The organism is Flavobacterium sp. 5 (assembly GCF_002813295.1).
Classification (GTDB): Bacteria; Bacteroidota; Bacteroidia; order Flavobacteriales; family Flavobacteriaceae; genus Flavobacterium.
On the sequence record NZ_PHUE01000001.1, the window covers coordinates 1,326,447 to 1,557,132 of the forward strand.

Here is a 230,686-nt window from a genome sequence, read left to right on the forward strand (position 1 = left end):
GCTCAACTCTATAACATAGAAGTCATAATTATTATCTGCAACCTGCCAAGCAAAACTTTTACCAACATTTCCAGCTAAACCGACATTCAAGCCTGCTGCTTTCAACACATGATACGTTAACATTGTAGTGGTCGTTTTTCCGTTACTTCCAGTTATTCCAACCGTAACTGCATTTGTAAAAGGTGCTGCGAATTCAATTTCAGAGATCACCGAAACACCTTTATTTTTTAACTGCTTTACGATAGGCGATTTATCTGGAATACCTGGGCTCTTCATTACTACGTCAGCATTCAGAATTAATTCTTCAGTATGCTTTTCTTCTTCCCAAGCGATGTCATTTATAATCAAGACCTCTTTATAACTATCTTTTATCTTTCCAAAATCGGAAACAAAAACATCATAACCTTGTTTCTTTCCAAGGATAGCAGTGCCAACACCACTTTCTCCTCCACCTAATATCACTAGCCTCATATATTATCTCAATTTCAAGGTTACAATTGACAAAATGGCTAGCATAATTGCAACTACCCAAAATCTCGTGACAATCTTACTTTCATGATATCCTTTCTTTTGATAGTGATGATGTAAAGGGGACATTAGAAAAATCCTTCGGCCTTCTCCAAAACGTTTTTTAGTATATTTAAAATAACTTACCTGCAAAACAACAGAGAAGTTTTCGACCAAAAAGATTCCACACAATAAAGGGATAAGCATTTCCTTTCGAACAGCTATAGCAAGTACAGCAATAATACCGCCGATAGTTAAACTCCCTGTATCACCCATAAAAACAGAAGCTGGATAGGAGTTATACCATAGAAAACCTATCAATGCTCCAAGAAACGAAGCTATAAAGACGGTCATTTCCCCCGAATTAGGTATATACATTATATTCAAATAATTAGAGAAAATAATATTACCTGAAACGAAAGTAAAAATCGCTAATGCAAAGACAGACACCGCAGATGTTCCTGCTGCCAAACCATCAATTCCATCAGTTAAATTAGCACCATTTGAGACTGCTGTAATAATAAAAATCACTACAGGAATAAAAATCAACCAAGCCCATTTTTGATATCCTTCCCCTGTCCACGCTAAAACTTCGGCATAATCAAATTCGTTATTTTTGAAAAAAGGAATTGTTGTAGCTGTAGATTTCTCTTCAAGTGAAGCTTGATTAATTACTGTTTCAGTAGTTGATTTAAAAATATCACTTTTTCCAGTATCCGTTCTAACTGTAACTGCTGGGCTAAAATAAAGCACAGAACCAACTATCAATCCTAAACCAACCTGACCAAAAACTTTAAAAATACCTTTAAGACCTTGTTTATCTTTCTTGAATATTTTAATGTAATCATCTATAAAACCAATAGTCCCCATCCATAAGGTCGTAACAATCAATAAAACAATGTAGATGTTATGTAATTTTGCAAATAGCATTACAGGAACCAGAGTTGCAAATATGATAATAATACCACCCATAGTAGGTGTTCCTGCTTTTTCATTTTGACCAGCCAATCCAAGTTCACGAACAGTTTCACCAACTTGTTGTCTACTTAAAAAACCAATAATACGCTTTCCATAAATAGTTGACAATAATAATGATAACAACAATGCTAAAGAAGATCTAAAAGTGATGTATTGAAAAACCCCTGTCCCAGGAACATCCATTACTTTGTCTAAATATTGAAATAAATAGTATAGCATATTATTTTATTTTAAAAGTTGATCTAAAATTTCTTTTACATTTTTCATATCATCAAAATCATGACGTACTCCTTTGATTTCCTGATAAGTTTCATGTCCTTTTCCAGCAATCAATATAATATCGTTTGGTTGTGCCAATTGACAAGCTGTTTTAATCGCTTGAAACCGATCGGTAATTGACAACACTTTTTTAAAGTTTTGAGCCTGAACTCCTTTTTCCATTTCATGGATAATTGCTTCTGGATCTTCATTTCTGGGATTATCAGAAGTTATAATTACTTTATCACTCAATTCAGTCGCTATGTTGGCCATAACTGGGCGTTTGGCAGTATCTCTGTTACCTCCGCATCCTACTACAGTAATTAATTGTTCGTTTTTAGTACGTACATCATTGATTGTATTTAAAACATTCTCAAGCGCATCTGGCGTGTGAGCATAATCTACAATCGCGGTAATATTTGTATTGGAAACAATATATTGAAATCGTCCAGAAACACTTTCTAATTCAGACATCAATCGAAGTACTTCAAAACTATCTAAACCTAACTCAACAGCTGTTCCATAAATCGCTAACAGATTATAGGCATTGAAAGTTCCAATCAACTTAACCCAAACTTCATTGTCATTTATTTTTAACAACAAACCAGATAATTGATTTTCCAGAATTAGAGCTTTATAATCAGCATACGTTTTTAAAGCGTATGTCAATTTTCGAGCTGAAGTATTTTGAAGCATTACTGAACCGTTCTTGTCATCAGAATTAGTCAAAGCAAAAGCATCTTTAGGCAAATGATCAAAAAATGATTTCTTAACATCTCTATATTCGGCAAACGTTGGATGGTAATCCAAATGATCGTGTGATAAATTGGTAAATATTCCACCTCTAAAATGCAATGCTTCAGTACGTTTTTGATGAATTCCATGAGAACTAACTTCCATGAAACAATACTCAACATCTGCTTCAATCATTTCGTTTAGAAAATAATTAATCGTAATAGAATCTGGTGTTGTATGGGTCGCTTTGTGTTCTACTTCGTCAACTAAAATCTTTACTGTAGATAATAAACCCACTTTAAAACCCGCTTTTTTAAACAATTGATACAACAATGAAGCAATAGTAGTTTTACCATTTGTTCCAGTGATACCAACTAATTTCAATTTTTGAGAAGGATCTCCATAAAAATTAGCCGCCATAAAAGCCAAAGCTGTATTTGTGTCTTTTACACAAACATAGGTAATCCCATTTATCAAATTCTCTGGAAGTGTATCACAAATAACTACTGTAGCCCCCAACTCAATTGCTTTTTCTATAAAGTCATGTCCATCTGAAATAGTACCACGAATCGCTACAAAAACATCATTTTTTTTGATTTGTCTTGAATCAAAGTGTAATTGATTTATAGCCATATCTGTAGAACCTGTTACTGATTCTATTGCTACTTTATATAATATATCCTTTAGTATACTCATAATAATTCCAATTGGATTGATGAATTCTTAACAATATTCTGACCCGCCTGAAGGGATTGCTTTTTTACTTTTCCTGTTCCAACAGCTTTCACTTTCAACCCTAAATTTTCTAATAAAGCAACTGCATCCATTCCAGCCATTCCTTTGACATTTGGAATTACATTTTGCTTCTTTTGTGCTTTTGCATAATAGCTATTATAATCATTGTCTTGTTTTGGATTAGGACGATCCAATTTCTTAATAACATTAGTAGACGGTGTATCTGTAAATATTTTTTGTGCTATTCTTTTAAAAACTGGCCCGGCAACATCGGCTCCATAATAATTATTATTTGCCGTATTGGGTTTATGAACCACTACAATACAAGAATACTTAGGATTATCAACTGGAAAATATCCAACAAATGAAGACGCATAATGTTTATCCATTCCTCCATTTTGTGCATAATTCATTTGTGCAGTACCTGTTTTACCAGCCATAGAAAAATCCTTGGAATACAATTTAGAACCTGTCCCTTTTTTTACCACATTTGCTAAAACTGCCTGAACTTTACGTAATGTTTCATCTGAACAAATCTTTGGGTTCAAAATCTCAGTATTATATTTTTTAATGGTTTTGTCCCACGCTTTTATTTCGGTAACCAACATTGGCTTTACCATAACACCATTATTTGCAACCGCATTATAAAATGTTAGTGTTTGCAATGGTGTAACCGATACTCCATAACCAAACGCCATCCACGGAAGTGAAATATTAGACCAATTTTTATCACTTGGCTGTGGTATAAAAGGAACTCCCTCTCCTCTAAAAGCCAATCCTAATTTTTTATTTAACCCAAATGAATTAATGTGGTTTACAAATTTTGTAGGATCATTTTTGTAATTATTATATACTGCTTGAACCATAACTGTATTAGAAGAAAGCTCAAATCCTCTAGCTAGCGATATTTTACCATAGCCTCCTTCATGAGAATCTCTCACTTTACGTCCTGAATAGGTGATAACACCTCCGTGACTATCATAAACAGTACTCGTATCTGCTACTTTATCTTCTAAAATTGCAATCAAATCAACCAATTTAAAAGTCGATCCTGGCTCATGAGATTCAGCATATGCATAATTGGTAGTTTCATAATATGTACCATCATTTGCTCTTCCTAAATTTGAAATTGCTTTAACCTGACCCGTTTTAGTTTCCATAACTACAACACAACCATGATCTGCTTCATATTCCTCCAACTGTTTTAATAAAGCATGGTGCGCAATATCTTGGATATAAACATCTATGGTTGAAATTACGTCATAACCATCTTGAGGATCTACTTCATTTACATCACGAATAGGTTTCCATTGTCCTTTAGCAATTTTTTGCTTTAATATTTTACCATCTTTACCGTTAAGGAATTCACGATAAGCCCACTCAATTCCTTTACCATCAGCATATCCAGTCAATTTTCTTTCGTATCCAATGGTACGTTCCGCAATTTGCCCTATTGGATGTTCACGAATTGTTTTTTGCTCGATGATAATTCCACCTTTATAAGCCCCTAGATTGAATAACGGAAACCCTTTTATTTTCATATATTGAGTATAACTCAACCCTTGCGCTACTAAATAATATCTGTTTTTGTTTACTCTAGCTTTTCGTAATTCATTTTGAATAGTACTACTAGACTTTTTCAGCATCATTCCTAATGAGTCCGACAACAATTTTATATTTTTCTCAAATGCTTCGGTTTTTGGTGCAACAGCATCAAAACGAATCACATAATTTGGAATTGAAGTTGCCAAAAGACTACCATCAGCCGAATAGATATTTCCTTTATTAGCCGGTATAACAAAATTCCTAACCGTTCTTTCTTTGGCTAACTCTCTATAGTGATCTCCATCGACCCATTGAATATTAGTCAATTTAATAGCAATAGCTATTGCCATCAAAAAGATGAAAAAGGCAACCAGATAGGTTCTATAGGATATATATTTATCTTCTACTGCCATAATTTTTCTAAGAAATTTTTCTCTTCGTTTTCTTCAACTTCAATTTTCACTGGAGGAACCGTTGATGGAAAAATTTGTCTTTCTTCCATTTTAGCCGAAACTGTAGATTCCATTTTAAGTTTCATCAACTCCGAACGTCTATCTACAAATTCAGAACGTAATTCTTTTACTCTATTTGTTAATTCAACAATCTTAAACACTTTTTGTTCGTAACGCTGCGTATTTGCAATCATTATTATAGCAAGTAAAATCACAAAAACAATAAAACGCCAGTTTTTAACCGCATTATCGTCAATTAGAAATTGTGCTTTCAATATGTTATAAATTCCACCCTTCATTATCTATTACTTTTTCTCTGCAATTCTCAGTTTAGCGCTTCTGGCTCTATTATTTATTTTAATCTCCTCATTATCTGGAACTATTAATTTCCCAATTGTATTAAAAGGAACTGAAAAATTACCATAAAAGTCACGCTCTGGTTCTCCTTCAAACATTCCGTTTTTTATAAATCTTTTTACCAATCTATCTTCTAATGAATGATATGAAATCACACTTAATCTTCCTCCTGGTTTTAAAATTTCTAAAGACTGTTCTAAAAATTCTTTTAAAACATCCATTTCTTGATTGACCTCAATTCGAATGGCTTGATAAATTTGAGCTAAAACTTTATTACGTATTCTTTCAGGTAAAAATTTAGCTAAAACTTCTTTCAATTCATCAGTAGTTTTTATTGGTCTATGCTCTCTTGCTTCCACAATTGTTCTTGCTAATGCTGGAGCAATTTTCAATTCACCATAATCTAAAAACACTCTTTTTAAATCCGCATCATCATATTCATTAACTACACGATAGGCATTCAAATCATTTTTTTGACTCATTCTCATATCCAGTTCGGCATCAAAACGAGTTGAAAAACCTCTTTCAGGCACATCAAACTGATGAGATGAAACTCCAAAATCTCCCAAAATACCATCAACTTCTTTCACACCATGAAAGCGCAAAAATCTTTTTATAAATCTGAAATTCTCATTAATCAGCGTAAATCTTTCGTCAGGTAAAGCATTTGCCAAAGCATCTTCATCCTGATCAAAAGCAAACAATTTTCCATTAGGGCCTAGTCTTATCAATATTTCTTTTGAATGACCTCCTCCTCCAAAAGTAACATCCACATAAACCCCATCAGGCTTTATATTCAAACCATCCACGGTAGGATGAAGCAGTACTGGATTATGATATTCCATTGTCGTCGTCATTTAAATTTCCCATTACTTCTTCGGCTAAATCTGCAAAATCAACATCTGCACCGTCTATTGATTTCTCATACAAATCCTTATCCCAAATCTCTACAATATTAACTGCAGAAGAAAAAACTACATCTTTAAAAATACTGGCAAAAACCACTAAATCTTTAGGAACCAATAATCTACCTAAAGCATCTATTTCAACCACCTTTACACCTGCGGTAAAACGACGAATAAAATCATTGTTCTTTTTGACGAAACGATTAAGTTTGTTGATTTTTTTCATCATCAAATCCCATTCTTCCATCGGATACAATTCCAAACAGGGCTGAAATACAGAACGCTTCAAAACAAAACCGTTTTGAAGCGAGGAAGCCAATTGCTTTTTTAAGGGAGCAGGTAATAAAACCCGTCCTTTTGCATCGACTTTACACTCATATGTTCCTATAATTGTGTCCAAGTAAATTGTATTAATTGTATTAAGCAAAAATATATAAAATTTTACCACAATTTACCACATTATACCACTTTGTTAATAAGTTTAACCACTTTTACCCCAAAACGCTTAGTTTATAGACTATCAGAACTTTAGCTACAGGAACAATTATTTGTAAGAAAGCTTGCAAATTGATAAAAAGTTATAATTTTTGATTACTAAAACATACTCTTAAAAGGGTAAAAAAAATATTATTTAATCGTTAAAAAAGCAATAAAAAGAAACTAAAAAACAACACTTTCCTCACAAAAGAATAAAAGGTTAAAAAATGGCCCCTAAAATTCTTTTTAATTTTTTTAACCCTATATTTGTGAAAAATTGAAACTGTTATTTAAAACATGGAAAAATATTACAAAAAAGAAGGCAAATACGGATATTACGAAGCAGGCGAAGGAATTCCGATTGTCATCTTACATGGTTTAATGGGAGGACTTAGTAATTTTGATGCTGTAGCCAGTTATTTTTCTAATAAAGGATACAAAATTATTATCCCAGATTTACCTATTTACACTCAAAACATATTAAAAACAAACGTAAAAAGTTTTGCAGTCTATGTAAAAAACTTCATTACGTATAAAAAATTAGACAGAGTTATTCTTTTAGGAAATTCACTTGGTGGACATATAGCGTTATATCATACAAAAATGTTTCCCGAAAAAGTATCAGGATTAGTAATCACAGGCAGTTCTGGATTGTACGAAAGTGCCATGGGAGACAGTTATCCAAAAAGAGGCGACTACGAATATATTAAGAAAAAAGCCGAAGATGTATTTTATGATCCTAAAATTGCAACTCCAGAACTTATTGACGAAGTATACGCCACAGTAAATGATCGTATAAAATTGATCAAAACACTGACTATTGCAAAAAGTGCAATTCGTCATAATATGGCCAAGGATTTACCAAAAATGCATGTGCAAACTTGTATCATTTGGGGGAAAAATGACAAAGTTACACCTCCGGATGTAGCCGAAGAATTCCATAAATTATTACCCAATTCGACTTTATACTGGATTGACAAATGTGGTCACGCTGCCATGATGGAACAGCCAGAAGAATTTAATACTCATTTGGAAGACTGGCTTACGCATACCCATCTAGCAGAACACTAATCGATCGGAGAATTTTATACTCAAAATTATGAAAATTAATACTGCCGAATTCGTTATAAGCAACTCCGATGTGAGCAAATGTCCTCAGGATTTTTTGCCCGAATATGCTTTTATTGGTAGATCCAATGTTGGAAAGTCATCATTAATTAATATGTTGACTAATCACAAAAAATTAGCAAAAACATCAGGAAGACCAGGAAAGACTCAGCTTATCAATCACTTTTTAATCAACAACAATTGGTTTCTTGTCGATTTGCCAGGTTATGGTTATGCCAAAGTTTCTAAAAAAACAAAATCTGTATTTCAAGAATTCATTACTGATTACTTTGAAACAAGAGAACAGCTGGTTTGTGCTTTTGTTTTAATTGATGTCCGTCATGAAGCACAAACAATTGACATTGAATTTATGTCATATATGGGCGAAAGTGAAATTCCATTTTGCATTATTTTTACCAAAGCTGATAAAATTAGCAGAGTAAAAATCGATTCTCATATTGCAGCTTACAAAAAACAAATGTTTGCTAATAACTGGGCTGAAATGCCACAGTACTTTGTAACATCAGCAACAGAATCCACTGGAAAAGAAGAATTACTATCTTATATAGACGAAGTAAACCAAGAAGTCTTCAAAAACAATTCAGAGTTTTAAGACCCTTTCTTTAAGAATAAAAAATATCCCAAAACCGAATTTTCAGTTTTGGGATATTTTATTTAGATTAAAAACTTATTTCTTTAAATCAAGTTTTTCAGCAAAATAATCACAGAAGTCAAGCATTGTATCCGACATCTTTTCATCATTCGTAGCTCTTTTAAAAGTTTCAGCCATTGAAACTAATGTTTGGTGAAAGAAAATTTTCATTTCATCAACTGGCATTTCTTTAGTCCACAAGTCAATTCTCATGCTTTCTTTGGTTTTATGATCCCAAACATTAAGCATAATAGCTTTTGATTCTGAAAGTGCTATTCCGCCTTCTTCTGCCGTCCAAAAAAGTTTTTCTGGAACTCTATTTTCGTCTAATTCGACTAAGAATTTAATTTCTGAGGTATTATTTTTTGACATTATTTCTTGGGTTTGTATTTTGATTGTTCAAAAATTTCTTTGGCATTCGTTTTCAATAACTGGTCTACCGTAACATTATTATTCTCCATATACGATCGGACAATTTGCCAACCTATCCATGCTCCCACTCTTCCGGGAGAATCATTATCTATTTCTAAATAAAATTTAGAAAACGGTGAAGGATCGATAAATCTAGAAGTCAGTTTTTGTTCATCACTAAAAAGCATTTCTTTTTCAATAAAATAACGCCAAATATAACTCTCGTTTTCCTTACACCAAACTAACTGCTCAGGCGTGTATCCCATTTTTTCAGCATCTGTATATTCTGGAAGTAAAATATCTTTTAAATAAAGTTCTTTGCCAAAATAAATCATCTGAGACAGCAAATTCTTTTCAGTCGGAGGAGCAATTTTCCCTAAGGAAAAACTAGTTACTACGTCTGGCATCATTTGCCTTTCTTCAAAATTTTGTTTCAGATATTTAGGAAATTGATAAAACTTATGTTCTTTTCCTAAATACAATTCCAACGAAATAATTATCAAAGAATCAGCATAAATTGCTTTATTCGAATAATCCATATCCGAAATTAGCGTAATTACTTTAGGTGTTTTGGTCTTTGGAAAATAATATTTCATGTGTTTTACCAAAACTTCTACCTCATTTTTTATACCATTTGCTGTGGGATATTTTTTTTGAACTTCAGTATATACTTCTCTCCAAATGGGAGCATTCATTTTATTCAACCAAACAGTATCACTAATCTTCGATGAAAAGAAATAAGGATACTGTTTTTTTAATTTAGGCAAATCCTTTGGAGATGTTTCAAAAAAAGCTTTATCAAAACGTTCTACCTTAATATTTACTGGTATTTCTTCTATAGTTTTTTCAACTTTACTTTTTTGATCACAGGACCAAAACAGAAAACAAAAAACAATAGGTAAGAGAAATAATTTCATATATATTATTTATTTATCAGTTTTTAAATAGATTTCAAATACAATTCGCAAATCTTTATTCATTTTTTCAACCAATATAAAACATGCTATATCAATTGTATTATTTTATTTAAATTTGTTTCCAAAGGAATTCTTAAACCATTTTACTTATTTTTTTGCAAATATACATTCCTGCTTTTTAAAACTTAAACTATTATGACTAAAAAAAGAACGCTTCAAATCGAAAAAGTAAATACTCATATTGTCGAATGGCTAAAAAGTTATGCTGAACTTTCAAAAGTTAATGGATTTGTAATAGGAATATCCGGCGGTGTAGATTCAGCAGTAACCTCAACACTCTGTGCGCAAACAGGTTTAAAAGTTTTATGCGTCGAAATGCCAATTCATCAGGCTCCAAGTCATGTTTCAAGAGCAAAAGAGCATATTGAGCAATTAAAAAACAGATTTCCAAATGTAACAAATTCCGTTGCCGACCTAACCTCGGTTTTTGAAACCTTCAAAAAAGAAGTCCCAACAACTAATAATGAAACGGCAGTAAATTTATCGCTTGCTAATACCCGTGCGCGTTTACGTATGACTACTTTGTACTATTTTGCAGGCATCCATGGTTTATTAGTAGCTGGGACAGGAAATAAAGTAGAAGATTTCGGAGTTGGTTTCTATACTAAATATGGAGATGGCGGAGTTGATTTGAGCCCAATAGCTGATTTAATGAAATCCGAAGTATACCAATTAGGAGCTTATTTAAAAATTCCTGATTCTATATTAACAGCTTCTCCTACAGATGGATTATTTGGTGATGATCGAACAGATGAAGATCAATTAGGTGCAAGTTATGATGAATTAGAGTGGGCAATGGAGGTAACTGAATCAAAAACAGACACTAATACTTTCACAGAACGTCAAAAAATTGTTTACGAAATTTATAAAAAACTTAACAAAAACAACCAGCATAAAATGAATTCAATACCTGTTTGCATAATAAACTGTTAAAAAAAAATAATTTGTCCGAAAAATTATACTTATAACAAAATATTTTTATAATTTTATATCTTCAAAAACAATCCTAAAACTAAATACCATGATTAAAGTTTGTTTAGCAGATAACTATCCTGTAGTACATTTTGGAATAAAATCGTACTTCAAAGACCATTCAGAAATTTCAATCGTTGCAAACGTTGGGAATTTCGCAATGGTAAAAGACATCCTTCTTACCAAAGAAATAGATGTGCTTGTATTGGACTTAGAACTTGAAGGCTTATCAAGTATTTTCGAAATCAAATCGGTTTTGAAAAATTTTCCAAAAACAAAAATTATTTTTTACAGCGGGCTTTCAGAACAAATTTATGCTCCAAATGCTATTAAAGCAGGAGTTTCTGGATTTGTTCACAAAACCGAAAAACTGGAAACTTTGGGTCAATCGATCATCAAAGTGAACCAAGGTAAAATCATCATGAATGAAGCTGTCATGAAAAACATTGCTCTGATTGCAAAACAAAGCAAAAGTGAACGTTTGTACAGAAAACTTTCAAATCGTGAAGTTGAAGTATTGCGTTATTTAAGCGATGGTAAGAAAAACCACGAAATTGCTGAGATTTTATCGCTTAACGAAAAAACAATCAGTACTTACAAATTAAGATTGTTGACAAAATTAAACGTTACAAATCTTGTAGATTTAGTAAATAAAGCTAAAACTTTAGAGATCGTTTAACTATAGCGTGACATTACTCTTCCTAATTTTTTTGAAAAAGAATTAATTAGCTTGTAGTAATCCATTGCTAAAGACATAGACTCTGTATTATCTGAACCTGGTTCATTTGATACAGAGTTTTTTAATTCATCTATAATTTTATCTACCAAATACCACCTCATCGTTAGAATAGTTTCTGACACATATTGACTTATAGTTTCATTTTTGGTTTTTGGAATAATATTTTGCCCTATCCAATTATGCAAGACCAACCTTTCATCTTCCATTAAAATATCAGTAACTTCCTGAGCAAAATCAGAATTTAAGTGCATTAAATATTTTTCAATTTCTACATTCTCATTTTGAAGAAAATATTGAATCATGTCATTAAAAATATCGCGAAATAAAGGGTTTGCTAGTTCCACTTCATCTTCCTGTAAACTCAAATAAATTCTTTGGTAGACTTTATACTCTTTCTTTTCGGTTACATTTTCAATTTCACCTGAATCATTAGTTCTTAAAAAAACATCTTCAAATTCTTCAGTTTTATTTCCGTACAATAATAGTATCTCAATTATTTTTCGCTCCAAACGATACAAAACATCTACTTTTGCAGCTTGAACTGGAGTTTCATTTTTTACAATTTCAAAAGCCGTTTGCTCCTGTTTTACTTTTTTTCCAACTTCAGCAACATCTTTTTTAACCAATTGAGCCAATGTACTGGTCAAAACTTGTTCTGAAATATCCATTATTCTAGAACATTCCTGAATGTAAATTTCCCTTTGAATTCTGTCTGGTATCTTAGAAATACTGGCAACCATATCACGAATCAAATCTGCTTTTTTAATTGGATCATTTTTTGCATCATTCATCAAAAGAGACGCTTTGAACTGAATAAAATCCTTAGCATTCTCATCTAAATAGGCTATTAAATCTTCATAAGAAGTCTTTCTGGCAAAACTATCAGGATCTTCTCCGTCAGGAAAACTACATACTTTTACATTCATACCTTCTTCGAGAATTAAATCAATTCCTCGAATAGAAGCACGAAGTCCAGCTGCATCACCATCAAATAAAACCGTAATATTTCTGGTCAGTCTATTAATTAATCGAATTTGATCGGGAGTTAGGGCTGTTCCTGAAGATGCAACCACATTTTCAACACCTGCTTGATTAAATTGAATTACATCTGTATATCCTTCAACCAAAAAACAATTATTTAATTTTGCTATAGATTGTTTAGCTTGATAAATACCATAAAGCACTTTACTTTTATGGTAAATATCACTCTCTGGTGAGTTTAGATATTTAGCTGCTTTTTTATCATTGGTTAAAATTCGTCCTCCAAAACCAAGCACCCTTCCCGACATACTTTGAATAGGGAACATCACCCTGCTTTTGAATCTGTCAAAAGGACGATCTTCTCTTGCAATAGTTAATCCGGTACTTTCTAGAAATTCTAATTTATATCCTTTCCCTAAAGCTTCTTTGGTAAGCGCATCCCATGTTTCAGGTGAATATCCAAGAGAAAATTTCTTTATAGTTTCGTTCGTAAAACCTCTTTCCTTAAAATAGGAAAGACCTATAGCTTTACCTTCTTCAGAATGTAAAAGGGTGTTATGAAAATAATCTTTGGCAAATTCAGAAACCAAATACATACTTTCGCGAACATCTGTATTTGCCTTTTCGGCATCTGTTAGTTCCGTTTCTTCAATTTCGACATTATATTTTTTAGCTAAATACCGAATAGCTTCTGGATAGGTAAATTGTGAATGCTCCATTAAGAACTTAACAGAATTCCCTCCTTTTCCAGTACTAAAATCTTTCCAAATTCCTTTTGCCGGCGAAACCATAAAGGATGGAGAACGCTCATCTGAGAACGGACTTAATCCTTTAAAATTACTTCCTGCTCTTTTTAATTGTACAAAATCGCCAATAACCTCCTCTACTCGAGCAGTTTCAAAAACGGTATCTATTGTTGCTTGTGAAATCATTTTTTTAATTCTAAGTTGCTGAGCAACTAAGTTTCTAAGTAGCTAAGTCTGGATTGCTAATATTAATGTGTTACAACGTAATATTAAAAAAGTAATATTAGTAATATTAGTAATATTGCAAAAATACATAAATCAAACTGTATAAAAACAAAAAAAGCACTTCAAAAATGAAGCACTTTTCACATTAAACAAGTTAACTAATTACTAATTAAAATCGAAACGAAGTCCTAATGAAATATTATTTTGATCAACAGTGTTATTCTCAAATAAAGGTTGCAAATCGTATTTTAAATAAATACTTGTTTCTTTATATCCAACATAGGTACTTAACCCATAATTAAAGTCATTTACATTATAATTACCTTTCGTTTTTTGATCCACATCATTCCCGCTAGCATCATCAAAACCAAGGATTTGTTTTGATTTTACCCTAAACCCTGCATATCCACCTAAACCAACTCGCATACTTTTATGAGTTCTAAAATAAGTAGCATCATCACGTATTTCTTTCTTAGTAAAATCAAATTCTAAGTGCAGAGGCACCATAATATATACATTTCTAAATCTGGATTCATCTAAATGGACTGTACTAGTGACTAAATCAGTTTGCCCGCCATTTTTAACGAAGTAACGATCGTCTGTAGATCTTAGATTATTATACATCAACGACATTCCGTACTTAAAATGTAACAAATTATCATCTTTCAAAATCCTAGTATTATAAGTCAATCCCCATTCGTAAAAGTGAGATCTCCAATATTTAAAATCCGAATTAGCAACTTGTTTGTCAGTCACCAAATTATTTACCCCGAGTGCAAACACAAACTGTGAAGTAGTTCTTTTTTCACCATCTGAACACTTCTTATGAGAAAAATAATCTTTGCTGAAATGGATAGTTATCGTTTTGGAAGTATCTACGTTTTTGATTTTTCCATCTACTTTTTCCTGAACCAATACTTGTAGTTCCTCTTCCATCTTCGCTACTTTTTCTTCTATTGTTTTCGCACGAGCTTCTGCCAAAACTTTCTTTTTTTCATCAGCTTCTTCATTCGTGAGTTTACCCAGAGCTAATTGCTCATTTACGGCTTCAACTTCAACTTTCAATTCTTTTTTTTCCTCTTTTACGACATCTTCTATTTTAGATGCAATATCTTTTGCTCTTTCTTCAAATGTTTCCTGAGCTCTTATTTGGTTCACAAAAAGGCATACTAATACTACTAAGTAAATTTTAAAATTCCTCATGATTGTTTTTTTTTAAAAATGTGATTGATGATTTATTCTGAATTTCTATTGCTCAAAGCTAATTTTACTGTTTTAAAATTTTGTTTAACAGTTTTAATTGCTTTCTCTCTAAAAGTAAGATCTAATTCCCCATCGACTTGACTTAGCAATTCATTTGAATTGACTTTCACATTGGATTTAGCTATCGTAGAACTCTTTTTTTGAGAGGCATTATCAACCGATGCTAATAGTTCGTCAACATTAACATACTTTGATTTTTGCAATACTATAGGCTGTTCAGCTTTTTGATTGATGATTGGTGTTTGTTCTTCTATAATAACTTCTTTTTCTACAATTTGATTTTTATTATTGTATAAAACTTTATTCGAATCGGTCACCGATTTAATTTCTGTAGATGCCAATTGTTTTTTGACAACTTTTCTTTGTTCGATATTTTTCGATAAATTTATCTTGACAGGTTCTGCTTTGGGTTCAGGAATAACTTTAGATTCATTAACTGTAATCGTATCATTTTCAATAACTGTTTGGTCTATCTTCTGATTAAAATACAAAGTACCTAATAGCAAAAAGCCTAAAACACTTGCAGCAACATACATCCATCTAAAATTACGTTTTGGTTTTTCGACAACAGTCAACATAGCATCCAATCTATCCCAAGAAGCTTTTGAAGGAACAATCTCCCTTGCATTAATCTTTTCCTTAAATTGATTTTCTATAGCACTCCTTTTCATTGTCTGGCATTTTTTATGATTTTATAATCAAATGAATTTTGTAATTGATTTTCTCTCAATAATTCTTCTCATTATCTCTCAAACTACTTATTTTACTTTTCAAAATTCTTCGGGCGTGAGCAAATTGCGACTTGGAAGTACCTTCATTGATACTTAACATACTTGCAATTTCCTTATGTTTAAACCCTTCTACAACAAATAAATTAAAGACAATCCTATAACCATCTGGCAGACTATCAATTAAATTTTGAATATCTTCTACAGAAAACTGAATATCGGCTTCACCATCAAATTCCTCAAAACTTATTGAATCTTCTATAAAATGTACTTTTTTCCGAACCCTGATAAATGAGATGCATTCATTAATCATCGTTCTCCTGATCCAGCCTTCAAAACTTCCTTTGTTTTCAAATCGTCCTAAGTTGACAAACACTTTCATGAAAGCAGTAATCATAACATCTTCGGCCAATTGTAAGTCTTTAATATATTGTCGGCAAACACTTAACATCTTCGGGGAATACTTCGAATAAATCCATTGTTGAGCTTGTCGGTTGTTGTTAACAGCCAATGCAATTACTTCATTTTCTTCCTGATGTAAATTAATTACTTTCAAAGTTCTTTAAAAAAGTGTTTCTATAAGTATAGACGAGAATCAACCTAAAAAGGTTGCATGGGTATGTTAAAAAAATAAAATAAAAGTACAATTTATTCAAACAAACACAACAAACTACTGCTTATCAGTATTTTAAATTATTTTTTTTTGAAATTAAAATTATTTTTTTCTTTCAATAACGTAGTTTACCATTAAAACAAGTGCTGCTTTATAATCGGATTCGGGATAATCGTTTAACAGTTGTAAAGCTTCTTGTTGAAATTCTACCATTTTATTTTCGGCATAAGTCAAACCATTATTATTTTTTACGAAAGCAATAACATCTTTGACACGTTTTTTGTCCTTGTTATGGTTTTTGATAGAATTAATGAGCCAACTTTTTTCTTTTGCAGTACAGTTATTAAGAACATGAATAAGAGGTAAGGTCATTTTTTGCTCTTTGATATCTATTCCTGTTGGTTTCCCAATAGCTTCTTCAGAATAATCGAATAAATCATCTTTGATTTGAAAAGCCATTCCAATGAGTTCACCAAACTTCCTCATATTTTCTACCTGAACCTCATCTTCTACTACAGATCTTGCACCAAGAGCACAGCAGGCAGCAATAAGTGTTGCTGTCTTTTTTCGAATAATTTCGTAATAAATAGCTTCGGTAATATCTAGTCTTCTGGCTTTTTCAATTTGAAGCAATTCCCCTTCGCTCATTTCTCGAACGGCTACCGAAATAATTTTCAACAAATCAAAATCACCGTTATCAATAGAAAGCAATAATCCTTTAGACAATAGATAATCACCAACTAAAACGGCTATTTTGTTTTTCCAAAGTGCATTAATAGAGAAAAAACCTCGACGACGATTACTATCATCTACAACATCATCATGAACTAACGTTGCCGTATGGATTAATTCTATTACGCAGGCACCTCTATAAGTTCTCTCGTTTACAATACCTTTAGAGACCATTTTTGCCATCAAGAAAACAAACATAGGTCTCATTTGTTTTCCTTTTCTATTTACAATGTAGTAGGTAATACGATTTAAAAGAGCCACTTTTGAAGTCATCGATTCGTAGAACTTTTTCTCAAAAAGTTCCATTTCATTAACTATTGGCTGTTTTATTTGTGTAGTAATATTCATTTAGATGTCAAATATACTATTTTAAATAAAAAAACGTTATCCATATTATATTAAGTGTAATTTAATTGTGTTTATTTTTCTGCACAATTGTTCTTTTATTATTTACGCTAAAAAACATCCAACCAATAAGGATTGCAAGTATGATTATAACTTTATAAAAATAGTATTTAACAGTAAAATTTCATTACTAAAATACAAATAATTTTACTTCAAAAAATACTTTAATCAAATCTTTGATTTATTTTAAAAAACTGCCTTTTAATGCATTTTGTGATATACAAAATGATACATTAAGTCATTTATATTAAACTTAAAAAACAATCAATTATGAAAACAGAAAAATCTTTTATTGCTTCTTTATTAGCAATTGCTTTTTTTATTAGTTGCGATTCAGCAGATAAAACAAATGATAATAGTGCTGCTACAACTCCGGCCGATCAAGTTGCTACAGATTCCAAAATTGATGCTTCCATTGATGATGTTTCCAATATTGCTGAAGATCAATTTTCAATGCAACAAAACATTACCAGTAAGTCGTCTACCGAAATGAAAAGCATGCTACCCGCTTGCGCAACTACAACATGGACATTAACAAACGGTACTTTCACAGGTACAATTGATTTTGGAACTGAAGGATGTACGCTTGAAAATGGGAACGTGTTAAAAGGAAAAATCATTCTAAGTTTCTCAGGTAATTTTAGTACTTCCGAGCAAACTATCACTTATACTCTAGATGGATTTTACCATAACGGTATAAAAATTCAAGGCAGTAAAACTATTACAAGATCTCTAAAAAGCACCGACCTACTTGCAACTATACATCCAGTATTTGCCTGCACTATTGATATGACAGTCACTTTTGAAGATGGAAGTATTTATACCAGAACAGGAAACAGAACAAGAGAATTAGTCGAAGGTTATGACACTAAAGCTAACTGGCAGGATAATGTATATCTTGTTACTGGCAGCGAGAATACAAGTAAACCTAATGGAGACACGTGGTCAAATACAATTACAACACCTTTACGCTATGAAATGACATGCAAAAAACCTTTCCCAGTTTCTGGAACTGTTTTAAAAGTTAAAAACGGTGTTGAAACTTTAGTTGACTATGGAAATGGAGAATGTGACAATTTAGTTTTAGCAACCACAGCAGATATAACGATTACTATAGAATTAAAAAAATAATCAAAATTTATTAAATCAAAAAGGCATTAAAAAGAACTAATATAACCCGTTGGGTGTAATTATTTGAAATAAAAAAGAGACATTAGATATTGTTCAAGATACTGAAATTCAGTATCTTGATGTCGCCAAACAAAACAATATCTATGTCAAATATAGTAAAAAATTATCTAAGAGTTTTAGAAGTTATAAGTTCTTTGAATTGTGAATTAGAGTTCAAATCTGATGTTGGGAGAAAACAAAAAATGACTGATTTAGAGATTGTTGCACTGAGTTTAACTGCTGAATTTATGTCTATTGACAGTGAAAATGCTCTTTTCAAACAGATAAATTCTAATGATATTTTAAATCTTATCGATAGAAGTCAGTTTAATAAAAGGCGAAGAAAGTTGTTTTTATTTTTAGAAGAAGTTAGAACTAAATTAGCTTCTTTTTTTCTTGAATTTGAGAACTATTATATTGTAGATAGTATGCCGTTAGAGATATGTAAATTTTCTCGACACAATAGGGTTAAAATCTGTAAAGATGAATTTGAAACGGCTCCTTCAAAAGGATTTTGCGCCTCTCAAAACAATTGGTTTTATGGATATAAACTTCATGGTGTTTGCTCAATCGCTGGAATTTTTCATTCTTTAGATATTACAAAGGCAGAAGTCCATGATGTTCATTTTTTAAAAAACATAAAACAACAAATGTCTGATTGTGTGGTTCTTGGTGATAGAGGATATCTATCTGAAACAATCCAATTGGATTTATTCCAAACCGTAAATGTCAAATTAGAAACTCCAAAAAGAAGTAATCAAAAAAACTATAAGCCACAATCTTATATTTTTAGAAAATCAAGAAAAAGAATAGAGACATTGTTCTCGCAATTATGTGACCAATTTTTAATTCGAAGAAATTATGCCAAAACTTTTGAAGGTTTTAAAACAAGAATTTTAGCGAAAATAACAGCTCTAACTTTGGTTCAATATATCAATAAATTCATCTTTGATAGACCTATAAATAATATTAAAAATCAAATAATTTAATTACACCCAACGGGTTAATATATTCTTTTTAATGCCTTTTTAATAATATCCAATTTCTTAAGCTTCCTTATTGGCTAATTGCCCGCAAGCAGCATCAATATCTTTACCTCTACTTCTTCTTACTTTAACAACAATCCCTGTAGATTCTAGAGCTTTTATGTACGCATTTATTGATTCTTCAGAAGCTTGTTGAAATTCTCCATCATCAATTGGATTGTATTCAATCAAATTGACTTTACAAGGAACATATTTGCAAAACTTCACCAAGGCATCAATCGAAGCTTTATCATCGTTGATTCCTTTCCAAACTACATATTCATAAGATATTTTACATTTTGTTTTTCGGTACCAATATTCCAACGCTTCACGTAAATCTGCCAAAGGGAAATTTTGGCTAAAAGGCATAATTCTAGAACGAATCTCATCAATTGCTGAATGCAGGGAAACAGCTAATTTGAATTTCACTTCATCATCTGCCATTTTCTTTATCATTTTAGGAATACCAGATGTGGACACCATAATTCTTTTTGGGGACATCCCTAATCCTTCCGGAGAGGTAATCATTTCGATTGCTTTCAAAACATTATTATAATTCATGAGTGGCTCTCCCATTCCCATAAAAACAATATTGGACAACGGATGATTGTAATACAATCTGCTTTCCTTATCTATAGCAATAACCTGGTCATAAATTTCGGCTGGTTCCAAATTACGCATACGCTTCAATCTTGCAGTAGCACAAAAATTACAATCTAAACTACAGCCCACTTGACTCGATACACAAGCCGTAGTTCTAGTTTGAGTAGGAATTAGTACACTTTCGACAACTAATCCATCATGCAAACGAACAGCATTTTTAACAGTACCATCTTCACTTCGCTGCATGGTATCTACCTTAATATGATTAATTACGAAGTTATTTTCCAACATAGAACGAGTCTGTTTGGAAACATTACTCATATCTTCAAAACTATGTGCTCCTTTGCTCCATAACCATTCATAAACTTGATTTCCTCGAAACGCTTTATCCCCATTTGAGGTGAAAAAATCCCTCAATTGATCTTTGGATAATGCGCGTATGTCTTTTTTCTCAATTTGCATGGTGCAAATTTAATGACTATTTATTGAATTGTTGTTTTGATAATACGATTTTAAATAAATCTCATTCAAATACTATCTACCCTCTTTTATATATTCAATTTATCCATTGCTGAATCCATCAAAAAAATAATGTTTAAAATTCCATTTGAACCTTCTGCTTTGCCATCCAAAAATAATAACACAATCGATTAAAAATGTTAAAAATCACGCAACCCTTTTCCGTTAAAAATATTTACAAGAAATACTGTACAATTTAAAAACAAAATAAAACAAAATAAAAAAAATTTCCTTCTGCTAAAGTAATATAAAAGAGCATATTGTCTTTTATTTCAAAAACACAAAAAGACCCTAAAATCCCACATACACAGCGTATTAGGTTTTTTACCATTTAAAACAAACATTAAAAAAATATTAAGAAAAACGATATAGTCAGCTATATTGCTATATCGTTAAAAAAAATACAATTTTTATACAATCCTTAACATGATTTTTATCATATCCTCATTTCATATTCGATAATACATTTGTACCAGTTAAGATGAAGAAAAGATTTGATGCAAAATCTTACTACAACGAAAATTCTTTATTACAATTATTAAAAAAAAAGCTATGAAATCAACACTTAAAACAATTATCGCTTCAATGACATTGTTTACAATAGTCTTATCAGCAAACGCACAAAAAAGTTACAATTTAGAAACAAAATCAAATTTTTCAGTATTTGGAACCTCAACATTGCATGATTGGGAAATGAAATCAGCATCTGGAACTGGAATAGCAAATTTAACTATAACCAGCTCTAAATTAGAAGACATTACCAGCCTTAACATCAATCTTCCAGTTGAAACCATTAAGAGCGAAAAAAAGAGTATGGATAAAGTAGCTTACGAAACTTTAAAAACAGATAAAAATAAAAACATCAAATATGTCTTAAAATCTGCTGAAAAAGTTAACGAAACTACATGGAATCTTACTGGTACTTATACCATTGCCGGAGTATCCAAAATATTAAAAACACAAGTAAAAACCACTATAGCCGCAAACGGACTGGTAACCTTGCAGGGATCAAATAAAATTACATTTACCGAATTTGGCATGAAATCTCCAACTGCTATGTTTGGTGCAATAAAAACTGGAGAAGACTTAACAATAAAATTCAACCTTAATTTTAATTAAATACCATAACCATGAGAAAAATTTATCTCTTAGCAGCAGGCTTATTATCTTTAACCGCTGCAAATGCCCAAGTAACCTTTGGCGATATGCAAAATCAAATTTCAAGAAGCAAAGATGGGATCAATGTTTTTGATGTACAAAAAGACGACAAAGAATTTAAAGGACTCAGTATTGATCTAGGAGGTGCATTCAATATGGATTTCCAAGCTACAAATTCGTTCAATGACCAACCTGTAAATAATGGAGACATCACTGGATATCGATTACTCAATAATCAAAACAATTTTAGCCTTCCTGGAGCAGATATGACTATTGCAGCTCAATTGTTTGATGGTGTAAGAGTAAATCTAGATGTTTATTTAGCTTCAAGACACCACAATGAAGCTTATGCGAAAGGCGGGTACTTGCAAATTGACAAGTTAGATTTCATCAAAAGAGACTTCTTAGCTGACGTAATGAAATATGCTACTATTAAAATCGGACAAATGGAGAACAACTACGGTGATGCTCACTTCAAAAGCTCTGACAATGGTAGTACTCTTAAAAATACGTTCGTTGGAAACAATATCATGAATGCATTTTCTACTCAGATGGGTATCGAAGTATACTACAATAGAAACGGATGGGTAAGCATGTTGGGTGCTACAAATGGAAATTTAAATCAATCTAATACTGAATTGGCTTCAGGTTATAATACAGTTGTCAGCCCTACTGTTTTAGCTAAATTTGGATATGATAAACAACTTGACAAAGATTTGAGAGTAAGACTTACAGGTTCTTATATCCATAGTGCAAACATGGGGAACGCAAACATTTATTCAAGTTCTAGATCAGGATTTGGTTACTGGAGTGTATTGAACAATGCCGCTTATAGCACTGTTACTAATGTTAAAAATAAAGAGACTGGCGTTGTTACTCCCTCTCCAACTACAGTTGCATCAAATTATAGTTCAACTTCTACACCAGAAGGAACATTCAACCCTAATTTCAAAAACTGGTATACTTCCTATATGATTAACCCATTTATAAAATACAAAGGTCTTGAATTCTTTGGAACTATTGAATTAGCTTCAGGGGGAGATAATGCTAAAACTGACGACAAACGTACCGCTGACCAATATGCAGCAGAACTTGTCTACAGATTTGGAAAATCAGAACAATTCTATCTTGGCGGAAAATATAATACTGTATCTGGAAAATTATCTAATGCTGATGCCAATAAAGTTAGCGTAAACAAAGTTGAAGCAAGTGTTGGCTGGTTTATGACTAAAAACATCTTGGCAAAATTAGAGTATGTAAGTCAAAACTATAATGATTACTCACAAACTACAACTGCTACTACTTCTACTCCTACTAGTATTACTACTACAACAAGTGCAAACAACTTCTATGGTGGTAAATTTAATGGCTTAGTATTTGAAGCTGTGATTTCATTCTAATCATGTATCAAAGAGTTCCGTTAATGGTTTTGGGTTTAGTACTTATCCTTTTATTAGGAAGTGCTAAACCCATTTCTTTTTTAATTGATCAAAACATAATCATCATTGACAAACTGGAAATTGAAATACTTGGGAATTCTACAATAGGCAAATTCAATTGCTCCAATTCATTTCCTTACAAGGACACCATTTATTTAAACTCAAACATTAAAAACAGTTTAAAATCAGAAATCTCTATGAGTGACTTCGAATGTGGCAACAGAATCATGAACAAAGATCTTAAAACAACCGTTAAGTCTACCAAGTTTCCCAAAAGCACTGTTACAATTACGAACATAAAACCTTTTGGCATCAATTACAAATGCAATTTAAATTTTCGAATAACAGACAAAACTCTTTCACTACAAAACATGATTCTAAAAAACAATAAAGAATCTCTAGAAGGAAGCGTCGAAGTAAAATTTTCAGATATTGCCCTTGAACCCCCCACCAAAATGGGAGGTATTATAAAAGTAAAAGATGAATTCGTGATTCATTTTAACCTTCATAAACTATAATTTATTTCATCATTCATTCCTATCTGATTCCTAATTAAAACAAATGTTTAATTAGGATTTTTTTTGATTTCAAAATAATTTTCAAATCAAAATTTCAATACATACAAAACTCAAGCAATATATTTAAGATTTACAACTATAATAGATGAAATTAATGAACTAACAAGTATAATAGCCTTTTTTCTCTTACATTTTTTGTACTTCTAAAAAATCAACTTCATATACTAATATTAAGAGAATTTTATACTCAATACTTTTCTATACCTAATTAAAGCTTAAAAAACAAATCTTAGGCCAATACAAAAACCTCAGCAAAACTCACGCTTACAAATTTATAAAAAATAAAAAACTGTTAAAATAGTAGAAAATATGCACATATTTACTACTATTTATTTTTTAATGACTTTCATTTTATTAAATTTGTCTTAACAAGGAACAATTTTTCTGTATAAATTAGTCATAATTCACTTATCCAACAAGAGTTTTGATAAGCTTAAATAAAATACATTAATTAATAGATTATGTTAAATACCCCAAAAATTGAGCATAATAAATTTAAAAAGAGAAAATTAAAAAGTTGTATTATTCTTTAAAAAGAGTAAATATTATTTCCGAAAAATATACATTCAAATCATTGAAAATTAATTTGACAAAAATTTTAAATTTTGTTAACAAGATTAATATTATATTTACAATCTAAAGATATAAGCCTATTTTATCAATAATTTGAAAATCAAATTAATCAAATAAGTGAAAAGCATTTTCAATAACTAACATTAATTAATCTTAAAAAGTCATGAAAACTATTCTTAAAAAAACATTCACAGTATTGACCATTTTTGCACTTACAATATCCGTAAATGCACAGAAAAACTTCACTTTAAATGCTGCAAAATCAACTTTTTCAGTATCAGGTACTTCAACCATGCATGATTGGACTATGAAATCAGCCTTAGGAACTGGAACAGCTAACTTAACTGTAACAAATTCAAAATTAGCAGCTATTACAAGCTTAACAATAAATCTTAATGCTGAGTCAATAAAGAGTGAAAAAAGTTCAATGGACAAAGTTGCTTACAAAACTTTAAAAACAGATAAATTTAAAACTGTTAAATACGTTTTAAAATCAGCTGTTAAAGCAAATGAAACTACATGGGATCTGGTTGGTACTTATACAATTGCCGGAGTTGCTCAAGAAGTAAAAACACAAGTAAAAACTACTATAACAAATGGAGCAGTTTCTTTACAAGGCTCCAACAAAATAACATTTAAACAGTTTGGAATGAAATCACCAACAGCTATGCTTGGAACTATTAAAACAGGAGAAGACTTAACTGTAAAATTCAACCTTAACTTTAAATAATAAATAGATGAAAAAAATAATTTTATTTGCTGCTGGTATACTTTCAATCACTGCTGCCGATGCACAGGTATCTTTCAGGAAAATGCAGAATATGATTCCGAGAAGCCAAGATGGATTAAACATATTTGATGTTAGGAAGGACAATGTTGAATTTGATGGTTTAAGTATAGACTTAGGTGGAGCATTTGCAATGCAATTCCAAGCTTTAAACTCATTCAATGATCAAAAAGAAGGCACATATACAGCTTCGAATGGAGCAGATATTTCTGGAAGCGCTGGAACTTCAGGTTACAGACTAAACAACTTAGGAAATAATTTTAATTTACCAGCTGCAAACCTAACAGTAGGGGCTCAATTAGCAGATGGGGTACGCGTAAACTTAGACATATACCTTTCTTCAAGACATCACAATGAAACATGGGTAAAAGGTGGATATTTACAAATTGACAAGTTGGACTTCATTAAAAAAGATTTCTTAGCCGATATCATGAAATACACTACCATAAAAGTAGGTCAAATGGAGAATAACTATGGTGATGCACACTTTAGAAGAACTGATAATGGTAATGCAATTCTGAATCCGTTTATCGAAGGTAACATCATGGATTCTTTCGAAACTGAAATGGGCATGGAAGTATATTACAATAGAGAAGGCTTAGTTAGTATGATCGGTATTACTAATGGAAAATTAAATCAAGGTGTAGCCGAATTTATAACATCAACTCCTACTGAATCTGCTCCAGATCCAAACACAACAGTAAGTCCAACTATTTTGGCAAAATTGGGATATGACAAACAATTGAACAAAGATTTAAGAGTGAGAATTACAGGTTCATACAACCACAACGCCAACATGAGTGCAAATCCATGGGGATCAGACAGAGCTGGTAGCCGCTATTTTGGGGTTATGTCACATCAGGCTTATGCTTACGACGGAACACCTAATGCAAACAATTTTGATCCAGCATCCAATGCCACCACTGGTAGATTTAGTCCTGGATATGCAAACTGGTACACAGCATTTATGATTAACCCATTTGTTAAATACAAAGGATTAGAATTCTTCGGAACTTTGGAATTCACACAGGGTGGAGACAAAAAAGGAACTGACGAATCTCGTAACGTAAATCAATACGCTGCCGATTTAGTTTACCGATTTGGAAACACTGAACAATTCTATATTGGAGGAAGATATAATATAGTATCTGGAAACATCGCTAGTCAACCTGATAAAGTCAATGTAAATAGATTTGAATCAAGTTTAGGTTGGTATATGACTAAAAATATCATTACTAAACTGGCCTATACAAATCAAAACTATTCTGATTACTCACAATACGGTGGTAGCAGCTTAAATGACTTATATGGTGGTAATTTTAATGGTGTAATGTTTGAAGCAGCCATTACTTTCTAATATGAAACAAAAAATAAAATTTACAGTTGTGGGTTTAGCACTTTTCCTTTTATTAGGAAGTGCTAAACCCATTTCTTTATTTGTAGATCCAAACACAATAATAATTAACCAGATAAAAATAGAAATTTTAGGAAATTCTACTGTCGGTAAATACAAGTGTAACTGTCCTCATACTTATAGAGATACAATTTATTTAAACTCAACTACAAAAAATAGTTTGAAGTCAGAAATAGCAACAGCAAATTTTGATTGTGGAAATAGAATCATGAATAAAGATCTAAAGACCACTATTAAAGTAACAAAATTCCCAAAAAGCACGGTTACCATAACCAATATAAAACCTTCTGGAAGCAATTATACATGCAGTTTAAATTTTCGTATAACAGATAAAACACTTTCATACCAAAACCTTAATTTAACAAATACAAAAGAAGCACTTGAAGGAACAGTATCAGTGAAATTTACAGATTTAGGCTTAGAACCACCAACCAAGATGGGTGGAGTTATCAAAGTGAAAAATGAATTTATAATTCATTTCGTATTGTATAAATTATAGTTTTATTTTATTTCACTTCTTTATTATTAACTATTAAATAGCTGAATCAAATAATAATTTTCAAAACTACCTCTTTCATAACATGAATCGAATTTCACAATATTTGTAGTTATCTTACAGGTATAAAAACTAAAGACAGCACCCCTCTATCACCTCAAAATTCGTTTTATAAAATGTAAAAATAACTTCTTTTTTTTTATGGAAATTAAATGAATAACTTTGTGGAGAATTTCAACACTTCACAAGATGCATTTCATTTCTCAAGATTTAGAAGATTATATCGAACAACATTCTGAAAAAGAACCCGAATTATTAGCCGCTCTTAATAAAGAAACTTACCAAAAAATATTATTACCACGAATGCTGAGTGGTCATTTTCAAGGAAGAGTTTTGAGTATGCTCTCCAAATTAATTCGTCCAGTAAACATTCTTGAGATTGGAACTTACACTGGCTACTCAGCTTTGTGTTTATGCGAAGGCATGCAAGAAAACGGACAGTTACATACTATTGACATTAAAGAAGAGCTGGTAGATTTTCAGCGCAAACATTTTGACAAATCTCCTTGGGGGAAACAAATTACACAACATTTAGGAGAAGCTGTTGACATTATTCCGAATCTTGATTTAAAATTTGATTTGGTTTTTATAGATGCAGACAAAGAAAATTACCTCAACTATTTTGAAATGATTTTGCCAAAAATGAATAAAGGAGGCATTCTTTTATCTGATAATGTATTATGGAGTGGTAAAGTACTCGAACCAATCCATCCCAACGACATTAGTACTAAAGTCCTTGTAGAATACAATTTACTACTTAAAAACGATCCAAGAGTAGAAACTGTTTTATTACCTATTCGCGATGGTTTGACCGTAAGTAGAGTTTTGTAAATTTAAAGATCTTTTATTAAAACTAAAATCTCTCAATTACCTGCATCAATAACCCAGATAGAAGTACAAATTCTTTTCATTTTTAATAAAAAATAAAAAGATTTTAAGTGATAAGCGAACTAACGAAGTTAATCGCCTTTATAACAATCCTCCGTCAAAAAATTACTGTATGCCTTTAGGAAAGTTCTTATGGATTGCCAATTGGTATACTTTATACATAAGATAGCCTGTAATCAATCCACATAAATATCCTGAAATAATGTCTATTGGATAATGCAAACCTAAATAAATACGACTATAAGCAAAGATTAACGGCCATAAAAACAGCAATCCAAAATACTTGAATTGTTTTTTAAAAATCAGGTATAAAAAAGTTGATACCGACATGGTATTTGCTGCATGTCCTGAAAAAAAGCTGAAAGAACTACGAGATTGAACGACTCTTATAATAGTATTTATTTCGGGATTATTGCAAGGCCTTGGACGTTGAAAAGTGTACTTGAATAGATTGGTAATTTGATCTGTGGCCAATATCAAAACAGCAATAAACAGCAATAAATAGCCCGTTCTCTTTAATCCTATTTTGTTATAAATAAGATATAATAATAGCAAAAAAAAGGGAATCCAATTAAATTGTTTAGTAATGAAAAGCCAAAGACCATCATACGTTTCAGATCCTAAACCATTGAGATAAATAAATAATTGGGTATCTAGAGTAAGTATTTTTTCGATCATTATATCTGACGTTTTATCGGTCCAGTAACATCATCTAAAATGGTAGTTCCGTCTGGATTTATAGCACCACTGGTTACACTTTCTTTGGTTTTAGTGATTTCATTATTGAATGTATCTGTAATTCCATTGAATGTGCTTGATGAATCACCCAAAAGACTATTCTTCGCTTTGTTGATTTCAGAGTTAATACCTCCTGTCAAATCATCCAAAGTTTTTTGATCAAAACCATTGGCCTCGGCTCCTTTTTGAATTTCGCTTTTGATATCATTGGTAGCATTTTTAAGTTGCGCCATTGCCTTCCCCATTGTTCTCGCCATTTCGGGAACCTTATCGGATCCAAAAAGCATTAACACAATAAACAAAATAAAAACTAATTCGCCTCCTCCTATTCCAAACATAATTTTTTGTATTTAAAAGGCAAATATATTAAAATTTAAAGCTTTGTCTTTTAAAATTGTCTTAAAAAAAAGTAACTAAGTTTCTAAGAAACTAAGATGTTAAGACTTTATAGAAAGTTAATAATTTTCTGAGTTGCTGAATTATTAAGAGTTTGCTAGAGATAAAAAAGATGCTAAATTTATAAGGCTTTATCTAGCGTTACAAACTTAGCATCTTAGTTTCTTAGAAACTCAGTAACTCTTCTGTTCTTTAATCAAACTTTGATTTCATTTCAACTTTAGGCCATGAATTATTGGTTATATCAATATCTGCAGTTTCAAGTTTAGGATCAATTTGAATTTGCTTTATTGTCTTTGAAGTAGCAAAAACTTTTTTTGCAGTTTCATTATTTTTCCTCCAAATCTGTGCTGGATATTTGTAATTATCTACCGTTCCGTCTTCATAAGTGATTTGAACAATAATTGGCATTGGCATTCCTCCAGGCTTATTAAATTCTACTTCGTAAAAATATTTTGGATTTTTTAAATTTGCTTTTTCCTCTGCAGTCACATTTTGATCTACATAATCCGAAAGCAATTTCACTTCTTCCAATTGTAATGATTTCTTTGAAGATGGATTCAATTCCGAATTATCTCCAGCAATTAAATATACAAATGGTCCTTTTTCTGAGCCAAAACGCCCTTTTTTCACTTTAGCATCTTTCAAAGCTACGGTTGGAGTTTCGGTAACATAGTATTGCTTTACATCATTAATTCCAATATCTACGAAATCTGTTGAATAAAACCAACCTCTAAAAAACCAATCCAAATCAACTGCCGAAGCATCTTCCATAGTTCTAAAAAAGTCCTCTGGAGTTGGGTGCTTGAATTTCCACCTGTTCGCATACATTTTGAACGCATAATCAAACAACTCACGTCCCATAATAGTTTCTCTTAATATATTAAGTCCTGTTGCTGGTTTTCCATAAGCATTGTTACCAAACTGAACAATGTTTTCAGAATTTGACATAATAGGCTCCAAAAACTTTTGATCGCCACTCATATAAGGAACTATATTTTTGGCTGGACCACGACGAGATGGAAAATTTGTTCCTAATTCTTGTTCAGCCATATATTCCATAAATGAATTCAATCCTTCGTCCATCCAAGTCCATTGACGCTCATCTGAATTAACAATCATAGGGAAAAAATTATGACCAACTTCGTGAACTACAACACCAATCATTCCATTTTTCACTTGCTCACTAGTCACTCCATTTTCATCAGGACGACCATAATTCCAACAAATCATAGGATATTCCATTCCTTGATCTTCTGCTGAAACTGATACCGCTTTTGGATAAGGGTAATCAAATGTATGAGATGAATAACTTTTTAAAGTATGTGCAACTGTTCGGGTTGATGTTTCTCCCCAAAGCGGATTAGCTTCTTTTGGATAAACCGATTCGGCCATAACCACTCTGCTACCCATTTGCACTGCCATAGCATCATAAATAAACTTTCTAGAAGTGGCTATACCAAAATCTCTAACATTTTTAGCACTGAATTTCCATGTTTTTTTCTTGTCAGAGAATCCTTTTTCAGCTGCTTCTGCTTCTGCTTGTGTTACAATAACCACAGGCTTATCAAATGATTTTTGAGCCAATTCGTATCTTTTTACTTGTTCAACTGTAAACACTTCGCTTCTATTCATTAATTCTCCTGTTGCATCAATAACATGATCTGCAGGAACCGTAATGTTCACATCAAAGTTACCGAATGGCAAAGCAAATTCTCCGCTACCCCAAAACTGCATATTCTGCCAGCCTTCTACATCATTATAAACTGCCATTCTTGGATAAAACTGTGCAATAACGTACAGTCTATTCCCATCTTTTTCGAACAATTCATAACCAGAACGTCCATTACTGGTTTCTTTTTGATAATTATTAAAATTATACCACCATTTTGTAGAAAACGTAAGTTTTTCACCTGGTTTCATTGGAGTAACCAAATTAATACGCATCATCGTTTGATTGATAGTATAGGACATTGGATTTCCTTTGGCATCTTTAACATATTCTATGTTAAAACCACGTTCTAAGTCTTGTTTTAAATATTCACTTGTAAACTTAGCAGGAGTTAAAACGCTTTCAATTTTCTCGTTTTCCACTAAGGGACTCTGAGAGTTTTTTGCCGCTTGGTTTTGATCCAATTGGACCCACAAATACTCCAAACTATCTGGAGAATTATTATAATAGGTAATAGTTTCAGATCCGCTTAATTTAGCATTCTTATCGTCAAGCTCAACATCAATCTTATAATCTGCCTGTTGCTGATAATAAGCTGGGCCTGGAGCACCAGATGCAGTACGAAACATATTGGGCGTTGCCAATAAATCATACATTTGACTAAATTTGTTAGTATCGTATTTACCTTGCTGTTTAACAGTTGGAATAACTACTTTTTCTTGTGCCAATAAAACAGTTGGAAGAATAAATAAAAGTGAAAATTTTCTCATGAACTAAAGCTAGAGTTGTTTTTAAACGGTGAAAATAACAATTTTTAGCAAAATTGTTACTAATCATCAATATTTTAACACTTGCTTAGTAGATGATTCTGTAAAAAGAAAACTTTTTTTTACATTAAATGCCGTTACATGTACGATGTTCTGTTGTTCTTCAAAACATTCAATTAATACAGAATTATAAATCTCAAGTGTATTTACTTTCGAAATATCTTTACTACTTAGGTAGCAAACCAATACATCGCCGTCCATTTCTTTACTTAGTAAATTCAATGCCTTTGATTGCCCATTAACTTTTAAAGAAAAATTCTCAGCTAGATATTTTTTTAGTAATTCTAACGATTCAACAGTTTCTTTATTGGTTCCAAAAAAAAACTTTTTATTGTATTTCTTTTCTAATGCTTTATCAAGATCATCTACAAAAATGCGAGAGGTAACCTGAAGCATTTTCTTTTCAGGCACATAATTGATTTGGTAAATTGCCATGTAAAATTTATGCATACCAAAACTGCTCATCGAAAAGACAAATACCAATAAAAAAACCGTAACTATTCTTCTTTTCATTTTTCTACCGAAGCAATATGTTTGAATGCATCGTATTTATTAATTAAAAAATCCATAATCTCAAATTGTTGACTAGGGTCAAGAAAATCTCTGGATTTGGGGTCATTTTCACAATACAATAAAAACAGTCCGATTTGATCGTCTTTGATTTTCAATTTATCAGTAAAAAAAGAATAACTAACACTGTGTATAGCAACATTTGTAAAACTTACATCTGTAACAAAATCTGATTTCTCTGGGTTATTTTTGAATAAGTGTTTAAATATCTTATTATAGACACGAATTACATCCATAGAATTTGGATTCCCTGTCCCAGAAGGTATCATAAGTGGATTATCCGGAGTGGATTGCTTATCATCAAAATATTGTGTGTCTACAATTTTTTGAGTATTACCAAATTCAGGATGAGGAACATGTTTAGCATAAACAACAACTGTAAGCAATTCATTAGCTACAGCATGCAATTTTATTTTATAAAAAGAAGAATTGACATCTGCTGCCGAAAGCACAATTTTTTCACTTTTAAATCCCAAACTGGTTACAAGTAGAGTATCATTAGCTTTTGCCAAAATACTAAACGCTCCTTTGCTATCGATTAAATCACCAGTTTTTGCATTTATATTAAAAACCAAGCCATTTTCTATCGCAGTAGAATCATTTACTACTCTTCCATGTAATGTTTTTCGAGTTAGCATTTGGCCAAAACAAAACTGACAACTTAAAAACAAAATCAATATTTTCAATATACTTTTCATTAACAACTACTTAAGAGATTATAAATTATAGGAATTTCAATAATTAAAACTACGTTTTATTACTTATTAAAATTACAACTTTATTTAAAACTTAAGTTTAAGTAAATCAATTATTTTTTAAAGAGAACATCAAATAAAAGTAAGCTTTTGACACGGAAAAACACTACTTACTGACTTTTAACCTTTTAAATAACCAAAAGAATAATTTTATTCAAAAAAAACAATATCAATTGTATACAAAAAATCACTAGTTACCCACTCTGTTTTGATTATAAATAGTAGCTAGGTCAGTCATCAAAAACAAACTCATTGATTTATTTTTACCATTCAATGATTTTGCAAATTCAGAATTTTCTACACAATAATATTGAAATCCTTTGATGAGTTCCACTGGAATCTTTAGCGTTTTTGTATAATATTTATTAGGAAACAAATACTCCAGCTTTTTCATCAACATCTCTTTCTTTTCCGTTTCGACATTCATTTTAAGAAAATGTCTTTCTCCTGATAGCGCACTATACAAACCCATAATTCCACCAGAATTAGAATATAATTTTCTCTCTTGCGGAGTAAACTTTTTTTGTTGCCGTGAAATTATTCCCAAATTTTCGGCAGTTATATTAGCATCTTTATTTATAATCACCTCATCCAATTCAACACTATTAAAAATCATATTTACTTCCATAGTTCCAGAATGATACTCATTCCTATAAACATACCTTTTCAAGTATTTATAATCAATTCCCGAAAAATTTAGAACATCACCTTCTTTAGCCCGAATAGAAAAACAGCCCTCTTTATCAGTAACAGCCATCATTTTATTCATACAATTAATCACACTAATCCCTTCCAGCTTTGTTGAATCCAAAACAACACTCCCTATGATATTTTTTTCAACATTATTTTGGGCTATCAATAATTGACATTGCCCTAAGAAGACAAACAAAACAATTAAATTATTTTTCATTTACCTATTGTATTAATTTTCGTGACACATATTTTTATTTCACTAATTCTCACCATCCTTTTGATTTTTATTAAACTCCGAAGCCAATCCTACTATCAAAAACATACTCATCGTTTTGTTTTTATCGTTTAAAGACCTAACAAAATCAGGATCATCAATACAATAATACTGGAATCCCTTAATTAACTCTTCAGGGATTTTCAAGGTTTGTATATAATATTTATCTTCAAATAAATTCTCCAACTTTACCATCAAAAATTCCTTTTTCTCAATAGAAAGCTCTTTTTTTAGCATTTTGGTTCTCCCATTTATAGCATTCAAAATAGGATCCACAGCCAAAAAACCACCCAAAAGACCTAATAGATGTATGGGTTTAAAATCACCCGCAGTTTGCAATCTTCTTTCTGCTGTAGTCAACTTGACTTGATCTTTTGGAATTATACCTAAATTCTCAGCACTTATATTTGAATTTTTATTCACAACTACTTCATTCAATTCAATGCTTTTTGGAGTCAGATCAACAGCAACTATTCCAATAGCAAATTCTCCTTTACTTATAAATTTCCTCAAAGGCTCATAATTAACAGCCGAAAAACTAAGAATCTCTCCCTCTTTGGCCTGAATCGTAAAATGTCCATACGAATCCGAAACCACCATAATTTTACTAGAAGTATTCGTGATATTGATACCCTCTAATGGAGAAATACTATTTGTAGTTACCTGCCCATTCACCAATTTCTCAACACTCACTTGAGCAATGACAAACTGAACTATAAAAAAATGAATAAATAAAAAAGTAAAATTATTCCTCACGAGCAATCTGTTAATGGTTATCTTTTAAAAAATCTTCATTGCAACTTCATTTTTAAAACGTAAAAGTATCTCAAACCTCTCCAAATTAATTACTAAGACATTTGTAAAAGTTTGTTAATTAAAACACTGCCCCTAATAAATTAAAAACCAATCATTTTATATCTTTACGTAGAACTTTTGACATAAAATAAATGAAAAATTGCATTATTGCCAGCACTTCAACTTTGTATGATGGAGACTATTTGGAGTATTTATTACCTGAACTACAATTGCATTTTAAAGGTTGCAAAACCATATTATTTATACCATTTGCCAGACCAGGAGGGATCACTCATGACGATTATACCTCTAAGGCTGCAACGGCTTTTGCTAAAATAAATATTGTTTTAAAGGGCATTCATACTTATGAGAACCAAAAAGAAGCCATCCAAAAAGCTGAAGGTTTTTTTACAGGAGGAGGCAATACTTTCCTATTAGTTTCCCAACTTTATAAAAATGATCTGATGAATGTACTCGCAGATACTGTAAAATCTGGCACCCCCTATTTAGGAACCAGTGCAGGCAGTAACATTTGCGGATTAACAATGCAAACCACCAATGACATGCCTATTGTCTATCCCCCGAATTTTCAAACCTTAGGATTATTACCTTTCAATTTGAACCCACATTATTTGGACGCCGATAATCAATCCAAGCACATGGGAGAAACTAGAGAAACAAGAATAAAAGAATTTCATGCTTTCAATTCATTACCTGTATTAGGTCTTCGAGAAGGAAGCTGGCTAGAGGTAAAAGGGCAAAAAATTACACTAAAAGGAAATTTACAAGCACGTCTTTTTAAACAAAATCAATTACCCGAAGAATTAGAAAGTGGCAGTGACTTAAGCACCTTAAAATAAGAAAGAAAACAAATACAAAATTTTAAACCAACAAAATAAGTTATGAATTATTTCATTATAAACAATTATATAACAGAATATTAAACATTTCTTCATAAACGACCACAAATACAATTAATAGTCATTTTTATGATTGACTTTAAAGTTTATTACTTAAATTAGTAAGCATTTTCTTTTATAGGACTTGAATTTTATTTAAATATGTAAGCACATTTCATCTTCATATGAAAATAAATTTAGAGGCTAATAAATTTAAAAACTTTAGTAAACATTTAAAAACTTTCAAAATGAAGACGATTAAACATTTATTGCTAAAAAAAACCTCTTTAATGGTTTTAGCATGCTTTTTGGTCAATGTTACGCAAAAAGCAAACGCACAAGCCGATCCTAGAGAGGTTAGAAAAGAAAATTTTCATGGAGTTATTCAACTAGATGTTAGAGATTCCAAAGCTGATTGGGCTCCTTACACACCTAAAAAAGCACCCGAAGGAGCACCTAATGTTCTTTTTGTTTTATATGACGACACTGGACAAGCAGCATGGTCTCCTTATGGAGGTGGAATTAATATGCCTACATTACAAAAATTGGCAGATAATGGTTTAACATATACACAATGGCATACTACAGCATTGTGTTCACCAACCAGATCAACATTATTAACAGGGAGAAATCATCACTTAACAGGTAATGCCGCTATTACAGAAACAGCAAATGGATTTCCTGGAGCTCACGGGCGTATTCCAGAGCAATGCGAAACTATTGGTCAAGTGTTGCAAGAAAATGGCTGGAGTACTTTTTGGATAGGAAAAGATCACAACGTGCCAGAGCAAGATGTCGCCTCTGGAGCGAGCCGTAAACAATGGCCAACTCAGTTGGGTTTTGATCGTTATTATGGGTTTCTTGGAGGAGAAACTAACCAATGGTATCCTGATTTAGTAGAAGACAATCACTTTATTGAACCTCCTTACAGCCCAGAAGAAGGCTATCACTTATCTAAAGATTTAGCAGATAAATCGATAGAATATATTAGAGACCAAAAAGCAACAAATCCATCAAAGCCATGGTTTTTATGGTATTGTCCTGGAGCTAATCATGCACCACATCACGCGCCACAAGAGTATATAGACAAATACAAAGGCAAATTTGATGATGGATATGATGCTTATCGCAAATGGGTTTTACCTAGAATGATTGCAAAAGGTGTTTTGCCAAAAGATACTAAATTGACAGAATTTAATTTCTTACCTAAAGAAATTGCAAATGAAGGAGATTTTGTTCGTCCTTGGGACAAACTTAAACCGGAAGAGAAAAAATTATTTTCTAAACTTGCTGAGGTATATGCAGGTTTCTCAGAGTATACAGATGCTCAAGTAGGTAGAGTAATTGATTATTTAGAACAAACTGGTCAGTTAGAAAATACTGTTATAATTTATGCGGCTGATAATGGTGCTTCTGGTGAAGGTTCTCCAAACGGATCTGTAAACGAGAATAAATTCTTTAACGGATATCCTGATGAATTGGCTGAGAATTTAAAACTAATAGACAAATTAGGAGGTCCTGATACATACGAGCATTATCCAACAGGATGGGCTGCTGCATTTTCAACTCCATATAAAATGTTTAAAAGATATAGTGAGTATGCAGGCGGTACTTGTGATCCATTGGTGATTTCATGGCCAAAAGGAATTAAAGCTAAAGGCGAAATGCGTAATCAATACCATCACTCAACAGATATTGTTCCTACTATCTTAGAAATTTGTGGTCTTGAAATGCCAAAAGTACATAATGGCGTTGGACAATATCCACTTTCTGGAGTATCTATGAAATATAGTTTTGATGCTAAACCAGACGCTCCAACAGAAAAACACATTCAATATTATGCGATGTTAGGTTCTCGTGCGATATGGAAAGATGGATGGAAAGCTGTTGCAGTTCATGCTCCATTAACAGGTAAAGGACATTTTGACAAAGACCAATGGGAATTGTACAACACAAATGTTGACCGTTCTGAATCAACTAATTTAGCAGCAAAAAACCCTGATAAATTAAAAGAGTTAATCGCAGCATGGATGGATGAAGCGGATAAAAACTTAGTATTACCATTAGATGATAGAACAGCTATTGAAATAATAGGTTTAGAAAGACCTTCTGAAGAAGCTCCTCGTGAGAAATATATTTATTATCCTGGAACTTCAGCAGTACCAGAAGGTGTAGCTGTAAATGTAAGAGGACGTTCATTCAAAATTATTGGTGATGTTGAAATTAAAGATGCGAATGCATCTGGAGTAATTTTTGCTCACGGTTCTCGTTTTGGTGGACATGCATTATTCATAAAAGACAAAAAACTGAATTACGTTTATAATTTCTTAGGAATCCAACCAGAACAAAGATTTGTTTCTTCAACTGAATTAAAACCTGGTAAATACACTCTTGGTATGGAATTTATCAGAGAAAAAACAGGGGAACTTGGCGAACAAATTGGTAAAATGAAATTATACATCAATGATCAAGTTGTTGCAGAAGGGCCAATGAAAACGCAACCAGGTAAATTTACACTTTCTGGAGACGGACTTTGTGTAGGTTTTGATAGTGGTGATGCTGTGAGTAAAGAATACAAAACTCCAGGTACTTTTAAAGGAGGAACTATTCAAGGTGTTGGTGTTTCTATAGGTAAAGAGAATTTTACAGATTTACAAAAAGAAGCAAAAAGCAAGATGAGAGATTAATTCTTTTTAAAATAGCATTTACGAAAAGAGGTAGTATTGTTATACTACCTCTTTTTTTTATTTTGAATGAGTAGGCTTATTTTAAATTTAGAGCAAAAAAAAACCTCAAATAAAATTTGAGGTTTTGGAGCGAAAGACGAGGCTCGAACTCGCGACAACCAGCTTGGAAGGCTGGAGCTCTACCAACTGAGCTACTTTCGCATTAATCATTAAATTTACCTTTAAATCAAAAAAAAAAAATTGATTTTAGAGCGAAAGACGAGGCTCGAACTCGCGACAACCAGCTTGGAAGGCTGGAGCTCTACCAACTGAGCTACTTTCGCATTACTGAGGTGCAAAGATAAATAATAAAAACAGTTATTTGCAAATTTTTTTTAAAAAATAAATTGACATTTTTTAATAATATCTACAACCATTTTAAAACTAAAAAGTTATACTTTTATTTTTCTTTATACTCGTGTAAAATATTAAATAAATATACGCCTTAGACTACTATTCAGAACAAAAAAAGCACCATCATAAATAGGAAAACTGATTAAAAACAGGGATTTCAAAGTAATAATTTGCTTAACACACAATATTTAGTATCATGCAAAAACATCAAATTAGTAGGAATTACTTCAATATTTAAAAATATTAATAGCATCTTTGCAATAGATAATCAATTCAACGATAAACAAATATTACTTTAAAGATTTAAAAAATGAAACCAAAAGAAATGAATAAACTTTACTTATTTATTGTCTTACTCACACTTCTAAGTTGCAAAAAACAACCGATAATAAACTTCGATACCTTCAAAATTTCCAACTCAGACACTAAAGAAGGTGAGATTATTGATATTGATACTGAATTATTAAGTCCTTATAAAAGCAAATCACTCGTCGATTTTTACAATTCCAGAAACAACCAAACCGTATGGCAATCTGAAAAAAATAGAAAAACAATCCTTGAAACAATTAAAAATTGTGAAACCGAAGGGCTAAATCCGTCAGATTACAATATTTCCAAACTGCAGGAATTAGAGAAAAAATTTATAGATTTGGATGAATCCGAGCGAGTAAACTATGATTTATTACTTACGTATAACTTTCAAAAATACCTTACTCACCTTCGCAACGGAAAACTCAACCCAAGAGAACTGTACACCAATTGGGATTTAAACATTAAACCCTTAGACACTAAATCCATCCTAAATAGTGCCTTAGAAAAAGACTCTTTAGTAAGCGAAATAGAAAAATGTCAACCAAAAGCATTGACATACCAAAAATTAATCAAAGCACTACAACTCATTAATGAATTTCCAGAAGACAAAACAGAACCTATTGTTTCTGATGAAAAAATAGAACCAGGTGTCTCCAATGCTGCTATAATTATCTTAAAGAAAAAACTACTATATTGGAAAGATTTAGAAAGCAATGACAGTATAACTTACCTTTACGACAAAGAAACAGTCAAAGCAGTCAAAAAATTCCAAATTCGTCATGGATTAATTTCTGATGGAATTATAGGGAAGACAACTCTAATAGCATTAAATTTCACCAAAGAAGATAGAAAACATCAAATTATTGCTAATCTGGAGCGCTGGAGATGGTTTACAAAATCATTTGACAAAAATTACATCCTAATTAACATTCCTAATTACAGCCTAAACGTAGTGGAAGATCAGAATGTAGTTATGAGTAAGCGTATTGTCATAGGGAAAATCAAGAGAAAAACACCTGTTCTAACTTCAGTATTACAAACTGTTGTATTCAATCCCACATGGACTGTACCCCCAACTATTTTAAAGGAAGATATTATTCCCGAACTAACCAAAGACCGAAATTCTTTAAACAATAAAGGCATTGCCATTTATGATTATAAAAACAATAAAGTTGATCCTCATAAATGGAATGAAAAAAGACCCAACGGCTATCGTTATGTACAACAACCTGGCTATTACAACTCATTAGGGGTTGTTAAAATAAACTTCCCTAATCATCATAGTGTATACCTACACGACACAAATCATCGTAATTTATTTGAACGAAATAATCGATCTTTAAGCTCGGGGTGTGTACGAATTCAAGAACCATTAGAATTAGTTCAACTACTTTTAGACAACCCTAAACAGTATTCAAAGGAAAAAATAGACTCGATTGTTGCAACGAAAGAGACTCTTTTTATAGGCATAAAAAAACGCTATGCAATATACCTTTGGTATTGGACAGCGTGGAGTGAAGATAACGAATTAATTTTCAGAAACGACATTTATAATTTGGATGCCGATCTATATACTCAATTACGAAACTAACTTATTTTGTTTTGAATTATTAATTGAAGGATGATAAATATACAAACAAGACTGTCCTTTAATCATTGTAATAATCTCCGAAACACATGCAACTGGAACAGCTGGACATCCTTGGCTTCTTCCAAGTCTTTTGTGGTCTTTTATAAAAGATTCCGAAACATAATCAGCACCATGTAAAACAACAGCTCTATTACGGGCGTTATCATTTAAACCTTTTTCCAAACCATCTAACTTTAGAGAAATCCCGTGTTTACCATTATAAACTTCTCCAGTTACATAGAAGCCTAAACTACTTTTGAAAGATTCTGGTGTATTTGAAAAATTATTAGCGAACTCCTCTCCTGTATTTCTTCCATGAGCGACTAAGGTCTGAAACAAAACTATATTACTTGATAAATCAATAATCCAAAGACGTTTTGCATTAGATGATAAGCTAAAATCAACAAGGGTTAGCACATTACTTTTGACTATCCCTCTTTCTTTCAATGAATAAAATCCTTTCAGAGCTTCAACAAAACACTCCTCTTTTGGTAATTCAAATTGATTTGCTTGCAAAGCATTGTAAACCATTTCGACTTTGGTGTCTATATTAGATTTTAAACCCGAAACAATTTCTTTTTTTGTAATATTTTTATTTGTGTTTATTAAATTTCCTGTAAATGCAAACAAAACAAAAACAATAATCGACGCAATAATTGACTTATAAACCACTGTATATCTATTCATTATAATTAATTAGGGGCTCCAAAAATACAAATAATAATCACTTATCAAAAAATAAAATGTATTTTATCGATATATTTTAACACTTTGTCGGCTTTTACATCTAAAACATTTACAATCAAAACGACACTTTTATAATAAAATTTTCTATTTTTGTTACAAACCACCGCTTTTTATGATTATCCCTCGTAATTTTCTTGTTTTTTTAATAATTCTATGTGGTATCAAACTGTATAGTCAAAAGAAAATTATTCATACGAATTCTATTACTTCAAGGATTTCAATTGATGGAAAACTAAACGAAGAAGCCTGGGAGTTTGCAGAAATAGCAACCGATTTTGTCATGTACCAGCCTGACAATGGCAAAGCTATAAATGAAAATAAAAAAACTATAGTAAAAATCATATATGATAATGATGCTATTTATATAGCAGCTGTTATGCTTGATGATCAAACTAACAAAATAAAAAAAGAAATCACCAATAGAGATATTTTTGGGGTTAGTGATTATTTTTCGGTATTCATAAATGGCTTTAATGATGGGCAACAAGATTTTAGATTTTATGTCACAGCAGCTGGTGTACAATTAGACTGTGTGGCAACTGAAGACTATAAAGATTTTTCATGGGATGCTATCTGGGACAGCAAGGCAGTGCTAACAGATAAAGGGTGGAATGTAGAAATAAAAATTCCATATGCAGCAATACGATTTCCAAATTCAAACAAGCAAACTTGGGGTATCAATTTTCTTAGAAACATAGAACGTGATGTTCAAATTTACTCTTGGAATCTAATTGATACTAAAATTGGAGCTGAACTCACACAAAATGGATTATTAGAGGGAATAGAAAACATTAAAACTCCTACCCGATTGTTCTTCATTCCATACGCTTCCTTTTATAATCAAAAAGATGATACACAATCAGACAACACCTTTAAAGGTGGTTTAGATATTAAATATGGCATTAACGATGCTTTTACACTTGATGCAATTTTGGTTCCCGATTTTGGTCAGACTAAGTTTGACAATGCCATTTTAAACCTTGAACCATTCGAACAAAAATTAGATGAAAACAGACCATTTTTTACCGAAGGAACTGAACTCTTTTCTAAAGGAAACTTATTCTATTCAAGAAGAATAGGAGGCTTTCCTAGTACAGAACCTATTCTTGAAAAAAATGAAGAAATCACAGATTACCCAAGTACAGTAGACTTACTCAACGCTATTAAAATATCTGGTCGCACCAAAAAAGGCCTAGGAATAGGTTTTTTGAATGCCATAACTGAAAAAACGTCTGCAAAAATAAAAGACACTATAACTTCTGCCACAAGAAAAGAAGTAATTGAACCGCTTACCAATTATAATATAGTAGTATTGGACCAGCGTTTTAACCAAAATTCATCTGTTACCTTTATAAATACGAACACTATTCGTAACGGCAACTTTAGAGACGCTAATGTATCGGGGCTTTTATTTGACTTAAATACAAAAAAAAATAGCTACAGTTTAAACGGAGACTTTAAATACAGTACAATAAACACTTACGAAGATTATAACGGTTACAAAACGGCATTGAACTTTGAAAAAACAAGTGGCAAAATTCGATATGAAGTTTCTGGAAAATATATTTCCGAAGATTATGATGTCAATGATCTTGGATTAATTTATTACACCAACTATCATGCAGCTTCTGGCAATATAAGTTATCGAATTCTTAATCCTACTTCAATTTTTAATAGCTTTAAAATAACATTAGGATCCAATTTAGAAATTCAAAATACGACAGGCAAAATTCAAGAAGATTACCTAAATGCAACCATTGGAGCTTCGTCTTTAAACAACACTTATTATGAATTTTCAATATTGTATAAACCTCAAGAATCGTATGATTTTTACGAGCCTCGTGTTAATGGTCGTTATGTATATATTCCCAAAAGAGCATCTTCCTACTTTGCGTTTGAATGGAACAGAAACCATAAATTTACAATAGATGCAACAGTTGCTTATGAAAAATATGATGAAGAGAATAGACAAATTTATGATATCTATATAAAACCAAAATACCGATTCAGCAATCAATTCTCATTAGAATATGCTTTCGATTATACAAACAAAAAAAACGACAGAGGATATGTTGACTATGACGATACAGACATTTTTTTTGCAGAAAGAAACAGAGAAATTCTTTCAAATGTAGTTACTGGAAAATTTGCACTAACGAATAAAATGGCTTTAAATCTTGATGTCCGTTATTATTGGTCCTATGCAGACAATCATGAATTTTTTACTTTACAAGACAATGGAAACTTAACTCCAAATACAACTTACAATCTAAATAAAAACAAAAATTTCAACTCTTGGAATTTAGATTTATCATATTCATGGTGGTTTGCCCCTGGCAGTGAAATGATTATACTATACCGCAATTACGGTTTAGAACAAACAAATCAAGTAGAAAAAAATCTTTCAAACAACTTATCTAATATTTTCAACAGTAACTTAACTAATATTTTTTCTATTAGTTTACGCTACTACATTGATTATAATGTTATAAAAAACAAATTTTAAACATTTCTTACCAAAAATGTAACATTAAATAAATTCGATAGTCTATTCTTAATATCGCCTTTTATTTTTTTATCTAATTAAATAAAAAAATCTGATATGATAAACCATCGATTCCATGAAAAAGCATTATTACATATATTTATTATTATTCTGTACTCTAATATATGGGCAAAAAAAATCTTTGCAGACAAAATTCACATCCGAAAAAATAACATTAGATGGTAAACTAGACGAAGCCATTTGGCAATCGACACCAATTGCCACAGATTTCATAATGTTTCAACCCGACAACGGCAAAACTGTTGATAATAATAAAAGAACCGAAGTTCGTGTTCTATACGACAATGAGGCCATATATATTAGTGCATTAATGTATGACAATGAACCCAATAAAATTTTAAAAGAAATAAATAAAAGGGACGAATTTGGAACAGCCGATTTCTTTGGTGTTTTTATTAATGGATATAATGATGGGCAACAAAATTTTGAGTTTTTTGTTAATGCTGCTGATGGTCAAGCCGATTGTTTAGCAACAGATAACAATGGAGAAGACTATTCATGGGATGCCGTTTGGGAAAGTAAAGCACTCATAACTTCATTTGGCTGGATTGTAGAAATGCGGATTCCTTATGCAGCATTGCGTTTTTCCAATGAAAAAATACAAACTTGGGGTATGAACTTTTTTAGAGAAATACGAAGAGACCGTCAAAAATATTCTTGGAATTTTATCGATTCAAAAATTGGTACAATTACCCAACAAAATGGAACTATGACTGGTATTGAGAATATAAAAACACCAACCAGACTCTTCTTTTTACCATATGCCTCATTCTATACTTATGCCAATGCCAATCAAAAAACGTATGGTGAATTAAAAGGAGGTCTGGATATTAAATATGGTATTAACGATGCTTTTACATTAGACGCCATGCTCATTCCTGATTTTGGACAAACCAAATATGATGATCGAATCTTGAATTTAAGTCCTTTCGAACAACAATTTAATGAAAACAGAGGCTTTTTTACAGAAGGAACCGACTTGTTTAGTAAAGGAAATCTATTCTATTCTAGAAGAATTGGTGGTCCTCCATCTTATTCCCCAAAAATGGCAACTAATGAAGAAATAATCGAAAATCTTGCTAATGTTGATCTTTACAATGCAACCAAAATTTCGGGTAGAACAAAAGGTGGACTAGGAATTGGATACCTCAACGCTGTAACTAAAAAAACTTATGCGACTATTAGAGACACTATTACCCAAGAAACTCGTCAAGTTTTAGTAGAACCGCTAACCAATTATAATGTAATAGTACTTGACCAGCGTTTTCATAAAAATTCCTCAGCTTCATTTGTAAACACCAATGTTACGAGAGATGGCTCTTTCAGAGATGGAAACGTTTCCGCTTTAGTTTGGGATTTAAATACTGTAAAAAACACTTATAATTTATCTGGAAATTTTGAATACAGTTATGTAAATGACATTGAAAACAAGAAAGAAGGAATCAATACTACATTAAATTTTGCAGAAACCAGTGGTAAATACCGATATAGCACAGGAACTAACTTAGTTACTAAAGGATTCGATAATAACGACTTAGGAATTAATTTTGAGACTAATTATTACAGCTTTTACGGAAATACTAGTTATAGAATTCTTAATCCAACTAAAATTTTCAATTCTTTCAATACTAATATTAACGTCAACACACAATTTCAAAAAGAAACTAATAAAATTCAATCTAACCAAATCAATCTTAATGTCAATTCAAACACAAAAAAGAATCATTATGTAGGTTTTGGATTTGATTATAGACCATTTGAAAACTACAATTATTATGAACCCAGAACTGACGGTCTCTATAGTATTGACCCAACGCGATTTGGAAGCTGGTTTGAGATTTCGACAAATTACAATAACAAATTCGCAATTGATTTAAATCCTTCAATAGCACTGTTTGGTGAACCTAAAAGAATGTCCTATGGTCTTTACATCGGACCTAGATATCGTTTCAATGACCATTTAGCATTGTATTATGATTTTAATTTTTTACGTCAAAATAATAATAAAGGTTTTGTAGACAGTGGATCTAATAATGATACTTTACCTTCCGATGCTATAATCTATGCAAATAGAAATGTAATCACTTACACAAACACCCTTAATGGAAAATATTCGTTGAATAGCAAAATGAATTTTAACCTTTCGGCTCGTTATTATTGGTCATATACCGAGAATCTAAACTTCTATAATCTAGAAGACAATGGAAGACTTTCTCCTAATGACACCTATACCGAAAACCAAAATCAAAATTTAAACACTTGGAATTTAGACTTGTCCTATAATTGGTGGTTTGCCCCTGGGAGTCAATTAACTATTTTGTACAGAAATAATGCCGCAAAATATGACAATTTAATCAATAAAGATTTTGGAAACAACTATACTAGCTTACTCAACAACAAAGATCTAAGTCACGTTTTATCAGTTAGTTTAAAGTATTTTATAGATTACAACCAAGTAAAAAACATATTATAACAGAAACATAAAACCCCTATTGTTTTCTGGATAAAATTGTCCTCAAAAAGCTAAATCAAAGCAGTAGCTTTTTGAGGTTTTTTTTTGCATTTTTTTCAGAAAAACTCACTTTTTACAACACAATTTTAAGTTTTTGTTGTACTTCTATTTTTTATGTATAATAGTGGTTTTGACTAACTTCTATTTTTTACGAAAGCTTTATCTTTGCAAAAAATTTCATACCATGAACAAAAAAGTAATTTTAATGATTTTAGACGGTTGGGGAAAATCTCCTGACCCTAAAGTTTCTGCAATTGATAATGCAAATGTTCCGTTTATAAATAGTCTTTATACAAAATACCCTAGCGCACAACTTCGTACTGACGGTTTAAATGTTGGTCTTCCTGAAGGGCAAATGGGAAACAGCGAAGTAGGTCACATGAATCTTGGAGCTGGAAGAATTGTTTACCAAGATTTAGCAAAAATTAACCTTGCTGTTGAACACAAAACATTGGCTAAAGAACAAGTGCTTAACGACGCTTTTGAATATGCCAAACAAAACAATAAAAAAATACACTTTTTAGGTTTACTTTCTGATGGTGGAGTTCACTCTCACACTTCTCATTTACGTGGATTAATAGATGCTACTCAAGCTTATGGTTTAGACAATGTATTTGTACATGCCTTTACAGATGGTCGTGACGTAGATCCAAAATCTGGTAAAAAATACGTTCAGGATTTAGAAGACTACATCTCAAATACTACTGTAAAATTAGCTTCTATTACAGGTCGTTATTACGCAATGGATAGAGACAAACGTTGGGAAAGAGTAAAACTGGCTTACGATGCTGTTGTTAATGGTGAAGGAACTCACTCTACAGATGCTGTAGCCAGCGTGAAAGAAAGCTACAAAAACAATGTAACTGATGAGTTTATTCATCCAATAATAATGGTTGACACAGACAATCAACCTCTTGCTACTATTAAAGAAGATGACGTCGTTATTTTCTTCAATTTTAGAACTGATAGAGGACGTGAGTTGACCGAAGCGCTTTCTCAAAAAGATTTCCACGAGCAAAACATGCACAAATTAAACTTGTACTATGTTACGCTAACCAATTATGATGAAACTTATCAAAATGTAAAAGTAGTCTATAACAAAGATAACATCACTGAAACATTAGGAGAAGTTTTAGAAAAAGCAAACAAAAAACAAATTCGTATTGCAGAAACTGAAAAGTATCCACACGTTACTTTCTTTTTCTCAGGAGGTCAAGAAACTCCTTTTGAAGGCGAAAGCAGAATCCTAAGAAATTCTCCAAAAGTAGCAACTTACGATTTACAACCAGAAATGAGTGCATTTGAATTAAAAGATGCTCTAGTTCCTGAATTAAACAAAGGAGAAGTAGATTTTGTTTGTTTAAATTTTGCCAACGGAGATATGGTTGGACATACAGGTATAATGAGCGCAGCTATCAAAGCTTGTGAAGCTGTTGATGCTTGTGTAAAAGAAGTAGTTGAAGCTGCTTTGACCAATGACTACACCACGATTATAATTGCGGATCACGGTAACTGTGAAACAATGATTAACCCTGATGGTTCCCCAAACACGGCTCACACTACAAATCCTGTGCCAATTATTTTAGTTGACAAAGATTTAAAAAACATCAACAATGGAGTTTTAGGAGACATTGCCCCTACTATTCTTGCTTTGATGGGAATTGAGCAACCAGCAGCAATGACTTGTCATTCTTTATTATAGAAAACAAAATTCATTTATATAATTGAGGCTATCTAAATACTAGATAGCCTCTTTTTTTTGCTTTAAATCTAACCTTTAAACAAATTGTTGCAAAATACATTCGAAAGCATAAATTAAAAGCCCTACTAGACCACCAACAAGAGTTCCATTAATCCTAATAAATTGAAGATCTCCTCCTATTTCAAGTTCTAGCTTTTTGGCGACTTCATCAGTATCCCAACTTTTTACTGTAGAAGAAATTAAATCGCCTATCATTTTTTTATTATTAATAAGTACTGACAGAACATCGTTTTTGACGAAATCATTAATTTTAGTCATTAATACAGTATCCTCCTGTATTCCTCTACCAAAACTCTTAATCATATTAGTAATACTTTTTTTAATAGATGAATCTTCTTTAAGCGCTAAATCATTATCAATAGCTGTTTTTATTTCCACCCAAATACCAGTAATATAATCCTGAACTTCTTCTTTTTGGGAAAAACCAATAACCAAATCATTAACTTTTTGTTGCATTTCTGATGATTCTCCTAACTCGGTTATAAAGCGCATCACATAATCGTTAACTTTTTTCCTAATCTCGCTGTCTTGATGACTGGCTTGCACTAGAAAATCATACAATCCATTAAAAACACCTTCTGCAATTTTTTTATCGACCAAACCAAAAGAAAGAAAGGGAGTAGAACTTTTCACCTTATCTTCTATCAGGTGTTTATTATTTTCCAGCTCATCAATCAGTGTTTTCAAAACATTGGTTACTAATACTTCCTGTTTTTCGCTTTTCGCCAAAGACTTCAAACCAAGAGCAATCCATTCTGCAAAATTTACTTTATCCAATTTGAGTTTGAATTGAGTTTGAATAAAATGCTTCACCTGCTCATCATCTATCGTTTTTAAAACTCTGGGAATCACGTTCACAACAATTAAATCAGTAACAAGAGTTGCGTTTTTTTCATCAATTAACCAATCCGAAACTTTCTGTGCGACATTAAATTGTTCAATTTTTACTTCTAATTTTTCACGAGTCAAAAATTCCTCAGAGACAAAACCCCCTAAATTCTCACCTATTTTATCTTTATTACTAGGGATTAAAGCCGTATGCGGTATCGGAATTCCCAACGGATGCCTGAACAAAGCCACTACAGCAAACCAATCAGCAATACCTCCAACCATTGCCGCTTCACTCAAAGCTTTCAACCAACCCATATCATAGACATTAGCAAAAACAAAAAGAACAACAGCAAATCCTAAAAGAACCAATGCACTTCTCTTCATTTTAATCAAATCCTGCTCTTTTTTGCTATTTTCCTGTCCTATAGTTGATTCCATAATGTGTCAAAATAATTTATTAGCTAATTTAAGCATTTAAAATACTACAATTTCTAAAAATTAAAACAAAGCCAACCTTTAAGAAATAATTTTAAAAGTGTATTTTTGCACTCTGAAAATTCGAAAACATGATTATTCAAAAAACCCGTGAGGAAATAGAATTAATGCGCGAAAGTGCTTTAATCGTATCAAAAACATTAGGAATGATTGCTTCTGAAATAAAAGAAGGAGTTACCACTTTATATTTAGACAAAAGAGCCGAAGAATTTATTCGTGACCATGGAGCTGTACCAAGTTTCCTTGGATTATATGACTTTCCAAACTCATTATGTATGAGTCCAAATTCTCAGGTAGTACACGGAATTCCGAACAACAAACCATTAGAAAGTGGTGATGTTATTTCGGTTGATTGTGGTGCTTACAAAAATGGTTTTCATGGAGATCACGCTTACTCTTTTGAAATTGGTGATGTTGCTCCAGAAACGAGAAAATTACTTCAAGTAACCAAAGAATCTTTATACGTTGGAATCCGCGAATTGCGTGTTGGAAACCGTGTTGAAGATGTTGGAAACGCAATTCAAAAATATACAGAAGCACACGGTTATGGCGTGGTTCGTGAATTGGTAGGTCACGGTGTTGGACAAAAAATGCATGAAGATCCCGAAATGCCAAACTACGGAAAACGTGGTCGCGGTAAACTTTTAATCGAAGGAATGGTTGTAGCTATCGAACCGATGATAAACATGGGAACCAGAAACATCAAACAGCACAAAGACGGTTGGACAATCACTACCGCTGACGGAAAACCAAGTGCTCATTTTGAACACGATGTTGCTATTATCGATGGAAAACCAGAGATTTTATCAACGTTTGCTTATATCTACCAAGCATTAGGAATCGTGAGCAATGAAGAAGATGAATTTAGAAAAGTGCCATTAGTACTTTAATTACAATCCAGCATAATCCTGTGAAAAAACTTTTTAAATTAGTACTAAATACTATTCCACGTCCGCTTTTAATTAGAATGAGTTATGTAGCTCGTCCTATCGTTGCTTTTACATTAAAAGGAGACAAATTTACTGATCCTATCGATGGGAACAGCTTCAAATCGATGTTGCCTTATGGATACGAAACACAACGTAACAATGTCCTTTCGCCAAGTACACTTTCGTTAGAAAGACACCGTTTGTTATGGTTGTATTTGAATGAGCAAACTGACTTTTTTACAGCTCCAAAGAAAGTATTGCATTTTGCACCAGAGCAGGCTTTTTATAAATTGTTTCGCAATCAAAAAAACTTAGATTACACTACCACCGATTTATTTTCGCCATTGGCGGATGTAAAAGCGGATATTTGTAATTTACCTTTTGAAGACAATCAATACGATGTTATTCTTTGTAATCACGTTTTGGAACACATTCCAGATGATACGAAAGCGATGCAGGAATTGTACCGAGTTTTAAAACCTGGCGGAATGGCAATTTTACAAATTCCACAAGATTTAAAAAGAGCGACAACATTTGCTGACGATACTATTACTGATCAAAAAGAACGTGCTAAAATATTCGGTCAATACGACCACGTACGTATTTATGGTCGTGATTATTTTGATAAACTAAGAAGTATTGGATTTACTGTAGTTGAAGAAGATTATACTAACAAAATCTCTCCTGAATTGGTAGAAAAATATTGTTTAGCAAAAGGAGAAATCATTCCTGTTTGTTTTAAATAAGCACAGTACACCAAGTTAAATATCAATAAAGATTCCACAATTTTTCACATATATTTTGTGCAAATTTGTGGGATTTCTGTTTTTAAAACCGTCTAACATTCAAATACACTATTGCTTTTGGAAACCGAAAATTCCTTTATATTTTGCTTTGATATTAGTTTTGAAAAAAAACTAAACACCTATATTCCGACAGCTTATATTGTTGAATATTCTGAAGCTATAACGTATTTAGACAAAAAAGCGAGTTCTGAAGTACTCCAAAGTTTTGGTGTTGTTATTGAAAATTTAGATACAAATACTAAAAAAATTCTATCTCTTTGTGATGCCCTCAAACCCGAAGCAATTTTTAAGAAATTCAGCAAAAAAAGTAAATCATCCAAAACCATTGAGGATTTACTAAAGGACAGTAAACTGGAATTTGGAATTCAGCAATTCATAAAAACTAATTTAGAGCAGTTTTATAGTTTAGTTTCCCAAGAAGATTTTCCGCTATCGTTAAATTTAGGAAAAGAAAAAGATTTTCGCATCAGTCGAATTGCTACTAAAAATCCAGTATTAGAAACTAGCCTTCAATTTGATAAACACGAAAACGGAATTTCCTATACGCTACTTTTAAAAGACGAGGCTACTGAATTTCATCCATCAAACACAGTTATCACGCTTCTTTTGGATGAACCGGGATGGTTAGTTGCTCACCATAAATTGTATCAACTAAAAGACATCAATACTAAAAAAATTATTCCTTTTTTGAAGAAAAAAACCGTTGAAATCCCTTCAAAAATGGTTTCTGAATACTTTGAAAAATTTATCAAGGATGTTGCAAAAAAAGCAGATATAAAAGCCAGCGGATTTGCTATTGAACTAAAGAACATAATTATTTCCTGCTCGCTTCAGCTGACACATGATTTTTTTAAAAACACCTATTACATCAACCTTTTATTCGACTATGATGGATTCATTTTCGACAATAGTAAAACCAAAAAAATCCATTCTGAAATTGACACTCGCAATTTGGATGAAATCAAAGTAATTCAATATAAAAGGACAACCGAAGAAGCATTCTTTGAAAATAATTTACTGGAACTTGGCTTTATTAAAACAGAAAATGGTTTGTTTGGGCTTTCGCCAAAAGAAGAAAAACAAGACCCATACAGCAATATTCAATGGGCAATTGACAATCAAGAAGTTCTTGAATCATTAGGCTTTACTATACGCGATTTAAAAATTGACAGTAAGAAAATAGATACTCACAAAGTAACTATTCAATTCTCCAATGAAATAAAAAACGATTGGTTTGATATTAAAATGATAGTGGTTTGTGAGGAATTTGAATTTAATTTCAGTGAAATAATTACGAACATAAAAAACCGAAACCGACTGTTTCTTTTACCTGATGGTAGTTACTTTTTGATTCCGTTGGAATGGATGACACTTTATGGACCAATGGCTAAATTGTCAAAAATTCAAAACGGAAATCTTACATTACTTAAAAGCAATTTTGCAGTTTTAGAAGGCATTCCAGAATTAAAGAGTTCCGTAAATTTAAAAGAAAGCATAGAATATCAAGCTTCACCTTTAGTAAAAGCAACTCTGAGGCCGTATCAAATTCAAGGAGTTAAATGGCTTTTAGAACATTATAATAATGGTTTAGGTGCTTGTTTAGCTGATGATATGGGATTGGGGAAAACATTGCAAACCTTATCAACTCTAGTTGCTGTACAAGAACAGTTAGATATTCAAAAAGCAGAAGATGTACAATTGGATTTATTTGACAACGAAATACACACACCAAAAGAATATTTAAAAGCTTTAATTGTTTTGCCATCATCATTGGTTTTTAATTGGTATAATGAAGCTCGGAAATTCACACCACATTTTAGAAGAGTACAATACGTTGGTAACGAACGAAAAATACTTTCTAAAAAATTAGAGAAATACGACTTGATCTTTACTAGCTACGCTATCATTTCGAGAGATATTTCAATTTTAGAAAAATACAATTTCAGGTATTTGATTTTGGACGAAAGTCAATACATCAAAAATAAAAACTCAAAAATTTTCAAGTCAATTAATCAAATAAAAGCGAGTCATAAAATATCGTTGAGCGGAACTCCAATAGAGAATTCGCTGGATGATTTATGGTCGCAAATGCAATTTATCAATCCAAATATATTGGGGAGTTATGCTTTTTTTGCTGAGAATTACAAATTTCCCATCGAGAAGAAACAAGACGAAAACAGTTTATTAGAATTAAAAAATCTTATCAGTCCTTTCATTTTGAGAAGAACCAAAGAACAAGTTTTAAAAGATTTACCAGAACTTTCAGAACAAATTTTCTACTGCGAAATGGAACCAGAGCAAGAGAAATTATACGAAGAAGAAAAATCCAAGGCTCGAAACTCATTATTAAAAACAGATGGTTCTGGAATAGATAAAATCAATATTATAAACACATTGATGCGTTTGAGACAATTGAGTAATCACCCTAAAATGATTGATTCTAAATCCGAATTAGATTCTGGAAAATATCTTGCGGTAACCAATTATTTAGAGACATTAGTACAATCCCAGCAAAAGACTATCATTTTTAGTTCGTTTGTCTCGAACCTGAATTTTTATAAAAAATGGTGCCAAGAAAACAAAATTGATTATTGTGAACTCACCGGGGAAACTTCATTAACAGATAGAGAATATCAAGTGAGTCGTTTTCAAAATCAAGAAAAACCGTTGTTATTTTTTATCTCTTTGAAAGCAGGCGGTGTTGGACTCAATATTACCAAAGCTTCCTATGTTATTTTCCTAGACCCTTGGTGGAATCCTTTCGCTGAAAAGCAAGGAATTGGTCGTGCACATAGAATCGGTCAATTGAATAAAGTCAATGCCATTCGGTTTATTACCAAAAATACGGTTGAAGAAAAAATCATTCGCTTACAAGAAAGTAAAAAACTATTAGCAGATTCTCTTTTAGATGAAAATTATATTGGCGCAGATATTGTAGAGAATTTGGAATTCTTATTGGAATAAACAGAAAGTTCTAGCCAGTTTAGTGCTTTTCAAATATATAGACATAATTTCCGTTAATTTGTATATTTACAATTCATGAACATAAGTCGATAATGAAAACAGCCTATATAGTATTCCTTTCTTTATTTTACCTAACTGTTACCGCCCAAGTAGAAACCGAAGTTGCACCTCCTTATAATATTAAAACGGCTTCTTTTGTTCAAAACAATCAAAATGTTGTTCCGATTTTTAGATTAGGTGAATCTTTTGATTTTCAGTTTGATGATTTATTTGGCAATGAAGCCGATTATTACTTCGAAATCACTCATTGTGACTATAATTGGGTACCAACAGATATTCCAAAAAGTGATTACCTAACTGGTTTTGACAATCAAAAAATTCAGGAATATGTAAACTCATTCAATACTTTACAGATTTTTACCCATTACCGATTATCGATACCGAATAATTACACTAAAATAAAATTAAGCGGAAATTATGTGCTTACCATTTTAAACTCAGACAAAGAAGTGGTTTTGAAAAGGTATTTCATACTTTATGAAGAGAGACTTCCTGTCTCATTAAAAATAAAAAGGCCACGAACTGTTAAGAACATCTATTCGAAACACAATTTGAATTTCGAAATTAACACCGATGATTTTCTATTACAAAATCCGACACAAAATTTAAAAGTAGTTTTGCTTCAAAATAATAATTTTAATACCGCGATTAAAAATATTGTGCCTCAATACAACTTAGGCAATGTATTTGTTTATAAATACGACATGGAAACTCAATTTTGGGCAGGTAACGAATTTTTAAATTTCGATTCCAAAGACATTAAAAACGCTAACAACTATGTAAGCTTCGTTAATTCTGACAGCGGTATTTACAGTACACATTTATATACCAACAATGCTAAATCTAGTTTTCCATATTCTAATTATTCCGACCTTAATGGAAATTTCAGTGAAAGAAAACTAGATGGAGAAAATTATAAAATTGAATCCGACTATTCGTGGGTATATTTTAGTTTATCAGCTCCGTTGGCTAATCCGAGTTCTTCAATTTATATAGTGGGAATGTTTAACAATTACTGCATGACTGCTGAAAATAAAATGGATTTTAACACCAAAAATGGTCTTTATGAAAAGGCAATTTTAATCAAACAAGGATTTACCAATTATCAATATTTAACGGTAAATAACAAAGGATTTATCGACTCAGAGAACGCAATTGATGGAAATTTCTATCAAACTGAAAATGATTATACCGTATTAGTGTACTACAAAGAAAATGCAGACCGTTATGTAAAAGTGGTTGGAAAAGGAACAGCCAATTCATTAAACATAACAAATTAGAAAACTTTAATTTTTTTTAAATAGATTATTCATTTTTTTTGTAGATTTGTCGACATATAGCACATAATTAGCTCGTTAACATGGTTTCACAAATAACAAGAGGCATTAAAATTTCGGTATTGACTAGTTTTGAAGGAACGTACTTCAAGAACTATAAGATTCACTTTGCCTTTAGTTATGAAATTACAATCGAGAACCATAGTAAAGACTCGGTTCAATTGACTTCACGTCATTGGGAAATTTACGATTCTTTAAATGATTTAGAATACGTAGACGGAGAAGGTGTTATTGGAAAAAAACCTGTTTTGAAACCAGGAGAGCAACACACTTACAGTTCAGGTTGTTTATTATCATCTCCTTATGGAGCAATGAAAGGATATTTCAACATGATCAATTTTACTACTACTAAATCTTTTAGAGTAATTGTTCCTACTTTTAGAATGTGCGCCCCTTTTGCACTAAATTAATTTGACTTTAATTGTGACATTTTTAGCATAATTTAAATCATTCCTTTGTACTTTTGCATCAAATTATTTAAATGTTTAATATTTAATAAAAAAGATATGCTAAAAGGATTTTTCAATGTACCCAAAGCGGTAAATGAACCTGTAAAAGGATACGCTCCTAATTCACCCGAAAAAGCAGCCGTTTTATCAGCTTACAAAACCATGTGGAATTCTAAAATAGATGTTCCGTTATACATTGGCAACGAAGAAATCAGAACTGGAAACACCAAAAACATGACAGCCCCTCACGATCATCAACATATCGTTGGGACTTATCATTTAGCCGAAAAAACACATATCGAAAGCGCCATTGCCAATGCGTTGAAATCAAGAGAAGCTTGGGCAAATATGGCTTGGGAACAAAGAGCAGCTATTTTCCTTAAAGCAGCTGAACTAATTGCAGGTCCTTACAGAGCAAAAATAAATGCAGCAACAATGATTGCTCAATCTAAAAATATTCATCAGGCAGAAATTGATGCATCTTGCGAATTGATCGATTTTTTACGTTTCAACGTAGAATTTATGACTCAAATTTATGCAGATCAGCCAAAATCTTCATCTGATATGTGGAATCGTTTAGAATACAGACCTCTTGAAGGTTTTGTTTATGCGATTACGCCTTTCAACTTTACTGCGATTGCTGCTAACTTGCCTGCAAGTGCTGCAATGATGGGAAATGTTGTTATCTGGAAACCAAGTGACAGTCAAGTATTCTCTGCAAAAATTATCATCGATGTATTCAAAGAAGCTGGTGTTCCTGATGGCGTTATCAATGTTGTTTTTGGAGATGCTTTAATGGTTACTGATACTGTTTTGGCAAGTCGTGATTTTGCTGGAATTCATTTTACAGGATCAACTCATGTATTTAAAGATATTTGGGCAAAAATTGGAACTAACATTCATCATTACAAAACATACCCAAGAATAGTTGGAGAAACGGGTGGTAAAGATTTTATCATTGCTCATCCAAGTGCAGACGCTAAACAAGTTGCTACAGGAATTGTACGTGGCGCATTTGAATTTCAAGGGCAAAAATGTTCTGCAGCTTCAAGAGCTTATATTCCTCAAAGTTTATGGCCAGCTGTTAAAGAACAATTGATTACTGATGTAAAATCTATGAAAATGGGTTCTCCAGAAGATTTCGGGAACTTCATTACAGCTGTGATTCACGAAGGTTCTTTTGACAAATTAGCTAGTTTTATTGACCAAGCTAAAAAAGATGCTGATGCTGAAATCATCATTGGTGGAAATTACGATAAGTCTGTTGGATACTTTGTAGAACCAACAGTTATTGTAACAACAAATCCTCATTACACTACAATGGAAACCGAATTATTCGGACCTGTTATGACGATTTTTGTTTACGAAGATGCTAAATGGACTGAAACATTGAAATTAGTAGACACTACTTCTGAATATGCTTTAACTGGAGCAGTTTTCAGTCAAGATCGTTATGCTATTGAAGAAGCTACAACTGCTTTACAAAATGCAGCAGGAAACTTCTACATCAATGATAAACCAACAGGAGCTGTTGTAGGAATGCAACCTTTTGGTGGAGCAAGAGCTTCAGGAACCAATGATAAAGCTGGTTCTGCATTGAACTTATTGCGTTGGGCTTCTCCAAGAACGATCAAAGAAACTTTTGTTACTCCAGTAGATTATAGATATCCATTTTTAGGAGAATAAATTTAGTCTTAAAGTCGAAAGTTTGAAAGTCAAAAGCCTTAAAACTTTATAAATAACAAAACCCCACAAGATTCAAATCATTTTGAAATCTTGTGGGGTTTGATTTTGATATTATAAAATATTCTTGTGAATTTTTCCGCTCTTAATAATAAGAAGAAAAATTTTCTCTGGATTTGCAATTAATGAAATATCTTTCAACACATTACCATCAACCAGAATCATATCTGCCCAAGCTCCTTCCTTAATTACGCCTAGCTTTGCTTCTTTATACGGATTTCGTTCACCACTCATTTCACAAAGTTCTGCATTTTGAGAAGTAGCCATTTTTAATATTTCGAAATTGGAATAATATTTATTCAGTCGGATTAACATTTCGTTTTGCTTATAATTCATTTCAGGTTCGAATAAAAAATCAGTACCAAATGCAACTTTAACTCCATATTTTTTAGCCAATTTAAAAACCGCATCAGCACCATCACTTACCGCTTTATTTTTTGCTGAACGATCTGCATCAGGGTATTTATGATCTTTTACCTCAAAAGCTTGAATACTTAACCACGCACCTTTCTCCTTGACAAGCTTAACCGCTTCTTCATTTGCCAATTGACCGTGCTCAATACATTTTACTCCAGCATTTAAAGCTTCGATAATTCCAGCAGCGTTGTAAATATGAACAGTGACATAGGTATTCCAATTGGCAGCCTCATCAACAGCTGCTTTAAGTTCTTCGGGAGAAAATTGTTTGGCATCCAAAGGATCGTAAAGTGATGATACACCACCTCCTGCCATTACTTTTATTTGTGAAGCCCCGTTACGCATTTGTTCTCTAACGGCAGTTCGTACCTGATCTGGACCATTTGCTATGATAAACATTCCCACTTCTTCAGCCCTACTTAATTTACCTCCAAAAACAACTGGACGTTCATAACTATAACCAAAATCACCGTGTCCTCCAGTTTGAGAAATAGCCGCTCCGCTAGGAAATATTCTTGGCCCTGTAACGATATCTTTATCAAAAGCTTTTTTTATTCCAAAAGTCGGACCACCCATATCTCTAACCGAGGTAAAACCACGCAAAATTGTTTTATTGCCTTCTCCAATTGCTTCCGCATAAATGAGTCCGATTTCAGCATTCATCATATCCGCCATCCCACTTCCTGTTCCTACAGTATGCCAATGAGCATCAATTAATCCAGGCATTAAAAACTTACCTTTCCCATCAATGATTTTGGTTTCGGCGCTTTTATTCGTAGGAATTGGAGAGGCAGAAATTTTTGAGATTTTGTCATTCTCAATCAAAATATTTCCGAGAATCGTTTTCTCATCAGTTCCATTAAAAATTTGAACATTGTTAATGAGAATTGTCTTCTGAGCCATCGAAAATAATGATGTGAAAAGAAATAGTTTTGTGAATAGTTTTTTCATCGGTATAATTAATAGTTTTTTGAATAAAATGATTAATGATAATTTACAAGGCATTGACCATCATAAATTTAATCTATTATTTGAACAACCAACTCTTATTAATCCTTTTTTAATCTATTGTTCACACTTTTTAATATATTCAAAAACCCCACAAGAATCAAATACGTTTGAAATCTTGTGGGGTTTACTTTTTTTTTTAGATTTAAAAACTAAAAAGGCAAACTATTAAAAAACATAATCTGAAATTGAGTTCGACTTGAATTATTCAAAATTTGTGACATTACACCCACTTCCATTTTTAAGCTTTTATTGAAGCAATAACCTAAGCCTCCATAAATGCGGTCTCTATCAAAAAAGTTGGGTTCAGCCTCCGTATTAATAAAAATCTCATTATAAGCAGAAGCATAAATAGCATTTTTATCCATCTCTTTTTTATTAATAGGAATATTCAAAGACAGAAAATAACGTACTCGCATTTTAAAAATATCTTCAATAAATCTTTGTTCAAAACGATATCTGTGCTGAATATTGACTCTGCCAAATTGTTGCTTGGTAATAAACTGCTCAAAGATTCTATGCTCATCGGTTTTCAACTTATCGTCTGTTCCCGGGATATAGGGCTCTGAGTGTACAAAAGCATATCCCAGCAATACATTATTATTATTCTCGGATAGATTGTACCCAATTCCGGTCCTTAACATCAATTGTTCAAGATCACCTGCAAAATTAAAATTTCGATATTGGACTTCATTATGAAAATTCCATCGGTCATTAATTTTTTGATTCCCGAAATATAGAAACCAATTCCCTACTTCTGATTTTTGTGCACTCATATTGGCAGTTAAAAAAAACGCCAACAAAAGACAAAACGATTGTATACTCTTAATCATTTAATTTTATTTTCTTTAAACTTTAGACTAATTACACCACAAATTTCAACGGTAAATGCACTACTTTCTTTGTTTCAAAAAATTCATCTTCAAAGAAATCAGCAATATTATATTCGGTTGCTTTTGGAAAACCTTTTAATTCTTCAGTTAAATCACCACCCTTTAAATACAAAATTCCGTTTTTCAGTTCGTGTTTATTTTGTTTCTTGATTTTTGTTTTCACCCAAGAAACAAAATCTGGCATATTGGTTACGGCACGACTTACTATAAAATCAAAATCACCTTTAACATTTTCGGCACGAAGTTGTTCGGCTTTTACATTTTTTAATTCCAAAGCTTCAGCAACGGCTTGAACTACCTTTATTTTCTTAGCAATAATATCTATTAGAAAAAAACGAGTTTCAGGAAAAAGAATTGCTAAAGGAATCCCTGGAAATCCACCTCCAGTACCTACATCCAAAACGTAAGTTCCTGGCTCAAATTTATTTACTTTGGCAATAGCCAAAGAATGCAATATATGTTTGGTGTACAAAGAGTCAATATCTTTTCTTGAAATAACGTTGATTTTTTCATTCCAATCGTGGTATAAAAAATCCAATTTTTTAAATTGTTCTATCTGAATATCAGACAGTTTAGGAAAATACTTTATAATCTCATCCATCTTACTAATTTTTAACAAAAGTACTGCTTTTAGCTTAAAAATATTTAACTCAATTTTATATGTTGAAAATTTATAATAGTTACCTTTGCAGACATTCAAAATATTATATGAACAATACCGCGCCTACATTTGCAAAGCAAGACAGTTTAAAATTTTTCAGAACACTTAATTCTCGTGTTAACAGCTATTTCAAAGAAAACAATATTGAGAAAACAGGTAATTGGAAAATCCATTTAAAGACCGTAATCCTTTTTACAGTCTTTCTTGTTCCTTATTTCTTGATTCTTACTTTAGACATCCCTTTTTGGGCGCATTTATTACTAACTTTTGTGATGGGACTTGGCATGGCAGGAATTGGTATGAACGTAATGCACGACGCTAATCATGGCTCGTATTCTACCAAAAGTTGGGTTAATAAATTCATGGGAGGAACGATTTATGTTTTAGCAGGAAATGTTCATAACTGGCAAGTACAACATAATGTATTACATCACACTTATACCAATATAATTGGTCATGACGAAGATTTAGAAGCAGGCAGAATCATGCGTTTCTCAAAAGAAGCTGAGTGGCATAAATTTCACAGATTCCAACAATATTACGCTCTATTTTTATATGGCTTATTGACAATCAATTGGGCAATTACTACAGATTGGAAACAAATGCGTGGTTATCTAAAAAGAAAATTATCTTATGGTGAACCAAAAAGCCCAAAAGTACTTTGGACAACATTAATAATTACCAAAATCATCTACATTGCTATTTGGATTGTTTTACCAATAGTTATTGGAATTACTTGGTGGAAAGTTTTAATTGGCTTTTTTCTAATGCATTATACAGCTGGAATAATATTAAGTGTTGTATTTCAATTGGCGCACGTTGTTGATGAAGCAGCCAATCCTCAACCAAATGAAACAGGCGAAATGGAAAACACTTGGGCAATACACCAACTATATACAACAGTAAATTTTGCTCCAAAAAACAAAATTGTAAACTGGTACACAGGAGGATTAAACCACCAAATTGAGCATCATATTTTTCCTCATATTAGTCACGTACACTATGGAAAAATTGCGAAAATTGTAAAAGAAACGGCAAAAGAATGTCAATTACCGTATTACGAATACAAAACAATGTCGGCTGCTGTTGTGGCACATTTCAAACATTTAAGAACGCTGGGACTAGAACCAGCTTTATAAATAATAATTAACTAAAAAACTAAAAATTTACATTTTAATGAGCAATCCACTTTCAGACAGAATTAACAATTTAGCTACATCACAAACATTAGCGATGGCTGCATTGGCAAGAGAATTAAAAGCACAAGGAAAAGACATTATCAGTTTAAGCTTAGGAGAACCAGATTTTAATACTCCAGATTTCATCAAAGAAGCAGCAAAAAAAGCTATCGATGACAATTATAGTACATACTCTCCAGTTGATGGATACCAAGATTTAAAAGAAGCTATTTGCAGAAAATTCAAAAGAGATAATGGATTAGAGTATGCACCATCTCAAATTGTAGTTTCAACAGGAGCAAAACAATCATTATACAACATTGCACAAGTAATGTTAAACGACGGTGACGAGGTAATTTTACCAGCACCTTACTGGGTTTCTTATTTCGAAATCGTAAAATTATCAGGTGGAGTTCCTGTAGAAGTTCCAACTTCTGTAGATACTGATTTCAAAATCACTCCAGAACAGTTGGAAGCGGCTATCACACCAAAAACAAAAATGATGTGGTTCTCTTCTCCTTGTAACCCAAGTGGTTCTGTTTACAGCCGTGAAGAATTAACTGCTTTGGCAAAAGTATTAGAGAAATATCCAAATATCTATGTTGTTGCTGATGAAATCTATGAGCACATCAATTTCTCTGGAACTTTTTGCAGTATCGGTTCTATCCCAGGAATGTTAGAAAAAACAATCACTGTAAACGGAGTTGCAAAAGCTTTTGCAATGACAGGATACAGAATTGGATATATTGGAGCACCAGAATTTATCGCAAAAGCGTGTACAAAAATTCAAGGTCAAGTAACTTCAGGAGCAAATTCTGTAGCGCAACGTGCTACAATTACTGCTGTAGATGCTGATCCAAGTGTATTAAACCACATGGTTCAAGCATTCCATACTCGTAGAGATTTAGTAGTTGGATTACTGAAAGAGATTCCAGGAGTAAAAATCAACGTTCCAGAAGGAGCATTTTATGTATTCCCAGACGTTTCTTCTTTCTTCGGAAAAACGTTGAGAGGAACTCTTATCAAAGATGCGAATGATTTCTCTATGTATCTTTTAGCAGAAGCTAACGTAGCAACTGTAACTGGTGATGCTTTCGGAAACCCAGATTGTATTCGTTTCTCTTACGCGACTAGCGATGAAATCTTAAAAGAAGCATTAAAAAGAATTAAAGAAGCAGTTGCTTTCACTGAAGTTCCTGCATAATTTTTCTAAAAAAATAGTTTACCAATCAGCCTCAAGATTTTTCTTGGGGCTTTTTTTTTATTAAATTTGGGCGTGACCACAAGGGTCGGGCTTTCCGTTGCAATCTTTTATTTTTAAAGAAAAAATAAAAGGATTTCCACTGCAATCCCTCACGCAAAAAAAATTACAATATGAAAATACTCCTCCTTGGTTCTGGCGAATTAGGAAAAGAATTCACCATCGCAGCACAACGCATCGGGCAAACCGTTATTGCCGTTGACAGCTACGAAAACGCACCAGCTATGCAAGTCGCTCACGGTTTTGAAGTCATTAATATGCTTGATGGCGAGGCTTTAGACCGAATCGTTGCCAAACACCAGCCCGACTTTATTGTTCCCGAAATAGAAGCCATCCGTACAGAGCGTTTCTATGATTACGAAAAGCAAGGCATTACCGTTGTTCCTTCTGCGAAAGCTGCCAACTTTACTATGAATAGAAAAGCCATTCGTGATTTAGCTTCGAAAGAATTAGGCTTAAAGACCGCTAGTTACCGTTATGCCACTACTGCCGACGAATTACGCAAAGGGGTTGAAGCTGTCGGAGTTCCTTGTGTAGTAAAACCATTAATGTCTTCCTCTGGAAAAGGACAATCAACCATAAAAACTGCTGCCGATATTGACAAAGCTTGGCAATATGCCGTAGAAGGTTCTCGCGGTGATGTTGTAGAAGTTATTGTTGAAGCATTTGTTAAATTCAATTCGGAAATTACTTTATTGACTGTAGTTCAAAACGATAATCCAACTTTATTTTGTGCTCCAATTGGACACAGACAGGAACGTGGCGATTATCAGGAAAGTTGGCAGCCTGCAAAAGTATCAGACGCAGCTTTATACGAAGCACAAGACATGGCCGAGAAAGTAACCGAAGCTTTGGGTGGCGCAGGACTTTTTGGAGTTGAATTTTTCTTAGCCGATGATGGTGTTTATTTCTCAGAATTATCTCCTCGCCCACACGATACCGGAATGGTAACTTTGGCAGGAACGCAAAATTTTAATGAATTCGAATTGCATTTACGTGCCATATTGAGTTTGCCAATTTTTGAAATTACACTTGAAAAAGCTGGTGCAAGCGCTGTTATTTTAGCCTCTGAGAATTCGACAAACCCAACATTTACAGGAATCGAAAAAATCGCTGCTTTGCCAAAAACCGATTTTAGAATTTTCGGAAAACCAACTTCAAGACCATATCGCCGAATGGGAGTTGCATTAGTAAATGATACTCTAGATACTGAAATTGAAAAAGTTGTAGAAAAATCAAAAGAAGCTGCAAAATTAATTACTGTTCATTCGTAGTTTACTATTTAATGTACAACTCAAAAAAAACATTAATTACCTACCTATAAACGATTTACAAATAACAACACAGTCAAATACCCGCAATAGCGGGTATTTTTATTTAAGAAAAATTGTAATCTATCATTAAACAAAAGAAAGAATATACTGTATTTATTATTATTTCAATATCTTAGTAGGCTAACCAAAAAACCAACCACATGGCAAATCTTACATTTAACAGGATCGACACCGTGATTGCAGAAACGACTATTGAGTCCATCAAAAGCAATTTACGTCACATTAGTTCCCAGCTTCCCGACTATGCATTAACTACTGACGAAAAAAAATCCTTTCGGGGTATGGATGTTGCCAATAAGGCTTTTACTGAGGACTGCATCAATATGCTCCGCTCCAATGGTGCCGAAACGATGCCGTCTTACATTAAAATTGAAAACATTACTTCTGATTTAAATTTATTCAACCAGCTTGATGAGCTGAAATTGATTTTGAAACAAGTCATAAATAAGGTCGAATCTGCACAGCGAATTGCAGGAAAGGAAGCTTATGATGCAGCATTACAAGTTTATAAACTATATGAAGCCGCCGCACAATCCGGCGTGGCAGGATCTAAAACCTCATTTGAAAAGCTCAATCAGAGGTTTAAAAAAAATACCGGAAGAAAATCACATCCTAATTTTAATAAAAAATAGCTAAAATAGTTTTAAATAACAATTAAATTATTATTTAAAACTATTAAATTGTTATTTAAAACTACAAAATTATTTTTTAAAACTATTAAATTATTATTTTACACTATTAAATTACTTTTTATAACTATTAAATTGTTATTTAAAACTATTAAATTACTATATTTAACAATTAATCTAATAAATCAAACGATTCACTTTCTATTTAAATCAAACAATGAAAAATACGATACACATTGGAGAACTGCTACAAGATTATTTTAAAAAAAACAATGTATCAAAAGCAGCATTGTCTAGGGCATTGGATTTGAATTCTGCTAATTTCGAGGCTCGCCTTAAGCAATCCTGGATTCGTACCGATATACTATTAAAGATAAGTCAGTTGCTACAGCACAATTTCTTTGCCGACATTGGAGCATTGTTACCAAAAGAATTGCCCTCAAATAAAGTGACTGACAAAACAAAGGACGAGTTGATTACTGCCTTAGAACTTGAAATAACGATTCTAAAACGGGAGCGTGACATGCTGAGCAGCCTGATAAGTGAAAAAATAAAATAAACCCAGATTCGGCTTTAGAAAAAATCTAACCACACAGACACATAGTTTCATTGTTTCTAAACTTGAACTTAATTATTAATATGTTTTAATATTTCGCTCCTATGGAGCTCTAATAAGTTAAACTGTTATTAATTTCTATAAATATCTTGCCACTCTGTGGCTGAATTCAACATTAATTAAGAAACTTTAGCTCCATCGGAGCATAATATTTATAGAAATTCAAAATATTAGCCTTTTAAGCTCCATCGGAGCGACATATATTTTAGTAATAGAGTTTAGGTACTAAAGCTTTTATAGAAGTTAACACTTTCCACATAACTATGCTTTTCTATGAAAAATGGAATGTCTTTCCTATGCAAAGAATTACCTATGCTTCTATATGGTAAAACATTTTTATTTTTTAAATTTTCTATCACATAATTTGTAATAAAGTCACATTACTTTTTTATGCTTCGGAAAATTGTTGGTGTCATTCCAGCATGCTTCTTAAAGAGCCTTACGAAATAAGAATAGTCATCGAAACCCAACATTGAAGCGATTTCGTTGACTGTTCTTTTTTTATCCATCAACATTCTTTTGGCTTCCAAAATAATTCTATCTGTAACTACCTGAGTAGTGGTTTTCTTCAAGATTTCATTACATATTCTATTCAAATGCTTTAAGGTAATATGAAGCTGAGAAGCATAAAAAGAAGGTGTTTTTTCCGTTAAAAAATGGTTCTCCAAAAGTGTATTAAAATCTCTGATTTTCACATTATAGGAATGCGTTTCGATAACATTGTTTTCGGTATACTTACGGGCAATTTCTATATGAATACTGTCCAATAAGTTTACGATTTTATCCTGCTTCATCATTTTATTTCCGCTATACTCTTCAAGCATATTAAGAAAATAAAACTCAATCATTTTTACCTCTTTAGCATCCAAAACCATTTCGGGAGAATTTCCTAAGGAATAATAAAAGGGATAGGTATCTATTGTCTTTTGACGAAAATAAAGATTATACATTTCCTGAGAATAAAAAACCACAAAGCCGTCAATATCTTCAGACAAATCCCAATTGTGTATCTGCCCAGGCTGTAAAAAAAACATACTCCCAGGCTGAATTTCAAAAGTATCAAAATCGATATCATGCGTTCCTGATCCATTGGTAAAAAGAACCAATACGTATGAATTATGTCTATGTGGTTCTTCGACAAAACTGTGATCTACCAAGTGATTTTTAAAGGTATTGATATAAAAATCACTATTCACATCATTACAATTGAACCGCTGAATAGAATATATGGGATACTTTTTCATAGTCTTAGAAATGTCTTTTTTGTGCTATAATTAGCGAATATAGAAAACATTCGTGACACCAATATAAAATACCTTTGATAAAAATTAAAATCATGTCACACGCACTTGTTCACATCCTAAATAATGATTGCCCACATTGCCTTGAGGGGAAAGTATTTAACGAAAAAAACATATTCTTAAATATTGGTTTTCCAAAAATGAATCAGTATTGTCCTCATTGTCAATTTAAATTCGAAAAAGAACCGGGATACTTCTTTGGTGCTATGTACGTAAACTATGGCTTGACCGTAGCGCAAGGAATTGCAACTTATTTAATTGCACATCAATTTTTTACTGAAACTTTCGACTTAAGAATCATTGGTATTATTACTGCAGTCATTGTATTGATGGCCTCCTTCAACATTCGCCTATCGCGATTATTATGGATTTATATGTTTAAAAACTATTCTATTTAGAACTAATTCATACCTTAGAGGATTCTAAATTTAGCCTAAATGAAACATCTATTTTCGATACTATTCCTATTTATCGCGTTAGCATCCAATGCACAAGAAAAAAAAGAGATTCTAAAACCTCAAATTGTAGAAGTTTCTTGCGGTCAATGTCAATTTGAAATGAAAGGAAAAGGTTGTGATGTAGCTATACGCATCGATGGAAAATCATACTTTGCAGATGGCATCAAAATTGACGATTATGGTGACGCACATGCCAAAGATGGTTTTTGCGAAGCGGTTAGAGAAGCACAGGTTACTGGAAAAATAGTTAATAATCGTTTCCAAGTCACCTCTTTCAAGCTACTTCCAGAAAAGCACTAAACACAATACTACTCCAAAACATAATACACTATATTTTCCTTTTATAGTTGAAAGAGAACCAACTTTACAAAAAACTTTCTAAAAAAAATCTTAAGAAAGCTCAACTTTCTTAAAATTACATTTTCATTTTTTTATGTTTGTAGAAACAAATATTTGTAAATGAAATTATTGATTGTTGAAGATGAACCGAATTTGTTATCCGTTTTAAGAAAAGGATTTACCGAAAACAACTTTGAGGTAAGTGTCTGCCTAGACGGAGAAACTGCGTTGGAAATGATTCAGAACAACGATTTTGACGTAGTGATCTTAGATGTAATGCTTCCAAAAGTTAACGGAATCGAGATTTGCCGAAGATTAAGAGCCATCAAAAACTTTGTTCCTATTCTTTTATTAACAGCCCTGGGAACTTCAGAAAACATCGTAAACGGTCTAGAGAATGGAGCCGATGATTATTTGGTAAAACCTTTTAAATTCACCGAACTCAATGCCAGAGTCATGGCTTTGGCAAGACGTGCTAATCTCGATACTCAAAAACCTGACATCATAAAATTAGAGGATTTAGAAATCAATGGTAAAACCAAATCGGTACATCGAAATGGAAATCCAATACTTTTGACACATAAAGAATTTAGACTGCTTTATTATTTAGCCAAAAACAAAGGAACAATTGTTTCCAGAAATCAAATTTTGGACAACGTTTGGGACATTAGTTTTGACATGAATACCAACGTTGTAGATGTATATATCAATTATTTGAGAAAAAAAATAGACAAACCTTATAACACCAAAATGATCCAAACCATCAAAGGTTTTGGTTATTTATTACAAGCAGAAAATGAATAATATTAAAAAGAAAATTACTTATTCGTACGTTATTCTTTCGTCTATTAGCACAATTCTACTGTGTGTTTTGGTGTTTTATTTATTCAGAAGCAATAACCAATATTACTTTCTAAAACGTTTAGAAGATCGTGCAAAAATTGTTGCTTCGATTCATTTTCAAAAAGATCCAGAAAAAATTAAGTACTACAAGCAGCTTAAAAAAAATGGTTTAGAAGAGCTGATTCAAGAGGAAGATTTTGTACTTAAAGTGAATAGTCAAAACACTTTTGAATACAATACTCAACTGAACTTACCCAATGAATTCTATACTAATGTTTTAAAAAACGGAAAAGAATCCTTCGAAATAGACAACAAATATTACTTAGGTCAAATTTTTACGGAGAGTGGTCAAAAGTATATTGTAATCATTGCTGCAGTTGACCGAAAAGGACATCTAACAACTGTTTATATTTCAAGAATTATGATTCTTGGAATTATCGTCTTTTTGATTATCTCTTTCTTTCTCGGAAGATTATTAGCTAAGAAAGTTATAATCCCAGTCTCAAATATCGCAAAAGAAGTCAAAAGAATTAGTGCATCTAATTTATCTAGAAGACTAAATAATGATGGAAATACTGGCGAAATAGCCGATTTGACTTCAACCTTCAACGATATGTTAGACCGACTGGAAACATCATTTGAAATTCAGACTAATTTTATCAATAACGCTTCTCACGAACTCAAAACACCAATCACGACTATTATTGCCGAAGCAGAAATTATGCTCCTTAAAGACCGTGAAAAAGAGGAATACATTACTTCTTTAGAAAACATTCACAGACAATCCTCAAAATTAGGAAGTCTAACCGAAAGCCTTTTAAAACTTACTCAAACCGGTTACGACGGAACCAAACAAGTACAAAACGTTGTTCGTTTAGACGATTTATTATTTGAAGTAAAAACGGACTTAGATACTTTTTTCCCAGATAATAAAGTAAGTATCAAACTAGACGTTTCTGCAAAGGATAGCAATTATTTATCCATTCCTTGTAACAAAAATTTGCTAGAATTAGCCATAAACAATATTGTCGCAAATGGTGTAAAATACTCTGACAATAAAGAAGTTTTTGTAAATCTTAGTGCAACCAAAGACAATATCAAAATTGTAATTAGCGATATCGGAATCGGGATTCCATCCGAAGATATTCCGCATCTTTACGAACCTTTTTTCAGAGGAAAAGAAGCCAGCAAATATATTGGTTACGGCTTAGGCTTACCATTGGCAATGAAAATTATCCGTATGCATAATGGCGAATTGCAGATTCAATCCGAGAAAGACAAAGGAACTATTGTGACTATTTTGTTTAAAAAATCCAACATTAAAAATTCTAATGTCAATTCTTAGGATTTTCTAATCTCCTTTTAAGTTGGCTCTAATGTAGCTAGGGTTTCTTTGTAAGTATAAAAAACAAACGTACTTATGAAAAACTTTTTAATCCCTACCCGACTAACTCCTGATACGATAGCAGCAGTTAAAACAGCCATTAATCATTCTGAAAATGGAAATACAAAAATCATTCTTTTTTTTGTTACTGATGAGATTGATTCGTTCTCAGCCGCACAATATTTAAGAGAGCAAGACAGTCAAATAACCCACAAAGAATTAGATGTTTTAGATAGCTGTCGCGATCTAATTAAACATTTCCCTAACTGCAAATTAGAATTCAAACGCCAATCTGGAATCTCATCCCCGCTCTTTAAAAACTTTCTGCAGTTTCATTCTGTTGATTTAATTCTGCTTACAAAATCAATAGTTACAAGTAAAAAAAGTGTACACACTAATTTGGTACAAAGTATTGAAAATCAAAAAACACCAATTTTACGCCTTATCAACGATTCTACAATTCAACTGAACAAAGCAATTTATTTAGAAAATGCTTTTTCCCGTTTAAATATTGATGATGTACAGCAATATATGCAAGATCAATTTCCGTTGCAAAAAATAAGTCAAGTTCTAAAAAAGGAACAAGAAACTTCGGAATACATCAATTTCCTATTGACTGAAGTTTTATCCAAAAACGACATTGATTTTGTGATTGAAACCCGTACATCAGAACGTTCAAAAATTAAGAATAAAAAACAAAACGGACTCAATCAGCATTTTGACATTCCCGTTCTATCATTACACGAAGAAACCGTTTAATACAATTCTATTATGCTATTAAAAAAGAAAATACCTTTAAAATATATACTGGGCAAAATTAAATTTGAGCTTATAATAGTACTAATATACACTTGTCTTTTTGATGTATTTCATAGATTCAATCCTGAACTAAACACCGAAATTCCGTTGGCAATTCCATCTGTAATTGGAACCGTAATTTCATTATTACTCGCTTTTAAATCAAACCAAGCTTACGATCGTTGGTGGGAAGCGAGAATTGTTTGGGGAGCCATAACCAACGATTCCAGATCACTGGTAAGACAACTCATTACCTATTATAAAGACCCAATTTTTTCGATTGAAGCCAATAATTTCATCGAAAAAATGGCAAAACGACAAGCTGCTTGGTGTTATGCTTTAGGAAATGCTTTAAGAGGAGAAAATGCATATAAGCCAACCAAAGGTTTACTAACACCCGAAGAATATGACTATATCAAAAAACACAAACATGTACCAAATGCGTTATTAATGTTGCATGGAAAAGACCTGAAAGATGCTCTTCGAGAGGAAAAAATAAATGCTTTTCAACAAATTGAACTAGATAGAACGCTAACCAATTTTTGTGACCACATGGGGAAATGTGAACGTATAAAAACGACTATTTTCCCAACAACATATGGACTTTACATCCACATGACCATTTATTTATTCATTATTTTACTGCCGTTTAGTTTACCAACTATGTTGCGTTGGTTAGAAATACCGTTGGTAACTATTATAGCGGCAGCTTTTTTCTTGGTCGAAAAAATGGCAATTCACCTTCAAGATCCGTTCGAAAACAAACCGACAGATACTCCAGTTTCTACAATTGCCAAAAACATTGAAAAGAATTTAATGCAGATGGTTAACGAATATAACGATGAGTTCACAAATAAATCGGAGCATTTTGAGTCGAATACCTATCCAATACACTCCAATCAAAGCAAAGAAGACTATTATATTTTATAGGTTATATAATTAAATCTTCCCTCCGAACCTGTAAGAACAAAGTTTCTTACAGGTTTTTTTATTTATTATTTTTCAAATAATTAAATAATTGTACTTTTGAAAGAATGAACGCTATTCTCGAAAACATCAACAAGCACGTTACTTTAACGACACAAGAGCAGGAACTCTTTTTATCTAAAACAGAAACACACCAGTACAAAGCCAAAACCGTTTTGCTTAATGCTGGAGAAATTTGCAAAGACTCCTATTTTGTTAATTCTGGTATTTTGCGGAGTTTTAATATTAATGATAATATTGTAGAACATGTTTTAAGTTTTGCCTGTAGCGGATGGTGGATAAGCGATATGTACAGTTATCTTTCGCAGAAACCAGGAAATCTTTTTATTCAAGTTTTAGAAGATGCCGAAGTAGTTATATTAACAAAGGAGAATCAAGAAATTCTCTATAAAGAAATACCTCAACTTGAACGTTTTTTTAGGATTCTAATCGAAAAATCATTAGTAGCACATCAAGAACGTTTAATGGATAATTTGAGCTTAACAGCCGAAGAACGCTTTGAGAAATTTTGCAAAAAATATTCTGATTTAATTTATAAAGTGCCCCAAAAACAAATTGCGTCCTATCTTGGTGTAACGCCAGAGTTTTTTAGTAAAATGAAGAGTAAAATGTTGAGAAAATAGTTTCTTAATCTACATTAAGTGCCTTTTGCTTACATGTGATGTAAATTTGTATCATAATAATAACAAAAAAATTATATATCATGGCAACTACAGTTTTACACAAAGCAGATACAAGAGGACACGCAGATCACGGATGGTTAAACGCTTATCATAGTTTTAGTTTTGCAAGTTGGTACAATCCAGATAGAATTCAATTTGGTGCACTACGCGTTTTAAACGATGACACCGTAGCGGCTGGAATGGGTTTTGGAACACATCCTCATGACAATATGGAGATTATCACAATTCCTTTAGAAGGTGATTTGGCTCACAAAGATAGCATGGGAAATACAGAAACCATCAAAACTGGCGATGTACAAGTAATGAGTGCTGGAACAGGAGTACAACACAGTGAATTCAATCCAAATGCAGATAAACGCACCAAACTTTTCCAAATTTGGGTATTCCCTAAAGTAAGAAATGTTGAACCTCGTTACCAACAAATCACTTTAAATACTGCGGAACAAAAAAACAATTTTGCTCAAATATTATCTCCAAATCCTGATGATGCTGGTGTCTGGATTCATCAAGATGCTTGGTTTCATTTAGCTGATTTTGAAGCTGGAATTGAAAAACAATATGAATTGAAAAAAGAAGGAAATGGCCTTTACGCCTTTGTAATTTCTGGAAAAATAACTATTGATGGTCAAGAGTTAGAAACTCGTGATGGTTTAGGAATCACTGATTTCAAAACTTTAGACATCAAAGCTAGCACTGACGCTAAGTTTTTATTAATGGAAATTCCGATGAAATATTAATTAATTCAATAAAGTTGCTACGTTTCTGAGTTCCTAAGACGCTAAATCAAGAACTCAGAAACTTAGAATCTTAGAAACTCTTTAAAATAAAAAAAATGAACGAAGAAGTACAATTAGACGTAAACGATAAAAACGGTTTTTTCCATATAGATGTTAATGGTAAAACAGAAGCAAAAATGACTTTTGTCTTTGCTGGTCCAAATAAAATCATCATAGATCATACAGAAGTAAACGAAGGCAATAACGGAAAAGGGTTCGGTAAAAAAATGGTAGCCAAAGCAGTAGAATTTGCTCGCGAAAAAGACATAAAAATAATTCCCCTTTGTCCTTTTGCTAAAAAAGTATTCGATAAAACTCCAGAATTCAGAGACGTTTTATAATCTTCATTAAAGAAATATATCTTATGGAAAATCTTTTAGAGAATGATATTACAGGAACAATAGGTACACAAAAGTACTTGTGTACCATTTCATGGCGCAATGGAAAATTGCTAATGGATGAACCTGAAAGCGTGGGTGGAAATGATTTGGGTCCAGATCCTTTTTCGACACTTTTGGCTTCATTGGCAGGTTGTACTTTATCTACATTGCGAATGTATATTGACAGGAAAGGCTGGGATATTCCAGAGATTAATATTTCTTTAAATATATCTCAAGAAAATGATCCAGAATTGACAACAACTATTAGTCGTTCTATTAGTTTTCCAGCAACCATAGATGAAGACACCAAAAACAGATTGCTAATTATTGCCGAAAAATGTCCGATTTCTAAAATATTAAAAAACAAAATACTAATCAATACCACTATTTAATCATGGATTCAAAAGATATCAAAAAAGAATACACCAATGGCGAAGTGACTATTGTATGGCAATCTGGAAAATGCATTCATTCTGCTATGTGTGTTAAAAATAATCCAGATGTTTTTCATCCAAAAGAGAAACCTTGGATTTTACCAGAAAACTCAACTTCAGAAAAAATTATAGATACTGTCAACAAATGTCCGTCAGGAGCATTGAGTTTTTACCTTAACAAATAGGTTCTATTCTAAATTTAATTTCCGAATAACTTTGGCAGGATTTCCAACGGCTAAAGAATTTTCTGGGATATCTTTGGTCACTACCGAACCTGCTCCTATTACACAACCTGCACCAATAGTAACTCCTGGACAAATTACAGAGTTACCACCAATCCAGCAATCATCTCCAATAGAAACAGGCTTCGAACTCTCGACTGTTCTTCTTTCAAGAGCATTTAATGGATGAGTTGCAGTGTAGATATGAACTCCGGGCGCAAAGAAAACATTATTCCCAATAGTCACTTTCATCGTATCTAAAACGACACAATTGACATTAAAGTAAACATTCTCGCCCGAGTGGATATTATACCCATAATCACAATGAAACGGAGGCTCTATGTACAAGCGTTTATGAGAATTAGGCATTAACTCCCGAAGAATTGCTCGCGATCTTCCATTCATCAAATATTCGGTAACATTCAATTTATGTAGTAATTTTTTAGCTCTGGTACGTTCTTCTGCAAGCTGTTTATCATTAGCAAAGTAGATTTCGCCCAAAAGCATTTTTTCTTTTTCGGTCATTTTAAAAAAATTATATTTTTTAGGAAGTTATGAAACAGTGTTGAGTTGGTTTATATATCTAATATTATCTGCAACTTTATAAAACAAATGCAAGTTAATAATTGTTTATTAAGCATTTTAAAATTCTATAAAAACAATCAGATAATCAAAAACTAAAATCTACAACGCTCATTATATACTTATTTTTTACTCTCCAGTAACGCTTCGAGTAATTCTTCCATATCAACTACAGCATAAGTCGAAGAATAATCGGATACCGCATATGGCAAAATGAGGTTATTATTATGAATTATAGAACCACAAGAATATACAACATTAGGAACATAGCCTTCTCTCTCATCTTCCAACGGTGTCAATAAAGGTTCTGGAAGTCTCCCAATTTCTATGGAAGGATCATCCAAGTCCAATAAAGATGCGCCTATACAATATCTCCTCATCGCTCCAACACCATGCGTGATAACAAGCCAGCCTTTTTCTGTCCATAAAGGAGACCCGCAATTTCCAATTTGGGTAAATTCCCACGGATACACAGGTCTCTGTATAATTTGTGGGTTTTTCCACTGGTTCAATCGTAATGAATACATCAGATAATTATTAACACCATCAATTCTGCCCAACATGACATACTTTCCATTTATTTTTTTTGGAAACAAAGCCATTCCTTTACTTTGCGACTCCTCTCCGTGCATAGGCATTACACGAAAGGTATAAAAATCCTCGGTGGTGATCACTTTCGAAAGAATCGAGTGTCCGTTATATGCAGTATAAGTCCCCATAACAGTCTCTGAACCATCATCGTCAACAAATCGAACAAAACGAGCATCTTCAATTCCACGGCTCTCTGTATCGGATATTGGAAATATAACACGCTCAGAAATATCAGAATCATGTTTGAATTGTATATCATAAAAAGAATTCATCAACCAAAGCACTTCTTCAAAAGCTTCTTGTTTCTCTTTGCTAATATTCGGGCTTTCTAACTCTGCAGTCAGCAAACCTTTAAATACTGAATATTCAAATTCATCTGGCAAATCATTCAGTAAAGTAGAATAAATATCCATTGTATGCATCTCTGCTAATTTGGACAAAATTCTTTTTTTATTAAACATCATTTTATGCAAAACTTCCGCTTTTTCAATGCTATCTCCACTTCGCATAATCCTGAGATTATTATCTTTATCAATAATACCTCTTCTGAATACTATTGATGAAACATGCCCCTCACCCGTTGCCCGAAACGAGATAATAATTCGTTTTTCACCTTTTTCTAAACCCGATTGATCGAAATCTTCTATAATAGAAGGGTTAAAAAAAGCTGCCGATTCTATGGAATATTCCATAGTTAAATAAGAACCTATAAGCCATTTTCTTTCCTCTGACAACTCATCTTCATTGATTTTCATTTCTGCAATTATAGGCAGGACACATTCATAATGTCTATGAAATATGGCTGACAAATTTCTATGCCTCCTGGCAAATTCCCTGTTTATTTGCTCCAAAACATTCTTCACCTCCAAATCACTCATCACCAATATGCGACTAATCAATTCTTTAGTTCGTAGCTCTCCATTCATAAAATATCGAGCAACAACTCTACTAGAATCGGGCAAAAATTTTATGCTTTTTCGTGTAACAGATACTTTCATAATTTGCATTTTTTATTATACCACAACAAGTAAACATATTTTGAGTAGAGTTAAAAGACTATCTTTTTATTAAATACTACCCGATTACAAAAAAAATCGGTTTTCTGTAATAAGAAAACCTATAGAATAAAAAAATAATTGGAAGTTCTAGCCTTATCTCCAGTTTCAATTAATAATACTCCCTCTAATTTACATGAAAATTTGAAAAAATTCTAAAAAACGAAAGAGAAAATTCTTAATACTATTCAGAAAGCTTATTCCAAATATACAAAATAAAAAAAATAAGAAATTACCTTTTAACTAATTACAAACAAATTCATATTAATCCTAATATATGATTAATATACAAAAAAAGGATTTCATAACACTAAACGTACAGGATATTAATTACTTGTAACCTATAAAACAATAAATACTCAATATAAGAAAAAGTTAATTAAACCTATCGTATTATTAAAACACCTGAATTAATACAACTAATTAAAAATCAGATATTAAATTCTTAATATTTGGCTTTTTATTTCTTAATCTAGGTTAAGTGCCTCATCTATATTACTGCCGTAAATTTGTCTTATCAAAATGAAACAAATAAATTATTAAACAATAAAAAATAAAATTATGTCTACAACAAAATGGGCAATTGACCCAACACACACAGAAATTGGATTTAAAGTAAAACACATGATGTTCACTAACGTTTCAGGAAAATTTGGAACTTACGATGCAACAATCAGTACAGAAGATGATAACTTCGAAAACGCAAATATTGAATTCTCGGCAGACATAAGCTCTATTGACACCAACAATACTGACAGAGATAATCACTTAAAAAGTGGTGATTTCTTTGATGCAGAAACTCATCCTAAATTGACTTTCAAAGCAACTTCTTTTATTAAAGATGGAGATGACTATGAATTGACTGGTGATTTAAGCTTAAAAGGTGTTACAAAATCAGTAAAACTTCCTGCTGAATTCAGCGGATTAATGAAAGACCCTTGGGGAAATACCAAAGCGGGATTAAACATTTCTGGAAAAATAAACCGTAAAGATTGGGGGTTAAACTATAATGCTGCATTGGAAACTGGTGGTGTTTTAATAGGCGAAGATGTTCGTCTGAATATTGAATTACAATTGATAAAATTATAATTCATTTCTCAAAAACTGATTTAACATCAATACAAACCTCCCTACTTTATTAGCAAGCAGGGAGGTTTTGTTATATAACGCTTTTATCTTTCATTATAAATCCTAAAAATATACTATTTTTGCATCCCGATTTAATTATTAAATCATTCAATCATTAAATTTAAAATATGAAAGCATACGTATTTCCAGGTCAAGGAGCACAATTCACAGGAATGGGTAAGGACTTATATGAAAACTCAACATTAGCAAAGGAATTATTCGAAAAAGCGAATGATATTTTGGGTTTCCGCATTACAGACATTATGTTTGAAGGCACAGCCGAAGAATTAAAAGAGACCAAAGTTACTCAGCCAGCTGTCTTTTTACACTCTGTTATCTTGGCTAAAACTTTAGAAGATTTCAAACCAGAAATGGTTGCGGGGCATTCTTTAGGTGAATTTTCAGCATTGGTTGCCAATGGTGTTTTGTCTTTTGAAGATGGATTAAAATTAGTTTCGCAACGTGCTTTGGCAATGCAAAAAGCTTGCGAAATTACCCCGTCTACTATGGCAGCAGTTTTAGGATTAGCTGATAATATCGTCGAAGAAGTTTGTGCTTCTATTGATGGAGTTGTTGTAGCTGCTAATTACAACTGTCCAGGACAATTGGTGATTTCGGGAGAATTTTCAGCAGTTGAGAAGGCTTGTGAAGCAATGAAAGCTGCTGGTGCAAAACGTGCGCTACTATTACCTGTTGGAGGAGCATTTCACTCACCAATGATGGAACCTGCAAGAGAAGAATTGGCTGCAGCTATTGAAGCCACTACTTTTTCTACTCCTAGTTGCCCAGTATATCAAAACGTAACTGCTTCTGCAGTATCAGATGCAAATGAAATCAAGAAAAACTTAATTATCCAATTGACAGCTCCTGTAAAATGGACGCAATCAGTACAGCAAATGATCGCCGATGGTGCTACTTTGTTTACTGAAGTAGGTCCAGGAAAAGTATTAGCTGGATTAATTGGAAAAATTGATAAAGAGGCTGCTACCGCGAATGCTTAATTAATACCAAGATATATTAAATCAAAAAATCCCCAATTAAATTACTAATTGGGGATTTTTTGATTTAATATATAATCTCTTAAGAACGAATTTTCTGTTCCCATTTCCAGGCACTTTCCATAGCTTCTACTAATGTCAATTGTGCTTTCCAGCCCAAAATAGTATTTGCTTTATCTGTATTGGCATAAGCCGAAGTAATATCTCCTTCTCTACGACCTACAATTTTATAAGGTAGTTTTTGCCCACTCACTTTTTCAAAAGCCTGAATCACTTCCAGAACTGAACTTCCTGTTCCTGTTCCTAAATTAAACGTTTCTACTTTATCTAAATTTTCTTTATTCAATAAACGCTGCAAAGCAATTACGTGAGCTTTTGCCAAATCGACTACATGAATATAATCACGTACTGCTGTTCCATCTAATGTAGGATAATCATCCCCGAAAACAGACAGTTCTTTTCTTAAACCAAAACCAGTTTGTGTAATAAATGGAACTAAATTCTGAGGAACTCCCAAAGGTAATTCCCCAATCTCTACAGATGGATGTGCTCCTATTGGATTAAAATAACGCAGCAAAATAGCATTTATAGAAGTTACTCTAGCTGTGTCTATTATAATTTCTTCTCCTATTTGTTTTGTATTTCCATAAGGAGACATTGCTGCCTGGACAGAGGCATCTTCATTAATTGGCATTTCCTCGGCCTGACCGTAAACAGTACAAGAAGAACTAAAAATAAAATTAGCCTTCGGTTGTTCTTGCAATTCTTGGAGCAAATAAATCAAAGTATTAATGTTATTCTCATAATACAACAATGGATTTTCAACACTTTCTCCCACAGCTTTAGAAGCCGCAAAATGAATTACGCCAGAAACATCCTTATTCCTTTTAAAAAAATCTTGCACTTTTTGTTTTTCACGCAAATCTATATTTTCGAATGCAGTATTAACTCCTGTAATAGCTGCAATTCCATCCAAAACTTCTATCGAAGAATTCGAAAGATTATCAATAATAATGACTTCAAAACCTTGATTTTGTAATTCTACAACAGTATGTGAACCAATAAATCCTAAACCTCCTGTTACAAGTATTTTCATTTTAAATTTTTATGATGGTAATTTATAAGCTTGTCTAGCAATAAGCAGCCATTTATTTTTTTGCTTTTCCCAAATGAGCATAATACCAATTTTAATATCCTTATCTACTCCACCATCTTTAGTATGAGCAGCTAAATTATGACGAACAATTGCAACATCTCCGATAACTTCAATAGTTTGATCTTGAAATTCAATACTAACAAAATCAGATTCTCCACTCACAATTTTTTCAATAAAAACAGCTTTATTTTGAATATTACCACTAGAATGCCCATAGCTTAAACCCTCAGAAGTTAATTCTTTCAGTTTATTTCCATCGGCATCAATCATGGCTTGACGCAAAGTCTCGACGCGAGCAGCAACAGCCATTTTTTCTTTAGATAAAAAATTATTCTGAGCTAACCCTGAAAACTGAAATAAAACTACCGCAACTATCAGAAAGAAATATTTCATAAAATTTATTATTTCAAAAACTCAATAATACTATCCGTTATGAACATAATTTGTTCATCATCCAATTCAGTATGCATTGGCAAAGCAATAACTTCTTTCACCAATTGATTTGTTATTGGAAAATCTTCTTCTTTGTAACGAGAATCCAAATACGCTTTTTGCGAATGCAATGGAATCGGATAATAAATAGCACAAGGAATTCCTTTGTTTAACAAATGTTGCATCAACGCATCTCTATCGGCATCAATAATTCTCAATACATATTGATGAAAAACGTGGTCATCTCCATTTAAATCAAATTCTGGAGTAACAATGTTTTTGTTACCTTCAAAAGCTGAATTATATTTTGACGCAGCTAAACGACGTGCTGCATTGTATTCATTCAAGAAAGGTAATTTAGCATTCAAAACACCCGCTTGAATACTGTCTAATCTAGAATTAACACCAACAACATCATGATGATAACGTTCGTACATTCCGTGATTTACAATACCTCTAATTTTGTGAGCCAAAGCATCATCATTTGTGAAAATAGCCCCACCATCACCGTAACATCCTAAATTTTTAGAAGGAAAAAAAGAAGTCGAACTCACATGACCAATAACCCCAGCTTTCTTTTTAGTTCCGTCAGCAAATGTATAGTTAGCACCGATCGCTTGGGCATTATCTTCAATTACATAAAGGTTATGTTCTTTGGCAATTGTCATAATCTCCTCCATATTCGCAGCACGTCCAAATAGATGTACTGGGACAATCGCTTTAGTTTTTGGTGTAATCGCTTTTCTAATCGCTTCAATAGAAATATTCATATTTGCCACATCAACATCTACTAAAACAGGTGTCAATTGTAACAAAGCAATAACTTCAACCGTAGCTGCAAAAGTAAAATCGGCAGTAATCACCTCATCACCTGGCTTCAAATCTAATCCCATCATTGCAATTTGCAAAGCATCTGTTCCATTTGCACATGGAATTACATGCTTAACATCCAGGTATGTTTCAAGGTCTTTTTGAAATTGGTGAACTTGCGGTCCATTAATATAAGTATTGGTATCCAAAACTTCTTGAATCGAAGCATTTACAGTAGCTGCAATTTTATCGTATTGACTTTTTAAGTCAACCATTTGTATTTTTTTCATGTATTCTTTTTTAGCATCCTATCTCTTAACAGGAACAATTAATAGAAGTAAACCTGCTTCAATACCAAATTTTATCACAATTCAGTACCTCTTAAACAAGCAGCACAAAAATAGTTATTTAATGAGTTTAAAGCAATCAAAATAACACAAAGAAAATGTATTTTTACAAAAAAATCACAGATGCATTTTCTTTACAATTTAATCATACAAATTACTCAATTTTTAGTAAAAATCATTGCTCTTTTTAGTCCAAAAATGAAACTTTTTGTAGACGGAAGAAAAGATGTCTTTACAATTTTAATGCAAAAAATAGATTCAAAAGACCAAACTATCTGGTTTCATGCTGCTTCATTAGGCGAATATGAACAAGGGTTGCCTGTAATTGAAAAAATCAAAGAAAAATACCCAAACCACAAAATCATCATAACCTTTTTTTCACCATCCGGATATGAAGTACGCAAAAACAATACTGTTGCAGACGTAACTGTTTATCTTCCATTAGACACACCAAAAAACGCAAAACAATTTTTAAAACTGGTGCACCCAGAACTAGTTTTCTTTATCAAATATGAATTCTGGATCAACTATCTTGATCAACTTCAAAAACAAAATATTCCAACTTACTTAATTTCGGGAATTTTTAGAGAAAAACAATTATTTTTCAAATGGTATGGTGGCTTTTACAGAAAAGCTCTGAACACTTTTACACACTTTTTTGTTCAAAATGAGAACTCTGAAAAATTAATAAAACAATTAGGCAAAACTAACGTAACCGTTTCCGGAGATACAAGATTTGACAGAGTTGTTACAATACTAGAAAAAGACAATACTCTAGATTTTATTTCAGAATTTAAAAACAACAAAACAACAATTGTAATAGGAAGTTCCTGGCCTAAAGATGAAACACTACTGGTAGATTACATCAACTCAAACCCACAGGAAGTAAAATTTATTATTGCTCCACACAACATTAAACCTGAACAAATTCAACAATTACAAAACAGCTTTACTAAAGAAACAGTTTTATTTTCAGAAAAAGAGAACAAAGATTTATCACAATACAAAGTCTTTATTATTGACACTATTGGCATATTGACAAAAATATACAGCTATGGAGACATCGCTTATGTGGGCGGTGGTTTTGGAAATCCAGGCGTACACAACCTTTTAGAACCTGCTACTTTTGGAATTCCGATAGTAATTGGCCCAAATTTTTCTCATTTTGATGAAGCAACAAAACTGGTAAACAGCAAAGGCTGTCTCTCTATAAAAAACCTCAAAGAACTAGAAAGTGCTTTTTCAATCCTAATACAAAATACAGAAATAAGACATCAAAAAGGAAAAATTTGCAGCGAATTTGTACAAAAAAACAAGGGAGCTACAGACTATATTTTAGCACAAATTACTCACAAAAAAAGTTCGTAAATTACATTTTAATTGTGCTAAAAATCAATTTAAAAAAGAATCACAAAACCTTATGAAATGTGAGAATCTTTTAAAAATTATAATTTTTTACTTATTTTTTATTTGACAAATAAAAAAGCTAACGTCCTGATAGAAAATTATTTTAAAAAAATAAATGAAAAAATATTTTACATATTAAAAATTTTATATCTTTGCCACGAATTAATAATTAACCTTTATATTAAATTAAGATGAAAAAAGTATTTTTAAGTTTAGCTGTTGTTGCTGTATTAACTGTTGTATCATGTAAAAAAGCTGATGCTCCTGCAGAAGAAACTGTAGCTGCTGACACTACTGCTGTTGCTGCTGACACTACTGCTGTAGTTGCTGACACTACTGCTGTTGTTGCTGATACTACTGCTGCTGCACCTGCTGCTCCAGCTGCTGAAGCTCCAGCTGCTAAGTAATTTTAAATTACACTAGAAAAAAATAAGCTGCATTAAATGCAGCTTTTTTTATGGAATAATTTTACAAAAAAAATACCACCTCTTACGTAGTAGTGGTCGGAAGAAATTCCGGCCACTTATGTTTTAAAGACTTTTGAAGGATCTCCACCTGCCAACGTTATCATTATTGCAGTAATAAGTTCTCTAAGTTCCAAAACAAATCTTCTTTTAGCGGTTTTATAACCAATATTATTTGCTTTTTTATATATAAGGATAAGCATTGCTACAATTAAAGTCATATAAACCATTACTTCTATTCCATTTTTGCTGAGTGAAACAAGATGACTAAAATTGAGTTCTTGTTTGATAAATCTAAAAAAAACTTCAATATCCCATCTTTTCCTGTAATAATCAGCAACTTCTTTAGCAGTAAGTTGAAAATCATTAGTAATAAACCAAAAAACTTTTTCGGGATTTTGTTTGTTTTTCACAACCACTAGCCTGAATTGATTATCGACTTTTTCTTGGCGATGATGTGTGTTCCCTCGCTTGTTTTTTATTGGAACACCTGTGTAAAGGTTGACAATACTGTCTTGAATTAAGATATTTTCTCCAATATCTAAATCCTGATTTTCCAGAATCAAAGACCGTATTTCTTGATGTTTTCGGTTTTCCTTAGACCTGATAACAAATTTGATATTCTTTTTATCAAAGTCTTTCATAGTTCGGGTGGATTGAATACCTCTGTCGATAATGTAAATATTGCTATGTTCAGTATCTTTTTTTACTTGATTTAAAATAGCTTCGGGAAGAGCATTATCTTCTGCTGAATATCTTTGAGCATTAAATATCTCAACACCAGAAGGAAGAATTCCGTCAAAGGAAACACTATATTTTATAAGTTTTTTACCGCTTTTTTGATCAATACCTTCTTTGAGTTTTCCAGCAGCTTCTGCAACAATGGTACTATCTACCCGAATTAAATTATACTTGCCTCTTTCTAACTGATTGTAACTCTCAGAAAAACGATCATACATACATTCAAAAATTTCTTTGAAATAACTCGCATCAATCTTCGAGAGTCTCTCTGAAATTGAACTTCTTCGGATAGTTTCTGATTCATCCAAGTTAAATATAGATTTAAAACCTGAATAGTTAAAGGTGTCTTCCAATGTTCGTTGGCTGAGCTTTTCGTTATCCATTATAGAATATAAAAGCAGATAAAATACTTTTTTGCCATGAAGAACTTTTGAATAATGATCTACTTTAGTACTGGTGGAAAGATGGGATAAGAGAGCCTCTGGAATGAAGCCTAATAACTCTTTAACGGATACTTTGTGGTCTTTAAAATTTGCCATAGATTACTGATTTACCAGTAATAAATATACGTAAAATCAATACTATAAACAAGAAAAATCTCGTTAAATAAATAATTAAAAACAAAAAAAGTCGGAAGATTTTCTTCCGACCATGACTACCTCTTACGAGATGGTATTTTTTTTACTCTTTTATCATTTTAAAAAATCAATCCAAAAAAATTAAGTCATTATCTGAAAAATCTAAAATTTCAGAAATTGAAGCATACTTGACAATTTCATCAATTCCCTTCTGAACCCTTAATTCTGTTGTATATTTTCTACTTAAAGCAAAAGGCGCTCCATCCAACAACAACTTAAAAAAATATTTTCCACCTGCCGATCTATACTTCTCAAAAGTCGCCAAGCTAATATTACTTTTAAAATACTCAATCGCTTCTTCAGATTCAAATTTAAGTTCATACTTCATACTCGTGAAAATCACTTTCCCTTTTCTTGAAGTAAATACAAATTTATATTGATTATCGAATCTTTTACTAATTACAAAAGCCCCCATTTGATTTTAGAATTTAGATTATCGATTAAAACAGCAGACAAACCACTAACACCCAAAAAATAGCCAACATATATCAATAAAAAAAGCTCCAAACATTGTTTGAAGCTTTCTTGTACTCAGAGCGGGACTTGAACCCGCACGAACATTGCTGTTCACTGGATTTTAAGTCCAGCGTGTCTACCAATTTCACCATCCGAGCATTATATGGTTTTGAGCGAAAAACGGGGCTCGAACCCGCGACCTCGACCTTGGCAAGGTCGCGCTCTACCAACTGAGCTATTTTCGCATTTCAATTCTTAAAAGAACCGCAATATTTGTTTCATATTGCGGTTGCAAATTTAGAACTTTTATTCAATTACACAAGAATTTTTTTGAAAAAAAACAAAGATAAAATTTAACGTTCTGACAACGATAACTTTAAATCTGAAAAAATTATTTCCTTGTCAACATTCTTTTAATTTCATTGAGTTTCATTAAGGCTTCAACAGGAGTAATCGCATTTATATCCAGATTAACAATCTCTTCTTTAATCTCCTCCAGTAATGGATCATCTAAATTAAAGAAACTCATCTGTATTTCATCATTGACAGACTTCACGCCATTTAAAACCTCACTTGAATGATTTTTCTCTAATTTTTTAAGCATCTTTTGAGCTCTTGAAATTACAAGTTGCGGCATTCCCGCCATTTTAGCAACATGGATTCCAAAACTATGTGCACTCCCTCCTTTTACCAATTTTCTAATAAAAAGCACAGTGTCTTTTAATTCTTTCACAGAAACATTGTAATTCTGAATACGAGACATCGACTCAGTCATTTCATTTAATTCATGGTAATGCGTTGCAAATAATGTCTTTGCTTTAGATGGATGTTCATGTAAAAACTCGGCAATAGCCCAGGCAATGGAAATTCCGTCATAGGTACTCGTTCCTCTTCCAATTTCATCTAACAGAACTAAACTACGATCGGATATATTATTCAAGATAGAAGCCGTTTCATTCATTTCGACCATAAAAGTAGATTCACCCATCGAAATATTATCTGAAGCTCCTACTCTGGTAAATATTTTATCTACAATTCCCATTCTTACGCTTTCAGCAGGAACAAAACTCCCCATTTGAGCTAAGAGTACAATCAAAGCTGTTTGACGTAAAATAGCCGACTTTCCAGACATATTCGGACCCGTAATCATAATCAATTGCTGAGTCTCTCTATCCAAGAAAACATCATTGGTTATATAAGGAACTCCCACTGGCAATTGTTTTTCAATTACAGGATGCCTTCCTTCTTTTATTTCAAGTTCAAAAGTTTCATCAATTTCCGGACAAACATATTTGTTCTCGATTGCCAATTGGGTAAAACAACACAAACAATCCAATTGTGCAACCAAATTTGCATTCATTTGAACCGGCTTGATATAAGTTGCCACCCAACTCACTAATTGTTCAAATAAATCACTTTCAATTTTTTGAATTTTCTCTTCAGCACCAAGAATTTTAGTTTCATATTCTTTTAGTTCTTCGGTAATGTATCGTTCAGCATTTACCAATGTTTGCTTTCTAATCCATTCCGTTGGAACCTTATCTTTATGTGTATTTCGAACTTCTATATAATATCCAAAAACATTATTGAATGATATTTTCAAAGATGAAATACCAGTGCGTTCTGATTCTCTTTTTTCGATTCCTTCCAAAAACTGTTTTCCAGAAGTTGAAATCGCACGCAAATCATCTAATTCGTCATTTATACCTTTTGCAATAGCATTACCTTTTGAAATTGCTACAGGAGCATCCTGATTTAAAGTTAATAGTATTTTTTCACGTAATAAATCACAACTATGCAAACTATCACCAATTACTTTAACAGCTTCTTGTGGACTAGACAAAGCCAATGTCTTAATTGGAATAATAGCATCTAATGAATCTTTCAGATATACAACTTCACGTGGAGAAACTTTCCCTGTTGCAATTTTGGAAATCAAACGCTCCAAATCTGAAATTTGTTTGATTTGATTCTGAATATTTTTTAAAATGTCTTGATTTTCTTTTAAATAAGAAACCACTTGATGACGGCTTTTTATTTTATTAGCATCTTTTAATGGCAATGCCAACCATCGTTTCAACAAACGCCCACCCATTGGCGAAAGCGTTTTATCAATTACATCTAATAATGTAACAGCATTAGGATTATAACTATGATACAATTCTAAATTTCGAATCGTAAATCGATCCATCCAAACATAAGCATCCTCAGCAATACGTTGAATAGCTGTAATATGCTGCACTCGATTGTGTTGTGTTTCCGATAAATAATATAAAATTGCACCCGAAGCGATTATTCCTTCTCTCAACTCTTCGATTCCAAATCCTTTTAAAGAGACAGTTTGAAAATGCTTTGTTAAAGTTTCAACAGCATAATCTTCTTTGAAAATCCAGTCTTCTAAATAGAAATTATGAAAATCTTCTCCGAAAGTTTCACGGAATTCGCTTTTATTATTTTTTGGCACCAACACTTCACTTGGATTGAAATTTTGAAGCAGTTTATCAATATACTCAGCATTTCCCTGAGCCGTTAGAAACTCACCCGTAGAAACATCTAAAAAGGAAATTCCTATTGTTTTTTTATCAAAATAAATGGCGGCAAGAAAATTATTTGTTTTAGAATGCAAAACCTCATCATTCATAGAAACTCCTGGTGTAACAAGTTCAGTCACCCCACGTTTTACAATCGTTTTAGTCATTTTTGGATCTTCCAATTGATCGCAAATAGCAACACGAAGCCCAGCTTTAACTAATTTTGGCAAATACGTATTGATAGAATGATGTGGAAAACCAGCAAGAGCTGTCTCTGTCTCGGAGCCTGCTCCTCTTTTAGTTAATGTAATCCCTAAAATCTTTGAAGCCCGAATTGCATCTTCTCCAAAAGTTTCATAAAAATCCCCAACACGGAATAGCAAACAAGCATCAGGATATTTCCTTTTGATTTCGTTGTACTGCTTCATTAATGGAGTCTCTTTAACTATCTTATCTTTTGCTGCCAAAATTGTTATATTTGAATGAATAAAAAACTCAGCGAATTTATAATTTTATACCGCAAAAAACTAAAATGAAAAAAATTAAATTACTTTTAAGAAAATTTTAGAGCTCTATTTTGTTAATTTGTATAAATTTGTGAAGTAATTTAAAAAAACTATGAGAAAAATATTTTTATTAGCTATGCTAACCGTTTTAGGAACAACGTTTTCTAATGCTCAAGAAACCTCTAAAAAGAGCAAAAAAGCAAAAACAACTACAGTTGCTGCTTTACCAAAAGTAGAAGGTGCAGGAATGGTTTTTGAAAACGAAACGATTGATTATGGAACTATAGCTCACAACGCTGAGCCAAACCGTCAGTTTGTATTTACTAACAATGGTAACAAACCATTAATTATCACAAATACACAAGGATCTTGTGGATGTACTGTACCAACTACACCAAAAGAACCAATTGCTCCAGGAGCAAAAGGAGTTATTGGAGTAAGATACGCAACAGACAGAGTTGGTCCATTTACAAAAACTGTTACTGTAACTTCAAATGCTGAAGGACAACCAACTAAAACACTTACAATTAAAGGTACTGTTTTGCCAGATGCTGCACCAGCTGCAACAAAAAGCTAATATTTTTTTTTTACAAAATATAAAAAAAGGCTTCCTGATTTTAGGAAGCCTTTTTTATAAAACATTATTCCCACAATGAGAAAACTTGAGAACAGCGAACTAGAAAGAAAATCAATTGATGATTTTAAAAAATCAGAAAAAACTCCTTTAATTTTAGTTTTGGATGACATTCGCAGTTTGCACAATATTGGATCTGTTTTTAGGACTGCAGATGCTTTTTTGATTGAAAAAATAATTCTGTGTGGTATTACAGCAACTCCACCTAATAAAGAAATTCACAAAACCGCATTAGGTGCAACCGAAACTGTAACTTGGGAACACCACGAAAGTGTATTAGAAGTAATTTCAAATCTAAAAAAAGAAAAAATTGTTACTCTCGCTATTGAACAAGTCGAAAGCGCTGTTTTTCTTCAAGATTTCAAAGTAACTAAAAATCAAAAATATGCTTTAATATTTGGAAATGAAGTATATGGAGTAGCGCAAGAAGCAGTAGCTTTATGTGATGGTTGCATAGAAATACCCCAATTAGGAACCAAACATTCTTTGAATATTTCAGTAAGCGCAGGAATTGTGGTTTGGGATTTATTTAAAAAAATTAAGCTTAATTTATAACTTTTGCAAAAATTATCGTTTTTTTCTACATAAAACTAATTTACAATGTTTATTTTGCAGTACTCTATTTTTTTTATAAAATAGTTATGAAAATTTTACGTTGCTATGAAAAAATCGATTTTATTTTTTTTACTACTATCCAATTTTCTTGGATTCGCACAATATACTGCAATCCCAGATCTAAATTTTGAAAAAGCATTAATCGATTTAGGTATTGATAGTGGCGTCACTGATGGTAAGGTATTAACAGCTAGTGTAAGTGGATTAACTAGCTTGGATGTTTCTGGCAAAAACATCACTAATTTAGCTGGAATTCAGGATTTTGTTGCTTTGAAAATCTTACATTGTACATCAAATCAATTAGTATCGTTAAATATTAGTGAAAATACATCCTTAAGAATACTATATTGTGATTTAAATCAATTAACATCATTAGATACAAGTAACAACACAGTATTGTTTACACTTCATTGTGAGTCCAATCGATTAGCGGCATTAAATTTAAGTGAAAACACAGAATTAACAGATTTGATTTGTTCTTCAAATCAATTAACATCATTAGATATTGCTAATCAAAAGAAATTATGGTACTTGGGCTGTTCTTCAAATAGATTAACATCATTAGATATTAGTGAAAATACAGCATTATGGTCTTTATCTTGTGATTCAAATAAATTAACTACATTAGATATAAGTGTAAACACAGAACTAGAGGCTTTGTATTGTTTTTCAAATCAATTAACCTCATTAGATATAAATAATCAAATGAAATTGAAGTATTTTGATTGCTCTTCTAATCAACTAACCTCTCTTGATACCAGTAAAAACAAGGATTTATGGAATTTTTCCTGCGCTTCAAATCAGTTGAGTTATTTAAATATAAAGAATGGTAATAATTCAAATTTTAACACTATCTCCTTTTTAAGCAACCCAAAACTTACTTGTATCCTAGTTGATGATGCCACATATTCTAATACAAAATGGGTTGATAAAAAAGATGCTTCAGCTATTTTTTCTGAAAGTAACTGTACTTTAATTACTAATACAGCTCCTTCAATAACCGCTACAGGTAACCAATCATACTGTCCTATGACTAGCATCAACATAGTAACCGATGTTGAAATTACAGATCCAGATAATTTAGGATCTACAACTGTTAGCGTTCAAATTTCCTCTGGATATGTAAAAGGAGAGGATTTACTAAGTCTTAACAATGCATTATCACATCCTACTATTAAAAGTAGTTGGAATACTAATGAAGGTAAATTAACTCTAACCAGTATAACTGGAAATCCAATGCCTTATAGTGATTTTGAAAATGCTATAAAAAACGTTCAATTTAACAGTTCATCACTATCACCTAGTGGCGTACGAAACTTCTCCATTAGTATAGGCACAGGACAACTAAGTTACCTACCTAGAAACCAACATTATTATGAATATGTTGCTAACTTAGGAATAACTTGGACTAATGCAAGAGCTGCTGCAGAATTAAAAACATATTATGGACTTAAAGGTTATCTAGCGACCATTACTGCCGCAGATGAATCTCAACTCGCAGGAAAACAAGCCCCTGGAGCTGGATGGATAGGCGGAACCGATTCAGAAACTGAAGGAACTTGGAAATGGGTAACTGGTCCGGAAGCTGGAACTATTTTCTGGAATGGTCTTGCCAATGGATCAACACCAAATTTTGCTTTTTGGAATTCAGGCGAACCCAATCAAGCAGGCGATGAAGATTACGCTCACATTACTGCCCCGGGAGTAGGAGTAGCGGGATCTTGGAATGACTTAGCCGATGCAGGAAATCCAACCGGAGATTATCAACCCAAAGGATATATTGTAGAATATGGAGGAACGCCAGGAGATCCTGTTTTACAGCTATCGGCTAGTACAACTATAACAATTGCAAGTATATCAAACTATACAGCCGCATCAAGATGCGATGCTGGAACAGTTACACTTCAAGCAAAAGCTACAATGGGAATCATTAACTGGTATGATGCCTTGACGGGTGGTAACTACATGGGAGCTGGCACTAGTTTCACAACTCCTAATATAACTTCTACAACTCCTTTTTATGCGGAAACTGTTACGGCGGGCTGTACTTCTACAAGAACAGCTGTAGAAGCTAAAATAATTAACACACCAACAATTACAAGTATTAACACAACTTTGACCAACTGCGGGCCTGGAGTTTTCACATTAAAAGCCACCCCCACCGAAGGATCAATAAATTGGTATTCACAAAATGGAGGATCTATTGTAGGAACTGGATTATCCTACACAACTCCAAATATTTCCACCAATACTACCTATTATGCAGAAGCCGTTAATAATGGATGCATCAATAGTACAAAAAGTACTGTTGACTTAATTGTTTATCCGCTCCCTATAGTAAATAATGAATCTACTACGAAGTGTGTTTTACAAACCATTACTTTAGATGCTGGCATTCCTAATCTGACTTACAAATGGTCAACAGGTGCAATAACACAAACTATAGATGTAGTACAAAAAGGAACTTATACAGTTCTAGTAACAAGTCTTGTTCCCGAAAGCTGCACAAATAAAAAAACAATCGAAGTAATCGAAAATAATATTCCTGAAATAAAAAACATTCTAGTAGACGAAACAACTGTTACTATAGAACTAGTAAAAAGCGAAAATTATTTTGAGTACTCAATTGACAATATTACCTATCAAAGCTCTAATGTATTTACAAATGTATCAAGTGGATTACACATGGCTTATGTTCGAGATACAAATCTTTGCAGTGAGGACAATAAACCATTTATAGTAATTATTGTTCCAAAATATTTCACTCCAAATAATGATGGCTATAATGACTTTTGGGAAGTAAAAGGCTTATTAAATTATCCGTTATCTGAAGTAACTATTTTTGATCGTTATGGAAAATTAATCACCCAACTTAATAGTTCAAACCATAGTTGGGATGGCACTTTTAATAAACAACAATTACCTGCGACTGATTATTGGTATGTTATAAAATTAGACAAGAACAGCCCTGAATTCAAAGGTCACTTTTCTTTGAAAAGATAATACTAGACAGTATTTTTTAGTTGAATTTTATTTAAAACAAAAAGATAATCCTCTTGATTGCTTACAAAATCACGATCGGAAACATCAATAACCAAAACATTTAAATCGGTTTGGTTTTTGATATATTCCAAGTATCCTTTATTTATTTTTTCTAAATATTCTGCGGTAATATCTTGCTCGTAACTCCTGCCACGATTTTTTATATTTTGCAATAAACGATCTGTATTTTGATAAAGATAAATATACAAATCAGGCTTTGGCATTTCTTTATAAATTATATCAAAAAGGGTACGATATAAACGAAATTCATCAACTTCTAAAGTAATTTTAGAAAATAATAACGATTTAAAAATATGATAATCAGCAATAATAAAATCTTTAAACAAATCAAATTGCGATAAATCATCTGACAATTGCTGATACCTATCCGCTAAGAAAGACATCTCTAATGAAAAAGCATACCGACTTTGATCTTCATAGAATTTAGGCAAAAAAGGGTTATCTGCAAAACGTTCTAAAACAGTTTTAGCATTAAAATCCTGAGCCAATTTTAGAGCCAATGTTGATTTACCTGCACCAATATTTCCTTCAATAGCAATATAATTATACTGATTTAATCGAATAGAATTTAAAGGATTAATTAATTCTTGAACTACTTCACAAGAACTATCATCGGTTGTTATCTGAATTAACTCTGGAATTGTTTTTTTCAAAATAGGATGTACCCAATCTAAATTTAAATCCTGAAAAGGCAACAAAACAAATTTCCTGTTTTGCATCAACGGATGTGGAACTTGAAGATGTTCAACATCAATAATTTCAGAATCAAAAGCGATCAAATCAATATCAATAATTCTGGATTGATATCCTGCATTTTCATTGCGAATACGCCCAAGTTTTTTTTCAACTATTAAAACTTCTTCCAAAATTTGCTCAGAAGTTTTGGTAGTATGCAAAACCAAAGCACAATTATAGAATGCTTCACTTTCAAATCCCCAAGAAGGCGTTTCATATAAATTAGAAACTTTAATAATAGTTCCAATTTCCTGATGAATCAACTCCAAGCACAATTCGATGTTTGTCAACCGATTGCCTTGATTACTTCCTAGAGATAAAATGACTTGATGCTGTAATTCCATATTAACCACAAATTAAGTAAAAGAATTTTAGAATAACAGTATATTTGCTGACAGTGTTGCAATTTATTTTTATTCATAACTGTAACAAATCAACACTTTTAAATACTTATCTATAAAATAGAATTTATGAGATTTTTAGGAAACGTAATAGCTACCATCATTGGTATTTTTGTTTTTTTTATGTTGTTTTTCTTTGGAATAGTACTAATCAGTGCGCTTTTTGGAGGCGAGTCTGAAGGTATTGAAGTCAAAAGCAATTCAGTTATCGAATTGAACTTGGAAAACATATCAAATGATTATGCCGGAAAATATAAAGATCCGTGGATTGACATCTTTTCAGAGAAAAAAAGTGTTGGCCTTACAGATATTATTAATGCCATTACTGCTGCAAAAACAGATAGTGACATTGAAGGAATATCAATTTTAAACCAAAATTCCTCTTTAGGATTAGCTCAAAGCAAAGAACTTAGAGAAGCTTTGAATGATTTCAAAAAATCAGGAAAGTTTGTTATGGCCTATGCTAATGATTATTCACAAAAAGATTATTATTTAAACTCTGTTGCTAATACAATTTACTTAAATCCAGCTGGAGACCTTGACTTTAAAGGATTATCGACTGAGGTTATGTTCTTTAAAGATCTTCAAGAAAAATCAGGAATAAAAATGGAAGTTATACGTCACGGAAAATACAAAAGTGCCGTTGAACCTTTCCTTGAAAACAAAATGAGTGATGCCAATAGAGAGCAAACGACTGCTTTGTTAAATTCAGTTTGGAGTTCTGTACTTACTGATATTTCGACAAGCCGCCATATACCTGTTACTCGCTTAAACGAAATTGCAACAGGCTTATTAGCACGCACTCCCGAAATGGCAAAAGCAAATAAACTTATCGACGTTGTTGCTTATGAAGATGTTTATCATAACGCTATCAAAAAAGCTTTGAATGTAACCACTGATGAGGATTATAATAAAGTATCAATATCCGATTATGCTCAAAAAATAGCAACAACTTCAATACTTTCAGAAACAGATAATCAAATTGCTGTAATCTATGCTCAAGGAGAAATTCAAAGTGGCGAGGGTGATGTCGATGTAATTGGTGAAGGATCTATGCGTCGTTCATTCCAAGAAGCTAGAAAAAACAAAGACATCAAAGCCATTGTTCTTCGTGTAGATAGTCCAGGAGGAAGTGCTTTGACATCTGATTTAATTTGGAGAGAAATTGAATTAACTAAAAAAGTAAAACCTGTTGTGGTTTCCATGGGGAATTATGCAGCTTCTGGAGGATATTATATTTCATGTAATGCTAATACCATTTTTGCCGAAAAAAATACCATTACGGGATCTATCGGAGTTTTTGGAGTTTTACCAAACTTTAGCCAGTTGTCAAGCAAAATTGGAATCAATACAGAACAAGTAACCACAAATGAAAATGCCAACTACAGTCCGTTTGTACCTTTAAATGAAAAATTCAAAAATGTAACTCTAGAAGGAATCGAACGCGTATATAAAACATTTGTAACACATGTTGCCGAAGGCAGAAAAATGACTTTTGCACAAGTAGATTCAATTGCACAAGGTCGCGTTTGGACAGGTACAGAAGCTAAGAGAATTGGTTTGGTTGATAAAATTGGAAATCTAAATGATGCTATAAAAGAAGCGGCTTCATTAGCTAAAATAAAAGACTACTCAACTCAAAACTTCCCTGAATACGAAAAAGATTTTGCAGATGTATTTGCAAAACTTCCTTTTGCAAAATCAAAAGAAGCGTTAATCAAAGAGGAAATCGGAGAACAAAACTACTTCCTTCTACAACAAATTAAGAAAGTACAACTCCAGAAAGGAATCCAAGCAAGAATGCCTTTTGAAATTTCGATACAGTAATTTTTTAAAAGATAATAAATCCCAAACCCTTTCCGTTTTGAACTGAAAGGGTTTCTTTTTATAAATTTAATAGAACACCTAATTAATAAACGCTTATTTTTGTAAATAATAACCCAAATTATTAAACCTATATGCTAAAGAAAATTTTAAAAATCGTTGGAATTGTATTGATTGTACTTGCAGCTTCCTTATTCGCAATTCCGTATTTCTTTAAAGACCAAATAAAAGCAAAAATCACTGAGGCCATCAACGAAAAAGTAGATGCCAAAGTTTCTTTTGCGGATGCTGATTTAAGTCTATTCAAAAACTTTCCAAAAGCTACAGTAACTCTTGACCAGTTATTAATTATTAATAAAGCTCCTTTTGAAGGAGACACACTGGTTTCTTTAGGAGAATTGAATTTAAAAATGTCAATCAAAGAATTGTTTAAAGGAAAAGATGAAGCAATGCAGATTGAAGGAATAACTTCAAAAAATGGTTTCATCAATATTATCTTTAATAAAGATGGAATTGGGAATTTTGACATTGCCTTAAAAGACAATAAACCTAAAGAGGATGATACCAAAAGCAAACCATTATCATTAAAAATTCAGAAGTATCAAATTGAAAACTTCAAGTTTCAATACTTCGATGAAACCTCTCAAATGCGAATGGTTATTGATAGTTTAAACCATGAAGGCACTGGTGATTTCAGCGGTTCAAAATTAGACTTAGATACTAAATCTACTGCCAAAGTATCATTTGATATGGGCAAAATCAATTATATGAAGAATGTTTCCTTATCATTGGATGCCGTTTTAGGAATTGATTTAGACAAAAGCAAATACACTTTTAAAGAAAATAAAGCATTAATCAATCAATTGCCATTGGAATTTGATGGTTTTATACAAATGGTTGAAACTGGACAAGTATATGATTTGAAATTCAAAACACCAACATCCTCATTCAAGAACTTTTTAGGATTGATTCCTTCTGCTTATTCTTCAAGTTTAGAAGGTGTAAAAACTACTGGAGATTTTACAGTTAAAGGTTTTGCTAAAGGAATGCTTACCGATACTACTATTCCAAAATTTAGCATTGCAATTGCTTCCAATAACGGTTCTTTTCAATATCCGAACTTCCCAAAATCGGTTCAAAGTATTGTTATTGATACAAAAATCGTAAATGAAACGGGTGTCATGAATGACACTTATGTGAATCTAGATAAACTTTCTTTTAGAATCGATCAAGATGTTTTTGATGCTAAAGCCAATATAAGAAACATCAGTACTAATGCATTGGTCGATGCAGCTTTGAAAGGAACTATTAATTTAGCTAATTTGTCTAAAGCATATCCTGTAAAACTGGAAAAGCCACTTACTGGAATCTTGAAAGCTAATGTTACTACCAAATTCGATATGGCTTCGGTAGAAAAAAGTCAGTACCAAAACATAAATAATGCAGGAACTATTGGTTTAACTGGATTTAATTATGATGATGGTAACGGTAAAAACATGAACATAAGCAATGCTTTGGTACAATTTAACCCTAGTCAGGTAAATCTAAAACAATTTAATGCCAAAACTGGAAAAAGTGACATCAGTGTTACGGGTGTTTTGGATAATTTTTATGGTTTTATGTTTAGAAAACAAGAGCTGAAAGGAAATTTCAACATGTCTTCTAATCAACTTGTTGTTAGTGATTTTATGACAACAAGTACAGCTCCAACTACTACGGGAACAACCGAAACTAAAGCGCCTGCAAAAACTACTAAAGCAGAACCATTAAAAATTCCTGCTTTCTTAAATTGCACACTTACTGCAAAAGCCAATACTGTTTTGTATGACAACCTTACATTAAAAGCTGTTTCGGGTAAAATGATTATCAAAGATGAGAAGGCTTCATTGGTAGATGTAAAAACATCGATTTTTGGAGGGACAATTGGTGCGAATGGATCGGTTTCTACAAAAGGAAAGACTCCAGTTTTTGACATGAATCTTAATTTAAACCAAGTGGATATTCAACAAAGTTTCACTCAATTGGAAATGTTGAAAAAAATAGCTCCATTGGCTGGTGTTGTAAATGGAAAAATAAATACTACTATTAAACTGAATGGAAATCTGAATGCTACTGAAATGACTCCTGATCTAAATTCACTTTCGGGAGATTTGATTGGGCAATTGCTTTCTACTACTATCAATTCTAACAATTCTACTTTATTAAAAGCGTTGACTTCTAATTTGAAATTTATTGATTTAAGTAAAGTTAATCTTAATGATATAAAAGCTGCTTTGACTTTTAAAGATGGTAAAGTGAATGTAAAACCATTTGATATCAAATATCAAGATATCAAAGCAACAATTGGTGGAACGCATGGTTTTGACCAAAGTATGGATTACAACATTAAGTTTAATGTTCCTGCCAAATATTTAGGTAAAGAAGCTAATGCTTTTATCGCTAAAATGTCTCCTGCTGATGCTGCTAAATTTGACAATATTCCAGTTACCGCATTAATGACTGGTAACTTTAGTAATCCTAAGGTTTCTACAGATATGAAAACAGTGATGACTAACCTGACTATGCAATTGGCCAAACAACAGTCGGATAAATTAGTTAAAAAAGGATCTGCAGAATTAGACAAATTACTAAGCGGCAGTAAAAAAACGGAGACTGATACTACTAAAACTGCTACTCAAAAAGAAGATATTAAAAAGAAAGCCGGTGATTTATTGAATGGTTTATTTAAGAAGAAGAAACCAGCAGAACCTGCTCCTGCATCAAATAATTAAAATATGAAAGCCGTCTCACATTACAATTGGAGACGGCTTTTTTTATTTAACAGTTTAAATTATTTACTTGTTGTCTTTCTCTTCCGTTTCTGTGAATACTAAGTCAATGGGTTCCCATAGCTCTATTTTGTTTCCTTCGGAGTCCATGATGTGGACAAATTTACCGTATTCGACGGCTTCAATTTCATCGAGGATGGTTACTCCGTTTGCTTTTAGGTTATTTACAAGAGCTTCGATGTTTTGGACTCTGTAATTGATCATGAATTCCTTTTTGGATGGTTTGAAATATTCGCTTCCGTTTTTAAAGGGGCTCCACTGGAGGTAATTTATTTCGTCGGGGTTGTTTGTGTTTCTGGATTCAAAGGTAGACCCCCATTCATTGACATCAAATCCTAAGTTTTTGGCGTACCATTCTCTGGTTTCGGATGGGTTGTCTGAGAAGAAGAAGATTCCGCCAATTCCTGTGACTTTTGGAATTACATCTTTTGGCGAAACTGTATTCTCTGTTTTATTTTTTGAGTCTTCCATACTTTTTGTCTTTTATTTGTTTATTCGTTTTTTGACTTATGAGTGTGAGTTTTCGACAGGGGAATACTAAGTTATGTAAATTATTGTTTGTGTTTCTTTATTTCTTTTTCTAATTATTTCTTGGAAGTAGTTGCTATTATAAATGCTGGAGGTTTATTTCTTTTTGCGGAAGAAAGAATTCTAAATGCGGAAGCCTCATTTCCTTTTGTGGAAGCAATATTTCTAATCGCGGGAGGGAGAATTCTTTTAAAGAGGTTAAGACTTATTATTGCTAGTAATGTAACTCTATATTATCGTTATGGAAGGATAGCCGTTTAGCGGGTTACACTCAGGAAAGAATTCGTTCGGGAACCAAGGAAGATTTATTTGACTGTATTACTTGCTTTACTATATCGATTTATTCTCAAAATATTCTTGTGTCCTCGTTTTGCGTGAGGGATAGTAATGGAAAGCCCGCAGACAAGTGTAGCGATAGCGGAACTTGTTGAGGACTTGTAATAAATAGCCCGACAGCCACAAAGAAAAAGGGCTATACTCGTAAAGTAGATAGCCCATTTTCTTTGTGGGTGACACGCCCAAACTCTAATGTTTTTTTTTTATATGTTAATTGAAACTACATATCCTTCGAAGCTTCGGACATTGAAAACGGTACCGTCTTCAAAAATGAGGTATTGTCCTTTGATTCCCGTTAGCTTTCCTTGAAAATGAGGTGTTTTGTCTAGACTTAAACTGGCTATTTTTTTGGGATAATTTAGAACTGGGAAATGCATTTCGTATAGGTCATTTTTATCTAAATGGTAGTATTTATGAACTTCGGTTGGAATGAGGCTTTCTACTTTTAATTTTTCGGCAATTAAATCGATAGGTACCACATCGTTTTGAAGCATTTTGCGCCAATTGGTTTTATCTGCATAATGATTTTTTAGGGCTACCTCGGTGATTCCTGCTAGATATCGATTGGGTACTTCGACAATGGATATTGCTTGAGTTGCTCCTTGGTCTATCCATCGGGTTGGCATTTGGGTTTTGCGGGTCACTCCTACTTTGACCTCACTGGATAAGGCCAAATAGACGATGTGAGGTTGCAATTGTACTTTTTGTTCGTAGTCTAAATCACGGTCGGCAATGCCAAGGTGTGCGGTACTTAATTCGGGTTTCATGATCCAATCGCCCACCGCAGGACTTGAATAGAAACAATCGTAACAGAATCCTTGACGGAATATTTTTTTCTTTTTACCGCAATTCAAACATTGATATCCTTCAAAATTAATTTCTACATCTTTGTTTAAAAGTTGATTCATGTTTAAAAAACTGTTTTCGAAAACCAAATAATATTGGATTGGATTTCCGAATTCGGTTTGCATTTTAGAAAGTACTCCTTGGTATGTCATTTATAGTAAAGTTTCGGATTTAACGTATCTAGTTAAACAAATTTTGTTATTTTTGGTAAAGTTAGCATTACTATTCCATAACTCATAACCTTACTTTAAAAATGCCTTTAGCCATTATAAATTCTATCGCTTCTTGGTTCTTGAAACAAAGAATTCATCAGATCGAACTTTTCTTGAAGTATCCTAATGAGGTTCAGGAGGAATTGTTGATGAATTTGATTCGGTCATCTGAGGATACTGTTTTTGGGAAGCAATTTGATTATGCTTCGATAAAATCATACAAAACTTTTGCTGATAGAATTCCAATTTCGAGTTATGAAGATTTGGAGCCTTATATAGAACGTACTCGCCAGGGGGAACAAAATGTACTTTGGAACACTCCCGTAAAATGGTTTGCAAAATCTAGTGGTACTACCAATGCTAAAAGTAAATTTATACCAGTAAGTAGTGAAGCTCTCGAAGATTGTCATTACAAAGGAAGTAAGGATTTGTTGTGTTTGTATTTGAATAATAATGAAGAATCTGAAATGTTTGTGGGCAAAAGCTTGCGTCTAGGTGGTAGTTCTCAGATTTATGAAAACAACAATACTTTTTTTGGTGATTTGTCGGCTATTTTGATTGAAAACATGCCTATTTGGGCAGAATTTAGCAGTACTCCTAGCAGTAAAATTTCGTTGATGAGCGAATGGGAGACCAAAATGAGTGCTATCATCAAAGAAACTATAAATGAAAATGTAACGAGTTTTGCAGGTGTTCCTTCTTGGATGCTGGTACTAATGAATAAAGTCCTTGAAGAGACTGGAAAAACAAACCTAATGGAAGTTTGGCCTAACTTGGAAGTGTACTTTCATGGTGGTGTGAGTTTTGATCCTTATAGAGAACAATACCAAAAAATACTTCCGCAAAACCAATTCAAATACTACGAAATTTACAATGCTTCTGAAGGTTTTTTTGCCATTCAGGACTTGAATAACTCTAGTGATTTGTTGTTAATGCTGGACTACGGAATTTTCTATGAATTTATTCCTATGGATACTTTTGGAACTCCAGAACAAAAAGCAATTCGACTAGCAGATGTTGAATTGTTTAAGAACTATGCAATGGTGATTACGACCAATGGTGGTTTGTGGCGCTATTTGATAGGTGATACGGTTCGTTTTACTTCCTTAAACCCTTATCGTGTTCGCGTGACTGGGCGTACCAAACATCATATCAATGTTTTTGGAGAAGAATTGATGGTAGAAAACACTGATCAGGCTATTGCTAAGGCTTGCAAGATGACAGAAACGGAAGTTGTCGATTATACGGTTGCTCCCATTTTTATGAAAGATAAAGAAAAGGGTGGTCATGAATGGATGATTGAATTTAAGAAAGAGCCAAGTGATATTATTGCTTTTCAAAGGATTTTGGATGAAACTTTACAATCTTTAAACTCTGATTACGAGGCTAAACGCTATAACAACATGACTCTTAATCCGTTGAAAATTAATGTAGCGAGAGAGCGATTATTTTATGATTGGCTCAAGGAATGTGATAAACTGGGAGGTCAACACAAAATTCCAAGGTTATCTAACAAAAGAGATTATCTTGAGCAATTGAAGAAGATGCAAAATTTGATTAACCACTAATGAAAAAGGTGTTCTCTATACTCATGATTCTGATTATTGCTTCCTGTTCTTCTAATCGTGTTTGTGGTGGAAGTGGTGGAAAGCGTTGTGTACAAACAATAACTACATTTAATTTCAAAAACTTTTCTTAATTTTTTTAATTTCTGTTGTAACATTTTTTGATTTTGAAAGTCTTGTATGCAAGTCATCAATCAAAATCATTTAATCCATGAAATCAACAGTATTAGCCTTATTACTTTTTAGTACAACATCTATATTTGCTCAAGAAGTCACATCGAATCTAGAGAGTCCACCAAAAATCGAAAAGGATACAATCAAAGAAAAAGTCAATGCACTTAACGAAGTAACGGTTACCTCTCAAAAAAAATACATTAAAGTAGACTCCGATAAAACTACAATTAGTGTAAAAGACAATGGTATGCTTAACAGTGGCAGTAGTCTTGAAGCGGTAAAAAAATTACCTGGTGTGATTACTTCTCCAACCGGAGGTATCTCATTAAACGGAAAAGCAGTTACCATCTATATTGATGGTGCGCCAAGCACATTATCTGGTAATGATTTACAAAACTACCTGAATACTTTACCAGCCAACGCTATCGAAAAAGTAGAATTAATCTATAATCCAGGTGCTTCATTTGATGCTAATTCCAGTGGCTCGGTAATTAATATTGTAACTAGTTCTAAAAGAATGAAAGGCGTTAACGCAAGTTTTAACATCAATTACAACTTCAATAAATACCAAAAACCAAGTCCCCAAATTCTTTTAAACGGAAAAGAAAAAAACTTAAGCTGGCAAACTATGTTGGGTTATAATTACATTGATAGTGAACAAAAAACTAGCAACGTGCAAGAGTTTACTGCATTTGATCCGATGCAATATTTAAAGCAGGAAAACTTCACTGTAAACACCAATAGAAACTTGTATTTTAGAATAGGTACCAATTATAAACTGACTGAAAAATCAAATTTGTTATTCAATTATAATGGAAACTATGCTAATGACAGAAATGTTTTTGATGCAACAACAGAAGGCGAAGGAATAGATTACTATAATCAAGGTACTACTAAAACTAAAAATAACAATCACGAAATTAGTTTACAATTCAAAACTAAATTAGACACTTTAGGAAGAACATTAGACATTACTGCTTTCAGTAATTTATTTGATAAAAAACCGATTACCGAATCTAATGCAATCGATAATATTTCTGATGTAAACTCATTTGCTAATAACAATCTTAATTTTGATTTAAAAAATTATTACTTGAAATATGACTTTGCTATTCCGTTTCAAAAATTAGATTTCTCAATCAATACAGGAGGAAAATTCAATGTGCTACAAGTAAACGATATTGGAAATTATTACACAAATACTGCAACAAATACTATTGATTTTGATTATTCGGAAAACAATTTGGCTTTCTATGCCGAAGCGCGAAAAAAAATCAAAAAATTAAGCTTGACCGCTGGATTGCGTTTTGAAGATTACCACGTAGAACGAACCACCAATACCTTGCCAGAGCCAATAAAATTCAAGAACACCAATTTGTTTCCAAATCTTAGTGCCATTTATGAAGTGAATGATAATGTAAATATTTCGGCTTCGTATTCTAAAAAAATCAATCAGCCTAATTACAATAATTTAGATCCAAACAACGGCAACGCTTTTGACCAATACAATACTTCGCAAGGAAATCTATTTCTAGATCCGACCTATTTGAACAATTATGAATTTAAAATAACTGCAATGCAGTTTGTACAATTAGGAATGAACTATACAGCATCAAAAGACAACAATCTCTTTGTTTTTAGTGCCGATGCTGATGCAACAAAACCTGTAAGTAATCAAACCTATCAACAGTTTGATCATCTAAACACCTTTAGTGCTTATGCTAATTTCCCTATTCCGTTGGATTATTTCTTTAAAGGGAAAGAAGAATTTAAGAAACGTATGAGCAACATCGATGAGATGAATTACATTTTTGTAAACCTTAATTATATCAAATCTGATATTAAAGGCTATGATTTTCCATATAAAAACAAAGCTATTTTTAATTATGCATTACAATCACAAATCATGCTTCCGTGGAAAATTAAAAACTCAATGATGTATTTTATCCTCCCTCCTGGAAATTGGCAAATCTATAAAATCACCAAATCTATTCAGCAGTTTGACATTTCATTTAACCGAGATTTCATGAATAAAAACTTGAAAATTGGCTTGCATTGCTTTGATGTTTTCAATAAAAATGAGACAAATGCATTAATCGCTGGAGATAATTTAAATACTTCTTTTAGACAAAAACAAGATTCCAGAACATTTCGCATTTCATTAACCTACAATTTTGGAAACCTGAAAATGCAAAATGAGAATACCAGCATAGAAACTGAAAAAGTAAAAACTGGTGGAGGAATGATGAAGTAACTATATAAAAAAACCGTTCAATGATATGTTTGAACGGTTTTTTTATTTCATGTCAAGTTTGAAAAAATTAAGGTTGACTTTCCAAAATCTTTTTCACATTAGCTAAATTTTGAGCTTGGTCTTTTTCAATAAAACCTTTAAAAACAAAAGACATTAAATTCATAGGATAATCAGCATGTCCATAAAATTCATTAGTAAGCTTGGTTTGATTATCAGAAAGTGATTCAACAATCATAGCACTAGAATCATCTCCTTTCATCGGTTTCTCGAAATGAATATCAAAATCAATTCTATCATCATTCATCTTTGTAATTTGCTGCGATCCCACACCTACATTATCGTCTAAACTTACCCAGGATGATTTAGAACCTACCGTTCCATCAACTCCTGTATAATCAATTTTTACATTTGGATCTTTCATTACCCAAACACTATACTTCTCCTGATTTTTAATCATTTTCACATAATCAAAAACTACTAATTGTGACTTATTGATCGTGGTAGAAACCGATACTGTATAATCCTTTGGAATAATCATTGCTGCAATTAATAAAAAAACAATAAGTCCAACTATTCCAATCCCTATAAATTTAAGTACTTTCATATCTTCATAATTATTTGTTAGAACAAACGAATGATCTCGTTTTTATTTTGCTGGAGTCTCATCAAAATTAACCATCCAATGAATTCCAAATTTGTCTACAAACATTCCAAAATAGGCACCCCAAAATGTTTTAGTCATAGGCATGAAAGGATTACCTCCCGCTGAAAGTCCATTAAAAATTTTATCCGCTTCCTCCGTACTTTCGGCATTGATAGAAATAGAAACATTGGATCCAAAAGTAACTGCTCCACTAGCATCATTACTATCACTTCCCATCAAAATAGTATTACCAATTGGCAAACTCACATGCATTACTTTGTTTGCATCTGCCTCTGATAATTTTGGGCTGTTTTCGTCCACAGGCATATCACTAAATTTTCCGATGTACGGAAATTCTCCTCCAAAAACTGATTTGTAAAATAGAAATGCTTCCTCGCAATTTCCATTGAAAATTAAATACGGATTAACTGCTGCCATAATTTTTTTAAGTTTTAAATTGGTTTATTCTTTTTCTGATAGTTCTTTTATTTTTTCGAATGCTTTAGGGAAAATTTCTTCAAAATAATCAATATATTTTTCAAACATATCCATTGTCCCTTCCAGTAATGTTCCATCTTGAGTTGCTGTTAGGCGATAAGTCTCCATTAAATTTGACCATCCTTCACCCGCTTCATTAATGGGTAATACTTTATAATCTTTAATCTCTGATATATGTTTAAATGCCATATATTCATTTTCGATGCGTTTAAGAATAATACTATTCATCCCCATTCCTCCAGGTGATAAAAAATGTATCACATCTCCTTCCTGCCAATTGCTAACTGCATAAGTCCCTTCGCAAAAAACATTAGCCCACTGTCTATAACTTTCGTCTTCCCATAAAGTTTGCCAAACCTTTTCTTTGGGGGCATCTATATTAATTTTAAATTCTAAAGTTGTCATAATTACTTTTTAGGTAATTTACTTAAATCCATATACAAAACATTCCAACGATGTCCATCCAAATCAGTAAAACCGCAACCATACATCCAGCCTTGAATTTCTGCAGGTTCTGAAAAAACTACTCCACCAGCTACTCGCACTTTATCCGCAAAAGCATCTACCTCTTGCCTGCTTTGAGCGTCTACTGAAATCATCATTTCTGAACTTTCTTTAGTATTCGTTAATTTGTTCTGTATAAACCCTTCTAGTTCCTTTTCTTCAAAAAGCATCACTGGAAAATTATTCTCTCCAACGAGCAAACATGCCGAAGTAGGAGTTTCATGTCCTTCATTAAAAGCAAAACCAATTTCAATAAAAAAGGTTTTTGCTTTTGCTACATCTTTTACAGGCAGATTAAGCCAAATTTGTTTTACCATTGTTACTATTTTAAGTACATAAATCTTCCGCGTATTTTTTAAAATTATTCAAGATAGCTTGCCAGCCTTCTCGTTGCATTTCTTCAGGGTTTACAGTTTCTGGCTCAAAACTTTCAATTATTTCCACTCCATTCTCCAGACCAACAAAATAAACATCAACTTTCCGACCGTCAACTATTTTATATTCTATTAATGAATGATTTTCTACTTGGGTATATTCACCCTCAAAATCAAAACTCATTGTTCCATCTTTTGAAGCCATAGTTGACTTAAACTTTCCTCCTACTTGCAAATCATTTTCTGCATAAGGGGTATGCCAATCATCAGAGGCATTATTCCATTTTGTAATATGTTCCGGTATAGTCCATAATTTCCAAACTTGTTCAATTGGAGCGTCTATTGTGCATTTAACGGTTATCATAAGCAAATTATTTTCCTATAAATTTAACAAATAATATAAAATAAAATTATTTTTTAACAACAAAAAAACCTGTTCGGTAGACTGAGCAGGTTTTGATATTATTTATTTTTTGTTAAAACTTAAGTAGCAATATTCAAATATTTCTTAAGTATTACAAGGCGTTTTTTATTCTTTCAACTTCATTTCCATTTGCGATTTCACTCGAATCTATAATCGCTGAAGAATGATAAAAAGTAGCATTTATTTCTTGATCTAACATTACAATATTAGACGAGCGCAATCCACCACCTGGCATAACAACAATTCTTCCTTTCGCTTTTTCTACCAAAGTGGTTAAAACTTCTATTCCATCCATCACATTTTCCCCTTGTCCAGAAGTTAACACTGTTTTAAAACCACAATCTATTACTAATTCAAGAGATTTATAAACATTTGATACTATATCGAATGCACGATGAAAAGTACAGGGAATTGGACTGGCAAGTTTTACTAACTCTTTGTTCCTTTTGAAGTCAAAACTATTATCCTCATTCAAGATTCCAAATACAAATCCATCCACATTAATTTTTTTGAATTGCTGAATCTCCAATTTCATATGTTCAAACTCGGCATCATTATAAACGAAGTTTCCTCCTCTTGGACGAATCATAACATTCATTTTTATATTCAGTTCATCACGAACTTTTCTAGCGATTTCAACCTTTGGAGAAGTTCCTCCCTCAAACATATTATCACATAATTCAACTCGGTCTGCACCATATTGTTGAGCAATAATGGCTGATTCCAGATTAAAACAGGCAATTTCAAGATTCTTATTTTTCATTAGCATCAATTATTTCAAAACAACAAAATACAAAAAAACCTGCTCTATTGACAAAGCAGGTTTTGATTTATTTATTTTATCATTAAAACTTAAGAAGCAATCTCCAAACGTTTTAATAAATTTTTATTTAATGTTTCTTTAGCGTATTCCATATCAATTTCTAATTTTTTATCATCAGAACTTGGTAATTCATACATCGCATCTGTTAAGATCGCTTCACATAATGAGCGCAATCCACGAGCTCCTAATTTATATTCCAAAGCTTTTTCAACAATAAAATCTAAGGCTTCATCAGTAATGGTAAAATCTACTTCATCCATCAAAAACAACTTTTGATATTGTTTAATTAAAGCATTTTTAGGCTGAGTTAAAATCGCACGCAAAGTCTCTCTGTCCAAAGGATCCATGTGAGTCAAAACAGGTAAACGGCCAATGATCTCTGGAATCAATCCAAAGTCTTTAATGTCTTTTGGAATAATATATTGCAACAAATTGTCCTTGTCAATATTATCTACATTTTTAGAAGTAGAATATCCTACTGCCTGACGATTCAAACGTTTTGAAATAATACGCTCTACACCATCAAAAGCTCCACCAGCAATAAACAAAATGTTCTGAGTATTCACCTCAACAAATTTTTGGTCTGGATGTTTACGCCCTCCTTTTGGTGGTACATTAACAACCGTTCCTTCCAATAATTTCAATAAAGCCTGTTGTACACCTTCACCTGAAACATCACGAGTGATAGAAGGATTGTCGCTCTTACGAGCAATTTTATCAATTTCATCAATAAAAACAATTCCTCTTTCCGCTTTGGTAACATCATAATCGGCAGCTTGCAAAAGACGTGTCAAAATACTTTCTACATCTTCTCCAACATAACCAGCTTCAGTAAGTACAGTTGCATCAACAATAGCCAAAGGCACATCCAGCATTTTGGCAATAGTTTTGGCCACCAAAGTTTTTCCAGTACCCGTTTGACCAACCATGATGATGTTACTTTTTTCAATCTCTACTTCATCGTCCAATTGCTGTTGCATCAAACGTTTGTAGTGATTGTAAACAGCCACAGACATTACTTTTTTAGTTTGCTCTTGTCCAATAACATATTGGTCAAGAAATGCTCTAATTTCTTTTGGTTTCTTTAAAATTAAATCACCAATTAGTTTAGACCCTTTATTTGTTTTTAATTCTTCCAGAACAATTCCATGCGCTTGCTCGATGCATTTATCACAAATGTGAGCATCGATTCCAGCAATCAATAAATTGGTTTCTGGTTTCTTTCTTCCACAGAAAGAACATTGTAATACTTGTTTTGCCATTCTTTATAGTCTAAAGTCGAAAGTCTCAAAGTCGAAAGTCCTTAGCAATGCTTTGACTTTCGACTTTTGACTTTTGACTATATTTTTATCCTCTTCTCAATACCTCATCAATCATTCCGTATTCTTTGGCTTCGTCTGCGATCATCCAATAATCACGTTCGCTGTCTTTGTGCACTTTGTCAAAAGTCTGACCTGAATGTTGAGAGATGATTTGGTATAATTCATCTTTCAATTTCAACATTTCACGTAAGTTGATTTCCATATCAGTTGCAACACCTTGCGCTCCTCCTGATGGTTGGTGAATCATAACTCTTGAATGTGGTAAAGCCGAACGTTTTCCTGCTGCTCCAGCACACAAAAGAACTGCTCCCATAGAAGCTGCCATTCCTGTACAAATTGTTGCAACATCTGGCTTGATGTATTGCATTGTATCGTAGATTCCTAAACCTGCATAAACACTTCCTCCAGGTGAATTCAAATAAATCTGAATATCTTTTGAAGCATCTGCACTTTCTAGGAATAACAATTGTGCTTGAACAATATTTGCAATTTGATCATCGATTCCTGTTCCTAAGAAAATAATTCTGTCCATCATTAATCTTGAAAAAACATCCAATTGAGAAATATTCAACTGACGTTCTTCAATTATATAAGGAGTCATTCCTTTTGGATTCATAGCCGATACTATTTTATCATAGTACATAGCGTTTACTCCTTGACCTTTAATTGCAAATTTTTTGAATTCTTTTCCGTAGTCCATTTTAAAAAGTTTATAGGTTTATAAGGTATATTTCTAATCTTTTTCGTTTTAATGGTAAAGCAAAGGTCATACCTTTTTATTTTTTTGTGACAAAGTGTCTCATTATAATTATCTAGAGAACAATATAAATCCTCCTTCAAACCGTTTTTTCTTAACCATTTTAAAACAAAGAGCGTCAAAACAAAAATATCTTGACGCTCAAATATACTTATTTTTTATAAATTATTCTCCGTAAGAAGCAGCAATAAACTCTTCGTAAGTCACTTCTTTGGTAGTAGGATTTGCTTTTTCTTTAAATAATTCAAGTAATTTTTCCGCAACTACTTGATCAGAAAGCCTTTTTACTTCTTCTTGGTTAGATAAAACTCTTGCCACAATTCCTTGAACTTCTTCGTCAGTAGGATTTGTTTGTCCAAATTGAGCCATTTGTTGACGAATGTTTTTTGTTGTGAATGATTTCAAGTCTTCAAAAGTAATTTTGATATCGCTTGTAGCCATTGCTTTTCCTTCGATCAATTGGAAACGTAAACCTCTTTCAGATCTAGCGTATTCTACAATTGCTTCTTCCGGAGTTAATTGTTTTTCTCCAACAGTTTGCAACCATTTGATTAAGAACTCAGATGGTAAATCAAATTTTGTATTTTCGATCAAGAAATCTTGAACATCAGCCAATAATTTTTGGTCTGCTTGTTGAGCAAATTGAGATTCAGCATCTTCTTTGATTTTTGCTTTCAAATCTTCTAAAGAAGCAACATTTCCTTCTCCGAACAATTTATCAAACAATTCTTGGTTCAATTCAGCTGGCTCAGAAACATTGATGGCAGAGATTGTAAAATCTACATCAACAGCTAAATCATGTACATTATCGTGACCAACTTTCAAGTAATCCATCAATTGATGATCGTCTTGAAATAAACCTTTAGTATTTACAGTAACAACATCACCAACTTCTTTTCCGATGAATAAATCAGCAGTAGCTTTATCTTTAAATACGTCTAAAGAGAAAGTTGTTTGGTTATCAATTCCGTTCTCAGCATTTACAAAAGTACCCGCGATATCAGAATCTGCAGTTACTTTTTCAACTGGATTTGCATTTCCAAATTGTTTTTGGATACGTGCTACTTGACCGTCAATTAATTTATCATCAGCAGTAACCACATATTTTACGATGTTATTTTCAGCTTCTAAATTAATTTCAAAAGCAGGAACTAAACCAATTTCGTATTCAAAAACTAATTCCTCAGCATCCCAAGAAAAAGCTTCATTTACTTTAGGAAGTGGAGTTCCTAATAGGTTTAATCTTTCAGATTGTACGTAACGCTCCAAAGCCAAATCAACAACTTTTTGAACTTCTTCTTGTTTGATAGCTTTTCCGTATTGTTTTTCAACAAGGTCTTTAGGCACAGCACCTTTTCTAAAACCTTTTACAGTCGCCAAAGGCATTTTTTCGTTTATTCTTTTTGCTACTTGTCCTTTGTAATCCATGTGAACAACTGTCATTACAATCGTTTCATTCACAGCGTCTATTGCTACTCTTTTGATATCCATCTTCTTCTTTATTTTACATTATAAAATTGGGTCGCAAAATTACAAAACTTTTGCAAGGCAAACAAGTATTTTAAGAATTTGAATTTCAGAGAGATTTGTTGTGATTTTTAGATGTTTATAGCACAAATACAAATCAATTAAATAATTTGGGCGTGCCCCTTCGTAAAAACTTCGGGTCAGGCTTTCCGCTACAATCTTTTTTATCATTCCACTATCGCTTCATGACAAAAAAGGATTTTCACTGCAATCCTTCACGCGGGATTGGGTGAAATGAGATTATTTTGTTATTTAAGACCTACGAAATAATCATTTATTTCAATACATTTGAATAACTACTAAAACTAAGTCAAACGGTTACAACAGTTTTTGTTATTTAACTAAAACTTATTTAAAACATAAACTATTACTTTTCCATTTCGTAAAATTATTATTCAATTGATAAAATTAGCTAAACTCTAAAATGAATAAAATCAAACTTTTCCTTAATAAAGACCATAGAATTTTAATGACCTTATTTAGAATTTCAACATGGATACTTTCTATTATTACACTTATAGCTTTTATTGTTTCCTTAATCGATTGCATTCATAACAATTCATTAACCTCCCCCTCAATTATAACTATTAATACTTTTTTATTAGTCCATGAAAAATTTTACAAATTATACGGAGCAAACATTACTTTAGTCATTGCTTACATCGCAATAAAACAATACTTACATTCAAATACGATGCAAACGCTTGATTTCTATTATGAAAAATTAGTACCAACGGCTCACGAAACAATCAAGTACACAGAAAAAAAGCTTTCGAAACGAATGATATCCGATGATTTAATTAACCATCTAAAAAAGAACAAAAACATTATCTTCACGAATGAAGAATTAAAAAAATTAGATTCCAATTTATATGATGAGCTATGTGAATTACATACTAATAATTTAAAATTTCAAACAAAAGCTGTCCTAACATTAGGTTATTTGGAGTCATTTTCCATAAAATTAACAAGAGGATTGGTAGACTACAAATTAATCGAAGAAGCTTGTGCAAAAGCTTTTTGTGTTCAGGTAAGAGAATTATACCCCTTAATTTCATTAACTAGAAAAGAAAGCGATAGATTATATTTTAAAACAGTAGTTTATCTTTTTAACAAATGGAAGGATATTTTATAGACTACAAATACAATAGAGTGGATTTAGAACCCGATAGCGCGGATTTACAATCCGTACCCACAATCAAAATCAACAACTATAAAAATTCAACTTCAAAAGTATAAAGTACAGAACCACAAACTAAATGGGCAACTATAAAGAAACATTTAAAACTTGGAACAAAATCGCTTCCCTATACGAAGACAAGTTCATGAACTTGGACTTATATGACAAGACCTATGACTTTATATCTGACTCAATCCCCAAAGAAAATGCTGAAATATTAGAAATTGGTTGTGGTCCAGGGAATATTGCAAAATATCTTTTATCCAAGCGACCTGACTTTAACATTCACGGAATTGACATTGCGCCAAACATGATTGAACTAGCAAAAAAGAACAATCCAACTGCACGTTTCAGTGTGATGGACATTCGACATATAAGTGAGCTAACAACAAAATATGACGGAATAGTTTGTGGTTTTTGCTTACCTTATTTATCACACAACGATAGTGAAAAATTAATTCATGACACCTCTGAATTACTAAATGACAATGGGCTTTTATACATCAGTTTTGTTGAGGGCGATCCTGATAAATCAGACTTTCAAACGAGCAGTAGTGGCGATAGAAGCTATTTCTATTTCTACGAATTAGACCAATTAAAAAAACAACTCCTGGAGAATTCATTTGAAGATTTAAAAGTATTTGAAGTGAAATACAAAAGATCCGAATCTATTGAAGAAACACATACCATATTAACCGCAAAGAAAAAAATAGTAATTTAGCATCGTAATAGACAACTCAAATTGTATAAATTGACAAAATATTTAAAATATCTCCTTTCACTCCTTCTTGCTCTTGGCTTGATGGTGAATGATGGTGTTTTATATTCTCAATCAAATTCAGCGGAGTATTATCAAGTTTCGTATGTAAAGACTAGAAATGAATTTAGTCATAAGAATTTCAAATTACACCAATTCCATCAGATACATTCGTCTGAAAAAATTGTTTCTCCAATTCTTTTTGCACATCTCCAATTACAAGATATCTACAATCTTCAAACGCGAGTTCTTCTAAAACTGCGAATTGTACTGTATCAAAACATAAGTATCCTAAAAGCTCAACACACTTTTTTGAGCAAAATAATTACATCAAGCAACCACTATTCTGATTTATACATAGCTTAGAAAATCCTTTCTGAGCATTTATGCAATTCCATGCATAACGATGATAAAAAAAGTCTAATCCTTTATCATTTACAAAATGTATAAACACAACAACAAAACTCGTTTGGAGAAATCCAAGCAGCCTACTCATTGGTTAAAAAGAAAACTAATGCTAATCATTACCGCATTTATGATCGGAATGTCAAACGGAATGAATACTGGAGATAATCTGGTTCTCAAAAATCAAAACCACACAGAACAGCAACATAAGAAAGAGTAATCTTCTCAAAACAAATTTGCACGCCTATCCATTCCATAGGTATTACCTATAAAAACAATAGGCACGCCTATCAAAAACGTAGGCCAACTTATCCAGATCATAGGTGATACCTATAAAAACAATTAGAACACCTATCAAAAACGTAGGCTAGCGTATCTAAATCATAGGTGTTACCTACAAAAACGATAGGCACAGCTATCAAAAACGTAGGCGAGCCTATCTAAAAATAGGCGACGCCTACAAAATAGTTAGGAGCACCTTATTAATAGTATGGTGAAGTGTTTTTAAATAAAAAAAGGAATGATATACATTCCTTTTTTTATTGATTTGATATTTAAAATTATGCCTACGAATTTCTACTCGACAACTTTATTTCATCGCCAACTGAAACAACTCCTAACCCTAGTCCAATCACATTTTGACCAAACAATACTTTATTTCCGAACTTTCTAAATTTTGCTAATGTTTTTAATGGGTCTTTCCCCGAAATGATTCCTTTTTCCTGATCAACAGTTGTCATTATACAACGGTCGCAGGGCTTCACCCCTACAAAAGGAACATTTCCAATACTAAAATGGCTCCAAGAATCCTCTTCGAAAGCTTCACCATCGGTGAAAACAAAATTAGGGCGAAATCTATTTATACTCACTTTTTCTTCCAAGCGTCCATTCAAATCATCCAACGAACTTTGTCCTATAATCAAAAAGGGATACGCATCCGCAAATGAAGTAATATCATCTCCAGAAATTGTGTAACGAGGATCTACTTTTCGCTCACTTGCATCAGGCATATAAACCAATCGAACTGAAATCTTCAACAGTTTTGTAAACCATTCTGAAATTGTTGCACTTACTTCAAAAGCATCAATCGTATCATCCCAAACTGTTACTTTAATTTTAGCTATTTCATTCTCAGAAACGGGACGAAGTGGAACAGTAATAGATTCTAAAAGTCCTCTATGTGTAATTTTCAGATTACCTCCTTCAACTTCCGGTCGAAAAAGTGCCAATTTAGGATATTCCCTTTGCGTTAAAAACTGACCATCATCATCTACCAACAACCAACGTCGATCGAATTCCAAACCACGATCAGTAACTTGAGATTCTTGTAACGAAATACCTCCTAATGATTTTACCGGATAAACCCAAATTTCAGAAAGCTTCAACATAACTTTATTTTTTTTCAAAATTACAAAATAATTTTCTTCAACATTACTGTCTTTGCTTAACCAACAAAAAAAACAGCCTTATCAAAAGGCTGTTTAAAAAAGGAATATACTAATTTTATTTATTCTCAGGTTTTCTTTCTGTGATTGCCATTCCACATTTTGGACATTTTCCAGGTTTATCAGATGTAGAACCGTCCATAGTACAAACATATTTACTTTTTGCAGCAGTTGTCGTTTTTGTTTCTTTTACAGTTGTTTTGTTCACTTTTTCTTTACTTTCTACTAAATCCATTCCGCATTTAGGGCACTTTCCTTTTTTGTCACTCATTACTTTAGGATGCATCGAGCAAGTGTACATTGTTTTCTGAACTTCTTTTTTGGTCGTTGTAGTAGTTGTTTGAGCAGCCACTACATTACCCATTGCAAAAAAGAATACTAATACCCAGATTATTGTTCTCATAATTTCTATTTTTTCAACGTTACTATATTATTATTCAACTATTTTCAACATTTAAAGATAGTCTTTTTAAAAAGCAAAAACTGTATTTGGACTTCCTAAAGATACCAAATACAGCTAAACTAATATAATTATTCCTTATTTAATTCTAGTAAGATTTTTAACAAAGCTACAACAAATAAAACTGAAATTTATTTATCTCCACCTATAATAGAATAAGCAATTGACTGCGACAAAGATAATATTATACTAAAAAACATCGCTACCCAAAATGAATCTACAGTAAAACCTCCAACAATTTTGGTACACAATAATATCATCAAAGCATTTACAACCAACAAGAACAAACCTAAAGTTACTATAGTAAAAGGCAAAGTCAACAATACCATTATTGGTTTAATAAAAATATTAAGCAATCCTAAAACAATAGCTACTACCATTGCTGTAAAAGGTCCAGCAATATGAACTCCTGGCAAAAAATGTGCAATCCCAAAAACCAACCCTGCGGTAACAATTATTCTTATAATCAAATTCATAGTTGAGCCTTTTAAAATTTCAATAAATATAATAATTTTTCTACAGTATCGTCAATTATTTCAAAAAATGACTTACTAATTTATTGAAGCTTCTTCCAACTAAAATTAAATAATTTTTTTAATCAAAACTTTCAACCATTTAAAAACTAAATAAAAAAACAAAATCGGTATTAAGATTTTTCCTAACTCTGCTAGTGAGAAATGACTGTTTTTATTAAAAATATTAGAAACAAATTTAGCAAAGTTTTGAGGAAAATAGAGAATAGAATCTGGATTTTTGATTAGCACGAAATACAAAAAAAACAATATAAAACTTTTGCTAATCAAGCCATAGAATAGTACAAAATAATCTAACCCTTTCCAGTTTTTTTTACTTTTAAAAACTTGGGCAACATTTTTGGAACCATGATGCATCAAATTTGGTTTTTCTATAGCATCTGATAAAATCCAATAACCATCACTTCTCAAAAAAGGATTTAAATTTCGTAAAACCGAGAATGAAATAACACAAGAAAGGACAATTAACAACTGGCTTTGAAAAACAAATCCTATCAATATAAGGAATAGCATATAGACTATTTCAAAATAAATTCCTGCAGCATTTACGATAATTCTTTGGATTTTTGGTAATTTCCAAATATCTGTAACATCAGCAAAATAAACTGGTATAAATAGATAAAAACCTCCGCCAATACCACCATGTTTTGCTTTAAAATAATGTGCCGCTGAAGCATGACCAAACTCATGGAAAGTTACACCTACAAAACTCAATAAGAAAAAAGTTAACCATTCTGACTTTGCAATATTACTGTATAAAATCTGATTGTAAAATTGATAAAAACTCAAAGAAAGTATAAAAATGGAAAGTATTAGTATTGTAATCATCACACCAGGAAGAAACAAAAACTGTAAATATTTTGTAAATTTAGACACTTGTTTTTCACTGATTACTATAAAACTTAATTTTAAATAATCAGGTTTTTCATTTGGCTTAATCACTTGATTTTCATTAATTATAATACCGTATTCAGCTAATTTTTCAAACAAAAAAGCATAACAAAAATCTACTTTTAATTTGTAATCATATTTAGAATTATATTCTACTACAATCGTTTCTAATGTTTTTTTATTATCTATTATTTGTAAAAAATCATATAACTGAGATGATATCTTTACACGATGATCCCATTGGGTTTCGTGAATAAAATATTCGTTCTTATTTATTGAATGATAGCTAATTTCTTTAGAAAGCTGCGGAACTCTGTTTTTGTTCATATTTTGTAAATGCTTGTAATACGGAAACTGTTGTAAATAATCGATTAAATTCTTTGGCTCTAACATTCATTCCAAAAGAAGCAATGGCGTAGTCCCCTTTAGGATTTGTATCAGTAGCATTAGGAACTTGCAAAGCATTTGAATTTCCCCATGAACCATCATTATATTGATTTTTAAGAATATAATTCACTGCTTTTAGTGAAGCTGCTTTTTGACTCAATAAAACTAATACTTCTAAACCTAATGCTGTATAAAACACATTCTCTCCATAAGAATCACTAAAACTACCATTTTGGTTTTGCTGTTTTTTAACTTCCTTTAGGATTATATTTAAATTAAATTTATTTTCTAATAAAGAATAAGTTTTAGCCAAATAATATAGAGTATATAAGTTACTCGACCACCAATAAGCTGTCAATGCTTTTAATAAATTAGAATCAAAATAAGTCTTCAAATTCATAAAAGAAGTATTATCTTGGTCATAATTTGCTAAAAAATAAAATGCAACAGCACTAACACAGTTATGTGTATATAACCAACCACTTACATCAGTTATATTTATATCATCTAATGCTTTTAGTAAATACTTGTTATCATTATATGTTGAAAAGCTTCCGTTTTTTTTCTGAAAAATCAACCAATTTTCCAACCATTCTGTTTTGATTTCTTTATCATCAAAAAGACAGCTTAAAAAAACAAAAGTGGTCGAATCGGCATCGCTTATCCAAGTAATATTGTAGCTCCAAAGACCTGATTTATTGTTGTTTTCTAAAAACACCATTCCTTTTTTAACTTCTTCAAAAAAGATATTTTTTAACAAACTATCCTCGGTAATTTTAGACAATACAAATGCTGTTGACCATACATTACTTATTCCTCCTTGATTTACATATTCTCGCCAACTTCCGTTTTCTTGCTGTTTTATTTTGATGGATTGAATTGCTAGATCTAAACTTTTTTTAATAGTGTTTTGTTTTATTTTTTGTTTTGACCCATTTATTTCTGCAATTAAAATCTCTAAATAATTGTCAATTTCCTTAATTGCTGTTGAAAACCTCTTTTTGGTATCATTCAATACTTCTTTCCAATTTGCAACTTGTACATGCGCTACAAGATGTAACGCTTTATCACAATACTCTATTCCAAGTAAATATATTTTTTTAGAAATGCCCCGAATGTACAGATATTTTTCTAAAACATCTACTTCAACTTCTAGCAATTCTTGTTGCTGTAACAAATAATTTACCCAATTAAACTGTCCTTTTTGGAGATCTTTCTTAAAATCTTGCAAGTCATCATTGAGCTGAAAAGCTACCGAAAAATAATAATGCGACTGTAATAATTGTTGGTAAAGTGATTCATCTTTTTCTTTATTTAAACTAAACAAACAATCTATGGCAACTTTACCGAAGGCTGCTTTTTTATCAGCTAAAATTTCATATTCATACAGTCTTACAACCTTTTTTTTATTCAACAATTTCTCTAAATAAATTGCCTCCAAATACTCTTTTTTGCGAGAATTCCACAATATCCAAAAATCACTAGTTAAGTCATAAATACTGGCTAGTATTTTTATGCTTTCTTCTTGGCAAATAGTAATCAAAGGGAATTTTGAAATATCTCCGTCATCGATTAGCCCATCAGTAAAAAGTGTTGCTTGATAATATAAATATCCTGCTATATTGAGTAAGTCTAATTGATCTTGCTTTACAACAAATGCTTCTGCAAAAAGTTCTGGATATTTTTGATAGTAAACAGGATTGTTGTCTTTGAAAATAGTGTCTGTAATTATTTTTTTAAAATCATCAGCAATAGGTAAATCATTGATGTAATTGTTGAATTTTTGTTGCATTTTAAAAATTTCCTATAATATCAAATTCTTTTTTATACTCTTTTTTCTGAGAAACTGTATTCAAAAAATTTTTTAAGTCTTTAGTTAATGGTAATTGATTTTGACTTTTCCAGAATTCATCTGAATAGGGAAATTTTGCTTTAAATATTTCTTTATCAATCGAAAAATTGGGGTTTATTGTTTCGTTTGTAAAACTATTTACCGTAATATAATTAGCTTGAAAATCGTAATGGGTTGTTTTTTCTATTTTTTTATCACCTAATACTTCAAGTTGCATATCAAATACAGCGCTATTCAAATAATATTTACCAACAGTGGGATTTTTCATATAATTAACCATAAAAATATATTTCGTAGTTCTAAATTTATGCCCTTTTTTTTCTTGATAAGGAACAGCCTCTATATTATCATAAAAATCAAGATAAAACTTCACTATGGCAAAATCCGCTTTTTTTATAATAAAATAACCACTTACTCTTTGACCATTTGGTTGGATATCTTTTTGATTAAAATCTATTTCCCAATAATCTTTATCATTTGATTTTTTTTCAATATAGTTGTAATAATTTACTGATTTTAACAATATAGAATTCATCATATTATATAACGACTCAAAACTTGGAAATTCAAAATGTACAATATCACTCTTTTCATTTAAGCTTGTTTTTCTCATATTGAGAATTTCAATATTGTATTTATTATCTTTAATTTCAGGGGTTTCAAACATTGTCTCTCTACCAACCTTACCTGAAATATCTTGTAGTTTAATAATTTCATCATTTTTCATTAATAAACATCTCACAAAAAAATTCTCGGTGTAAGGAGATAAAATATAATTTTTAGAAACCGCAGCATGTGCTTTTTTTATGACTGATTCTCCATTACTAACAATAACTTCATCGAGATCTATTGCTTTACTTTCCATGAAAATGGTATCTTTACTTTTTATTTCACCGAAAGAAGTATCAATATCTTTATAACTTAGTTTAGAAAAATGAATATCATTTATTCCTGTAATAAAATCAAAATAACCATCTTCATTGGATATACTATTATCCTTATCATTAAAAATTATTACATTCTCTAATGGCATTTTGTTATATTTATCGAGAATTACAATATTCTTGAGGATATTTTGACCGTAACACAAAATATTAAAAAACAAAAAAAACAAAAAGACAAACCTTTTTTTCATAAAATTTTAATTAAAAAAAGAAGTGTGTGATTAAACACACTTCTTTATGAATAGAATAAATTATCTAAGTTAGTTTATTTAGTATAACCTGACGGACTAACTCCTATATAAATACTATCTATCCACGCAAATTCATACCTTTTTTCCAATTCTTCTACTTGGAAAACTTCTAACAACTGGCTTTCTTCTAATTCTTGAAATCCTTCAAAAACTTCATTTTGATTTTTCATTTTTTAAATTTTTAAAATTAATTAATTCATTTTGATTTTTCTAATAGCGCTGCAGCAACAATTTCAAAAAAACGAATGTAAGAATATTTCTTAGATTAAAGAAAAAAATGTAAGATTTAATTTTAAATAATAATATTTGTATATTGCCGAATATTTACAAAACGAACAAAAAATAGTATGTTTAATCATTTTTTAATGAAGAAATTTAAAATGACTCTACTACTTCAAAAATGCAATAAAATTATTAAATGACAAAAATCATCCAAACTTTTTGGATCTCTAAGGATCAAAAAAACAGTTTATTAAATAAAGGAGGATTTATATGTCCCGAGATTCATTTTATGAGTTGGACATTATCCTGCTTACAGCTTCATAAATTTTATAAAAATGTAGAACTCCATACCAATGAAGCAGGGAAAAAAATCCTTATTGACCTTTTAGGTTTACCCTACACCAAAGTACATCTTTCTTTAGAAAACGATTTTATGCACTCGCTCTTACCTAGTATGTGGGCGTACTCTAAAATACATACTTATAGTCTCCAAGAAAAACCTTTTTTGCATGTAGATGGAGACATTTTTATATGGAAAGCTTTTGATGAAAAACTAATGCAGTCTGACTTAATTGCCCAAAACGTAGAGAGCAATTTACCCGTTTATAAGTCCTGTATAACTGCTTTAGAGAAGCAAGCTTCATTTGTGCCAAGTTGGCTAAACATTTCTGACAGCGAGAATAAAGCCTATAATGCAGGAATTATTGGTGGTACAAACATTCCCTTTTTTAAAGAATATACGCGACTAGCAATCCAATTCTATGAAGAAAACAAAAACCAATTCGCTTTGCTTACCAAAGATAATAATCACATTCACATTATACCTGAACAGTATCTATATTATGCTTTGAGTACAACCTTAAACATTCATGTTGCCCTACAAAACCATAAGATTATAGACTTGGCAGAAAATACTTTTGCTGAATTTGTTCAAATAGAAAAAGTACCACACACTGAAAGTTATATTCATTTGCTGAGTGATTTTAAAAAAACAGCCACAAATGCAAATTTCGTAAGCTTTGTTCTAAAAAAAGAATATCCAGAATATTGGCAAAAAATAATTGACATTTATAAAGAAAAAAAACTTTTGAGCCCTTATATGAAGCGTCAATTAAAAATGCAAAATTCTGATCAAAAAACTATTCTGCAACAAGTTGAAGAAGCAAAAACAAAATATTTAAACACAAAATATTTATGTAAATGTTTTGAAGTTGATTTTGAAAATGAAAATCAGCTTAAATCAAATCCGATACTAAAAGACAGTTATATTACAGATAGTACAATAGCGCACTTTGACAACAGAAAATTTGCCAATCATTTTATAAAAAGCAATCCGTATCCTACTTATGACAAAATTTTTAACCTGCTAGATTTTAAAGATTATTATATATTTGCTAACCCTTATCATGAAATTTTTATTACCAAATATGAGTTCAATGAAAATTTAACAGGTAATTTCAAAGAAACGTTGAAAACCAAAAATCCATACAAAAACATAGTTCTCCTTTTTTTAGATTTGAATTATTTTTCGAGAAACGAAATTAAAGTAAATGATGCCTCGCTATATTTGTTTGAAAAAATTAAATCAAATCCGATTCAATTAAAAGACTTATTAGCTTCAGATATACCCTCCAATGACCTGTTGACACTGATTAAAAGCTGGTATTTTCATGGTCTAATCTATTTTTCGCAAGCAAAAAACGATTTTATACCACAAGAGCCTTCACAAATTTATACTTCACAAATTAACAATATAAAAACACAAGTTTATAGTTGCTTAGACTGGGTTATTAATCACTATCAAATAGAAAACAACAATAAAAATATTATTTCTCAATTTAACGATTCTGCAAAAAGCGCGTCGATTCTTGAAATCGTTACAGTACTAAAAACATTAAATTTTGAAGCAAAAGGTGTCCGTGGTACTATTGAAAACATTGAAAAAATCACAACGCCTGCAATTGCTTTAATAAAACTTCGATCTTACCTGAATCTTTATATTGTTATTACTGAGATTACCGAAACTGAAATTACGATTTTCAATACAGAAATTAAAGAAACAGAGATATATCAAAAAGAATATTTTTCAACAATTTGGGATGGAATTTTAATCTTACTGCATCCCAAAAACAAAGATTTAGAAAAAATTAGTCAAGAAAATCACTCGCCAATTCATAAAACATTTTAGGATTTTCAGCATGCAACCAATGTCCAACATTAGGAATAGTTTCAAATGTAGCCAACTTAAAATGTGCTTTTATCCCTTCAAAATCAGTATCAAGTATGTAATTAGAGTTTCCGCCCCGAATAAAAAGTGCTGGCTTTTCAAAAACCAAACCAGATGCTAAAGCTTTTCCAATTTCTTCGATTTTTTCATTGAAAACTTCCAAATTAAATCTAAAAGCTAATTGCCCGGGTTCTAGCCAATATAAACTTTTCATCAAAAACTGACGGGTGCCAAAATCTGAAATATAGTTCTTCATTATTTCTTCCACTTCATTCCGGCTTGGTTTTACTGAAAAATCTATCGCATTCAACCCTGCTAAAATATCCTGGTGATGAGGAGCATAAAATTTAGGTCCAATGTCAGCAATTATAAATTTATCAATTAGATTTGGATAAGTGGTAGCTAACAACATTGCTGTTTTCCCTCCCATTGAGTGACCAATCACATCAACGGATTCGAGTCTGTTTTCTAAACAATAATCATAAACATCTTGAACCATAACTTCATAACTAAATTCATTTGAATGAAAACTACGTCCATGATTACGCAAATCTAATAAATGAACCTGAAAACCATCGGCTGCAAATTGAGTTCCTAATGATTTCCAATTATCGGACATTCCTAAAAATCCATGAATGATGAGTAAAGGCTTTCCTGAGCCTTCTATTTTTGAGTAAAGCATTTTATTTTAGATTGAAGATTTCAGATCTTAGATTGCAGAATCAAATTGTACAATCCAGAATCATTAATCTATTAAAAAAATTATTTCAATTTTTGTAAATACATATTCACCACATTATCCAATCCAAGGTAAAGTGCTTCGGAAATGAGCGCATGACCAATAGAAACTTCTAATAAACCTGGAATATTTTGTTTAAAAAACTGAACATTATCCAAACTCAAATCGTGTCCTGCATTAATTCCTAATCCTAATTCATTAGCCAAAATTGCAGATTTTACATAAGGATCAATTCCATTTTCATTTCCTAAACCATATTGATGCGCAAAAGCTTCAGTGTATAATTCTATTCTATCGGTCCCTGTTTTTTTAGCCCCTTCAATCATTTCAGCAATTGGATCCACAAAAATAGAAGTTCGAATTCCGTTTCGTTGAAATTCTTGAATAACTTCTGACAGATAGGATTGATTTTTTATTGTATCCCAACCAGCAGAAGAAGTAATTGCACCAATCGCATCAGGCACCAAAGTCACTTGGTCTGGCTTGCATTCTAAAACTAAATCAATAAAATTATGCTGAGGATTTCCCTCGATATTATACTCAGTATAAATAATTGATTTTAAATCTCGTGCATCCTGATAACGTATATGACGTTCATCTGGACGAGGATGAATCGTTATTCCCTGACCTCCAAACTTCTGAATATCAGTAGCTACTTTTAACAAATCAGGCACATTTCCTCCACGAGCATTACGCAAAGTGGCAATTTTATTTATATTAACGCTAAGTTTAGTCATAGAAACAAGTATTAATTGAATATATTATTATTTTGAAATGACAAAAATACAAAGTAAAAGGTAGCATATTTTGTATATTTTTGATTATTTTGCGTCGTTTATTGACCGAAGATTTATGACTGATTTAAAAGATTACATTACGAATGACTACAAAGCGATTGACACCCAAGAAACTATTGGCGCTGTTCAAGAATTTTTTAATGATTTAACCTTTTCTCATTTTCCAATTATTGAGGAAGGTGTTTACATTGGAAGTATTGTAGCTGATGACATTGAAACTTTCGACAGTGACAAAAAAGTCACCGATTACAGATATACATTAGAACATTTTTTTGCCAGAACCAATATGATTTGGCTTGACGTTTTAGAAGTCTTTGCCAAAAATCATGCAAATTTGGTTCCCATTTTAGATGAAAACAACACCTATATAGGATACTATGAAATTGAAGATGTAATTAAGTTTTTTCACGAAACTCCTTTTTTAAAAGAACAAGGAGCTATCATTATAGTAAGTAAAAATGCCGTAGACTATTCAATGAGTCAAATTACACAAATTGTAGAAAGTAATAATGGCAAACTTTTAGGCCTATTTATTTCAAGTTCAAATGTAAATACTATTGAAGTTACGCTTAAAATTAACGTAGGCTCTTTGAATGAAATCATTCAAACTTTTAGAAGATACAATTACGACATCATTTCAGAACATAATGAAGATAATTATATTAATAATTTAAAAGAACGTTCGGATTATTTAGACAAATATTTGAATATGTAGTTATTGAATTGGAGACTCAAAACCCACAATAACAAACAACAAAATATCAAAAGAATGAAAGTAGCTATTTTTGGCCAATATTATTTGGTAAGCACAGAACCAATTATAAAAGACATTTTTGTGTTTTTCAACAATAATAATGTAGAAATGGCTATTGAATCCGATTTCTTAAACATGTTGTATGAAAAAAAAATCATTGAAAAAGAATACAAAACCTTTTCATCACATGATGTTTTAGATTCCAGTTTCGATATGTTAATTAGTATTGGTGGTGATGGAACTATGCTAAGAGCAGTAACTTTAGTTCGAAATTCTGGAATTCCAATATTAGGCATAAATGCTGGCAGATTAGGCTTTTTGGCAACTGTCCAAAAAGAAAACATAGCAGCGTTCATGCAAATTGTTATAGATAAAAAATATAAAATTTCAAAAAGGACCCTATTAAGTATAACATGCTCACCTGAAAATACGGCTATCGAAGGTCTGAATTTCGCACTGAATGAAATATCAGTAAGTCGAAAAGACACTACATCAATGATAACAATAGACACCTATTTGAATGATGAATTTTTGAATTCCTATTGGGCTGATGGCCTAATTATTGCAACACCTACAGGAACTACTGGCTATTCCTTAAGTTGTGGTGGTCCAATTCTAACTCCCGACGTCAAAAGTTTTGTCATTACACCAATTGCTCCACATAATTTAAACGCAAGACCATTAGTTGTTCCAGACACCACCGAAATTCGATTAAAAGTATCTGGAAGAGAAGAGCAATATTTAGTCTCTTTGGATTCTAGAATTACAAGTGTAAAAAATGACTCAATTTTAAGTATTAAGAAAACCAATTTTGAAATCAACATGGTTGAGATTCCTGAAGAAACATTCTTCAAAACCCTGAGAACAAAACTACTTTGGGGCGAAGACAGAAGGAATTAATTAAAAGGTAAATATACTAATTATTGTTTTTTTTTCGTTTATAACCTCAATGATTCCAGTATAAAAAGGGATCTTCTTTTAAAAAAAGACAGTATTCAATAGATGCGTGTCGAATCCTATTGATTATTATTATATTTGCAGGCAACTTAATAATTTTATGAGCAAAATTTTCATTTCATTTTTATGTTTTTTTACTTTTACTTCTATTCATGCTCAAATTCATGAAATAGGAGTTTTCCTTGGAGGAAGTAATTACATTGGAGACGTAGGTTCAACAACTTATATTGCTCCAAATGAACCTGCTTTTGGAATTTTATATAAATGGAATCGAAGCCCAAGGCATGCCTATAGATTTTCGTATACACAATCACAAATTTCAGGCAATGACAGCGACTCGAAAGAAACTAGTCGTCACAATAGAGGATATAGTTTTACTAATAATATAAAAGAACTATCAGCTGGATTAGAATTTAATTTTTTTGATTTTAATTTACACGAAGAAAGACCGAAATTCACACCATATGTACATTCAGGTGTTAGCTATTTCATCTATGACAACTTATATATTGAATCTGGAGAAACTAAAAAAAACAATACAAAAGGCTCGATTGCAATACCAATAACTTTGGGTGTAAAAACTAATTTTGCAAGAAATTTTGTTTTAGGACTAGAAGTAGGAGCTAGATATACATTTACAGACAACATAGACGGCAGTAATCCTAGTAATAGTAGCTTGCCAAAGTTTGGAAACTTAAATAATAATGATTGGTACGTATTCTCTGGTATAACTTTGACTTATACTTTTGGAGAAAAACCATGCTACTGCGCAGATTAAATAAGATGTTAAAAGACGAAATAAACACAAAAAATATCCCCAAACACGTAGCCATCATCATGGATGGAAATGGGCGTTGGGCAAAACAAAGAGGATTCCTTAGAACACTTGGACATCAAAACGGTTCAAAATCTCTAAAAACAACTATAAAAGAATGCAATTCTTTAGGAATTGAGTACTTAACCGTATATGCTTTCTCTACTGAAAACTGGAACAGACCTAAACTTGAAGTAGAAACTTTAATGAAAGTATTAATTAAAACATTAAATAAAGAGCTACCTACAATGCTGGAAGGTAATATCAAAATGAATGCAATTGGCAATTTAGAAAAGTTACCCAAAAAAGCCCAAGAACAATTATTTGATGTTATCGATAAGACTAAAGAAAATACTAAAATGACACTAACTCTAGCCTTAAGCTACGGATCTAGAGAAGAATTAGTAAATGTTGTAAAAAAAATAAGCGATAAAGTTAAAAATAATATAATTTCAATAGACAGTATTGACGATTCAATTATTAATGAGCATCTTTACACGCATAATATACCAGATGTTGATTTATTAATAAGAACCAGTGGTGAACATAGGATAAGTAATTTTCTGCTATGGCAAATAGCCTATTCAGAATTATACTTTACAGATGTGCTATGGCCAGACTTTAAAGAACAAGATTTACATGAGGCTATTATTAGTTATCAAAAAAGAGAACGTCGATTTGGAAAAACAAGTGAACAAATTAAATAATTTTTTAGTGTTACATAAAAGCATAAAACTAGTCCTTACCTTTATAATATTAGGATCTTTTACTCAAATTAAAGCACAAGATAGAGTCCCATTTGACCAAGGTAAAAAATACATATTAGGAGATGTAAAAGTAGTTGGAGATATTAGTTTCAACCCTCAAACTGTTGTTACATTTGCTGGCCTAGAAAAAGGACAGGAAATTACAATTCCTGGTGAACAAATTAGTAGTTCAATAAAAAAATTAGGCAAACTTGGGCTTTTTGATGAAATCTCTTTTTACATCAATAGAATAGAAAATGACAGCATTTTCCTTGACCTGAACATCAAAGAATTACCTAAAATAAATCAAGTAAAATTTGTTGGAGTATCTAAAAGTAAAACCGAAAGTTTTATTAAAGATAATGGACTAACTAATGGTAAAATTGTAACCGAAAATCTAATCACAACTACCAAAAATTACATTGAAAAAAAATACAAAAAGGATGGTTTTTTCAATACAAAAGTTCACATAACAACGACTAGAGATACCCTTGCAAGCAATCAAGTGAATATGCTTGTAAAAGTAGATGTCGGAGACAAAATAAAGATCTACAAAATTGATTTTGAAGGCAATAAAGAATTATCTGATAGTAAACTTTTAAGTTCAATGAAGAACACAAAAGTTAAAAACTCTATTAATTTTTTAAAGAGATCAAAATACATTGAGGATAAATATCAAGAAGACTTAGAGAAAATAGTTAACGACTATAAAAAAATTGGATACCGAGATGCACGTATTGTAAGTGATTCTGTTGCTTATAACGAAGCAAAAAACGCAATTTATATTAAAATAAAAGTTGAAGAAGGTCTTAAATATTATTTTGGAGACATTAAATTCATTGGTAATACTGTTTATTCTGACGAAGGCTTAAGAAGCATGCTGGGGATACGTACTGGGGATGTGTATAACGGAGTACTTTTACAAGAAAGAATTGCAGATAAGTCAAAACCAGATGGTGATGACATCACTAACTTATATCAAAATAATGGATACTTGTTCTCAAACATTAATGCCGTAGAGACCAAAACCATAGATAATAAAATTGATTTTGAAATTCGAATTACGGAAGGGCCAATTGCTTATTTTAACAAAATAACAGTAGTTGGAAATGACAAGACAAATGACGAAGTAATCTATAGAGAACTTAGAACAATGCCAGGTCAAAAATATAACAAAGCAGAATTAGTTAGAACCATCAGAGAGATTGGTCAATTAGGCTTTTTTGACCCTGAAAAAATTGAACCTAAATTCAAAAACGTAGACTCCTCAGCTGGAACTGTAGATATTGAATATAATGTTGTAGAAAAAGGTGCCAGTCAGATAGAACTTCAAGGTGGATACGGTGGAGGTGGTTTCGTTGGAACTTTAGGACTATCATTCAATAACTTTTCGGCAAGAAATATGTTTAAAAAAGATGCTTACCGACCACTTCCAATGGGAGATGGACAAAAAGTAGCATTGCGTTTACAAGCAAGTTCTTACTATAAAACATATAGTTTATCCTTTTCAGAACCTTGGTTTGGAGGGAAAAAACCTATTTCATTTAGTACTTCATTTGCTTTCAGCCAACAATATAGCTCAAACTATCAAACACAAAATGTTGATAAATCAAAGTATATAAATATACTTTCATTATCTGTAGGATTGGCAAAAAGATTAACTGTACCTGATGATTTCTTCACCCTTTCTCAATCACTTAGATTCCAGCAATATGATTTACATAATTACTATTATGGATTATTTACATTTGCCAACGGTAGTTCTAAAAACTTATCATACAATATAGGTTTAACACGTAACAGTAAAGGTCTAAATCCAATATTTCCAATGTATGGTGCTGAATTTGGAATAACTGGTGAATTCACTCTTCCGTATTCTCTTTTCAACGGAATAGATTACGCAACATTAGGAGAACAACAAAAATATAAATATATTTACTCTGGCGCTTCTTATGTCGACAACAATGACAGAGTAGTAAATTCTGGAGATTACCTAGACAAATTACCTTCTTCTGGGGGTACTGTTCCAAATAAAGTAGACAAATATCAAGATGCAGTAGCAGATCCAGGAAAAGTAGATCAGGAAAAATATAAATGGTTAGAATACTATAAAGTACAATTTACGGGTGATTGGTATACTACTTTATATAAAAAACTAGTATTGCGTAGTGTAGCTCAGTTTGGATTCTTAGGAGCGTACAATCAAGATAGAGGAGTTATTCCTTTTGAAAGATACTATTTAGGAGGAGACGGTATGGCTGGAAGTTCTATCGATGGAAGACAAAACATAGGATTAAGAGGTTATGAAAACGGCTCTTTAACTCCTGCAAATAGTAATGGAGATTCGTATGGTGCAACTATTTATAATAAGTTCTCATTAGAATTGCGTTATCCAATTACTCTTAAAGCATCTGCATCTATATATGCTTTAACTTTTGCAGAAGCAGGACAAGCCTATGCAACATTATCTGATTACGAACCGTTTAATTTAAATCGTTCATCAGGAGTTGGATTAAGAGTATTTATGCCTGCATTTGGATTATTAGGTATTGATTTCGGTTATGGATTTGATGCAGTTCCTGGACAAATACAACCAAGCGGATGGCAAACGCATTTCATAATAGGGCAACAATTTTAAATAAATTTGGTTTGAAATTTCTAAAATTAAAAATTATGAGAAAAGAATTTTTATTTATAATTTTATCCGTTATTGTAACAACAACTAACGCACAAACCAAAGGAAACAAAGTTGGCTACATTGATATGGAATACATATTGCAAAATGTACCCAACTACATTGAGGCTAAAACACAATTAGAGCAAAAAGCTCAGAAATGGAAACAGGAAGTTGAAGCTAAAAAAATTGAAATTAATAAACTAACTGAAGCCTTAAAAGCTGAAAAACCTTTATTAACAGCTGAATTGATAGAAGAGAGAGAAACTGAAATAAAGTTTCTTGAAACTGAAAAGTTAGATTATCAACAAAAAAGATTTGGTCCAAATGGAGATTTGATGATCCAAAAGAATGGTTTAGTAAAACCAATTCAAGATCAAGTGTTCACAGCGGTTCAAGATATTGCTGAGGCCAAAAAATATGATTTTATATTTGACAAATCTTCGCACCTAACTATTCTTTTTGCTGCAAAAAGATTTGACATTAGTGATCAAGTAATTCGAATATTAAACAGAACAGAGAAAAGGGAGCAATTAACTAAAAAACAGTTAAAAGATGAACAGGCTAAAGAAGCAAAAGAAGATGCTATAGATGAAAGCCCTGAGCTAGCTCAAAGAGAAAAAGCTCTATTAGATAAAAAAACAGCAAGAGAAAAATTAGTTGCTGATAAAAAAGCAGCTCAAGAAGAAGCTAAGAAAAAATACGAAGAAAAAAGACAGCAATTGTTATCCGAAAGAGAAGCTAAAAAAAATGGCACAGTTGTTGCACCATCAAATACAGAAACAAAAAGCACAACAGCCTCATCTGGAACTGAAACAGCTAAAACAACAACCGAGGAGGTTAAGCCAAATGTTCAGGAGGAACGTAAGAAAGCTTTAGAAGAAAAAAGAAAAAAAATTCTGGAAGAAAGAGAAGCCAATAGAAAAGCACTTGAAGAAAAGAGATTAAAAGAAATTCAAGATAAAGAAGCTCTCAAAAAAGCGAATGAAGATAAATAACAAACACTAATTAATTATAAATATTTTAAAACGATGAAACAATTCAAAACTTTACTAATTGCTGCGATACTATTTTTAGGAGCCACTCAAATTTCAAACGCTCAAACTAAAGTAGCACATGTTGATGTTAGCGAAATTATGGGGAAAATGCCAGCTATGTTAGATGCTCAAAAGCAATTGGAAAAATTGAGCACTACTTATGATGCTGACTACAAAAAAATGGTTGAAGAATACCAAGCAAAATTAAAAAAATATGGTGATGAATCTGCAACAGCAACTGAAGCAGTAAATCAAGAACGTTCTAAAGAAGTTCAAGACATGCAAAAAAGAATCACTGACTTTAGAGATAATGCTCAAAAAGAATTACAAGCTAAAGAATCTGAAATCGTAAAACCAATTATGGAAAAAGTAAGAGCTTCTATCCAAAAAGTTGGTAAAGCTAAAGGATTCCAGTATGTACTTGATGGATCTACTCTTTTACTTGCTGACGGAACAAACATTACTGCTGATGTAAAAAAAGATTTAGGTTTTTAATCTAAAGAAAATCAATAAAAAACTGCTCATTCCTAAAAAAATTGGAGTGAGCAGTTTTTTTTTACATAATTAAATATAGTATATTTAACTTAGAAAACCTGTTTCAATAGAACCGCTTGATAAAACAACTGCGCTTTTTTAAACTTAAAACCATGACAAACAATAATCCTATTGGTGTTTTTGACTCTGGAATTGGAGGAACCTCTATTTGGAAAGCTATCCATGATTTATTACCTAACGAGCAAACCATCTATCTAGCAGACAGCAAAAATGCTCCTTACGGACAAAAATCAAAAAATGAAATCATTGCATTAAGCATGAAAAATACTGATTTGTTGATTGAAATGGGATGCAAATTAATTGTAGTAGCATGCAATACCGCTACAACTAATGCTATTCAAGAATTAAGAACAAAATATACTATTCCTTTTATTGGAATAGAACCAGCCATAAAGCCCGCAGCAACAAACTCCAGAACTCAAACAATAGGAATACTAGCTACTAAAGGAACACTGAATAGCGAGCTTTTTAATAAAACAACGGAAAAGTTTCAAGACACTAAAATTATCGAACAAATAGGCCATGGCTTAGTTCAATTGATCGAAGACGGCAAAATTTATTCTCAAGAAATGACTCAATTATTGTATTCCTATCTCACTCCAATGATTGAAGCGAATATAGATTATTTGGTATTGGGCTGCAGTCATTACCCTTATTTAATTCCTCAGATAAAAAAAATTCTTCCTGAACATATTCATATTATAGATTCAGGCGAAGCTGTGGCTAAACAAACCCAAAATATACTCAGAGAAAAAACAGGATTTTCGAGTGCCCAAAAAAAAGGAGAATCTATTTTTTACACCAACACTGACTCTAAAGTTTTAAGCGAAATTTTAGAAAACAAATACACAGTTGAAGTAAAAAACTTTTAACTATTCCAATTTTTTTCTAACAAACCAAACTCCATCTAAGTTAAGGCTTAATGATAATTTATGATAATTTTCTTGAATTAATGAATTTGTTATTTCTCCCTTGCTACCATAAGTATAAGAAATAAACAAAGCAGAAGACAGACGATCTAAAGGTAAAGAAGCCCCAATTGAAAAATTCCTGTCATTTATTTTTTTATTATCTACCTCTAAATATCCTGTATCATAATGTACCCCTGCTGCAAATTTTATTTTATCAAAATAACTTCTGGATGTTTTAGCTTTTTGATATGAAAACCCCAATGAAAATTTTTCCTGATCCGAAAAATTGCCATACATATCAGACTGATTCGTATCATTCCAAAAACTTTTCTCGTAATCAAACGTAACATTAAATTTATTTTTAAAAGATTTATTGAAACCAAGTCCAATATCTAAAGGCAAATAAAAATCATCCGTATCCGATTGTTCATCAGTCTCTAAAGATGACGATCCTGTATCATTTACAACAGTAACCGATTGGATTTTTACTGCATTCACTCGTGTGGGAGATTTTACATTTAATCCTAAAGTTAACGATGGATTTATTTTGAATTGTGAACTAAAAATTGGGCGAATACCTCTATAATTTACTTTTTTATCTATACTAGTAACCGAATTACTAATGGTATAAGTTCTCTCGTCTGTAGTATTTCCAAACAAAACTGAAGCAGAAAAACCTAAAGATAACTTGTTACTTAATTTATAAGCATAGGATAAATCCAAATTATTTAATCCTCCAGTTCCCATTACATTAAGATAGTAATACTCGTTATTCCCATCTATTATAGGGATTTTCAATTCTGATATTTTAAACGAAGAACTTGAATAAGGAGTCAACGCAAAACTAAAAGCCGATTTACTAGTAATTGGAAAAGCAAAAGCAAAATGAGAAAACTGAAAATTATTTCTTTTTTCTATTCTAAGATTGTCTTCAAAAGAAGATTGAATTCCAACTCCACCAATCTCAAAAAAGAAATTATTGGTTGGAATATCAACTAGAGACGCTGCATTTTTATTATTGATAAAACCATCCGAAGACAATGCTATACCAGCTGTACCCAAAGCAGGAGTTAATCCAAAATTGGCTTCATATAAACTACCTAACCCATATAATGAATAAGGCGAAGTTGCGATACTTTGAGAATAAGCGCAGAAAGAAGAAAAAATCACTAAAACTAAAAACGAAACTCTATTTTTCATCTAATATGTTATATAATAAATTTGTAATTTCATTTTACTTTCCTTTTCTGTTTGATCTCCCAAAACAACCCTATCTACAATTTTAGACAAAGTGGGCAAAGTAAAAAGTAAACCGCTTTTGGAATCCGACTCTTTGAGCATTTCCTTTTGCAAAAAAGCTCCTAAAGATAATTGGTAAGTTACATTTTCATCAAATTCATCATTCCCATTACTAAGCGTTGCAACAGCAGTACTACCATCAGAATTTGTTAAAGCTGTTTTATACCGATTCAAATTATCAACTACATAAACACTTAGTTTTTCAGGCAATGGAAACATTTCAGAATACGAATTTTTAACTGGCCTCATTATTAACTTTGCATCTACAATAGCACCTTTTTCTGCGAGGTATTGTAATTGCTTTATGTTTGGAAAATCTACTCTACATGCAATCCCTGCACCCGATTGAATAAACCCCTTATTACCAGTATAAACACTAGACAAACTCATTTTAGATAAGAGCAAATCTTGAATCAAAGTTCCTCCTCTATCAGAGGAAACAGCATTAAATTGCTTACTTATATCTAAAATTGTAAAATCTTTAGTATAATTATCATCAGTTCCTCCTACTCCTTTTGAATAATACAGTCGAAGGACACTCGATAAGTTAAATCCAATTACACTGGAAGATATACTGGAAGATGATTTTAATACAAACCCTTTTAAATAATCTGTGAAATCTGTAGCATTTTCGATTTCATTATTCTTAAACTTATTAAAAAGTTCTGTACCGAATTCATTGTCCAATTTAATATTGATACTGTCCCTTCCTATAGGTTTTGGTCTATACGTTATAGACCCTAAACTTGTATCATCATATGTTAAACTCGAATTGTTATAGAAACTATTATCATTAACATTGGGCTTAAAATTCTTTAATACCCTATGAATATTTAATGTTTGAACCTTAGTGGTATCAGCATAATAATAATCGTCATAGCGCATAATCATTGCTATGGAATCAAAGACATATCCCGTAGCATCAGTGTCAGAATTTTGACTATACAAATTAAAATAATCTGTTGAAACTTGAAAATAACTATCTGATTTAACTTTCCCAAAAAGAGGATCATCATAATTTCCAACCAAAATTCTACTTTCACTAGAAGTAATCAAAGAGTCGAGTTTTACCGTCGAAACATCAACCGTAAGTGTATCTATTAGAAGCACTTTATTTTTAAGCGCTAAGTAATCAGATCCGACAATAAATTCACCTGCGTCAACATCAGAATCACATGAAATAATTAGTAAGCCCGAAAAAATTAAAAACAAAAACTTGTACATATCTATTTTTTGAGCAAATATATAAGCCACTATTCTAGCAGTCCTAATAACATATACCACTTGGCTTAATCAATCTATAAAAGCAAAAAAACAATCTACATGATGTTATTCTATTTCAAATCGGGATTCAACCCAATTAATCGCCAGTTTGTCTATAAAATAAAGTCATGTATATATAATCTTTTTTATTAATTAACAACACAGCTACTTTTGAACCAATAAATAAATAATGAGAATAAATAATTTTATTAAGCTTTTGCTTTTCATTCTGATCCCGGTATTTAGTATTCATGCACAAAATGAATATACTATTGAGTTTAATACCAAAACTGAACCTATTGATAATGGTTCAATCAAACAAACCGAAATTGGAATGCACTTTTTTAAAAATATTAATGCTACGAATACATTGACAAATACTTTTAAATATAAGAGCACAACTATTACTGATGAGATAGAGAGCTATCTATTAGAAAATTATAATTCTAATTATAGCGATACTCATTTTAATAGTTTGACTAATGCATTTGAGTTTACTCATCAATTCACAGAAAAAACAAAATTGAATTTGAGTATCGAACCAACAATGAATTTTCAAAATACTTTAAACATTTCAGATATAACTGTTTTAGGAGGAGTTGAGATCAATCAACAAATAAACAAAAACAACAGCATTGATTTAGGAATAAAAAGAATGACTGTTTTTGGAAAACCCCAAATACTGCCAACTTTCGCATTTAATCATAAATTCAACGAAGAAATCTTTTTAAAATTGGGATTCCCAAATTCAGAACTCTCTTATTCCAATTCCATTCGCAATACGTTTAGAATAAACAATGATTTTACCGGAAGCAATTACAACCTAAATCCATCCATAATAACTAATGACTTAAGCTCTATTAGTAAAGTAGGATTTTCTCAAATAGAGACCACTTTACAATACGAAAGAAATATAGACACCTCTTGGTTTGTAAATTTTAAAGGAGGCTATTCTACTAACAAAGAATTTAAGTTTTCGGATGAAAATAAAATTACAGAAATAAATCAGGACTTAAAAAATGGAACCACCTTTTCTATTAGCATAAAATATAAACTTTAATAAACACCATACAGATTATGAAACACTTAAAAAAAGGGATATTTATTACTACATTACTTATTAGCTTAATTTTCGTGGGCTGCAATAATGATGATGATGATGATGACACACTGGGAAACTGGGTAAAAAAATCAGCATTTGATGGCCCAGCACGTTCTAGTGCTACTAATTTTGTTATTGGAACTTATGCCTATATAACGACTGGTTATACAGGAGATGAGTATCTAAAAGACTTGTGGGCATATAATTCGACAGGCGATTATTGGGAACAAAAAGCAGACTTTACAGGCATTGCAAGAAGCTCTGGAAGTGGTTTCGAATTAGACGGAAAAGGATATGTTGGCCTAGGTTATGACGGTACAAATAAATTAAAAGACTTTTTTGAATACAACCCAGATACTAATACATGGTCTCAAAAAGCAGACTTTGCTGGAACAGCTCGTTATGGTGCAGTAGGATTCCAAGTAGGTGGAAAAGCCTATTTAGGTACAGGATTCGATGGTAATTATTTAAAAGATTTTTACCAATATAACGCCACGGATAACACATGGACTCAAGTAAATGGCTTTAGCGGTAACAAAAGAAGAAATGCTACGGTATTTGTAATTAATGACATTGCTTATTTAGGAACAGGAATAAATAGTGGTGTAAACCAAGTTGACTTTTGGGCCTTTGATCCCAATACTGATGTTTGGACGAGAAAAAGAGATTTAGATGATGATGAAAGTGATCACGATACCTATTCAATCACCAGAGCCAATGCATCAAGTTTCACTATAGATGGTTTAGGTTACATTGCTTGTGGGTCAAGCGGAAATACAATCTGGGAGTACAATCCAAATACAGACATTTGGACTAATAAAACAGGACTAGAAGGATCTGGAAGATCTGATGCTACTGGAATAACTATAAATGGAGAAAGAGGCTTCATCGTACTAGGAAAATCAGGTACTTCTTATTTTGATGATGTATGGGAATTCAAGCCACAACAAGAACAAAATGACGATGATAATTAATACCAATAGCAAATTCTTCTGGAAAAATATCCAGAAGAATTTGTCTTATATTTTAAATTTGTGCTTGATTATATTCGTAATCGGATTATTACTGTTTCTATTCTGTCGAAAAGAACAAGATTTAAAAATTCAAACAATGCAAGTTCCAAATGGATGGGGCTATCAAATTACCAACCACGATAAAATCATTATAAAACAAACTATTATACCTGTAATTAGTAACTCCAAAGGTTTTAAAACAGAAAAAGAAGCTTTGATAGTTGGACAATTGGTGTTAAAAAAATTGAACTCCAATAATTCACCCACAATTACAAAAAATGAATTAATTTTATTAAAAATAAAAATGTAGATGAACATTGTATCAATAAAAAATAGCGATTCCAATAAAATACTCATTCACAGTGTTATTTGGTGTTTTTTTATTAGTACTTCTCTTATTCAATTTTACGAAAGTCCCTTTCGTATTAGTACAGATTTTTATATACAATGGATAACTGGAATAATTCTATTCTATCTTAATTATATATACCTTGTCACTCATTTTCTTTTACAAAAAAAATATGTTTATTACATTAGTATCATACTATTTTTGATCATAATTTTCATGGTTTTCAGGTATGAATTTTTCATGCCTAAATTTAGGGAGATGAGATTTCCAAATGACGCCCACTACCCGAAATTACCCTATAAAACTGAAAATTTAAATCTTAGAATCCATCGAACTCAGCAACCCTTTTTCTTTAAAATTGTACCGTCAGTCTTTTATATTTTAATTGTAGCCATTAGCACAATTATTAAAACATTATCTGAATTTTATAACGACCAACAAAACAAGTTAATTGCCGAAAGTCAAAGAACATCCACAGAATTAAACTATTTGAGAAAACAAACAAATCCACATTTTTTGTTTAATTCATTAAATAGTATTTACTCATTAGCCCATAAGAAATCAGATTTAGTACCAGATGCCATAGTCACCTTATCAGAAATGATGCGATATATGCTTTATGAAACAGACAATAAATCTGTTTTACTAGAAAAAGAAATCGACTACATCAAAAACTATATTGAGCTACAAAAATTAAGACTTAATAATATTGAAAACATTAGTATAAACATACATGGAAATACTAAAGATAAATTTATAGAACCCATGTTATTGATTTCTTTTATAGAAAATGCATTCAAATACGGGACCGACTATAAAGGAACTGCTTATGTTAAAATTGTAATAACAATTGAAGAAAATATACTCAATTTTTGGGTAGAAAACAAAATTGAAAACAACACGAAAGACCCTGAAAACTCAGGAATTGGCTTGGCAAACATTAAAAATCGACTTACTTTGCTTTATCCAAACACCCATCAATTGAATCTAACATCAATAGATTTAAAATATACCGTTCATTTGGTTTTACAGTTAGATCAAATTCAACCAAAAACAAATTTAACATTCCACCAAACTCATAAATAGAAAAATATGAAATGTGTTATTATAGACGACGAGCCATTAGCCGTAGATTTATTAGTAGAATTTGTTGGAAGAGTAGATTCTCTAGAATTAGTAACGACATTTACCAACGCCATAGACGCTATATCGATAATCAATCAAACAGAGATTGATTTAATTTTCTTAGACATTGAAATGCCTCATTTTTCTGGAATTGATTTTATCAATGCTATCGAAAAAAAACCATTGATAATATTTACAACTGCTTATTCTAATTATGCCGTTGAAGGTTTTAATCTTGGCGCAGTAGATTATTTAGTAAAACCAATTCCTTTTAATCGTTTTTTAAAAGCAGTATTACGAGCACAACAAATTTTTGCTCCAAAAAGTCTTCCGACAAGCAATCAAATAACAAGTGCTCCAGAAATCGAACATGATTTTATGTTTGTTCGGGCTGAATATGAAAATGTAAAAATTAATTTTTCTGATATTTTCTTTATTGAAGGATTGAAAGATTATGTCAAAATATACACTACAGATAACAAATACACTCTAACCTTAATAAGTTTAATAAAGCTAGAAAACTTATTATCTTCTAAAGGTTTTGCAAGGATTCATCGTTCCTATATTATCAATATCAAACATGTAAAATCCATCCAAAAAAATAAGGTTCTAATTGCCGAAAAAAGAATCCCAATTAGTGAAAGTTATAAAACTTCTTTCTTTGAAAAAATAAATATTTAATTTGAAGATATTAGAATATTGATTTATTCTTTAAACCAACTTGAGTACATCACATAATTATTGGATATACGTTCAATCTCACCAGCAAAATTAGATTGATCAATATCCTTCACTTTTTTGGCTGGTACACCAGCATAGATAGATCCCGATTCAATTATTGTATTTTGAGTAACTACTGCTCCTGCTGCAACAATTGAATTACTTTCAACAATACAATTATCCATAACTATTGCTCCCATTCCAATTAACACATTGTCATGAATTGTACATCCATGAACAATTGCATTGTGACCAATAGAAACATTATTACCAATAATAGTAGGATATTTTTGATAAGTACAATGAACAATTGCACCATCTTGGATATTAACTTTATTACCAATAGTAATAAAATTTACATCTCCACGAATTACAGTATTAAACCACACACTACATTCATCGCCAAAAGTGACATCTCCGACTATAGTAGCATTTTCAGCCACATAACAATCCTCAGGTATATTTGGCGATTTCCCGTTAACAGATTTTATTATCATTGTTTAAATAATTATAATTAATTAATCGCAGGACAATTACAATCATATTTTACAGGTTTACATAAAAAGTTAAAACCTAAAGTAATTTGATGAAATCCTGAATTGCCATACTGAATTTCTCCTAACAAATGAGTATAGGTATACGCAAACATAAAGCTTTTGTAATTAAAACCTAAGATAGGGGTAATATATTGTAATTTCTGACTGTTAGTACCTCCACCACTGCTATAATCGGCACCATCAAAACTTTTTCTATAGGATAATCCTCCCCATAGTTGTCCTAATTCAAGATTTTTATAGGCTTTTAAATTCATATCCAATGAGCTTTCTTTTGTTTTATCAACAAATTGATACAATAGTGATGGTTCTAATAAAATTTTATCAGCATTACCAAAAACATAACCACCACTAATAATAAATTTTCTCAAATTATCACTTTCATATTCTGTATAAAGCGTTTGACGTGTTTCTAAAACATTTTTGACAACAGCATTTAAACTAAAATCAAGAAGGTTATATGAAGCACCAATATCTAAGTTAAAATAGGATGTATGTTGTACTATATTACCAAGAACTGGGTCATAATCTCCCGAATTTTGAAATTCAGTTTCATCTAGCTGACTTTGATTAAAACCAACATTAACACCAAAAGACAATTGATTCAAATCCACTTCATCTCTAGAAAATAAAAGATGATGTGCGTACGTAGCTTTGAAACCAAATTGAGAATGGTATCCATTTACATCATTAAAAACTATGGCTCCTACTCCAGATCTATCTCCTACTCGGCCATTGTAACTTAATGTTTGAAGAGCTGGAGCATCCGTTTGATCAAACCATTGTTTACGCGCAGTAAGCCTTACTTTGCTACAATTGGCAGCACCTGCCATAGATGGAAAAATTAAATAATAATTATCCGATAAATAATCGGAATAAACAGGAATTCCTTCCTGTGAAAAGGTATTCAAACTAATAAAAAAGAGAACAATTACTAACTTAATTTTGGTATACATTTGGGGGCGGTTTTATAAAATTAAATGCGAAAAATAAACTTTTGTTAATTTATTCATTAAAAAACCAAATATAGGTAAACGTAGAAAATAACTTTAGTAAATTTGCAAAAAATCACAAAACTCATGACAAAAGTTACTATAAAAGAAACGCAAAACCCTACTATAATAAAATTTGAATTTCAAGACTTTATCACTCAAAATGAAAGCTTTGAATTTAAAAATATAGACGAAGCTAAAGCCTCTCCATTAGCACAACAACTTTTCTATTTACCATTTGTAAAAACGGTATATATTTCCGGAAATTTTATTGCTGTAGAAAGATTTAGTATTGTAGAATGGGACGACGTAAAAGAAGCTGTTGCAGAACAAATCGAAGCCTATGTAGACAAAGGCGGGGTTATCATTGTAGCAGATGAGAATAAAGCCAAAAAGCAAGCGATTACTGTTTATGGTGAATCTACACCAAATCCAGCTGCTCTTAAATTTGTAGTCAATAAAATGATTACAAAAAATGCTATTGAATTTAAAAACATAGATCAAAGTGCACCATCTCCATTGGCAACCGAACTATTTAAATTCCCATATGTAAAAGAAATATTTATTGATGAAAATTATATTTCGGTTACAAAATATGACATCAACGAATGGCAGGATATCACTTTAGAATTAAGAACTTTTATCAAGCAATTTATCGAAAACGGAGGAACTGTTCTTGATGAAAGTTTAATTCAAACGATTGTAAAAGACGAAAAAGCTAAAGATGAATCATTCGACTCCCTTGACGAAACTTCTCAAAAAATCATTAATATTTTAGAAGAATATGTAAAACCAGCAGTTGCTGCAGATGGAGGTAATATTCTTTTTGATTCTTATGATGATACTACAAAAACAGTAAAAGTAATTATGCAAGGTGCTTGTAACGGGTGCCCATCATCTACTTTCACTTTAAAAAGCGGTATCGAAAATATGTTAAAAAGTATGTTGAATGATGAAGGAATTAAAGTAGAAGCTGTATAATTATTATAGTTATTGAAATTGATTTTTTTTTATAAAATCAATTTTTAAAATTTAAAAGCGTTTCTCTCTTCGAAACGCTTTTTTTATTCTTTTCACTTAGCATATACTCTTTTAAAGTAATCTAAAGTTCTTCTCAAAGCATAAATAGCAATTGATTTTCAGTAATTTAAATTAAAAAAGCTTATTTTTGATATCTTAACCAAATATAAAAACATATGGGAGTATCATCATTTTTAAAAAATTTATTTGGCTCAGCTAAAGAAACCACAAATGAGCTAATAGAGCATGCAGAGACAGCAATTGAAGAAACCAAAGTAGCTGCACAGCCTTACGTAGACAAAGCAGAAGCTTTTGTAGAAGAGACTGTTGACAAAATAAAAGAAACAGCAACTCCACATGTAGAAAAGGCAGAAGCATTTGTAGAAGAAACTGTAAACAAAATAAAAGAAACAACTGCTCCTCACATAGATAAAGCAGAAGCTTTTATAGACGATTCGGTTGCTAAAGCTAAAGAAGCTGCCGCACCATATATTGAAAAAGCAGAGTCACTTATAGAAGATGCTAAAACAAAAGGAGCCGAAGCCTTAAATAACTTAACAGATAATAAAAAAACTGACGAAGGCGATTCGGATACACCAAAAATTTAAATTTCAATTTTAACCAAATAAGACACTAAATTGTCTTTCTTAAAAAATATTAAATTAGTAATTTTGCGGTTCAATCTAAACCTTCTCCATTGAGAAGGTTTTTTATGAATTACATTATGATTTTAGATACAAATTACATTGAGCAATACGCAAACATTTTCATTACAAAAATATTAGAATATTCTCCACAGGTTATTTCTGCTTTAATTATTCTATTTATCGGTCTATATGCTATTCGAATAATCAACAGACTTATTCGAAAAATAATGATCAAAAGAAATCTAGATCCTACCCTTAGTAAGTTTCTTGCCGATATTTTACTTTGGGTTTTAAGAGTATTATTATTTGTTACTTTTATTGACAAACTAGGCATAGGCACCTCTTCATTTGTTGCTATTCTAGGCGCAATGGGACTAGCAGTTGGTTTATCATTACAAGGTTCACTGTCTAATTTTGCTGGAGGAATGCTCATTATTCTCTTTAAACCTTTTAAAGTAGGAGATACTATTGAAGCACAAGGAGTATTGGCTACTGTTCTAGAAATTCAAATTTTCGTAACCAAATTAATCACTTCGAATAACCAAACCATTTTTATTCCCAATGGTACTTTATCGAATGGAACGATCATTAATTATTCAATGCAAGGAACTAGAAGAGCAGATTTAACGATTTCCATTTCTTATGATACTGATCTAAAAACGGCTAAAAATATCATAACAGAAGTCCTTAAAAACAATACTAAAGTACTTACTTCACCGGATGCAGAAGTATCTGTAAAAAACATAACTGACAATTCTATTCAACTAGCCGTAAGACCTTGGGCGAATAATACCGATTATAGCTCGGTAATATCAGATACTTTGGAGAATTGTAAATTGGCTTTTGATACAGCTGGAATCACTTTTCAACCGTATGTTACGGAACTATCCAAATCAGCAAGTAATAAAGAGTAAATCAATTCTACTTCTTTTTTGAAGTAGTAATCAAAAAGTCTTTCAAATAATAAGGTTCAAAATAAGCGACATCGACAGTGTCGCTTGTTTTGTATTTACAAAAACTCAAAGCACTCATTTCATTTGCAGAAGGATATTTAATATCATCTAAAAAAACAAAATTCTCTTTAGTCAAAACAGTTTTGCATTTCTCATTGCAATCACCAACAAAATATAGTTTCTCTGAAAAAACTTCAAAAGAATTTTCATCAATAATTTCAGCTAAAACTTCACGCTTTTTATCTAAAGTGGCAGAAAAAACAGCACTATATACTTCCATTCTGCGGGCATCAATCATCGGAACAATTAAACCATCTGCTATTGTAACTTTTGAAGCCAATGTTTGTAAAGTATCGACTGCTATCAAAGGTAGATTCAAAGCATAACACAATCCTTTGGCCGCCGAAACACCTATTCGCAAACCTGTATAAGAACCTGGTCCTTGACTTACGGCAACTGCTGCTAAATCATTCATTTTAATTCCTGTTTCATTGATAATTTCTTCAATAAAAACATGTAATCGTTCAGCATGTGAATACCCTTCTTCGGCTATTTCTTTGCACAATATAGTTTTTCCATCTTTTGCAAGAGCAACAGAACAATTTTTGGTAGCCGTTTCAATATTGAGAATATAGGACACTTTCTAGTTTTTAATATTAAAGCCAATCTATACAATATAGAATAGCTATAAAATGATATGAGTGCAAATTTACACCGAATTTTCAAAAATCCTTAATAAAAAAACACGTCTAGAAAAATCTAAACGTGTTTTGTTATATATATATAAATTGAGATTAACAGAAATCCGTTTTCAAAAGCCTTAAGATTATTTTTTATCTCCTTCCTTTGAAATAAACACTTTATCACCAGAGTTCAAGTCTTTAGAAACCGTCGTATAAGGCCCTGTAATTACAATATCCCCTTTTTTAAGCCCCGATAATACTTCAATATTAGTATCATCTTGAATTCCTGTTTTTATGATTCTAATTTTAGCTTTATCACCAACTTTAACAAAAACACATTCTAATTTTTTATCACTTTTGGGAGCTAGTTTATTTTGATTAGATTCGGAACCATCCATTTGTCCCATTTTAACCGCTGTTGTATCAGACTTTACTACAACGGAACTTATTGGAACTTTAACCACATTCGCCCTTGTTGTTGTAATAATATCAACTGTAGCTGTCATTCCTGGACGAAATGGAGAATAAGTAACGGGTTTTCCAGCAATCAAATCTTTATAAGAATCTTTTAGAATTCTAACTTTTACTTTAAAATTAGTAACCTGATCTGCTGTTAAAGCAGTACTTGCAGAATTAGATATACTAGTTACAACACCTTTGAATTGTTTTTTCAAATAAGCATCCACTTCTACGTTTGCTAAATCCCCAACTTTAATTTTCACGATGTCATTTTCATTAACATCAACTTCAACTTCCATATTATTTAAGTTAGCTACTCTTAGAAGTTCAGTACCGGCCATTTGTTGCGTTCCCAAAACTCTTTCACCAAGTTCTACATTCAATACAGAAATTGTTCCATCTGCAGGAGCATAAATTACGGTTCTCCCTAAATTATCTTTAGCTTCATTTACAGATGCCGAAGCACTTTGTACATTGTAATAAGCAGATTGTTTATTCGCTTTTGCAACTTCAAAAGATGAAATAGCCTTGTCCCAATCTGATTTAGAAATAATACCTTTATCAAACAATATCTTGTTTCTTTCGTAACTGGCTTTAGCCTCATTAAATGAAGCATCAGACTGACTTAAACCTGCTTTAGAACCAGATAAATTAGCAACACTTCTATTTAATCCAGAAGTATATAAATCTGGATTTATTTTCACTAATAAATCTCCTTTTTTGACTACCTGACCTTCTTTTATTGGCAAATCTATAATCTCACCAGAAACCATCGAAGCTATTTTTACTTCTATTTCGGGTTGAATTTTACCAGTAGCAGAAACGGTTTCAACTATTGTACCTGTTTCAGCATTCGCTATTTCAATTTCTTTACCTTTATCTTTATTCCCAATAATTCCTGCTTTTGAAAGCCCAATTAAAACCCCAATAATTACTATTACTGATCCTACTAAAATGTAAATTGTTTTTTTTGACATGATTAACTAGTTTTTGATAATTGGAACAATTGGAATTCCAAAGTAGAATTCAAGTATTTTTATTCTGAACATGTATTCGTATTTTGTTCTTATAACATCCGTTTGAGCATTCGTCAACAATGTTTGAGATTGAGTAAAATCAAAAGAATTCATTAATCCTACATCGTACTTTTCTTTCGCATAGTCATATGACTGTTGTCTCGCTTCTAAAGCTACTGTAGCTGACTCATACGTATTCAAAGCGCCTTTCGCGTCTGTAAAAGCGGTATAAACATTACGTTGCAAATCTAAACTTTTCTGCTCTAAATCTATTTTAGATTTTTCTAAACTTACTTTATTACGTTCCACATTATTCCTAACAGAAAACCCATTAAAAATTGGCACATCTAATTGAAACCCAAAATTGTGTCCCTTGTTATTACTGAACTGATCAAATATTGGATCAGGTCCTGTAGTATAAGGCTTGTTACTTTCATCAAATTTAACTTGATCACTATAACTTGCTCTTGTATTAAAACCATAAAAAGCACTTAAAGTTGGCTGGTAACCTCCTTTTGCAATAGCAACATTTTTTTCAGCAATTTCAAGATTGGTTTGTGCCAGTTTTAATTCTGTTCTTGTTTCTTTTGCTTTATTATAAATATCGATTGGACTTTGAGCCATAATATTATATTCATCTTTAGCATTTGTATCATCTACAACATCAAAATCTGCAAATTCTTTTAATTGTAAAAGCTGTGCTAAACTTAATTTTGATATCAATAAATTATTCTCTGAAACCGTAATATTTTGTTTATCTGTTGCTATAGTAGCCTTTAAATCAAATAAATCACCTCTTGGAATTGTCCCTGCCTTTACCATCTCTTCAGAACGTTTTAAACGTTTTTCATCAATAGCCATTTGCTCTTTTTTTACTTTTAAATCTTCTTTAAAAGATAAAATTTGAAGAAAAGCATTAGCAACATTAAGCGAAATATCTTCCTGCATTTTTAACAATTGATACTGAGATGCAATAATTGATAATTTTGCTCTTCTATAAGTATTTTGATTTTGTAGACCTTTATAAATATCCACTCCCGCATTTAAACCAACTGATGAATATTGAGTAGTCTGATTACGTAAAACTCCAGTTGTAACGTCTTGATTAAGACCAATATTCCAAGAATGTGAAGCACTTCCTCTTACAGAGGGAAGAAAACTACCAAATGCATCTTTTTTATTAATATCAGCATTTTTCAAATCTAGTTCCGAGTTTTGTATCGTGATATTATTTTCTAATGCATATCTCACACATTCTTCTAAAGTCCAAACTTTAGTTTGTGCCTGAGAGGACAATCCAACCAACAAGACCAAAGCAATCTTTATGTAATTTATTTTTTTCATTTTATATTGGAATAAAAGCGTAATTAACCGACCACGCATATTTAACTTATCTTTTTTATACCTAAACCTATATATTTAGTTTGGTTTTGGTCCATCCGTTATTAAACCTTGATTCCAAACTTTAATTTTATCAGAAGACTTAATACCACTTTTTACTTGAACATAAATTCCATCACTCACACCAAGTGTAATATCCTTTCTTACAAACTTTTGAGGACTTGTTTGAATCTCAACATACGGTTTTTCAGTTTTTTTATCAAATTGCACCAACGATTCCTTTATTGCCTGAACTTTATCAGCCTTTTCAAGAATAATCGAAGCATTAGCACTTAATCCTGCTCTGATAAAAGTATTATCTCTATTGGTTAATGTTGCTTTTATTTCAAATTGAATTGCTCCATTTTCGGTTTTACCTTTAGGTGCAATATCAGTTAAAACAGCAGTGAATTTTTTATTCTCGATAGCCCCAACGGTAATTTCAATAGGCATATTTAATTTTATTTTCCCTACTTCAGACTCATCTACTTTTCCAACAAATATCATTCTTCCAACATCTGCAACACTGGCAATAGTAGTTCCTTCGTTAAAATTATTACTTTCAATTACTTGATTACCCACTTTTACTGGAACATCTAGTACCATTCCATTTACAGTAGAACGTATCAAAGTATTTGCATAATTACCTAATCCTGAACTTGTTCCTGTCTTTACAATGTCAAATCCCTGAACCGATGCACTATAATTTTGTTTAGCTTGATTATAAGCCAATTGCGCCGCATCAAAATCATTAGCAGAAATTACTCCTTTATCAAATAATGTTTTTTGTCTTTGAAATAATTTCTTTTGATTATCTAGTTCAATTTGTGCAGTTTTTACTTGATTTTGAGAATTACTTAAATTAGAAACATTCGCAACAACCTTAATTTTAGCAATCATATCACCTGCTTTAACAGACTCTCCTGCTTTTATATAAACATGTTCAATAATTCCCGAAATATTTGGTTTGATTAACACTTCTTCATCTGGCACAATATTCCCTGTGGCAAGAGTACTTTTTACAATCGTTTTTACTTCAACTTTATCCGTTTCAAAAACGATAGGAGATTCTTGGTTTTTGGCATACAAATAATATAATGCCCCGAAAAAAACTATTGCAATTAAAATCAATATGGTTATGGTAACTCCTTTTTTCATTTTATAAATTTTTTATTCGATTATTATTTTTTGATTGACTTTTTATTCTGTTCGTAATGCTTCTACAGGTTTAACATTTATAGCGGTTTGTGCAGGAATAAATCCAGCTAACAATCCAGACCCAACTAATATGAACAAGGCTATAAAAACGACTACTAAATCTACGCTCGGATTAATAAACATCATCCCTTCTGTTGGCATTGATGACAAAATCATGTTCAAAATAGCAATTAAACCTGTTGCTACCGCAATACCAAACATGCCTGCTATTATTGTTAAAAAGATTGCTTCTAATAATATCTGGGATCGAATTGCTCCTGGAGTTGCTCCTAACGCCCGTCTAATACCGATTTCTTTTGTACGTTCTTTTACTACAATTAGCATAATGTTTGAAATCCCAATAATTCCTGACAACAATACTAAAGTCCCAACAAAATAGGCTATGAATTTAAGAACCATAAACAAATCCTGCACTTTTTGAAATTCTTCAAATAAATCAAAATTACCAACAGCTCTTTCATCATCTGGATGAATATAATGTCTTTCTCTCATGAATGCCAGAATTCCAGGTTTAAGTTCCGTAATTGATGCATCATCATTTGCTGTAAGTGCCATCCAACCTACTTTATCCCCAAAATTAAAAGCTTGCTGAAAGGTGGTAAAAGGGATAAAAATATTTTTTTGAGCCGACTCAGCATTGCCATTATTTTGCCCTTTTGACTTATATACTCCAACCACCATAAAGTTGACTCCATTTATTTTAATATAAGTCCCCATTACTTCTTCAGCATTCGCATACAATTCATTGATAACTCCCTGACCAATTATTGTTACTTTACGTCTCAAAAGAATATCTTGATGGTTGATAAATCGCCCCTTTACAATATCCATTTGCTCTTGTTTAACTAATTCGGGATAATCTCCATAAATAGTATAGGCTCCAGTTTTTGTACCTCTAATAACATTACTCACTCCATTAAAATCACCTAATTGATTACGTGGAGAGACGTACAATAAATCAGGAAACTTTTGTTTTAAAGCATCTACATCACTATTCTTAAAATCATATCTCCTGGTTTTAGGCAATCCTTTATATGGTTTTGATGTAGTCTGTGTCCACATAAACATAGTGTTAGTAGCAATACCATCAAATCCTTTTTTGACACCATTCTCCAAACCATTTGAAGCAGCTAATAAAATTACTAAAATAAATATACCCCAAAAAACACCAAAAGCCGTAAGCAGGGTCCGGAAGGTATTGGCAGTTAAGGCCTCTAGAATTTCATTCCAATTTTCTCTATCAAACATAATTATTCGTCTCTAAGTGCTACAATAGGTCTAATTTTGGCTGCTCTGTAAGCCGGAACAAATCCTGCCAAAGCTCCTGCAACCACCAAAACAATTAAAGTTGAGATTGCCACTGTAAAATCAACTTGTGGATTCACAAAATATTCACTTTGAGCATGAGGCCCGATTAATTCTAAAAGTGCCAATCCAGTTAGTAACCCAATGAAACCAGAAATAGTTGTTATAAATATTGATTCATGCAAAATCATTATTATAATTGAAATTGGCGATGCACCCAGCGCTTTTCGAATACCAATCTCCTTGGTTCTCTCTTTAACAATAATCATCATAATATTACTTACACCAACAACTCCTGCAATAATGGTACATATCCCAACCCACCAAAAAAACAAACGGATATAAAGATTCAAATCATAAAATTTCTTGGCTTCAACAACAGAATTAAAAATTGAAACTGCACTTTCATCAGTAGGAGCAACACCGTTTTTACCTCTCAACAATGCTCCTAAATCTTTTTTGAATTTTTCAGACTCCGCTACAGCTTCTTCATAACTATCTTTCTTTTTCAGCGTATAAGACATATTACTTATTTTGTCCCCCAATCCATAAACCTGTTGTGCAGTACTTAAAGGCAGGAATACTCTCGATTCCTCTCTTTCTCCACCTGGATCTGTAAAAACACCAACTACTTTAAAATTGATATTATTCACTACAATTTGTTCTCCAATAGGACTCTTTTCTTTGAATAAATCCAATTTAACTTTTTGACCAATCACAGCGACTTTTTCATTGTGAATCAAATCATTTGCATTAATAGACCTACCTTTAACAATAGTTACATTTTCCATTGCTAAACCATCGGGGTTTACTCCGCGGTATTGATAGCTTCCTGATTCTTTACCATATACAATACTCACTCCCCATGCTCTGTAAATGGATGCATTTTTATCAAATTGCTCTCCAAATTTTTGAACTGAAATATCGTAATCATTATTTCTAAATTGTATTTGCCTTCCTGGATTTAGTCCCTTGTAGGCAATTGTAGTTGCCCCTGACCAAACTTCAATTATCCCAGCAGCATCATGTTCAAATTGCTTTTCAATTCCATTCTGCAAGCCTTTGCCAACCCCAAGAAGAATTACCAGAATAAAGATACCAGAAGCCACAGAGACTCCCGTGAGGAAAGTTCTCAGTTTATTTTTGGCTATGGCCTCAAATATTTCTTGCCAACGTTCTATATTAAACATAAGAAGAAGCTCTAACTTGTTCTACCATTTTATCGTCAATAATTAATCCGTCTTTTAGAACGACATTTCTTTTGCACATAGCCGCAATATCAGGCTCGTGTGTAACTATCAAAATAGTTTTCCCTTCATCGTTGATTCCCTGTATCAACTCCATTACTTCATAAGAAGTCAATGTATCTAATGCTCCTGTAGGCTCATCCGCCAATAAAACTTTTGGATTTGAGGCCAAAGCTCTCGCAATTGCTACACGCTGTTTTTGTCCTCCAGAAAGTTCACTTGGCAAATGATGTGAATGAGTAGCGAGACCTACTTTCTCTAAATATCTCATAGCAATCTCATTGCGTTCTTTCCTTTTTATCCCTTGATAATACAAAGGCAAAGCCACATTATCCAAAGCACTTTTATAATTAATCAAGTTGAAAGATTGAAAAACAAAACCAAGAAATTGGTTTCGATATTTTGAAGCAATAGTTTCATTTAATTTTTTGATGGGTACATTATCCAATGTATAAAGTCCCGAATCTGCCTCATCAAGTATGCCTAAAATATTCAATAACGTAGATTTTCCAGATCCTGACGATCCCATAATAGCAACCAATTCACCTTCTTTTATATTGAAATTAATTCCTTTTAAGACATGCAATTCAGTATGCCCCATTTTGTATGATTTATGTAAGTCTTTAATTTCAATCATGATTGCATATATTTTAAAATCAATTTATCTTTTAAAAAATCAACAAGAAAAAAGTTTCTACTCATCAATTCAATACATAAGACTTATTTCCGACAAAAATGTTACAGTTACATTTAAAAAAATATATTTGTTTAGTTAAATTTGCTATCAAAAATAACATAACAAATGCTAAAATCTTTCTCATGCCTAATTATTTTAACAGTAATCACATCATTAACAACGAGTTGTTCTTCTACATCTCAAAAAATTGAAGCTCTAAAACCTGAGCCAGATGACGCTGTACCGCTGAGCTATACAAGTACTCCCTCATTTATCAATCTACCTGTAAGCATTAAACTAAAAGACATTGAAAACCAAACTAATACTTTACTAAATGGCTTAATTTATGAAGACAATAAGATCGAAGATGATAATATTGAAATTAAAATCTGGAAACAAGCCCCAATAACCATCACAAATGATCACGGCAAAGAAGGCGAAAAAATAAAAACTGTTTTACCATTAAAAGTTTGGGTAAAATACCGAATCGGAACAAAAACCATGGGGGTTGACTTATACAAAAATCAGGAATTCAATCTGAACGGAGTAGTCACATTATTAAGTAGCGTAAATTTAAACAATTGGAAACTTAGTTCTAAAACAAATCTAAAATCTCTTGATTGGGTTGAAAGTCCATCAATGACCGTTTTTGGAAAAAACATGCCTGTTACCTATCTTATAAACCCAGCAGTAAGCCTTTTTAAATCACAAATCGAAAAAAGCATTGATGCTGCTATAGAAAATTCTATGGATTTCAAACCGAATGTTATGGATGCGATTTCTAAAATATCTACACCGTTTGAAATGAGTCAGGAATATAAAAGCTGGCTTAGAATTGTACCGTTAGAAGTGTATTCTACAAATGCCAAACTTAAAAACGATTCCTTTTTACTCAATATGGGCATGAAATGCAACATGGAAACTTTGATCGGAAAAAAACCTGATTCTAAATTTGATAAAAATAAAATCGTTCTAAAAGCAGTTGATAAAATCCCAGAACAAATAGCTGCCAATATAGCAGCAGTATCTACTTATCAAGAGGCTTCACAAGTAATGACAAAAAATTTTGTTGGACAGGAATTTGGATCAGGAAGCAAAAAAGTTAAAGTTCAAAATGTAGTTATTTGGCACAAAGAGGGCAAAATAGTAATTGCTTTAGACCTTTTGGGAGCAGTAAACGGAACCGTTTATTTGAATGGAATTCCACAATACAACGACACAACAAAAGAAATATATTTTGACAAACTAGACTATGTATTAGATACTAAAAGCAGATTAATGAGAACTGCAAATTGGCTGGCTCAAGGAATTATTTTAAAAAAAATGCAGGAAAGTTGCCGTTATTCTATCAAGCAAAATTTAGATGAAGCGAAACAAAGCATGGCAGCTTACTTAAAAAATTATTCCCCTATGCCTGGTGTTTTTATAAATGGAAAAATGGATGACATTCAGTTTCAAAAAGTAGAACTAACGAATCAAGCCATTATTGCTTTTATCCAAGTCAATGGAATAATAAACGTTTCAATTGATGGACTAAAATAAATTAGTCTTTTCAACTTTAGAATAAATAAAAAAGTCAACTTCATATTATTTGAAGTTGACTTTTTTCTATTGAATAATAACCTTACTTAAGATTTTTTCTTTTTCATTCTATAAATATAATACCCAAGTGCACCAACAAGTACATAAGGTATGACCATCAAATAAACAATTCCATCATTTATTGCTTCGGCTTTAACTTTATTATCCTCTCCATTTAAAGCTGCACGGCACATAGCGCATTGTGCATTTGCATATAGATTAAAAACAAGAAGAAAGAAACAAGAAACAAAACGCATCCAAAAAGCAGCTTTCGCCTTTTGACTTTTGACTTTTGACTTAATTAGCATAATACGGCGAAATCATTAAATACACAATCACTCCGGTTACTGCAACATACAACCAAATTGGAAAAGTAATTTTTGCAATTCTTTTATGCTTATCAAATTTACTTGCCAACGCACGAACATAGGTTATCAAAACTAATGGTATGATTGCAATGGACAAAACGATGTGTGTCAACAAAATAAAGTAATACACTCCTTTCATAATTCCTTCACCACCATATTTAGTTGAATCAGCTGTCATGTGATATGCCACATACATTGCCAAAAAAGCAACCGAGCATCCAATAGCCATCTTCATTAACAATTCATGACGCTTTCTATTCCCATTTTTAATCGCAATAACTGCCGAAACCAATAGCACTGCAGTTATTCCATTTATAGTTGCGTAAACTGGCGGCAAAAACGATAATGGAGCTACATTAAATCCAAAATCTTTTAACTTCACTTTAAAAAGAACTGCTACTACAACTGGAATAGCAATTGATAACAACACAATCCATTTATTATATTTTTGTTCTACAGTATTATTTTCCATTACTTTAAATCTACTTTTATTTATTCTTTCAACAAAGCTTGAATATCTTGCTGAATTTCTCTAACTCCTTTTTTTTCAAGTCCATCATAATATATAACTGGATTGCCGTAATCATCTTTTCTACATCTGATATTCCCTTTTTTATCAATCAAAGCAAAAAGTCCTGAATGTTCAAAACCACCTTGAATTTTACTATTTTCACCAACATAAATATTGAATCCCTTGTTAGATAAATTATAGATATAGTCTTTATCTCCTGTTAAGAAATTCCAATTAGCAGATTTTGCACCTAATAATTCTGCATGTTCCTTTAAAACTGCTGGTGTATCATGTGCCGGATCTATCGTAATAGAGGCAATACCAAAATTTGGGTTTCCAAAAAAAGTATTTTGCAACGTTACCATATTGGCATTCATTTTAGGACAAATAGATGGACAAGTCGCAAAGAAAAATTCTAAAACATAGACTTTACCCTTATAAAAGTCATTAGAAATTTTCACGTTGTTTTGATTAGTAAGTTCAAATCTTGGAGCAGGCCCAATTTTAACTAGTTTTTCATCTACTTCTTTAGACGTATTTACTTTATCCAAACGATCTCCTTGAACAACACTATTATTTTGTACTCTTTCAACAATTTTTGGAATAGCATATATTCCAAAAACTAGAATTACAAAAGAAATTCCTATATATGATTTATTTTTTAACATCTAATTCTTTTGTTGCGTTATGATTCTTTTTTAAAGCTGCACGATATTCGTAAAGAATAACCTTAAAATCGTCAAGCATTTCATTACTTAAATCAGCTGGATGAAATGTACTATAACCTTCTTTATAGCCCTTCTTTTCTTTTCTACCTCTTAAGTTTCTCTCTTTATCTACAATATAAACATTAGGAGTTCCCAAATCAGTATCTAAAGCACCTTTTAATTGTAATTGACTATAGTATGTCTTAATTTCTTCAGGAGTAGTAAAAACAAAATGCCATTGACTAACATCTGTAAAAGCCCCCAAAGCATCAACCACAATTTTAACATCCTTTTCGGTTCCTAAAGGAGCCATCACAACAAACTGCAGGTCCTTAAAATCATGATATCGCTGATAAATTTTTTCATTCAAGTTGAAATAATTACCTCTGTTTTTAAGAATTTCAGTACCAGAAAAACCAAGAATTGTAATTTTATGGTCCAAACTTACTTTTTCGCCATTTAGAGACTTCCATTCTCCAAAATCTGGAATTTTTGGCGTGATTACTGGCAATTTTGTAAAGCTATTAATCCCCGAAGCAAAAAACAAATACGCTACGATAGGCAATACAAACAACACAAAAAGAACAATATTTTTTTTCATTTAAATTATAAAATTTATTGTATTAAAATAAAAAAAGGCATCCGTTACAACGGACACCTTTTATATTGAATTAATATCTAGTTAAAAATTCCATTTAATCGTAGAACTTTTAAAAACCTCAAATATATAATCTCCTTCCGTTAATAAAATAAAAAGCAAATAACAAACTAAGAAAACTAAAGGATAAACAACTGCATTTCTTAATGATTTTTTTTCACCTTCCATATGCATGAAAGCCCATACAATATAATAAGCTTTAACTAATGTTAATATGATAAACAACCAGTTTAACAAACTCATTGTTAAAAAATTGTGCATATATAAAGCATCTGGTCTAATGATACCAAAAGCAACTTCAACAGTTGTAATTACAGACAATATAGCAAATACAGTCCAAATTCTTTTTGTATTAGAAACGTGTTCGTGTGACATAATAATAAATCTAAAATTAAACTAAATAGAAGAATGTGAATACAAATACCCAAACTAAATCAACAAAGTGCCAATATAAACCCACTTTTTCAACCATTTCGTAACTACCTCTTTTTTCATAAGTTCCTAAAAGAACATTAAAGAAAATGATGATATTAATTACTATACCTGAAAATACGTGGAATCCGTGGAAACCTGTGATAAAGAAAAAGAAATCAGCAAATAGCTTACTTCCATATTCATTATGAGTTAAGTTAGCACCTTCAATAACTAATTTAGCCTGATTCAAACGAACTTGAGATTCTTCTCTTGAAAGAACAATTTTTTCTTTGTTCTTGTTTAGAGATTCAATTCTAATCAAAACTTCAGGATGTGCTTTAAAACCAGCTTGAACTTCGGCTACTGTATAGCTTGCGATAGCAGATTCTTCCATGAACCATTTCCCTTTAGCTCTGGATAAGTGCTCTCTTTCTACAGGAAGTTTTGCTGCAAATTCTTCTAAAGCAACACGGTGTCCTTCTTTATCAACAAACTGTAGTAAACTACCACCTGTTGTTTCTACTGCACCATATTCTCCTTTGATAAAGTTTTTCCATTCCCAAGCTTGAGAACCAACGAAAATCATACCTCCGATAATGGTTAAAAACATATAAAGGGCTACTTTATCTTTTTTCATTTGATGACCTGCATCAACAGCCAAAACCATTGTTACAGATGAAAAAATCAAAATAAAAGTCATTAATGCCACATAATACATCGGTGCAGAAACACCATGTAAAAATGGAAAGTGTGTAAACACTTCATCAGCCAATGGCCAAGTTCCAATAAATTTAAATCTAGAAAATCCGTAGGCTGCTAAAAATCCAGAGAACGTTAAGGCATCTGATACGATAAAAAACCACATCATTAATTTACCATAACTTGCTCCCATTGGCTCATTCCCGCCTCCCCAAGTTTTTTCACTATTTGCAGTAGTAACTGTCGCTTCCATAAAAGTTATTCGTTAAAAAGTTCCCAAATTTACGTTTTTTTCTTATTTAAAGAAATATAAAAATAAAAATAAATAAACCCACAAGAAATCAAGAAAGTGCCAGTACATCGCACCTAGTTCTATTCCAAGAGTTTGAGTTGAATTATATTTTTGTTTAAAATGATTATAAATAATAATTAACAATGATATCATACCACCTGCTAAGTGTAACAAATGTACAATTACTACAATATACAAAAATGTAGTAGTAATAGAACTAGCACTACCAGTAAAATAATACCCGTTTTCTACTATCTGTCCAAAGCCAACAAATTGTAATACTACAAACAAAATCCCCAAAGCTAGCGTAGCTAAAAGCAAAGTAGTAGTTCTACTTTTATAGTCTTTTTGAATGGCTTTTTTAGCCAAATGAAAAGTAATACTGCATCCTAAAATAGCAAGAGTACTAAAATAAAAAGCGGAGGGTAATTGAAAATTCTTTAACCAATCTGCTCTTGATTGACTTACCACATACGCACTCGTGAGACCAGCAAACATCATCGTCATGCTCACCATTGCAAACAACAAAATCAATTTATACGATCTTGCCGTTCTTGATTTATAATCTTCGGCTGTCATTGTAACTTCCATATTTATCTTAAAAATTTATCTACTATATACACTAATTGTAACAACGTAATATACGAAACACTAACCAACATTAATGTTCGTGCAGCTTTTGCTGTTTTTATCTGATACAAACGTACTGAATAAAATAATACCCAAAGTCCAAGTAACAATACTAAAACAGCAGCTATTGGAGAAAGAAACAAATGTCTGGTACGACCTAATGCAGGCAATAATGACGCAATTATTAACCAAACACTGTATAAAATAATTTGCAGTGAAGTCCCTTTATCTTTCTTACCAGTAGGTAACATGAAGAAACCTGCTTTTTCATAATCCTCATATAAAAACCAACCAATTGCCCAAAAATGTGGGAATTGCCAAAAAAATTGAATTAAAAACAAAGTTCCAGCTTCGATACCAAACTCACCAGTAGCAGCTACCCAACCTAACATAAAAGGGATCGCACCAGGAAAAGCACCAACAAAAACTGAAAGTGGTGTAAGCGTTTTTAGTGGTGTATAAATACTGGTATATAAAAAAATAGAAATGGCACCAAACATGGCCGATTTTGAGTTTATAGTATACAACAAAGCTATACCAAAAATAGTAAGCAAACTTGCCACAACTAGAGCCAAACGCGGAGACATTCTTCCAGAAGCTACAGGACGATTTTTGGTTCGATCCATCAAAGCATCTAAGTCTTTTTCTATTACCTGATTGTAAGCATTCGAAGCACCAACCATACAATATCCACCTATAGCAAGTTTCAGCAAAACAAACCAACTAAAAGGATGCGTGTCATCAAAACCAAGAACATAACCCGCAATAGAAGAAAAAACAACACTAATAGCCAGTCCAGCCTTTGTAATTGCTTTAAAATCAAAATAAATAGATTTGAACGAAGTGGGATTAGATGTTGTACTCAATGCAGATAAAATTGGTATATTTTTTGAAAACTGGTGCAAATATACAAAGTAAGATTCAAAAACAGTCTATGAATTAAACATTTGAAATAACTGTTAACCCGTTGGGTGTAATTATTTGAAATAAAAAAGAGACATTAGATATTGTTCAAGATACTGAAATTCAGTATCTTGATGTCGCCAAACAAAACAATATCTATGTCAAATATAGTAAAAAATTATCTAAGAGTTTTAGAAGTTATAAGTTCTTTGAATTGTGAATTAGAGTTCAAATCTGATGTTGGGAGAAAACAAAAAATGACTGATTTAGAGATTGTTGCACTGAGTTTAACTGCTGAATTTATGTCTATTGACAGTGAAAATGCTCTTTTCAAACAGATAAATTCTAATGATATTTTAAATCTTATCGATAGAAGTCAGTTTAATAAAAGGCGAAGAAAGTTGTTTTTATTTTTAGAAGAAGTTAGAACTAAATTAGCTTCTTTTTTTCTTGAATTTGAGAACTATTATATTGTAGATAGTATGCCGTTAGAGATATGTAAATTTTCTCGACACAATAGGGTTAAAATCTGTAAAGATGAATTTGAAACGGCTCCTTCAAAAGGATTTTGCGCCTCTCAAAACAATTGGTTTTATGGATATAAACTTCATGGTGTTTGCTCAATCGCTGGAATTTTTCATTCTTTAGATATTACAAAGGCAGAAGTCCATGATGTTCATTTTTTAAAAAACATAAAACAACAAATGTCTGATTGTGTGGTTCTTGGTGATAGAGGATATCTATCTGAAACAATCCAATTGGATTTATTCCAAACCGTAAATGTCAAATTAGAAACTCCAAAAAGAAGTAATCAAAAAAACTATAAGCCACAATCTTATATTTTTAGAAAATCAAGAAAAAGAATAGAGACATTGTTCTCGCAATTATGTGACCAATTTTTAATTCGAAGAAATTATGCCAAAACTTTTGAAGGTTTTAAAACAAGAATTTTAGCGAAAATAACAGCTCTAACTTTGGTTCAATATATCAATAAATTCATCTTTGATAGACCTATAAATAATATTAAAAATCAAATAATTTAATTACACCCAACGGGTTAACTGTTATTTTTTTAATCGGTTTTTACGGCACAATTATCAAAAACAAAGTTCAAATATTAAGTTTTTCAAGCAAGAACATGAGAGATTTTTAATAAACAAGATTCCCTCTTCCCTATATCTTAACTATTAAAAAAAGGATCTTATTTATTTCCAATCAAAATCAGATTAAAAGCAAAACATTCAACACAAAAAACACTAATAATCGAAATACCAATTAAACACATCAGATCTAAAACCAACAGTAAACCAAGTTGTTTGTTCTTTAAAAACTGTAGCCGTATTTGTTGTTGGGTCAAAATTTCTAAATAAAAAATTACCGAAAAATTTAAAATTAGTAGCTGGATTTACCAAATAACCTACTTGAACTTCTGAAATAAAAACACTTGTTTTATTTCCCTGACCAACTTTAACTCCTTTATCATAAGGTCTATTTTCATCATAATCTTTATAGATATTTTGTCCGTAGTTAAAACCATTATCAGCTGTATCAAAATCTAAGCCTCGAGTCCCAATAGTAAACTTAGTATTGGCATAAAATCGATCCTTATTATAATACCCCAATAAAACCAACTCCTGAAAATTACCTCCCCATTGATGTCCCAAACTTTGATTGTTATGCGCATAATTGGTTATTGGCTCACTATGTGAATACACGTAAGGACGCACATGATTAAACTCTAATTGCAATGTCAAATTATCAACATTAAAAGCCTTGTAATATTTCGCTCCTAATTGGTAACCCAATTTATTTTTCCAACTACCATCACCAGCCGCAACATCACTAGTAGAAAACTCATCTATAAGAAGCTGCCCATAAAGATTGACCTGATTGTTCCATTTATATTTATAAGTCAAACCTAAAAGAGCATTACCACTTTTGGAAGAAGAAGAAAACTCAACAGCACGGTAAAACACAACTGGATTCACAAAATTCGCATCAAAACCTCTTCCATTGGTATTGGTCCAAATAACTGACTCAAAAAAACCTAGATTCAATCTATTAGATACATTCCAACTCAAATAATGATTTACAGCGTACTTTGTAGCATACGTCTTATCAATTGTAACGTCGGGACGTACATCCTTTAACCACATATAATCTACAGTATATTTAATTTTCCAAAAATTAGCATTAATCTTAAAAAACGGATATGGACTAGCTCCATCACTTAAAAACAAAGAGCGATATCCGTCACCAATAAAGTTTTTACCATAACCCAATTGCAAATCTAAAAATTTGGCAGCATTATAGGTTATATTAGCATCTGCCAAAGGAAAATCATAGGCATCTGTTTTATATTGTTTAGCAATACCAATTCCAGGAACAATAGCAGGATTCCCTCCAGAAGGTTTTATGGTGTTAGCATAATCATTATAATAATCCGCAAAACGACCTTGACTTTCATAGAAAGTTGTAGTGAAATTTAAACGAGACCCAAGTCCTCCTTTAAAATTAAGAGCTCTTGTGTTTACATAGGTATAATCCGTTTTACTCGGATTAGAAATCCCGCCCTGAACATTAAATAAAAAATTTAAAGCAAACCAATATCCTTCACCTTGAATTTCGACTAAATTTTCATTCCAAGTTTTTCTCCCCCACCAACTAGTTTTATTCTTCATCAAACTAGCGTTCACTTTTTGAAAATTATAATATTTTTCAACCTCAGTATAAGTATAAGGTTTTGAAGCGGTATGATTATTACTGCCAACTTGATTCATTGCACCATCAAATTGCGCATAATAACTATGAGAAAAAGGAATACTTAAATGACTTGTGAATTGAGGATTATCAAATCGCTTATAAACAATACTATCTAATTCTGTCAAACCATCATTGACATTAATATTTTCCTTTTTTATTTTTGCTGCAGTAGCAATTTCTTCTGGAGATAATAATGGAATTGCAATGTTTAAATTAAATTTGGAATAGGTTGGATTTCCATTGTAAGTTGGCGGATCAATTGTTGGAAAATTACCAAAAACTCTTTTCGTCTCAGCTATTAACTCTTCATTATTTGAATTCACGAATAATATTTTGAACTTTCCAGTAATATCTACTTCAAAAAGCACCTTTATATTTCCTTTATACTGACTTTGTGTTAGTTTTTCAGGTACTTGAAAATTATGATAAACCAACTGTTGTACTTCGTTATAAAAACAATTTTCTAAATCTTGTCTTTCTAAATTTTTACAACTTAAAAAAACAGGAAATCGTTCATCCAAGGATTCGGACTGTTTATTATCTGGGGTTTGTGCATTTGAAACAAATGCAGAAAAAACTAAAAGAAAAATGAGGGCTTTTTTAATCATTTTATTTAATGTCAAATCAATATCTTGAAGAGGTTTCTTCTCCGTTTACAATAGCTTTCGCTCCTGAAGTCCCTATTCGTTGGACCCCAAGTTCAATCATTTCCAATGCTTCTTTATAAGTTCGAACTCCTCCAGCAGCTTTTACAGGAAGTGGCGAGGCATTTTGAAGCATAATTTTAATAGAAGCCACAGTAGCTCCATTTGGCAAATTATTCTCCGTTTTATAAAATCCTGTTGATGATTTTATAAAAACAGAACTATAAGTATCTGCTTTAAAATTTAGAACCACCACATTTTTAATCAATGTAGTTAGTTCAGCAATTTGCACATCATTGAGTGCTGCCACTTCAATAATCCATTTTACTATTTTATTATTATCCAGTCCTAGTTGAGTGCCTTTTAAAATTTCATTTTTAACCAAGTCAACATCACCAGATTTGAAAGCTTCATAATTACAAACATAATCCAACTCATCAGCACCATTTTGAATACATTCAAGAGCTTCATCTAACTTTTTAACGATAGAAGATGTTCCTTCTGGAAAATCAATAACGGTTCCAATTGTAACTTTTGAATTAGCCTCAACAATCATTTTTTTTGCTAAAGAAACTCGGTCTGGGCGAATCATTATCAATTTAAAACCTTCTTCTATAGCTTCTTGAATAAAAAACTGAGCTACAACTTGGTTTTCGCTTTCATCTAAGCTGGCTTGACTATTTGTTTTCAAATAGGTAGAATCCAAATATTTTCTAATATCCATTGTCATTGTCACAATTTGAGAATTTAAAAACGTAAAATTACAGTATTCGAATGAAATGACATCTAACAAGTAGCAATAGAAACAAAAAACCCACCGAAGTGGGTCCTTATTTTTTTTATAGTGTATTAAATATATTGTATTTTATACAAATTGAAGTAACCAAAACAGCCAATCCTGCTCCAGTTAAATTAGCTACAACATCCAAAACATCTGCATGCCTTGTTGTAGTTACTAATTCTTGCAATATCTCTATACCTATTCCAAACAAGAATGAAAACACAAATGATATCAATAAAGGTTTGAATATATTATTAAATTTTAACTGCTTTCTAAAAAACAAAAACCAAACAAAAGTAAGCACAAAATGAAAAAAAGAATGAATACACTTATCTAGATTTGGAATATTTATGACTGGTATATCACTTGATTTTATTAAACAAAAATAAGTCACAATCCCAGTCCACAATAAAGCAATTAAAAAAAGAAAATATTTAGGCACCGATAAGCTCTTTATAAGCTTCACTTGAAAGCAATTCTTCAATTTCTGAAGGATTAGATATTTTTATTTTAATCATCCACCCATCACCGTAAGGATCAGCATTTACACTTTCTGGAGTACTCTCTAAAGTATCATTAAAAGCGATAATTTCTCCAGATAATGGAAGAAATAAATCAGATACAGTTTTTACAGCTTCCACAGTACCGAAAACTTCATCTTTATCTAAAGTTTGATCCAATGTTTCTACCTCAACATATACAATATCTCCTAATTCTTTTTGTGCAAAATGCGTAATTCCAACGGTAGCAATATCCCCTTCAAGACTAACCCATTCGTGATCTTTTGTGTACTTTAAATTTGCTGGTATGCTCATAAAATGATAATTGATAATTAATAATTATTTTTTGCACAAATGTAACAATCTTATGTACAATTATGCTTTAGATTTTCAAAAAATTAATTTCCAAAATTATATCGGAAAGTAAATCCTGAGCTAATATTCGTTAAAGGAAATGAAGTCGAAATAACGGGCTTAGAAAAAGAGTGATTGTAATAAAAAATTATCGTCAGGTTTTTACTTAAAGAATAATCAGCAGTAGTATTCAAGGTCCATATATTTTGGCCTCCACCTAGTTGATTATTATCATAATCTAAATACCTCACAATAGTTTGATTATCTCTATACGTCAAATCGGCTTTTATATTAATATCACTTTTTATAATACCTGTTGGATTATCGGCAAGTTTTGATGAAAAAGTAACATCTTTTATTCTATATCCTAATCCAACTACGTACTCAATTCCATGTACTTCCGTCAATAAATTATTATCAAAACTCATAGATAAAGCTCTGTCTTTATTTATCTGAGTTAATACTTTAAAAGAGTTTTTTAATTCAAAATCTACACGCACAAGCGGATTAAATTGTTCAACCAAAGTCACGTTTGACATAATAATCGGACTATAAAAATTACCGCTATCATCCTTACCACCTGGCTTTTCCGTATAATTAAAGTTCGATCTAAATGAATTAACTGTATATGAGGCCCTATAATTTTGCTGCAAAGAAAATCGCTTGAAGGTCTTTTTGAAAAATTCATAACGCATTAATCCATTGTATTTAATTGCCCAATTGGGAACTGGGAAACTTTTAAATATATCAAAAGAAACATTACTAGCACTGCTTCCTGAATAAGCTGCTAAAAACGAAGGTAATAAAACCGCCTGACTTGAACTCGAATACCCAAGAGGGAAGCCTTTGGCATCAAGATTAACTGGATTAGTAATATCAATTCCTTTTTCTACTGCAAGTCTATTTGCAACAATAAGTCTATTTTCCCTAAACTTATCAAAAGCAGAAGATCTAGTCTCATTACTAGTTGAAAATGAAGTTCCAATTAGTACCGTCGAAATCGAAAATATACCATAAGTATAAGGTGATCTAGAATTATATAGACCATTTGATGAAACGTCATATTGTTCTGAAAAATTTTCAGAATAGGAACGATCCGCTAACAAATCAATTTTAAGATCAGGAATTAATTCCAAATTAACAGACCCTTTAAATATTTGATTTTTAACCGTTGTATAGTTTTGATTAAATTCTTGATACGAGGTTAACCAACCATTTTTGGCAGCCTCAAATCGTACGTCACTCTGACTACCAAAAACAAATCCTAAAGTTGGTTTTGCAGATCCAAAAAAACCAACACCTGGTGTATACCCTGGTAAAACAGTTCCTTGGTTTTCAGTAAATGTTAGCTGAACAGTTTTTATACTTGTTAAAATTCCTTTTAAACCGTCAACAAATTGATTTTGGTTAATCTTTTTTAATGGATCTGTTCTCACAACCTTTTCGCCTGGTTTTGGAGGAGCAACAGGCTTAGGTTTACTATTCGTTGAACCTTTTCCAATGCCTATATATTTATATAGGGTTTCCATATTGAAGGTCGTATTAAAAATACTTGATTTAGCATTTTGTACTGTATTCCCTAAATTATAAGACACTCCGCCAACAAGAACTTCACTCAAAGCCTCTGAAGATTTTTGCCAACTAAAATCTCCAGTATAAGAATAATTCGCCTTGATAAAACCTAAAACAGGGATTTTATTAAATGGAATTTCATAATTTAAAACAAATTGCTGCATGTGGAAATTAGGTGTTCCCGTATCTAAGTAACCATCCCAAATAGTTATATTATCAATAGGATCATTAAACTCATCCAAGTAGTTTTTTACTAAATTCCTTGAAGCCGCAGTATAATTTATTTTTAAGGATTTCGTTAAATTAAAGTTAAATCCGTATTGGTAATTAAACCCAAAGTTTCTTCTGTATAAAGGTTCAAAACCAATACCAATATCCTCAACTTGTCTAAATTGTTGTTCATTACTTTGTCTAACTACGTTGGTACTAAAAGTAATATTAGAAGGCAAATAATTAAAATTAAGATCGCTTAAAAACTTCCAATAAGAACTTTTCTTCATGAACTTAGTTTTTTGAAAAGGTTCTACTGGTTTTGGCTGAAATGCAAAAGCATAATCCAATGTTGTTCTGGATTGCTGATCAATATTTTTTTCTACTTCAAAATCATGGCGCTGCACCTCATTATAATATTGCGAAAAAGTAAAATTTTCAACATCATAAGGCATCGGTTTCTTCGTTGGACTTCGATCTTTTCGCACACCTATTAAATTGATACTTTTGCGTTTGGTATAATCCATGGCTTGATTCAATTTAGCTTTTCTTTCAGATTCAGAATCAGCATCATCCAAAACTTGCTTTAACTTAATATCTTCATAAAACGGATCATATTCTGGCTTAATGATTTCTTCTCCTACTGAATAATTAAATGGTAAATTGACACCCCATTTCTTAGGCAGAAATCTCCCCAAATTAATATTGGTTACCACATTATACTGTTGAATATCTTCTCTACTTCTTTCATTTGGACCTTGTTCGATTGTTCCAAAACCAAAATTCTTTATATTACCAGTAAATGATACCGTAGCTAAATCTGCAAAATTAGTATCTACATTTAACAAAGCCGCAATCCCTCCTTTATTGTCCATATCTGCTAAACGAAGCTCATTGAACCAAACCTCACCCTTAATATCTTGATGGGGTTCATTACTTTTAAGTCCAAGCATAATATTTCGAATCATACCTAAATTTGGATTTCCTTTTATTCCTAAATGCAATTTAGTATCCCCATCTGCATTTACATCCCCTTCTATATCATCCAAATAATAAATTCCGTCTGCGGGCAAAGGTTTTTGTATGTCTCTTTTTAAATATTTTAGTTTTAAATTCGTCAATAACTCTAGGGACAAATCTATTTCATTGTCTGATGGCCAAACTAAATCAGCACTAATTGGAGGACAATTTTTATCACCAGAAGAAGAAGCAGTTGTTACTTTTAAAGGGATTTCTATTTGATAAAAATCCGTAGAATAATCGGCTCCGATACGCAAAAAAGCAATCATTTGATCATCTTTTAATGCTATTTCATCCGGTAAAGATTCGGCGTGTAAAAACATTTTCAGTTTTTTATACTGACGCATATCTACATTAAAATTTTTGAAGGCGCCACGACTACTTTCTGAAGACTTAGTTTCCAATGGTCTTAAACCACCCCCGGAAATTCTCATTGACAAGGATTGCTCATCCTGATTGATAACTGTATTATTATTGTACAATTGTTCTCTTTGAACACTTGGAGGACTTACATAATTGATAGGACATCTACTAGAATTTTCTTCAATATTAACCGAAGATGTTTCAAAAACAACTGCATCATCAGCAACATTTGTATCATCAGTATCCAATGAATTTGCATAACGTCGCCATTCTCCACGTATTAAATCTAAAGCACCAAAACGCATGGTAACCTGATCGGTAAAGTTGGTCATGAACATTCTCATAAACCTAATGGATCTGAAATCTGAAATTTCACCAATAGTATTTTGTGGTTGAGAAATAGGAATTTTAAACTGAAGCCATCTTGCTTCCGTTGAAGAACCGTTTGGCAAAGTAACTACCGTATTACGCACATCCGAAATATAGTTTTGACCGACCTGCATTTCTGGTTTTATATCAATACTATATTCATAATAAGCATTAATAGTATTCATGGTATTATCCCTATTTACATCTTCAACATCTGGAAGTGTTGAAGAACCCCTGTTAGGAGAATCGATATTAACTGTAGAGTTATTTTCTAAACCATTATAGTTTTTATATCGATCCAAAATATCTCCCGTAGTATTAAGATAATACAGATAATCATCCCCAGCAGGATCAGGATCAGATCCATAATTATTATATACTTTAGCTTCATCTTTTGACGCAAGTCCATCTAAACCAATATCCTGATTAGTACGATTACCCTCATTATTATCAAATGCATAAATTAATGATTGTGATGCTGGTGCATTACCCCAAACTGGCGGTGGGCTTACTAAAACTTGATCCGATCCAAAACCATTTTCGTATACTTTTCTATTATCTTTCAAAACATCTTCTGAGATTTCTCCAAGATTGAAATAAATTTTACCTGAATTAGTGTTTGATGTCTTCCCCGTTCCTACATAAGGATCCATAACCCAAAATTGAATATACTCTACGTTGCTTTGCTCAAAATTTGTTGAACTTAATGATCTAACAATCCCTCCAAAATTCCCACTAGGCGTATCCGAAACATTTAAATTATTGTTATATGGACCACGCTCTTTTGGATAATAGCTCAAATCCAAAGTGCTTACAACAAGAGATTGTCCTTGAACAATATCTGTTAAAGGATATAACTCTTCACTATAAACCCTTCTTGTTGCATTCGTAGACAAATCATCATTAGAAATTCCTGATGGTTTTGAAGTATAAAAAACTGGATCAATAGAATACCAAGATAATTTCGCTCTTTTAAAACCATAGTCCAACTTGTCTAAGGCACCATTAAAATCATAAGCAGGTGGTTTCGCAGCTCCTTCAGTGGTTGGTGTAGAAGACAAACTCCACGCATAAGGTGAACGCAAATCTATTGATGATTGGGAGCTTTCAAAATCATCAACATAAATAGTAGATTCTCCTTGAAACTTATCACCATCAGAAGCATTGGGCATTAAATAAGCAAACTCTCCGCTTACTGAAATCGCAGAAGGAACATCTGTATCGATATTTGGCAACTTATTAACTAAACGAGTAAAAAATGGAACTTGTGAAGAGAAATTACCATGTAATCCAAAGATACTATTATTAACCGATTCTTGTCCATAACTTGATTTTTGAGTAAATGGTTTTTCTTTCATATTCAAGAAAGTAGCTCCAACCATAAAATTTTCAGAGATTAGATGATCTACATTCACCCCAAAAAATCTTCTGGTTTGTTGACCAAACACTGAGTTATTTTCTAATGAAATTTCAATTGGTGTACTTGATGCTTGCAAAGAAGGATCTAGAATTTGGAGTTTACCTAATTGATAATTGACACTATAATCTACCCCTTCGACCAAAACTCTACCCGCTGCAGTAACTTTTACCGAACCAATAGGAACATTGAAAGCACCAATAGAAATCCCCTCCCCACCAACTGCTTTATATTTTCCGCGTAAAAGAAATTTATTTAACTCTGGGTACTGGATTGCCTTTGCCTGCGTACCATTGTACATGTAAGGATTTACATATTTTTTTTGATTATCATTATATGTTGCCACATTATTATAATCCTCTGTAGGATCATCAGTTTTCAACTTATTAAATATCAATTCTCCAAAAGGTTCCTTGGTGGTAAAAATCAATCTTCCATTTTGAGTATCAACAGTCATTCCTGGAATGAAATCAAAAAAACCATCTCCTCCAGTTTGTGGATCATTATTATAATTCAACTTATCTACGTTAAGAACTCTTAACAAAGTGGTGTTTTCAACTGTGTTTTCAGGTGATGGATTTGGTGGAAATGTAGTTCCAAGAACAGGAGTTATATAATTTAATGGTGATGGATTTTTATATAATATATTCAATCTAAAATCATCTTGAATAAGTTGATATGCTCCCTGAATTTGATAAACATTTTTCATCATCAAATTCCAAACTGGATCATTCACATCTGTTAAACTACTTTTTAACATTTTTAAAATTAAAGTTTGAGAAATAACCGTTTTATTAGACGGCTGATCCCCACCAACAACAGTTGCTTCAACCCCATCATTTCCAAACTCTCCAACTTGATAGACTTTGTCTCCAATAGAATACTGATACGCTACAGCCAAAATCTCATCATTCCCCAATTTTTGTTGCAGGGAAATATACCCTAATTGAGTATTAAAACTATATTCATTAGGCAATAACTTTCTGGCATTTTCTAATTTTGAATAATCTTGTCCTTCAACAACGTTAGTACCACCAGGTATTGTAAATCCAGAACTAGCCGTTACGATTTCCCTAATTCCTTCATTCAAATACCCCCCATTAATCTTAATTAAAGCTGGATCATATTTGTTGTTTTTATTATCTGAAGGATACGATTTCTTTTGACCTGATTGGTCAACAAAAAAATCTGGCGGAATAGGGTTTAATACAACTACCTCATTTTGCTTACCAATTATTGGATTTCCTGCTGAGTCTGCTAGCTCGCCTTCACCTAAATCTTGTAATGCAATAATATTTCTTAAATTATTACTAGTTGTATTTACCCTATTTTGCTTATTAGTAATCCAAACTTCCAACCTTGTGATTTGAACTCTTGAATCAATAAAAGGGTAGTTTTTTAAAGAGGAATCATATTTATCTCTAAAATATTGCGACAAGAAAAAGTGCCTGTCACTATCATAATCTAAACCATACATTTCAAATTCCTGTACAGTACCGCCACCTTGTGCAGTCACACTTTTGGCTTGTGATTTTTGTTCGGAGAAAACTCCTGTCACGGTAGTTTTACCAAATTGTAATTCGGTTTTTACTCCAAATAAACTTTGAGCACCTTGAATCAAGGTACTATTTAAAGGCATACTTACATTTCCAACTTCAATTTTTCGAACAATATCATCCTCGGCTGGAGTATATTCTAATTTCAATAAATTTTGAAAAGCAAAAGTAGACTGAGTATCAAAATTAGCATTAACCTGAAGTCTAGTCCCAACTTTTCCAAGTAAACTCATACTTATTCGTTGATTAAAATCGAATGAAGTATTGGTACGATTTCGAGGTGAAAATGCTGGATTATCTTGTTTAGTATACAACAATCCTAGATCTATTTCAATAGACCCTGTAGGTTTTACATCTATAGTATTACTTCCAAAAATAGATTCAAAAAGCCCAGATTTTATATAATATCGAGGTAATAAATCTTTTTTGGCAGCATCACTTCCTGTTTTATTTCCATCAATAGCGTCTAATTTTTTACCAAAATATTGATTCATTGATTCTTTTAACATCAATTTTTCATACTCAGCAGGAGTTAAAAATATTGGATAATTGATATTAAAATCGTCTATTGAACTATTATAAACATAAGTATCAGTAACTGGATCATAGGTATAGGCAGACAATATGCTTTGAGGATTTGCTAATTGAACCTCACCAACATCATATCCTTTTTTTATAGTATCTTGAACAGCCTCTTGTACTTGAGCCTGAGACACAAAGCCACAAAAAAATACCAGCAAAAAAATGTAGATCTTATGCATATCGATTAGGCTTGTAAATAACCTCTTATAAATTTTTTAAAGCTTTTTTGATTATAGTTTCCACAGTAGCCTCTGGATCCTCTTTAATAATTTTTTCAATAATTTTTTCTGAAGTTTTCCTAACAAAACCAAGAACTTCTAGAGCAGATAACGCTTCATCTTTATTTGTATTGCTCAGTGAGATTGAAACTTCATCTAAATCGTATAACTTTAACACTTTTTCCTTTAAATCAATAATTACTCTTTGTGCTGTTTTAGTACCGATTCCTTTTATTTTCTGAATAGTTACAACATCTCCGGAGGCAATTGCATTAATAATCTGTTTAGGTTCCAAAGAGGAAAGCATGGTACGAGCAATACCGGCACCAATACCAGATACCGACAATAACATTTTAAAAATCTCTCTTTCAGATTTTTCAACAAAACCAAACAAAACATGCGCATCTTCTTTTATTTGAAGATATGTAAAGAGTTTTATAAAATCAGTATTAGGTAATAAAGAATAAGTGTGCAAAGAAATATTTACATGATAACCAACACCACTACAGTCGATCACGACTTCTGTAGGGTTTTTTTCAACTAATTTTCCTTGCAAATGTGCTATCATAAAATATATTATATGGTCAAATATAAGAAAATTTGAGATTATACAGACAAATGAATAGCTAATATTGGACTACACTTTTTAGATATAAACCAACTCACTACATTTTCAATCTTACAATCTCAAATTTTAATCTTTTGGGTATTTTACTTTTACTTTATTTCAATCTCATACTTTTTTCTTGGGCATCGATAACTGCAATTGCAGCCATATTTACCATTTCTTCAACACTGGCACCCAATTGAACAACATGAACAGGATGCTTCATTCCCATCATAATTGGCCCTATTGACCCCACTTTATTCAATTCTTTCAATAATTTATAGGTAATATTAGCCGATTCAAGATTTGGAAAAACCATAGTATTCACTTTCTTTCCTGCCAATTTTGAAAAAGGGAATTTAGTTGCTAACATATCTTGATTCAAAGCAAAATCAGCCTGAACTTCACCATCAACAATTATTTCAGGATGATTTTTGTGTAGATACGCAACAGCTTCTTTCACTTTTTCTGCACTTACACTTGATGAAGAACCAAAGTTAGAATAAGAAACCATAGCAATAACAGGTTCCATTCCAAACATTTTTACAGTATTAGCAGTCATAACAGCAATTTTAGCTAACTCTTCCGCTGTTGGGTTTATATTTATTGCAGTATCTGATAAAAACATTGGCCCTCTGCTAGTCATCATAATATTAGTAGTTGCAACTAATGAAGCGTTAGGCGCTTTTCCAATTATTTGCAACAATGGTTTTACGACAGAAGGATAGCTTCTAGAATATCCAGAAATCAACCCATCAGCTTCTCCTGTATTAACCATCATAGCAGCAAAATAGTTTCGCTCTCTCATGAACTTCTCAGCATCATAAAACGAAACACCATTTCTTTTTCTAGACTCCCAAAAAGCAGTAGCATATCGGGTTCTTCTTTCTTTTTCTTCGTCAAGTTTTGGGTCAACAATTTGGACATCTGCATCAAAACCCAATTCTTCTTTTAATTCTAATATAATTTCTTTGTCCCCTAATAAAATAGGAAATCCAATACCTTCTTCATGAACAATCTGAGCAGCTTTTAAAACATCTAATTGTTCAGCTTCAGCAAAAACAATTATTTTAGGATCTGTTTTGGCTCTATTAGTAATCAAACGAATCATTTTGTTATCGTTACCCAAACGATCCAATAATTCTTCTTTATACTTATCCCAATCTGTTATTGGATTCAATGCAACACCCGAATCCATTGCTGCTTTTGCAACCGCTGGAGCCACCTCTGATATCAACCTTGGATCAAAAGGTTTTGGTATAATATATTCTCTTCCAAAAACTAATTTTGTAGCACCATAGGCAATATTCACTTGTTCTGGCACATTTTCTTTAGCAAGTGCAGCAAGTGCTTTTACGGCAGCCATTTTCATTGCCTCATTTATCTTTGTAGCACGAACATCTAACGCTCCTCTAAAAATGTATGGAAATCCAAGTACATTATTCACTTGATTAGGATGATCCGAACGTCCAGTTGCCATTATTACATCCTTACGAGTTTCAATAGCAAGATTGTAGGCGATTTCGGGATCAGGATTGGCCATGGCAAAAACAATAGGATTATCGGCCATTCCCAGCAACATTTGCGGAGTCATAATATTTCCAGTTGATAATCCTAAGAAAATATCAGCCCCTTTTAATGCTTCTTCAAGACCAATAGAAGCACCATCAATAGCGTATTTTTGCTGTAAATCAGACAAAGTAGGATTGTCTTTAGTCAAAAGACCTTTACTGTTGAACATTAAGATATTCTCTCTTTTTACACCCAATAAAACATATAAATCAGCACATGCAATAGCCGCAGATCCAGCACCTGAAACAACCATTTTTACATCTTCAGCTTTTTTATCAGCTAACTCTAATGCATTGATTAAAGCTGCTGAAGATATAATAGCCGTTCCATGCTGATCATCGTGCATTACAGGAATATTAAGTTCTTCAACTAATCTGCGTTCAATTTCAAATGATTCTGGTGCTTTGATATCTTCTAAATTGATTCCTCCAAATGTTGGTGCAATATTTTTTACTGTCTGAATAAATTCCTCAACATCTTTGGTTCCAATCTCTATATCAAATACATCAATATCAGAAAATATTTTAAATAAAAGACCCTTTCCTTCCATTACAGGTTTTGAAGCTTCTGGTCCAATATCACCAAGACCTAAAACGGCAGTACCATTTGTAATTACAGCAACCAAATTACCTTTTGCTGTATATTTATAGACATTATTGATATCTTTTGCAATTTCCAAACATGGCTCTGCAACACCTGGCGAATAGGCCAAAGACAAATCTCTTTGTGTTGCATATTTTTTGGTAGGAACTACTTGTATTTTTCCTGGAGTTGGCTCAGAGTGATATAATAATGCTTCTTTTCTTTTACTATTATTGTCCATTTATATTTTTATTTTCAAAGAACAAAGATAAGCCACTTGCTTTAAAACAGAAGCTTTTATCCTATTCTTTTATTTATTTTCGGTTAATTTATAACTAAAAAAAATAGCTACACCTAATGTAGCTATCTAATAAAATTATTCAATCAACTGTTACTGTGAAATATAGGAATCCAGATGTTTAATTGTTTCTTTTTGGATTTCAATTATAGCTTTTACCACATCCCCAATAGAGATAAGTCCAATTATCACTTCATTTTCAATCACAGGTAAATGTCTAATTCTTCTACCGCTCATTAATTCCATACAATATTCCAAATTATCTGAAGGTTTAACGGTTACTACATCACTCTCCATAATTTCACTTACTGGTGTTTTTTTGGAAGACTTATCTTTTAAAACAATTTTTCTAGCATAATCTCTCTCCGATAAAATCCCTTTTAAAACTCCATTCTCAATTACAAGGATAGCACCTATATTTTTTTCTCCCATAACTCTTAAAGCTTCGAATACAGTAAAAGTCGAAACAATAGAAAAAACTTCTGCTCCTTTTGTTCTTAATATTTGATTTACAGTCATAATAGATAAATTTTAGAAAGCTAAATTTAAAAAAAAAAGACATACAAAAATCAAAAAAATAAAATATTTTCTTAAAGGAAACAATAATTTAAAGTCTAAGTAAAACAAACAACGAGCCAAACAACAAATTTTATATAGTATTGACAATAAGAAATTTAAATGAAAAATAACTATTTAACACTTAAAGGCGATTATTTTTTTCGGAACCAAAAATATCTAGTATTTTCTATCTAAACATTCTCAGACTTTTTACTAAATCTTTGCTCCTAGCAGCAAAAAAAGCAAATAAAATTGCGAGAGCTATTTAGGAAATCAATATTAAAAGAAAAGATAATTCTTCTTTGTAAATCATTTAAAATTACAATTGGGCTCTTATTTTTTAATTATAAATACATTGCCCAATAGTAGACTAAAAAAAATCATCTATTCATTTTACAACTTATTGCATCGAAACAATAATAAATTCGCTTCGCCTATTGGCCTGATGTTCCTCTTCGGTACATTTTACTCCATCAGCGCATTGATTTATTAATTGAGATTCACCATAACCTTTGCCTATTAATCGACTCGAATTAATGCCATTTTCTATTAACCAATCCACAGTAGTTTTTGCTCTCTTGTCTGATAATTTTTCGTTGTATTTTGCACTTTGACGACTGTCCGTATGGGAACGCACTTCTATTTTAAGTTCTGGATACTGTTCCATTACCACTACAACTTTAGCCAACTCATAACTAGCATCCTTACGAATAAATGCTTTATCCAAATCAAAGTAAATCATTGGAATATTTAATGTTTTAGCCAAATCAGTCCCGACTGTTATTGGCTTAATACGTCGTTCTAACACAATTGGAAAATCTTTATTTCCACTAAAAAATTTAGTTCTAACAGCTTCTTCTTTAGTTTGATATTCTTCTTTTTCGCCTCTTATGTAATATGTTTTTCCACAATTAACAGAAAAATTATAACGCCCACTTGTATCAGTTTGTGTCACTTGAAGCAGTTTAAAATTACTATCAAACAAACTCATCTTAGCTCCTATTAGAATCTGACGGAAATCCAAATCGGTTACAAGTCCTGATAATGATTGATCACAAGTCAACTTTTTATCTTCAACAAACCGATAAATATCATCAAATCCTTTTCCTCCTTCTCTATTAGATGAGAAAAATCCATTTCGGTTTTTACTATTTATTATAAAAGCAAAATCATCTTGTTTACTGTTAATTGGCTCTCCAACATTTTGTATACCATAATAACTATTATCAGCTTCAATTTTTGCTACAAAAACATCCAAACCTCCTAAACCTGGTCTACCGTCACTAGCAAAATATAATTCATTATCACTGGAAATAAAAGGAAAGGTTTCTCTTCCTTCAGTATTAACTTCGGGACCTAAATTCTCTGGAGCCCCATAAGTTCCATCAGCGTTTATCATAACTTTAAACAAATCCGATTGCCCATAAGTCCCAGGCATATCCGAGGCAAAATACAACGTTTTTTCATCAATACTCAAAGCAGGATGTGCAACACTGTAATTATTACTATTAAATGGTAATTCTACAACATCACTCCATTGTCCGTCACTATTTAATATCACCTTGTAAAGTTTTAGCAGCGTATTTTTATCAGTATCTCTTCCTCTTTTTCCTTCTAAAAAATTGTTTCTGGTAAAATACATTGTTTTACCATCTTGAGTGAAAACTGGAGTAGATTCGTTGAATTTTGAATTAATTTTACGCTCAAAACGTTGAGGCTTTCCCATTCCTCCGTCGGGTATAATTTCTGCCCAATATAAATTTGTAAAAGATTTATTAGTCCATTTAAAAATTTTTTTAGAAACCCCTCCAGTATCTCTAGCTGAAGCAAATACTAATTTTGTTCCTAAAAAGGAACTGCCATAATCCGAAAACTCTGAATTAACTTCAGCATCTACTACTTGAAAACGGCCTGAATTAGCTTTAATTTCATCAAGATAATTTCGATTCTCTTTGAATAGCTCACCTCTTTTATCATTTTGTATTTTCTGAACGAACTGCTCTAGCATTTGATCTGCTTTAGTATAATCGCCAGAGGATTTTAAAGCTTGAGAGTACCTATAAAAATATTCGGCTTCCTGGTTTGGATAAACATTAAAAAGTTGATCATACCATTTTAAAGCCTGAGGTAATTCTGCTTTAAAATAATATGCATTCCCCAATTTCTGAAACATTTTTTCATCCTGATATCCTTTTTCTGCAACTTTTTCATAATTATCAATGGCATCTACATAAGCAAAACGGTCATACTTCTTTTCAGCTTTTGCTAAAGTTGTTTTTTGAGCGAATCCTTGAATAAAAAAAAGACTTAAAAAAAGGCTATAAACTATATTTTTAATTTTCATAAGCATCAATTTTAGAAGAATCTCGGAGAAATAATTTTGTCATAAGTATTAAATAATTCAAATCTCAAAAAAATCTCATGTGAACCTGAATTGTAATGCGCCAATTCGGTTGTGTCAAAATCATAACTATATCCTATAAACCAAGAATCAGTGGCTTGAAATCCTACCATAGCACTCATAGCAGCACTCCATCTATAAGCAAGACCTCCTACAAATTTTTCATTTATCATAAAATTAGCCGAAATATCAACTTGTAAAGGAGCTCCTTGTACATATTTGGTAATTAATGAAGGTTTCAGTTTCAAACTTGGACTCAAATCAAATACATAACCGGCTATCAAATAATAATTAATCTTTTCGGTTGCAATATGACTAGTAGCACTTGAAGAGGCAGATTTATCAAAATGCTTTGTTTCTAGTAGATTTGGAGCTGATATTCCTATATAACTATTATCTGAATGCAGATAAAATCCGACTCCTATATTAGGTGAAAACTTATTATCAATATTATCTTCAAAAATTGGATTGTCATGATAATAATCTAATTTTGTAAAATCCACATTCAACAAATTCGCACTGGCTTTTAATCCAAAAGACATTTTATATTTTTCAGATGCAGGTATCGTGTAAGAAAAATCAATTGCAATGTTATTTTCATCCGAAGGACCTATTTGATCATTTACAAATGACAATCCTAAACCCACTTTACTATCGTTAAAAGGCGTATTAATAGAAACAGAATTTGTTACAGGCGCACCATCCAATCCAACCCATTGTGTACGATGCAAAGCAAATACACTCATAGCTTGCCTAGAACCAGCATAAGCCGGATTCACTACTATCGTATTATACATATATTGAGTATACTGAGCATCTTGCTGAGCATAACCAGTACTTGTAAATAACATTATTACCAACCCAATTATCTTTATCTTCATGTGTAATTTTTTATTTATAATAGCTTGGAACAAATTCTATCTTCTATTCAAATACAAGTATCCTGATTTTTCAATACTTTCAGATTTATTGTTTTTGTATTTTAAAATATAAAAATATGTACCAACTGGTAGCTCTTGTGATTTTTCGAAAGTTACTCGTCCCTCTGAAATACCTCTAAACACCTTATTGACATTATCATAATGATCACACTCAAACACCAATACACCCCAACGATTAAAAATTTCTACTGAATTATCAGGATAACATTCTAATCCTTGAATAAACAATTTATCATTTTCACCACTTCCATCTGGTGAAACCGCATTGAATACTTTTATTACGCATTCTGAAATAGGTGATACTGATGGACTGTCTTCTACTACAATTGTTGCAACCGATTTACCATTTACTATTATTTCACTTGGACTAGTACCATATACAGTAGCTTGATTTGATATTGATCCTAAATTAATATCTGATTTTTTTATAAAATATTGTCCTATAAAAGTGGTACTATTTTTTTCGCCTACATCAAGTATCAATGGATTACCTGTCATTACAACATCAGGCATCGGATCTATAATATTCACATTCATTAATGGTACATTTCCAGTATTAGTAACTTCAAAACGATACGTAATCGTTTCTCCTTCTTGCCCATAACCATCACCGTTTTCGTCATTAAAATGAGCTGTTTTTACTAAGGTAATACTTGGTCTTTCTACAAATACAATTACCGTAGCTGTACTACAATTATTTGGATTTGCTTTTTCACAAATACTATAAGATAAAGTATAGTTCCCTCCAGGAATGTTAGTTAAGGCATTCAATAATCCATCATTACCCATCGTGAAATTTACATTTGGAGTAAAACTCACTACTACATCGGAAAGATTTATTGGTAATCCATTAAACGTATCATTAGCTAATACGTTAAAGATACCGTTAGTAGCTTTATTTCCGTCAACAGTACCTGCATCGTCATTAGTAGCTACTATATCACCATACAGTTTACAACTAATTCCAAAATCTAATTCCAAATGAACTTGTTCCGTTGCCGAAAATTGAGCATTCAAAATATTATTAGTGGTTAGCCCACAATCAACATAACTTTTAGATTTTTTTGTACTTCCTTGTTTAGTTGTTGGACTTGGCAACACTTTTACTAGTCCAGAAGCAGACATTGTTTCTGAAGCTACTTCTAAATTTGCCTCTTTTATGAACTCAACTTTATAATCACCAAATGCGTCTTTAGGAGCTCTTGTTCTCCAATATCCTTCTACCCCCATCGTAACACTTCTAGAAAATCCATTAGGACCTGTTACAAATATGTTAGGCACATCAGTGGTTCCATTGCCAAAACCTGCTGCATTTAATTCTCCGGCATTTTGCTTTCCTTCATAACTACCATCACCATTAAAATCAATCCATTCCCATTTACTAAAGTCTACAACTCCATTTGCATCTGGTACATTTTGCGTCACAAGACTATCATTATTGGCATCATACCATTCATCTTGTACCCCATTATTATTTAAATCATACCAAACAAAATCACCTAATATCAATAAATCTGTTTTATCATATCCAAAATTATATTTTTGATAATTACAATTATCTACTTTTATTATCAAGAAACTTGACGTTGTATTGTACAAATCTTGAGCTGTATTCAAATTAGCATCTTGAACTTGTAATACATAATCACCAGGTATCATTCCTGTAAATGAATAAGAACCATCTGCTTTAGAAAGACGCAATAAAATAGGGCCTGTAGTACTGTTTATTGGCTTCAAAGTAACAGGAACATTTGCTAATGGTGTGTTAGTACCCTCATTTATAATTACTCCCGAAATTCCAGGTTGTGTACCACTTACTTCCCAAAGACAGGTGGCTGTATTGAAAGTTGCTGTCTCATAACAAGCTACCGCTGGAGCTGTTGGTTGTGTACCGCTTACTTCCCAAAGACAGGTGGCTGTATTGAAAGTCGCTGTCTCATAACAAGCTACCGCTGGAGCTGTTGGTTGTGTACCACTTACTTCCCAAAAACAGGTGGCCGTATTAAAAGTCGCTGTCTCGTAACAAGCTACCGCTGGAGCTGCTGGTTGTGTACCGCTTACTTCCCAAAGACAGGTGGCCGTATTAAAAGTCGCTGTCTCGTAACAAGCTAGCGCTGGAGCTGCTGGCTGCGTACCACTTACTTCCCAAAGACAGGTGGCCGTATTGAAAGTTGCTGTCTCATAACAAGCTACCGCTGGAGCTGTTGGTTGTGTACCACTTACTTCCCATAGACAGGTTGTCGTATTAAAAGTCGCTGTTTCGTAACAAGCTACCGCTGGAGCTGCTGGCTGCGTACCGCTTACTTCCCATAGACAGGTTGCTGTATTAAAAGTCGCTGTCTCATAACAAGCTACCGCTGGAGCTGTTGGTTGTGTACCACTTACTTCCCATAGACAGGTGGCCGTATTGAAAGTTGCTGTTTCGTAACAAGCTAGCGCTGGAGCTGCTGGTTGCGTACCACTTACTTCCCATAGACAGGTTGCTGTATTAAAAGTCGCTGTCTCATAACAAGCTACCGCTGGAGCTGTTGGTTGTGTACCACTTACTTCCCATAGACAGGTGGTCGTATTAAAAGTCGCTGTTTCGTAACAAGCTACTGCTGGAGCTGTGGGTTGTGTACCACTTACTTCCCAAAGACAGGTGGTCGTATTGAAAGTTGCTGTTTCATAACAAGCTACCGCTGGAGCTGTTGGTTGTGTACCACTTACTTCCCATAGACAGGTTGTCGTATTAAAAGTCGCTGTCTCATAACAAGCTACCGCTGGAGCTGCTGGTTGTGTACCGCTTACTTCCCATAGACAGGTTGCCGTATTGAAAGTCGCTGTTTCGTAACAAGCTACCGCTGGAGCTGTTGGTTGCGTACCGCTTACTTCCCATAGACAGGTGGCCGTATTGAAAGTTGCTGTTTCGTAACAAGCTACCGCTGGAGCTGTTGGTTGTGTACCACTTACTTCCCATAGACAGGTGGTCGTATTAAAAGTCGCTGTTTCGTAACAAGCTACCGCTGGAGCTGCTGGTTGTGTACCACTTACTTCCCATAGACAGGTGGCCGTATTAAAAGTCGCTGTTTCGTAACAAGCTACCGCTGGAGCTGCTGGTTGTGTACCACTTACTTCCCATAGACAGGTGGCCGTATTGAAAGTTGCTGTTTCGTAACAAGCTACCGCTGGAGCTGTTGGTTGCGTACCGCTTACTTCCCAAAGACAGGTGGTCGTATTAAAAGTCGCTGTTTCGTAACAAGCTACCGCTGGAGCTGCTGGTTGTGTACCGCTTACTTCCCAAAGACAGGTGGCCGTATTAAAAGTCGCTGTTTCGTAACAAGCTACCGCTGGAGCTGCTGGTTGTGTACCACTTACTTCCCATAGACAGGTGGCCGTATTGAAAGTTGCTGTTTCGTAACAAGCTACCGCTGGAGCTGTTGGTTGCGTACCGCTTACTTCCCAAAGACAGGTTGTCGTATTGAAAGTTGCTGTTTCGTAACAAGCTACCGCTGGAGCTGTTGGTTGTGTACCACTTACTTCCCATAGACAGGTGGCCGTATTAAAAGTGGCTGTTTCGTAACAAGCTACCGCTGGAGCTGTTGGTTGTGTACCGCTTACTTCCCATAGACAGGTTGCCGTATTAAAAGTCGCTGTTTCGTAACAAGCTACCGCTGGAGCTGCTGGTTGTGTACCACTTACTTCCCATAGACAGGTTGTCGTATTAAAAGTCGCTGTTTCATAACAAGCTACCGCTGGTTTTACTGGTTGCGTACCGCTTACTTCCCATAGACAGGTGGCCGTATTGAAAGTCGCTGTTTCGTAACAAGCTACCGCTGGAGCTGTTGGTTGTGTACCGCTTACTTCCCATAGACAGGTTGCCGTATTAAAAGTCGCTGTTTCGTAACAAGCTACCGCTGGAGCTGCTGGTTGTGTACCACTTACTTCCCATAGACAGGTTGTCGTATTAAAAGTCGCTGTTTCATAACAAGCTACCGCTGGAGCTGTTGGTTGTGTACCGCTTACTTCCCATAGACAGGTTGTCGTATTAAAAGTCGCTGTCTCATAACAAGCTACCGCTGGAGCTGCTGGTTGTGTACCGCTTACTTCCCATAGACAGGTGGCCGTATTAAAAGTAGCTGTTTCGTAACAAGCTACCGCTGGAGCTGTTGGTTGCGTACCGCTTACTTCCCATAGACAGGTGGCCGTATTGAAAGTCGCTGTTTCATAACAAGCTACCGCTGGAGCTGTTGGTTGTGTACCACTTACTTCCCATAGACAGGTGGCCGTATTGAAAGTCGCTGTTTCGTAACAAGCTACCGCTGGAGCTGTTGGTTGTGTACCACTTACTTCCCATAGACAGGTGGCCGTATTGAAAGTCGCTGTTTCGTAACAAGCTACCGCTGGAGCTGCTGGTTGCGTACCGCTTACTTCCCATAGACAGGTGGCCGTATTAAAAGTCGCTGTTTCGTAACAAGCTACCGCTGGAGCTGTTGGTTGTGTACCACTTACTTCCCAAAGACAGGTTGTCGTATTAAAAGTCGCTGTTTCGTAACAAGCTACCGCTGGAGCTGCTGGTTGTGTACCGCTTACTTCCCATAGACAGGTGGCCGTATTAAAAGTCGCTGTTTCGTAACAAGCTACCGCTGGAGCTGCTGGTTGCGTACCACTTACTTCCCATAGACAGGTGGCCGTATTAAAAGTCGCTGTTTCATAACAAGCTACCGCTGGAGCTGCTGGTTGTGTACCACTTACTTCCCATAGACAGGTTGTCGTATTGAAAGTAGCTGTCTCATAACAAGCTACCGCTGGAGCTGTTGGTTGTGTACCGCTTACTTCCCATAGACAGGTGGCCGTATTGAAAGTCGCTGTTTCGTAACAAGCTACCGCTGGAGCTGTTGGTTGTGTACCACTTACTTCCCATAGACAGGTGGCCGTATTGAAAGTCGCTGTTTCGTAACAAGCTACCGCTGGAGCTGCTGGTTGCGTACCGCTTACTTCCCATAGACAGGTGGCCGTATTAAAAGTCGCTGTTTCGTAACAAGCTACCGCTGGAGCTGTTGGTTGTGTACCACTTACTTCCCAAAGACAGGTTGTCGTATTAAAAGTCGCTGTTTCGTAACAAGCTACCGCTGGAGCTGCTGGTTGTGTACCGCTTACTTCCCATAGACAGGTGGCCGTATTAAAAGTCGCTGTTTCGTAACAAGCTACCGCTGGAGCTGCTGGTTGCGTACCACTTACTTCCCATAGACAGGTGGCCGTATTAAAAGTCGCTGTTTCATAACAAGCTACCGCTGGAGCTGTTGGTTGTGTACCACTTACTTCCCATAGACAGGTGGCCGTATTGAAAGTAGCTGTCTCATAACAAGCTACCGCTGGAGCTGTTGGTTGTGTACCGCTTACTTCCCATAGACAGGTGGCCGTATTGAAAGTTGCTGTTTCGTAACAAGCTACCGCTGGAGCTGTTGGTTGTGTACCACTTACTTCCCAAAAACAGGTGGCCGTATTAAAAGTCGCTGTTTCGTAACAAGCTACCGCTGGAGCTGTTGGTTGTATACCGCTTACTTCCCAAAGACAGGTGGCCGTATTAAAAGTCGCTGTTTCGTAACAAGCTACCGCTGGAGCTGTTGGTTGTGTACCGCTTACTTCCCAAAGACAGGTGGCCGTATTAAAAGTCGCTGTCTCGTAACAAGCTACCGCTGGTTTTACTGGCTGCGTACCACTTACTTCCCAAAGACAGGTGGCCGTATTAAAAGTCGCTGTCTCGTAACAAGCTACCGCTGGTTTTACTGGCTGCGTACCACTTACTTCCCAAAGACAGGTGGCCGTATTGAAAGTTGCTGTCTCATAACAAGCTACCGCTGGAGCTGTTGGTTGTGTACCACTTACTTCCCAAAGACAGGTGGCCGTATTGAAAGTTGCTGTCTCATAACAAGCTACCGCTGGAGCTGTTGGTTGTGTACCGCTTACTTCCCAAAGACAGGTGGCCGTATTAAAAGTCGCTGTCTCGTAACAAGCTACCGCTGGAGCTGCTGGCTGCGTACCACTTACTTCCCAAAGACAGGTGGCCGTATTGAAAGTTGCTGTCTCATAACAAGCTACCGCTGGAGCTGCTGGTTGTGTACCGCTTACTTCCCATAGACAGGTGGCCGTATTAAAAGTAGCTGTTTCGTAACAAGCTACCGCTGGAGCTGTTGGTTGTGTACCGCTTACTTCCCAAAGACAGGTGGCCGTATTAAAAGTTGCTGTTTCGTAACAAGCTACCGCTGGAGCTGTTGGTTGCGTACCGCTTACTTCCCAAAGACAGGTTGCTGTATTGAAAGTTGCTGTTTCGTAACAAGCTACCGCTGGAGCTGCTGGCTGTGTACCGCTTACTTCCCATAGACAGGTGGCCGTATTGAAAGTTGCTGTCTCATAACAAGCTACCGCTGGAGCTGCTGGCTGCGTACCACTTACTTCCCAAAGACAGGTGGCCGTATTAAAAGTCGCTGTCTCATAACAAGCTACCGCTGGAGCTGCTGGCTGCGTACCACTTACTTCCCAAAGACAGGTGGCCGTATTGAAAGTTGCTGTCTCATAACAAGCTACCGCTGGAGCTGCTGGCTGCGTACCACTTACTTCCCAAAGACAGGTGGCCGTATTGAAAGTTGCTGTCTCATAACAAGCTACCGCTGGAGCTGCTGGCTGCGTACCGCTTACTTCCCAAAGACAGGTGGCCGTATTGAAAGTTGCTGTCTCATAACAAGCTACCGCTGGAGCTGCTGGTTGTGTACCACTTACTTCCCAAAGACAGGTGGCCGTATTAAAAGTAGCTGTCTCATAACAAGCTACCGCTGGAGCTGCTGGTTGTGTACCACTTACTTCCCATAGACAGGTGGCCGTATTAAAAGTAGCTGTTTCGTAACAAGCTACCGCTGGAGCTGTTGGTTGTGTACCGCTTACTTCCCATAGACAGGTGGCCGTATTAAAAGTCGCTGTCTCGTAACAAGCTACCGCTGGTTTTACTGGCTGCGTACCACTTACTTCCCAAAGACAGGTGGCCGTATTGAAAGTTGCTGTTTCGTAACAAGCTACCGCTGGAGCTGTTGGTTGCGTACCGCTTACTTCCCATAGACAGGTTGCTGTATTAAAAGTCGCTGTCTCATAACAAGCTACCGCTGGAGCTGCTGGCTGTGTACCGCTTACTTCCCATAGACAGGTTGCTGTATTAAAAGTCGCTGTCTCATAACAAGCTACCGCTGGAGCTGCTGGCTGTGTACCGCTTACTTCCCATAGACAGGTTGCTGTATTAAAAGTCGCTGTCTCATAACAAGCTACCGCTGGAGCTGTTGGTTGTGTACCGCTTACTTCCCAAAGACAGGTGGCCGTATTAAAAGTCGCTGTCTCGTAACAAGCTACCGCTGGTTTTACTGGCTGCGTACCACTTACTTCCCAAAGACAGGTGGCCGTATTGAAAGTTGCTGTCTCATAACAAGCTACCGCTGGTTTTACTGGCTGCGTACCACTTACTTCCCAAAGACAGGTGGCCGTATTGAAAGTTGCTGTCTCGTAACAAGCTACCGCTGGTTTTACTGGCTGCGTACCACTTACTTCCCAAAGACAGGTTGCCGTATTGAAAGTTGCTGTTTCGTAACAAGCTACCGCTGGAGCTGCTGGTTGAGTACCGCTTACTTCCCAAAGACAGGTTGCCGTATTGAAAGTTGCTGTTTCGTAACAAGCTACCGCTGGAGCTGTTGGTTGTGTACCACTTACTTCCCATAGACAGGTGGCCGTATTGAAAGTTGCTGTTTCGTAACAAGCTACCGCTGGAGCTGTTGGTTGTGTACCACTTACTTCCCATAGACAGGTTGCCGTATTGAAAGTCGCTGTTTCGTAACAAGCTACCGCTGGAGCTGCTGGTTGTGTACCGCTTACTTCCCATAGACAGGTGGCCGTATTGAAAGTTGCTGTCTCATAACAAGCTACCGCTGGAGCTGTTGGTTGTGTACCACTTACTTCCCATAGACAGGTGGCCGTATTGAAAGTCGCTGTCTCATAACAAGCTACTGCTGGAGCTGTTGGTTGTGTACCACTTACTTCCCATAGACAGGTTGTCGTATTGAAAGTCGCTGTCTCATAACAAGCTACTACTGGAGCTGTTGGTTGTGTACCACTTACTTCCCATAGACAGGTTGCCGTATTGAAAGTTGCTGTCTCATAACAAGCTACCGCTGGTTTTACTGGTTGCGTACCGCTTACTTCCCATAGACAGGTTGCCGTATTAAAAGTCGCTGTCTCATAACAAGCTACTGCTGGAGCTGTTGGTTGTGTACCACTTACTTCCCATAGACAGGTTGTCGTATTGAAAGTCGCTGTCTCATAACAAGCTACTGCTGGAGCTGTTGGTTGTGTACCACTTACTTCCCATAGACAGGTTGTCGTATTGAAAGTCGCTGTCTCATAACAAGCTACTGCTGGAGCTGCTGGTTGTGTACCACTTACTTCCCATAGACAGGTGGCCGTATTGAAAGTCGCTGTCTCATAACAAGCTACTGCTGGTTTTGTTGGTTGCGTGCCGCTTACTTCCCATAGACAGGTTGTCGTATTAAAAGTGGCTGTCTCATAACAAGCTAACGCTGGTTTTGCTGGTTGTGTACCGCTTACTTCCCATAGACAGGTTGCCGTATTAAAAGTCGCTGTCTCATAACAAGCTACTGCTGGTTTTGTTGGTTGTGTACCGCTTACTTCCCATAGACAGGTTGTCGTATTAAAAGTGGCTGTCTCATAACAAGCTAACGCTGGTTTTGCTGGTTGTGTACCGCTTACTTCCCATAGACAGGTTGCCGTATTAAAAGTCGCTGTCTCATAACAAGCTACCGCTGGTTTTACAGGTTGTGTACCACTTACTTCCCATAGACAGGTTGTCGTATTAAAAGTCGCTGTCTCATAACAAGCTACCGCTGTTTTTACAGGTTGTGTACCACTTACTTCCCATAGACAGGTGGCCGTATTGAAAGTCGCTGTCTCATAACAAGCTACCGCTGGTTTTACAGGTTGTGTACCACTTACTTCCCATAGACAGGTGGCCGTATTGAAAGTCGCTGTCTCATAACAAGCTACCGCTGGTTTTACTGGTTGCGTACCGCTTACTTCCCATAGACAGGTTGCCGTATTGAAAGTAGCTGTCTCATAACAAGCTACTGCTGGAGCTGTTGGTTGTGTACCACTTACTTCCCATAGACAGGTTGTCGTATTAAAAGTCGCTGTCTCATAACAAGCTACCGCTGGTTTTACTGGTTGTGTACCACTTACTTCCCATAGACAGGTTGTTGTATTGAAAGTCGCTGTCTCATAACAAGCTACCGCTGGAGCTGTTGGTTGCGTGCCGCTTACTTCCCATAGACAGGTGGCCGTATTAAAAGTGGCTGTCTCATAACAAGCTACTGTTGGTTTTACTGGTTGTGTACCACTTACTTCCCATAGACAGGTGGCCGTATTAAAAGTCGCTGTCTCATAACAAGCTACTGCTGGAGCTGTTGGTTGTGTACCGCTTACTTCCCATAGACAGGTGGCTGTATTGAAAGTTGCTGTCTCATAACAAGCTACTGCTGGAGCTGTTGGTTGTGTACCACTTACTTCCCAAAGACAGGTTGCCGTATTGAAAGTCGCTGTCTCATAACAAGCTACTGCTGGAGCTGTTGGTTGTGTACCACTTACTTCCCATAGACAGGTTGTCGTATTGAAAGTCGCTGTCTCATAACAAGCTACTGCTGGAGCTGCTGGTTGTGTACCACTTACTTCCCATAGACAGGTGGCCGTATTGAAAGTCGCTGTCTCATAACAAGCTACTGCTGGAGCTGTTGGTTGCGTGCCGCTTACTTCCCATAGACAGGTTGTCGTATTAAAAGTCGCTGTCTCATAACAAGCTAGAGTTGGTCTTACAGGTTGTGTACCGCTTACTTCCCAAAGACAGGTGGCCGTATTGAAAGTCGCTGTCTCATAACAAGCTACTGCTGGAGCTGTTGGTTGTGTACCGCTTACTTCCCATAGGCAGGTTGCCGTATTGAAAGTAGCTGTCTCATAACAAGCTACTGCTGGAGCTGTTGGTTGTGTACCACTTACTTCCCATAGACAGGTTGTCGTATTAAAAGTCGCTGTCTCATAACAAGCTACCGCTGGTTTTACTGGTTGTGTACCACTTACTTCCCATAGACAGGTTGTTGTATTGAAAGTCGCTGTCTCATAACAAGCTACCGCTGGAGCTGTTGGTTGCGTGCCGCTTACTTCCCATAGACAGGTGGCCGTATTAAAAGTTGCTGTCTCATAACAAGCTACTGTTGGTTTTACTGGTTGTGTACCACTTACTTCCCATAGACAGGTGGCCGTATTAAAAGTCGCTGTCTCATAACAAGCTACTGCTGGAGCTGTTGGTTGTGTACCGCTTACTTCCCATAGACAGGTGGCTGTATTGAAAGTTGCTGTCTCATAACAAGCTACTGCTGGAGCTGTTGGTTGTGTACCACTTACTTCCCAAAGACAGGTTGCCGTATTGAAAGTCGCTGTCTCATAACAAGCTACCGCTGGAGCTGTTGGTTGCGTACCGCTTACTTCCCATAGACAGGTTGTTGTATTGAAAGTCGCTGTCTCATAACAAGCTACCGCTGGAGCTGTTGGTTGCGTGCCGCTTACTTCCCATAGACAGGTGGCCGTATTAAAAGTTGCTGTCTCATAACAAGCTACTGTTGGTTTTACTGGTTGTGTACCACTTACTTCCCATAGACAGGTGGCCGTATTAAAAGTCGCTGTCTCATAACAAGCTACTGCTGGAGCTGTTGGTTGTGTACCGCTTACTTCCCATAGACAGGTGGCTGTATTGAAAGTTGCTGTCTCATAACAAGCTACTGCTGGAGCTGTTGGTTGTGTACCACTTACTTCCCAAAGACAGGTTGCCGTATTGAAAGTCGCTGTCTCATAACAAGCTACCGCTGGAGCTGTTGGTTGCGTACCGCTTACTTCCCATAGACAGGTTGTCGTATTAAAAGTAGCTGTCTCATAACAAGCTACCGCTGGAGCTGTTGGTTGCGTGCCGCTTACTTCCCATAGACAAGTGGCAGTATTAAAAGTAGCTGTCTCATAACAAGCTACCGCTGGTTTTACTGGTTGCGTACCGCTTACTTCCCATAGACAGGTTGTCGTATTGAAAGTTGCTGTCTCATAACAAGCTAACGCTGGTTTTACTGGTTGTGTACCACTTACTTCCCATAGACAGGTTGTCGTATTAAAAGTTGCTGTCTCATAACAAGCTACTGCTGGAGCTGTTGGTTTAGGAATTACCACAACAGCTTTTCCAATACTTGCAATACTTTGACAACCATTTGAATCTGTTATCTTGACACTATACGTGCCAAGAGTACTTACTATTATTGATGCTGTAGTCTCTCCTGTCGACCATAAATAACTGTTTCCAGAGCTAGACGTTAGAGATACGTTCCCTCCTGAACAGAAGGTCAAAGAACTTCCTGCTGTTATTGTCGGTTGAGTTGGTAAATTATTTACAGTTATAACACCTGTTGTTGTTGCAGGTGGACATCCTCCCGCGGTTGTTACAGTATAATTAAACGTTCCTGATTCAGTTGGAGTACCACTAATAGTTACTCTATCATTTGCCCATGAACCACTAACTCCCAATGGCAATCCAGAAAAATTGGCTCCTGTAGCTCCAGTGGTTACTAAAGTAATATCAGTTATTGCACTATTAATACAGGTTGTTCTATTTGTTCCAGCTGCTATAGTATTTAATGGATTTATAACAAAATCTATAGGTGTTCTGCAACCTGCTGTACTAGAACATTCAACATAATAAGTTGTAGTCCCAGGTGTATTGGTATTCGCTAAACCTGAACCTGCTGCACCTACAGGATTGAAAGAAGTACCTGAGCCTATTGCTGAACCACCTAAAGATACCGCATACCAGTTAAGAACTCCATTCAATGTATAAGTTACAGTAATTTGCATATAATCGACATCTAACTGTCTCTTTTGATTAGAGCCACTTGCTGCAGAAATTACAACTCCAAAATTAGAATTATTTATTTCTGCTGGTGTCCAAGTACTTCCCCATAAATTATTCGTTCCTCCATAAGTTTGAACACTAAAACTATTTGACCATGCTGTCGCACTTTTAAGATTACTTCCAACTATTGTTCCTGCCTTAACTAAGCGTACTTCATTATCAAACATATTAGAAGTTGATTGAACTTGTCTGTTGATATTTACAGTAATTCCATTTATTGTAGCTGCTGCAGGAATTGCAAACCCATAATTAGTACCTTGAAGATAATTACTTGTTTCATTTTTTGGAAGATCCATTGTAGCATAAGGTGTTCCTATTGCCCCAATATTACCAGGAGTAGACCATGCTTGCGTACCGACACCTGTTATATTCGCTCCATCTACAGGATTATTTGGCCCTGCCGAAACCACACTTGAAGAACATACTGTGGAAGAAGTTAGTGAACCTGTCCCTCCCTTACAAATAGTTACACCTGTAGCCGAAGGCAAAGTACTTGCTGGAATAGCATTAACAGTAAGGTTCTTAGCACCAGAAATACATCCAGTTGTTGTATTTGTAGTTGTAAGAATATAATCACCAACCGACAAGTTCGCAAATGTAGTAGTTGCTTGTGTTACTGCAGCAACTACTGGAGTTGTACCGGTCAAGGTATAAGTGACGTTAGCAGCAGGAGTAGGAGCTGTTATTACAATTGTCCCTTTTGGAGAAGCACATGTTGGTTGTGCAGTAACACTAGCGGTTGGGGTGGATGGATTTGTTGTTCCTAATACATTTACCGTTCCGCTACTTTTATTACAAGAAGTACCAATAGTAGAAATTACATAATACCCATTTCCAACACCAAGACCCGACCATGTGAGTCCTGACCCTGTACCAGTTTGTGTACTTTGTACCGCTATATTACTAGAATTATATAATTGATAACTGACACCACTTACAGATGTAGATGACGTAATTGTACCATTACCTCCAGGAGAATTACATATTGTACTACCTGTCAAAGAAAGTGCAATAGGTAATGCAGTAGGAATTGTTGCAACGCTTGCTGTATTATTAGAAATATTACTATCTGGTTGGCTAGCAGTTGGTATTGAAGCACTATTGGTGTAAACTCCACTTGCATTTACGCTCGCAACTATTTTTAAAGTAAAAACTTCTGCATTATCTATGTTTCCAATACTCCAAGTTCCATTAGTAGAATTATAGGACCCTGTCGAAGCTGTAGCACTTACGAAGGTATATCCAGTTGGTAATAAATCATTCACAGAAAGACCAGCTGCATTATTAGGTCCTAAATCTGTTACTTTAATTGTAAATTCAACATTAGATCCTACACACGGTGCAGAAACATCAACAGTTTTAATAACTTCAAGATCTGTACACAAAGTAACCGTAACTGGTTTTGATTGTGTCAATAAACCGCAAGCTAAGGTAGATGCAACTGAATAAGAACCTGTTTTTGTTGCAGAATAACTATTAGAAGTGGCACCCGAAATAGCAACTCCATTAAAATACCATTGATAGGGAGCAAATCCTAAGGGTGTAGTTAACGTAGCTGAGGCATTTGTACAACCTCCTCCAGGAATGTAACTTATGGTTGGATCATCTGGTTGCTGCGCAAAATTGGAGAAAAAGCCAGCCATTGAAAATCCACCTCCTTGTTGAACAATAGAAACGGTTAATTTGGCTACACTTGAAACAGAAATTATATCTGGACTACCTATTTGTGTATCATTAAAATTTATCAAATACCAACCTGTTGTTCCCAATTGATATCTCGTAGCTCCAGTAAGAGTCTCAATATTATTTCCATTTCCTACAGTTACGACTGCTGTAGCATCTTTCAAAAGAACATATCCAAAATAAGGTAAAGAAGTTCCTGTGTTATAGGCTCTAAATTTTTTAGTTTCTATGAAATTTGATCCTCCACAAGCAGAAACAGGAGCAATTACTGATATATCAACCTCACAGGACTGTGCTGTGCCAGAATATACTGCAACATTATTCGTTGCAAAAACTCTTGTAGCTGTAAATGAAGTATTGGGAATACCACTGGTAGAAGCATTTGTCGGATTGGAAACACCATTTTTAAATGTATAAAAATCCCCTGCATTTATAAGTGTTTTAGTAACTGTACCTAGTAGAACTCCAGTTATTGAATAAGTCTCAATAGTCAATATTGTATTAGCTTTTGTGGCAACTACAGTAGTTTGTTCCGCAGTGTCATTACCCTTTCCTCTTTCTATAAAATATTCAGCCCCTAAAACTGCTTCTGGTGGAACTTGATCAAAAACACCATCTCCACAACCATCTGGCATATCAATTCTTGCTGAAGTATTCATAACAGTACCGCTTGATGACTCAACTAAAGAACCAATTGCGGCTTGAAACAAATAACTCTGTCCTGCATTTAATGTAGTTAAAACTGTTCCATTCAATTTTATAGTGGTACCAGTAGCTATAGCCATTATGCTATAAATTGGAAACTGCTCACCAAATCCCCCAAAATTACCTAAACCTCCATCTCTATAATAACCAATTCTATAACGAACACCAATACCAGCATCACCAAAACTAGTCAACGATGCATTCCCTTTAATAGTTCCATCTGTATTGTCACCTCCAGTATAATCATCGGAGGCAACATTACGCAAGTTTACAGAGGTAGGACCATCTGAAGTAACAATCATCCCTGCCGAATTAATAATTGTATTTAAAGAATGTACGGGTAAAATATTAGCAACACCTAAAAACCTATAAACTGCAGGAGTCCCTTTAATTGCTGTTAAATTTGTAATTAAAGTTCCATCACTTTTTTTCAAAGCAATATTTACAGTTGTTGTTGAATTTGTCGCAATTATAATTTCGTTAGCCTTACTAAAATATTGCCAAGGAGCAGGAGCTATATAATGCGTAGTATAAAATTGAGAAAAAACAGCTTGGCTACTAAAAAGAAATAAGGCAATAAAAATCAATGACTTAATAAAATTAAGTCTTTTCAAAGTAAAGTTCCTCATAATTAATTCCGCATTAAGTTTTGTCAGATTGGGTAAGGCAAAACTAGATAATTACAAATAACTTGTTAATAATTTCCGTTTAACTACCTATTTTAACGTCGATTCACACTTTTATCGATATAAAGCGAATTAAATCGCTAAATAACAAGCACTTAATGTAAGTTTATTATTAATTTTTATAGGTACATAAAATTCAGAATTGATGTCAAATGTCAAAAAATAAAAAATTATCAACAAAATTATTACTATTCTAAGAAAAGAATATTTCGTTTTAGACCATTAAATTTTGATCGTTTAAGGGGAGAATCTTTAAACACTTTCTTAAAAGTTTCTTCGGTAATTTCAATCCAATCTTTTTTGGACATTGAAAGTAATTCCGAGTTAGCACTTAACAATGGTTCATTATGTGGTTTTGCAAAACGATTCCAAGGACAAACATCTTGGCAAACATCACAACCAAAAGCCCAATCATCAAATTTACCTTTCATTTCGGAAGGAATATTCTCTTTGAGCTCAATAGTAAAATAGGAAATACATTTACTCCCATCAACCACATAAGGAGTAACAATAGCTTGGGTAGGACAAGCATCAAGACAAGCAGTACATGAACCACAATGATCCGTAACAGCATGATCATATTCCAAATCAAGATCTATAATCAGTTCTGCAATAAAATAAAAAGAACCTACTTTTTGAGTCAATAAATTGCTGTTTTTTCCAATCCATCCTAAACCGCTTTTCGCAGCCCAAGCTTTATCGAGAACTGGAGCCGAATCAACAAATGCACGACCAGTAACTTCTCCTATATTTTGCTGAATAGAAAACAGTAATTCATTCAGTTTTTCTTTGATGACAAAATGATAATCTTGTCCATAAGCATATTTTGAGATTTTATAAGAATCAGTATTTTGAAGTTCCGAAGGATAATAATTCAATAAAAGTGAAATCACACTTTTAGCGTCATCGACTAATAAAGTAGGATCTAATCGCTTGTCAAAGTGATTTTCCATATAAGTCATTTGACCATTCATTTGATTGTTCAACCAGTTTTCTAAACGTGGCGCTTCTTGTTCTAAAAATCCAGCTTTAGATATACCACAAGACAAAAAACCGAGACGCTTAGCTTCGGATTTAATAAATTTAGAATATGTTTCTTTCGAATTGATTGTCATCTTTTAGAAAATAAAACTTCAACACCAACAGGTTTTAAGGTAACCAATGGATTAAACTGAACTTCTCCGCTAATCGGCTTCACTTCGTATCTTTTTATAATTTTAAATAGTGTTAACCCAAGTTCGTAAATAGCAAAACCACTTCCAATACACATTCTTGGCCCAGCTCCAAATGGGTAAAAATATTGCATAGAATGTTTTTTTTGATCTCCTAGAAATCTCTCTGGATTAAATTCATCAGGATTACTCCAATATTTTGGATTACGATGCAACTCATAAAATGAAACGCCAATAAGTGTCCCTTTTTTTATATGGTAAGAACCAATAACATCATCTATAATGTTCTGTCTATCTGTAATCCAAGCCGGTGGATACAACCTCATTGATTCATTTAAAACAGCATTAATATAAATCATTTTTTGAAGTTGCTCTAAAACATCTTCTGTTTCTTTTTCAATTACTTCAATTTCTTTCCATACTTTTTCTTGAATTTCTGGATACTTTGCTAAAAGATAAAGTGTAAAAGTTAACGCATTTGCAGTTGTTTCGTAACCCGCTGTAAAAAGAATTTTTATCTCATCAATCAACTGTGTTACAGACATACCTTCTCCTGTACCTTCATATCTGGTATCAAGAAGCATCTGAAGCAAATCATTTGTTTGTTCATTTAAACTCACTCTTTCCTCAATAATCTCTTGAATAATATTGTTATTTTCTAAAGACAATTGAAGATGCTTTTCAACTTGTCCACTCAAAGAAAACCACCAAGCTTTATGAGGAAGTCTTATTTCTTTAATTAAGAAATTCTGTACTTCATCAATAATAAATTTTATTCTTTTAAGTTTTTCTTCAGAAATTGATAGATGAAATAACGATTTGGCAACAACAGTATATGCCAATTGACTCATTACAGGAAAAATATCAACTGGCTTTTCTTCAAACAAACCATTCAACTCCGAATCAATAATATGATTCATATTATCCACCAACTGATTCATCTTTTGCTTATGAAATGCAGGTTGAATCAGTCTTCTTTGTTTTAACCAAAAATTACCATCCGATGTCAAAAGCCCTTTTCCAACATATTTTGATAAGTATACAGTTTGAAGGCGAGATTTATAATAGTTCTTATGGCTTTTCTGTAAAATATGCTGTGCAACATCATTATCTCTCGACAATATCAAATGCATTGTCACGCCAATTCTAACTGAAAAAGTATCTCCCAGTTTTTCAAAATATTTTTTATGAAATGGAATCGGATTTTTACGAACTTTTTCGGCATCTAAAAAGAATCTAACTATTGATAATTTTTTCGGATACGTATATTTTTTGTTTTCAGACATCACAGTACATTCTAAAAAAGCCCACCTTGGATATTAGTTCTGACTTTCCCTAAATGCTTATACGCTTTCTCTGTTACTTCACGGCCTCTAGGTGTACGCATAATAAAACCTTCCTGAATCAAAAAGGGTTCATATACTTCTTCAATTGTTTCACTACTTTCAGAAACAGCAGTAGCCAATGTAGACAAACCGACAGGTCCTCCTTTGAATTTATCGATGATTGTATTCAAAATTTTATTATCCATTTCATCCAAACCATGAGCATCTACATTAAGAGCTTTTAAGGCATATCGAGCAATTTCAATATCGATAGATCCATTTCCTTTGATCTGTGCAAAATCACGTACTCTACGTAACAAAGCATTAGCAATACGAGGAGTTCCTCTACTCCTACCTGCAATCTCAATTGCAGCTTCCATAGTGATTGGCATTTTAAAAATCATTGCACTACGCTCAACAATAGTTGTCAAAAGCTCTGTAGTATAATATTGCAATCTTGAGGAGATCCCAAAACGAGCACGCATTGGAGCTGTCAAAAGACCGGAGCGAGTTGTAGCTCCTATAAGAGTAAAAGGATTCAAATTAATTTGTACTGTCCTAGCATTAGGACCAGATTCAATCATAATATCAATCTTGAAATCTTCCATAGCAGAATATAAATATTCCTCAACTATAGGACTTAAACGGTGTATCTCATCTATAAATAATACATCTCGTTCTTCAAGATTAGTAAGTAATCCTGCTAAATCACCTGGCTTATCCAAAACTGGTCCAGAAGTAATTTTGATTCCAACTCCCAATTCATTTGCCAAAATATTAGCTAAAGTAGTTTTACCCAAACCTGGAGGACCATGAAAAAGTGTATGATCAAGAGCCTCATTTCGTTGATTAGCAGCGGCAACAAAAACTTTAAGATTATCCAATACTTGATCCTGACCAGAAAAATCATCAAAAGACAACGGCCTTAATCTTTTTTCAATATCAAGCTCTTCTGCGCCAAAATTATTATTCGTAGGATCTAAATTCTCGTTCATTTGATAAAGATAAAAAAAGTAATCATTGTAATAAAAAAATGCCTCTCATTAATGAAAGGCATTTATATAATTTTGAAATTTTAGTGATGTAAAACTACTTCCCCTTCTTTCATTGGAACTGTCTGAGGTACAAAATCCTCTTCATGTCCAGGATTACTGTAGTCATAAGGCCAACGGTGTACTTCAGGAATCTCACCAGGCCAGTTTCCGTGCATATGTTCTACTGGAGTAGTCCATTCTAAAGTATTAGATCTCCATGGATTTTGAACTGCTTTCTTACCAAAGAATATACTTGAGAAGAAATTGTATAAGAATACTAATTGAAAAGCTCCACCGATTAAAGCAAAAGTTGTAATCAATACATTTACATTTTGCAAATCATCAAACAATGGAAAGTTAGTATTTGTATAGTAACGTCTTGGTAAACCAGCCAGTCCTATAAAGTGCATTGGAAAAAATACTCCATAAGCACAAACTGCTGTTACCCAAAAGTGTACGTATCCTAAGTTTTTGTTCAACATTCTACCAAACATTTTTGGAAACCAGTGATAAACACCAGCAAACATTCCATAAAGTGCAGATATACCCATTACTAAGTGGAAGTGAGCAACTACGAAATATGTATCGTGAACATTGATATCTAATGTACTATCTCCTAAAATAATTCCAGTTAAACCTCCTGTAATGAAAGTAGAAACCAAACCAATTGAAAACAACATAGCAGGATTCATTTGAAGATTTCCTTTCCAAAGTGTTGTAATGTAGTTGAAAGCTTTTACCGCAGATGGAATTGCAATCAATAATGTTGTAAAGGTAAACACAGATCCCAAGAATGGATTCATTCCTGAAATAAACATGTGGTGACCCCAAACAATCGTTGATAAAAATGCAATTGCAATGATAGACATAATCATCGCTCTATAACCAAAAATTGGTTTACGAGAGTTTGTTGCAATAATTTCAGATGTAATACCTAATGCAGGTAAAATTACAATATATACTTCAGGGTGACCTAAGAACCAAAATAAGTGTTCGAAAAGTACTGGAGAACCACCTTGATAATGTAAAACTTCACCAGCAATATAAATATCTGACAAGAAGAATGAAGTACCAAAACTTCTATCAAAAATCAATAACAAAGCAGCTGACAACAATACTGGGAACGAAACGATACCAATAATTGCAGTTACAAAGAAAGCCCAAATAGTAAGAGGCAATCTTGTCATAGACATTCCTTTTGTTCTTAAGTTAATAACTGTAACAACATAATTCAAAGAACCCATCAAAGAAGAAGCAATGAAAATAGCCATAGAAACCAACCATAAAGTCATTCCTAAACCTGAACCAGGAATAGCTTGAGGAAGTGCACTTAATGGAGGATAAATTGTCCATCCTGCTGATGCTGGTCCAGCTTCTATAAATAAAGAACAAACCATGATTACACTTGATAAAAAGAATAACCAATAAGAGATCATATTCATAAAACCAGAAGCCATATCCCGAGCTCCAATTTGAAGTGGTATCAATAAATTACTAAAAGTTCCACTCAACCCTGCCGTCAATACAAAGAAAACCATTATGGTACCGTGTATGGTTACTAAGGCTAAATAAATATCATTAGCCATAACTCCATTTGGAGCCCATTTATCACCTAACAAAACATTAAATATTTTGAAAGATTCTTCTGGCCAAGCCAATTGCATTCTAAATAGCAAAGACATACTTACACCGATAACACCCATTATGATACCAGTTAACAAATATTGCTTAGCAATCATTTTGTGATCAATACTAAAAATATATTTAGTAATGAAAGTGTCTTTATGGTGGTGTTCGTGTTCGTGATCGTGTCCGTGATCGTGACCTTCTGCTGACATATATTTATACTTTAAATTTTCTTAATAATAATTATTTCATTGCTATTTTTGCAACAGCTGCAGTATCTTTTCCAACAGCAGCAGTATCTTTTTCAACAGCTGAATCTTTTCCTAAAGAAGCATCTGGTGTAGCTGGCACAACTTTAGAAGCTTTAACTTCATTAACTAAAGCAGTTTTTTCACTCAACCATTTTTTATAGTCTTCAGGAGTATCAACTATAACTTTCATTTGCATATTATAATGAGAAGCTCCACAAATTTTATTACATAGCAATAAATAATCAAAAGTGTAAGGATCTAAACCTGGTTCGCCCTTAGCAATTAACTCTAAACTTTTCTTTGCTCTAATAGCATTAATATTAGCTACTTTTTCAACCATATAAGGCAAAGCTTGATATTCTGAAGTAGTGTAAATAGGAGTAAAAGCAAATTCAGTAACCATACCAGGAACACAATTCATTTGTGCTCTAAAATATGGAAAGTAAGCTGAGTGCAATACATCTTGAGATCTCATCTTGAAATGTATTTTTTTACCTTTTGGTATATGCAATTCAGAAACCACAATATCATCTTGAGCGTAAGGATCAGATAAATCTACACCCAAAGTATTAATACCCTCAATTAATCTAACATTTGCTTTTCCTAAAACATTATCTTCACCAGCATATCTTGCAGTCCACTTAAATTGTTGAGCATATAATTCAATTACAACTGTATCATCATCCTCGTCAATAAACATAATATTTGTCCAAGCATATAAACCATAAAGAATCAAACCAGCAAGAACAACTGCTGGAATAACACTCCAAATTGCTTCTAATTTATTATTATCTGCAAAATATAAGGCTCTTTTATCCTTATTACCTCTGTATTTAAAAGCAAAGTAATGCAGTAATACTTGAGTAATTGCCTGAACAGTAAAAATTAATACCCATGTAATATTCATTAGGCGATCAATTAATGCTCCATGTTCAGAAGCTGGAGTATGAAGTACTAAATGACCCCATGTATAAACTCCATATATTGTAAAGATATAGATGAATGCTAAAAAACCAAACATCAAATATCCTTGCACATTATTATCATCATCGTTTGCAACTTGTGAATTGTCCGAAGTCGAAGAAACTTGAGTTAAATCGAATATTTTCGTCAATTGCCATATTGCAACGGCTAATAAAACTAAAACTATAATTACCAACAAACTTGTCATCTGTTTATCTCTTTAAATATTAATAATGAAAATGTTTACTCTCTTCTATATATGGATTTCTTTTTGGTAACAAAGGAGCTTTAGTCAATGCTGAGAAGACAACAAAGATAAATAATCCAAGAAAGAATAAAACGGATGCAATTTCTGAAACACCAATAAACCAGCTACCTCCAACAGTACCAGGCATAATCATATTAAAGAAGTCAACATAATGACCTAACAATATTACTATTGAAGCCATAACTAAAATCCAAGTAATACGTTTAAAATCAGTATTGATTAAAATTAAAACTGGAAATAAGAAATTCATAACAACAGCACCAAAGAAAGGTAAATTATAAACCTGAATTCTCATAACAAAATAAGTAATCTCTTCAGGAATATTAGCATACCAAATCAACATAAACTGAGAGAACCATAAATAGGTCCAGAAAATACTGATACCAAACATGAATTTAGCTAAATCATGAATGTGGCTAGTATTTACATTTTCTAAATAACCTTTTGATTTCAAATAAACAGTAACTACAGTAATCATAGTAATTCCACTAACAAAGAAGCTAGCAAAAACATACCATCCAAAAAGTGTACTTGACCAGTGTGGGTCTAATGACATAATCCAGTCCCAAGACATAATAGATTCTGAAACAATAAAGAACACTAAAAACATAGCTGATATATTGAAATTCTTTTTGTAGAAAGAATTGTCATCAGATTCGTCTTGAGCCAAACAATTTTTTCTAGAAAAATATCTATAAGCATTCCAACCTGCTAAAAATATAGCTGCTCTTACAATCCAAAAAGGAAAATTTAAATAACCAGATTTGTTAGCTATAATTTTATCATGGGCAACTACTTCAGGATCTAACCATATAAACAAATGATTAAAATGTAAACCACATAATATTAAGAATATAAAGAAAATTACAGAACCTACAGGCAAGTAAGCCGTAATACCTTGCATTACTCTAAAAAGAACAGGAGACCAACCCGCTTGAGCAACTTGTTGAATACCATAAAAAACCAATGTTCCTAAAGAAAGCAACATAAAGAAAATACAAGCTACATAAAAAGCAGACCATGGCTTGTTTTGCAATTGATGAAAAACATGCTCAGCATGCTCTTTTTTCTCAGCTTGTTCCTTAACTTCAGCTTGTTCTTTTGTTAATACTTCAGAATGGTGATCTACAGGAGTTGTCAACTCATAATGAGCAACGTGTCCTTCCTTACTTTGAGCAGCAAGAGTTTTCTCAACTTCTTGAATATCTTTAGGTGCAGTTAAAAAACCATATCCAATTCCTAAAAGACCAATAGCCATTAAGATGAAAGAAAAAGTTTTTAATTTACTTGAAAATGTATACATATCTATTACGATCAGTTTGTTCAACAATTATTATTGTGCTTTAAGTTTAAGAACATAGTCAGCAACTAACCAACGTTCGTGAGCACTCATTTGATTAGCATGAGAACCCATAGCATTTAAACCATAAGTTTCCACATAAAAAATACTTCCTTCAGTAATATCTCTATCTTTATAATTAGGCACACCAAGAAATTTTTCTCTTTCAACTAATTTTCCTTTACCATTACCAGCTGCGCCGTGACAACTAATACAGTAAATTTCAAAAAGTTCTTTACCTTTTTCAGAATTTCTATCTAATGAATCTAAAGGAGATTTTAAATTAGCTTTTGCTAAAGCATATCCTTCTGGAGTATTTTCATATTCAAAAGGTTCAAAACCTCTATTAATTGAACCAACAGCTGGAAGTTGACCTTCCTTACCGTTTTTAAATACATCAGCAGGAGCTGGAGCATAAGTTTCAGCACTCACTGCTTCATACATATTTGGCATATATTGATAATTTGGACTGTCTTTATGATTACAAGACGAAACCAATATCATTAGACCAAATGTAAGTGTTATTTTATATAAACTTTTCATATCTACAATTAATGCTTTTCAATTACTTTAACTTCTACCGCACCTGTACCTTCGAAAAAAGAAACTAATTCTTCTTCATTATTATTAACTGCTACTTCCATCAAAAAGTGGTCATCAGTAGTTCTTACATCAGGATTTTCGGCTTCTTTAAATGGCCATAATCTACTTCTCATATAAAAAGTAATTACCATTAAGTGAGCTGCAAAAAATACAGTCTCTTCAAACATAATAGGCACAAAAGCAGGCATATTATCAATATAGCTAAAACTTGGTTTTCCACCAATATCTTGAGGCCAATCTTGAATCATAACAAAATCCATCAAGAAAGTTCCAAAAGATAAACCACACAAACCATAGATAAAAGCACATATTGCTAAACGCGTAGGTGCAAGTCCCATTGCTTTATCCAATCCGTGAACTGGAAATGGTGTAAATACTTCTTCAATATGATGATGAGCTGCGCGTGTCTTTTTTACAGCATCCATCAAAATATCATCGTCATTATAAATGGCGTATATAACTTTATTACTCATGATGTGAATGTTTATTAGCTTCTCTTTCTTTAATATAATGTTCTCCTGTAGCTTTCAATATTGTTTTAACCTCGGCTTGTGCAATAACAGGGAATGTTCTTGCGTACAATAAGAATAATACAAAGAAGAAACCTATTGTTCCAATAAAAATTCCAATATCAACAAATGTTGGAGAAAACATAGTCCATGAAGATGGTAAATAATCTCTATGTAATGAAGTTACGATAATTACAAATCTTTCAAACCACATTCCAATATTTACAACTATCGAGATGATGAAAGAAAACATAATACTTGTTCTTAATTTTTTGAACCACATGAATTGAGGAGAAAACACATTACAAGTCATCATCGCCCAATATGCCCAAGCATAAGGTCCTGTAGCTCTATTCAAGAAAGCATATTGTTCATATTCTACTCCTGAGTACCAAGCAATAAATAATTCGGTAATATAAGCTACACCAACAATAGAACCTGTAATCATAATTACAATATTCATTAATTCTATATGCTGTATTGTGATATAAGCTTCAAGATTAGAAACTTTTCTCATAATAATAAGCAAAGTATTTACCATTGCAAATCCTGAGAAAACTGCTCCAGCAACAAAGTACGGAGGAAAAATTGTAGTATGCCATCCTGGGATAACGGAAGTAGCAAAGTCCATCGATACAATAGTATGTACTGAAAGTACCAGAGGAGTTGCTAAACCTGCAAGAACTAGTGATACTTCTTCAAAACGTTGCCAGTCTTTAGCTCTACCACTCCATCCAAAACTTAAGATAGAATATACTCTTTTATTGAAAGGTGTGATAGCTCTATCACGCAACATTGCAAAATCTGGAAGTAAACCAGTCCACCAGAAAACTAATGATACCGAAAGATAAGTTGAGATTGCAAATACGTCCCAAAGTAATGGTGAGTTAAAGTTTACCCAAAGTGATCCAAATTGATTTGGAATTGGTAAAACCCAGTAAGCCAACCAAGGACGACCCATGTGTATAATTGGAAATAAACCTGCTTGAATTACAGAGAAAATTGTCATTGCCTCCGCAGAACGGTTAATCGCCATTCTCCATCGTTGACGGAATAATAAAAGTACTGCAGAAATAAGAGTTCCTGCGTGACCAATACCAACCCACCAAACGAAGTTAGTAATATCCCAAGCCCAACCAACTGTTTTGTTTAATCCCCAAGTACCAATACCTGTAGACACTGTGTATATAATACAGCCTAATCCCCAAAGGAAGGCTATTAATGCGATTGAAAATACAATCCACCATTGTTTATTTGCTTTACCTTCTATAGGCGCGGCTACATCTACAGTTATATCGTGATAAGATTTATCACCTATAACTAAGGGTTTTCTAATGGCTGCTTCGTAGTGAGACGACATAATCCTTTATTTGATTCTTAATTAATAATTTTTGTACTAGGTATTTCTAACTTTAACGTGGTATACAACATTTGGTTTTGTACCAACATGCTCTAATAAATGATAACTTCTTTCATCTTCTGCAAGTTTAGTAACTACAGCTTCTTCATCATTTACATCTCCAAATATCATTGCTCCAGTAGAACAAGCATTTGAACAAGCAGTTTGGAATTCACCATCTTTAATTACTCTTCCTTCGTTTTTAGCTTTTAAAATTGTTGCTTGTGTCATTTGAATACACATAGAACATTTTTCCATTACCCCACGAGAACGAACATTAACATCCGGATTTAAAACCATACGTCCTAAATCATCATTCATATGATAATCAAATTCACTGTTTTTGTTGTATAAGAACCAGTTGAAACGACGTACTTTATAAGGACAGTTGTTAGCACAGTAACGAGTACCAACGCATCTGTTATAAGCCATTTGATTTTGACCTTGACGACCATGAGAAGTTGCAGCAACAGGACAAACAGTCTCACATGGAGCATGATTACAATGTTGACACATTACAGGTTGAAATGCAACTTGTGGATTATCACCAGCTTTTTCCATTTCATTAAATGTAGATAATGAACTAGATAAACCAGCAATATTATCTTTTCTTTCATCATCACCAGCAAATGTACTTTCCGAAGAATAATATCTATCAATACGCAACCAGTGCATATCTCTACTTCTTCTTACCTCAGATTTACCAACTACAGGCACATTGTTTTCAGCATGACATGCAATAACACATGCACCACAACCTGTACAAGCATTTAAATCAATAGAAAGATTAAAGTGATGTCCTGTTGAACGATCAAATGAACCCCATAAATCTACTGAAGTAGCTTCTACTTCTTGGTGGTCTAAAGAAACCTGTGGTTTTTCATTCCACAATTCAGCATCTTTAGAATTAAAAATTTCAAGAGTAGTTTCTTTGATAATATCACCTCTACCCATTAAAGTTTTCTGACCTTGAACACAAGCAAACTCATGTTCTCCAGAAGCTTTAACAATTGTAGCAGATTGTACATTATTGAAACCACTATATAAAGCATAGGCATTAATACCTACTTGCATTTCTTCTTTCAAAGCCGCTTTACGACCATAACCTAAAGCCATTCCAATAGTCCCAACAGCTTGACCTGGTTGAACAATTACAGGAATATTTTCAAGTTTTACTCCATTAGCAGTCAAGGTAACATAACTACCATTCAATCCACCGTTAGCAACGATTTCATTAGTAAGTCCCCATTTCTTTGCATCAGCATTAGAAACAGTAACATAGTTATCCCAAGAAACTCTTGTTAATGGATCTGGAAACTCTTGCAACCAAGGGTTATTAGCTTGTTGACCATCACCCATACCAGTTTTAGTATACAATACTAATTCTAAACCAGTAGATTTTGCTTGAGCCAATGCGTTTGCAGCACCAGTATAATCAGCAGTTCCACCAGCAGCAGCAGGTATTACTCCAACATAAACACCATCATGTAATACTTGATTCCAAGAAGAACCTGCAGTTACTGAAGCTGAAAAAGCTTTCAAATAATCATAGTATGTTCCAGGAATACCGTTTATTGATAATAAAATATCTTGAAATTGTTTTGTATTAAATAATGGACGAATAGTTGGTTGAGTCAAACTATAAGTTCCTTTAGTTAAAGTTAAATCTCCCCAAGCCTCTAAGTAATGAGGAACTGGTGCAGCTATTGTAGTCAAAGAAGCAGTCTCATCTTCTTTTAATGACAATGCAACTGAAGTTTTTACTTTTTTCAATCCTTCAACAAATAATTTACTATCTGCTAAAGTATATACTGGATTAACTCCACTCATGATTAAAGTATGAACACTTCCTGCGTTCATGTCTTTTAATAATTGAGCTACTTTTTCATTAGAACCTTTGCGAATTTGTCTAGAACCAGAAGTACTAAAAGATTCACTTGCTAAAACTTGATTAATAGCTAATACTAATAATTGAGCATTTTTATCTTGAATACCAGAAACCAAAAGTCCCTTTGTACCAGCAGCTTTTAATTGTTGAGCCGCTTTAGTAACATCCGCTTTAAATGCAGCATCTAATGAATTAGCAACAGATGAACCAGTAATAATACTATATATAAGAACTAATGCTTGCTTTTGATTAGCAGTTGACATTGCAACACGCTTATCAGCAGCAGCACCCGATAAAGTCATATTAGACTCTAACTGTATATGTTTTGAGATTTTTTTACTTCCAGTAGTTCCTGACGGGATTCTACCTTTAGCATACCCAGCATCATATCCTCCACCTTGCCAGTCTCCAAGGAAATCAGCACCAACAGAAACAATCACTGAAGCTTTTGAGAAATCATAATCAACTAAAGCTCTTTCTCCGTAAACACTTTCAAAAGCATCTAAAGCTTCTGAAGAAGAAACAGCATCATATATAACATGCTTAGCATTTGGATTAGCACCAATAAAATCAGCGATAAGCTTTTCAGTTGATGGACTAGCTAAAGTATTCGTTAAAAATACAACTTGTCCTCCTTTTGCTTTAGCATCAACAATACTAGATTTAATTTTTGAATCAACAGCTGACCAAGAAGCATTTTTAGCATCTAGCTTAGGCTCTTTTAAACGCATACTGTCATATAAAGACAATATAGAACCGTGAATTCTAGCATTAGCTGAAAATTTTGCTCCAGCAATAGTATTATTATCTATTTTAATTGGACGCCCTTCACGTGTTTTAACCAAAAGGTTCGCAAAATCAAAACCATCAAAAACCGAAGTTGCATAATAATCTGCTACTCCAGGAATGATTTGTTCTGGTTGCGACACATAAGGAATCGCATAATGCACAGGACCCTCGCACGCAGCAAGAGAAGCTGCAGCTGTACTAAAACCAACGTACTTTAAAAAGTCACGACGTGTAGTTGAAGAAGAAGACAAAGCCGCTTCATTTCCTAAAAACTCATCCGTAGGAATCTCTTCAACAAATTCGTTATTTCTAAGCGCCTCAACAATAGAACTATTTACGTCTAGTTCTTCAACACTTTTCCAGTATTTTTTGTTTGATGACATATTATATATAAATATTAATCTTAATAATTTCTTTTTTGTTCTATCCTTTAATTATCAACCACTTTTTATCGCGGTATAGCATTAAATTCTTAATAGTGACATTTACCACACTCTAAACCACCCATTTGAGCAGCTGTAAGCTTATCAACGCCGTATTTTTTAGAAAGTTCTTCGTGTATTTTTTTGTAATACTCATTACCTTCCATTTTAACATCGGTCTTTCTGTGGCAATTAATACACCATCCCATTGTTAAAGGAGAGAATTGTTTCATTATTTCAAATTCCTGAACAGGACCGTGACAAGTTTGACATTCAATACCCGCAGTAGTAACGTGTTGAGAGTGATTAAAATAAACAAAATCAGGCAAGTTATGGATACGAACCCATTTTACAGGTTCAGTTTTCCCAGTATAAGATTGCTTTGTAGCATCCCAACCGACAGCTTTATATAATTTTTGAATTTGCTCATCATAGAAAGCTTTGCTGTACTCAGGAGTTGCAGTAGTTTCAGCAACTTCACTAATGCTTTTATGACAGTTCATACAAACATTTAGAGATGGAATTCCAGCAGTTTTACTTACACGAGATGCAGAGTGACAATATTTACAATTGATTTCATTATCACCAGCGTGAATTCTATGAGAATAATGTATTGGTTGAATAGGCTCATAATTTTGATCCACCCCAACCTGCATTAAGAAACCATATACTAAATAAGCACCAGCAAGCAATAAAAATATAGCTGAAACTAAAACTAAGAATTGGTTCTTTACAAATGCTTTCCAAATTGGCATCGTTGGCTCTTTAGCAACAACTTCAATACCATTTGCAGCAGCAACTTTTCTTAACACTTTATTAACCAATACTAACATTACGATAAGTATTGCCATTACTAATGCCAAAGCACCTAAAATAACATTATTAGAAACACCACTTTCTTGATTAACCGCTGTTCCTGGAACCGCAGCAGCACCAGCTGGAGCAGCAACTTCAGCCTTTGGCTCAGAAGTATAAGCAATGATATTATCAATATCCCCGGTAGATAACTGAGGAAAAGGAGTCATATTAACTTTATTATTATCTTCAAAAAGCTTAACAGCTACAGCATCACCAGATTTAATTAAATCAGCACTATTATGTACCCACTTATAAATCCATGCCATTTCATGTTTTTCAGAAATACCTCTCAACGCAGGACCAGTTGATTTCGCATCAAGTTTGTGACATGCCGCACAATTGGTATTAAAAAGTTCTTTACCTTTTGCTGCATCACCTCCAGAACTCGCCGCTGGAGCTGCTGTAATAGCTGCAGCTGCCGGAGCTGCATCCTGAGCAAATGAAGCTACGGAAATACTCAACATTAATGCTAAGCTTAAAAATAATTTCCTTGAATTCGAATTATGGTTACCCACCTTTTTCATATACTAATATTGATTATCTACTAAAAAATTGTTCGCTTATTAACTAAAAAAATAGAAAATAAAACGAACCTTATTTAAAAACTTCGACAAAAATACGACTTAAGAACTATTCTCAAAACCTTAAAATAATCTTAATTATAATTTATATCAAATCTAAATAAGAAATGTAATTTCAATTTCCTGTTAAAATGTTACTTTTGTAAAATAAATAATCAGATTATGAGATTTTTAAGACCAACACACACTACATTAATACTTCTTTTATTTTTAGCTTTAGCTCCAAAAACACATGCTCAAAATTCAAATTTGACTGTAAATGTGGACCCAAAATTCGAGCAATTACTGACAGAAAAGAGAAAATCTAATCCAAATTTATCATATAGTGATCGTTACAAAATTCAAATCTTCAATGGAGTAAGCGAAACTGCTAAAAAAACTTTATCAGAATTTAAACAAGAATTTAAAGATCTGGACGGAACTATAATTTTCAACACCCCAAATTACAAAGTGTGGGTTGGGAATTTCAGAACCAGAATGGAAGCAGAACGCAACCTAGTTGACATAAAAAAAAGATATAAAAATGTTTTTTTAATAAAGCCTAGCAAATAAAATTTTAAACATCAATAAAAAACAAAACCTATAATTATCCAATAAGGTTAAGAATAATTTCAACACCGAATTTCGAAGCAACTTGTGAGACAAATTCATTAAAATTTACTACAGCATTTTCATTTGCAACATCAGAAATAATACGAATAATCACATAAGAAACATCATATTCAAAACAGACTTGAGCTACTGCAGCTCCTTCCATTTCAACACATAAAACATCTGGAAGAATAGCTAAAAGATTTTCTTTATCCAGGTCACTAGAGAAAAATTTATCACCACTAGCTATTTGTCCAACTACAACTTTTTGATTTATCAATAAAAATGATTCTTGCTGTTTTAACGAAAGTAAATTAATTAAACCCTCATTCTTAACCAACTCAGCTACTCTATCAATAATTCTATTCAGATTTTTTTTAGGCGGAAAGAGTTCTGTTTTTCCTAAAAGTGGTATTTCAAAGCGATCCATTATAGGACGAGCATCCAAATCATGTTGCACTAAACTATCTGCGATAACAATATCACCAATATTCAAATCTTTATTAATTGCTCCTGCAACACCTGTAAATATTAACTCCGTTATTCCAAACTCAATAATTAAATGAGTTACCGTAGTGGCGGAAGCAACTTTCCCCCAACGAGAAAAAACCACAACAACTTCAACATCATTTATTATACCAGTATAATACTTTCGCATTCCTTTAATTACTTCTTGTTTATCTTTAAGCAAGGAAACAATTCCACTGATCTCTTCGGGCATTGCACCCAGAATTCCAATACGTTTTACATTCATTATTAAAATCATTTAAACTATTAAACAGGTAATCTGAATTTGCTTCTAATTATAAAACAATAGCAAAAAATAACATATTTATTTTAAGTAACGACAGACAACAGAAATCCTTTTGTCTTGTCTTTTTTTTAACGAAACAAAAAAATTATAACAAATAGCCGAGACCAACTATCTAAAAAACAAATGCTTCTACTTCCGAAGTATACAATCTAATTTATTACTACATTACAAAAAAACAAGAAGATATCTAAAATATTATAAACAAAAAAAATCCCAACGAATTGGGATTTTAAAATTATATAAATTGATTCTTATTTCAATTTCTTTTTGATAGCTACTTCATGGTAAGCTTCAATTACATCTCTTTCTTCGATGTCGTTGTAACCTTTTATTTGAATACCACAATCGTATCCTTTAGCAACCTCTTTAACATCATCTTTGAAACGTTTCAATGCAAGAAGCTCTCCAGTAAATACAACTACACCATCTCTAATAATTCTGATTTTGGCATTTTTGGCAATTTTACCATCCATAACCATACAACCAGCGATAGAACCAACTTTAGAAATTTTAAATATCTCTCTGATTTCAGCAGTACCAAGTACTTCTTCTTTCATTTCTGGCGCTAACATTCCTTCCATTGCATCTTTCAAGTCATCGATAGCTGCGTAGATGATAGAGTAGTAACGGATATCAATTTCTTCTTTATCGGCCAATTGTCTAGCATTACCTGCAGGACGAACATTAAATCCGATAATAATTGCATCTGAAGCAGAAGCCAACATAACGTCAGATTCTGTAATAGCTCCAACTCCTTTATGGATAATATTAATTTGAATTTCTTCAGTTGACAATTTAGAGAACGAATCAGATAAGGCTTCAACAGAACCATCCACATCACCTTTAAGGATAATGTTCAATTCTTTAAATTGGCCTAATGCAATTCTACGTCCAATTTCATCTAATGTAATGTGTCGTTGTGTACGAACTGATTGTTCACGCATTAATTGAGAACGTTTAGCAGCAATTTGTTTTGCTTCTTTTTCGTCTTCAAAAATATTGAACTTATCACCCGCAGTAGGCGCACCATCAAGACCTAAAACTGAAACTGGAGTTGAAGGACCAGCAATAGTAACAATATTCCCTCTTTCATCATGCATCGCTTTAATTTTACCATGATGTTTTCCAGCCAACATATAATCTCCAATTTTAAGAGTACCATGTTGTACTAATATTGTAGAAACATATCCTTTTCCTTTATCCAAGAAAGCTTCTACTACTGTACCCTGAGCAGCTTTATTTGGATTTGCTTTCAAATCTAAAATTTCAGCTTCTAATAATACTTTTTCTAACAAATCTTTTACACCAGTACCCACTTTTGCAGAGATATCATGAGATTGAATTTTTCCACCCCAATCTTCTACTAAAAGGTTCATACCAGCTAAACGTTCTTTAATTTTCTCAACGTTAGCATTTGGCTTATCAATTTTGTTGATTGCAAATATAATTGGCACCCCAGCAGCTTGTGCGTGAGAAATCGCCTCTTTAGTTTGTGGCATGATATCATCATCCGCAGCAACAACAATAATAGCAATATCTGTAACTTGAGCTCCACGAGCACGCATTGCGGTAAACGCCTCGTGACCAGGAGTATCAAGGAAAGCTATTTTTTGACCATTATCTAATGTTACTCCGTAAGCTCCAATATGTTGTGTAATTCCACCAGACTCTCCAGCAATAACATTTTCTTTACGAATATAATCCAGTAAAGATGTTTTACCGTGATCGACGTGTCCCATTACTGTAACGATTGGCGCTCTAGTAACTAAATCTTCTTCTTTATCTACAACTACCTCAATAGCTTCTTCGATATCAACAGTAATAAACTCAACCTCATAACCAAATTCATCAGCAACAATTGTCAATGTTTCAGCATCAAGACGTTGGTTCATGGTAACCATAATCCCAAGAGACATACATGTTCCAATCACTTTTGTAATTGGCACATCCATCATTATTGCAATTTCGCCTACAGTAACAAATTCAGTAACTTTAATTGTTTTACTTCCTTCGTCCAAAGCTCTTTGCTCATCATCAGATTTTTGACGGTGCGTATCTCTTTTATCTCTTCTATATTTCGCCGCTTTTGATTTACCACCTTTACCTTGTAGTTTCTCTAAAGTCTCACGTATTTGATTTTTAACCTCTTCCTCTGTTGGCTCAACCTTAGCTACAATTGCAGGTCTATTTCCTTTTACAAATCCAGGTCTTGCACTTCTATTAGCGTTAAAACCACCTCCTCCAGTATTTGGAGTAATTTTATTTGGATTTGGCGCCCCAGGAACACCAGGCGTCGCAGGAGGCCTAGGAGCTCCAGGCTTAGGAGCAATTCTTTTACGCTTATTTTTATTCGCATTATTAGCACCAACTGCTCCAGGAGCGCCAGGCTTATTAGGCGTAATTTTCGGATCTTCTTTTTTCTTTTTAGGCTTATTGAATTGAGATAAATCAATCACTTGACCAGTTAAAGTCGCTCCCGATAATTTTTGATATTGCGTAGTAATTGATTCCTCAACCGGAGTTTCAGGAGTTGAATCTTCAACTTTTTTATCAACTACAACTTGTGGTTGCGGTTTTTCGACATTTTTAGTTTCCTTAAATTTAGTTTTGTCTTTAACCTCATTTACTGGAGAAACAGGAGTCTCTTTTATAATTTTTTCAGCTGCCAATTCAGTTTTTTCAACTACTTCAACAGCATCTTTTTTTACATCTTCTTTAGAAACAGGTACTTCATTTGAAACCACCTCTGTAGGAGCAATTACTTTTTCAGCAACAACAGGAGCTGGAGCAGGCTTTTTCGGATTAAGATCAATTTTACCAACTTGAACAGGTCCTGATAAAACAGCTTTAGCTTTAATAATTTCTTGCTGCTTTAAACGATCCTCTTCTATTTTGCGTTTGTCTTCGACTTCTTTTTCTCGTTCTATACGTAAAGCTTCTTTTTCTTTCCTTTTCTCTTCACTAACCTCCTTAGAAGCTTCTTTATTCCCCTTGTCGCCTGCAAACTGACTTTGTAGGATATTAAATTCTTGTTCAGAAATTTTTGTGTTTGGATTTGACTCAATAGCAACTCCTTTATCTTTTAGATAATCCACAGCTCTTTCTAACGAAATATTTAATTCCCTTAAAACCTTGTTTATTCTAATAATTCTCTCTTCAGACATAAAATCTTTTTATTTTTACCTTATTCGTTGTTCCACTTTTATCATACAATAAAAATAGAAATTTATTTTATATGAGAAATTAACAGCCTGTTAACTATCAAACTCTTCACTTAATATTCTCATTACATCTAAAATTGTTTCCTCCTCTAGATCTGTTCTTCTAACCAAGTCTTCTACATCTTGTTTCAAAATACTTTTTGCAGTATCTAAACCAATTTTTGCAAATTCTTCAATAACCCATTCTTCAATTTCGTCTGAAAACTCAGTTAATTCAACATCATCATCATCAGCCGTTGTACCTGCAACATCTCCTTCACGAATTACATCCAACTCATAACCTGTCAATTGACCCGCTAAACGTATATTATGACCTCCCCTACCGATTGCTTTAGAAACTTCTTCTAATTTCAAAAACACTTCAGCTCTTTTGGTTTCTTCATTAATTTTAATTGAAGAAACTTTAGCAGGACTTAATGCTCTAGTAATATATAACTGAATATTACTAGTATAATTTATTACGTCAATATTTTCATTTCCTAATTCACGAACAATTCCATGAATTCTAGACCCTTTCATACCCACACAAGCTCCTACTGGATCTATACGGTCATCATAAGAATCTACAGCTACTTTGGCTTTTTCACCTGGAATCCTTACAACATTTTTAACCATAATCAAACCGTCAAAAACTTCAGGAATTTCTTGTTCAAACAATTTTTCCAAGAACTTATCAGAAGTTCTAGACATAATAATTTGAGGTTTATTCCCTTTTAATTCAACACTTTCGATTATACCTCTAACATTATCCCCTTTTCGGAAAAAATCAGAAGGAATTTGTTTTTCTTTTGGCAAAACAATTTCATTACCATCATCATCTACCAAAATTACAACTCTTGGACGCACATGATGCACTTCTGCAGTATAGATATCACCAATAATATCTTTAAATTGTTTATAAAGATTGGTATTATCGTGTTCGTGTATTTTTGAAATTAAATTTTGTCTTAAAGCTAGAATCGCTCTTCTTCCTAAATCTTTCAATTTTACTTCTTGAGAAACTTCTTCGCCAATTTCAAAATCAGGTTCAATTTGACGCGCTTCTGACAAAGTAATTTCAAGATGATCCAAATCTAAATCATCATCAGCTACAATAACTCTTCTTTGCCAAATCTCCATATCACCTTTATCCGGATTGATAATAATATCAAAATTATCATCTGATCCAAATTTTTTCTTCAATGCATTTCTAAATACATCCTCCAAAATTGCCATAAGCGTTACACGATCAATAAGTTTATCGTCTTTAAACTCTGAAAATGAATCGATTAATGCTAAATTTTCCATGCGAACTCTTTAATTAAAATGTTACTGTAACAACTGCTTCTTTAATATCTGTGTAAGGAATCTGTAATTCTTTTTGAACTGTCTCTTTTCCCTTACCCACTTTTTTGGCTTCTCTAGCTTTCCAAGACAAAATTATAAAAAGATCATTAGCTTCAACTAATTCTGCCTCAATATTTTCATTATTGGTTTTAACAATTAAAGTTCTACCAATGTTTTTCTTATACTGTCTAACTAATTTTAACGGAGAACCAACCCCTACCGAAGCAACCTCTAATGAGAAATCTTGTTCTTCTCTATCTAAGTTCCCCTCAACAGCACGACTTACATCAATACAGTCTTGTAAAACCACTCCATTATCTCCATCAATACCAACAATTACTTTAAAACTATCCGTTATCGTCAAGTCAATTAAAAAAATAGATGGCTTTTCCTGAAGAGCTTCATCTACTACTTGCTTTACTTTCTCTTTAAATGTCATATCTTTATAAAAAGAGGGGACATTAGTCCCCTCATTATTTAAACTTTACTAAATAACGGTGCAAATATAGTGTTTTTTTATAAATCAAAAAAATTGATTACTATTAAAAAAAATTATATCTTTAAGTTATATATTAAAAACAGTTTTACTTAAAACAAACCCAAACTATCATGAAAAAAATTCTTATCCCAACTGATTTTTCAAAATATGCTGATGAAGCTATTGAAGTTGGCGCACAAATTGCAAAAAAAAACGGCAGCGAAATCATCTTAATTCACATGTTGGAATTACCTACACACATGAATGATGCCATCTCTGGAGAAACAAGCATACCAGAAATCATGCTATTTAAACGCAAAGCTGATGAAACGCTGAAAAACATAAAAAACCGTCCTTATCTAACAGGAATAAAAATCACCGAAGTTGTCAGACTTGATGGCGCTTATAACGGAATCATCAATTACACCAAACAAAACAATGACATCGATTTAATTGTCATGGGATCTCATGGAGCCACTGGCATCAATGAAATCCTAGTTGGATCTAACACCGAGAAAGTAGTAAGACAATCGGAAACACCTGTTTTAGTCATTAAAAATAAAACAGAAAACTTCAATGCATCAAATATTGTTTTTGCTTCTGACTTTTCTAAAGAAATCAAAAAACCTTTTAAAAAGGTATTAGAATTCACCAAACTATTTGGCTCTAAATTAAACTTAGTAATGATCTGCACTCCCAATAGCTTTAAAAGCACCTCGGCAGCTCGCAAGATCGTAACAGAATTCGTCGCTGATTTTGACATGCCTGAGTACTCTTTTGAAACATACAACGAGAGCAACATCGAAAAAGGAATTTTAAATTATTCGAACGAAACTAATGGAGATGTAATTGCTTTTTGCACTCACGGAAGAACTGCACTGAGTCATTTTTTCACAGGTAGCATCTCTGAGGATTTAGTAAATCATTCTTCAAAACCAGTTTTAACATTTAGAGTATAAACAAAAACAAAAAAGCCTTTCAAAATCGAAAGGCTTTTTTTCTTAATACAAATAGCTTAATTTATACCATAAAAAAAGCCTCTCATTTGAGAGGCTTTTTCCGTTGGTCTACAAGGACTCGAACCTTGAAAGACTGCACCAAAAACAGTTGTGTTACCATTACACCATAGACCAGTACCTGTGCTGCTAAGCGAGTGCAAATTTAAAACAAATTCCTAGTTGTGCAAACTTTTTTTAGCTTTTTCTTCAAAAAAATTTCAATTAATTAAATTTTAAAAATCAAAATCTTATTAAATCATTGAAAAACAAAGCTTTCCTGAATTTGATTATTTTCCATAAATTTATAATAATGCAACTAAACTTTAAAGAAAAAAACATTTTCTTTGTATCACTTTTTAAAACACATAAAAAAACAGAAGAAATATAGTATATGACATCATTCAATTTCAACAAATGGAATACCATTACAGGTTGGTTTGCATTTTCAATCGCATTAATAACCTATACACTTACTGTTGAACCCACCATGAGTTTTTGGGATTGTGGGGAATATATAGCTACTGCTGCAAAACTGGAGGTTGGACATCCACCTGGAGCTCCTTTATTTCAAATGATTGGTGCTTTCTTTGCAATGTTTGCTCTAGATAAAGAACACATTGCTTTGATGGTAAACATGACTTCGGTTTTTTCAAGTGCGTTTACTATATTATTTATGTTTTGGTCTTCGACTATGATTTTAAAAAAAGTTATAAGTCAATATACCGAAATCAACAAAGATAATGCCATTGTAATACTCGGAAGTTCTTTAGTAGGTTCACTAGCTTATACTTTCTCTGACAGTTTTTGGTTTAATGCAGTAGAAGCTGAAGTTTATGCCATGGCAAGCTTACTTATTTCATTACTTTTATGGTTAGGTCTGCGCTGGGAACAAGACATGGATACACCTAAAGGTCATAAATGGTTATTAATAATTTCACTTGTTGTTGGATTGTCTTTTGGGGTTCACTTCATGGCTCTCCTAACTATTCCTGCTATTGGTTTTTTATATTTCTTCAAAAACTACAAAGTAGTAACCGTTAAAAATTTCATAATCGCAAACATTGTAGTTGTTTCTGTTTTGCTTTTTATATTCAAATTATTATTACCCCTAACCATGGCATTCTTTGGTAAAACCGAAGTTTTTATGGTTAATTCAATGGGACTACCTTTTAATTCAGGAACCATATTTGTAACACTGCTTCTTATTGCTTTCTTTTATTTTGGATTGAATTTCACTCGTAAAAAAGGATTAGTGCATTACAACACCTTAATTCTATGCATCCTTTTTATTCTTATAGGATTCTCAACTTGGTTAATGTTACCTATTCGTGCTAATTCTGATACCGTAATCAACGAAAACAGACCATCAGATGCAGCAGAGGTCTTGGCTTACTACAATAGAGAGCAATATGGAGTAAATCCTTTGTTTTACGGCCCTCAATACACGGAAAGCTTTGTAGGACTAGATCCAACAACTCCTTATTTAGACAAAGCTCCCAATTACGAGAGAGACTACAAAACGGGCAAATATGTAATTGTAAATAATTATAAGAATGCTGAACAAAATTCTGATGACTCTCAAAAAACAATTTTGCCGAGAATGTGGAGTACCGAGCATATTGAAAACTATATAAACTTCACACATCCACCAGTATTTCGTATAGATCCTAATCACGATTATGATGAAGATTTAACAAAATATGGATTAGATCCAAATAAATTAAGCGAGGAAGATTACAACAAAGCGACTGCACAATTAAAAAATGAAACTGAAAAAACTGTTTCTGAGTTTAGACAAGCCTATGCTCAAAAACAAATTGACAACGATGGTTATGTTGCTTTCCTACAACATTACAAAGATTATTTAATCATTGATAAACCAACTACTGCAGACAATTTCAGCTTTATGTTTGAATACCAGTTTGGCTATATGTATTGGAGGTATTTAATGTGGAATTTTGTTGGAAGACAAAATGATGAACAAGGAAGATATGACTATCTTGACGGAAACTGGATAAGTGGAATTCCATTCGTAGATAATACACACATAATTTCTCAAGATAATTTACCTAACGATGTTTTAAACAATAAAGGTAGAAACGTTTATTTCTTCTTACCATTCATACTTGGTTTGATTGGAATTATGTATCATGCCAGCAAAGACAGAAAAAGCTTTTATGTACTATTTGCTCTTTTCCTTTTTATGGGAATCGCGTTGAAAATCTACCTAAACGAAAGACCTTTTGAACCTCGTGAAAGAGACTACGCTTTAGTAGGCTCATTTTATGTATTTGCAATCTGGATTGGTTTTGGTGTATATTCATTATATGAAAGTTTCCAAAAATATCTTTCTCCAAAAATTGCAGGACCCATTTTCATAGGAGCTTCTTTATTGGCTGCCCCAGTATTAATGGCTTATCAAAACTGGGATGATCACGACCGTTCTGGTAAATACACTGCAACTGCAATGGCAAAAGCTTATTTAGAGTCTTGTGATACAAATGCAATTTTATTTACTATTGGAGATAATGACACCTTCCCTCTTTGGTACGCCCAAGAAATTGAAGGAATTCGTACCGATATTAAAATTGTCAACACCAGTTTATTTATGACAGATTGGTATATTGATCAAATGAAGAGAAAAGCATACCAATCTAATGCCTTGCCTATTTCATTTACTCATGATGAGTATGTGGGTGACAAGCTAGATTATGTAGCACATATACCTAAAACAGAAAGCCGTTGGGACTTAAAAGCTTTTATAACATTCATAAAAGATCCAAGATCAACCGTAGAAATGCAAAACGGGCAAACGATACATTTTTATCCAACTAATAAAATCAGAATCCCTATAGACAAAGCCAATATTATTAAAAACAAGATCGTTGATCCAAAATTAAATGATTCTATTGTTTCTTATATTGACATTGATATAAAAGGAAGTGCCATATACAAAAACAGGCTGATGATGTTAGACCTTATCAATAACAACAACTGGAAAAGGCCTGTTTATTTTAGTGGAGGAGCGTTTGATGCTGAAGATTACTTGTGGATGAAAGATTACCTTCAATTGGAAGGTATGGTATATAAATTAGTCCCAATAAAAACAGCATTGCCAGAAGATTCAGGTCAAATGGATATGGGGCGAATTGACACAGAAAACATGTACGCAAAAGTAATGAAGTGGGACTGGGGAAATAGTGATAGTGATAAAATATATCACGATCCAGAAACCCGCAGAGAAAGTCTTACTTACAGAATGAATTTAGCGCGATTGATGAAACAACTCACCGCTGAAGGAAAGATAGACAAAGCAAAAAAAATCATTGAATTGGCAATGACAAAAATGCCTTTGGACAAATTTGGATATTACTCATTAGTTGAACCATTTGCAAAAGGATATTATGACGTTGGCGAAAAAGCAAAAGCTCATGATTTACTAGAAAAATTAATGGGTAAATATAAAGAGAACCTTAATTACTATGCTAAATTAATTCCATCTGAACAATCTGATGTAAGCATTGAAATCATTACCGATCTTGAAAGATATAGAAGCTTATTAACTGTAATGCAAGAAAGTAACGATATTGAATATTACAATTCCAGCAAAAAAACTTTCAATACATATATTGAGATATTTGCTCGATTTGGACGCAAAAAAGAATAAGCATTTGAAATAATCAAAAACAATTATAAATGTAGTGTCACTAGAAGGCGCTACATTTTTTTTGCTTAAAATTGAAATTAATTGTAGTATTGAATAATAAAACGAGCGTTGCCTTAAATTGAATAAAAGCTTAGCAAACAATATATTCTAATAAAAAAATAGCATCTAAGTATGAAACTCTATTGGGTTAAAACAAATACATTTATAAAAAAAATATTCTCCAATTATGTATGGGACATTCCAAATACAGCGAATAAAGTTTATATAACTTTTGATGATGGACCTACTCCTGATGTAACAAATTGGGTTTTGGAAGAATTAAAAAAATACCAAGCAAAAGCAACATTTTTTTGTATTGGAAAAAACATAGAAAGTAATCCGGATCTATTCAAAAAGGTAATCGATGAAGGACATGCAATAGGAAATCACACTTTCAATCATTATAATGGATGGAAAACAAATACAGAAGATTACTTAAAAAACATATTTCAATGTCAAACTGAAATTAATAAAATAAACTCCGCAAATAACAAGCTCTTCCGTCCGCCTTATGGCAAAATAAAAACATCACAATCTAAAAGATTGAAACAGTTAGGCTATAGAGTAATTATGTGGGATGTTCTCAGTGCTGATTTTGACCAAACCATAACACCTGAAAAATGTCTGGAAAATGTACTTCAAAATGTAGTTTCGGGAAGTATAATCATTTTTCATGACAGTGTAAAAGGATTCAAGAACCTAGAATATGTACTCCCTCAATCATTAAAAATATTAAAAGAAAGAGGCTTTACATTTGATACAATACAGTAAAGAACAAAAATAAGTGAAATTATATTTGTTCTTGTACAATTCCTATTAAGGTATTAGCATCAAGCTCACCAGATTGTCTCCAGATCATCATACCTTCCTTATAAATCATCAAGGTAGGTAAGCCTTTGATACGTAGAGCATCGGCTAATTCTTGATTCTTATCCACATCGATCATGATAACTTTTACTTTATCCCCAAGGGCTGCCGCTACATCTTTTATAACTGGATGCATCGATAGCGATGGTTCGTTCCAATCTGTGTAAAAGTCTATTAACACTGGAACTTGTGTATTTATAAGTTCTCCAAATTTTGACATAAAACCAAAATATTAAATTTTTATTAGTTTCAAAAAGAGATATTAGATTACAAATTTAGCATTTTAAACCAATTATGCTAATTTTTCACCCTTTATTAGTTGAATTACTGTAATCTCAGGCATAATTCCCACTCTCCCAGGATAAGCATGGAATCCAAATCCTCTATTTACATAGACATACCTTCCTAGGTTTTCATATAAACCTGCCCATTGTTTATACACATATTGCGCCAAACTCCATTTAAAAAAACCTGGAATTTCTATTCCAAACTGCATACCATGAGTATGACCCGAAAGTGTAAGCTGATAATGCTTTTCATCATGTTGTACTACTTCATCCCAATGGCTTGGATCATGACTCATTAAGATTTTAAAATCCTCCTTACCTAACTGCTGCGAAGCTTTATTCAGATCTCCAGCCTGCTTGAAGTTACGCCCCCAATTCTCTACTCCTACTAAAGCAATTCTATCACCATCTTTTTCAATAAAAGTATGTTCATTCAATAGTAATGAAAATCCTATTTGACCATATAATTTTTTTATATCTTCAAAATTTTTATCCTTGGCAGATTGTGATGGCCAAGTGACGTATTCGCCATAATCATGATTACCCAGAACCGAATATTTACCATATTCATGCTTCTTAATTTTATTAAACGTTTCAATCCATGGATGCATTTCCTTAGCATGAGTATTTACAATATCGCCTGTAAATAAAATCAAATCCGAATTTTGTTCATTAACCAAATCAATAGCATGGCTTATTTTTTCGGGATTATCAAAACTACCGCTATGAACATCCGAGATTTGAGTAATAGTAAAACCATCAAAAGCTGCTGGCAAATCTGGAAAATAGATTGCTTGTTTTATTACTTTAAAATTATATTTCCCCTCAAAGATTCCATATATCAATGACATAAAAGGAACCGCAGCAAGTCCTAAACCAATCTGACTAACGAATTTACGTCTGGAAGGCAAAAAAGTTTCTTTACTATTATTGTCAATAAAGTAACAAACTGCCCCAGCTGCTAGCCTAAAGACATCTTCTCCTAATAAAATAATAGTCACTACAATTTTTGGAACATATACCAAAAGTAACAACCCCATAGTGAACATGGTTTGCTTAGTCTGTCCTACCGAACGATCAAATTGAGTGAAAGAATAAACAATAAAAACGAAAAGTAAAAGACTAATTACTTGATATGAAATCAAAATCCATTTCAACTTTAATACTGTTTTAACAGCTTGAAATGCATAAAGTTCAATAAGAAAAAGAACCACACCGAAAAGTAATAAACGTAATATCATTATTTAGACAATTTTACACAAAGAAACAACTTATGAAAATGTAACGATTTATATTATAATAATTTTAACGCAAAAAAAGGGAGTAAATCTCTTTATCTCCCCTTTTCCTCTATTAAAACCAATAATATAATCGTTTTGGAATAAATCCAAATAATTCCAAAACAAAGAATTTATTATTTTTTTACTGCTGCTGTTTCAGTTTTTGCAGGCTCTTCTTTTTTAGCTGCTTTTTTGTGTTCTTTTTTAGTTGCTTTAGTCTCTTTAGCTGGAGTAGTTTGAGTTGGTGTAGTTTGTGCGTTTACCATAACTGTTGTTCCAAGAGCAATTGCCAATACCATCAATAATTTTTTCATGATTTTAAATTTTTAGATTAATAATTCATTTATTAATAGACCAAATTTATTGATGGTAAATGAAGATTAGATGAAGTTTTACCCTTCCAAAAAAAATTAACTTTTAATTAGGTTTTTGGTCTTTCGAAAACAATAAAACAAAAGTAGTCCCTACATTAATCTCCGATGTTATCTCAATCACAATATGATGAAATTGAGCAATACTTTCAACAATTGCAAGGCCAAGCCCTTGCCCCTCTTGATCCAAATTGACTCTGGCAAATCGTTTAAAAATATTTGCTTGTTGTTTCTCATTCATTCCAATACCCGAATCTGAAATGGACAAAAAATAGCTTCCTTCCAGAAAACCATCTTTAATTTCAATTTTACCAAATGGCTTGTTGTATTTTATAGCATTGACAATTAGATTATAAAACAAAATATGCATCAGCGTTTTGTTTCCAATGAAGCTAAAATGATGTTCAATATTTTTATCAAAAGACAATTCTTTATCTTCAATTCTATCTTGTAAATCAATAATCAAATCACTGATAATTTCATCAAAAACGATTGTTTCATTGGCTTCATATTGATTGTTTTCAATTTTTGAAATCAATAATAAATTACCAATTATCTTTTTTAATAAATCTAAAGTACTCAGGGAACTCGCAATTTTATCTACAACCGAATCTTCTAAAGAGGTGTTTTGCAGTAAATTTTCAAATTTGCTTTTCAGCAGTGCAATGGGAGTCAACAATTCATGCGAAACATTTGCGATAAACTGTTTTTCTTTTTTAAAGGATTCACTAATTCTGTCCATCATCTGATTCAGAACAAAATCTAGTTCCCGAAAATCTCTGGAATGCGATTGTATCGGAGTATGATCAAAAGCTTCTGGCTCATTGACATGCCGAATTTTAGTATCTATAATTTTATAAAAGGGCTTTAATAAATATTCGATATAAAAAGTATCTACCAGAAAAGTAATCACCACAATAATCGTAAGAACAATGATAATAAAAAGACGAATTATAAAGGTGAGATCATTTATTTCGCTTAAACTATTCCCTATTTCCAAAAGGTAGTTTGTGTTTTCATACTTAAAATAATATTGAAGAATCCTGTAATCATTGCTTTCTCCTTCAATTATTCGTGGCTCATTAATAAAGAAAGTGGCATCTGCTTTGCTATTAACAGAAACCCTCGAAAGCACTAAAAACTCACTGTGCAATGTCGAGAAACTAGCATAGGTCTCGGAGGTATCGTTCCTAACAATGAAATCATTTATTTCCTCTTTATCTAAGTGCTGAATGAATTTCTGCTTTTTCTCTAATAAACTTTTATTGATATGATTGTAAACTACTTTTTCGACCAAAACAGGAAGCATTAGCCATAAAATCAGAATCAAAAACAAACGAGTTAATGCATTAAAAATAGCCAGCTGATGTTTGAATTTCATGTCTAAATGTTTAGTGTTTGCTTAAAAAAATTTAACCATCTAATCTTTATTATTCTAAAAATGTTTCTAGAATCTAAACATTGATTCTATACCCAACATTTCGAACCGTTTCAAACCAATTAATTTCGGCATGTTTATCCAATTTCTTCCTCAGATTTCGAACATGCACATCTATAAAATTAGAGTCCGAATTCACTTCCAGAATATCTCCCCAAATATGTTCCGTAAGTTGCAAACGCGTTATTACCCGATTTTTATTCAGAACTAAATACTGAAAAATATCAAATTCCTTTTTGGTCAAATTAATTGGCGCTTCATTATAGCGCACTTTATAATCCTGCAATTGTAAACTAAACCCATGAATATCGAGTTGATTGACTGTAAACCCATGCATTCTTCTAATAATAGCAAACAAACGTGCACCCAATTCGGTCAAGGCAAAAGGCTTAGTCAGGTAATCATCAGCCCCTAGTTGCAATCCATTTATTCGATCTTGCAACTCCCCTTGCGCCGTAATAATTACGACAGCAATTTTAGAATCGGTTTTCCGAACTTCTTTCAAAACGTCAAAACCACTCCCATCGGGCAAACCCAAATCCAGAAGCATAACATCATAATCATTGCTATTAATTTCCTCCAATGCCTCTTCACAATTCTTAGAAATCTTGCAGATATAACCATTCCCCGAAAGATACTCCTTCAATTCGATGCCCAATTCGGGATTATCCTCAACAATAAGAATCTTCATTTTACACGCTTTTATATAACCGATAATAATTTAAAAAGATACTAAAAAATAACAACTAATAAAAAAGCAAACCCATTAGATTATTAAATCTTTAACGTATCCGAAAACACAAAAGCCAGCAAATTTCTTCACTGGCTTTCAAAAAACCATCAAACCAATTGTTTGGCAAACATCTCCCTGTACAACCAAAACACTAATTACTATTTAGCTTTGGGCGCAGTTGCTTCAGGCATAGCTGATTTTTTCTCCGTTTTAGCTTTTTTGTGTTTAGGGTGTTTCGTCATTTTCACTTCTTTCGTAGTAGCCGTTTTGTTTGCTGGCGTACTAGCGCTTACCATAACACTTGTTCCAAATAATACTGCGATTAACATCAATACTTTTTTCATGATTTCTAAAATTTTGAATTAATAATTGTTTATTTATAGATCAAATGTATAACCTGAAAATGAAGAATAAATGAAGATACAGCCCTCTCAAAAAGTTTAACTTTCCCTTAACTCATTACGTATTTAGGAGCAGAAAAATTAGGCTTTTTCAGGTTATATGGCACCTGCTCTCCGCTACAATATTTTTGTTTTTAAAGAAAAACAAAAATGATTTCCACTACGATCAGGGCTAAAGAGAAACATAAGGCATTTTTGTAATCATTTACAATATCTAGATTAGACCTAACAGGTTTCAAAAACCTGTTAGGTCTCCGTTGAAATACTACTATTACCTCCAAATAACCCCATTCATGGCGTTCGGAACCCCAAATTTGACGTCTCGAACCCCATCGTTGGCGTTCGGAACCCCACGGATGGCGTCATACAACCCCAAATTTGGCGTCAGGAACGCCAAGTTTTACGTCCCAGACGCCAAATTTCACGTCTAGAACGCCAACTTTGGCGTTGTATAACGCCAAAGTTGGGGTCTGAAACGCCATTGATGGGGTTCCGAACGCCAACGATGGGGTTCGAGACGCCAAATTTGAGGTTTTTACAGAAAATTGGTAACTCATTAATTATAACCTTCAACTTATATTAAACAAACACATTCGTTTTTCAAACGCAATTGTTTATTTTTACACCTCAAAATTTATTTCTATGTCACAAAAACGCCTTTACCTGCTCGATGCTTACGCCCTAATATTTCGTGGATATTTTGCTTTTATAAAAAACCCAAGAATCAATTCTAAAGGAATGGATACTTCGGCCATTATGGGATTTATGAATGCCCTTATGGATGTTATAAAAAGAGACAAACCCGATCATTTGGCAGTAGCTTTTGACAAAGGTGGAAGTACATATCGCTACGAAATGTATCAAGAATACAAAGCACATCGTGACGAAACTCCCGAAGCCATCAAAATTGCAGTTCCTTATATACAGGAATTATTGCGTGCCATGCACATTCCAATTATTGAAGTTGCTGGTTTCGAAGCCGATGATTTAATTGGAACCATTGCCAAACAAGCCGAAAAAGAGAATTACCAAGTTTTTATGGTAACGCCAGATAAGGATTTTGCACAATTGGTTTCAGAAAATATTTTCATGTACAAACCAGCAAGAATGGGGAACGACATCGAAATATGGGGAATCCCAGAAGTATTAGCTAAATTCGAAATCGAACGCCCGGAACAAGTGATAGATTTCCTAGGAATGATGGGCGACGCTGCCGATAATATTCCAGGATTACCAGGTGTTGGAGAAAAAACAGCTAAGAAATTCTTAGCTCAATACGGTTCTATGGAAAATCTTTTGGCCAATACCCATGAACTAAAAGGAGCCATAAAAGACAAAATCGAAGCCAATGCCGAATTGGGTTTATTATCCAAAAAACTAGCCACAATCCTTTTAGATTGTCCCGTACAATTCAACGAAGCCGATTACGAATTATCTAAACCAGATGTCGAAAAAACAGACGCTTTGTTTCAGGAATTAGAATTCCGTCAGATGAAAGCGCAGTTTGACAAACTATACAATCCAACCGTTGCTGTTGTCGAAGACAACAACTCTTCAGAAGCAACATCGACCAAAAAAGCACCAGCTAAAAAAACAAATGACGAACAATTCGATTTATTTGGTTTTTCTGATGAAGAAAGTGGCGAAGCAACACCTCATTCATTTTATGCTACATTAGAAAATACAGAACATTTTTACCAAAGTATTCAAGGAGATTTTGCTATAAAATTGCTGTTGCAAAATTTAATGAATCAAACTTCAGTTTGTTTTGATACCGAAACTACAGGAATTGATGCTTTGAATGCCGAATTGGTTGGAATGTCATTTTCTTTCGAAAAAGGAAAAGCATTTTATGTTCCTTTCCCAGAAAACCAAGATGAAGCTCAAGTTTTAGCAAATAAATTCAAACCGTTTTTCGAAAATGAAGCCATCGAAAAAATTGGTCAAAACGTCAAGTATGATTTAAAAATATTATCCAATTATGGTGTTCAAATAAAAGGAAAGTTATTTGACACAATGATTGCACATTATTTGATCAATCCTGATATGCGTCATAATATGGATGTTTTATCGGAAACGTATTTGAAATATTCTCCAAAATCTATTGAAGATTTAATAGGTAAAAAAGGAAAGAATCAAAAATCGATGCGCGATGTAGCTTTAGAAGACATCAAAGAATACGCTGCCGAAGATGCTGATATTACGTACCAATTGAAACAAAATTTCAGTCCGATTCTGGATAAAGCTGAAACTAAAAAATTATTTGACGAAATCGAGATTCCGTTAATTCCTGTTTTGGCAGCAATGGAACTAGAGGGAATCAATCTGGATGTTCCTTTTTTACAATCGATGTCGGTCGAAATGGCTCTCGAAAGTAATGCATTAGAACAAAAAATATATGAAACTGCTGGTGAGAAATTTAACCTTGCTTCACCAAAACAATTGGGTGATATTTTATTTGACAAATTAAAAATTGGCGGAGCCAAACAAAAGAAAACCAAAACTGGTCAATACGCAACTGGTGAAGAAGTTTTATCCTATTTAGCCAATGACAATCAAATTGTAAAAGACATTTTGGAATGGCGCCAAATGGTAAAATTACAAAGTACTTATATTGATGCTTTACCAAATCAGGTTGATAAAAAAACAGGACGCGTACATACGGACTATATGCAAACGGTAGCAGCAACAGGGCGTTTGAGCTCTAATAATCCTAACTTGCAAAATATACCTGTAAGAACCGAAAGAGGACGATTAATCCGAAAAGCTTTTATTCCTCGCGATGAAAATTACACCTTAGTTTCTGCGGATTATTCTCAGATAGAATTACGTATCATCGCAGCTTTGTCTGGTGAAGAAAATATGATTAAAGCTTTCCAAAATAACGAAGATATTCATAGAAGTACTGCTGCCAAAGTATTCAATGTTCCATTGGAAGAAGTAACCAAAGAACAGCGTAGCAATGCCAAAACGGTGAACTTTGGAATCATCTACGGAGTTTCAGCTTTTGGATTAAGTAATCAAACATCGCTTTCGCGAAAAGAAAGCGCCGAATTGATTGATGCGTATTATGCAACTTATCCAAAACTAAAATCATACATGTCTAATCAAGTTGATTTTGCCAGAGAGAATGGTTATGTACAAACTATTTTAAGCAGAAGACGCTATTTAAAAGATATTAATTCCGCCAATGCAATCGTTCGTGGTGGTGCAGAACGTAATGCTGTCAACGCACCAATTCAAGGAAGTGCTGCAGATATTATTAAAATTGCAATGATTAATATTCACAAAAAACTAACTTCCGAAAACTGGAAATCTAAGATGTTACTACAAGTACATGATGAGCTTGTGTTTGATGTACACAATTCTGAATTAGAAAAAATCCAACCAATGATTAAACAAGAAATGGAAAATGCAGTCAAACTGGAAGTTCCGCTAGATGTTGAAATTGGTTTAGGTAAAAACTGGTTAGAAGCTCATTAATCTTTCTTTTACAAAATAAAAAATCCACCAGAAGCTAATGCTCTTGGTGGATTTTATTTTTACAATCAATTTGACTTACTATTTTTTTATTCTTTCAATTCAATAGCATAACAATTACCATCAGCGCTTCCAAAATAAACAGTATTATTAGCTATAAAAGGGGAAGAAACAATAGAACCTAATTTATAAAATTGATCCATAATCGTTTTATTAACATCATACATGGAAAGATCAGCTCCCTTAGCAGCATACGAAAAGTCAATTAGATTGTTATTGAGAATGTCTGGGGCAAATTCCTTTCTACCTTCAGTACTAAAAACACTTGATTCTTTATTTGAATCTTTAATATGTACAGCAAAAAAGTCACCAGTGAAATCTCCAAAATAAGCTGTTTCGCCCATTATAGCTGGAGAGGAATATATATAACCGTTTGCCTTAAACTTAAACACTTCCTTTCCACTTTTGGCATCCAATCCCAACAGCAAAAAAGTATCAGAAGTGCCAACATATACCACACCATCAACCACAACCGCCGAACTTAAAATCCATGAATAAGCGGCATCATATTTCCAGAACAGTTTCCCTGTTTCGGCATTAACAGCAAATAAAAAAGGATCACGAGCTCCAAAATAAACCATACCATCGGCAACCGCTACACTTGATTCAATTCCTTTAAAACCAGTTTGTGTTCCAGTTTCAAACTTCCAACGTTCTTTTCCGGTTTCTATATCTATCGCATACAAATTAGCATCCCAACTCCCAATATACAAAGTCTTTTTATTAAGAACAGGGCTGCAGTGAATTGAACCATTTGTTTTAAATTTCCATCTCAGTTCTCCTGTATTAGCATTGAGAGCATATACATTTCCATCACTGCTTCCAAAAAATATTCTAGGTTCTTTGCCCTCAGAATTTATGACTGGAGTTGACAAAAAGAAATCCCATAAATCTTCCATATACATGTCAACAGGTTTCATGCCTAAAAAACTTTTTTCACCAGACCATTGCTCACCACCCGTTTTAAACTTCCATTTCAAATTACCTGTTTTGGTATCAATAGCATAATAATATCCATCAAAACTACCTATGTAAACCATGTTTTTGAAAATTGCTGGAGAACTATGTACAGCTCCGCCCGTTTGGAATTTCCAATGCAGTTTTCCAGTCTTTTCCTCAATAGCATAAAGATAACCATCTTCGCTACCTATATAAACAATTCCACGATCAACAATAGGAGATGAAAAAATCTTTCCTTTGGTTTTAAAAGCCCATTTAAGATTGCCTAAAGGATTATATTTTCCACCTTTAAAAACATGGTTCTGAAATGGACTAATTGCCATTGTTTTGTCTTGCTGACCAAAAACATCTGAATTATTAACTACTAAAAAAACCAGTAATACACATACTAAGTACCATCTATTCATATAATGCTATTTTTAAATTCCAACATTCACATTTCATAGTTCTAAAATAAACCTATAAAACATCTGCTGAACATAATTAACTCCTAAACAAATTTTTAATAAAACAAAAATCAATGAATCTAAAAAAGTAATATTTGAATTACTAAAATAGGCAATTTTATCCTACAACATAAACCGATAAGTCATTTTTATCAAAAAGATATTGGTAGGTTTGCTTCCAAGTATTTGTGAATTCAATTCATTAAATAAATTTTCGTTGGTAATATCATTAGATGTTATGGCTTGTGACCAAACTAAAAACAACTCTGAGCCAGGAATATATTCCCAACGTACCACTAAATTAGATTGAAATTGTGCAACGGAAAAATCAGGATTATGAATATTGTAATCTACAGTACCATCGATATCCTCATCTATTTTATAGTTATTATTAGCTTCATCAAAATTAATCTGATTTGTATTATACAGACTTACTCTATCTCCATAATAATCTGCCAAAGGATTAACTACTTTATTAAGATGATTATATTTCCCTTTTGAAATAAAAGGCTGTCCATAATATTGAATGGTTAAATTCGGATTAATATTATAATCCAATCGAATAGATGCGCTCAGTGTATTTTGATCTAAATTACCCGTAATATACCTCGCTTCACCATTAAATCTGGATTCGGTAATGTATTGTAATTTATTTTTATTGACAGAAAAACCAGGGCTCAAAGAAAAAGTAAAAGCATTCACAGGCTGGTAAATAATTCCCAAACCAAATTCTCTATAAGAAAATGAATTGTCCTTTCCTTGACCGTCATAAATAAATCCATTATACTTGAATTTTTTTCTGCTATCAGATGTAATACTAATCGATTTAAAAAACTCTTCGGAATAGCGAAATCTTGGTCCGCCTTGCAAAATAGAATTGGAATAGTTTACAGGCTTATAAATTACTGATGCAATGGCACTCCAATTATTTCTTAAAATTGCATTCGAAGTGACAGTATAGTTCATTTTATTATAATTCCCATCAAAGTCAAAATTTGAAAATTGCTCAAACTGTGTCGTTACTTTTCTAAATTGCCCAAATGGTTTTAAAGTTTCATACGATAAAAATGAATATTGTTTAATAT

Annotated in this window: 190 protein-coding genes and 5 tRNA genes (2 of these 195 only partly in view); 79 read left to right on the forward strand and 116 right to left on the reverse strand. The window is 32.8% G+C overall.

Going from position 1 to position 230,686, the window contains the following annotated elements:
• The 7 genes in view from murD to CLU82_RS05485 are tightly spaced (at most 6 nt apart) and all read right to left on the reverse strand, a layout consistent with a single transcriptional unit that may run on beyond the window.
• Nucleotides 1-471 carry the start of a UDP-N-acetylmuramoyl-L-alanine--D-glutamate ligase gene (murD, locus tag CLU82_RS05455; RefSeq protein ID WP_100842134.1) on the reverse strand. Its footprint begins 861 nt before the window's first position, so the window shows 471 of its 1,332 coding nt (coding positions 1-471); it begins with the start codon at nt 469-471; the stop codon falls past the left edge of the window.
• 3 nt (nt 472-474) lie between these two features.
• Nucleotides 475-1,704, reverse strand: a complete 1,230-nt coding sequence (mraY, locus tag CLU82_RS05460; RefSeq protein WP_100842135.1) for a phospho-N-acetylmuramoyl-pentapeptide-transferase — start codon at nt 1,702-1,704, stop codon at nt 475-477.
• A gap of 6 nt (nt 1,705-1,710) precedes the next feature.
• A complete protein-coding gene (locus CLU82_RS05465) occupies nt 1,711-3,174 on the reverse strand; it encodes a UDP-N-acetylmuramoyl-L-alanyl-D-glutamate--2,6-diaminopimelate ligase (protein WP_100842136.1) in 1,464 nt (487 codons plus the stop codon).
• The gene (locus tag CLU82_RS05470) at nt 3,171-5,171 is read right to left on the reverse strand and encodes a penicillin-binding protein (protein WP_100842137.1); all 2,001 of its coding nucleotides are present in this window, start codon (nt 5,169-5,171) and stop codon (nt 3,171-3,173) included. The genes CLU82_RS05465 and CLU82_RS05470 overlap by 4 nt, the downstream gene beginning before the upstream one ends.
• A complete protein-coding gene (locus tag CLU82_RS05475) occupies nt 5,162-5,509 on the reverse strand; it encodes an FtsL-like putative cell division protein (RefSeq protein WP_100842138.1) in 348 nt (115 codons plus the stop codon). The genes CLU82_RS05470 and CLU82_RS05475 overlap by 10 nt, the downstream gene beginning before the upstream one ends.
• A gap of 6 nt (nt 5,510-5,515) precedes the next feature.
• Nucleotides 5,516-6,424 (reverse strand): 16S rRNA (cytosine(1402)-N(4))-methyltransferase RsmH, encoded by a 909-nt coding sequence (rsmH, locus tag CLU82_RS05480; RefSeq protein WP_198520193.1) that lies wholly within the window; start codon nt 6,422-6,424, stop codon nt 5,516-5,518.
• Complete coding sequence (locus CLU82_RS05485; RefSeq protein ID WP_100842140.1) at nt 6,399-6,872, reverse strand: division/cell wall cluster transcriptional repressor MraZ; 474 nt, start codon at nt 6,870-6,872, stop codon at nt 6,399-6,401. Before CLU82_RS05485 ends, rsmH begins: the two co-directional genes overlap by 26 nt.
• A gap of 374 nt (nt 6,873-7,246) precedes the next feature.
• On the opposite strand from CLU82_RS05485, the gene CLU82_RS05490 reads away from it, so the two are divergent.
• Together CLU82_RS05490 and yihA are read left to right on the forward strand one after the other, a co-directional pair.
• Entirely contained in the window at nt 7,247-8,020 is a 774-nt protein-coding gene (locus tag CLU82_RS05490; protein ID WP_100842141.1) for an alpha/beta fold hydrolase, read from the forward strand.
• 28 nt (nt 8,021-8,048) lie between these two features.
• Nucleotides 8,049-8,669 (forward strand): ribosome biogenesis GTP-binding protein YihA/YsxC, encoded by a 621-nt coding sequence (gene yihA / locus CLU82_RS05495; protein WP_100842142.1) that lies wholly within the window; start codon nt 8,049-8,051, stop codon nt 8,667-8,669.
• Nucleotides 8,670-8,744: 75 nt separating this feature from the next.
• Here the strand turns inward: yihA and gldC are convergent, their stop codons facing one another.
• Both gldC and gldB read right to left on the reverse strand, forming a co-directional pair.
• On the reverse strand, nt 8,745-9,080 hold the full coding sequence (gene gldC, locus CLU82_RS05500; RefSeq protein WP_100842143.1) for a gliding motility protein GldC: 336 nt from the start codon (nt 9,078-9,080) through the stop codon (nt 8,745-8,747).
• Nucleotides 9,080-10,036 carry a gliding motility lipoprotein GldB gene (gene gldB / locus CLU82_RS05505; RefSeq protein WP_100842144.1) on the reverse strand — a complete coding sequence of 319 codons (957 nt, stop codon included), beginning with the start codon at nt 10,034-10,036 and terminating at the stop codon, nt 9,080-9,082. The genes gldC and gldB overlap by 1 nt, the downstream gene beginning before the upstream one ends.
• Before the next feature lie 195 nt (nt 10,037-10,231).
• Here gldB and nadE point away from each other — a divergent pair, with 195 nt between their 5' ends.
• Complete coding sequence (gene nadE, locus CLU82_RS05510) at nt 10,232-11,029, forward strand: NAD(+) synthase (RefSeq protein WP_100842145.1); 798 nt, start codon at nt 10,232-10,234, stop codon at nt 11,027-11,029.
• Nucleotides 11,030-11,117: 88 nt separating this feature from the next.
• Nucleotides 11,118-11,747, forward strand: coding sequence for a response regulator transcription factor (locus tag CLU82_RS05515; protein WP_100842146.1), 630 nt, complete (start codon nt 11,118-11,120; stop codon nt 11,745-11,747).
• Here CLU82_RS05515 and dnaG read toward each other — a convergent pair.
• From dnaG to CLU82_RS05540, 5 genes are all read right to left on the reverse strand, one after another.
• Nucleotides 11,744-13,720, reverse strand: coding sequence for a DNA primase (dnaG, locus tag CLU82_RS05520; RefSeq protein ID WP_100842147.1), 1,977 nt, complete (start codon nt 13,718-13,720; stop codon nt 11,744-11,746). The genes CLU82_RS05515 and dnaG overlap by 4 nt on opposite strands.
• Nucleotides 13,721-13,924: 204 nt before the next feature.
• Nucleotides 13,925-14,962 (reverse strand): hypothetical protein, encoded by a 1,038-nt coding sequence (locus CLU82_RS05525; protein ID WP_100842148.1) that lies wholly within the window; start codon nt 14,960-14,962, stop codon nt 13,925-13,927.
• 32 nt (nt 14,963-14,994) lie between these two features.
• Nucleotides 14,995-15,693 (reverse strand): hypothetical protein, encoded by a 699-nt coding sequence (locus CLU82_RS05530; protein WP_100842149.1) that lies wholly within the window; start codon nt 15,691-15,693, stop codon nt 14,995-14,997.
• A 55-nt stretch (nt 15,694-15,748) separates the two neighbouring features.
• Nucleotides 15,749-16,306 (reverse strand): RNA polymerase sigma factor, encoded by a 558-nt coding sequence (locus CLU82_RS05535; RefSeq protein ID WP_100842150.1) that lies wholly within the window; start codon nt 16,304-16,306, stop codon nt 15,749-15,751.
• A gap of 159 nt (nt 16,307-16,465) precedes the next feature.
• Nucleotides 16,466-17,443, reverse strand: coding sequence for a polyprenyl synthetase family protein (locus CLU82_RS05540; protein WP_100842151.1), 978 nt, complete (start codon nt 17,441-17,443; stop codon nt 16,466-16,468).
• A gap of 327 nt (nt 17,444-17,770) precedes the next feature.
• Here CLU82_RS05540 and CLU82_RS05545 point away from each other — a divergent pair, with 327 nt between their 5' ends.
• On the forward strand, nt 17,771-18,631 hold the full coding sequence (locus tag CLU82_RS05545; RefSeq protein WP_100842152.1) for a hypothetical protein: 861 nt from the start codon (nt 17,771-17,773) through the stop codon (nt 18,629-18,631).
• 194 nt (nt 18,632-18,825) lie between these two features.
• Nucleotides 18,826-19,659, forward strand: a complete 834-nt coding sequence (locus CLU82_RS05550) for an IS982 family transposase (RefSeq protein WP_198520255.1) — start codon at nt 18,826-18,828, stop codon at nt 19,657-19,659.
• 57 nt (nt 19,660-19,716) lie between these two features.
• On the opposite strand, the gene rlmN is transcribed toward CLU82_RS05550, so the two are convergent.
• On the reverse strand, nt 19,717-20,760 hold the full coding sequence (gene rlmN, locus CLU82_RS05555; protein ID WP_100842153.1) for a 23S rRNA (adenine(2503)-C(2))-methyltransferase RlmN: 1,044 nt from the start codon (nt 20,758-20,760) through the stop codon (nt 19,717-19,719).
• A gap of 609 nt (nt 20,761-21,369) precedes the next feature.
• Between rlmN and CLU82_RS05560 the strand changes: the two genes are divergently transcribed.
• From CLU82_RS05560 to CLU82_RS05590, 7 genes are all read left to right on the forward strand, one after another.
• Nucleotides 21,370-21,936, forward strand: a complete 567-nt coding sequence (locus CLU82_RS05560; RefSeq protein ID WP_100842154.1) for a YceI family protein — start codon at nt 21,370-21,372, stop codon at nt 21,934-21,936.
• Between the two features lie 11 nt (nt 21,937-21,947).
• The gene (locus CLU82_RS05565; RefSeq protein WP_100842155.1) at nt 21,948-23,375 is read left to right on the forward strand and encodes a hypothetical protein; all 1,428 of its coding nucleotides are present in this window, start codon (nt 21,948-21,950) and stop codon (nt 23,373-23,375) included.
• A gap of 2 nt (nt 23,376-23,377) precedes the next feature.
• Nucleotides 23,378-23,932, forward strand: coding sequence for a YceI family protein (locus tag CLU82_RS05570; RefSeq protein WP_100842156.1), 555 nt, complete (start codon nt 23,378-23,380; stop codon nt 23,930-23,932).
• 796 nt (nt 23,933-24,728) lie between these two features.
• Nucleotides 24,729-25,295: a YceI family protein gene (locus CLU82_RS05575; RefSeq protein WP_100842157.1), complete on the forward strand. Its 567-nt coding sequence runs from the start codon at nt 24,729-24,731 to the stop codon at nt 25,293-25,295.
• A gap of 7 nt (nt 25,296-25,302) precedes the next feature.
• Entirely contained in the window at nt 25,303-26,709 is a 1,407-nt protein-coding gene (locus tag CLU82_RS05580) for a hypothetical protein (RefSeq protein WP_100842158.1), read from the forward strand.
• Nucleotide 26,710: 1 nt separating this feature from the next.
• Nucleotides 26,711-27,265 (forward strand): YceI family protein, encoded by a 555-nt coding sequence (locus tag CLU82_RS05585; RefSeq protein WP_100842159.1) that lies wholly within the window; start codon nt 26,711-26,713, stop codon nt 27,263-27,265.
• Between the two features lie 246 nt (nt 27,266-27,511).
• Nucleotides 27,512-28,153, forward strand: coding sequence for an O-methyltransferase (locus tag CLU82_RS05590; protein ID WP_100842160.1), 642 nt, complete (start codon nt 27,512-27,514; stop codon nt 28,151-28,153).
• A gap of 162 nt (nt 28,154-28,315) precedes the next feature.
• Here CLU82_RS05590 and CLU82_RS05595 read toward each other — a convergent pair whose 3' ends face one another.
• The 7 genes from CLU82_RS05595 to CLU82_RS05625 form a co-directional block, all read right to left on the reverse strand.
• Nucleotides 28,316-28,888: a phosphatase PAP2 family protein gene (locus CLU82_RS05595; protein WP_100842161.1), complete on the reverse strand. Its 573-nt coding sequence runs from the start codon at nt 28,886-28,888 to the stop codon at nt 28,316-28,318.
• Nucleotides 28,888-29,286, reverse strand: a complete 399-nt coding sequence (locus tag CLU82_RS05600) for a twin-arginine translocase TatA/TatE family subunit (RefSeq protein WP_100842162.1) — start codon at nt 29,284-29,286, stop codon at nt 28,888-28,890. The genes CLU82_RS05595 and CLU82_RS05600 overlap by 1 nt, the downstream gene beginning before the upstream one ends.
• Before the next feature lie 250 nt (nt 29,287-29,536).
• Nucleotides 29,537-31,786 (reverse strand): M1 family metallopeptidase, encoded by a 2,250-nt coding sequence (locus tag CLU82_RS05605; protein WP_100842163.1) that lies wholly within the window; start codon nt 31,784-31,786, stop codon nt 29,537-29,539.
• 66 nt (nt 31,787-31,852) lie between these two features.
• Nucleotides 31,853-32,356 (reverse strand): DUF6702 family protein, encoded by a 504-nt coding sequence (locus tag CLU82_RS05610; protein ID WP_100842164.1) that lies wholly within the window; start codon nt 32,354-32,356, stop codon nt 31,853-31,855.
• Nucleotides 32,353-33,111 (reverse strand): hypothetical protein, encoded by a 759-nt coding sequence (locus tag CLU82_RS05615; RefSeq protein ID WP_157813325.1) that lies wholly within the window; start codon nt 33,109-33,111, stop codon nt 32,353-32,355. The genes CLU82_RS05610 and CLU82_RS05615 overlap by 4 nt, the downstream gene beginning before the upstream one ends.
• Before the next feature lie 247 nt (nt 33,112-33,358).
• Nucleotides 33,359-34,078 carry a hypothetical protein gene (locus CLU82_RS05620; RefSeq protein WP_157813326.1) on the reverse strand — a complete coding sequence of 240 codons (720 nt, stop codon included), beginning with the start codon at nt 34,076-34,078 and terminating at the stop codon, nt 33,359-33,361.
• Nucleotides 34,079-34,120: 42 nt separating this feature from the next.
• Nucleotides 34,121-34,891, reverse strand: coding sequence for a carboxypeptidase-like regulatory domain-containing protein (locus CLU82_RS05625; RefSeq protein WP_100842167.1), 771 nt, complete (start codon nt 34,889-34,891; stop codon nt 34,121-34,123).
• A gap of 191 nt (nt 34,892-35,082) precedes the next feature.
• On the opposite strand from CLU82_RS05625, the gene pepE reads away from it, so the two are divergent.
• Nucleotides 35,083-35,790 carry a dipeptidase PepE gene (gene pepE / locus CLU82_RS05630; RefSeq protein ID WP_100842168.1) on the forward strand — a complete coding sequence of 236 codons (708 nt, stop codon included), beginning with the start codon at nt 35,083-35,085 and terminating at the stop codon, nt 35,788-35,790.
• Nucleotides 35,791-36,077: 287 nt separating this feature from the next.
• Entirely contained in the window at nt 36,078-38,516 is a 2,439-nt protein-coding gene (locus CLU82_RS05635) for an arylsulfatase (protein WP_198520194.1), read from the forward strand.
• 125 nt (nt 38,517-38,641) lie between these two features.
• On the opposite strand, the gene CLU82_RS05640 is transcribed toward CLU82_RS05635, so the two are convergent.
• A tRNA-Gly gene (locus tag CLU82_RS05640) sits at nt 38,642-38,717 on the reverse strand.
• Between the two features lie 49 nt (nt 38,718-38,766).
• Nucleotides 38,767-38,839 (reverse strand) — tRNA-Gly (locus tag CLU82_RS05645).
• 395 nt (nt 38,840-39,234) lie between these two features.
• On the opposite strand from CLU82_RS05645, the gene CLU82_RS05650 reads away from it, so the two are divergent.
• Nucleotides 39,235-40,812 carry a murein L,D-transpeptidase gene (locus tag CLU82_RS05650; RefSeq protein ID WP_100844946.1) on the forward strand — a complete coding sequence of 526 codons (1,578 nt, stop codon included), beginning with the start codon at nt 39,235-39,237 and terminating at the stop codon, nt 40,810-40,812.
• Here the strand turns inward: CLU82_RS05650 and CLU82_RS05655 are convergent.
• Nucleotides 40,801-41,538, reverse strand: coding sequence for a murein L,D-transpeptidase catalytic domain family protein (locus tag CLU82_RS05655; RefSeq protein WP_232735221.1), 738 nt, complete (start codon nt 41,536-41,538; stop codon nt 40,801-40,803). The two genes, CLU82_RS05650 and CLU82_RS05655, sit on opposite strands and share 12 nt — an antisense overlap.
• A 172-nt stretch (nt 41,539-41,710) precedes the next feature.
• Between CLU82_RS05655 and CLU82_RS05660 the strand changes: the two genes are divergently transcribed.
• From CLU82_RS05660 to gpmI, 3 genes are all read left to right on the forward strand, one after another.
• Nucleotides 41,711-44,104, forward strand: a complete 2,394-nt coding sequence (locus CLU82_RS05660; protein ID WP_100842169.1) for a DUF5916 domain-containing protein — start codon at nt 41,711-41,713, stop codon at nt 44,102-44,104.
• 115 nt (nt 44,105-44,219) lie between these two features.
• Nucleotides 44,220-46,637 (forward strand): DUF5916 domain-containing protein, encoded by a 2,418-nt coding sequence (locus CLU82_RS05665; RefSeq protein ID WP_100842170.1) that lies wholly within the window; start codon nt 44,220-44,222, stop codon nt 46,635-46,637.
• A 223-nt stretch (nt 46,638-46,860) separates the two neighbouring features.
• Nucleotides 46,861-48,378, forward strand: a complete 1,518-nt coding sequence (gpmI, locus tag CLU82_RS05670) for a 2,3-bisphosphoglycerate-independent phosphoglycerate mutase (RefSeq protein ID WP_100842171.1) — start codon at nt 46,861-46,863, stop codon at nt 48,376-48,378.
• A gap of 75 nt (nt 48,379-48,453) precedes the next feature.
• Here the strand turns inward: gpmI and CLU82_RS05675 are convergent, their stop codons facing one another.
• A complete protein-coding gene (locus tag CLU82_RS05675; protein ID WP_100842172.1) occupies nt 48,454-49,707 on the reverse strand; it encodes a DUF445 domain-containing protein in 1,254 nt (417 codons plus the stop codon).
• Nucleotides 49,708-49,835: 128 nt separating this feature from the next.
• Between CLU82_RS05675 and map the strand changes: the two genes are divergently transcribed.
• The 6 genes from map (at nt 49,836) to pruA (ending at nt 57,995) form a co-directional block, all read left to right on the forward strand.
• A complete protein-coding gene (map, locus tag CLU82_RS05680) occupies nt 49,836-50,654 on the forward strand; it encodes a type I methionyl aminopeptidase (RefSeq protein ID WP_100842173.1) in 819 nt (272 codons plus the stop codon).
• Between the two features lie 20 nt (nt 50,655-50,674).
• Nucleotides 50,675-51,439: a class I SAM-dependent methyltransferase gene (locus CLU82_RS05685; RefSeq protein WP_100842174.1), complete on the forward strand. Its 765-nt coding sequence runs from the start codon at nt 50,675-50,677 to the stop codon at nt 51,437-51,439.
• Nucleotides 51,440-51,556: 117 nt separating this feature from the next.
• The gene (locus CLU82_RS05690) at nt 51,557-54,463 is read left to right on the forward strand and encodes a DEAD/DEAH box helicase (protein ID WP_100842175.1); all 2,907 of its coding nucleotides are present in this window, start codon (nt 51,557-51,559) and stop codon (nt 54,461-54,463) included.
• A gap of 92 nt (nt 54,464-54,555) precedes the next feature.
• Nucleotides 54,556-55,803 carry a DUF5103 domain-containing protein gene (locus CLU82_RS05695; protein WP_100842176.1) on the forward strand — a complete coding sequence of 416 codons (1,248 nt, stop codon included), beginning with the start codon at nt 54,556-54,558 and terminating at the stop codon, nt 55,801-55,803.
• Nucleotides 55,804-55,883: 80 nt separating this feature from the next.
• Entirely contained in the window at nt 55,884-56,270 is a 387-nt protein-coding gene (gene apaG / locus CLU82_RS05700) for a Co2+/Mg2+ efflux protein ApaG (RefSeq protein ID WP_100842177.1), read from the forward strand.
• Nucleotides 56,271-56,366: 96 nt separating this feature from the next.
• Nucleotides 56,367-57,995 carry an L-glutamate gamma-semialdehyde dehydrogenase gene (pruA, locus tag CLU82_RS05705; RefSeq protein WP_100842178.1) on the forward strand — a complete coding sequence of 543 codons (1,629 nt, stop codon included), beginning with the start codon at nt 56,367-56,369 and terminating at the stop codon, nt 57,993-57,995.
• Nucleotides 57,996-58,106: 111 nt separating this feature from the next.
• Here pruA and CLU82_RS05710 read toward each other — a convergent pair whose 3' ends face one another.
• From CLU82_RS05710 to rsmG, 3 genes are all read right to left on the reverse strand, one after another.
• A complete protein-coding gene (locus CLU82_RS05710) occupies nt 58,107-59,420 on the reverse strand; it encodes an amidohydrolase family protein (RefSeq protein ID WP_100842179.1) in 1,314 nt (437 codons plus the stop codon).
• A gap of 209 nt (nt 59,421-59,629) precedes the next feature.
• Nucleotides 59,630-60,307 carry a DUF2490 domain-containing protein gene (locus tag CLU82_RS05720; RefSeq protein ID WP_369829043.1) on the reverse strand — a complete coding sequence of 226 codons (678 nt, stop codon included), beginning with the start codon at nt 60,305-60,307 and terminating at the stop codon, nt 59,630-59,632.
• Nucleotides 60,308-60,341: 34 nt separating this feature from the next.
• The gene (gene rsmG / locus CLU82_RS05725) at nt 60,342-60,971 is read right to left on the reverse strand and encodes a 16S rRNA (guanine(527)-N(7))-methyltransferase RsmG (protein ID WP_100844947.1); all 630 of its coding nucleotides are present in this window, start codon (nt 60,969-60,971) and stop codon (nt 60,342-60,344) included.
• A gap of 107 nt (nt 60,972-61,078) precedes the next feature.
• Between rsmG and CLU82_RS05730 the strand changes: the two genes are divergently transcribed.
• The 5 genes from CLU82_RS05730 (at nt 61,079) to CLU82_RS05750 (ending at nt 65,992) form a co-directional block, all read left to right on the forward strand.
• A complete protein-coding gene (locus CLU82_RS05730; protein ID WP_100842182.1) occupies nt 61,079-62,170 on the forward strand; it encodes an acyl-CoA desaturase in 1,092 nt (363 codons plus the stop codon).
• A 37-nt stretch (nt 62,171-62,207) separates the two neighbouring features.
• On the forward strand, nt 62,208-63,413 hold the full coding sequence (locus CLU82_RS05735; RefSeq protein ID WP_100842183.1) for a pyridoxal phosphate-dependent aminotransferase: 1,206 nt from the start codon (nt 62,208-62,210) through the stop codon (nt 63,411-63,413).
• A 170-nt stretch (nt 63,414-63,583) separates the two neighbouring features.
• Nucleotides 63,584-64,744: a formate-dependent phosphoribosylglycinamide formyltransferase gene (gene purT / locus CLU82_RS05740; protein WP_100842184.1), complete on the forward strand. Its 1,161-nt coding sequence runs from the start codon at nt 63,584-63,586 to the stop codon at nt 64,742-64,744.
• 200 nt (nt 64,745-64,944) lie between these two features.
• Nucleotides 64,945-65,436 carry a hypothetical protein gene (locus tag CLU82_RS05745; RefSeq protein WP_100842185.1) on the forward strand — a complete coding sequence of 164 codons (492 nt, stop codon included), beginning with the start codon at nt 64,945-64,947 and terminating at the stop codon, nt 65,434-65,436.
• Between the two features lie 214 nt (nt 65,437-65,650).
• Nucleotides 65,651-65,992 (forward strand): hypothetical protein, encoded by a 342-nt coding sequence (locus tag CLU82_RS05750; RefSeq protein ID WP_100842186.1) that lies wholly within the window; start codon nt 65,651-65,653, stop codon nt 65,990-65,992.
• A gap of 437 nt (nt 65,993-66,429) precedes the next feature.
• On the opposite strand, the gene CLU82_RS05755 is transcribed toward CLU82_RS05750, so the two are convergent.
• Nucleotides 66,430-67,293 (reverse strand): AraC family transcriptional regulator, encoded by an 864-nt coding sequence (locus tag CLU82_RS05755; protein ID WP_100842187.1) that lies wholly within the window; start codon nt 67,291-67,293, stop codon nt 66,430-66,432.
• A 92-nt stretch (nt 67,294-67,385) separates the two neighbouring features.
• Here CLU82_RS05755 and CLU82_RS05760 point away from each other — a divergent pair, with 92 nt between their 5' ends.
• From CLU82_RS05760 to CLU82_RS05810, 11 genes are all read left to right on the forward strand, one after another.
• On the forward strand, nt 67,386-67,748 hold the full coding sequence (locus CLU82_RS05760; RefSeq protein ID WP_100842188.1) for a DUF983 domain-containing protein: 363 nt from the start codon (nt 67,386-67,388) through the stop codon (nt 67,746-67,748).
• 39 nt (nt 67,749-67,787) lie between these two features.
• Nucleotides 67,788-68,108 (forward strand): DUF6370 family protein, encoded by a 321-nt coding sequence (locus CLU82_RS05765; protein ID WP_100842189.1) that lies wholly within the window; start codon nt 67,788-67,790, stop codon nt 68,106-68,108.
• A gap of 159 nt (nt 68,109-68,267) precedes the next feature.
• Complete coding sequence (locus CLU82_RS05770) at nt 68,268-68,951, forward strand: response regulator transcription factor (protein ID WP_100842190.1); 684 nt, start codon at nt 68,268-68,270, stop codon at nt 68,949-68,951.
• Complete coding sequence (locus CLU82_RS05775; RefSeq protein ID WP_100842191.1) at nt 68,944-70,335, forward strand: HAMP domain-containing sensor histidine kinase; 1,392 nt, start codon at nt 68,944-68,946, stop codon at nt 70,333-70,335. The genes CLU82_RS05770 and CLU82_RS05775 overlap by 8 nt, the downstream gene beginning before the upstream one ends.
• 75 nt (nt 70,336-70,410) lie before the next feature.
• Nucleotides 70,411-71,133 carry a hypothetical protein gene (locus tag CLU82_RS05780; RefSeq protein WP_100842192.1) on the forward strand — a complete coding sequence of 241 codons (723 nt, stop codon included), beginning with the start codon at nt 70,411-70,413 and terminating at the stop codon, nt 71,131-71,133.
• 12 nt (nt 71,134-71,145) lie between these two features.
• Nucleotides 71,146-72,102: a bestrophin family protein gene (locus CLU82_RS05785; protein WP_100842193.1), complete on the forward strand. Its 957-nt coding sequence runs from the start codon at nt 71,146-71,148 to the stop codon at nt 72,100-72,102.
• Between the two features lie 104 nt (nt 72,103-72,206).
• Complete coding sequence (locus CLU82_RS05790) at nt 72,207-72,782, forward strand: Crp/Fnr family transcriptional regulator (RefSeq protein WP_100842194.1); 576 nt, start codon at nt 72,207-72,209, stop codon at nt 72,780-72,782.
• Nucleotides 72,783-72,862: 80 nt separating this feature from the next.
• The gene (locus CLU82_RS05795; RefSeq protein ID WP_100842195.1) at nt 72,863-73,579 is read left to right on the forward strand and encodes a pirin family protein; all 717 of its coding nucleotides are present in this window, start codon (nt 72,863-72,865) and stop codon (nt 73,577-73,579) included.
• A gap of 95 nt (nt 73,580-73,674) precedes the next feature.
• Entirely contained in the window at nt 73,675-73,959 is a 285-nt protein-coding gene (locus tag CLU82_RS05800) for a GNAT family N-acetyltransferase (protein ID WP_100842196.1), read from the forward strand.
• Between the two features lie 23 nt (nt 73,960-73,982).
• A complete protein-coding gene (locus CLU82_RS05805; protein WP_100842197.1) occupies nt 73,983-74,390 on the forward strand; it encodes an OsmC family protein in 408 nt (135 codons plus the stop codon).
• Between the two features lie 2 nt (nt 74,391-74,392).
• On the forward strand, nt 74,393-74,617 hold the full coding sequence (locus CLU82_RS05810) for a (4Fe-4S)-binding protein (RefSeq protein WP_100842198.1): 225 nt from the start codon (nt 74,393-74,395) through the stop codon (nt 74,615-74,617).
• A gap of 3 nt (nt 74,618-74,620) precedes the next feature.
• Here the strand turns inward: CLU82_RS05810 and CLU82_RS05815 are convergent, their stop codons facing one another.
• The gene (locus CLU82_RS05815; RefSeq protein ID WP_100842199.1) at nt 74,621-75,178 is read right to left on the reverse strand and encodes a sugar O-acetyltransferase; all 558 of its coding nucleotides are present in this window, start codon (nt 75,176-75,178) and stop codon (nt 74,621-74,623) included.
• Nucleotides 75,179-75,357: 179 nt separating this feature from the next.
• Nucleotides 75,358-76,824 carry a glycoside hydrolase family 130 protein gene (locus CLU82_RS05820; protein ID WP_100844948.1) on the reverse strand — a complete coding sequence of 489 codons (1,467 nt, stop codon included), beginning with the start codon at nt 76,822-76,824 and terminating at the stop codon, nt 75,358-75,360.
• 618 nt (nt 76,825-77,442) lie between these two features.
• On the opposite strand from CLU82_RS05820, the gene CLU82_RS05825 reads away from it, so the two are divergent.
• Both CLU82_RS05825 and fabD read left to right on the forward strand, forming a co-directional pair.
• Nucleotides 77,443-77,970, forward strand: coding sequence for a YceI family protein (locus tag CLU82_RS05825; RefSeq protein ID WP_100842200.1), 528 nt, complete (start codon nt 77,443-77,445; stop codon nt 77,968-77,970).
• 167 nt (nt 77,971-78,137) lie between these two features.
• On the forward strand, nt 78,138-79,010 hold the full coding sequence (gene fabD / locus CLU82_RS05830; RefSeq protein ID WP_100842201.1) for an ACP S-malonyltransferase: 873 nt from the start codon (nt 78,138-78,140) through the stop codon (nt 79,008-79,010).
• Nucleotides 79,011-79,089: 79 nt separating this feature from the next.
• Here fabD and galE read toward each other — a convergent pair whose 3' ends face one another.
• From galE to CLU82_RS05845, 3 genes are read right to left on the reverse strand one after another with little or no spacing between them, the layout of a single operon-like run.
• Nucleotides 79,090-80,103, reverse strand: coding sequence for a UDP-glucose 4-epimerase GalE (gene galE / locus CLU82_RS05835; RefSeq protein ID WP_100842202.1), 1,014 nt, complete (start codon nt 80,101-80,103; stop codon nt 79,090-79,092).
• A 9-nt stretch (nt 80,104-80,112) separates the two neighbouring features.
• Complete coding sequence (locus CLU82_RS05840) at nt 80,113-80,556, reverse strand: nuclear transport factor 2 family protein (RefSeq protein WP_100842203.1); 444 nt, start codon at nt 80,554-80,556, stop codon at nt 80,113-80,115.
• Between the two features lie 8 nt (nt 80,557-80,564).
• The gene (locus CLU82_RS05845; RefSeq protein ID WP_100842204.1) at nt 80,565-81,695 is read right to left on the reverse strand and encodes a DegT/DnrJ/EryC1/StrS aminotransferase family protein; all 1,131 of its coding nucleotides are present in this window, start codon (nt 81,693-81,695) and stop codon (nt 80,565-80,567) included.
• A 180-nt stretch (nt 81,696-81,875) separates the two neighbouring features.
• On the opposite strand from CLU82_RS05845, the gene CLU82_RS05850 reads away from it, so the two are divergent.
• Both CLU82_RS05850 and CLU82_RS05855 read left to right on the forward strand, forming a co-directional pair.
• Nucleotides 81,876-83,120, forward strand: coding sequence for a 3-deoxy-D-manno-octulosonic acid transferase (locus CLU82_RS05850; protein ID WP_100842205.1), 1,245 nt, complete (start codon nt 81,876-81,878; stop codon nt 83,118-83,120).
• A 230-nt stretch (nt 83,121-83,350) separates the two neighbouring features.
• Complete coding sequence (locus CLU82_RS05855) at nt 83,351-83,566, forward strand: hypothetical protein (protein WP_100842206.1); 216 nt, start codon at nt 83,351-83,353, stop codon at nt 83,564-83,566.
• Between the two features lie 116 nt (nt 83,567-83,682).
• Here CLU82_RS05855 and CLU82_RS05860 read toward each other — a convergent pair whose 3' ends face one another.
• From CLU82_RS05860 to mutS, 5 genes are all read right to left on the reverse strand, one after another.
• A complete protein-coding gene (locus CLU82_RS05860) occupies nt 83,683-84,903 on the reverse strand; it encodes an IS4 family transposase (protein WP_100841957.1) in 1,221 nt (406 codons plus the stop codon).
• Nucleotides 84,904-85,069: 166 nt separating this feature from the next.
• Entirely contained in the window at nt 85,070-85,417 is a 348-nt protein-coding gene (locus CLU82_RS05865) for a DUF1508 domain-containing protein (RefSeq protein WP_100842207.1), read from the reverse strand.
• A 113-nt stretch (nt 85,418-85,530) separates the two neighbouring features.
• Nucleotides 85,531-85,616, reverse strand: a tRNA-Leu gene (locus CLU82_RS05870).
• A 14-nt stretch (nt 85,617-85,630) separates the two neighbouring features.
• Nucleotides 85,631-85,703 (reverse strand) — tRNA-Gly (locus CLU82_RS05875).
• Nucleotides 85,704-85,849: 146 nt separating this feature from the next.
• Complete coding sequence (mutS, locus tag CLU82_RS05880; RefSeq protein WP_198520195.1) at nt 85,850-88,456, reverse strand: DNA mismatch repair protein MutS; 2,607 nt, start codon at nt 88,454-88,456, stop codon at nt 85,850-85,852.
• A 151-nt stretch (nt 88,457-88,607) separates the two neighbouring features.
• Between mutS and CLU82_RS05885 the strand changes: the two genes are divergently transcribed.
• The 3 genes from CLU82_RS05885 (at nt 88,608) to CLU82_RS05895 (ending at nt 92,747) form a co-directional block, all read left to right on the forward strand.
• Nucleotides 88,608-89,072 carry a DUF1573 domain-containing protein gene (locus CLU82_RS05885; protein WP_100842208.1) on the forward strand — a complete coding sequence of 155 codons (465 nt, stop codon included), beginning with the start codon at nt 88,608-88,610 and terminating at the stop codon, nt 89,070-89,072.
• Nucleotides 89,073-89,147: 75 nt separating this feature from the next.
• Nucleotides 89,148-89,684 carry an RNA methyltransferase gene (locus CLU82_RS05890; RefSeq protein WP_100842209.1) on the forward strand — a complete coding sequence of 179 codons (537 nt, stop codon included), beginning with the start codon at nt 89,148-89,150 and terminating at the stop codon, nt 89,682-89,684.
• 105 nt (nt 89,685-89,789) lie between these two features.
• A complete protein-coding gene (locus CLU82_RS05895; protein ID WP_100842210.1) occupies nt 89,790-92,747 on the forward strand; it encodes a T9SS type B sorting domain-containing protein in 2,958 nt (985 codons plus the stop codon).
• Between the two features lie 2 nt (nt 92,748-92,749).
• Here the strand turns inward: CLU82_RS05895 and folK are convergent, their stop codons facing one another.
• The gene (folK, locus tag CLU82_RS05900) at nt 92,750-93,886 is read right to left on the reverse strand and encodes a 2-amino-4-hydroxy-6-hydroxymethyldihydropteridine diphosphokinase (protein ID WP_100842211.1); all 1,137 of its coding nucleotides are present in this window, start codon (nt 93,884-93,886) and stop codon (nt 92,750-92,752) included.
• Between the two features lie 126 nt (nt 93,887-94,012).
• Between folK and sppA the strand changes: the two genes are divergently transcribed.
• The gene (sppA, locus tag CLU82_RS05905) at nt 94,013-95,770 is read left to right on the forward strand and encodes a signal peptide peptidase SppA (RefSeq protein ID WP_100842212.1); all 1,758 of its coding nucleotides are present in this window, start codon (nt 94,013-94,015) and stop codon (nt 95,768-95,770) included.
• 131 nt (nt 95,771-95,901) lie between these two features.
• On the forward strand, nt 95,902-98,538 hold the full coding sequence (locus tag CLU82_RS05910) for an AsmA-like C-terminal region-containing protein (RefSeq protein WP_100842213.1): 2,637 nt from the start codon (nt 95,902-95,904) through the stop codon (nt 98,536-98,538).
• Between the two features lie 63 nt (nt 98,539-98,601).
• On the opposite strand, the gene CLU82_RS05915 is transcribed toward CLU82_RS05910, so the two are convergent.
• Both CLU82_RS05915 and CLU82_RS05925 read right to left on the reverse strand, forming a co-directional pair.
• Entirely contained in the window at nt 98,602-99,066 is a 465-nt protein-coding gene (locus tag CLU82_RS05915) for a VOC family protein (protein ID WP_100842214.1), read from the reverse strand.
• 596 nt (nt 99,067-99,662) lie between these two features.
• Nucleotides 99,663-100,457: a DUF2797 domain-containing protein gene (locus CLU82_RS05925; protein ID WP_100842216.1), complete on the reverse strand. Its 795-nt coding sequence runs from the start codon at nt 100,455-100,457 to the stop codon at nt 99,663-99,665.
• 101 nt (nt 100,458-100,558) lie between these two features.
• On the opposite strand from CLU82_RS05925, the gene CLU82_RS05930 reads away from it, so the two are divergent.
• Complete coding sequence (locus CLU82_RS05930; RefSeq protein ID WP_100842217.1) at nt 100,559-102,085, forward strand: GH3 auxin-responsive promoter family protein; 1,527 nt, start codon at nt 100,559-100,561, stop codon at nt 102,083-102,085.
• Here the strand turns inward: CLU82_RS05930 and CLU82_RS21080 are convergent.
• A complete protein-coding gene (locus CLU82_RS21080; RefSeq protein ID WP_255409699.1) occupies nt 102,075-102,203 on the reverse strand; it encodes a hypothetical protein in 129 nt (42 codons plus the stop codon). The two genes, CLU82_RS05930 and CLU82_RS21080, sit on opposite strands and share 11 nt — an antisense overlap.
• Nucleotides 102,204-102,293: 90 nt before the next feature.
• On the opposite strand from CLU82_RS21080, the gene CLU82_RS05935 reads away from it, so the two are divergent.
• On the forward strand, nt 102,294-104,510 hold the full coding sequence (locus CLU82_RS05935) for a TonB-dependent receptor domain-containing protein (protein ID WP_100842218.1): 2,217 nt from the start codon (nt 102,294-102,296) through the stop codon (nt 104,508-104,510).
• 67 nt (nt 104,511-104,577) lie between these two features.
• Here the strand turns inward: CLU82_RS05935 and CLU82_RS05940 are convergent, their stop codons facing one another.
• The 9 genes from CLU82_RS05940 to CLU82_RS05980 form a co-directional block, all read right to left on the reverse strand.
• The gene (locus CLU82_RS05940; RefSeq protein ID WP_100842219.1) at nt 104,578-105,114 is read right to left on the reverse strand and encodes an SRPBCC family protein; all 537 of its coding nucleotides are present in this window, start codon (nt 105,112-105,114) and stop codon (nt 104,578-104,580) included.
• Between the two features lie 42 nt (nt 105,115-105,156).
• Nucleotides 105,157-105,591, reverse strand: a complete 435-nt coding sequence (locus CLU82_RS05945; protein ID WP_100842220.1) for a VOC family protein — start codon at nt 105,589-105,591, stop codon at nt 105,157-105,159.
• A gap of 24 nt (nt 105,592-105,615) precedes the next feature.
• Complete coding sequence (locus tag CLU82_RS05950) at nt 105,616-106,056, reverse strand: SRPBCC domain-containing protein (protein WP_100842221.1); 441 nt, start codon at nt 106,054-106,056, stop codon at nt 105,616-105,618.
• 2 nt (nt 106,057-106,058) lie between these two features.
• Entirely contained in the window at nt 106,059-106,472 is a 414-nt protein-coding gene (locus tag CLU82_RS05955; protein WP_100842222.1) for a VOC family protein, read from the reverse strand.
• A gap of 10 nt (nt 106,473-106,482) precedes the next feature.
• Nucleotides 106,483-106,893 (reverse strand): SRPBCC family protein, encoded by a 411-nt coding sequence (locus CLU82_RS05960; protein WP_100842223.1) that lies wholly within the window; start codon nt 106,891-106,893, stop codon nt 106,483-106,485.
• A 151-nt stretch (nt 106,894-107,044) separates the two neighbouring features.
• Entirely contained in the window at nt 107,045-107,716 is a 672-nt protein-coding gene (locus tag CLU82_RS05965) for a copper homeostasis protein CutC (RefSeq protein ID WP_100842224.1), read from the reverse strand.
• Between the two features lie 89 nt (nt 107,717-107,805).
• Nucleotides 107,806-109,038 (reverse strand): ATP-dependent Clp protease ATP-binding subunit ClpX, encoded by a 1,233-nt coding sequence (clpX, locus tag CLU82_RS05970; RefSeq protein WP_100842225.1) that lies wholly within the window; start codon nt 109,036-109,038, stop codon nt 107,806-107,808.
• An 85-nt stretch (nt 109,039-109,123) separates the two neighbouring features.
• A complete protein-coding gene (clpP, locus tag CLU82_RS05975) occupies nt 109,124-109,798 on the reverse strand; it encodes an ATP-dependent Clp endopeptidase proteolytic subunit ClpP (protein WP_100842226.1) in 675 nt (224 codons plus the stop codon).
• A 222-nt stretch (nt 109,799-110,020) separates the two neighbouring features.
• Complete coding sequence (locus CLU82_RS05980) at nt 110,021-111,346, reverse strand: trigger factor (RefSeq protein WP_100842227.1); 1,326 nt, start codon at nt 111,344-111,346, stop codon at nt 110,021-110,023.
• A 460-nt stretch (nt 111,347-111,806) separates the two neighbouring features.
• On the opposite strand from CLU82_RS05980, the gene CLU82_RS05985 reads away from it, so the two are divergent.
• The 3 genes from CLU82_RS05985 to CLU82_RS06000 all read left to right on the forward strand — a co-directional run bounded on the left by CLU82_RS05985 (nt 111,807) and on the right by CLU82_RS06000 (nt 113,944).
• The gene (locus tag CLU82_RS05985; protein ID WP_157813327.1) at nt 111,807-112,517 is read left to right on the forward strand and encodes a hypothetical protein; all 711 of its coding nucleotides are present in this window, start codon (nt 111,807-111,809) and stop codon (nt 112,515-112,517) included.
• Nucleotides 112,518-112,641: 124 nt separating this feature from the next.
• Nucleotides 112,642-113,283 carry a trans-aconitate 2-methyltransferase gene (locus CLU82_RS05990; protein WP_100842229.1) on the forward strand — a complete coding sequence of 214 codons (642 nt, stop codon included), beginning with the start codon at nt 112,642-112,644 and terminating at the stop codon, nt 113,281-113,283.
• Between the two features lie 478 nt (nt 113,284-113,761).
• Nucleotides 113,762-113,944 (forward strand): hypothetical protein, encoded by a 183-nt coding sequence (locus CLU82_RS06000; protein WP_100842231.1) that lies wholly within the window; start codon nt 113,762-113,764, stop codon nt 113,942-113,944.
• A 346-nt stretch (nt 113,945-114,290) separates the two neighbouring features.
• Here the strand turns inward: CLU82_RS06000 and CLU82_RS06005 are convergent, their stop codons facing one another.
• The 7 genes from CLU82_RS06005 to CLU82_RS20700 all read right to left on the reverse strand — a co-directional run bounded on the left by CLU82_RS06005 (nt 114,291) and on the right by CLU82_RS20700 (nt 120,657).
• Complete coding sequence (locus CLU82_RS06005; RefSeq protein WP_100842232.1) at nt 114,291-115,112, reverse strand: MOSC domain-containing protein; 822 nt, start codon at nt 115,110-115,112, stop codon at nt 114,291-114,293.
• 115 nt (nt 115,113-115,227) lie between these two features.
• Complete coding sequence (locus tag CLU82_RS06010; RefSeq protein WP_157813328.1) at nt 115,228-115,572, reverse strand: heavy metal-binding domain-containing protein; 345 nt, start codon at nt 115,570-115,572, stop codon at nt 115,228-115,230.
• 188 nt (nt 115,573-115,760) lie between these two features.
• Entirely contained in the window at nt 115,761-116,105 is a 345-nt protein-coding gene (locus CLU82_RS06015; protein WP_100842234.1) for a phage holin family protein, read from the reverse strand.
• 105 nt (nt 116,106-116,210) lie between these two features.
• Nucleotides 116,211-117,380, reverse strand: coding sequence for a peptidase, M50 family protein (locus CLU82_RS06020; RefSeq protein ID WP_100842235.1), 1,170 nt, complete (start codon nt 117,378-117,380; stop codon nt 116,211-116,213).
• Nucleotides 117,349-119,232: a prenyltransferase/squalene oxidase repeat-containing protein gene (locus tag CLU82_RS06025; RefSeq protein WP_100842236.1), complete on the reverse strand. Its 1,884-nt coding sequence runs from the start codon at nt 119,230-119,232 to the stop codon at nt 117,349-117,351. Before CLU82_RS06025 ends, CLU82_RS06020 begins: the two co-directional genes overlap by 32 nt.
• Nucleotide 119,233: 1 nt before the next feature.
• Entirely contained in the window at nt 119,234-120,397 is a 1,164-nt protein-coding gene (locus tag CLU82_RS06030; RefSeq protein WP_157813329.1) for a hypothetical protein, read from the reverse strand.
• A gap of 104 nt (nt 120,398-120,501) precedes the next feature.
• Nucleotides 120,502-120,657, reverse strand: coding sequence for a hypothetical protein (locus CLU82_RS20700; RefSeq protein WP_157813330.1), 156 nt, complete (start codon nt 120,655-120,657; stop codon nt 120,502-120,504).
• A 248-nt stretch (nt 120,658-120,905) separates the two neighbouring features.
• Here CLU82_RS20700 and CLU82_RS06035 point away from each other — a divergent pair, with 248 nt between their 5' ends.
• On the forward strand, nt 120,906-122,897 hold the full coding sequence (locus CLU82_RS06035; RefSeq protein ID WP_100842238.1) for a DUF6734 family protein: 1,992 nt from the start codon (nt 120,906-120,908) through the stop codon (nt 122,895-122,897).
• On the opposite strand, the gene CLU82_RS06040 is transcribed toward CLU82_RS06035, so the two are convergent.
• Both CLU82_RS06040 and CLU82_RS06045 read right to left on the reverse strand, forming a co-directional pair.
• On the reverse strand, nt 122,857-123,618 hold the full coding sequence (locus CLU82_RS06040) for an alpha/beta fold hydrolase (protein WP_100842239.1): 762 nt from the start codon (nt 123,616-123,618) through the stop codon (nt 122,857-122,859). The genes CLU82_RS06035 and CLU82_RS06040 overlap by 41 nt on opposite strands.
• A gap of 80 nt (nt 123,619-123,698) precedes the next feature.
• Nucleotides 123,699-124,412, reverse strand: a complete 714-nt coding sequence (locus tag CLU82_RS06045; protein WP_100842240.1) for a pyridoxine 5'-phosphate synthase — start codon at nt 124,410-124,412, stop codon at nt 123,699-123,701.
• Between the two features lie 115 nt (nt 124,413-124,527).
• Between CLU82_RS06045 and CLU82_RS06050 the strand changes: the two genes are divergently transcribed.
• From CLU82_RS06050 to murI, 8 genes are all read left to right on the forward strand, one after another.
• Nucleotides 124,528-125,187 (forward strand): CBS domain-containing protein, encoded by a 660-nt coding sequence (locus CLU82_RS06050; protein WP_100842241.1) that lies wholly within the window; start codon nt 124,528-124,530, stop codon nt 125,185-125,187.
• A 54-nt stretch (nt 125,188-125,241) separates the two neighbouring features.
• A complete protein-coding gene (locus tag CLU82_RS06055) occupies nt 125,242-126,126 on the forward strand; it encodes an NAD kinase (RefSeq protein WP_100844950.1) in 885 nt (294 codons plus the stop codon).
• 157 nt (nt 126,127-126,283) lie between these two features.
• The gene (locus tag CLU82_RS06060; protein ID WP_100842242.1) at nt 126,284-126,961 is read left to right on the forward strand and encodes a DUF6089 family protein; all 678 of its coding nucleotides are present in this window, start codon (nt 126,284-126,286) and stop codon (nt 126,959-126,961) included.
• Between the two features lie 5 nt (nt 126,962-126,966).
• On the forward strand, nt 126,967-127,704 hold the full coding sequence (locus tag CLU82_RS06065) for an isoprenyl transferase (RefSeq protein WP_100842243.1): 738 nt from the start codon (nt 126,967-126,969) through the stop codon (nt 127,702-127,704).
• The gene (bamA, locus tag CLU82_RS06070; RefSeq protein ID WP_100842244.1) at nt 127,637-130,381 is read left to right on the forward strand and encodes an outer membrane protein assembly factor BamA; all 2,745 of its coding nucleotides are present in this window, start codon (nt 127,637-127,639) and stop codon (nt 130,379-130,381) included. The genes CLU82_RS06065 and bamA overlap by 68 nt, the downstream gene beginning before the upstream one ends.
• Nucleotides 130,382-130,416: 35 nt before the next feature.
• Nucleotides 130,417-131,415 (forward strand): OmpH family outer membrane protein, encoded by a 999-nt coding sequence (locus tag CLU82_RS06075; RefSeq protein ID WP_100844951.1) that lies wholly within the window; start codon nt 130,417-130,419, stop codon nt 131,413-131,415.
• Nucleotides 131,416-131,448: 33 nt separating this feature from the next.
• The gene (locus CLU82_RS06080; protein WP_100842245.1) at nt 131,449-131,949 is read left to right on the forward strand and encodes an OmpH family outer membrane protein; all 501 of its coding nucleotides are present in this window, start codon (nt 131,449-131,451) and stop codon (nt 131,947-131,949) included.
• A gap of 152 nt (nt 131,950-132,101) precedes the next feature.
• On the forward strand, nt 132,102-132,881 hold the full coding sequence (gene murI, locus CLU82_RS06085) for a glutamate racemase (protein WP_100842246.1): 780 nt from the start codon (nt 132,102-132,104) through the stop codon (nt 132,879-132,881).
• On the opposite strand, the gene CLU82_RS06090 is transcribed toward murI, so the two are convergent.
• Both CLU82_RS06090 and CLU82_RS06095 read right to left on the reverse strand, forming a co-directional pair.
• Entirely contained in the window at nt 132,882-134,120 is a 1,239-nt protein-coding gene (locus tag CLU82_RS06090; RefSeq protein WP_100842247.1) for an OmpP1/FadL family transporter, read from the reverse strand. It lies immediately after the preceding gene.
• A complete protein-coding gene (locus CLU82_RS06095; protein ID WP_100842248.1) occupies nt 134,121-135,443 on the reverse strand; it encodes a DUF4270 family protein in 1,323 nt (440 codons plus the stop codon).
• A 229-nt stretch (nt 135,444-135,672) separates the two neighbouring features.
• On the opposite strand from CLU82_RS06095, the gene CLU82_RS06100 reads away from it, so the two are divergent.
• The 5 genes from CLU82_RS06100 (at nt 135,673) to CLU82_RS06120 (ending at nt 139,752) form a co-directional block, all read left to right on the forward strand.
• Complete coding sequence (locus CLU82_RS06100; RefSeq protein ID WP_100842249.1) at nt 135,673-136,542, forward strand: DUF6268 family outer membrane beta-barrel protein; 870 nt, start codon at nt 135,673-135,675, stop codon at nt 136,540-136,542.
• A gap of 17 nt (nt 136,543-136,559) precedes the next feature.
• On the forward strand, nt 136,560-137,558 hold the full coding sequence (locus CLU82_RS06105) for a kelch repeat-containing protein (protein ID WP_100842250.1): 999 nt from the start codon (nt 136,560-136,562) through the stop codon (nt 137,556-137,558).
• Nucleotides 137,559-137,694: 136 nt separating this feature from the next.
• Nucleotides 137,695-137,907, forward strand: coding sequence for a DUF4907 domain-containing protein (locus tag CLU82_RS20980; RefSeq protein WP_232735223.1), 213 nt, complete (start codon nt 137,695-137,697; stop codon nt 137,905-137,907).
• A gap of 297 nt (nt 137,908-138,204) precedes the next feature.
• Complete coding sequence (locus CLU82_RS06115) at nt 138,205-139,032, forward strand: sensor histidine kinase (protein ID WP_232735224.1); 828 nt, start codon at nt 138,205-138,207, stop codon at nt 139,030-139,032.
• Nucleotides 139,033-139,038: 6 nt separating this feature from the next.
• Nucleotides 139,039-139,752, forward strand: a complete 714-nt coding sequence (locus CLU82_RS06120; RefSeq protein ID WP_100842252.1) for a LytTR family DNA-binding domain-containing protein — start codon at nt 139,039-139,041, stop codon at nt 139,750-139,752.
• A gap of 23 nt (nt 139,753-139,775) precedes the next feature.
• Here the strand turns inward: CLU82_RS06120 and CLU82_RS06125 are convergent, their stop codons facing one another.
• Together CLU82_RS06125 and CLU82_RS06130 are read right to left on the reverse strand one after the other, a co-directional pair.
• Nucleotides 139,776-140,288, reverse strand: coding sequence for a gamma carbonic anhydrase family protein (locus CLU82_RS06125; protein WP_100842253.1), 513 nt, complete (start codon nt 140,286-140,288; stop codon nt 139,776-139,778).
• A 17-nt stretch (nt 140,289-140,305) separates the two neighbouring features.
• Entirely contained in the window at nt 140,306-141,301 is a 996-nt protein-coding gene (locus CLU82_RS06130; protein WP_100842254.1) for a type IX secretion system membrane protein PorP/SprF, read from the reverse strand.
• A gap of 123 nt (nt 141,302-141,424) precedes the next feature.
• Here CLU82_RS06130 and CLU82_RS06135 point away from each other — a divergent pair, with 123 nt between their 5' ends.
• From CLU82_RS06135 to CLU82_RS06145, 3 genes are all read left to right on the forward strand, one after another.
• Nucleotides 141,425-142,318, forward strand: a complete 894-nt coding sequence (locus CLU82_RS06135) for a NifU family protein (protein WP_100842255.1) — start codon at nt 141,425-141,427, stop codon at nt 142,316-142,318.
• 215 nt (nt 142,319-142,533) lie between these two features.
• The gene (locus tag CLU82_RS06140) at nt 142,534-142,965 is read left to right on the forward strand and encodes a hypothetical protein (protein WP_100842256.1); all 432 of its coding nucleotides are present in this window, start codon (nt 142,534-142,536) and stop codon (nt 142,963-142,965) included.
• Nucleotides 142,966-143,081: 116 nt separating this feature from the next.
• Entirely contained in the window at nt 143,082-143,918 is an 837-nt protein-coding gene (locus CLU82_RS06145; protein ID WP_100842257.1) for a mechanosensitive ion channel family protein, read from the forward strand.
• A 7-nt stretch (nt 143,919-143,925) separates the two neighbouring features.
• Here the strand turns inward: CLU82_RS06145 and tsaB are convergent, their stop codons facing one another.
• From tsaB to CLU82_RS06180, 7 genes are all read right to left on the reverse strand, one after another.
• Complete coding sequence (gene tsaB / locus CLU82_RS06150) at nt 143,926-144,597, reverse strand: tRNA (adenosine(37)-N6)-threonylcarbamoyltransferase complex dimerization subunit type 1 TsaB (protein WP_100842258.1); 672 nt, start codon at nt 144,595-144,597, stop codon at nt 143,926-143,928.
• Nucleotides 144,598-144,783: 186 nt separating this feature from the next.
• Entirely contained in the window at nt 144,784-146,076 is a 1,293-nt protein-coding gene (locus CLU82_RS06155; RefSeq protein ID WP_100842259.1) for an efflux RND transporter periplasmic adaptor subunit, read from the reverse strand.
• 6 nt (nt 146,077-146,082) lie between these two features.
• Nucleotides 146,083-147,459 carry a TolC family protein gene (locus CLU82_RS06160; protein WP_100842260.1) on the reverse strand — a complete coding sequence of 459 codons (1,377 nt, stop codon included), beginning with the start codon at nt 147,457-147,459 and terminating at the stop codon, nt 146,083-146,085.
• A gap of 75 nt (nt 147,460-147,534) precedes the next feature.
• On the reverse strand, nt 147,535-148,653 hold the full coding sequence (locus tag CLU82_RS06165; protein WP_100842261.1) for an efflux RND transporter periplasmic adaptor subunit: 1,119 nt from the start codon (nt 148,651-148,653) through the stop codon (nt 147,535-147,537).
• Nucleotides 148,654-148,695: 42 nt separating this feature from the next.
• Nucleotides 148,696-149,961: an ABC transporter permease gene (locus tag CLU82_RS06170; RefSeq protein ID WP_100842262.1), complete on the reverse strand. Its 1,266-nt coding sequence runs from the start codon at nt 149,959-149,961 to the stop codon at nt 148,696-148,698.
• A 2-nt stretch (nt 149,962-149,963) separates the two neighbouring features.
• A complete protein-coding gene (locus tag CLU82_RS06175) occupies nt 149,964-151,208 on the reverse strand; it encodes an ABC transporter permease (protein WP_100842263.1) in 1,245 nt (414 codons plus the stop codon).
• Nucleotides 151,201-151,902: an ABC transporter ATP-binding protein gene (locus CLU82_RS06180; RefSeq protein ID WP_100842264.1), complete on the reverse strand. Its 702-nt coding sequence runs from the start codon at nt 151,900-151,902 to the stop codon at nt 151,201-151,203. The genes CLU82_RS06175 and CLU82_RS06180 overlap by 8 nt, the downstream gene beginning before the upstream one ends.
• Before the next feature lie 165 nt (nt 151,903-152,067).
• Here CLU82_RS06180 and CLU82_RS06185 point away from each other — a divergent pair, with 165 nt between their 5' ends.
• A complete protein-coding gene (locus tag CLU82_RS06185; protein WP_100842265.1) occupies nt 152,068-153,483 on the forward strand; it encodes a DUF4403 family protein in 1,416 nt (471 codons plus the stop codon).
• 86 nt (nt 153,484-153,569) lie between these two features.
• Here the strand turns inward: CLU82_RS06185 and CLU82_RS06190 are convergent, their stop codons facing one another.
• The 8 genes from CLU82_RS06190 to cyoE all read right to left on the reverse strand — a co-directional run bounded on the left by CLU82_RS06190 (nt 153,570) and on the right by cyoE (nt 158,679).
• Complete coding sequence (locus tag CLU82_RS06190) at nt 153,570-153,830, reverse strand: hypothetical protein (protein ID WP_369828988.1); 261 nt, start codon at nt 153,828-153,830, stop codon at nt 153,570-153,572.
• A complete protein-coding gene (locus tag CLU82_RS06195) occupies nt 153,820-154,362 on the reverse strand; it encodes a DUF420 domain-containing protein (protein WP_100842266.1) in 543 nt (180 codons plus the stop codon). The genes CLU82_RS06190 and CLU82_RS06195 overlap by 11 nt, the downstream gene beginning before the upstream one ends.
• 20 nt (nt 154,363-154,382) lie before the next feature.
• Entirely contained in the window at nt 154,383-155,069 is a 687-nt protein-coding gene (locus tag CLU82_RS06200) for an SCO family protein (RefSeq protein WP_100842267.1), read from the reverse strand.
• Nucleotides 155,056-155,709, reverse strand: a complete 654-nt coding sequence (locus tag CLU82_RS06205; protein ID WP_100842268.1) for a hypothetical protein — start codon at nt 155,707-155,709, stop codon at nt 155,056-155,058. Before CLU82_RS06205 ends, CLU82_RS06200 begins: the two co-directional genes overlap by 14 nt.
• A gap of 81 nt (nt 155,710-155,790) precedes the next feature.
• Nucleotides 155,791-156,141 carry a cytochrome C oxidase subunit IV family protein gene (locus tag CLU82_RS06210; protein WP_100842269.1) on the reverse strand — a complete coding sequence of 117 codons (351 nt, stop codon included), beginning with the start codon at nt 156,139-156,141 and terminating at the stop codon, nt 155,791-155,793.
• Nucleotides 156,142-156,157: 16 nt separating this feature from the next.
• Nucleotides 156,158-157,132, reverse strand: a complete 975-nt coding sequence (locus CLU82_RS06215; RefSeq protein WP_100842270.1) for a cytochrome c oxidase subunit 3 — start codon at nt 157,130-157,132, stop codon at nt 156,158-156,160.
• 42 nt (nt 157,133-157,174) lie between these two features.
• On the reverse strand, nt 157,175-157,762 hold the full coding sequence (locus CLU82_RS06220) for a cytochrome c oxidase subunit 3 (RefSeq protein ID WP_100842271.1): 588 nt from the start codon (nt 157,760-157,762) through the stop codon (nt 157,175-157,177).
• 2 nt (nt 157,763-157,764) lie between these two features.
• The gene (gene cyoE / locus CLU82_RS06225) at nt 157,765-158,679 is read right to left on the reverse strand and encodes a heme o synthase (RefSeq protein ID WP_100844954.1); all 915 of its coding nucleotides are present in this window, start codon (nt 158,677-158,679) and stop codon (nt 157,765-157,767) included.
• 234 nt (nt 158,680-158,913) lie between these two features.
• On the opposite strand from cyoE, the gene CLU82_RS06230 reads away from it, so the two are divergent.
• Nucleotides 158,914-159,747 (forward strand): IS982 family transposase, encoded by an 834-nt coding sequence (locus CLU82_RS06230; RefSeq protein WP_198520255.1) that lies wholly within the window; start codon nt 158,914-158,916, stop codon nt 159,745-159,747.
• A gap of 213 nt (nt 159,748-159,960) precedes the next feature.
• Here CLU82_RS06230 and CLU82_RS06235 read toward each other — a convergent pair whose 3' ends face one another.
• The 22 genes from CLU82_RS06235 to CLU82_RS06340 all read right to left on the reverse strand — a co-directional run bounded on the left by CLU82_RS06235 (nt 159,961) and on the right by CLU82_RS06340 (nt 208,087).
• Nucleotides 159,961-162,075, reverse strand: coding sequence for a gliding motility protein RemB (locus CLU82_RS06235; protein ID WP_100842272.1), 2,115 nt, complete (start codon nt 162,073-162,075; stop codon nt 159,961-159,963).
• A 16-nt stretch (nt 162,076-162,091) separates the two neighbouring features.
• Complete coding sequence (gene deoC / locus CLU82_RS06240) at nt 162,092-162,835, reverse strand: deoxyribose-phosphate aldolase (protein WP_100844955.1); 744 nt, start codon at nt 162,833-162,835, stop codon at nt 162,092-162,094.
• A 115-nt stretch (nt 162,836-162,950) separates the two neighbouring features.
• Complete coding sequence (locus tag CLU82_RS20985) at nt 162,951-163,358, reverse strand: VanZ family protein (RefSeq protein ID WP_369828989.1); 408 nt, start codon at nt 163,356-163,358, stop codon at nt 162,951-162,953.
• A complete protein-coding gene (gene gcvH / locus CLU82_RS06250) occupies nt 163,327-163,707 on the reverse strand; it encodes a glycine cleavage system protein GcvH (protein WP_100842274.1) in 381 nt (126 codons plus the stop codon). Before gcvH ends, CLU82_RS20985 begins: the two co-directional genes overlap by 32 nt.
• 83 nt (nt 163,708-163,790) lie before the next feature.
• Nucleotides 163,791-171,014 carry a cell surface protein SprA gene (gene sprA / locus CLU82_RS06255; protein ID WP_100842275.1) on the reverse strand — a complete coding sequence of 2,408 codons (7,224 nt, stop codon included), beginning with the start codon at nt 171,012-171,014 and terminating at the stop codon, nt 163,791-163,793.
• A 25-nt stretch (nt 171,015-171,039) separates the two neighbouring features.
• Complete coding sequence (ruvA, locus tag CLU82_RS06260; protein WP_100842276.1) at nt 171,040-171,621, reverse strand: Holliday junction branch migration protein RuvA; 582 nt, start codon at nt 171,619-171,621, stop codon at nt 171,040-171,042.
• A gap of 154 nt (nt 171,622-171,775) precedes the next feature.
• A complete protein-coding gene (locus CLU82_RS06265) occupies nt 171,776-174,055 on the reverse strand; it encodes an NADP-dependent malic enzyme (RefSeq protein ID WP_100842277.1) in 2,280 nt (759 codons plus the stop codon).
• Nucleotides 174,056-174,205: 150 nt separating this feature from the next.
• Nucleotides 174,206-174,631 (reverse strand): CBS domain-containing protein, encoded by a 426-nt coding sequence (locus CLU82_RS06270; RefSeq protein ID WP_100842278.1) that lies wholly within the window; start codon nt 174,629-174,631, stop codon nt 174,206-174,208.
• Nucleotides 174,632-175,070: 439 nt separating this feature from the next.
• The gene (locus CLU82_RS06275) at nt 175,071-177,014 is read right to left on the reverse strand and encodes an OmpA family protein (protein WP_100842279.1); all 1,944 of its coding nucleotides are present in this window, start codon (nt 177,012-177,014) and stop codon (nt 175,071-175,073) included.
• Between the two features lie 11 nt (nt 177,015-177,025).
• Nucleotides 177,026-177,952, reverse strand: a complete 927-nt coding sequence (locus tag CLU82_RS06280) for a type IX secretion system membrane protein PorP/SprF (RefSeq protein WP_100842280.1) — start codon at nt 177,950-177,952, stop codon at nt 177,026-177,028.
• Between the two features lie 36 nt (nt 177,953-177,988).
• Complete coding sequence (locus CLU82_RS06285; RefSeq protein ID WP_100842281.1) at nt 177,989-193,060, reverse strand: gliding motility-associated C-terminal domain-containing protein; 15,072 nt, start codon at nt 193,058-193,060, stop codon at nt 177,989-177,991.
• Between the two features lie 245 nt (nt 193,061-193,305).
• Nucleotides 193,306-194,232, reverse strand: coding sequence for a tRNA epoxyqueuosine(34) reductase QueG (gene queG / locus CLU82_RS06290; RefSeq protein ID WP_100842282.1), 927 nt, complete (start codon nt 194,230-194,232; stop codon nt 193,306-193,308).
• A complete protein-coding gene (locus tag CLU82_RS06295) occupies nt 194,229-195,575 on the reverse strand; it encodes a cytochrome P450 (protein WP_100842283.1) in 1,347 nt (448 codons plus the stop codon). Before CLU82_RS06295 ends, queG begins: the two co-directional genes overlap by 4 nt.
• Nucleotides 195,576-195,586: 11 nt before the next feature.
• Entirely contained in the window at nt 195,587-196,609 is a 1,023-nt protein-coding gene (gene ruvB, locus CLU82_RS06300; protein ID WP_100842284.1) for a Holliday junction branch migration DNA helicase RuvB, read from the reverse strand.
• Nucleotides 196,610-196,689: 80 nt separating this feature from the next.
• Nucleotides 196,690-198,486 carry a cbb3-type cytochrome c oxidase subunit I gene (locus CLU82_RS06305; RefSeq protein ID WP_100842285.1) on the reverse strand — a complete coding sequence of 599 codons (1,797 nt, stop codon included), beginning with the start codon at nt 198,484-198,486 and terminating at the stop codon, nt 196,690-196,692.
• Nucleotides 198,487-198,517: 31 nt separating this feature from the next.
• Nucleotides 198,518-199,696 carry a cytochrome c oxidase subunit II gene (locus CLU82_RS06310; protein WP_100842286.1) on the reverse strand — a complete coding sequence of 393 codons (1,179 nt, stop codon included), beginning with the start codon at nt 199,694-199,696 and terminating at the stop codon, nt 198,518-198,520.
• Between the two features lie 19 nt (nt 199,697-199,715).
• A complete protein-coding gene (locus tag CLU82_RS06315) occupies nt 199,716-201,059 on the reverse strand; it encodes a quinol:cytochrome C oxidoreductase (protein WP_100842287.1) in 1,344 nt (447 codons plus the stop codon).
• Between the two features lie 30 nt (nt 201,060-201,089).
• Complete coding sequence (locus tag CLU82_RS06320; RefSeq protein WP_100842288.1) at nt 201,090-201,638, reverse strand: cytochrome c; 549 nt, start codon at nt 201,636-201,638, stop codon at nt 201,090-201,092.
• A gap of 8 nt (nt 201,639-201,646) precedes the next feature.
• Nucleotides 201,647-202,171, reverse strand: coding sequence for a DUF3341 domain-containing protein (locus CLU82_RS06325; RefSeq protein WP_100842289.1), 525 nt, complete (start codon nt 202,169-202,171; stop codon nt 201,647-201,649).
• Nucleotides 202,164-203,567 carry an NrfD/PsrC family molybdoenzyme membrane anchor subunit gene (gene nrfD / locus CLU82_RS06330; RefSeq protein WP_100842290.1) on the reverse strand — a complete coding sequence of 468 codons (1,404 nt, stop codon included), beginning with the start codon at nt 203,565-203,567 and terminating at the stop codon, nt 202,164-202,166. Before nrfD ends, CLU82_RS06325 begins: the two co-directional genes overlap by 8 nt.
• 36 nt (nt 203,568-203,603) lie before the next feature.
• Nucleotides 203,604-206,666, reverse strand: coding sequence for a TAT-variant-translocated molybdopterin oxidoreductase (locus CLU82_RS06335; RefSeq protein WP_100842291.1), 3,063 nt, complete (start codon nt 206,664-206,666; stop codon nt 203,604-203,606).
• Nucleotides 206,667-206,755: 89 nt separating this feature from the next.
• The gene (locus tag CLU82_RS06340) at nt 206,756-208,087 is read right to left on the reverse strand and encodes a c-type cytochrome (protein WP_100842292.1); all 1,332 of its coding nucleotides are present in this window, start codon (nt 208,085-208,087) and stop codon (nt 206,756-206,758) included.
• A 219-nt stretch (nt 208,088-208,306) separates the two neighbouring features.
• Between CLU82_RS06340 and CLU82_RS06345 the strand changes: the two genes are divergently transcribed.
• Nucleotides 208,307-208,696 carry an SPOR domain-containing protein gene (locus tag CLU82_RS06345; protein ID WP_100842293.1) on the forward strand — a complete coding sequence of 130 codons (390 nt, stop codon included), beginning with the start codon at nt 208,307-208,309 and terminating at the stop codon, nt 208,694-208,696.
• A 34-nt stretch (nt 208,697-208,730) separates the two neighbouring features.
• On the opposite strand, the gene CLU82_RS06350 is transcribed toward CLU82_RS06345, so the two are convergent.
• The 4 genes from CLU82_RS06350 to rimP form a co-directional block, all read right to left on the reverse strand.
• Complete coding sequence (locus CLU82_RS06350; RefSeq protein WP_157813331.1) at nt 208,731-209,489, reverse strand: 5'-methylthioadenosine/adenosylhomocysteine nucleosidase; 759 nt, start codon at nt 209,487-209,489, stop codon at nt 208,731-208,733.
• A gap of 311 nt (nt 209,490-209,800) precedes the next feature.
• On the reverse strand, nt 209,801-212,713 hold the full coding sequence (gene infB / locus CLU82_RS06355) for a translation initiation factor IF-2 (protein WP_100842295.1): 2,913 nt from the start codon (nt 212,711-212,713) through the stop codon (nt 209,801-209,803).
• 90 nt (nt 212,714-212,803) lie between these two features.
• Complete coding sequence (gene nusA / locus CLU82_RS06360; protein ID WP_100842296.1) at nt 212,804-214,057, reverse strand: transcription termination factor NusA; 1,254 nt, start codon at nt 214,055-214,057, stop codon at nt 212,804-212,806.
• A 13-nt stretch (nt 214,058-214,070) separates the two neighbouring features.
• Entirely contained in the window at nt 214,071-214,535 is a 465-nt protein-coding gene (rimP, locus tag CLU82_RS06365) for a ribosome assembly cofactor RimP (RefSeq protein ID WP_100842297.1), read from the reverse strand.
• Nucleotides 214,536-214,705: 170 nt separating this feature from the next.
• Here rimP and CLU82_RS06370 point away from each other — a divergent pair, with 170 nt between their 5' ends.
• Nucleotides 214,706-215,533, forward strand: a complete 828-nt coding sequence (locus CLU82_RS06370; RefSeq protein ID WP_100842298.1) for a universal stress protein — start codon at nt 214,706-214,708, stop codon at nt 215,531-215,533.
• 103 nt (nt 215,534-215,636) lie between these two features.
• On the opposite strand, the gene CLU82_RS06375 is transcribed toward CLU82_RS06370, so the two are convergent.
• Nucleotides 215,637-215,707, reverse strand: a tRNA-Gln gene (locus tag CLU82_RS06375).
• A 256-nt stretch (nt 215,708-215,963) separates the two neighbouring features.
• On the opposite strand from CLU82_RS06375, the gene CLU82_RS06380 reads away from it, so the two are divergent.
• Both CLU82_RS06380 and CLU82_RS06385 read left to right on the forward strand, forming a co-directional pair.
• Nucleotides 215,964-219,239, forward strand: a complete 3,276-nt coding sequence (locus CLU82_RS06380) for a DUF2723 domain-containing protein (RefSeq protein WP_100842299.1) — start codon at nt 215,964-215,966, stop codon at nt 219,237-219,239.
• Between the two features lie 171 nt (nt 219,240-219,410).
• Nucleotides 219,411-220,049 carry a polysaccharide deacetylase family protein gene (locus tag CLU82_RS06385; RefSeq protein WP_100842300.1) on the forward strand — a complete coding sequence of 213 codons (639 nt, stop codon included), beginning with the start codon at nt 219,411-219,413 and terminating at the stop codon, nt 220,047-220,049.
• Nucleotides 220,050-220,068: 19 nt separating this feature from the next.
• On the opposite strand, the gene CLU82_RS06390 is transcribed toward CLU82_RS06385, so the two are convergent.
• The 6 genes from CLU82_RS06390 to CLU82_RS06415 form a co-directional block, all read right to left on the reverse strand.
• A complete protein-coding gene (locus tag CLU82_RS06390) occupies nt 220,069-220,365 on the reverse strand; it encodes a co-chaperone YbbN (protein ID WP_100842301.1) in 297 nt (98 codons plus the stop codon).
• Between the two features lie 72 nt (nt 220,366-220,437).
• On the reverse strand, nt 220,438-221,673 hold the full coding sequence (locus tag CLU82_RS06395) for a metallophosphoesterase (RefSeq protein WP_100842302.1): 1,236 nt from the start codon (nt 221,671-221,673) through the stop codon (nt 220,438-220,440).
• A 173-nt stretch (nt 221,674-221,846) separates the two neighbouring features.
• Nucleotides 221,847-222,026: a hypothetical protein gene (locus tag CLU82_RS06400; RefSeq protein WP_100842303.1), complete on the reverse strand. Its 180-nt coding sequence runs from the start codon at nt 222,024-222,026 to the stop codon at nt 221,847-221,849.
• Between the two features lie 103 nt (nt 222,027-222,129).
• Entirely contained in the window at nt 222,130-223,464 is a 1,335-nt protein-coding gene (locus tag CLU82_RS06405) for a cell wall metabolism sensor histidine kinase WalK (RefSeq protein ID WP_232735225.1), read from the reverse strand.
• 73 nt (nt 223,465-223,537) lie between these two features.
• Nucleotides 223,538-224,212, reverse strand: a complete 675-nt coding sequence (locus CLU82_RS06410) for a response regulator transcription factor (RefSeq protein ID WP_100842304.1) — start codon at nt 224,210-224,212, stop codon at nt 223,538-223,540.
• A gap of 200 nt (nt 224,213-224,412) precedes the next feature.
• The gene (locus tag CLU82_RS06415; protein ID WP_100842305.1) at nt 224,413-224,598 is read right to left on the reverse strand and encodes a hypothetical protein; all 186 of its coding nucleotides are present in this window, start codon (nt 224,596-224,598) and stop codon (nt 224,413-224,415) included.
• 699 nt (nt 224,599-225,297) lie between these two features.
• On the opposite strand from CLU82_RS06415, the gene polA reads away from it, so the two are divergent.
• Nucleotides 225,298-228,138, forward strand: coding sequence for a DNA polymerase I (polA, locus tag CLU82_RS06425; RefSeq protein WP_100842307.1), 2,841 nt, complete (start codon nt 225,298-225,300; stop codon nt 228,136-228,138).
• An 86-nt stretch (nt 228,139-228,224) separates the two neighbouring features.
• Here the strand turns inward: polA and CLU82_RS06430 are convergent, their stop codons facing one another.
• The gene (locus CLU82_RS06430) at nt 228,225-229,562 is read right to left on the reverse strand and encodes a PQQ-binding-like beta-propeller repeat protein (RefSeq protein WP_100842308.1); all 1,338 of its coding nucleotides are present in this window, start codon (nt 229,560-229,562) and stop codon (nt 228,225-228,227) included.
• A 162-nt stretch (nt 229,563-229,724) separates the two neighbouring features.
• A protein-coding gene (locus CLU82_RS06435; RefSeq protein WP_232735226.1) for a DUF5916 domain-containing protein crosses the window boundary here: on the reverse strand, nt 229,725-230,686 show its end. It continues 1,645 nt past the right edge of the window; only the last 962 of its 2,607 coding nucleotides appear in the window; its start codon lies beyond the right edge, outside the window; the stop codon is at nt 229,725-229,727.

Coding starts and splice junctions, on each gene's coding strand:
- mraY (WP_100842135.1), bottom strand. CDS start 1,704: ATGCTATACTATTTATTTCAATATTTAGACAAAGTAATGGATGTTCCT.
- CLU82_RS05465 (WP_100842136.1), bottom strand. CDS start 3,174: ATGAGTATACTAAAGGATATATTATATAAAGTAGCAATAGAATCAGTA.
- CLU82_RS05470 (WP_100842137.1), bottom strand. CDS start 5,171: ATGGCAGTAGAAGATAAATATATATCCTATAGAACCTATCTGGTTGCC.
- CLU82_RS05475 (WP_100842138.1), bottom strand. CDS start 5,509: ATGAAGGGTGGAATTTATAACATATTGAAAGCACAATTTCTAATTGAC.
- rsmH (WP_198520193.1), bottom strand. CDS start 6,424: ATGACGACGACAATGGAATATCATAATCCAGTACTGCTTCATCCTACC.
- CLU82_RS05490 (WP_100842141.1), top strand. CDS start 7,247: ATGGAAAAATATTACAAAAAAGAAGGCAAATACGGATATTACGAAGCA.
- yihA (WP_100842142.1), top strand. CDS start 8,049: ATGAAAATTAATACTGCCGAATTCGTTATAAGCAACTCCGATGTGAGC.
- gldC (WP_100842143.1), bottom strand. CDS start 9,080: ATGTCAAAAAATAATACCTCAGAAATTAAATTCTTAGTCGAATTAGAC.
- gldB (WP_100842144.1), bottom strand. CDS start 10,036: ATGAAATTATTTCTCTTACCTATTGTTTTTTGTTTTCTGTTTTGGTCC.
- nadE (WP_100842145.1), top strand. CDS start 10,232: ATGACTAAAAAAAGAACGCTTCAAATCGAAAAAGTAAATACTCATATT.
- CLU82_RS05515 (WP_100842146.1), top strand. CDS start 11,118: ATGATTAAAGTTTGTTTAGCAGATAACTATCCTGTAGTACATTTTGGA.
- dnaG (WP_100842147.1), bottom strand. CDS start 13,720: ATGATTTCACAAGCAACAATAGATACCGTTTTTGAAACTGCTCGAGTA.
- CLU82_RS05525 (WP_100842148.1), bottom strand. CDS start 14,962: ATGAGGAATTTTAAAATTTACTTAGTAGTATTAGTATGCCTTTTTGTG.
- CLU82_RS05530 (WP_100842149.1), bottom strand. CDS start 15,693: ATGAAAAGGAGTGCTATAGAAAATCAATTTAAGGAAAAGATTAATGCA.
- CLU82_RS05540 (WP_100842151.1), bottom strand. CDS start 17,443: ATGAATATTACTACACAAATAAAACAGCCAATAGTTAATGAAATGGAA.
- CLU82_RS05545 (WP_100842152.1), top strand. CDS start 17,771: ATGAAAACAGAAAAATCTTTTATTGCTTCTTTATTAGCAATTGCTTTT.
- rlmN (WP_100842153.1), bottom strand. CDS start 20,760: ATGCAAATTGAGAAAAAAGACATACGCGCATTATCCAAAGATCAATTG.
- CLU82_RS05560 (WP_100842154.1), top strand. CDS start 21,370: ATGAAATCAACACTTAAAACAATTATCGCTTCAATGACATTGTTTACA.
- CLU82_RS05565 (WP_100842155.1), top strand. CDS start 21,948: ATGAGAAAAATTTATCTCTTAGCAGCAGGCTTATTATCTTTAACCGCT.
- CLU82_RS05570 (WP_100842156.1), top strand. CDS start 23,378: ATGTATCAAAGAGTTCCGTTAATGGTTTTGGGTTTAGTACTTATCCTT.
- CLU82_RS05575 (WP_100842157.1), top strand. CDS start 24,729: ATGAAAACTATTCTTAAAAAAACATTCACAGTATTGACCATTTTTGCA.
- CLU82_RS05580 (WP_100842158.1), top strand. CDS start 25,303: ATGAAAAAAATAATTTTATTTGCTGCTGGTATACTTTCAATCACTGCT.
- CLU82_RS05585 (WP_100842159.1), top strand. CDS start 26,711: ATGAAACAAAAAATAAAATTTACAGTTGTGGGTTTAGCACTTTTCCTT.
- CLU82_RS05590 (WP_100842160.1), top strand. CDS start 27,512: ATGCATTTCATTTCTCAAGATTTAGAAGATTATATCGAACAACATTCT.
- CLU82_RS05595 (WP_100842161.1), bottom strand. CDS start 28,888: ATGATCGAAAAAATACTTACTCTAGATACCCAATTATTTATTTATCTC.
- CLU82_RS05600 (WP_100842162.1), bottom strand. CDS start 29,286: ATGTTTGGAATAGGAGGAGGCGAATTAGTTTTTATTTTGTTTATTGTG.
- CLU82_RS05605 (WP_100842163.1), bottom strand. CDS start 31,786: ATGAGAAAATTTTCACTTTTATTTATTCTTCCAACTGTTTTATTGGCA.
- CLU82_RS05610 (WP_100842164.1), bottom strand. CDS start 32,356: ATGAAAAGAAGAATAGTTACGGTTTTTTTATTGGTATTTGTCTTTTCG.
- CLU82_RS05615 (WP_157813325.1), bottom strand. CDS start 33,111: ATGAAAAGTATATTGAAAATATTGATTTTGTTTTTAAGTTGTCAGTTT.
- CLU82_RS05620 (WP_157813326.1), bottom strand. CDS start 34,078: ATGAAAAATAATTTAATTGTTTTGTTTGTCTTCTTAGGGCAATGTCAA.
- pepE (WP_100842168.1), top strand. CDS start 35,083: ATGAAAAATTGCATTATTGCCAGCACTTCAACTTTGTATGATGGAGAC.
- CLU82_RS05635 (WP_198520194.1), top strand. CDS start 36,078: ATGAAGACGATTAAACATTTATTGCTAAAAAAAACCTCTTTAATGGTT.
- CLU82_RS05650 (WP_100844946.1), top strand. CDS start 39,235: ATGAATAAACTTTACTTATTTATTGTCTTACTCACACTTCTAAGTTGC.
- CLU82_RS05655 (WP_232735221.1), bottom strand. CDS start 41,538: ATGAATAGATATACAGTGGTTTATAAGTCAATTATTGCGTCGATTATT.
- CLU82_RS05660 (WP_100842169.1), top strand. CDS start 41,711: ATGATTATCCCTCGTAATTTTCTTGTTTTTTTAATAATTCTATGTGGT.
- CLU82_RS05665 (WP_100842170.1), top strand. CDS start 44,220: ATGAAAAAGCATTATTACATATATTTATTATTATTCTGTACTCTAATA.
- gpmI (WP_100842171.1), top strand. CDS start 46,861: ATGAACAAAAAAGTAATTTTAATGATTTTAGACGGTTGGGGAAAATCT.
- CLU82_RS05675 (WP_100842172.1), bottom strand. CDS start 49,707: ATGGAATCAACTATAGGACAGGAAAATAGCAAAAAAGAGCAGGATTTG.
- map (WP_100842173.1), top strand. CDS start 49,836: ATGATTATTCAAAAAACCCGTGAGGAAATAGAATTAATGCGCGAAAGT.
- CLU82_RS05695 (WP_100842176.1), top strand. CDS start 54,556: ATGAAAACAGCCTATATAGTATTCCTTTCTTTATTTTACCTAACTGTT.
- apaG (WP_100842177.1), top strand. CDS start 55,884: ATGGTTTCACAAATAACAAGAGGCATTAAAATTTCGGTATTGACTAGT.
- pruA (WP_100842178.1), top strand. CDS start 56,367: ATGCTAAAAGGATTTTTCAATGTACCCAAAGCGGTAAATGAACCTGTA.
- CLU82_RS05710 (WP_100842179.1), bottom strand. CDS start 59,420: ATGAAAAAACTATTCACAAAACTATTTCTTTTCACATCATTATTTTCG.
- rsmG (WP_100844947.1), bottom strand. CDS start 60,971: ATGGATGAGATTATAAAGTATTTTCCTAAACTGTCTGATATTCAGATA.
- CLU82_RS05730 (WP_100842182.1), top strand. CDS start 61,079: ATGAACAATACCGCGCCTACATTTGCAAAGCAAGACAGTTTAAAATTT.
- CLU82_RS05735 (WP_100842183.1), top strand. CDS start 62,208: ATGAGCAATCCACTTTCAGACAGAATTAACAATTTAGCTACATCACAA.
- purT (WP_100842184.1), top strand. CDS start 63,584: ATGAAAATACTCCTCCTTGGTTCTGGCGAATTAGGAAAAGAATTCACC.
- CLU82_RS05745 (WP_100842185.1), top strand. CDS start 64,945: ATGGCAAATCTTACATTTAACAGGATCGACACCGTGATTGCAGAAACG.
- CLU82_RS05750 (WP_100842186.1), top strand. CDS start 65,651: ATGAAAAATACGATACACATTGGAGAACTGCTACAAGATTATTTTAAA.
- CLU82_RS05755 (WP_100842187.1), bottom strand. CDS start 67,293: ATGAAAAAGTATCCCATATATTCTATTCAGCGGTTCAATTGTAATGAT.
- CLU82_RS05760 (WP_100842188.1), top strand. CDS start 67,386: ATGTCACACGCACTTGTTCACATCCTAAATAATGATTGCCCACATTGC.
- CLU82_RS05765 (WP_100842189.1), top strand. CDS start 67,788: ATGAAACATCTATTTTCGATACTATTCCTATTTATCGCGTTAGCATCC.
- CLU82_RS05770 (WP_100842190.1), top strand. CDS start 68,268: ATGAAATTATTGATTGTTGAAGATGAACCGAATTTGTTATCCGTTTTA.
- CLU82_RS05775 (WP_100842191.1), top strand. CDS start 68,944: ATGAATAATATTAAAAAGAAAATTACTTATTCGTACGTTATTCTTTCG.
- CLU82_RS05780 (WP_100842192.1), top strand. CDS start 70,411: ATGAAAAACTTTTTAATCCCTACCCGACTAACTCCTGATACGATAGCA.
- CLU82_RS05785 (WP_100842193.1), top strand. CDS start 71,146: ATGCTATTAAAAAAGAAAATACCTTTAAAATATATACTGGGCAAAATT.
- CLU82_RS05790 (WP_100842194.1), top strand. CDS start 72,207: ATGAACGCTATTCTCGAAAACATCAACAAGCACGTTACTTTAACGACA.
- CLU82_RS05795 (WP_100842195.1), top strand. CDS start 72,863: ATGGCAACTACAGTTTTACACAAAGCAGATACAAGAGGACACGCAGAT.
- CLU82_RS05800 (WP_100842196.1), top strand. CDS start 73,675: ATGAACGAAGAAGTACAATTAGACGTAAACGATAAAAACGGTTTTTTC.
- CLU82_RS05805 (WP_100842197.1), top strand. CDS start 73,983: ATGGAAAATCTTTTAGAGAATGATATTACAGGAACAATAGGTACACAA.
- CLU82_RS05810 (WP_100842198.1), top strand. CDS start 74,393: ATGGATTCAAAAGATATCAAAAAAGAATACACCAATGGCGAAGTGACT.
- CLU82_RS05815 (WP_100842199.1), bottom strand. CDS start 75,178: ATGACCGAAAAAGAAAAAATGCTTTTGGGCGAAATCTACTTTGCTAAT.
- CLU82_RS05820 (WP_100844948.1), bottom strand. CDS start 76,824: ATGAAAGTATCTGTTACACGAAAAAGCATAAAATTTTTGCCCGATTCT.
- CLU82_RS05825 (WP_100842200.1), top strand. CDS start 77,443: ATGTCTACAACAAAATGGGCAATTGACCCAACACACACAGAAATTGGA.
- fabD (WP_100842201.1), top strand. CDS start 78,138: ATGAAAGCATACGTATTTCCAGGTCAAGGAGCACAATTCACAGGAATG.
- galE (WP_100842202.1), bottom strand. CDS start 80,103: ATGAAAATACTTGTAACAGGAGGTTTAGGATTTATTGGTTCACATACT.
- CLU82_RS05840 (WP_100842203.1), bottom strand. CDS start 80,556: ATGAAATATTTCTTTCTGATAGTTGCGGTAGTTTTATTTCAGTTTTCA.
- CLU82_RS05845 (WP_100842204.1), bottom strand. CDS start 81,695: ATGAAAAAAATACAAATGGTTGACTTAAAAAGTCAATACGATAAAATT.
- CLU82_RS05850 (WP_100842205.1), top strand. CDS start 81,876: ATGCATTTTCTTTACAATTTAATCATACAAATTACTCAATTTTTAGTA.
- CLU82_RS05855 (WP_100842206.1), top strand. CDS start 83,351: ATGAAAAAAGTATTTTTAAGTTTAGCTGTTGTTGCTGTATTAACTGTT.
- CLU82_RS05860 (WP_100841957.1), bottom strand. CDS start 84,903: ATGGCAAATTTTAAAGACCACAAAGTATCCGTTAAAGAGTTATTAGGC.
- CLU82_RS05865 (WP_100842207.1), bottom strand. CDS start 85,417: ATGGGGGCTTTTGTAATTAGTAAAAGATTCGATAATCAATATAAATTT.
- CLU82_RS05885 (WP_100842208.1), top strand. CDS start 88,608: ATGAGAAAAATATTTTTATTAGCTATGCTAACCGTTTTAGGAACAACG.
- CLU82_RS05890 (WP_100842209.1), top strand. CDS start 89,148: ATGAGAAAACTTGAGAACAGCGAACTAGAAAGAAAATCAATTGATGAT.
- CLU82_RS05895 (WP_100842210.1), top strand. CDS start 89,790: ATGAAAAAATCGATTTTATTTTTTTTACTACTATCCAATTTTCTTGGA.
- folK (WP_100842211.1), bottom strand. CDS start 93,886: ATGGAATTACAGCATCAAGTCATTTTATCTCTAGGAAGTAATCAAGGC.
- sppA (WP_100842212.1), top strand. CDS start 94,013: ATGAGATTTTTAGGAAACGTAATAGCTACCATCATTGGTATTTTTGTT.
- CLU82_RS05910 (WP_100842213.1), top strand. CDS start 95,902: ATGCTAAAGAAAATTTTAAAAATCGTTGGAATTGTATTGATTGTACTT.
- CLU82_RS05915 (WP_100842214.1), bottom strand. CDS start 99,066: ATGGAAGACTCAAAAAATAAAACAGAGAATACAGTTTCGCCAAAAGAT.
- CLU82_RS05925 (WP_100842216.1), bottom strand. CDS start 100,457: ATGACATACCAAGGAGTACTTTCTAAAATGCAAACCGAATTCGGAAAT.
- CLU82_RS05930 (WP_100842217.1), top strand. CDS start 100,559: ATGCCTTTAGCCATTATAAATTCTATCGCTTCTTGGTTCTTGAAACAA.
- CLU82_RS05935 (WP_100842218.1), top strand. CDS start 102,294: ATGAAATCAACAGTATTAGCCTTATTACTTTTTAGTACAACATCTATA.
- CLU82_RS05940 (WP_100842219.1), bottom strand. CDS start 105,114: ATGAAAGTACTTAAATTTATAGGGATTGGAATAGTTGGACTTATTGTT.
- CLU82_RS05945 (WP_100842220.1), bottom strand. CDS start 105,591: ATGGCAGCAGTTAATCCGTATTTAATTTTCAATGGAAATTGCGAGGAA.
- CLU82_RS05950 (WP_100842221.1), bottom strand. CDS start 106,056: ATGACAACTTTAGAATTTAAAATTAATATAGATGCCCCCAAAGAAAAG.
- CLU82_RS05955 (WP_100842222.1), bottom strand. CDS start 106,472: ATGGTAAAACAAATTTGGCTTAATCTGCCTGTAAAAGATGTAGCAAAA.
- CLU82_RS05960 (WP_100842223.1), bottom strand. CDS start 106,893: ATGATAACCGTTAAATGCACAATAGACGCTCCAATTGAACAAGTTTGG.
- CLU82_RS05965 (WP_100842224.1), bottom strand. CDS start 107,716: ATGAAAAATAAGAATCTTGAAATTGCCTGTTTTAATCTGGAATCAGCC.
- clpX (WP_100842225.1), bottom strand. CDS start 109,038: ATGGCAAAACAAGTATTACAATGTTCTTTCTGTGGAAGAAAGAAACCA.
- clpP (WP_100842226.1), bottom strand. CDS start 109,798: ATGGACTACGGAAAAGAATTCAAAAAATTTGCAATTAAAGGTCAAGGA.
- CLU82_RS05980 (WP_100842227.1), bottom strand. CDS start 111,346: ATGGATATCAAAAGAGTAGCAATAGACGCTGTGAATGAAACGATTGTA.
- CLU82_RS05985 (WP_157813327.1), top strand. CDS start 111,807: ATGAATAAAATCAAACTTTTCCTTAATAAAGACCATAGAATTTTAATG.
- CLU82_RS05990 (WP_100842229.1), top strand. CDS start 112,642: ATGGGCAACTATAAAGAAACATTTAAAACTTGGAACAAAATCGCTTCC.
- CLU82_RS06000 (WP_100842231.1), top strand. CDS start 113,762: ATGTATAAACACAACAACAAAACTCGTTTGGAGAAATCCAAGCAGCCT.
- CLU82_RS06005 (WP_100842232.1), bottom strand. CDS start 115,112: ATGTTGAAGCTTTCTGAAATTTGGGTTTATCCGGTAAAATCATTAGGA.
- CLU82_RS06010 (WP_157813328.1), bottom strand. CDS start 115,572: ATGAGAACAATAATCTGGGTATTAGTATTCTTTTTTGCAATGGGTAAT.
- CLU82_RS06015 (WP_100842234.1), bottom strand. CDS start 116,105: ATGAATTTGATTATAAGAATAATTGTTACCGCAGGGTTGGTTTTTGGG.
- CLU82_RS06020 (WP_100842235.1), bottom strand. CDS start 117,380: ATGAACAAAAACAGAGTTCCGCAGCTTTCTAAAGAAATTAGCTATCAT.
- CLU82_RS06025 (WP_100842236.1), bottom strand. CDS start 119,232: ATGCAACAAAAATTCAACAATTACATCAATGATTTACCTATTGCTGAT.
- CLU82_RS20700 (WP_157813330.1), bottom strand. CDS start 120,657: ATGAAAAATCAAAATGAAGTTTTTGAAGGATTTCAAGAATTAGAAGAA.
- CLU82_RS06035 (WP_100842238.1), top strand. CDS start 120,906: ATGACAAAAATCATCCAAACTTTTTGGATCTCTAAGGATCAAAAAAAC.
- CLU82_RS06040 (WP_100842239.1), bottom strand. CDS start 123,618: ATGCTTTACTCAAAAATAGAAGGCTCAGGAAAGCCTTTACTCATCATT.
- CLU82_RS06045 (WP_100842240.1), bottom strand. CDS start 124,412: ATGACTAAACTTAGCGTTAATATAAATAAAATTGCCACTTTGCGTAAT.
- CLU82_RS06050 (WP_100842241.1), top strand. CDS start 124,528: ATGACTGATTTAAAAGATTACATTACGAATGACTACAAAGCGATTGAC.
- CLU82_RS06055 (WP_100844950.1), top strand. CDS start 125,242: ATGAAAGTAGCTATTTTTGGCCAATATTATTTGGTAAGCACAGAACCA.
- CLU82_RS06060 (WP_100842242.1), top strand. CDS start 126,284: ATGAGCAAAATTTTCATTTCATTTTTATGTTTTTTTACTTTTACTTCT.
- CLU82_RS06065 (WP_100842243.1), top strand. CDS start 126,967: ATGTTAAAAGACGAAATAAACACAAAAAATATCCCCAAACACGTAGCC.
- bamA (WP_100842244.1), top strand. CDS start 127,637: ATGAGGCTATTATTAGTTATCAAAAAAGAGAACGTCGATTTGGAAAAA.
- CLU82_RS06075 (WP_100844951.1), top strand. CDS start 130,417: ATGAGAAAAGAATTTTTATTTATAATTTTATCCGTTATTGTAACAACA.
- CLU82_RS06080 (WP_100842245.1), top strand. CDS start 131,449: ATGAAACAATTCAAAACTTTACTAATTGCTGCGATACTATTTTTAGGA.
- murI (WP_100842246.1), top strand. CDS start 132,102: ATGACAAACAATAATCCTATTGGTGTTTTTGACTCTGGAATTGGAGGA.
- CLU82_RS06090 (WP_100842247.1), bottom strand. CDS start 134,120: ATGAAAAATAGAGTTTCGTTTTTAGTTTTAGTGATTTTTTCTTCTTTC.
- CLU82_RS06095 (WP_100842248.1), bottom strand. CDS start 135,443: ATGTACAAGTTTTTGTTTTTAATTTTTTCGGGCTTACTAATTATTTCA.
- CLU82_RS06100 (WP_100842249.1), top strand. CDS start 135,673: ATGAGAATAAATAATTTTATTAAGCTTTTGCTTTTCATTCTGATCCCG.
- CLU82_RS06105 (WP_100842250.1), top strand. CDS start 136,560: ATGAAACACTTAAAAAAAGGGATATTTATTACTACATTACTTATTAGC.
- CLU82_RS20980 (WP_232735223.1), top strand. CDS start 137,695: ATGCAAGTTCCAAATGGATGGGGCTATCAAATTACCAACCACGATAAA.
- CLU82_RS06115 (WP_232735224.1), top strand. CDS start 138,205: ATGAGATTTCCAAATGACGCCCACTACCCGAAATTACCCTATAAAACT.
- CLU82_RS06120 (WP_100842252.1), top strand. CDS start 139,039: ATGAAATGTGTTATTATAGACGACGAGCCATTAGCCGTAGATTTATTA.
- CLU82_RS06125 (WP_100842253.1), bottom strand. CDS start 140,288: ATGATAATAAAATCTGTTAACGGGAAATCGCCAAATATACCTGAGGAT.
- CLU82_RS06130 (WP_100842254.1), bottom strand. CDS start 141,301: ATGTATACCAAAATTAAGTTAGTAATTGTTCTCTTTTTTATTAGTTTG.
- CLU82_RS06135 (WP_100842255.1), top strand. CDS start 141,425: ATGACAAAAGTTACTATAAAAGAAACGCAAAACCCTACTATAATAAAA.
- CLU82_RS06140 (WP_100842256.1), top strand. CDS start 142,534: ATGGGAGTATCATCATTTTTAAAAAATTTATTTGGCTCAGCTAAAGAA.
- CLU82_RS06145 (WP_100842257.1), top strand. CDS start 143,082: ATGATTTTAGATACAAATTACATTGAGCAATACGCAAACATTTTCATT.
- CLU82_RS06155 (WP_100842259.1), bottom strand. CDS start 146,076: ATGTCAAAAAAAACAATTTACATTTTAGTAGGATCAGTAATAGTAATT.
- CLU82_RS06160 (WP_100842260.1), bottom strand. CDS start 147,459: ATGAAAAAAATAAATTACATAAAGATTGCTTTGGTCTTGTTGGTTGGA.
- CLU82_RS06165 (WP_100842261.1), bottom strand. CDS start 148,653: ATGAAAAAAGGAGTTACCATAACCATATTGATTTTAATTGCAATAGTT.
- CLU82_RS06170 (WP_100842262.1), bottom strand. CDS start 149,961: ATGTTTGATAGAGAAAATTGGAATGAAATTCTAGAGGCCTTAACTGCC.
- CLU82_RS06175 (WP_100842263.1), bottom strand. CDS start 151,208: ATGTTTAATATAGAACGTTGGCAAGAAATATTTGAGGCCATAGCCAAA.
- CLU82_RS06180 (WP_100842264.1), bottom strand. CDS start 151,902: ATGATTGAAATTAAAGACTTACATAAATCATACAAAATGGGGCATACT.
- CLU82_RS06185 (WP_100842265.1), top strand. CDS start 152,068: ATGCTAAAATCTTTCTCATGCCTAATTATTTTAACAGTAATCACATCA.
- CLU82_RS06190 (WP_369828988.1), bottom strand. CDS start 153,830: ATGCTAATTAAGTCAAAAGTCAAAAGTCAAAAGGCGAAAGCTGCTTTT.
- CLU82_RS06195 (WP_100842266.1), bottom strand. CDS start 154,362: ATGGAAAATAATACTGTAGAACAAAAATATAATAAATGGATTGTGTTG.
- CLU82_RS06200 (WP_100842267.1), bottom strand. CDS start 155,069: ATGTTAAAAAATAAATCATATATAGGAATTTCTTTTGTAATTCTAGTT.
- CLU82_RS06205 (WP_100842268.1), bottom strand. CDS start 155,709: ATGAAAAAAAATATTGTTCTTTTTGTGTTGTTTGTATTGCCTATCGTA.
- CLU82_RS06210 (WP_100842269.1), bottom strand. CDS start 156,141: ATGTCACACGAACACGTTTCTAATACAAAAAGAATTTGGACTGTATTT.
- CLU82_RS06215 (WP_100842270.1), bottom strand. CDS start 157,132: ATGGAAGCGACAGTTACTACTGCAAATAGTGAAAAAACTTGGGGAGGC.
- CLU82_RS06220 (WP_100842271.1), bottom strand. CDS start 157,762: ATGGAAGTTACAATGACAGCCGAAGATTATAAATCAAGAACGGCAAGA.
- CLU82_RS06235 (WP_100842272.1), bottom strand. CDS start 162,075: ATGATTAAAAAAGCCCTCATTTTTCTTTTAGTTTTTTCTGCATTTGTT.
- deoC (WP_100844955.1), bottom strand. CDS start 162,835: ATGGATATTAGAAAATATTTGGATTCTACCTATTTGAAAACAAATAGT.
- gcvH (WP_100842274.1), bottom strand. CDS start 163,707: ATGAGCATACCAGCAAATTTAAAGTACACAAAAGATCACGAATGGGTT.
- sprA (WP_100842275.1), bottom strand. CDS start 171,014: ATGCATAAGATCTACATTTTTTTGCTGGTATTTTTTTGTGGCTTTGTG.
- ruvA (WP_100842276.1), bottom strand. CDS start 171,621: ATGATAGCACATTTGCAAGGAAAATTAGTTGAAAAAAACCCTACAGAA.
- CLU82_RS06265 (WP_100842277.1), bottom strand. CDS start 174,055: ATGGACAATAATAGTAAAAGAAAAGAAGCATTATTATATCACTCTGAG.
- CLU82_RS06270 (WP_100842278.1), bottom strand. CDS start 174,631: ATGACTGTAAATCAAATATTAAGAACAAAAGGAGCAGAAGTTTTTTCT.
- CLU82_RS06275 (WP_100842279.1), bottom strand. CDS start 177,014: ATGAAAATTAAAAATATAGTTTATAGCCTTTTTTTAAGTCTTTTTTTT.
- CLU82_RS06280 (WP_100842280.1), bottom strand. CDS start 177,952: ATGAAGATAAAGATAATTGGGTTGGTAATAATGTTATTTACAAGTACT.
- CLU82_RS06285 (WP_100842281.1), bottom strand. CDS start 193,060: ATGAGGAACTTTACTTTGAAAAGACTTAATTTTATTAAGTCATTGATT.
- queG (WP_100842282.1), bottom strand. CDS start 194,232: ATGACAATCAATTCGAAAGAAACATATTCTAAATTTATTAAATCCGAA.
- CLU82_RS06295 (WP_100842283.1), bottom strand. CDS start 195,575: ATGTCTGAAAACAAAAAATATACGTATCCGAAAAAATTATCAATAGTT.
- ruvB (WP_100842284.1), bottom strand. CDS start 196,609: ATGAACGAGAATTTAGATCCTACGAATAATAATTTTGGCGCAGAAGAG.
- CLU82_RS06305 (WP_100842285.1), bottom strand. CDS start 198,486: ATGTCAGCAGAAGGTCACGATCACGGACACGATCACGAACACGAACAC.
- CLU82_RS06310 (WP_100842286.1), bottom strand. CDS start 199,696: ATGACAAGTTTGTTGGTAATTATAGTTTTAGTTTTATTAGCCGTTGCA.
- CLU82_RS06315 (WP_100842287.1), bottom strand. CDS start 201,059: ATGTATACATTTTCAAGTAAATTAAAAACTTTTTCTTTCATCTTAATG.
- CLU82_RS06320 (WP_100842288.1), bottom strand. CDS start 201,638: ATGAAAAGTTTATATAAAATAACACTTACATTTGGTCTAATGATATTG.
- CLU82_RS06325 (WP_100842289.1), bottom strand. CDS start 202,171: ATGAGTAATAAAGTTATATACGCCATTTATAATGACGATGATATTTTG.
- nrfD (WP_100842290.1), bottom strand. CDS start 203,567: ATGTCGTCTCACTACGAAGCAGCCATTAGAAAACCCTTAGTTATAGGT.
- CLU82_RS06335 (WP_100842291.1), bottom strand. CDS start 206,666: ATGTCATCAAACAAAAAATACTGGAAAAGTGTTGAAGAACTAGACGTA.
- CLU82_RS06340 (WP_100842292.1), bottom strand. CDS start 208,087: ATGAAAAAGGTGGGTAACCATAATTCGAATTCAAGGAAATTATTTTTA.
- CLU82_RS06345 (WP_100842293.1), top strand. CDS start 208,307: ATGAGATTTTTAAGACCAACACACACTACATTAATACTTCTTTTATTT.
- CLU82_RS06350 (WP_157813331.1), bottom strand. CDS start 209,489: ATGAATGTAAAACGTATTGGAATTCTGGGTGCAATGCCCGAAGAGATC.
- infB (WP_100842295.1), bottom strand. CDS start 212,713: ATGTCTGAAGAGAGAATTATTAGAATAAACAAGGTTTTAAGGGAATTA.
- nusA (WP_100842296.1), bottom strand. CDS start 214,057: ATGGAAAATTTAGCATTAATCGATTCATTTTCAGAGTTTAAAGACGAT.
- rimP (WP_100842297.1), bottom strand. CDS start 214,535: ATGACATTTAAAGAGAAAGTAAAGCAAGTAGTAGATGAAGCTCTTCAG.
- CLU82_RS06370 (WP_100842298.1), top strand. CDS start 214,706: ATGAAAAAAATTCTTATCCCAACTGATTTTTCAAAATATGCTGATGAA.
- CLU82_RS06380 (WP_100842299.1), top strand. CDS start 215,964: ATGACATCATTCAATTTCAACAAATGGAATACCATTACAGGTTGGTTT.
- CLU82_RS06385 (WP_100842300.1), top strand. CDS start 219,411: ATGAAACTCTATTGGGTTAAAACAAATACATTTATAAAAAAAATATTC.
- CLU82_RS06390 (WP_100842301.1), bottom strand. CDS start 220,365: ATGTCAAAATTTGGAGAACTTATAAATACACAAGTTCCAGTGTTAATA.
- CLU82_RS06395 (WP_100842302.1), bottom strand. CDS start 221,673: ATGATATTACGTTTATTACTTTTCGGTGTGGTTCTTTTTCTTATTGAA.
- CLU82_RS06400 (WP_100842303.1), bottom strand. CDS start 222,026: ATGAAAAAATTATTGATGGTATTGGCAATTGCTCTTGGAACAACAGTT.
- CLU82_RS06405 (WP_232735225.1), bottom strand. CDS start 223,464: ATGAAATTCAAACATCAGCTGGCTATTTTTAATGCATTAACTCGTTTG.
- CLU82_RS06410 (WP_100842304.1), bottom strand. CDS start 224,212: ATGAAGATTCTTATTGTTGAGGATAATCCCGAATTGGGCATCGAATTG.
- CLU82_RS06415 (WP_100842305.1), bottom strand. CDS start 224,598: ATGAAAAAAGTATTGATGTTAATCGCAGTATTATTTGGAACAAGTGTT.
- polA (WP_100842307.1), top strand. CDS start 225,298: ATGTCACAAAAACGCCTTTACCTGCTCGATGCTTACGCCCTAATATTT.
- CLU82_RS06430 (WP_100842308.1), bottom strand. CDS start 229,562: ATGAATAGATGGTACTTAGTATGTGTATTACTGGTTTTTTTAGTAGTT.